We start from the raw sequence: 230,686 nt of genomic DNA, 5'->3' as shown, positions 1-230,686 counted from the left end.
GCGCCGTGCTGGAGCCGGGCGTCACCAACTCCGAGATCACCGCGGCGGCCGCGCCGTACGGCCTCTACTACGCGCCCGACCCGTCGTCGCAGCAGGTCTGCACGATCGGCGGCAACGTCGCGGAGAACTCCGGCGGCGCGCACTGCCTGAAGTACGGCTTCACCACCAACCACGTGCTGTCGATCGAGGTCGTGCTCCCGGACGGCTCGCAGGTCACCCTGGGCGGCGACTCCGCCGAGCAACAGGGCCCCGACCTGCGCGGAGTGTTCCTCGGCTCGGAGGGGACCCTCGGCATCGTCACCGCCGTGACCGTGCGGCTGCTGCGCACCCCGGAGGTCATGCGCACGCTGCTGGCCGACTTCCCGTCGGTCGCCGCGGGCGGGCAGGTGGTGTCCGACATCGTCGCCGCCGGGATCGTCCCGGCCGCGGTGGAGATGATGGACGCACTGGCGATCGAGGCCGCCGAGGGCGCCACCGGAGCCGGCTACTCGCTGGACACCCCGGCCGCGCTGGTCGTCGAGCTCGACGGCACCGTCGAGGAGTGCGAGGAGCAGTTCGCGCAGGTCAAGGAGATCTGCGACCGGCACGGCTGCACCCGGCTGCATGTCGCGGGCTCGCCCGAGGAGCGGGCGAACATCTGGCGCGGCCGCAAGGCGGCGTTCGCCGCGGTCGGCCGGATCTCGCCGGACTACATCGTGCAGGACGGCGTCGTCCCCCGGACCCGGCTCGCCGAGGTCCTGGAACGGATCGAGGAGATGGGCGTCGCCGCGGGACTGCGGGTCGCGAACGTCTTCCACGCCGGGGACGGCAACCTGCACCCGCTGGTGCTGTTCTCCGCCGCCGAGGGCCAGACCGAGCGGGCCGAGCACCTGTCCTCGCAGATCGCCGAGCTGTGCGTCGAGATGGGCGGCTCACTGTCCGGTGAGCACGGCATCGGCACCGACAAGGCCTGCTCGATGCCCGCCATGTTCGGCGAGGACGACCTGGCCGTGATGGACCGCGTCCGGGCCGGGTTCGACCCGGACCACATCTGCAATCCCGGCAAGCTGCTGCCCACCCCACGGCTCTGCGGCGAGAAGCCGGGCCGGTACCGGCCGCATCCCCTGGAGGAAGCCGGCCTGATCGAGCGTCTCTAGAAGGGCCCGAACCATGACCCGCGCTGCACCCACCACGCTGCGCCCGGCCTCGGCGAAGGAGGTCCGCGACGCCGTCCTGGACACCCCGGGCCGGCTCGCGATCTCCGGAGCGGGCACCGCCCGCCGCTGGGCCGGGCGGCCCGCCGAGCCCGACGCCACGATCGACCTGTCCGGGCTGTCCGGGGTGATCACCCACAATCCCGGCGACATGACGGTCTCGGTGCACGCCGGGACACCGGTCCGTGAGCTGCAGGAACAACTGGCCGAGCACGGCCAGCGGCTGGCCCTGGACGCCGCCCGGATCGACCGCGGCGCGACCGTCGGCGGGCTCGTCGCGACCGCCGACGCGGGACCGTCCGCGCTGGTCTACGGCGGCATGCGGGATCTCGTGATCGGCACGACGACGGTGCTCGCCGACGGCACGATGGTCCGCAGCGGCGGACACGTGATCAAGAACGTGGCCGGCTACGACATGGCCAAGCTGATGCACGGGTCGTACGGCACGTTCGGCCCGCTGGTCGAGGTGGTTCTGCGGTTGCACCCGGCGCCGAAGGCGACCGCCTGCATCGCGATCGACGGACCGGTGGACGCCGCCGCCGGGCACGTGCAGCGGCTGATGGCGAGCCCGCTGGAGCCGATCGCGGCCGAGTGGGTGTCCGGTGACCCGGGGACGCTGCTGGTCCGGCTGGAGGGCGGGGTCGACACCCTGCCGGTGCGCACCGGACGGCTGCTGGAGCTGCTCGGCGACGGCGCCCGCGAGATCGGACCGGAGGGATGGGCCCGGCACGCCGCGCTGACCGGGGGCACGCCGGGACAGCCGGACCCGGCGCAGGTCACCGTCGCCGCCGGCCCGGCCGGCACCTCGGCGACCGCCGTGGCCGGGGCGGGCATCGCCGATCCGGCCGGGAGCGGTGCCGCCGATCCGGCGGCCGGCGCCGTCGTCCGGATCGGCTGCGCGCCCGCCCGGCTCGCCCCGCTGCTCGCCGGTCTGCCCGCCACCGCCGTCACCGCGGGCCTGGCCACCGGCGTCGCCACGGTGACCGTGCCCGGCGCGGCGGTCGCCGAGGTGCACGAGGCGGTGGCCGCGGCCGGCGGCACCTCGGTGCTGCGGGACCGTCCGGACGCACTCGATGCCCCGGCCTGGGGCCCGGCACCGTCCGCACTCGCCCTGCTCAAGGCCGTCAAGACCCAGCTCGACCCCGAGGCCCGGTTCGCCGCCGGTCGCTTCGACCCCTGGATGTGAGGCACGCATGACGAGCACCCACGACCCCGCCCAGCCGTCCGCGTTCGACGGCGTGCACCCGCCGGAGCGGGAACTGCTCGACGACTGCGTGCACTGCGGGTTCTGCCTGCCGACCTGCCCGACCTACGTGCTGTGGGGCGAGGAGATGGACTCCCCGCGCGGCCGGATCCTGCTGATGGACCTGGCCGAGAAGGGGGATATCGGGCTCGACGGCCCCTTCACCCAGCACATGGACAACTGCCTGGGCTGCATGGCCTGCGTGACGGCCTGCCCGTCCGGCGTGCAGTACGACAAGCTGCTGGAGTCGGTGCGCCCGCAGATCGAGCGCAACGTCCCCCGCAACCGGGCGGACAAGCTGTTCCGGGACGCGATCTTCGCGCTGTTCCCCTACCGGCGGCGGCTGCGGGTGGCCGCGCTGCCCGGCGCGCTCTACCAGAAGCTGCGCGCCGTCCCGGCGATCCGGAAGCTGGCGGAGACGTTGCCCGGCCGGCTGCCGGCCGGAACGATGCGGCGGCTCGCCGCCATGGAGTCGCTGCTGCCGCCGGTCTCCGTCCGCGAGGCCTTCGCCACGCTGCCGGTGCACACCCCCGCCGTCGGACGCCGCCGGGCCCGGGTCGCGCTGCTCACCGGCTGCGTGCAGGACGTGTTCTTCCACCGGGTCAACGAGGCCACCCTGCGGGTGCTCGCCGCCGAGGGCTGCGACGTGCTGGTGCCGCGTGACCAGCAGTGTTGCGGTGCACTGGAGGTGCACGCCGGCCGCGAGGAGTCGGCGCTGGCCAGGGCCCGGCGCACGATCGCCCGGTTCGAGACGCTCGACGTCGACGCGGTCGTCACCAACGTCGCGGGCTGTGGCTCGTCGATGAAGGACTACGGCCACCTGCTCGCCGACGACCCGGAGTGGGCAGCCCGGGCCGCCGCGTTCTCCGCGCGCTGCCGGGACGTGCACGAGGTGCTCGCCGAGCTGTACTCGCGCCCCGAGTCCGACGACGGCGGGCCGCGTGCCCCGAGGACCCCGGTCCGCGGCCGGGTCGCCTATCACGACGCGTGCCATCTCGGGCACGCCCAGGGCGTGCGCTCCCAGCCGCGGGAGGTGCTGCGGACGGTGCCGGAGCTGGAGCTGGTCGACATCGCCGAGGCGTCGCTGTGCTGCGGCTCCGCCGGGATCTACAACATGATCATGCCGGACGCGGCCGCCGAGCTCGGTGAGCGCAAGGCCGGGAAGATCCGGGACGCGAAGCCCGACGTCGTCGTCACCGCGAACCCGGGCTGCCTGCTGCAGATCGCCAAGTACCTGCCCGGATCCTCCGAGGGCAGCGGCTCCTCCGGCAGCAGCGGTCCCTCCGGGGACACCGCGTTCGCCGACGTCCCGCTGCTGCATCCGGTGCAGCTGCTCGACGCCAGCATCCGCGGGGTGGCACTGCCCCGCCGCTGAGTCCCGGCCGGGGGTGTGAGCGATCCGGGCATCGCACCCCCGGGTTCCCGGACGCACTGACTTATCAAGCAACGTTCCATCCTGCAATTCCGCGATGCGGATGCCAGACTCCGCTCCATGACGAAATGGTCAGCGCCGCCCCTCTCGTCGGACACCCTCACGGCCCTCGCCCAGGGCCCCTACCAGCAGGATCCGGAGGCCGTCGGCGGCTCCCTGGTCACCTCGGCCATGGTGTCGATGCTCCCGCTCGCCACCGTCTTCGTGCTGCTGGGCGTGTTCCGGCTCAAGGCCCAGTGGGCGGCGCTGTCCGGCCTGGCGGTGGCGCTCGTCGTCGCCGTCGCGGGGTTCGCGATGCCGGCCGGGCAGGCACTGCTGGCCGCGTCGCACGGCGCGTTCTTCGGGCTGTTCCCGATCCTCTGGATCGTGGTGAACGCGCTCTGGGTCTACAACATGACCGTCTCCACCGGGCACTTCGACGTGCTGCGGCGCAGCTTCGGCGCGCTGTCGTCGGACACCCGCACCCAGGCGATCCTGGTGGCGTTCTGCTTCGGCGGGCTGCTGGAGGCGCTCGCCGGGTTCGGCGCCCCGGTCGCGATCACCGCGGTGATGCTGATCGCGCTCGGCTTCGACAAGCTGAAGGCCGCGGTGATCGCGCTGGTCGCGAACACCGCACCGGTCGCGTTCGGCGCGATGGGTGTCCCGGTCATCACGCTGGCCCGGGTCTCCGGGCTCCCGCTGGACCAGGTGTCGTCGGTGGTCGGACGCCAGACGCCGCTGCTGGCCCTGTTCGTGCCGCTGGTGCTGGTGTTCATCGTGGACGGCGTCCGCGGGATCCGGGAGGCCTGGCAGCCGGCCCTCGCCGGTGGCGTGGTCTTCGCGCTCGGCCAGTTCCTCACCTCGAACTTCGTGTCGGTGGAGCTGACCGACATCGTCGCCTCGCTGGCCGGTGCGCTGGCGATCGTCGGACTGGCCCGGCTGCGGCCGGGCGCGGCGTGGGCGGCCCGCCGGCCCGCCCGGGTCGGCGCCGGGACGGCCGGCCCCGACGACGGGGAGCCGGCGGACACGCCGCGCGACATCCGGCTCGCCTACCTGCCCTACGTGGTGATCGTCGCGGTGTTCGCGCTCGCCCAGATCCCCGGGCTCAAGGGTGTGTTGGACTCGCTGAAGCTGGCCTTCGACTGGCCGGGGATGGCGGTGCTCGATCCGCAGGGGGAGCCGCACAGCAGCACGGCGTACACGCTGACCTGGGTGTCCACCGCCGGAACGCTGATGGTGGTCGCCGCGGTGATCATCGCCGCGCTGCTCGGGGTGTCCGCCCGCCGGGCGCTGCGGATCTGGGGCGAGACGGTGCACGACCTGCGGTGGGCGATCGTCACCGTCACGTCGGTGCTCGCGCTGGCCTACGTGATGAACGCGTCGGCGCAGACCACCGCGATCGGGCTGCTGATCGCCGGGGCGGGCGGCGCGCTGGCGTTCCTGTCGCCGGTGCTGGGCTGGTTCGCGGTGGCCGTCACCGGTTCGGACACCTCGGCGAACGCACTGTTCGGGTCGCTGCAGGTGACGGCGGCGAACAGTGCCGGGCTCCCGCCGGACCTGCTGGCCGCGGCGAACTCGTCCGGCGGTGTGCTGGGCAAGATGCTGTCCCCGCAGAACCTGACGATCGCCTGCGTCGCGGTGAAGCTGGAGGGGCAGGAGGGCGTGCTGCTGCGCCGGGTGATCGGGTGGAGCCTCGGCATGCTGGTCGTGCTGTCCGCGATCATCGCGCTGCAGGCGACGCCGGTGCTGGGCTGGATGCTGCCGTGACCGCGCGCCGGTCAGTAGGTCTGGCGACGCGACCGGCGTGCGGTGCGGCGGTGCGACCGGCGCCAGGCCGTCGGGCCCGTGGTCGGCTGGGCCGGCGGGTCGGCACGGGTCGCGCGCCGGGGAGCAGGCGCGGCCCCGTCCCGCGGACGCGGCTGTCCCGAGCGCAGCTCGCCGCGCAGCGCACCCAGCTCGGCGCGCAGCGCGAGCAGATCCCACTTGCGTGCGGTGTCGGCCCGCTCCAGGTGCTCGATCCGCCGGTGCGTGAGGACCAGCAGCACCCCGGCGAGGACCAACCCCGCCAGTGCCGCCCAGGCCACTCCTGTCACCGGCCCCGACACCTCCGCTCCGCTGTCCGACGACCGTCCGTCGCACCGATCTCGTACGGTAGCCCGATCGGGGCCGGTGACCGGCTGTCCGGGTGAGGCACCGCACGCTTTCCGGCCGGCCGTGCGTACTACCCTGCACCGTGCAGGCATCGTCGCCCGCGCTCCCGGTGACCGCCCGCTCCGCGGGCCTCCCGCGCCCCGCCCGGACCCCCGGGTCGTGCCGGCGCCCTCCCGTCGACGGTGCGCGGGCCGGCACATCGAGGAGGCTTCGTGCGGCAGACCACCGGTAACGGAACGACCACTCAGGGCGATGGAGCGGTCGTGGAGCAGTCCGTGACCCCGTCCGCCCGTCATTTCCCGCAGACCCTCGTCGCGATGGACCCGCCGACCCTTCCGGCAGCGGGCATGACCCCACCGCCGCCGGAGTTCCGGCAGTTCCCGACGCCACAGCGCTCCGTTCCCGGGCACCCGCGGCTGCGCGGGCGGCTCCGCCGGGTCCTGCTGTTCTGGCGCCGCGGCAGCTGAACGGCGCTCCCCCCGGAGCACCCCGCACCGACACCGTCCCGGTCACGCATGCGTGACCGGGCCGACGTGCGTCCGGGTGTGGCCGGTTGTGGCCGAGGCCCGGTCGGGTCAGGTCCGGACCGGCATCGACCGGCGCAGCCCGACGACGACCGCGGCCAGTGTCATCAGCACCAGCGCCAGCAGCGCGGTACCGATGTTGAAGCCGAGCCCGTAGATCAGCACGAACGACAGTCCACCGGTGAGCAGGCAGTAGTAGATCGTCGGCAGGATCGTCATCCGGATGACGTCGCCCTCCTTGCCGAGCAGGCCGACCGTCGCCGATGCCGCGACGATGTTGTGCACGGTCACCATGTTGCCCGCCGCGCCGCCGACCGCCTGGGTGGCGACGACGGTCTCCGGCACGGCGCCGGTGTTCTCCGCGGTGGCGAACTGGAACAGCGCGAACGTCAGATTCGACACCGTGTTGCTGCCCGCGACGAACGCACCGAGCGCACCGATCCAGGGCGCCAGGATCGGCCACGACGTCCCGGCCAGGCTGGCCGCGCCCTCGGCGAGGGTCAGCGGCATACTGTCCAGCCCGGTGGTGTTGAACTCGGCGCCGGAGTTGATCAGGATCCGGACCAGCGGCACCGCGAACAGCAGGGCGACCGCCGCGCCGGCGAGCTGGCCCGCCGACACCGTCCAGGACCGGGCGATCTTCCGCCCGTTCATCCGGTGCATCACGTAGGTGATCAGGCAGACCAGCAGGAAGATCCCGCCCGGCGAGTACAGCACCTGCACGTCGGCGGCGATGCCGGTTCCGAGGATGTCGGACGGGCCGATCGCCACGGCCTGCAGCGCCTCCTTGATCGGCTCGATGGTCCGGGTGAGCACCAGGATCGCGGCGACGAGGACGTAGGGCAGCCAGGCCAGCCAGGTGCTCATCCGGGTGCCGGCGACCGAGGTGTCCGGCTCGATGTTGCCGATCCAGCGGTCCAGCCACTGCTCGCGCGGCGGGAAGTCCCAGTTCCGCTCGGGCATCAGGAATCCGCGGCTGGAGGTGAACATCACCAGTGCCAGCCCGATCAGGCCGCCGAGCAGCGACGGGAACTCCGGGCCGAGCAGCCCGGCGACGAGCACCGACGGGACGGTCATCGCGAACGCGGCGTAGAGCGCGAACGGCCAGATCGCCAGGCCCTCGGCGAAGCTGCGGTTCGCGCCGAAGAAGCGGGTCAGCAGGCAGACCAGGAACAGCGGGATCAGGGTGCCGGCGACGGCGTGCAGCGCGGCGACCTGGAACCCGATCTGCGAGAGGTAGCCGGCCTGGTCCAGCCCGAGCACGGCCATCCGGGCGTCCACCTCGGGTGATCCGGAGAGCCCTTGGCCGATACCGGTGAGCACCGGTGTGCCGGCCGCACCGAAGCTGACCGGGGTGGACTGGATGACCATGCCGACCAGCACCGCGGCCAGCGCCGGGAAGCCGAGCGCGAGCAGCAGCGGCGCGATCACCGCGGCCGGTGCGCCGAAGCCGGCGGCCCCCTCGATGAACGACCCGAACAACCAGCCGATGATGATCGCCTGGACCCGGCGGTCACCACTGATGCTGGTGAAGCCGGAACGGATGGTGGCCAGCGCCCCGCTCTGGGTGAGCGTCTGCAACAGCAGCAGGGCACCGAAGATGATGTAGAGCAGCCCGCCCGCGATCACCAGCCCCTCCAGGGAGGCGGCGGCGATCGTGGTGGTGTCCATCCCCCACACCAGTGCGCCGATCAGCGCCGCGACCACGAAGCCCAGCGGCATCGCGTACTTCGCCGGCCAGCGCAGGCCGACGAGCAGGATCGCGACGACGAGGATCGGGGTGAGCGCCAGCAGGCTGAGCACGCCCAGGTTGTCCACGGTGACATCTCCTCGTGTGGCGGATTATCCGGACAGAACGCCCGAATCAACACGAACGTCAAGGACCCTGTCACCCGAACAGGCGCACTCGCAAGCCCCCGTGGAATCAATATTTCGCGAAGTGGATCCATCCGGCGTCGCCGTCGTAGGGCCGCCCGTCCACCGTGACCTCCGGGCCGGCGGAGTCGGCCGGCTCCACCGTGCCCACCTCGGCCCAGTCCGCCGGCAGCGCCGTGTCCGGCGGGAACGTCGCGACCAGCGCGTGGTCCTCGCCCCCGGTGAGCAGCCAGCGCAGCGGGTCCAGACCGAGCGCGGAGCCGATCTCGGCCAGTCTGGCCGGGACCGTGAACGCCCGCGACCGCAACCGCACCGCCACCGCGGAGGCGCGCGCCACGTGCGCCAGATCGGCCAGCAGCCCGTCCGACACGTCGATCATCGAGGTGGCACCGGCGGCCGCCGCCGCCGGACCGGCGGCGTAGGGCGGAACGGGCACCCGGTGCGCGTTCACCAGCTCCGCCGGCGACCGGAACCCGCGGCCGAGCACCGCCAGCCCGGCCGCCGACCAGCCCAGCCGTCCGCACACCGCGACCCGGTCACCCGGCCGGGCGCCGGACCGCAGCACCGGCTCCCGGCCCTGCAACGACCCGAGCGCGGTGACCGACACCACCATCACCGGCCCCGACGTCAGGTCGCCTCCGACCAGCCCGGCACCCGCCGACGACGCCTCCGCCCACAGGCCGTCGGCCAGCTCCTCGAGCTGCTTCGCGGGCGTCTCGGACGGGCAGGCCAGCCCGACCAGCAACGAGGTGGGCACCGCGCCCATCGCGGCCACATCGGCCATGTTCGCCGCGGCCGCCTTGCGGCCCACCTGCTCGGGGGTGGACCAGTCCAGCCGGAAGTGCACGCCCTCGACGAGGACATCGGTGCAGGCCACCACCCGTCCGTCCGGGGCGGCGACGACCGCCGAGTCGTCGCCGGGCCCCAGCAGGGTGGTGTCCGGCTGGACACGGTCGGTGGTGATCCGGTCGATCACCCGGAACTCACCCACCTCCCTCAATGAGACGCTCGCCTCGGAACCGCCCTCGGGCGTGATCGCGGATGGGGACACGGGGGCTGCCTCCGGTAGGTTCGGCGTCCGACATTCCTGCCGTCAACCATCCGGCAGGGCGGCACGTACCGGAAAGGGGCACGCCGTGGTGCAGGCATACATCCTCGTCCAGACGGAGGTCGGCAAGGCCGCCTCCGTCGCCTCCGAGATCGGAGGCCTGCCGGGGGTCATCTCGGCGGAGGACGTCACCGGACCGTACGACGTGATCGTGCGCGCCGAGGCCGACGACGTCGACGAGCTCGGCCGGCTCGTCGTCGCACGGGTGCAGAACGTGAACGGGATCACCCGCACGCTCACCTGCCCCGTGGTCAAGCTCAACTGATCCGGCCCGCGACCGTGGCAGGGGCCGGGAACCGACGCGTCCCACCGTTCACCGCGGTGGCCGTCGCCCTGCCCCTGCTGCTGGCGCTCGTCGTCGCCGGGCTCGGCATCCACACCCGGCTCACCGCAGGCCCGGACACCGGGCCGATCTCGCTGCCCGCCGTCGCGGCACCGCAGGCTGCCACCCCCGCCTGCCGCGCCGTGCTCGACGCGCTCCCGGCCGAGCTCCCCGGCGATCCGCCGATGGTGGGCCGCGAGCAGGCCCCCGACACACCGGGCGCCCTGGTCTGGGCGGCCGAGCCGGAGCCGGTGGTGCTGCGCTGCGGCACCGAGCGGCCGGCGGAGCTGGGGCCGACCTCGCCGCTGATCGTCGTCAACGGGGTGAACTGGCTGCCGCTGACCGGCGCGCCGGACGCCCGTTCGGACACCTACGCCGTCGTCGACCGCGAGGTGTACCTGGAGCTCAGCGCTCCCACCGAGACCGGGCCGGGCCCGCTGCAGGCGGTCGCCGACGCGGTCGGCGCCACCCTGCCAGGGCAGCCGGTGCAGGTGCGGTAGCTACCGCAGGCCGGTCCCCCGCCGCAGCGCGGTCTCGACCAGCGTCGTCAGCAGCTCGGGGTAGTCGAGCCCGGTCACCGCCCACATCTTGGGGAACGCCGAGCTGGCGGTGAACCCGGGCATCGTGTTGACCTCGTTCACCGTGATCGCGCCCTCGTCGGTCACGAAGAAGTCGACCCGGGCCAGCCCCTGCACGTCCAGCGCCCGGAACGCGGTGATCGCCTTCCAGCGCACCGACTCGGTGATCTCGTCGTCCAGCTTCGCCGGTATGTCCAGCTCGGAGACGTCGAGGTACTTGGAGTCGAAGTCGTAGAACTCGCCGGAGTAGCGGAGCCCGGCGGGCAGGCTGGCCCGGACGCTGCCGTCCGGGAACTCCAGCACCGCGCACTCCACCTCGCGGCCCGGCACGGCGGCCTCGACCAGCACCTTCGGGTCGTGCAGGCGGGCCTGGGCGATCGCGGCGTCCAGCGCGGCCGGGTCGGTCACCCGGCTCACCCCCATCGACGATCCGGCGCGGGCCGGCTTGACGAACAGCGGCAGCCCGAGCCGGTCGCGGTCGGCGAAGCCGATGTCGGTGCCCGGCCGGAGCACGACGCCCTCGGCGACGTCCAGGCCCTCCGCGCGCAGCAGCTTCTTGGCGAACTCCTTGTCCATCCCGACCGCGGACGCGAGCACACCGGCGCCGACGTAGGGCACGCCGGCCATCTCCAGCAGCCCCTGCACGGTGCCGTCCTCACCGAACGCGCCGTGCAGGATCGGGAACACGACGTCGATGTCGGCGAGCGCCTCGCCGGCCCGCCCGGCGTCCAGCCGGACCAGGCCGCGCCCGGGCTCCCCGGGGAGGACCAGTGCGTCCGCGCCGGCGTCGACCTCGGGCAGGGTGCGTCCGGAGATCGTCAGCTGCTCCGGGTCGCCCGGCCCGACGACCCAGGCGCCGTCACGGCTGATGCCGACCGGGATCACCTCGAACCGGTCCCGGTCCAGGTGGGTCAGCACGCTGCCCGCGGAGACGCAGCTGATCGCGTGCTCGGAACTGCGGCCGCCGAAGACGACAGCCACCCTGACCCGCTCGGAACTCATGGGCTCCGAGGGTAGGCGGCCCCGCCGCACGCCCGATCAGCCGGTCAGCCGGGCCAGCGCGCGGCGCAGGTCGGCCCGGGTACCCGCGGCGTAGCCGACCACCAGCCCGGACGTCCGCGGCGGCCCGTCGTGGTACTCGGCCAGACCGCGGACCACGATCCCGCGCCCGGCGGCAGCGGCGATCAGCGCAGCCTCGGTCCCGGCGAACCCGCGCAGTACGAGATGCGCCCCGGCCGGGTCGCCGTGCGCCCGCCAGCCGGCCCCGGCCGCGGCGGCGAGCACCAGGGCCCGCCGCTCGCGCAGCTCCCGGCGCAGCCGCCGCAGGTGCCGGGACAGGTCGCCGTGCCGGGCCATCGCGATCAGCACCCGCTGCCCGGCGGGCGACGGCCTGGTCCCGGTCCGGTCGCGCAGGTCCCGCCACGCGGCGAGCACCGGCGCCGGGGCGAGCGCCCAGCCGACGCCCAGCGTCGGGCTGACGATCTTGCTGGCGGTGCCGAGGTGCACCACCCGGTCCGGGGCGAGCGCGGCCAGCAGCGGCAGCGGCGCGACGTCGTAGCGGAGCTCGCCGTCGTAGTCGTCCTCGATGATCAGGAAGCCCTCCTCCCGGGCCCGCTCGACCAGCGCGACCCGGCGCGCCGCGGGCATCCGCACCGCGGTCGGGAACTGGTGCGCCGGGGTGACGTACACGGCCGCGCAGCCGGCCGGGACGGCGTCGACGACCAGGCCGTCGTCGTCCACCGGGACGGGCACGATCCGCAGCCCGGCGGCGCGCAGTGCGGAGACCGCGCGCCGGTAGCCGGGCTCCTCGACCGCGACCCGGGCGCCGGCGGGCAGCAGCCGGGCCAGCTCGGCGACCGCGGCCGAGGTGCCCGCGGTACTGAGCACGTCGTCCGGGGCCAGCCCGCGGTGCCGCAGCAGGTGCTCGACGACGGCGGTGTGGAACCCGGACAGGCCGTCCGGCCGCGGTGCGTCGTCGGGTTCCGGATCGGCGGCGGCCCGCCACGCGCGGCGCCACATCGCCCGGTCCAGGGCCGCGACACACGGCCGGCCGGGATCGAGCGCGTCGGGCACACCGGCCCCGGCCGGGCCGGGTGCCCGCTCCGCACCGGCCGCCGCCGGCCGGTCGGCGCCACCCGGCAGGCCCACCGGCAGGGCGGTGACGTAGGTGCCGGCCCCCACGCGGCCGGCCACCCAGCCCTCCGCGAGCAGCTGGTCGAAGGCGGCGGCGGTGACCGTCCGGCTCACCCCCAGTGCGGTCGCCAGCGCCCGGGTCGATGGCAGCCGGTCACCGGGCCGCAGCATCCCGCCGACCGCCGCCCCGCGCAGACCGTCGGCGAGCTGCACCGCGAGCGGCACCGGCGAGCCGCGGTCGAGTGGGAGCGGGGGGACGTCCATCGGAATCGGCCTTTCCGATCAGCGCAGGATTGGCCGTTCCAGGATGCCACTACCTCCGGGCACGCTGGCCGCGTGACGCTCTCCCCCACCACCCGCAGCACCCTGGGCCGCAAGCCCGACCGCGCCGCCACCGATCCCGCCGAGCTGCACGCCCTGCTCGACGAGGGCCTGGTCTGCCACGTCGGGTTCGTCCGTGACGGCGCCCCGGTCGTGCTCCCCACCGCCTACGGACGCGCGGGCGACACCCTCTACCTGCACGGATCCACCGGAGCGGGCTGGCTGCGCGCCGACGAGCTGCCCTGCTCCGTCGCCGTCACCCAGCTCGACGGGATCGTGCACGCCAGGGCGGTGATGAACTTCTCGATGAACTACCGCAGCGCCGTCGTGCACGGGACCGCCCGCCGAGTCACCGACCCCGCCGAGAAGTGGGACGGGCTGCGCGCGATCGTCGAGCACCTCACCCCGGGCGCCTGGGACCACGCACGGCAGCCGGACCGGCGCGAGCTCGCCGCGACCGCGCTGTTCGCGCTCGACCTGACCGAGGCCAGCGTGAAGCGCCGCTCCGGCCCACCGTCGGACGATGCCCCGGATGTCGAGGCCGACCTCGCCTGGTGCGGGGTGGTCCCGGTGCGCACCGTGTTCGACGCGCCGCAACCGGCCCCCGACCTGCCGGAACACCACGTCCTGCCGGCGCACCTGGGTGCTGCGGACCACCGGTCCGGGTGACGTAGTCTCGGGTCACGCGATCCGCCGGGCACCCCGGTCGGTGACGTCCGGCGAGCGCCGTCCCGCGGGTCGCGCCGACGCAGCCCTCACCGCCCCCGAGGAGGACGCGTGATCAACACGGTCATCCCGCCGGTCCCCGCACCGGGTCTCACCAGCGCACTCATGCCGCAGTGCACCCAGGACCCGGGGTCCTGGTGCGCGACGCTGTACCGCTGGACCAACAACGACTTCATCGCCCAGCACGCCGATGTCATCGTCGGCCGCACGGTCTCGATCACCTCGATCATCCTGATCGCGGTCCTGGTGCGCTGGCTGGCGCACCGCGGGATCGCGCGGATGGTCAACGGCGCCACCAACGGCGCCTTCACCGCGCTCGCCGGGCGGGCCCGGCGGCTGCGCCGCGCCCCCGCCGACGGGCGCGGCAGCGGCGACGCCCCCGGTGCCCAGCGCCGGATGCAGCGCGCCCGCACCATCGGGTCGGTACTGCGCTCGATCGTCTCCGCGGTGGTGCTGCTGGTCGCGGTGATGATGGTGATGAACGAGCTCGGCTACCCGCTGGGCCCGCTGCTCGCGGGCGCCGGGGTGCTCGGCCTGGCCATCGGTTTCGGCGCGCAGAACCTGGTGCGCGACTTCCTGTCCGGCATGTTCATGCTGCTCGAGGACCAGTACGGGGTCGGCGACATCGTCGACGTCGGCGAGGCGGTCGGCACCGTCGAGGCGGTCGGCCTGCGGATCACCACGATCCGCGATCTGCAGGGCACCGTCTGGTACGTCCGCAACGGTGAGATCCTGCGCGTGGGCAACATGAGCCAGGGCTACGCCGTCGCCGTGGTGGACCTGCCGATCGCGCACAGCGCCGACGTCGAGCAGGCAACCGAGCTGGCCGGTGCCACCGCGACCGCGCGGGCAGCCCAGGACGACATCGCCGGTGACGTCCTCGAACCACCCGAGGTGCTCGGCGTCGACCGGATCAGCCCGGAGGGCATCACGCTGCGGCTCACCGTCCGGGTCAAGCCGGGCCGTCAGTGGGCGGTGCAGCGCGCACTGAACGGCGCGATCACCGACGCGTTCGACGATCACGGCATCCCGCGACCGATGCTGTTCCCCACCGCAGCCCTGGACGGGCGCGCCCAGCGGCAGGGCTGAGACCGAGCTGAGACGATGACGACGTGAGTGCACCGCAGAACTTCTACGCCGAGGTGGGCGGCGCTCCGGTCTTCCACCGGATCGTCCACCGGTTCTACGAGGAGGTCGCTCGGGACGACGTGCTGCGACCGATGTACCCGGAGGAGGACCTCGGCCCCGCCGAGGAGCGCCTGCGCACCTTCCTGGAGCAGTACTGGGGCGGTCCGCGCACCTACTCCGAGCAGCGCGGGCACCCCCGCCTGCGGATGCGGCACGCGCCGTACACGATCGGCCCGATCCAGCGGGACGCCTGGCTGCGCTGCATGCAGATCGCGGTCGACGAGGAGAACCTCTCGCCCGAGCACCGCGAGCAGCTGTGGAACTACATGCAGTACGCGGCGCTCAGCATGCAGAACTCCGAGTTCTGATCGGGCCGCCGTCGATCCGGTGTCCTGACACGTTCTGACTGCGACGAACCCCTTCGTCACCCTCCGCATCACCCTGATCGTCCGTATGGCGGCCGATCGGGTGGTGTTCGGCCGCAATCCGGGCGCGAGCCGTCGTGATCGTGACCGAATGCGTCCGATCTCGTTGGACGGAACGCCGCCCCAGGAGAGTCGGGCGGCGAGAAGGTCACCCGTCTGGGGGGTTCATCGTGACCGCACTGCCGTCGCCGTCCGGATCCACGTCCGGTCCGCAACGTCCCGACCCTGCGTACGGCGCGTCGCGGCACTCGCATCGTGCCGCCGACGCACCGACCGGAGCCGACGGCCGCGAGTCCGGCGGCACCGTGGACGGGGCCTGGTTCGCCGTCGTGCTCCGCGGCTACGACCGGGCCCAGGTCGAGACCCGTCTCGCGGACCTGGACCGGCGGATCCACGACGAGATCCGGCGCGCCGAGTCCGCCGAGCAGGCGCTGTCCGCCGCCCGCGCGCAGAGCCGCCGGTTGCAGCAGCAGGTCGAGGCCGGCGCGTCCGAGCAGGCCGGCTTCGGCCTCCGGGTCGAGCGGGTGCTGGAGGCCGCCGAGCGGGAGGCGGCCGAGCTGCGCACCCGCGCGGCCGACGAGGCGGAGGCCATCGTCGCCCGGGCCCGCGAGGAGGCCGAGGACCGGCGCACCCGCACCGAGGAGGCCCTGCTGGGCCGGGCCGCCACCCTGGACCGCGAGTTCACCGCCCGTCGGTCCGCGCTGGACGAGCAGGAGCGCGAGGCCGCCCGCCGTGAGCGCGAGCTCTCCGAGCGCGAGCAGGATGTGGCGCGGCAGCTCGACGGCGCGACCGAGGAGGCGGACCGGCTGCTGTCGGTCGCCCGCGGGGACGCCGACGAGATCCGCTCCGCCGCCCGGGACGAGGCCGCCGAGGAGCTGCGCAGGATCGACGAGCGGCGGGCCGGGGTCACCGGGGACGTCGGGCGCCTCGCCGCGCTGCGGGACGAGCTCCGCGACGAGCTGTCCCGGATGCGCGGCGCGCTCTCCGCCGAGCTGGATCGCGAACCGGTCGCCGCGGCTCTGGACGAGACCCTGTTCGGCCCGTCCGGCCCGCACGACGGCGTCGTGCACAGCACCGCCGGCAGCAGCGACACCGGCGGTGCCGGCCGGGATGCCGAGGTCACCGCGCTCACCGGGACCGGCGCCTCGTTCGTCTGGTCGTCCGGCACCGCGGCCGACGATCTGCCCCCGGCGGTCCGCACCGACCCGTCCGTCCCCGACCGGTCGTCGCACGCGTCGAGCATGTCCGGCTCGGACTCGGACTCCGGCTCAGGCCCCGACTCGGACTCGGACTCGGACTCGGGCCCCAAGTCCCGCTCGGGCTCCCGCTCCGGCTCGCGCTCGGGCTCCAGCCCCAACTCCGGCCCCCGTTCGGGCTCCCGCTCCCGCTCGGGCTCCGGCTCCGGCTCCGGCTCCGGCTCCGAGGATGAGCCGGACGCGCCGGCCGAAGAGGAGGAGACGGCCACCGGCACCCTGCTGCTCGGACCGGGGCGGCGACCCGGCACCGAGCGCGACGACGAGATCGAGGCCACCACGATCGGACGGATCCCGCCGATCTCGCTGACCTCGATCGGGGTACTCCCGTTCGGCGATCTCGGAGCGGGCCGTGACAACGCCCGTACCAGGACGGACGGCTCCACAGGGGGAGCCCGCACGCATCGGGGGCCGACCCGGGGTCAAGGCCCCGGGCGCCGCTCGCGATAATCAGATCGTTATGTGCACCCGACCGTCGCAGAACGCATGACGTCGGCGCCCGGCCAGCCGGGACGCGACGACGCCGCCGAACCGGACCCGGACGGGCTCGGCGAGGCGATCCGGACCGGCCGCGTCCCCGTGGTCCCGGGATCCCTCGTCGACCTGGTCATGCGGTCGGGTTCCGCGGGCTCCCCCGACGCCGCCACCGAACCCGGTACCGATCCCGGCGCCGACGCCACGAACGCAACGGCCCGCTCGGCCGGTCCGTCGTCGTCCCGGCCCGAGGAGTCACCGGCCGGGCGCTCCGGTGCCCCTGGCCCGGCGGCGACGTCCACCGGTTCCGGGTTCGCCGATCTCGTCCGTGAGGGCAGTGGTCACGCCGACGCCACGGACGAGGCACCCGGCTCCGTTCCGGGTGTCTCGTCCGTGGCCGGCCCGCGCCCCACACCGTCGCCGCGCCCCGGCCCGGCGCCCGGTGCCGGTGGCACCGGCGTCCCGAAGGCGTTCGCAGCCGAGGAGGCCGCCGGCGACGACCGGCCGGACGACACCTCCGGGACCGACGGCGACGGCTACTACGCCGATCTCGGTGATCTCGGCGACGACCCGCTCGGTATCGGACCGCTGCCCGACACCGCGGACGCCGAGTCGGCGGACCCGCTGCACACTCCGGCGGACCGCTTCGCGCCGCCGCCGTCGTTCGCCCCCGATGTCGACGGCTCCCCCGTCAACAGCTCCCCCGTCAACAGCTCCCCCCTCAACGGTTCGCCCGTGATCAGCTCGCCCCTCAACGGCGCTCCTGTCGACGGCTCGTCCGTCGGTGGCGCTCCTGTCGACGGTGCTCCTGCAGACGGTGCTCCTGCAGACGGTGCTGCTCCCGACGGGTCCACGCGGACTGCCGGGCCGGCGATGACCGGACCGGCGTCGACCGGACCGGCGGAACGGGCCCGGAACACCGCATCCGCCGGAAACCTCTCAGCTTCCACCGGCTCCACGGAGCGGACCGGCTCGACGGATCACGCCGGCGACATGGAGCGCACCGGCTCCGCAGGCACCACCGGCTCGGCCGACCGGACCGGCGCCGCAAGCCGAGCCGGCGCGACGGACCGCACCAGCTCCACCAGGCCCGCCGAGCCTCTGAACCCAGCCGGGTCAGCGGGTCCCACCCGCGCGGACCTCACCGGTCCCACCGACTCGGCACGCCGCACCGGCCCGGCCGACGTCCCGGACCCCACGACCACCGGTGACACCGCGGGCTCCACCGACGTCAGAGGCGCCGGGGACGCAAGAGGCTCCGGGGACTCCACGGGCTCCGCGACCAGCACGGACTCCGAAACCGTCGAGGGCTCCGCAGCCCCCACGGACTCCGCGGCCCCGGAGGACTCCGGTCACCCCGGGACTCCCGTGTTCGACGGGGAGCCCGAGACCCCCACGACCACGGACGACACCGGGGACGCCGCGCCGACCCCGGCCACCGGACGCCCCCGCATGGGCGGCGACCGGCTCGGTCCGGGTGACGTCCCGCCGACCCAGCCCGCCCCGACCGTGGTGCCTCCGATCGCGCCGTCACCCCGTCCACTGGACGAGGACACCCCGGTCGCCCGCCCCGTCCGGGCCGCACGCCCCGACGAGTCCGCCCCCCACAGCCCGATCGCCAAGCGCTGGCCGCCCCGGCCGGGAGCGGACGGTCCGGAGACCGACATCCTGCCCCCCGGGGCGCTGCTCGGGCACTACCCGGCGGCGTCCGCGAACACCGCCGCGCCGAGCCGTCCGGCTCCGGACGCGCGCCCGGCGACCCCGTCGTCCGGCATCCGGCCGACCATGCCCGGCCGCCGCCGTCCCGCCCAGGAGCGCTCCGAGCGGGAGTCCACGTCGCGTCCGGCGATGGGCGGCGCTCCGTCCGGCCCGGCGATGACGGCGCTGTCCGGCAGCGACCTGTTCGCGACCCCCAGCGGTGGCACCGGCCGCGGCTTCGGTGAGCTCCCCACCAGGACCTCCCAGGACGCCGAACCGGACGCCCGCCAGGACGCCACCCGTCCCCACGACGACTCCCCGGCCGGTGCGGGGACCCGCACCGGTGACGGCTCCGACGCACCCGCGGACCGCCCCGTCCACCAGGATCGGCCCGCGGGGCCCGCCCGCCTGCCGCAGCGGCCCGAACCACACGACGACCCGGCCCGGGGCGCACCGGCACCCGGCGCCGGCTCCACCGGCCGGACCCCGTCCGAGCAGACCCTGAGCACACCGGCCCGGCGCAACGGGAACGCCGCCGCGGCCACCACCGACGGGACCGGCGCACATCTGCCTGCGGGCGGCAACACCGGGTCGCAGCCCCACCCGCGATCCGACAACCGCTCCCCGTGGGCACAGCCGGACGGCAGGCCGCCGCGGGACCCGGCACGCCGCGCGGGCCCCCCGGCCCGGCCGGCTGCGCCCGTGGCGTCGGATGCCACCGTCACCATCCCCGCCCTCGACGACGACGGCCGCCCCCGGCACGCGATCACCCCGCCGCCCGGACGCGGACCGCGCCCGATCAGCGGCCGGACACCGCAGGAGGGCCGCCCCTCGGCGCGGCCCGGCCGGGGTACCGACGGTGCCGACGGAGCGGACGTCACCGCGCGGGTCGCACCGGTGCCCGCCGCACCGGCCCAGGACACTCCGCCCACCGACGACACACCGCACCGCGCACCCGGGCACCACGACGGCGCCCCCGGCACGGACACCGGGGCCACCGACGACACCGAGAATGCCGGGGGCACCGCAGCCGGCAACGTGGCGGCCGCCGCCTCGCTCGGTGCCGTGTCGGTGGCCGCGGCCCGCGCCGCCTCCGGCCGGGACGGGGCGGTCACCGACACCGGGCCCCGCACCGAGGTCCGGCCGGCCGGCGACGCCGCGCCGGAGAAGCCGATCACCCCGCGCCGTGAGGCGATCATGTCCGCGAAGCCGCGCAACGGCCGCCGCGGCGTGTCCCCGGCCGGGCTGGCCATCGCGCTGGCGATCGTGCTGCTCGGCACCCTCACGCTGTGGGCGATGTTCGCACCCGGATCCATCGGCGACGGCGCCGGCACGGACCGCCCGGCCACCGACGGCGCCCCGGCCGCGGGCCTCGGCCCGCAGCCGGACGCCGGCCCGGCCGCGGCGAGCCTGTCGTCCCCGACGGTCCGGGCGACCGTCCCGGTCGGCGCGGAGCCGGTCGCGGTCGCGGCCACCGCGGACGGCCGGACGGCGCTGGTCGCCGTGGCCGACGAGCCCCGGCTGGTGGTGCTCGACGGCGCCACCGACGCCGTCACCGCGGAGATCCCGCTGCCCGCGACCCCGCAGGGCGTCACCACCTCACCCGACGGCACCCGCGCATTCGTCAGCCTGGCCGGACCCGACGGTGGACAGCTCGCCGTCGTCGACGTGCCGGGGGCGGCGGTGCTCGGTGTCACGTCGACGACCGCCGATCCGGCCGGTGCGATCGTCGCCCCGGACGGGCGGTTCCTCTACGTGCCCTCGCGCGCCGAGGGCGTGGTCGACGAGCTGGACCCGTACGCCGGGACGGTCACCCGCTCGGTCCCGGTGTCCCGGGACCCGTTCGCGGCCGCCACCAACGACGCCGGCGACCGCATCTACCTCGCGACCCGCGGCGCCGACCAGCTGACCGTGCTGGATCCGAGCAGCCTCACCGTGCTCCGCAGCTATCCGGTGCGCGGCGGCGCCGAGGCCGTGGCCGTGTCCGCCGGGCCGGAGACCCAGGTCGCCGTCGGTGGCCCCGGCTCGAACACCGTGACGGTCCTCGACCCGGCCGACGGACGGGAGATCGCCGGCGCCGAGACCCGGGGCGGACCGACCGGTCTCGCGTTCGCGCCGGACGGACGGCACCTCTACGCCGTCACCGACCAGGGGCTGCAGGTGATCCGCACGTCCACCTGGCGGGAGGCCGGCAGCACCGACGTCGCCCTGAACCCGACCGCGATCGCCGTCTCCCCGGACGGCCGCACCGGCTGGGTCACCGGCGACGGCGAGGTCAGCGTCCTCGACCTAGCCTGACCCCGGGCCCGGGAGCCTGGGTCAGGCGGTGACCATCAGCGGGAGTGTCACCACCCGGCGGCGCACGACGGCCCCGTAGCGGGCGTCCAGCCGCACCCAGGATCCGGACGCCGACACCCGCACCCGCGGGCCCTCCCCGGCGTCACCGGGGCCCGAGCCCAGGAACCCCATCCCGGACATCGCGAACAGCACCCGCATCGGCACCGTCACCGGCCGTCCCGGCTCTGGGGGCGACACCGTCAGCACCGTCTGGTCCAGCAGCGACGCGGGCGGCCCCATCGGCCCGGCGTGCTCGCGGGCCAGCGCCAGCCCGCGATCGGCCAGCCCGTCCAGCTCGTCGGCGGGGACGTCGTCGACCAGCGACCAGCCGTCATCGGGGGGCAGCTCGTCGAACCAGGCGGCGACCGGCCCTGGATCGATCGCCTCCGCCCGTTCCACCGCCAGCGCGGTCAACAGCGACGACGCGTGCGCCGTCACCGGACCGGAACCGTCCAGGGTGCCGGCGACCGACCGGGTGACGAGCACGTCGAACGGCGTCCGCGCCCACGCCGTGACCCGGTCACCGGTCGCGGTCAACCGGATCGCCGCGGACTCGTCGAGCCGCGCCACCCGGGCGGTGAACGCGCCCAGATCGTCCCGCTCGGTCGTGTCGGCCAGCCGCAGGATCACGAGACCTCCCCCAGGTGTCGCTTCAGGTAGTCGCGTTCACCGTCGGTGAGACGCCGCGGGCGACCGGCGCCCAGATCGACGAGCGCCATCTTCGTCCACGCGGTGACCGCAACCGGATCATCCGGCCCCGAGCCGTCCCGCAGCAGGTAGTCCAGGGTGAACGACGCCGCGCGCAGGTCCCGCACGGTGATCTCCACCCGCAGCGGCTCGGCCCGCCACGGCAGCTGCCGCTTGTACTCCACGTTCAGTCCCGCGACCAGGAGCCCGGACGCGAACCCGGTCAGCCCCTCCTCACCGGCACCGGTGAAGGCCAGCGCGACGCGCGCCTCCTCGATCAGCGTGACGATCCGGGCGTGGTTGACGTGCCGGTAGGCGTCCTGGTCGGTCCAGCGGAGCGGGACCTGCGCGACGAAAGCGGACATGCGCCCGAGTGTCCCCGACCGCTACCGGGCCAGGCCACGCAGCTGGCGTGAGATCACGGACAGCGTCGCGAGATCCAGCGAGGCGGACACCCCGATCTCCTCCAGCGCCGTCCGCGCCCGGGTCAGCTTCGACGCGTTCGCCTGCTCCCACGCCGCGACGGCCTCGGTGACACCGGTCCCCGGCGGGGACTCCCGCAGCGCGTCCAGCGTGATCGAGCGCAGCGAGCCGTACAGGTCGTCGCGGAGCGCGAGCCGGGCCAGCGCGTGCCAGCGGTCGCCGCGATCGAGCCTGCTGACCGCGGTCAGCGCCTGGTCGACGCCGAGGTGCTCGGACAGCGCGTAGTACAGCCGGGCGACCTCGGCGGCCGGGCGGGGCTCCTTCTCCCGGTCGGACAGCTCGACGAGCTCGACGACGTCGAGCAGGCCGTAGGCGTACAGCGACAGCGCAGCCGGTTCGACGAGCGCCTCCGGCACCCCGGACTCCCGCAGCGTCGCCGCCCGCTCCCGCACCGCTTCGATCTCACGGCCCTGCAGCAAATCGGGCAGCTGCTCGCGCAGCTCCGCGATCGCCTCGGCGAACCGGCTGATCTCGGCACCGACGGCGAGCGGCTGCGGCCGGTTGGTCAGGAACCAGCGCGACACCCGGTCCAGCAGCCTGCGGAACTCCAGGACCACGGAGTCGGCCACCGACACCGGGACGTCCGCGGTCCGGACCATCTCCCACAGCTCGGGCAGCGCGAACACCCGGGTGGTGACCGCCCAGGCCCGCATCGCGTCGTCCGGCCCGGCGGCGAGCTCGTCCCCCAGCCGGAACGCGTAGCTGATCCCGGCGCTGTCGACCATCTGGTTCACCAGCCGGGTGCCGATGATCTCCCGGCGCAGCGGGTGGTTGCGGACGGCGTGGTCGAAGCGTTCCCGCAGCGGCTCCGGGAAGTAGGCGGGCAGCGTCGGTGCGAACGCAGGCCGATCCGGCAGGTCGGTCTGCAGCAGCCGGTCGGTCAGGTCCAGCTTGGTGTGCGCGAGCAGGGTCGCCAGCTCGGGGCTGGTCAGGCCCAGCCCGTCGGCGACGAGTCCGTCGAACCCGGCCCGGCTGGGCAGCACCTCCAGCTCGCGGTTCAGCCCGGTCCGCTCGACGAGATCGGCGACCATCTGGCCGTGCACCCCGACCATCGCGGCGGCGTGTGCCCGGGCGACGCCGAGTACCGAGTTCTGCGCGACGTTGTCGGCGAGCACCAGGTCAGCGACCTCGTCGGTCATCGACTCCAGAAGTGTGTTGCGCGCCGTGAGGTCCAGCGTCCCCTCCGCGACCAGCCGGTCGAGCAGGATCTTGATGTTGACCTCGTGGTCGGAGCAGTCGACGCCCGCCGAGTTGTCGATGGCGTCGGTGTTGATCCGGCCACCGGCCCTGGCGAACTCGATCCGGCCACGCTGGGTGAGGCCGAGGTTGCCGCCCTCGCCGACGACGTGCACCCGCAGGTCCCGGCCGTCGACCCGGATGGGGTCGTTGGCCTTGTCGCCGACGTCGGCATTGGACTCGTCGGACGCCTTCACATAGGTGCCGATGCCGCCGTTCCACAACAGATCGGCGGGAGCGAGCAGGATCGCGTTGATGAGGTCCGGCGGGGACAGCCGGGTGACCTCGTCGGGCAGGCCGAGGGCGGCCCGCATCTCCGGACCGACCGGGACGGACTTCGCGGTGCGCGGCCACACCCCGCCGCCGGCGCTGATCAGCGCGCGGTCGTAGTCCTCCCAGGACGACCGGGGCAGCTCGAAGAGCCTGCGCCGTTCGGCGTAGGAGGTCGCGGCGACCGGCTCGGGATCGACGAACACGTGCCGGTGGTCGAACGCGGCGACCAGCCGGATGTGCTCGGAGAGCAGCATTCCGTTGCCGAACACGTCGCCGGACATGTCCCCGACGCCGACGACGGTGAACTCCTCGGTCTGGGTGTCCAGCCCGCGCTCGGCGAAGTGGCGCTTCACCGACTCCCAGGCGCCGCGCGCGGTGATGCCCATGGCCTTGTGGTCGTAGCCGACCGAACCGCCGGAGGCGAACGCGTCGCCGAGCCAGAATCCGTACGACGCGGCGATCGAGTTGGCCAGGTCGGAGAACGTCGCGGTGCCCTTGTCGGCGGCCACGACGAGGTAGGAGTCGTCGCCGTCGTGCCGCACGACGTCCGGCGGCGGCAGCGTCTCGGTGCTCCCGTCCGGCCGGGTCGACAGGTTGTCGGTGACGTCGAGCAGACCGGAGATGAAGGTGGTGTAGCACTCGCGCACGTGCTCGGGCGACGGCGCGGGCGTCCGCACGACGAACCCGCCCTTCGCACCGACCGGCACGATCACCGCATTCTTCACGGCCTGTGCCTTCACCAGCCCGAGGATCTCGGTGCGGTAGTCCTGCTGGCGGTCGGAGAAGCGCAGCCCGCCGCGGGCGACCGGCCCGAAGCGCAGGTGCACGCCCTCCACGCCCGGCGAGTACACGAAGATCTCGTACCGCGGCCGGGGCGCCGGCATGTCCGGCACCGCGGCCGGATCGATCTTGAAGGAGAAGAACGGCCGCCCGCGGAACCAGTTGGTCCGCAGCGTCGCCTCGATCACGGCGAGCAGCCCGCGCAGGATCCGGTCCGCGTCGAGCCCACTGACCTGGTCGATCAGCGCGGTCACGTGCTCCAGTGCGCGTTCGTGCGCGGCCTCCCGCTCGACCGGGTCGGCACGGGCAGGATCGAACCGGGCCCGGAACAGGGTGATCAGGGCCTGCGCGACGTCCGGGTGGGCGACCAGGACGTTCGCCGTGTACTGCAGGGTGAAGCGGCCGCCGACCTGGCGGGTGTAGCGGCTGTAGGCGCGCAGCACAGCCGCCTCCCGCCAGTGCAGCCCGGCGCGCAGCACCAGCGCGGAGAACCGGTCGGATTCCGCGTCGCCACGCCATGCGGCCGCGAACGCCTCCTCGAACCGGGTGCCGGCGTCCTCCACCGCGACGGCCGGCGCGGCGGGCGCGCCGGAGGGTTCCGGGGCGCGGACGCCGAAGTCGTAGAGCCAGCAGCCGCGCCCCCCGGGCAGCGTGAACTCGTAGGGCCGCTCGTCGACGACGTCGATGTCGAGCTGCTGGAGCAACGGCAGCATCCGGGTCAGCGTCGCCGGGGAGTCGCGCAGGTAGAGCGCGAACCGGATGTCGCCGTCGGCACCGCGGTAGAGGCGCAGGTCGAACCCGTCCGCGTCGCCGGCACCGGTGCCGAGCGCGATGACCCGGCGCAGGTCCTCCACCGCGCGCCGCGGATCGACCCCGGCCTTGTAGGACTCGGGGACCCCCGCGAGCAACGGCCGGGCGGTCGCACCGGCATCGCCGAGGGCACCGACCAGCAGGTCGTCCCAGGTCCGGGTGGCCTCGGCGACCTCGTCCTGCAGCTGGGACAGATCCGGAACGGCCGGTTCGGCGGACGGGTCGGTGGTGACGATCAGGTGCAGCAACGCCAGCTCGGCGTCGCCGACCTGGGCGGTGTAGGTGGCGTCGGTCCCGCCGAGCCTGCTGCGCAGGATCTCGGTGATCCGCAGCCGGGTGGCGGTCGTGTAGCGGTCCCGGGGCAGGTAGACCAGGCAGGTCAGGAAGCGACGGTACGGGTCGGGATGCACGAAGAGCCGGACCGCGCGGCGGGCGCTGGCCTCCAGCACCCCGACACCGGTGTCGTGCAGCCGCTGCTCCGACGCCGCGAACAGCTCGGCGCGGGGCAGCACCGAGACCACCTCGAGCATCTGCTGCCCGGAGTAGGAGTCGGCCGGGAAACCGGCGCGGCGGATCGCGCCCCGGACCCGGCGGGCGACGACCGGGATGTCCAGGACGGACTCGTGCCGCGCGGGCACGGTGAGCATGCCCAGGAAGCGGTGCTCACCGGTGACGGTGCCGTCGGTGTCGCGGGTGCGGACGCCGACGTAGTACGGGTGCACCGCCTGCAGCACCCGGCTGCGCTCCCCGGCCCGGGTGATCAGCAGCAGCCCGGCCGGGTCAGCGGCTCCGCTCTCCTCGGGCAGGAACAGGTTGGCGCCGGCGTCGTCCGGGCGCAGCACGCCGAGGCCGGTCTCGGTGTCGGGCTCCAGCCGTCCGTCCCGACGGGCGTAGTGCCGGTAGCCGACGAACACGAAGTGGTCGTCGACCAGCCATCGGAGCAGGTCGGCGACCTCAGCCGGATGCACGTCGCCCACCGGGTCGGGGGCCGTGACGGTCCCGGCGCCGGTGAGGTCGTCGGCCAGGACCCGGGCACGCAGCGTCATCGCTGCGGTGTCGTCGACGATCTGCCGGACGTCGGACAGCGTCCGCTCCAGCTCGGCCCGCAGCGCGTCCGGATCGAGCCCGCTCTCGGAGGCGACGTCGAGGTGCATCCACGACTCGGCGAGCGCGTCACCGGGGTGGTCGGGATCGGCCTCGGTGTCGACACCGTTCAGGGTTCCCGTGGCGTCGCGGTGCACGACCAGGATCGGGTGCACCACCCGGCGCACGGTGCCGCCAGCGCGCCCGACGCCGGCGAGCACCGACTCGACGAGATAGGGCATGTCGTCGGTGACGATGTCGACCGTCGCCGCGCCACCCCCGCCGGGGACGACCCGGACGGCGGCCCGGCCCGGCTCCCGGTGCGCGGCGAGCGCGAGATGCGCATCGACGACCGGTGCCGGGCCCGGCAGCCCGGCGCCGTCGCTGCTCTCCGCTTCGGGGGTGTGCCGGGCGTAGAAGCGGACCAGGTCCGCGGAGGCGCTGCTGCCCGGCCTCGGCTCACCACCCGCCCCCGTGCCGAGGTCGGTCCTGTTCCCGGTGTCGCCCGTTGTACCGCTGCTCAAGTCCCACTCCGGCCCGCGCGTTTGTTGACGAGCGTCACCCTATCCCTCGGGGACGACATCCTCGGGTGTTCGGCGAAATCCCGAAAACAAGGCCGCGTAGGGCGAGTTCGTGCAGGCCGGATCAGATCTCGCGGTACGCGGCGAGCGCCCCGGCCAGCAGATCGGCCATGCTCATGTTCTCCGGGATCTCGGCCGGATCGCCGGACGCGGCCGTGCCGGCGTCGGGCGGTGTCACCTGGGTCGACGGTGTCCGTCTGCCGGTGGGTGCCACGGCCGCCGTGCCGCCGATGCCCGCATCCGGACGCGCCGCGGCGGGCCCGGTGTCCGGGCTGCCCGCAGCCGCGCCCCCGGCTTGCGGGACACCGGCGTCCGGGGCACCGGCTTCCGCGACACCGGCTTCCGCGACACCGGCCGAACGCGCGCGCCGACGGGCCGCCGATCGTGCCGCGGCCCCCGGACGCACACCGGGATCCGCCGCCCGGCCGTCCACAAGCGACGCCCCGGACACCGGGTCCGCCCCGGCTTCGGCCGGCGGCAGCGCTTCCGGCTCCGGCCGCACACCGGCATTCCGCGCCCGACGGCCCGCCGCCCGTGCCTCCGGACGCGCACCGGGATCCGCCGCCCGACGGTCCGCAGACCGCGCCCCGGCTCCCGGGCTCGCACCGGCGTCGGCCGCCCGGCCGTCCGCCGGCAGCGCCCCGGGCACCGGGTCCGCACCGGTCTCGGCAGCCGAAGCGTCCTGTTCGCGGGGGCCGGTGCCTGCAGCGTCCCGTCCCCCCGTGTCCGGGCCGGACGCCGGCCCGGCATAGGCACCGCCGTCGGCATCAGCACTGGCACCTGCACCAGGGTCACCGAACAGGTCGGCACCGGCAGCGGGGACGTCGCCGCCGACCAGGTCACCGAAGAGCCCGCGCTTGCCGGGCCGGTCCTCCGACCACGCCGCCCGGTAGACGTCCCGGGTGTGCGACCGCGCGGCCGCGTCGGACTCAGGCTCCGGCAGAGCCCGCTCCAGTTCCGTATCCGGTGCGGGCTCCGTCGTAGCCCCCGGCTCCGGCCCCGGCTCCGGCTCCGGCTCCGGCTCCACCGAAGCGGCACGAACCGTCCACACGTCCTCGTGGCCGGCGGTGTCACCCGGCAGCGCGAAGGGGCGTGCCGCAGCCGGTCCCCCGGCCACCGGGCTCCCCGACGACGCTGCGGCGGATCCGCCGCCGGCCCGGCGGGCGCGCCCGTTCCGCTTCGGCAGCGCACCCGGGCTGCTGCCCTCCGACACCGAGGACCAGGAGACCGGCAATCCGGCCCGATCCCCGGTGGGCTCCGGCGCTACCTCGGGTTCGCGGCCGTCGACGGTCGCCGGACCGGACAGATCGATGTGCGCGCGGACCGCGTCGGCGAGGCGCCGGTCCGGGACCGCGCCGCCGGCACCCGCAGATCCCTGTCCAGGGGTGGACCCGTTCACGCCGCCGGTGTCGTCCCGGCCGGTCGCCACAAGGCCACCGGCGACGGGCGGCATCGCATCCGCGGCGTCGTTCGTGGCGTCGTTCGCGGCGTCATCTGCGCCGTCGCCGACGGCCGACGGCCGGGACTCCGCGACGTCGTCCCGCCGTCCGGTCGCGGCGGCGGACCCGGTCCGCCGGCGCCCCCCGCTGCCCGGCCGGACGGTGATCCCGGCCGCGAGCAGCGGAGCCACATCTCCGTCCGCGGCACGACGCCGCCCGCCACGTTCCTTCTCCGGAACCGGAGCCGCCAGGTCGAGCGGCCTCGCCATCGCGGGCCCCGCCACCACCCGGACCCGCTCCGTCTCCGGCGCCGGGTCTCCAGCACGCCGGGTGCCGGGCTCGACCGCAGGGGCCTGCCGCCTGCCGGTGGTGGACGCCCCGGCCGCGGCGTCGGTCCGGACAGCGGTGTCAGTCCGAACGGCTGTGTCGGTCCGAACGGCTGTGTCGGGCCCGGTCAACCGGCGGACGACCTCGTCCCCTTCGATGCCGTTCGGCCCGAGGGCACGGAGCCGGATGGCCGCGTCCTCGGGCAGGCCCCCTTGCGGGACGCGATCGGCGAGGTGCGTGGCGAGCGACCGTGCCCACAGCAGGACCGTCACCCGGTCGGCGTCCGGGAGTGTGACCCGGACGGCCGTGCTGTCGATGTTCGCCGAGCCCGAAGGCGGCACCAGCCGACGGGACCGCACGGCGATCTCGTGCAGCGTGCCGATCGCCTGCTCGACAGGGACCGCCGTCCCGTCGGCGTCCACGATGTCGACCAGGATCGAGCGCTCCACCGCCGCCGGGGCGGAGTTCGCCTGCTCGACCACGGCGTGGCCCTCTGGTGCGATGCGGCGCGGGGCGTCCTCGGTCCGGCCGGACCCGTTGACGATGTTCGATGCCGGGACATGGGCACGGCCGTTGGCGCGCAGTTCCGCGACGAGCTCGTCGGCGAGTGGGGTGCCCCCGGAAAGATCCGCCCCCGCAGCAGCCTCCGGTCCGACAGCCTCTGATCCCGCAGCGTCCGCTCCGGCCCGGTCCGCGGCCGCACCGCCCGATCCGGCGCTGCCCGATCCCGTGCTACCCGATCCAGCGCTCCCCGGTCCCTCGTCGGTCGGCCTCGCCGTGGACCGGTCCCGTCGGGTCCTCGACGGCAGTCCCCCGTCGGGGCGACCGTCCTCGCCGAACGGATGCGCCGACGAGGACCGTCCGGAACCGTTCCGCGGCGCGCGCACCGCGTCTGCACCGTCACCGGAGTCGATCAGGCCGGACACCCCGAGCGGGTCGTCCGGGTCGATCCCCGGCCGACCGGTCCCGGACGGCCGACCAACTGCCCCGGAGCCGGCAGGCAGCTCCCGGCCGGTCTCTGCCCGGCCCACGCGCGCGGGCTCGTGGGTCTCGGCTGCGGGCTCGGCCGTGGAATTGTCCGCGGTTGCGTGTCGGTGCTCGGCGACGATCCCCGACCAGGTGAGTTCGCCGGACGCCGGGCTGCCGTGAGCCGGGTCCCCGGCCGTCGCCGGACCGGACGCGGTCCTCGGTCCCGGCGAGGGCCGACGCTTCGCGGCCGGGCTGCGGGGCGTCTCCGCCTCGGGCAGCGGCAACACAGCCGCCACCGCCTGCCGGAACCGACGCCCTCGGGCGTGGTCGAGCCGGTCGGCGTCGGTGGCCGCGCGCATCGCCTCGAGCGCCTCCCGATACCGGCCGGCACCCTCGTGCAGCTCGGACTGCGCGTTCCGGCAGGCGGCGACGAGCGCGGGAACGCCCGCGGCGGCGGCCCCCTCCGCCGCCTCGGCAAGGGCACGCGAGGCATGGTCGGCCCGGCCGGCCTCGGCCCGCGCAAGCGTCAACCGAAGCAGCACACCCTGCCGTCCGGCGTCGGTGACATCACGCTGCGCGGCGGCGGCCCGCACCGCGGCGGCCGGCACCCGGCCGGCATCCAGCAATGCCGTGATCCACTGGCTGAGCAGGGCCGCGGCGAGGTGCGCCGACAGTGGACGAGCCTCGGGGCGTGCCGGGGTCCAGCCCAGCTGCGCGAGTCCGCGCAGTGCACAGTCCACGGCGAGATCGTGCTCGCGGCAGGCCCGATAGACCGAACCGACGACGAGCTCGGCGAACGCCGACGCCTCGCCGCCGAGCTCGGTGGCGCAGGTCTCCATCGCGGCCCGGAGCCGGGCCAGGTCGGCGCCTGCCGGATCCGCGAGCGCACACCGGACCTCGACGGCGAGCCGATCGAGACGGAGCAGGCCGGGTTCCTCCCCGGGGGCATCGTCCGGCAACCCGGTGACGAGTGCCCGGGCGCTCTCCCACTCACCGTCCGCCTGGGCGACCGCGGCGAGCCCCACCCGCAGCCGGAACGCCTCGGGCCGGGACAGCAACCCGGCCCCGGGAGGCCGGGCGGGCAGGGCGGATACGGCGTCGTCGGGCTCGCCGACACCGGTCACCCCGCCGAGTACAGCGGTCGCCACGTCCCGGGCGTCGCCTCCGGCCGACAACCCGTCGACCAGCCAGCCCGCCGCCTGCGCCCAGTGCGGGTCGTCACCGTCTGCAACAGCGCGGACGCACGCATGCCCGGCGAGCTCCGCGGTCAGCAGCGGACGCTGCCATCGCAGCGCCGCTGCTGTCCGCAGCTCAGCCGTTGCCGTACTACCGACACGATTTCCCAGGTCGGACGTCACATCGCCTCCTGTGGACACCACCGGCCGGTTTGCACGTGCAGCACCGTTGCGTCCGCTCTGTACAGATCGGACCCGCTCGACGCGGCCCGGCGGAGTAGCGCTCAGTCGCGAGTGAGCTTACGGTGCGTGACCCGGTGGGGTCGCGCCGCCTCCGCGCCGAGTCGCTCCACCTTGTTCTTCTCGTAGGCCTCGAAGTTGCCCTCGAACCAGAACCAGGCCGCCGGGTTCTCGTCGGTGCCCTCCCACGCGAGGATGTGGGTGCAGGTCCGGTCGAGGAACCAGCGGTCGTGGGAGATGACCACGGCACAGCCGGGGAACTGGTCGAGCGCGTTCTCCAGCGAACCGAGGGTCTCGACGTCCAGGTCGTTGGTCGGCTCGTCGAGCAGGATCAGGTTTCCACCCTGCTTGAGCGTCAGCGCCAGGTTGAGCCGGTTCCGCTCGCCACCCGAGAGCACCCCGGCCGGCTTCTGCTGATCGGGCCCCTTGAACCCGAACGCCGCCACATACGCCCGGGAGGGCATCTCCACGTTGCCGACCTGGATGAAGTCCAGACCGTCGGAGACGACCTCGAAGACCGTCTTCTCCGGCGCGATACCGCCGCGGTTCTGGTCGACGTAGGACAGCTTGACCGTCTCGCCGATCCTCACCTCGCCCGAGTCCGCGCTCTCCAGCCCGACGATGGTCTTGAACAGTGTCGTCTTGCCGACACCGTTCGGACCGATGACGCCGACGATGCCGTTCCGCGGCAGCGTGAAGGACAGATCCTTGATCAGCTGACGACCGTCGAAGCCCTTGTCCAGGTGCGAGACCTCCACGACCTGGTTGCCCAGCCGCGGACCCGGCGGGATCTGGATCTCCTCGAAGTCCAGCTTGCGGTGCCGGTCGGCCTCGGCCGCCATCTCGTCGTAGCGGTCGAGTCGCGAACGGCTCTTGGCCTGGCGGGCCTTCGGGTTGGAGCGGACCCAGGCCAGCTCCTCCTTGAGCCGCTTCTGCAGCTTGGCGTCCTTCTTGCCCTGGACGGCGAGCCGCTCCGCCTTCTTCTCCAGGTAGGTGGAGTAGTTGCCCTCGTAGGGGAAGGTCCGGCCCCGGTCGAGCTCGAGGATCCAGCCGGCGACGTTGTCCAGGAAGTACCGGTCGTGCGTGACCGCGAGGACCGCACCCGGGTAGGTGGCCAGGAACTGCTCGAGCCACAGCACGCTCTCGGCGTCCAGGTGGTTCGTGGGCTCGTCGAGCAGGAGCAGGTCCGGGCTCGACAGCAGCAGCTTGCAGAGCGCGACACGGCGTCGCTCACCGCCGGAGAGGTGCCCCACCTCAGCGTCACCCGGGGGGCAGCGCAGGGCGTCCATCGCCTGCTCCAGCTGGGAGTCGAGCTCCCAGGCATCGGCGTGGTCGAGCTCCTCCTGGAGCTGACCCATCTCCTCCATGAGCTCGTCGGTGTAGTTGGTCGCCATCTCCTCGGCGATCGCGTTGTACCGATCGAGCTTGACCTTGATGTCGCCGAGGCCCTCCTCGACGTTGCCGAGAACCGTCTTCTCCTCGTTCAGAGGCGGCTCCTGCTGGAGGATCCCGACCGTTGCTCCCGGCTTGAGCGTCGCGTCACCGTTGTTCGCGTGCTCCAGCCCCGCCATGATCTTGAGGACGGTCGACTTCCCGGCCCCGTTCGGGCCCACCACGCCGATCTTCGCCCCCGGCAGGAAGCTGATGGACGCGTTCTCCAGGATGACCTTGTCGCCGTGCGCCTTGCGCACGTTCCGCATCGTGTAAATCAGGTCCGCCACGCCCCCGATGGTAGTTCGGTCGCAATCAGCCCTCGGAGGCCGGTGCGGTCGCCAACTGCTCCTGTCTGATGCGATCCACGATGCCCCGCTTCTCTGCGTCGTCGACATCCACGTCGAACGGCTCCTCGATCTCCCCGTTGTCGTCGGCGGACGGCTCGTCGACGACGGGCTCCCACTCGGGCAGTGGGCGTTCCGTGCGGCCGTCGGCGGCGGCCTGGCGGTCAGCGCCGGGTGCCCGCGGCGGCACCAGAGCCGCCGAGTACTTCAGATCGAGCCCCACGCTCACCGCGTCGATGCACAGCGTGCGCCGCAGTTCGCCCTCTCGCCCGATCCATTCGTCCATGTACATCCGGCCGACGACGATGACGGGATGCCCCTTACCCAGGGTGCCGGCCACGTGCTCGGCAAGATTCCGCCAGCACGTCACGCGGTAGAAGGTCTTCGAGACGTCGCGCCATTCCTTGGTGACGACATCCATCCGGCGGTAGTTCTCGGCGACGGTCATCTCCACGACCGCGACTCCGGTCGGTGTGTAGCGGAGAACGGGCTTGCGGGTCAGGTTTCCGACAACGGTGATGCGGTTGGTGGTCACGGGATCCTCCTGGGGGCTGTATCGCTGTCCCTTCGAGGATCGCGGCTCCTGGGGTGGTCGGAGGCTCCGATGTCGCGACTGTGGACAGATGACGGCCCTGTGGACAACCAGGGGTCTCGCTCGCCCCGGAGGCGATCCGCTGTCGGTGCGTTGTGCCGGCACGCGCCCGCTACCCGGGGAGTACAGCACCCCGCGCCCGGAACCCCTCTTCTTGCGCCACCACGGCACGTAGGCCTCTTCGCTCGCGGAGACACACACGAGACAGCGGAGTTATCCCGCAGCGGACCACCGAGCGCGGCTGAAGGCGGTTCTCGTCGACGACGCTGCCACCGACTACCAGCCGGGAGCCGCCGTATCCTGTGACTACGCCGACCACATCGTCGTGAACGTCAGCTCCCTCTGACACTCCAGAGCTTCGTGAGCTCCAGCAGGCGGACAAGCTCGAGCCGCTCCGACGACAGGTGGCCCGGCCCACCCCACCGAGGGCGGAGCGCCCATCACTCCTCGACAGTCACACCAGCGCTGTCCGCGGGGCGCTCCACGACTCTGTTGTGCCCCTCGGAACCCCCATCTGCGTGGGGCCGCCGCCCCTCCGCGGAGGGGCGGCACGTCGGGCGCGCACCGCCGCGCCGGGCATCACAGCCATGCTGGGCACACGACGGCAGCCCACCGGCGGATACCGGGCGTACACCCCCGCCCCGAACCGCACGCTTGCCGAAGCCACACCAGCGCTGTCCGGAGAGCGCTCCGCGACTCTGGTGCGCCCCTCGGCGCCCGCACCCTCCCGCGGGGACGGTCCTTCGCCGACGGCTGCACACCGCACGGGCGCCTGCTGACCGGGGCTGTCGTTGCCCTCACGGCTGGGCTGCGACCTGGCCGCTCTGCCGTATCGCGACGGTGTCACCGGCGTCGGCCGGGCCGGCGTCGACACGCTGCCTCGTCCCCGCGCCTCCGGCGCACCGCGCACCGCGCACCGCGCACCGGTCGACCGTCACACCAGTGCAGTCCACGGGGCGTCTCACGACCCTGGCGTAGCCCTCGGAACTCCCGGCCACGTGGGAACGCCCGTCCACTGACGGCCGCGCCCCCGGGCGCTCACCGACACACACGCACTGGGGGGGAGCGCACTGGGAGCGCACTGGCGAGCCGGCGCATCGGCGCATCCCCATACCGGGTGCGCACTCCGCGAGCATCAGGCCGACACCGTGCGGCCATCCGGGCGGGCCCTGCGCGGGCACCACGCGCGCAGCGGGCGAACACCGCATGGGCATCGGGCGCACATCCGAGCGGGCAACTACGCCCACACCCGGGCCGGTCAGCATAAAAAAGGCCTGGAAATGCGGAAATGCCCCGGACCGAAGTCCGGGGCATCCCCTACACATGTTGAATGTCGGCAGCGACCTACTCTCCCACACCCTGTCGAGTGCAGTACCATCGGCGCGGAAAGGCTTAGCTACCGGGTTCGGAATGGGACCGGGCGTTTCCCTAACGCTATAACCACCGACAACACTATCAACTTCTCTTCAACCCACCACACAACCAAAAACTGGTTGTGGGCTCAGGGTCACACAGTGGATGCGAACAAAATGTTGTGAGCAAGCCCTCGGCCTATTAGTACCGGTCAACTCCACCCCTCACAGGGCTTCCATCTCCGGCCTATCAACCCAGTCATCTCCTGGGAGCCTTACCCACTCAAGGTGGTAGGAGACCTCATCTTGAAACAGGCTTCCCGCTTAGATGCCTTCAGCGGTTATCCCTCCCGAACATAGCCAACCAGCCGTGCCCCTGGCGGGACAACTGGCACACCAGAGGTTCGTCCGTCCCGGTCCTCTCGTACTAGGGACAGCCTTCCTCAAATCTCCAACGCGCGCGGCGGATAGGGACCGAACTGTCTCACGACGTTCTAAACCCAGCTCGCGTACCGCTTTAATGGGCGAACAGCCCAACCCTTGGGACCTACTCCAGCCCCAGGATGCGACGAGCCGACATCGAGGTGCCAAACCATGCCGTCGATATGGACTCTTGGGCAAGATCAGCCTGTTATCCCCGGGGTACCTTTTATCCGTTGAGCGACACCCCTTCCACAAGGTGGTGCCGGATCACTAGTCCCGACTTTCGTCCCTGCTCGACCCGTCAGTCTCACAGTCAAGCTCCCTTGTGCACTTACACTCAACACCTGATTGCCAACCAGGCTGAGGGAACCTTTGGGCGCCTCCGTTACTCTTTGGGAGGCAACCGCCCCAGTTAAACTACCCACCAGGCACTGTCCCTGAACCAGATCATGGCCCGAGGTTGAGACACCCAATTCGACCAGAGTGGTATTTCAACAACGACTCCACACCCACTAGCGTGAACGCTTCACAGTCTCCCACCTATCCTACACAAGCCGAACCGAGCATCAATACCAAGCTATAGTAAAGGTCCCGGGGTCTTTCCGTCCTGCCGCGCGTAACGAGCATCTTTACTCGTAGTGCAATTTCGCCGAGTCTGTGGTCGAGACAGCGCCCAAGTCGTTACGCCATTCGTGCAGGTCGGAACTTACCCGACAAGGAATTTCGCTACCTTAGGATGGTTATAGTTACCACCGCCGTTTACTGGCGCTTAAATTCTCCGCTTCGCCCCGAAGGACTAACAGGTCCTCTTAACGTTCCAGCACCGGGCAGGCGTCAGTCCGTATACATCGTCTTGCGACTTCGCACGGACCTGTGTTTTTAGTAAACAGTCGCTTGGGCCTGGTCTCTGCGACCACCCACCCCTAGCCTGCAAGAGGCCTCAAGGCAGATGGCCCTCCTTCTCCCGAAGTTACGGAGGCATTTTGCCGAATTCCTTAACCACAGTTCTCTCGATCGCCTCGGTATTCTCTACCTGACCACCTGTGTCGGTTTGGGGTACGGGCCGCAACAGCACTCGCTAGAGGCTTTTCTCGACAGCATGGGATCACCCTCTTCGCCTCAATCGGCTACGCATCACCTCTCACCCTTCACGATCCCCCGGATTTACCTAGGAAATCAGGCTACAGGCTTACACCACGACAACCACCGCGTGGCGGAGCTACCCTCCTGCGTCACCCCATCACTTGCCTACTACCAGATCGGATCCCACGCTCCCCCACAAACACAACTCCCGAAGGAGCCGAGGTGGGTTCGGATGGTTAGCATCACCAGATTCAGCATGGACGCACTATCACGAGCACGGGAATATCAACCCGTTGTCCATCGACTACGCCTGACGGCCTCGCCTTAGGTCCCGGCTCACCCTGGGCGGAACAACCTGGCCCAGGAACCCTTGGTCATCCGGCGGCAGAGATTCTCACTCTGCATTCGCTACTCATGCCTGCATTCTCACTCCCACACCCTCCACCCGTCAATCACTCCCGGGCTTCACCAGATGCAGGACGCTCCCCTACCCAACAACACTCTACGTGTCATTGCCACGGCTTCGGCGGTGCGCTTGAGCCCCGCTACATTGTCGGCGCAGGACCACTTGACCAGTGAGCTATTACGCACTCTTTCAAGGGTGGCTGCTTCTAAGCCAACCTCCTGGTTGTCCGGGCGATCCCACATCCTTTCCCACTTAGCGCACGCTTAGGGGCCTTAGCCGGTGATCTGGGCTGTTTCCCTCTCGACCACGAAGCTTATCCCCCGCAGTCTCACTGCCGCGCTCTCACTCACCGGCATTCGGAGTTTGGCTGACTTCGGTAAGCTTGTCGGCCCCCTAGGCCATCCAGTGCTCTACCTCCGGTGAGAAACACACGACGCTGCACCTAAATGCATTTCGGGGAGAACCAGCTATCACGAAGTTTGATTGGCCTTTCACCCCTACCCACAGCTCATCCCCCAGGTTTTCAACCCTGGTGGGTTCGGGCCTCCACGACGTCTTACCGACGCTTCACCCTGGCCATGGGTAGATCACTCCGCTTCGGGTCTACACCCCGCGACTCCACCGCCCTATTCGGACTCGCTTTCGCTACGGCTACCCCACACAGGTTAACCTCGCCACGAAGCATAACTCGCAGGCTCATTCTTCAAAAGGCACGCCATCACCCTGCCCCACAAAGAGACTTCAGGCTCTGACGGCTTGTAAGCACACGGTTTCAGGTACTATTTCACTCCCCTCCCGGGGTACTTTTCACCTTTCCCTCACGGTACTTGTCCGCTATCGGTCATCAGGTAGTATTTAGGCTTGACGGGTGGTCCCGCCAGATTCACAGCGAATTTCACGGGCTCGCTGCTACTCGGGAACAACATTCATGACAGACACTGCATTTTCGCGTACGGGGCTCTCACCCACTCCGGCGACCCTTCCCAGAAGTCTTCCGCTAACACAGCACCACATCATCCCACCCTCGGCAGAAGGTGAACAACACGTCCCAACAACCCCGCACCCGCAACACCTGCCGGCTTGACACGGACACGGTTTAGCCTCTTCCGCTTTCGCTCGCCACTACTCACGGAATCACTATTGTTTTCTCTTCCTGTGGGTACTGAGATGTTTCACTTCCCCACGTTCCCTCCACGCACCCTATGAATTCAGGTACGGGTAACACCCCATGACGGGTGCTGGGTTTCCCCATTCGGACACCCTCGGATCACAGCTCGGTTGACAGCTCCCCGAGGCCTATCGCGGCCTCCCACGTCCTTCATCGGCTCCTGATGCCCAGGCATCCACCATGTGCTCTTAACAACTTGACCACAACAAGATGCTCGCATCCACTATGCAACACTCAACCCACAACCACACCAACCCGGACAGCAACCACCACACCCCACACAAGGAACGCGTTAGGAAACCACCAGACGGACGGCCAGAAGACAACACCCAACCGGATGTCCCCTCAGGACCCAACAGTGTGCCGAACTCAGCCTTGACGCCTCATGTTCCACCCAGACACACCCCGGAACACGAACGGCCCCGACAGGCATGATCTCGAATAAGGAACCAACACAATCCACACAAACACAACGTGCGTAAAACGTTGGCGCCCCACCACTCGGTGAGACTCCTTAGAAAGGAGGTGATCCAGCCGCACCTTCCGGTACGGCTACCTTGTTACGACTTCGTCCCAATCGCCAGTCCCACCTTCGACAGCTCCCTCCACAAGGGTTGGGCCGCCGGCTTCGGGTGTTACCAACTTTCGTGACGTGACGGGCGGTGTGTACAAGGCCCGGGAACGTATTCACCGCAGCGTTGCTGATCTGCGATTACTAGCGACTCCAACTTCACGGGGTCGAGTTGCAGACCCCGATCCGAACTGAGACTCACTTTAAGGGATTCGCTCCACCTCACGGTCTCGCAGCCCTCTGTATGAGCCATTGTAGCATGTGTGAAGCCCTGGACATAAGGGGCATGATGACTTGACGTCATCCCCACCTTCCTCCGAGTTGACCCCGGCAGTCTCCCATGAGTCCCCACCATTACGTGCTGGCAACATGGAACAAGGGTTGCGCTCGTTGCGGGACTTAACCCAACATCTCACGACACGAGCTGACGACAGCCATGCACCACCTGCACACAGGCCACAAGGGAAACGACATCTCTGCCGCGGTCCTGTGCATGTCAAACCCAGGTAAGGTTCTTCGCGTTGCATCGAATTAATCCACATGCTCCGCCGCTTGTGCGGGCCCCCGTCAATTCCTTTGAGTTTTAGCCTTGCGGCCGTACTCCCCAGGCGGGGCGCTTAATGCGTTAGCTGCGGCACAGAAACCGTGGAATGGTCCCCACACCTAGCGCCCAACGTTTACGGCGTGGACTACCAGGGTATCTAATCCTGTTCGCTCCCCACGCTTTCGCTCCTCAGCGTCAGTATCGGCCCAGAGACCCGCCTTCGCCACCGGTGTTCCTCCTGATATCTGCGCATTTCACCGCTACACCAGGAATTCCAGTCTCCCCTGCCGAACTCAAGTGATGCCCGTATCGACCGCACGCTCAGAGTTAAGCCCCAAGTTTTCACGATCGACGCGACACACCGCCTACGAGCTCTTTACGCCCAATAATTCCGGACAACGCTCGCACCCTACGTGTTACCGCGGCTGCTGGCACGTAGTTGGCCGGTGCTTCTTCTCCAGGTACCGTCAATTGCTCTTCGTCCCTGGCGAAAGAGGTTTACAACCCGAAGGCCGTCATCCCCCACGCGGCGTCGCTGCGTCAGGCTTCCGCCCATTGCGCAATATTCCCCACTGCTGCCTCCCGTAGGAGTCTGGGCCGTGTCTCAGTCCCAGTGTGGCCGGTCGCCCTCTCAGGCCGGCTACCCGTCACCGCCTTGGTAGGCCATCACCCCACCAACAAGCTGATAGGCCGCGGGCCCATCCCCCACCGAAAAAACTTTCCACACGAAGACATGCATCAACGTGTCCTATCCGGTATTAGACCCAGTTTCCCGGGCTTATCCCAGAGTGGAGGGCAGGTCACCCACGTGTTACTCACCCGTTCGCCGCTCGTGTACCCCCGAAAGGGCCTTACCGCTCGACTTGCATGTGTTAAGCACGCCGCCAGCGTTCGTCCTGAGCCAGGATCAAACTCTCCAACAAAACCCTGACAAACACCATGACCAGCCGACGGGATCGACCAGCCACAGCCAAACAAACTGGCATAAAAACGCCAAAACTATATAAATAGCTCGACACACTGTTGAGTTCTCAAAAGACACCCGCACCACACCACCGGCCTCACAACCGGATCCGAAGGCGGATCGCCTTGACCCCACCACCATAAACACCCGAGAAACTCGGACATCCACCGGGGGGACCTCTGTGGCCAGCGGGCCTGTTGACCGGGCTCTCAGGCCCGTTCTGTCCGGCTCACTCGCTGACAGGAACTAAGTTACGCCACGGTGTCCGGGCGCGTCAAACCGGGGTCCCAAACACCCACTGACCTGCGCAAATCCTCCGAAGAGGCAGTCAGGCCACCGCGTGGAACCGAGCCGGCGATGCGACGAACGGTCACCCCGTCCAGCTCTCCCTGCATCCTGATTGACCAGCACCGATCGCGCAAGAGGAAGCGCCGATCGGAGGTCGCGAAGTCCTCTGGGGACGTCGTTCGTCCTGCGGCCCATGCGCACCCTCCTCGTCGAGAAATTTTTTTCGACCGTCCGTCGCGGGCCGGACGAGCGACGAGCGGTCGGGTCCCGGCCGTCGACGACGCCCGGTGGGCCGTGCAGCGGGCACATCACGATCATCGGCGATGCACGGCCGCTCGTCGTGCGAGGAGCCGACCGGGCCCGCCCTGCGCGAGACTGCCCGCGTGCTGACCGCCGGAGACGTCCTCGATCCCGTCCTGCACCGGCTGCGCGCCGGCAACGGTCCGACGGCCGCGCAGTGGTGCCGTGCTCCGGGGGCGACCAGCCGGGTGCGCGCGACGCTGGTCCACGACGGCGTCGCGCTGGAGGTGGGCGACAGCGCGTTCGGTGTGTCCCGTGCGTCCCCGCTCGCCCTGCCGCTGCGCACCCGGTCGGTGGACCGGATCGCCGTCCCGCTCCTCCTGCCGCTGCTGCACGACATGAGCGGGCTCTTCACCGAGCTGCGCCGGGTACTCGCACCACACGGGCTGCTCTCGGTCCTGCTGCCGGCGCCCGCGTCGTTCGGCTGGCGCGGGGGCGAACTGCGCCGCGCGGTGCGGGCGTCGTGGCGGCACCGCTCGGCGGTCGAGCACCCGGAGTGGCTGGCGTCGTCGGCGGACTTCGCGGTGCTCGCCGACGACCGTCTGGACTTCACACTCGACGGTGCCGCCGGGGCCGGCGCGGCCGATGCGGACCGGCCGGCGGCCGTGGCCGACCTGTGCGGCGCGGGCGTCTACCCGCCGGAGCTGCCGGCGTCCGCCCGGGCCGGTCTGGTCGCGCACCGCACCGCGGCGCACCGGGTACGGCTGCGGCGGATCGTCGCCCGCCGGTGAGTCCCGGTGCGGTCGGTCAGTTCGAGGTACTGATCTCGGCGGCCGCGCCCGCGACCCGGAGATCCTGCGTCTGCTCCGACTCGTCCGCCAGCTCGACGACGTCGGCGACGATCGCGGTGATGTTGTCCGGCCCGCCGCCCTCGTTCGCGAGGTCGATCAGGCGCTGCACGATCGCGTCCGGAGCGGCCTCGGCGGCCAGCTCCCGCAGGAGCGCGTCGTCGTCGAGCACCGCGGTGACGCCGTCCGAGCAGAGCAGGAACCGATCACCCTCGAGGATGTCGATCCGCTCGAGATCGGGCTCCGGCGCGTGGTCGGTGCTCAACGCCCGCATCAGCACCGAACGACGCGGATGATGAGCCGCCTCCTCGGCGGTGATCTGCCCCTCGTCGACGAGCTGCTGGACCATCGTGTGGTCGTGCGTCAGCTGGGTGAGCCCACCGTCGCGGAGCCGGTAGATGCGCGAGTCGCCGATGTGCGCCATGGCCAGCTGATCGCCGGTCAGCAGCAGCGACACCACCGTCGTCCCCATCCCGCGGGTGTCCGGGTCCTCCCCCGCCCGCCGGGACAGCCGCTCGGTCGCGTCGACGAGGGCGTCCGTCATCTCGGCCGCGAGATCGAGATCGGTGAGATCCTGGGGCAATCGGCCGTCCAGCTCGGTGAACGCCGACACCGTCATCGCACTCGCGATCTCGCCGTGGGCGTGACCGCCCATCCCGTCGGCCACGATCAGAAGGCGGCCGGTCGTCGCGCCGGAGTCCTGGTTCGACGTCCGGCGGCGACCTACATCCGACCCGATCGCGGATCGCAGTCCCAGAACCATGGGGACAGTATGGACGTGACCGTCCGTCAGCGTCGCAGGCGAGGCCCTAGTTCGCGCGTGCTTCAACCGTACGGATGGTGGTGCGCCCCGCACGGGTGCCCGTACGGCCGACGTCGGATGGGTGATCGCTTGCCCGGGTCGCTACGGTGATGGCCGCGTGCCGCGCCGCTGGTGACGGTGCGCGCAGCCTCCGTAGCTCAGGTGGATAGAGCATGGCCCTTCTAATGCCGTGGTCGCAGGTTCGAGTCCTGCCGGGGGCACCCACACACGGCAGTCCCACCGGTCCCCCGCGACCCGGCTGAGATCGCCCGTTGTGCCCGGGAGCGTCCTGCTCTCTACCCTGCAACCGTGCGGATTCTGGTGGTCGAGGACGACGACCGGGTGGCGCGTGGGCTGGTGCGTGCCCTGCTCCGTGCGGGGTACCGGGTCGTACGCGCCGCCGACGTCGCCGAGGCGCTCGAGCTGATCGACGAGCAGGTGCCCGATCTCGCACTGGTCGACATGGGTCTGCCGGACGGGCACGGCAGCGCGGTGGTGCGCAAGCTGCGCGAGCAGCCCGCGACCGGGGTGCTGGTGGTGACCGCGCAGGACAGCGAGGCCGAGCGGGTCGTCGGGCTGCGCGCGGGTGCCGACGACTACGTGGTGAAGCCGTTCAGCCTCGCCGAGCTGCTCGCCCGGATCGAGGCGGTGAGCAGGCGGACCCGCGCGCTGCGACAGGCTGTGGCACCGGCCGCCGTCGTGCACTGCTGGGGCACCCTCGAGCTCGACGTGACGGCCCGCACCGTGCGGGACGGCGCCGACGGGTGGTCGGCGGCGCTCACCGCGATCGAGTCCGCGGTGCTGGCGCTGCTGTTCGAACGGGCCGGGCAACCGGTGGAGCGCGGTTTCGTGATCGACCAGGTGTGGGAGGCGCCGACCGAGTCCAGCTCGCGGACCCTGGACACGCACATGGCGACGCTGCGCGGCAAGCTCGGCGAGCGGGTCGCCATCCGGACCCTGCGCGGTGTCGGCTATCAGGTCGGCCCGTGAGGCGCCGGCTGGTGGTGGCGATCGCGCCACTGCTCGTGCTGCTGATGCTGGGCGTGCTGGTGCCGACCGCCGGGACCGTCGCCGAACGGCACACCGCCACGCTGGTCGCCGACCGGCTCAGCGACGCGAGCCGGTTCTCGGTGCTGGCGCTCACCGCGCTCACCGGCGGGACCGCGCTGCAGGCCGACCTGGTGCGGCTGCGCGCCGAGCTCGACGAGTACGCCGACCTCTACGACACCCCGATGTGGTTCCTCGACCGCGAGCAGCAGGTGCTGCACGCCACCGACGGCACCCCGCCACCGGCGGAGGCGACGGCCCGGCTCACCGGGGTGCTCGCCGGGCAGCTGCCACCGGTGGAACGCACCGTGTGGCCGTGGCGGGTCGAACCCGAGCTGGTGGTGACGCCGGTCGGCCGCGACTCCCAGGTCGTCGCTGCCCTCGTGCTCGCCGTCCCGACCGACTCGGTGCGCGCCCGGATCCTCGGCGACTGGGCGCTCCTCGGTGGCCTGTTCGCGCTGGTCGCGACGCTGGCGGTGTGGCTGGTCGGGCCGATGACCCGATGGATCCTGCGGCCGGTCGCGGACCTGGAACGCAGTGCGGCCGCCGTCCGCGCCGGTCAGCTGGACACCCGGGCCGCGCCCGACTCCGGGCCACCGGAGCTGCGCAACCTCTCCGCGGGCTTCAACGACATGGTCGACGCGGTGCGCCGCACCATCGAACGACAGCAACGTTTCGTCGCCGACGCAGCCCACCAGCTGCGCAACCCGATCGCATCGGTCCGGCTGTCGGTGGAGAACCTGGAACCGCACCTGGGGACCGACGCCGACGCGCGCGTCGCCTACTCCGACGCCGTCGACGATCTCGAGCGGATGAGCAGCGTCCTGAGCAGCATGCTGGCCGCCACCGCGGTGGCCGACCGGCCGGCCGGCGCCGGCCCGGTCGGTGCCGCCATCGGCCAGCGGGGGTCGTCCTGGCGGGCGGTCGTCGAGGACGCCGGGATGACCTTCGCCGAGGATCTGGCCGGTACCTCCACCCGGGTGCGGGAACCGACCGGCGGGCTCGCCGCCGCCGTCGACGAGCTCGTCGCGAACGCCGTCCGGCTCTCCCGCGGCAGCACCGTGACGGTGCGCGGCCGCCCGGACGGGTCCGGCTACCGGATCGAGGTCGCCGACGACGGACGCGGGCTGGACGAGAACGGCAGGCGGCGCGCGACCGAGCGTTTCTGGCGCAGCCCGCACGACCAGAACGTCCCGGGCACCGGGCTCGGGCTGGCCATCGTCGCCCAGGTGCTCGACGACGCCGGCGGCGCGCTGGAGCTGGCCGAGACGCCCGGCGGAGGATTGACCGCCGTCGTACGGGTGCCGCCGGCGACCTGAGCACCGCTCAGGGCTTGCGCTCCCGGAACCAGCGGCGGGCCCCCGGGTGCAACGTCACCGGGGTGGTCGCCGCGCCGGTGCGCGGGTTGATCTGGCTCGCCTCACCGCGCACCCGGGACAGCTCTGCGGCGTTGTCGAACAGCACCGCGGTCAGCCAGTTCGCGAGCTCCTGGTCCATCGACGGCTGCACCGCGAGCAGGGTCGGCACGGCCAGCGCCGGGGCCGACTCCATCGGCGGGTACATCGTCGCCGGGACCACGACCGGCACGTACTCCAGTGGACGGGCCCGGACCAGCGGCTCGATCTGCGCGGTCAGGTCGAGCAGCCGCACGGCGCCGTCCCGGGCCAGCTCGGTGACCGCCGGGGTGGGCATCCCGGTGAGGCTGAGCACCGCGTCCACCTCGCCGGAGCGGAATGCGCGCACCGAGTCTGCCTGCGAGTAGCTGCGCAGATCGACCTCGCTGCCGGCCTGCTCCAGCAGCCGTCGGCTCAGGTAGCGGGTGCCGGAGAGCGGCATCCCGGCGGCGAGCGTCGCGCCGTCGAGGTCACGCAGGTCGCGCGCCCGGCTGTCGGCCGGGACGAGCACGTGCATCACCGAGTCGAAGACCCGGGCGAGTGCCATCACCTGTCCGGAGTGCTCGGCGGCGACGTCGACGTTCACGAAGGCCATCTCGACCCGGCCGCCGGTCAGCATCTCCATGTTCTCCGGCGCCGCGTCGGTGTACACGAGCTCGACGACGGGCCTGCCCCACGCGCGGTCGAGCACCCCGGCCAGTGCGAGACCGATCTCCCGGTAGACCGCGCCCTCCGGCCCCGTACCCAGCCGGAACGGCTCGGGCGGCCGCGGCGGCGCCGGGGCGCAGCCGGACACCAGCCCGCCGCCCAGCGCCATCCCGGCGAGGGCGCCGGAGGTGCGCAGCAGCGCGCGGCGCGACAGCCCGGTCATCCCCGCAGGGTACGACGCATCCGATATGACCGTTACGTCAAGCCAATCCCAAGAAACCGTCCGTGGGGTGGATGCCGGAGTCTCCGCCCGGGAGCCTCCCTGCAGCATCGTGACGCGAGGGAGCGAACCATGAGCAGTCCCACGGCGGACCCGGGACCACAGAAGGTGGACAGGTCGCAGCGGAAGCGGACACCCATCTGGAAGCATCTGTACTTCTGGGTGTTGATCGGCATCAGCGCCGGAATCCTGGTCGGGCTGCTGCTGCCCGAGGTCGGCGCGCAGATGCAGTGGCTGGCCACCCTGTTCATCAACCTGGTGAAGGTGGTCATCGCCCCGGTCATCTTCGCGACGGTCGTCGTGGGGATCGCCGGACTGGGCAATCTCGCCAAGGTGGGCGGGCTGGCCCTGCGGACGGTCATCTACTTCAACGCGACCACCGTCGTCGCACTGGGCCTGGGCCTGATCACGATCAACCTGATCGCACCGGGCGCCGGACTGGGCTACGACCGGGACACCTTCGACGGCTCGGCCGCGAACGAGACCATCGAGTCCGCCGGCGGCGCCGCGGGCGGCGGCTTCACCGACTTCATCCTGAACCTGGTGCCGTCGTCGTTCGCCTCGGCCTTCGTCGACGGGCAGCTGCTGCAGGTGCTGCTGCTGGCCATCCTGGTCGGCGTCGCGATCACCATGCTCGGTGAGCGCGGCAAGAGCGTGGTGTACGCGCTGGACTCGTTCGCCAAGGTGATGTTCGGCGTCATCAAGCTGGTCATGTGGGTCGCGCCGGTCGGCGCGTTCGGTGGTATCGCGTACACCATCGGCGAGCACGGCAGCGCGATCCTGGGCAGCCTGGCGCAGTTCATGGTCACCTTCTGGCTGACCTGCCTGCTGTTCATCTTCGTCTGCCTCGGCCCGATCTGCCGGCTCGCCGGCTTCTCGATCCTGAAGTACCTCCGCTACATCAAGGACGAGCTGCTGATCGTGCTCGGCACGTCGTCGTCGGAGACGGTGCTGCCGCGGATGATGACGAAGCTGGAGGCGGCCGGAACGCCCAAGCACGTGGTCGGCCTGACCATCCCGACCGGCTACTCGTTCAACCTCGACGGCACCGCCATCTACATGACGATGGGCGCGATGTTCATCGCCCAGGCGTTCGGCGTGGACGTGCCGCTGACCACCCAGATCGGCCTGCTGCTGTTCATGCTGATCTCGTCGAACGGCGCGGCAGGCGTCTCCGGCGCCGGGCTGGTCACCCTGGCCGCCTCGATCGCCGCGTTCGACCACATCATTCCGCTGGTCGGCCTGGCGCTGATCGTCGGCATCGACCGCTTCATGTCCGAGGGCCGCGCGCTGACCAACCTGACCGGCAACGGGATCGGCACCCTGGTGATCGCCCGCTGGACCGGGGAGCTGGATCGCGACCGCCTCGAGGACGTCCTGAACGACCCCGGTCAGGTCGACGTCGACGAGCTGATGAAGGCCGAGGCCCAGGGCAACGGCCCCGGGTCGGGGACCGCCCTGGACGCTTCGACGGAGGCCTCCGAGCGCAAGGCCGCCGTCGCCACCGTCGACTCCGGTGACGGCGAGGTGCAGGCCGGCCGGGACCTGGAGTCCGGCCCGGGGCGCTGACCGTCACGATCACGGCCACGGCCCGCTCGGGAGCACTGCTCCGGGGCGGGCCGTTCGCCGTCGCGGCCCGGGCGGCGCAACCGGCCGGGGCGGCGTTCGCGGAACCATCCCGGACCTGCCACGCTCGGGACGGTCCCGCCGGGGCCGCCCGCCACCGGTGGGTCCGCCCGAAGGAGCATCGAGCCCCATGTCAGCACCGGAGACGGCGGCCGATCCCGGCGTGCTGGTCGGTGCGGCGCTGCTGGCCTCGGGAACCACCCCCGCCACGGCGCTGCTGTTGCGCGCGCTCGTCGAGACGCTGCGCTACCGCTACCTGGGCCGGGAGACGACGGTGCGCAACGGCGACGAGACGCTGCGGCTGGTCCCGACCGCCGTGTCGACATCGGGCCTGGGCCCCCGTGCGCTGGCCACCGGCCGGCTCGACGAGGTCCGGCTCACCGCCGGCGACGTCGACGCCCCCGCACTGCGGCTGCGCGAGCTGACCCTGGTCGCCCGCGAGGTCCGGATCCGGCCCGCCCTCACCCCGGAGCTGGTCGCCGGTCCGGTCGAGCTGGCGGCGGTGCTGGAACCGGACTGGATCGCCGAGAAGCTGCACGCACACGCGCCCGGTCTCGACGTGACCGTCGACGCAGACGGGGTGCCGCGGGCCCGCCGCCGGCACCGGCCGGGGCTCGGCTCGGCCGATCTCGAGCTGTCGGTGCACGGGCACACGCTGTCCTGGAAGGTCAGCGGGCTCACCGTGGCCGGGCACCGGATGGGTCCGCCGCGCTCGGCCGAGGCCCGGCGATCGGTCCGCGCCCTGGTGGACCGCAGCCCGCTGCGCGGGATCCGCTCCGGCTCCGTCCGGCTCCCCGGGCTGCCGCCGCAGCTGCGGCTGCACGACCTGCACCTCGCGCCGGACCGGATCACCGTGCACGGCACGCTCGAGGGCTGGCGGCGGGCGGTGCCCACGGCCGGGCTCGACGACGTCCTGCGCGGGGCGCGCTCGCTGCTCCTGCCCGGTCGCTGACCGGGGCGGGGCGCCGGGCTCGGACGCCGGCCTCGGACTCCGGCCTCGGACTCCGTGCGGGCCGGCCGGGTCGATGACGCGGACGTCATCTCGGCCGAGACAGCCCGCTCAGCCCCGGCCGAGCCGCTGCAGCATCGAGTGCACCGGCGACGGGCGGCTCGCCCGGTCCGGCAGCCGGCCGGCGACCGCGTCGTCCAGCAGTGCACCGACCGTCTCCGCGGCGCAGCCCCGGTTGGTGCCGATGCCGCCGGACGGGCCGCGCTTGATCCAGCCGACCACGTAGTGTCCCGGCCTGCCCTCGACCCGTCCGGAGTCGTTCGGGACGACGCCGCGGTCGTCGTCGAACGGCAATCCGGGCACCGGCCGTCCGCGGTGGCCGACCGCCCGCACGACCAGCCCGGCCGGGATCGCGGTCCCGTCGACCGTCTGCACGCCCTGCACCCGAACGGCCCCCTCGAACCGTTCCGGCGCGGAGTGGAACCGGAACACCACCCGCGGCCGCTCGGCGGGCACCGACCAGTCGATCTTCTCCCGGGCCGCACCCCGGAGCAGGCCGTGCGCGTCACCGGCGGCGGGCCCGTCCAGCGACTCGGCGATCCGCGGATCGTGCTCGTCGACCAGCACGTCCACACCGGAGCGGCCGAGCAGTTCGCGCAGCTCCGGGGCGGTCGCGGCGATCGCGTCGGGTCCACCGCGGGCCAGCAGCACGACCTCCCGGATCGCTCCCGCGCGCAGCGCGGCCAGCGCATGCGGCGCGACCGGGGTACCCGCCAGGTCGGCGGGCGGTGCGGTGAGCACCCGCGCCACGTCGATCGCGACGTTGCCGGTGCCGACCACCACGACCCGCGACACCGACGTGTCGACGGCGTCGGCGGGCACCTCGGGATGGCCGTTGTACCAGCCGACCACGGTGTCCGCGGCGATGCTGCCCGGCAGTTCGGCACCGGGCAGGTCCAGGTCCTTCGGTGCCGGCGCACCGACCGCCCACACGACCGCGTCGTGCCGCCGGGCGAGCTCGTCGGCGGTGATGTCGCGGCCGACCTCGGTGCCCAGCCGCATCCGCACCCGGGGGTGGCGGTGGAACCGGGCGAACGACTCGCCGATCCGCTTCGTCGACGGGTGGTCCGGCGCGACACCGAAGCGGACCAGCCCGCCCGGGGTGTCCAGCCGGTCCAGCAGGGTGACCCGCGACGAGGTGTGCAGCAGCAGGTCCTGCGCGGCGTACATGCCGGCGGGCCCGGTCCCGACGACGGCGACGTCCAGCGGCGCCATGTCCGCGGGAAGGGTCCGGGTGAACGCCGGCTGCTGCCAGTCGTGGAACATCGGCGACTCGCCCTCGATCGCCGCCGAGACCGGCCGGTTCGCGTAGAAGTCCGCGTTGAGCTGCGCGTACCCGGCCAGCGACGCACTCAGCCGCTCCACCGGGAACACCGCGTCGACCGGGCACGCGTCGGCGCAGGCGCCGCAGTCGATGCAGGTGCGCGGATCGACGTAGAGCATGTCGGTGGTCCCGAAGTCGGGCTCGCCGGGCGCCGGGTGGATGCAGTTGACCGGGCACACCGAGACGCAGGACGCGTCGGTGCAGCAGGTCTGGGTGATCGCGAAGGGCACGGTGGACCGCCGGCTCAGATCAGGTTCGCGCGACGGTAGAAGTACAGCGCCGGCTTCGTGAGCAGGCCGCAGGAGGAGAGGAACTCCATCAGCCCGGCGCACGAGCTGCGCAGCATCGCCTTGTGGTGCTCGTTGGCCTTCGCCTCGCGCAGTGCGCGCGCCCGGTCGAGCCCCACGTTCTCGTAGACCTGCTCGTTCCACATGCTGGAGACGATGAAGTAGGCCGCCGCGGAGACGTAGAACGCGTTGAGCTGCCTGCGCGCCCGCCCGGCCCGCTTCAGGTGCTCCCGGGTCTCCTCGCGGGCGAACTTCATGTGCCGCGACTCCTCGACCACGTGGATGTTGGAGACGGTGCGCACGAACGGGACGACGCGCTCGTCGCGCATCCAGTCCCGCTGCATCACGTCGAGGACCTCCTCGGCGACCAGGATCGACGCGTAGGCGGCCTCGCCGCTCGCGGTCGACTTGAACAGCCGCCCGAGCTCGACCGTGGACCGCTTCGGGACGTACGCCGGGGCGCCCAGCTTCGCCGAGCCGCGGGCGAACATGATCGAGTGCCGGCACTCGTCGGCGATCTCGGTCAGCGCCCACTGGAACGACGGATCGGTCGGGTCCTTGGCGTAGAAGTCCCGCAGCATCATCTGCTGCAGGATCATCTCGAACCAGATCCCGGTGGAGGCCACCGATGCGGCCTCGTGCCGGGTCAGCTCGGTGCGCTGCTCCTCGGTCAGCTCGTCCCAGTACGCGGTGCCGTAGAGGCTGCTCCACTCCGGGCTCATGCCGTGCTTGGTGCGGTCGAGCGGGGTCTCCCAGTCGACCTGGGTGGTCGGGTCGAACGACAGCTCCGCGGACGAGCGCAGCAGCCGCTCGGCGGTGTCCTTCCGCTCGGCAGGCTGGTCGGCCCGGGCCTCGGGAACGGTCGCGGTCATCTCGACTCCTCACGGACGACGTCGTCTCATGGCGCATCCGATGCGCTGTAACCGACGGTAACGTTACCACCGGTAACGCGATGATGCACGACCTCGCGGCGACACGGAACCCCCCGGATCGGCGGACGGCGGCGAGACCACCCGCCGGAGCACGAGCGGCCACCCGCCACCGCCGGCGAAGGCGATGGACGGGTGGCCGTCGGTGCGGCTCGCGGGCCCCGGCGAGCCGATCCCCCGGACGCCTGTGCCTGCGCCGGGGGACGTCGTCAGGTCAGGCCGTCGAGCACCTCGAACACCGGTGCGGTCAGGTCGACCGGGGTGAGCAGCGAGCCGGGCACCGGCAGTGCCGGGGCGCCGTCGAGCAGGAACACCGGGACGCCCGAGCCGGCCACGCCGGCCTCGGTCACCTCGGGGACCTCGGGTGCCTGCTGCTCGTCCGGGGTATCGGCGTGCGCGAGACCGCCGCCGACGGCGAGCAGCGCGCCGGCGCCCGCCACGGCGAGTGTCACCCGTCCGGCGACGGTGTGGGGATGTGCGTTCACTGGTTGAACCTTTCGTCGAGGGAGCGTCCGGCGGGCCCGCTCAGCAGAGCGAGTCCGCAGGCTTGGGGTTGGCCAGGCCGAACAGCGGCCGCAGCCGCAGCCCGACCCAGGTGCCGCCGAGCGCGACGACGGCCCAGATCCATCCGTGCAGGCTGAACGAGGCGATCCCGGAGAAGTAGGCGCCGATGTTGCAGCCGCCGGCGAGCCGCGCGCCGTAGCCCATCGCGATCCCGCCGAGCACCGCGCCCAGCGCGAGCTTCCACGGGATCCGGCGGTGCAGCACGAACGCGCCGCCGACCGCCGAGGCGATCAGTGCCCCGATCATGATCCCGACGTCCAGGTTGGACACCCGGTCGGCGAGCACCGGCCCGGCGAGCGCCTGCGCGTTCGCCGGGACCTGCCAGTACGCCCAGCTCGCGACGTCGGCACCGAACAGCTCCAGGAACTTCGAGCCCCACAGCGCGAACGCCGCGGTCACCCCCCACGGGGCGGCCGAGACGAACAGCACCGCGGCGTTCAGCACGGCCAGCACCAGCGCGCCGGCCCACATCGACCAGGAGCCGCGCAGCACCCGGGCGATCCCACGGGCCGACGGCGGCCGCTCCACCGGCGGCGGGGTACGCCGCCGGGCGATCACCCAGGTGACGACCGTGATCGTGGTGAGCGCCAGCAGCGTGACGGCGAGCGCGCCCGGGTAGCCGAGCAGCTCGGCCAGGTTCACGCTCGGCCCGCGGGGCACCGTCTCGGTCCAGAAGGTGTGCGTGAGCACCGCGAACATCGAGCCGACGATGAACCCGAACAGGGTCAGCACGATCGCGCTCTGCCCGCTGCCCACCGCGAACAGCGTCCCGGACGCGCACGAGCCACCGACCTGCATCCCGACGCCGAACAGGAAGGAGCCGACGACCAGCCCGATGCCGATCGGCGAGGTGAACCCGCGCGGTTCGCCGGCCAGCGCGAACCCGGACGACAGGATCACCGCGAACAGCACCGCTGCGGTGCCGAGCATCAGCATGTGCGCCCGGATCGCCGCACCCTGTCCGACGGCGACGAGCTGGCGCCAGCCGGAGGTGAACCCGAACCGGGAGTGGAACAGGGTGAAGCCGAGCGCCAGGCCGAGTGCGGCGGTGCCGACCATCGTGGCCGGGGCGACCGTGCTCACCCCGATCAGGAACAGCACCGCCAGCACGAGGCCGACGGCGACGACCCGCCACTGCGGCGGCGGGGCCTCCCGGTCGCGGGGCCCGAAGGCCGCGCGTTCGGTGGCCGGGATCTCGCGCAGGGCGCGCACCAGCGGGCCCGGTCTCCGGTCCTGCGTGACGGACATGGTCTCTCCTCGGGTGACGGACGGTGGATCAGGGAGTGGCGGGAGCGGTGGGCGCCGCGAGCGGTCCGATGTGCACGACCGCGCCGCCGGGGAACCAGGCCGCGGTGTTCGGCCCGCCGTGGTGCCCGGTCTCCCCCGGTGGCTCGATGCTCATCGGCACCGTGACCGGGGCGGCCCCGTACAGGCCGAACGGCTCCTCGACCCGTTGCCCTCCGGCGTCCGCCCAGGCCAGCAGCCCGGATGTGGACGGGGCCGAGCCCGGCGCGGTCGCGGCCAGAGCCCGGACGTAGCGCTGCGGCAACGGTTCCTGCGGCCCGAACGGCAACGGGACGACGGCGCTCTGCGCGGCCCCGAGCACGCCGCCGGTCAGCAGCCACGGTGCCAGGTAGGTCCCGCCGAGCGCGGTCGGGGTGTCGTGTGCGGCGAGCGCGATCTCCCGGACCGCGCGGGCGGCGTCCTGCCAGCCGGAGACGACCAGGAGTGCGCCGTCCGCCCCGCCCTGCGGCAGCAACGGCAGCCCGGCCGCGGCGGCCTCGGCGCGGACCGCCTCGGCGGCCGCCCGGGAGCGGGGCGAGGCGTCCGCGGCGAGCGCGATCCCCGGTGCGCCCCGGACCGCCAGCGACCGGACGGTGTCGCGCAGGGCCCGTTCGTCGGCCGGGCGCAGCGACTCGGCGGGGCAGGCGCCGACGGTGCCGGCCGCCGGTCCGGCGGCGACGAGGGCCCCGAGCACCGCGGACGCGCACTCGGGTCCGTCCGCGCCGGTCGCGCCGGCCGGGCTCACGCGGTCGGATCCCACGTCGACCGGCACGGTGCGGGAGATGCCACCGGCCAGGACGTCCAGCGAGCGGGTGCCGGCGGGCAGGTCGACCAGCGCCCATCCGCCGGGCGCACCCGGGCGCGCGGTCACCGGGACCTCGCGGTCGGCGACCCGCACGCCGAACCCGGTCCCGCCGGCCGGCCCGGAGCCGTGGCCGGGCATCGGCTCCGCGGCCGTCACCGGGGCCGGATCCGGCCCGGTCGTGTCCGGCACGACGAGCCCCGGACCGGTCAGTTGCACCAGGTTGGGGCCGGGCCGCATCGGCGTCACGACCAGGGTGAGCGCGCCGGAGCCGAGATCGATCCCCCGGGCCAGGAGCCGTCCGGGTTCGGCCGCGGCGGCCGGCACCGGCAGCGCGGCCGGCAGTGCCGCGGCGGCGACACCCAGAACCGCGGCGGCCGCGGCGACCGTCCGGGTCCGCTCGCGCAGCGCGGCGGCCCTGGCCCGGTCCCGGCCGGATCCGGCAGCCGATCCGGCAGGCGATCCGGCGCCGCTCCGGTGCGCGCGCCGGCCCGCGATCAGGCCGGGCAGCAGCACCCCGGTGACGACGGCCGGGGCGAGCGCTGCGACCAGCGCGGCCCGGCCGTAGCCGGTCCCCACCAGGTCGATCACGCTGAACGGGCCGGTGAGCAGGATCTGGGCGAACGCGGTCGCGACGGCGAGCAGGCCCGCGGCGACCGCGAGCCACCCGACGACGGCGCTCCGGTCCCGACCGGTATCGGACACAGCGACCCCGGGAGCCGCGGTGCCGGGTGCAGGGGTGCCGGGGACAGGGGTGCCGGTGACAGGGGTTTCGGGGGCCGCCCCGCGATGTACGAGCAGATGCAGCGTCGCACCGGCCAGGAGTGCGGCGGCGACGGCGTAACCGGCGTCCAGCGCGGTGCCGGCGATCCCGTTGCGCGCCGAGGCCAGCACCGTCGCCAGCAGCGCGACGGCCGCGGCGCCGGGGAGCGCCGCCGCGACCGGGTACCGGGTGCCGAGCAGCACCGGGACCACCACGGCGACGGCGACCAGCCCGATCCCCCAGGCGCTCACGCCGGAGCGGGCCGTCGCCGCAACCGCGGCGCAGACGACCGCCAGGGCCGCGACTGCGGCGACGACCCGCTCCGCCCGCACCGGGGGCCCGGCGATCGGGCGGACGAGCCCGGATCCGGCGACCAGCGCCAGCCCGGTGAGCAGCACCAGCCGGGCGACGGTCACCCTGGCCGGCGCACCGTCGAACGGTCCCGCCGCGAGGACGGCGGGATGAGCCGGGACCACGGCCCCCGCCACGAGGGCGGGGACCGTCCCGGCCGGGCCGGCGGGCAGCAGCCCGCCGGCCGGCACGAGCGCCGTCGTCGGCAGGAGAGCCGACGGCAGCAGGATGGCGGACATGCTCATCAGTCCTTGATGTCCGCATGCGCGGCGACGAACAGCATCGAGTGCGGCTTGGCGTTGCCGAACGCACCGTGCGGCCAGTTCTCGCGGTTGAAGTTGATGCACGTGTCGCCGGTGTCCTCGTCGGTGAAGGACTCGTCGAGACTCAGCGCACCGTCCTGGCCGATGTCCACCATGCAGACGCGGTGGTCACCGTCGAGCCCGGTCCGGGCCACGAAGTAGTTCGCCGTGGCCAGGCGGCCGGGCTGGTCGGTCTCCCGGTAGAAGCCGTCGTCACCCAGGTCGAGATTGTCCAGCGCACCCCAGTGCGGGCCGGCCCCGGTCTGGTCCGGGTTGATGCCGACGCTCGACCGGACGGTCGGGCAGTCCGGCTCGGCGCCACCGGCGGTGATCTCCTCCTCGGTGTCGATCGAGCAGGTGGTGTCCGCACCGGCACCCACCAGCTTCTCGATGTCCAGCGCGACGACGCCGCCCGCGGTGCCCTTGTCGTCCGGGCCGAGCGTGCCGGCCTTGCGGCCGATCGTGGCGTGGTAGAGCGTCCGGTCGTCCGGGCTGGTCTGCAGCCAGCCACCGTTCGCGCTCGGACCGCCGTTCTCGCCGCCGACACCGAGCTCCGGGGCGACCGTGCCGAGATCGAAGACCTCGCGCCACTCCGGGTTCTCGACGGTGATGTCGGGCGTGTAGAAGATCGCGCCACCCTGCATGGTCTGGGCGAACGCGCCCTTGTTCTCCGGCCGGTTCGTGACCGTGGTCTCCATCGCGGCGCGGTTCTCGTTGCGCAGCGGGTCCTGCCCGTTCGAGCGCGGCCCGGTGGGCAGGTAGGCCACCGACTTCACCTTGGGGTGGTTCAGGTCGGAGATGTCCCAGGTGCGCACCGTGGGTCGTCGCAGGTACGGCGACGGGTTCTTCACCGGGTCGAGGATGATCGACCGCGGCTCCGCGTAGTCACTGGTGACCATCGTGTCCAGGTCCTCGCGGACCTGGATGCCGTGCGGGTTCGCGCAGGTGGGGTTGCCCAGGGCCGGCATGTTGAGGCACTGGGTGGGGTCCTCCGGCGTCTCGGTCGCGGCCGGGGCCTCGACCAGGTTCTCGCCGTCCTCACCGAGCCGGACGACCGATCCCGGGGAACCCGCGAAACCGTTACCCGTGCGGACCTCACCGTTGGTGTAGCGGCACGGGCCCGGTGCGACCGGGCCGCCCATGTAGGTGCCGTACGCGGTGCCGTCGTTCAGCACCCAGTAGGCGTCCGGGACCGATCCGCAGAGCGTCTGGGACGGCAGCGAGATGCCGGACAGCTTCAGCTCCGGCAGCGCGGTGACGTCGAAGACGTAGGTCGCCGCCGAGTAGAGCCCGCCCGCGTAGATCTTGTCGCCCTTGCGCCACGAGTACTGCATGTGGTGCGGCTCGTTCTCCACCAGCGGCCCGACGGTCGCGGTGTTCACGACCTTGCCGTAGTCCGGGGAGCCCTTCGTGGCGTCGACGACGGCCATGAAGTCCGGGCCGGGCAGCGCGTCGCGCACCTTGTCGATCGGGTCGGCCAGCGAGCCGGGCAGGTTGCGCACGTCGGAGACGACCGTGTCGGCGACGTTCTCGTCACCGGCCCAGACGACCATGTACTCCTTGCGCGGGCCGGACTGGGAGGAGTCGCCGCCGGACTGCTGACGGGCCTGCGGCGTGAGGTTGTTCTCGACCCAGTAGGTCTTGTCGTCGGCGCCGGTGACCTCCGACCGGACCACGTCGATGCTGTTCTGGGCCTGTGCCGGGAGCACTGCGACCCCGGCGACGACGGCCGCGCCCAGCAGGGCGAACGCCGACCGCCGCCCCCACCGGGACTTCGGGATGAGACTCATTCGCCGACCGTGCCGTTCTGCAGGACGGTCGGGGTGATCTGCTTCGGCGCCTTGGAGACGACGTCCACCAGCCCGGTGACCGGCACCCCGGCCGGGGCGAAGTCACGCAGCTGCTGGAGCGGCTGGTCGGAGTCGAACGCGGTGTACGACGGCTCGACGTAGGGCGCCTCGGGGGCCGGCGTCGGCTGGTCCGGGTTCGGGGCGCTGAGCAGCGGGCCGAGGTCGGGGACGACGTCCGGGGTCGCCGCCTGGGCCGCGCCGGACAGGCCGAGCAGGGCGGTGCCGGCGAGTGCGGCGCCTCCTGCGACGAGCCTGGCCCGGGAGGGCCGGTGTGCACGGTGCTGGGGCACGGAGTGCCTCCTGTTCTTCGGTGGGGAGCGGGATCGGGGCCCGGTCACCCTCGAATCGGGTGACCACTGTGGACGTCGCGGTAGCGGCGGGGCCGGATCGGCCGCCGGTGCCGGGCACCGTCGGACGCCGGGCGCGGCAGGCCGGACGTGGGTTCCGGAGAGTGCCGGACCCCGGCCTCCCGGGCCGTCGCAGCGGCGGGGCGGGAGGGTCGCGCACGGGGCGCGAGCCGGAGGGGTGGTGCGGGCCGGCCCGTTCCGGGAGGCACGGGACCGGCGGGCACCGGAGGAGGGTGGCCGCGGCGGGCGCACCCCGGGTCCGGAGCGTCAGGCGCCGGAACAGAGTGCGCTCGCCTGGCGGCGCAGGTCGACGTGACGCCGACTCGCGAACCGGGAGACGAGGTGCATGCGGAACAGTGTGCAGACCCGTTCGGAGTAACGCCCACACCGGCCCGGTCCACATGCTGGGATCGGCCATCGGCCGGATCGTTTCGGTCCGCATCGTGTGATGTCGGCTACTCGGAACGCTCGGGACCATTCCGTCGTGCGCCTCGAAACGTTGCGGAACGAATCACCCGATCGTGTCAACGACGTGGGGAACCATGACTGCCTGACGGCGCTGAGCTGCGGTGATGTCTCGGATGTCGATCAACGTGAGAACCGGTCCGGACAATCTCGTGACCGTCGGCGGCTCGATCCGCGGTTCACCGAGGGGGCTTGACGCCGGGCGCCGGACCGTGCCGGAGCCGAGTCCGCACACCACTCCCGACGCACCGGGGGAACGCCGGCCCGCGGACGATCGCCCGGACCCGTGCGGCCAATACACGTGTATAGTTTCCTGGACCGACGTCAAGGAGACTGCCGTGGGCGACCGCACGAGCACCGCGAACACCGACCTCACAGCACGGGCCCGGATCAGGGATGCAGCCCTGGAGCACTTCGCCGCGCACGGGGTCGAACGCACCACGATCCGCGGCGTCGCGACGGCGGCCGGGGTGTCGCACGGGCTGGTCCAGCACCACTTCGGTTCGAAGGAGAACCTGCGCCGGGCGTGCGACGAGTACGCCGCCGAGACGATCCGGCGTACGAAGGACGAGGCAGGCGCCGGCGGGATGGCCGATCCCGGCTTCCTGGCCGATGCGCTGCGGACGGCGATGCCGGTCCGGCGCTACATCGCGCGGGCGCTGATCGACGGATCACCGTCGGTGGCGACGCTGTTCGACGACGAGGTCGCCCACATCGAGAGCTACCTGGCCGATCCCCGGCAGACGGTGGCCAGGCCCCGGACCAGCGACCTGCACGCCTATGCGGTCGCCATCGCCGCGATGAACTTCGGGTTCCTCGCCCTCCACGAACAACTCTCGCGGACCCTCGGGGAGGACACCCTGACACCGGAGGGCTCGCCGCGGTTCTTCCGGGCCGTTCTGGACGTGCTCGCCGAGCCCCTCTTCACGCCCGAGTTCACCGAGCAGTCCCGCGCCACCCTCGACCGGCTGGGGAACCCGTGATGGCGAGGATCGCGAAGGAACAGCTCGCGGTGGCCGCCGACGGCACCGCGATCCACGGCTACGTCGAGGGAGCCGGCCCGCCGCTGCTGGTCCTGCATCCCGGGATGGACGACGGCAGGTCCTGGGCGCGCGTGACCCACCGGCTCGCCGACCGGTTCCGTACGATCCGGCTGCACCGCAGGACCTATCGGCTCGACCAGGAGGTCGAGGCGGCCACGTCGATGGCCGTGGAGGTCCGGGACGTGCTCGCCGTCGCCGACGCGATCGACGAGCCGTGTCTGCTGATCGGACACTCCTCCGGCGGAGTCGTCGCGCTGGAGGCGCTCGCCGCAGCACCGGGCACGTTCGCGGGTGCGGTCGTCTACGAAGCGCCCGTCCCGATCGGCGGCCCCCTCGGCGGCCGGGCGTTGGAGCGGGCCCGGGCCGCCCTCGACCGGAACGCTCCCGGCGCAGCGCTCACGATCTTCATGCGGGAGATCGTCGGTTACCCGCCGTGGCTCTCCCGGGTCTACGGAATCCTGGTGGGAGCCGTCCCGGCTCTGCGGGCACGGGTACCGCGCCAGATCGTCGACACCGAGGCCATCGACGACACCGGTGTCCGGCTCGATGCCTACGGCGCGATCGACGTCCCCGTGCTGCTGCTGCTCGGCGAGCGCAGTCCGGCACATCTCGCCGATCGCACCGGCGCCCTCGCGACCGCCGTCCCGCGCACGCGCATCGCCCGCCTCGCGGGCCAGGAGCACAACGCGAACCGGCGCGCACCGGACCGGGTCGCCCGGCTGGTCGCCGAGTTCGCCCACGACGTCTTCCGCGTCGGCGGGCAGCGGTGAGCGGCTCCCGCTGTCCCGGCCGACGGGGACGAGGACCGGTCAGCGAGCCGGGGCGGCGGCGTCCAGCCCCAGCATCCGGACGGCGTTGTCCTTGAGGATCAGCGGGCGCACCTCGGGCTTGAGGTCGAGGCGCTCGAAGTCCGACAGCCAGCGGTCCGGGGTGATCACCGGGAAGTCCGAGCCGAACAACACCTTGTGCTTGATCAGCGAGTTGGCCGCCCGGACGAGCTGCGGCGGGAAGTACTTCGGCGACCAGCCGGACAGATCGATGTAGATGTTCGCCTTGTGCGTCGCCATCGAGATCGCCTCGTCCTGCCAGGGCACCGACGGGTGCGCGAGCACCACGGTCAGGTCCGGGTGGTCGGCGGCGACGTCGTCGAGCAGCATCGGGTTCGAATAGCGCAGCTTGATCCCGCGCCCGCCGGGCAGCCCGGCGCCGATCCCGGTCTGCCCGGTGTGGAACAGGGCAGGCACACCGAGCTCGGCGATCGCCTCGTACAGCGGGTAGAAGCTCCGGTCGTTCGGTTCGAACGCCTGCAGGCTCGGGTGGAACTTGAACCCGCGCACCCCGTGCTCGGTGACCAGCCGGCGGATCCGGGCGACCGATGCCTTGCCGCCGTGCGGATCCACCGAACCGAACGGGATCAGGACGTCGGTGTGCTCGGCCGCGAGATCGGCGATCTCCTCGCTGGACAGTGCGGGATGACCGGTTCCGGCCGGTGCGTCGACGGTGAACACCACCGCTGCCAACCTGCGCTCACGGTAGTACTCGGCGATCGAGGCGATCGTCGGGGTGCGGTCCTGGCCGGACTTGAAGTAGGCCGCCGAGGCGTCCATCAGCTCCTGGTCCAGCGCGAAGCAGCCGTGGCCGTCCTGCTCGACGTGCACGTGCACGTCGATGGCGTCCACAGTGGTCGGGTCGAGGGTCACAGCCTTCTCGGGTGCCATGTCGTCGTCCTCCGGTCGGGGCGGGGTCAGGGCAGGTCGGTGCGGGACTTGGCGTCCAGCAGTTCGGCCAGCACGGCGTCGCGCCGGGCGGCCAGCTCGGCCGGGTCGGTGTCACCGAGCTCGTCGTGCACCCCGTCGACCAGGGTCTGCGTGAGCTCGGGGGTGAGCGTGACCCGGCCGAGATCACGCCAGTAGCGCTCGGTGGGCGGGCCCAGGTGCTCCAGCACGTGGGCGAGGCCGCCCGGGCCGCCGGACAGGTGCTGGTTGGCGAACGGTCCGAGCACCGCCCAGCGCAGGCCGGGGCCGTGCGCGATCGCCGCGTCGACATCGGCGACGCTCGCGACGCCCCGCTCCACCAGTGAGTACGCCTCCTGCCACAGCGCCGCCTGCAGCCGGTTCGCGATGTGTCCCGGGATCTCGGCACGCAGCCGGATCGGCCGCTTGCCCAGCGCGGTGTAGAACGCGAGCGCGTCGGACACCGCGCGCTCCGAGGTCCGCTCGCCGGGCACCACCTCGACCAGCGGGATCACCTGCGGTGGATTGAACGGATGCCCGACCAGCACCCGTTCCGGATGCCGCGGGGCACCGCGGGCGAGATCGGTGGGCAGCAGCCCGGACGAGCTCGACGCGAGCACCACCTCGGGCCGGGCCGCCTCGTCGAGCTCGGCGAACAGCCGGTGCTTGACGTCCTCGCGTTCCGGGCCGTTCTCCTGCACGAAGTCGGCGTGCTCGGCGGCCGCGGCCGCGGTCGGCACGAACGACAGCCGGTCCGGCGAGGCGCCCGCTACCGCGTCCAGGCGCGGCCAGAGCGCGGCGACGCCGGCACGCAGCTGCTGCTCGGCCCCCGGCGAGGGATCGGTCGCGGTCACGTCCAGTCCGCGGGCCAGGAACAGCGCGGTCCAGCCGAGACCCACCACCCCGGTCCCGACGACGGCGACCCGCCGGACCGGGGTCATGCGCGCGTCCCGGCGAGATCGGCGAACGCGTCGAGCGCGACCGGATCGGCCAGTACGTCCCGCGAGGCCACGTCCTCGACCGCGGCCCCCAGCAGGATCCGCTTGGCCGGGACCTCCAGCTTCTTGCCGGTCCGGTTGCGCGGGACCACCGGCACCTCCTCGATCCGATCCGGCACGTGCCGGGGGGTCAGCTCGGTGCGCAACGCGCCCACGATCCGCCCGCGCAACGCGTCGTCCAGCACGGCACCGGGACGCAGCTGCACGAACAGCATCAGCTCACCGTTGCCACCCGCCCGGTCCTCCAGGTGCAGCACCAGACTGTCGTCGATCCCGGGCAACTCCTCGACGACCCGGTAGAACTCGGCGGTACCCAGCCGTACCCCGCCCCGGTTGAGGGTGGCGTCCGACCGGCCGGCGACGACCGCGCTCCCGGCCGCGGTGAACCGCACCCAGTCGCCGTGCCGCCACACCCCCGGATACCGGTCGAAATAGGTGGACCGGTAGCGGCTGCCGTCGTCGTCACCCCAGAACCCGACCGGCATCGACGGGAGCGGCCGGGTGATCACCAGCTCACCGAGATCGTCGACCACGGGTGTGCCGTGCTCGTCGAAGGCACGGGCGTCCACGCCCAGGCAGGGCCCGGAGATCTCGCCGGCCCACACCGGCTGCCACGGGCCGCCCTGCAGGATCCCCGAGCAGATGTCGGTGCCGCCGCTGCCGACGTTGAGCAGCACGCCGGCGCCGAACTGCTCGGCGACCCAGCGGTAACCCTCCGGCGGCAGCGGGCTGCCCGCGGCGCCGAGCTGCCGGATCCGGGACAGGTCGTGCTCACGGGCCGGTCGCAGATCCGCTGCGCGGCAGGCCATCAGGAAGCCGGGGCTGGCGCCGACCAGGGTCGCCCCGGTCTCGGCGGCGAGCCGCCACTGCAGGCTCAGGTCGGGGTACTGCGGGTTGCCGTCGACCAGCACGATCGACGCGCCCCGCAGCAGACCGGAGACCAGCGCGTTCCACATCATCCAGGCGGTGGTGCTGAACCACAGGATCCGGTCGCCGGGGCCGAGATCCCAGCTCAGCGCGTGGTTCTTCAGGTGTTCGAGCAGGATCCCGCCGTGCCCGTGCACGATCGCCTTCGGCTTGCCGGTGGTGCCCGAGGAGAACAGCACGCAGAGCGGATGGTCGAAGGGCACCGGATCGAACGCGAGCTCCCCCGGTTCGCCCAGCAGTTCGCCCCAGGTCACCGCGCCGGGCAGCGGATGCGGCCCGTACCCGATGTCGACGACGTGCCGCAGCCCCGGCAATCCGGCCCGGATCGCGGCCACCTGCTCGCGCCGGTCGACCTGCTTGCCCGCGTAGCCGTAGCCACCGACGGCGAGCAGTACCACCGGCTCGACCTGGCCGAACCGGTCGAGCACGCTGCTCGCGCCGAACTCGGGCGCGCAGCTGGTCCAGATCGCGCCGAGCGAGGCGGTGGCGAGGAACGCCACCACGGTCTCGGCGATGTTGGGCAGGTACCCGGCGACCCGGTCGCCGCGGCGCACACCGAGCCGGCGCAGCCCGGCCCGGGCCGCGGCGACCTGCTCGCGCAGCTCGCCCCAGGTCAGCTCGGTCCGGTCGCGGGTCTGCGAGTACCCGATGACGGCGACCTCATCGGCGTCGGCGCCGGCCGCGGAGATCCCGACGGCGTGCTCGGCGTAGTTGAGGGTCGCGCCCGGGAACCAGCGGGCGCCTGGCATCGCGGCGTCGCCGAGTACCGCCTGCGGCGGCGTGCCGAACCGGACGCCGAAGTGCTCGGCGAGTGCACCCCAGAAGCCGTCCGGATCCTGCACCGACCAGCGGTGTAGGTCGGCGTAGTCGTCGAACTCCCGGTCGTGCGCCTGTCGCAGGTGCTCGACGAATCCGCCGAGCGCGCTGTCCGCCGGCGGACGGACGGGTGCCGCCCGCAGCAGCTCCGGCTCGTCGGATCCGGTCACCGGTCCCCCTCCCGGCGGACCCGGCGACCGCGGCCGTCCAGGAACGCCCGCATCCGGGTCTGGGCATCGTCGCTGCTGGACGCGACGGCCGCGACCAGCGACTCGATCAGATAGCCCTGTGCCGGTGCGGCCTCCGCGATCCGCGGCAGCGCCTGCAGCACCGCGAAGTTCGTCATGTCCGAGTTGGTGGCGACGGCGCGGGCCAGCTCGAGCGCCTTGGGCAGGCCCTCGCCGGGCCCGACCAGGTGGTGCGACAGCCCGACCGCCAGCCCCTCCGCGGCGTCCAGCACCCGGCCGGTCAGCATCATCTCGGCCATCCGGTGCGCGCCGATCAGCCGGGGCAGCCGGACCGACCCGCCGCCGCCGACGAACAGGCCGTGCTGGCCCTCCGGCAGGGCGTAGAACGCACTCGGCTCGGCGACCCGCACATGCGTGGCCGCGGCCAGCTCCAGCCCGCCGCCGACCACGGCGCCGCGCTGCACGGACACCACCGGCACCCGTCCCTCGGCCAACCGCTCGAACGCGCGGTGCCACATCCGGGAGTGCTCCATCGCCGCGACGGTGTCCCGGTCGCCCAGCTCGGACAGGTCCAGACCGGCGCAGAAGTGGTCACCCTCGGCATCCAGCACGACGGCGCGGACACCGCGCGGCGGATCGGCGAAGAACGCCTCGATGCCGAGCACGGTGGCGTCGTTCAGCGCGTTGCGCTTGGCCGGGCGGGCGAGCCGGAGCACCAGCACGTCGTCGTGCCGCTCGGTCTCCAGCGAGGGGGGCAGCGCGGGCTGCCGCGACGAGCTTCGGGGGGAGGGCGGTGACGAGGGCCGGGGCGACGGCGGTGACGTCGGCCGGGACGGCGGCGATCCGGGGCGCTCCACCGCGGTCATCGGGCTGCCGCCCGGTCCCGCAGCTCGACCCGGCGGACCTTGCCGGTGGCGTTGCGCGGCAGATCCTCGACCAGCTCGACGTACCGGGGCACCTTGTACCGGGCCAGCCGGGCGGCCAGGTACACGCGCAGCTCGTCCGGATCGACCACGGCCCCGGGTCGGGGCTGGACGTAGGCGACGCCGACCTCCCCCCACCGTTCGTCGGCGATCCCGACGACGGCGCAGTCCGCGACCGCGTCGTGCCCGACCGCGACGGCCTCCACCTCGGCCGGATACACGTTCTCGCCTCCCGAGATGTACATGTCCTTGACCCGATCGACGGCGAACGCCCATCCGTCGGGATCGGCCCGTACGACGTCGCCGGTGCGGAACCAGCCGCCGTCGGCCCGGGACGCGGCCGTCTCCTGCGGCCGCTCCCAGTAGCCGGGCCCCACGTGCGGACCCCGGACCAGCAGCTCCCCCGGCTCGTCGCCGACCGGCTCCGGCCCGCTCTCGCGCAGGATCGCGACGTCGGTGAAGAAGTGCGGCACCCCGATCGAGGTCGGCGGATGCGCGGCCGTGCCGTCTCGGGTCGCCATGTAGACCCCCGGCGACGCCTCGGTCATGCCGTAGCCCTGCTGCAGGTGCACCCCGCGCTCCAGCCAGGCACGGGCCACCCGCTCCTGCACCGGCGACCCGCCGTAGACCACGCTGCGCAGCGACGACAGATCGGCCCCGGCCCAGCCGGGGTGCTCGCAGAGCATCTGCAGCATCGTCGGCACCGCCGCGAACCCGCTGATCCCGGCGTCGGCGATCCGGGACAGCACCAGCGCCGGATCGAACCGCTCGACGAGCTCCACGCTCGCGCCCTTGAGCAGGGCGGGCAGCGTGACCTGGCTGAGTCCGACGCAGTGGAACAGCGGCGAGATGCACAGCGTGCGGTCGGTGGAGAGCAGATCGACGTGCGCGAGCTGGTTGACCGTGTTCCAGGTCAGGTTTCCGTGGGTGAGGATCGCGGCCTTGGGACGGCCGGTGGTGCCCGAGGTGTAGAGCAGCACGGCCGGATCGTCCAGCCCGGTCTCGCCGTCGGCCGGGACCGGCGGGCCCGCCGCCAGACCGGCCTCGAACTCCACCGCTCCGGGCCCACCGGTGCGTGACGGGGCGGGACGGACCGCGACGAGATGGCGCACCGACGGCGGGAGCGGCCCGGCGGCGGTGACCAGCTCGGCGGCGTCGTCGCTGTACACGAGCACGCAGGCGCCGCAGTCCTCGAGCATGTAGCGGACCTCGTCGCCGGCCAACCGGTGGTTGAGCGGGACCGCGATCGCGCCCAGCGACCAGGCCGCGAAGCAGGTCTCCAGCACCTCGACGGCGTTCACGCCCAGATACGCGATCCGGTCGCCGCTCCGGACGCCGAGCCGGGTGAGCCCACCGGCCACCTGCGCGACGCGCTGCGCCAGCTCCGCGTAGGACAGCGACCGGTACCGGTCGAGGAGCGCGGGGGCGTCCGGACTGATGCGGGCCCGTCGGGCGGGCCAGGTGCCCAGGCCGAGGCCCGGGCCGGTGATCGGACTCATTGCTCCCTCGCACGTCAGCGATATCAGGATCCTTGATAGCAAGGATCCTGATAAAGGGTCAAGCGTCGAGACCCTCGTCCGCAGGAGGGGGGTCGATGTAGCCGTCCGGCTCGGTCAGCGACTCCAGACAGCGCTCCAGCGTGATCGCGAAGGCCGCGGCCTCGCCGTCCTCGAGGCGCGCGAGCATCCGTCGCTCCACATGACCGGCGGCCTCGTGACAGGCAGCGAGCATCCGTTCACCGTGTTCGGTCAACCAGACCCGCAGGATCCGCCGATTGGCGCTGTCCGCCCGGCGCTCGATGAGCTGGTCGCGTTCCATCCCCGCGACGAGCTGCTGCATCGCCTGCGGAGTCACGAAGTGTCTACGGGCGAGCTGCGCGGAGGACAGGCCGCCCCGGCGTTCCAGCACGCTCAACGCCGTGTACTGGCCGAGTGTCACCCCGAGCGGTCGCAGCCGTTCCTCGAGACGAGCTCGCTCCGCCATCTCCAGACGCTTCACCAGATAGGTCAGTCGCTGACCCCGCCGCCCGGTAGGCGCGGCCGGATTTGCCGGTTCAGTCACACCACACAGCGTAACGGCACTCGACTGAATGACAATCTCCTTGCTATAAAGCTACTTGTCATATCCGAGGGTTCCGTGCGGACCGGCGCCCGGGACCGACGACACTCAGGGAACTGCAATGACGCAACCCCGGTTCTCCCGCGGCCAGCGACGCCGCGCCGTGCTGTCGAGCTACCTCGGCAGCATGATCGAGTACTACGACTTCCTGCTCTACGCGACCGCGTCGGCGGTCGTGTTCAACCAGGTGTTCTTCTCCGACCTGGATCCATTGGTCGGCACCGTCGCCGCATTCGGGACCCTGGCCGCCGGTTACATCGCACGGCCGATCGGCGGCATCGTCTTCGGACACTTCGGCGACCGGGTCGGCCGCAAGAAGATGCTCGTGATCAGCATGGTCATGATGGGTGTCGCGAGCACCCTGATCGGCCTGCTGCCCACCTACGACCAGGTCGGCGCGCTCGCCCCGATCCTGCTGGTGTTCCTGCGGATCGTCCAGGGCATCGCGGTCGGTGGTGAGTGGGGCGGCGCGGTCCTGATGTCGGCCGAGCACGCGTCGTCCCGGCGCGGGCTCTGGGCGAGCTTCACCAACGCCGGGGCGCCGAGCGGCATGGTGCTGTCCACCGTGGTGCTGGCATTGTTCGCCGCGATCTCCGGGCCCGAGGGCTTCCTCGTCTGGGGGTGGCGGATCCCGTTCATCCTGAGCGTGGTGCTGCTGGCGATCGGCCTGTTCGTGCGGCTCTCGGTCACCGAGACGCCGGTGTTCGCGGCCGCCGCGGCGAACAAGCCGGCCCGGCCCCCGCTGCTGGAGGTGCTCCGCAACCACCCGCGCAATCTGGCGCTCGCGGTGGGCATCGGCTTCGGCGCGTTCATCGCACAGGGCACCCTGACCACGTTCCTGATCTCCTACGCGGTGCAGGCCGGTTTCGAGCGACAGACGGTGCTGAACGCGCTGACGCTCTCCTCGGTCGTGGCGATCGGCGGCATCATCGGGTTCTCGGCACTGTCCGACGTCGTCGGACGACGGCCGGTGGTCCTCGGCGGTGCGCTCGCCACCGGAGCCTGGTGCTTCGCGGTGTTCCCGATGGTCGACACCGGATCGGCGGTGCTGCTGACGATCGCCGTCGTCGTCGGGCAGGGGATCACGCACGCCGCCTGGTTCGGGCCGTCCGCGGCGCTGTACTCGGAGCTGTTCTCCACCGGGTCCCGCTACACCGGGGCCTCGATCGGCTATCAGCTCTCCGGGCTCGGCGCCGGGCTCGCACCCGTCACCTTCGCGTCGATCATGGCGGCGGGCGCCGGACCGGGCACCATCAGCGTCGTCATCGGTGTGTTCGCACTGGTGTCGGTCGGATCGGTGCTGGTGCTCTCGGAGACCTCGCGCGGCGGTCTCGCCGACACCCGCGACGCCGAGCCGGACGGCGACACCGAGAGCGGCCGGGCCGGCAGCGCGGGCGGGACGAGCAGGCCCTGACGACTCCGCGGGCGGGCCGGTAGCACAGCAGCGCCGGCCCGCCCGCGGCTCAGGCGGTGGTCGCCCGCTCCGGGGCCCGCCCGACGAACATCGCGAACACCAGCACGAGCAGCGACACGAACGCCGCCGTGAGGAACGCCGCCTGCACCCCGGCAGCGTCCACCCCGGCACCGGCCGAGGCCAGCGTCATCACGGTGATGAACAGCGCGGTCCCCGCGGCACCGGCCACCTGCTGCAGCGTGGTGAGGATGGCGCTGCCGTGCGAGTACAGCTCGCCGGGCAGCGCACCGAGCGCGTCGGTCATCAGCGGGGTGAACATCAGCGCCAGCGCCGCCGACAGGCCGATGTGCAGCACCACGACCAGCCAGATCGGGGAGCTCGCACCGAGCGTGGTGAACCCCCACATCACCGCACTCAGCAGCAGCGCACCCGGGATCACCAGCCGGCGCGCCCCCAGCCGGTCGTAGGCGCGGCCGACGAACGGCGCGAGCAGGCCCATCACCAGCCCGCCGGGCAGCACCACCAGGCCGGCCACGAACGCGGTGTCGCCGAGCACGTCCTGGATGTAGAGCGGCAGCAGGATGATGGCGCCGAACAGCGACATGAATCCGACGGCGACCAGCACCACCGCGACCGTGTACTGCCGGATCGCGAACGGTCGCAGGTCGAGCAGCGGCGCGGCGGTGCGCTGCAGCCGGATCTGCCGATGCACGAACACGGCCAGCGCGAGCACACCCACGACCAGCGGCACCCACGGCGGCACACCTTCGCCGTCGCCACCGGTGGCCGCCGACTCACCGATCGCGGACAGGCCGTAGACCAGCCCGGAGAACGCGACCGCGGAGATCAGCACGGACAGCACGTCCAGCGGGGCCTTCGAGGTCTCGGCGGTGACCCGCAACCAGAGCGCCCCGGCCGCCAGCGCGAGCAGTGCGATCGGCAGGACCAGCCAGAACATCCAGCGCCAGCCGAGCGCGGAGAGGATCACCCCGGACAGCGCCGGCCCGATCGCGGGCGCCACCGCGATGACGATCGAGATGGTGCCCATCGTCTGCCCGCGGCGCGAGGCCGGGACCAGCCGCAGGATCGTCGTCATCAGCAGCGGGATCATCACCGCGGTACCGGTGGCCTGCACGACCCGCCCGGCGAGCAGCACCCCGAAGGCGGGCGCGACCGCGCACAGCAGGGTGCCCGCGCTGAACAGGCTCATCGCCGCCAGGTAGACCGAGCGCGGCGGGAACCGCTGCAGCAGATACCCGGTGATCGGGATGACCACGGCCATCGTCAGCAGGAAGCCGCTGGTCAGCCACTGGGCGGTCGCGGCGGTGACACCGAGGTCGGCGATCAGCACGGGCAGTGCCACGCTCATGATCGTCTCGTTCAGGATCATCACGAACGCGGAGCCGACCAACAGCGAGATGATCAGCGGTGCGCCCGCCGGGAGCCGTTCGGCCCCGGCGGGCTCGGTGCTCGGCTCGGTCGTCACGGCGGGTGGCCTCCTGTGGTCGGGCGCCGGGTCGGAAGGTGCTCGACCGCGGCGAGGTCGGTGCGGTGGAATCGAGTCAACACGAGACGGTCCCGGGCGGCGACCGGATTCGCGCTGCGCGAAGTCGCCCACCGCTCGATGCACGACCGGAGGATGGCACGCGGGTACGACAGTCTCGTGGCCGCGGGCCGCCGCGGGTGATCCGGCACCGCCGCCGGGCCCGCACCGGGGTGGTCGGGTAGACAGGAGCACATGGAACAGGTCGTGCTGCTCGACGACGACGGCAACCCGGTCGGAGTCGCCGACAAGGCGACCGTGCACGGCGCCAGCACCCCCCGGCACCTGGCGTTCTCCTGCTACGGGGTGGACGATGCCGGCCGCCTGCTGGTCACCCGCCGGGCCCGGAACAAGGCCGCGTTCCCGCTGGTCTGGACGAACACCTGCTGCGGGCATCCCGCGCCCGGCGAGGACATGGCCGACGCGGTGCACCGCAGGCTCGACGAGGAGCTCGGGATCCGGGCCACCGAGTTGCGGCTGGTGCTGCCCGACTTCAGCTACCGGGCGTCCCAGGACGGGATCGAGGAGAACGAGCTGTGCCCGGTGTTCGTCGCCCGGATCGCCGGTGCGCCCGATCCCCGGCCGGACGAGGTCGAGGACCTGCGGTGGTGGAGCTGGGACCGGTTCCGGGCCGCCGCGGATGATCCCGGCTCGGGCCTCTCGCCATGGGCCCGGCTGCAGGTCCCGCTGCTCGACGCGCTCGACGACCCGTTGCTGGCGGCCGCGCGCGGCTGATCGCGCCGGACTGGTGTGATGGTCGGTGTGAGTCCCGCGCCCGAGGCCCCCGCCACCGATCTCGAGGCCGACCTGGCCGCGGCGCTGGACGCCGCGCTCGATCCGGTCCCGGCCGGCCGGCTGGCGCCGGTGGTGGACCGGCTGATCCGCGACTACCGCAGCGGTTCCGTGCCGACCGCCCCGATCCTGCGCACCGGTGACGACGCCGCGGCCTACGCCGCCTACCGGATGCCCGCCACGCACGCCGCCGTGCTCGACGTGTTCCGCCGGGCCGCGGGCCGGGTCCCGGACCCGGCCGGGCTGCTCGATCTCGGCGGCGGCACCGGCGCGGCCGTCTGGGCAGCGGCGCAGACCTGGCCGTCGCTGCGCCGGGCGACGGTGCTGGAGGCGGCCGCCCCGGCCCGCGCGCTCGGCGCGAAGCTCGCCGCCGGGGCCGGTGCCCCCGCCGTGCGGGACGCGCGTTGGGAGCCCGCGGTGCTGGGGACCGGCACCGAGCTCGCACCGGCGGATCTGGTCACGGCCTGTTACCTGCTCGGTGAGCTGCCGGGACCGGTCCGGGACGCGCTGGTCGACGCCGCGGCCCGGGCCGCCCCGGTGGTCGCCGTCGTCGAGCCGGGCACGCCGGCCGGGTACGCCCGGGTGCTCGCGGCGCGGGCGCGGCTGGTCGCCGCCGGGATGACGGTCGTGGCGCCCTGCCCGCACTCCGGCGGCTGCCCGGTGACCGGCGACGACTGGTGCCACTTCGCGGTCCGGGTGAGCCGCAGCTCGCGGCACCGGGCCCTCAAGGCCGGTTCATTGGGTCATGAGGACGAGAAGTTCTCCTACGTCGTCGCGACCCGCTCGGACACCGATGGAGCCGCGTCCGGACGGGTGATCCGGCATCCGCAGTCCCGGAAGGGCTTGGTGACGTTGCGTGTCTGTTCGACCGACGGATCACTGCGGGACACCCCCGTTCCGCGCAGCCGCAAGGAGCTGTTCCGGGCCGCTCGCGACACCGCGTGGGGGGACCCGTGGCCGCCCGCCTGAGCCCCGCGGACGGACGTGACGGGGCACACACCTGTGATCCACAACATTTTCGTTGTGAACCTGTAACACGCACCGGCATCGTGGGCGACTGACCGGGCGCGACGGCCATCCAGTGGGCCGCGAGCAGTGACTTCACTAGTAGATCGAGCACGACCATGGCAGACACCCCCACCGGTGCCTTCACCGATCGCCTCCCCACTCTCGTCCGCACCCGCGACGGTTACCGGGTGCACGACCCGGCGCTCGTCGCCGACACCTCGTACGTGATCGACGACGCGGGCGATCTCGTCTTCACCCGGGTGCCGGCCGGCGCGATGACCGGCGGCGCGGTCATCACCTCACTCGTCGTGGCCGTCACCACGGGTGACGACAGCTGGACCTGGTCGATGCTCACGTTCCTGATCGCGCTGCCGGTGTCGTTCGCCGCCGCGATCGCCGTGCTGTCGGTGATCCACGCGGTGACCGATCCGGTGCGGGCCTACCGGGCGCGGTTCGGGCACACCCGGTTCGCGGTCGACGTCACCGAGCGGGGCTCGGCGGAGTGGCGGCTCTGCGCCATGGCCGAACGGCTCGCCGCGAGCCGGTCCTGGCAGGCCGGGCGGATCGATCCGGACCGTGCCCTCGGCGGCCTGCTCTGGACGGCCGTCGGCGACGGGGACGGCTCCGCCGCCGGGGCCGGGCAGGCGCTGCACGCCCTCATCGAGCAGCCGACCGGACCGGATCTCACCGCCGTCTGAGCGTGCGCCGTCGCGGTCACACCGCGTAGCGGGCCACCGGGAGCAGCGCGTCGGGATCGCGGCGGTCGCCCTCGCCCGCGATGCAGGCGCGCAGCGACCGTTCCAGGGCGTCCTCGTCGAGGCCGGTCCCGATCAGAACGAGCGTGGTGCGGCGCGGCTCGCCCGCGTCCCACCGGCTGCGGTGGAACCGGACGTAGCGCCCGACGGTGTGCAGGTCCCAGCGCTCCCGGGCCGGGGCGGCCGCGAACCGCACCGAGCCCTTGATCCGGTACAGCCCGGACGGGCGGGCGTCGAGCAGGTCCTGCAGCCGGCCGGCGTCCAGCGGCTCGTCACAGAGGAACGTCACGCTCTGGTAGCCGGCGTGCAGGTGAGCGGCGTGGTCGCCGGCGGCGGGACCGTCGCGCACCTGCTCGCCGAGCATCAGCTGGCGCCCGGGAACGATCTCGATGTCGAACAGCAGCGCCGGATCGATCATGCCGTCGCGGACCGGGACGATCGGTGCCCGCGGGTTCGCCTGCCGGCAGAGCCTGCGCACCCGCCACAGCGGGCCGGGCCCGACCCGGTCGATCTTGTTGAGAACCACCAGGTCGGCCATCCCGACGTGCCGGTCCAGCTGCGGATGCTGGCGGCGGGTGCTCTCGAACTCGGCGGCGTCGACCACCTGGACGAGGCCGCCGAAGCTCAGGTGGCTGCCCAGCGCGTCGAGCACCAGCTGCACCAGCGTGCCCGGCTCGGCGATCCCGCTGGCCTCGATCACGACCACGTCGATCTCGTCCCGGCGCCGGGTGAGGTTCTCCAGCACCTCGGCGATGCCGCCCTCGCCGATCTCGCAGCACAGGCAGCCGTTGCCGAGCCCGACCACACCGCCCGCCTGGCCGGCCAGGCGCATCGCGTCGATCCCGACCGAGCCGAAGTCGTTGACGACCACGCCGATGCGCGCGTCACCGCCCGCGATGAGGAGGTGGTTCAGCAGGGTCGTCTTGCCGGCTCCGAGGAACCCGGCCAGCACCACGACCGGGATCTTCCGGGGCACCCGACATGAGTACCACGCTGTGCGATCGTGGCAGAGTTCCCCCTATGCGCGACTCAGCTGACGGAGGCCCGCCCCGCGGGACGATCGCCGTCGCCGGTGAGGCCATCGTCGACATCGTGCCGGCCGCTGCGCGGGGCTATTGGGAGTTCGCCCCCGGTGGAAGCCCGGCGAACGTGGCGGTCGGACTGGCCCGGCTCGACGTCTCGGCCCGGATGCTGGCACGGCTGGCCGACGACCTGCTCGGGCGCCGGCTGCGCGACCACCTGACGGTGAACGGCGTCGATCTCACACACGCCGTCGAGGCGGACCAGGCGTCGTCGCTGGCGATCGTCGAACTGGCCGACGACGGCCAGGCGTCCTACGACTTCCGGGTCGACGGCACCGCCGACTGGCAGTGGACCGCGGACGAGCTCTCCGGCGCGCTCGACGACGGCCCGGCCGGTCCGGTCGTGGCCGTCCACTCGGGTTCGCTCGCGCTCACCACCCCGCCCGGCGCGGAGGTGCTGCGGGAGCTGATGGCGACCGCCGTGGACACCGCGACCGTGAGCTACGACCCGAACTTCCGGCCGCTGCTGATGGACTCGCCGGCCGAGGTGCTGCCCGGGGTGCACGAGCTGCTCGGCCTCGCCGATGTGGTGAAGGTCAGCGAGGAGGACCTCGCCTGGCTGCATCCCGGCCGCGAGCCGGGCGATGTCGTCGGCGAGTGGCTGGAGCTGGGGCCGGCGGTCGTCGTCGTCACGCTGGGGGCGAACGGGGTGCTGGCCGGTACCGCGTCCGGCCTGCACAGCGTGCTGCCCGGCCGGAAGGTCGACGTGGTCGACACCGTCGGTGCCGGGGACAGCTTCTCCGCCGCGCTGCTGGCCGGGCTGCACCGGCGCGGGCTGCTCGGCGCGACCGCCCGCGAGGAGCTGTACCGGATCGACCGGGCCGCGCTGGACGGCGTGCTCGGCGAGGCCGTCACCGCGGCCGCGATCACCTGCTCGCGGCACGGTGCGGACCCGCCGACCCGGGCCGAGCTCGACGCCGAGGCCTGAGTTCGGCACGGGGCCGGGCCCGGCTCCTCGGCTCGACAGCGGAGCCTGCGCTCGGCTCCAGGGGCTGCGCTCGGCTCCAGGGACTGCGCTCGGCTCCAGGGACTGCGCTCGGCTCCAGGGACTGCGCTCGGCTCCAGGGACTGCGCTCGCCACCGGGGACCGGGCTCGACACCGGGGCCGGGCTCGACACGGGGCCGGGCTCGACACCGGGGCCGGGCCGCGCGCCCACCGCCGCTACTCGCCGGCCAGCATCGCGTCCTGGGCCTGCTGCTCGTCGGGCGTCAGCTCGCGCGGCGCCCGCTCCGGGTAGTCGCGCGGCTGACCGGTCGCGTTCGCCCCCGGCGGGAGGCTGAGCGTCGCGGGCTCGCTCTCCGGGATCGCCCACTGGCTCGCCCAGTCCATGTGCATCGCGGTCGGGCCGCCCGCCGGCGGGAAGTAGTCGAGCTGCATCGTCATGTTCATCGGGCGCGGCGGGAAGTGGTCGGTGGTGGTGTTGGTGTACCACTCCTCCCCGTCGACGTAGGCGGTCATCTTCTCGGGCGTCCACTCCAACGCGTAGGCCGACCACTGGGTGGAGTCGTGCTGCGTGGCGCCGTAGTCCTGGTCGTTGTTCGGGCCGTAGTGGAGAAAGAAACTGGTCTCCTGACGGTCGTCGGAGAGGACCTCCATCCAGTCGATCTCGCCGCCGACCGGGAAGTCCTCGGCCACCGGCCAGAGCAACAGCAGCGCGTTGAGCCCACCGCTCGCCTCGTCGGACTTGACGCACGCCTCCCAGCGGCCGTGCCGCTGCCCGGGGTGCCAGCTGACCGCGCCGGTGGTGCCCTCGGCGTCGGCGTTGATCGACATGACGCCGTCGGCGACGGTCACCGCGTCCGGGGTGCGGATGCCGTTCTTCGCGTGACCGGGCTCGGGGCCGTAGGGGTGCCAGTCCGGCGGGACCTCGTCGCTGCCCTCGAAGTCGGAGTGCCGGTCCGGCTCGCCCCAGCCGTGCTGCTCGGCGGCGGTCGCCGAGCACTTCGACGGTGACGCGGCGGGGTCCGGCTGGGCCGGGTCGGGCTGCGTCGCTCCGGGCTGGGCGGCTCCGGGCTGGGCGGTTCCGGACTGGGGCGGATCGGACTGGGGCGGATCGGACTGGGCTGGATCGGGCTGCGCCGATCCCGGCTGGGCAGATCCGGGCTGGGCTGATCCAGGCTGCGCGGCGGACGGCCGCTCGGTGTCCGGCCGGCCCGGATCCGGACCCGGGTCCTCCTGGCTCACCGCGGCCTGAGCTGCCGACGCGGCGGGGGCGCCCACCACGGTGGTCGCCGCCGACACCGCCACCGTCGCGGCCAGCACGGTCAGCGCCGCCAGGCCGGTCCTCGTCCTCGTCCGCGTCCTCGTCCGCACCGTGGTTCACTCCCGTCCCTCGCGTTACCGTCCGTCCCATCAGACGAGCGGACGGTGAACGGGGCCAGCGGAAACACCCGTCCGAGCCTCCCCCGATCAGGGCGACGTGCACCCACAGTGAGATCACCCCCCACGTAGCACACGCGGAGTAGTCCCCCGCCGCCCTCCGCAACTGTTCGCACGGGTTCGTGGCGTTCGCATGGGATCGGACCTCGTGCGAACGCAGCGATCCCGTGCGAACCCTGCAGGGCGGCTCGCAGGGCGGCGCGGCGCAGCTGCGCGCGGTGCGGACTGCGCGGTGCCGACTGCGCGCTCCCTGCGCGGTGCGGATTGCGCGCGCCCTGCGCGGTGCAGGGCCCGCGCGGTGGGAGGCTGGGCCCGTGTCGCGTCCTGATGTCGCTGTCGCGTTGGATCTCGCACCGCATCCTGAGGGCGGCTGGTACCGCCGCACCTGGGCCTCGCCGCTGACGATCGACACGCCGTACGGGCCGCGGCCCTCGGCGACCGCGATCCTGTACCTCTTCGACGCCCCGGGGCGCTGGCACCGGGTGCGCTCGACCGAGCTGTGGTGCTGGCACTCCGGCCCGGACGCCGAGCTGCTCCTCGCCGGTGACGCCGACGAGCCCGGCGCCCCGGCCGCGCTCCGGCTGGGGCCACCCAGCGTGCCGGACATCGACGGCGATCCGGCAGGTGCGCCTGTGCCGGACGTGCTGCCGCAGCGCGAGGTCCCGCCCGGGGTGTGGCAGCGGGCCGTCCCGCTGGGCGACGATCCGGTGCTGGTCAGCTGCGTGGTCTCCCCCGGCTTCGACTTCGCCGACTTCGAGATGCGCTGACCCCGGCGCGCCGGCACAGGCCGTCCCCGGCCCCGGCTCAGCTCCCCAGCAGTCCCGCCGCGTCGCGGGTGTTGCGGACCCGCTCCGGCGGCACCCCGCAGGCCACCGCCCTGGCGCAGCCGTGGTCGAGCCAGTCGAGCTGGCCGGGGGCGTGCGCGTCGGTGTCGATGGTGAAGTCACAGCCCGCCTCGACGGCGAGACGCAGCAGCCGCTTCGGCGGATCCAGCCGCTCCGGCCGCGAGTTGATCTCGACGGCCACCCCGTGCTCGGCGCAGGCGTCGAACACCCGGGGCGCGTCGAACTCGGACTCCGGGCGCTTGCGGCGGCCGGTGACCATCCGGCCGGTGCAGTGCCCGAGTACGTCGACGTGCGGGTTCGCGACCGCGGCGAGCATCCGCTCGGTCATCTCCGCGCGCGGCATCCGCAGCTTCGAGTGCACGCTGGCCACCACGACGTCCAGCCGTGCCAGCAGCTCCTCGGACTGGTCGAGTCCGCCGTCGTCGAGGATGTCGACCTCGATCCCGGTGAGCACCCGGAAGCCGGACCCGGTGGCCCCGATCCGCTCGTTCAACGCCGCGACGTCGTCGAGCTGGTGGCGCAGCCGCTCGGCGGAGAGCCCGTTCGCCACGGTGAGCCGCGGCGAGTGGTCGGTGACGACGAGGTAGTCGTGGCCGAGCCCGATCGCGGTCTCGGCCATCTCGGCGAGCGGCGAGCCGCCGTCGGAGGCGTCGGTGTGGCTGTGGCAGTCCCCGCGCAGCGACTCCCGCAGCCGCTGCGCGGCGTCGGCCAGCGGGACGCCGTCGGCGTCGGCCCTGGCCACCGCGTCCTCCAGCCGGCGCAGGTACACCGGCTCCTCACCGGACACCGACTCACCGACACAGCGCGCGGTGACCTCGCCGACGCCGCGCAACTCGGTCAGCCCGCCGGAGGCGTGCAGCCGGCGGAGCTCGTCGGGGTCCCGGCCGCGCAGCGCGGCCGCCGCCGTGCGGAACGCCCGGACCCGGTAGGTCGACTCACCGGCCCGTTCCAGCAGGAACGCGATCCGCCGCAGGTCGGCCACGGCGTCGCGGGGTTCGCTCACCCGGGTCAGGCTAGCCGCGCATCCAGCGCCGGGCCCGCGACGTCCACACCTCCTTCCAGACGCCGGGCAGCCGCCGCTCCAGCTCCAGCATCCGGGCGGTGTCCCGGCCGTGCAGCACCCCGAAGGTGAAACCGTTGCCGTTCTCCGCGCCGGCGCGGGCACCGAGGGTGCGCAGCAGGTCCCGGGAGACGACGACGTCCTGGTGGTCGCCCAGCACCCGCTGCACCCGCTTGAGCCGCTTCGCGAACCGCCGCGCGTCCGAGCCGGCGACCGGCCGGATCACCTCGGTGGCGTACCGGAGCTGCTTGCCGGTCTTGCGGGCGTCGTGCAGCGACAGCGGCGCCACCTGACCGGCCTCCAGGTCGCCCAGTGCGCGTTCCATCCGGCGGTCCAGTTTCCGGGCGGTGCGCCCGGCCATCGCGGGCATCGTCCGTCCGGCCGGGCGCTCCGCCCGCGAGGACAGCGGCGGATCGGCCAGCAGCCTGCGCAGTGCGCCCTTCAGCGCGGCGTACCGCTCGCCGTCGACGACCTCCAGCACGGCCGCACCGGTCTCGGCGCGGGTCCGGGCGAAGTGCCGGGTGACGGCGGCCTGCACCGGCCCGAGCAGCAGCTCCGGTTCCAGCTCGGCGAGCCGGGCGTCGAGGCGCTCCTGCTGCACCTCGGCGTCCCGCTCCCCGGCGAGCGCACGCCCCAGCCATTGCAGCTCGGCGATCAGGTGCGCCGCCCGGGGGCCCTCCAGCAGCCTGCGGTAGGTGCGCAGGGCGCTGCGGGCCCGCCGGGCGGTGACCCGCATCTGGTGCACCGCGTCCGGCACGTCCTCGCGCAGGTCCCGCTCCCAGGCCGTCAGCGTGTCGACCTGCTCGCCCAGGTAGCCGAGCAGCACCGCGCCGGCGCTGCCCCGCCGGCCGGTCCGCCGCGGCGGCTCCGCCGCGCCGGAGACGGCGAGCAGCTCGCCGAGCCGGCGGTGGGCGATGCCCGGTCCGCGGCTCAGTCCGGTGCTGCGCAGCGCCTCGTCGAGCTGCTGCAGCAGCGCCGTCGGCGCGGCACCGGGGCGTACGACGGTCTCGGTCCAGCTCTCCACCGCGGTGGACGCGCCGAGGGTGGCGACCCGGACCTGGTCGCGGCGCAGCAGCGCCAGCTCGCGACCGGCGGCGTCGTGCAGCTGCTCGACGGCCCGCACCACGTGCACCCGGCCGACCGGGCCCAGCACCCCGTCCCCGCGCACCCGCCGGACCAGCAGATCGATCTCGTCCGGGACGCACCCGGTGTCGGCACCCTCCACCTGCGGTTCCGGCAGGTCGATGCGCAGCTCGTCATCGGGCTCACCGTCCGGGAGCCGCAGCACCCAGGCCGCGGTGCCGGGCCGGGGGCTCGCCCGGTCCGGCACGACCCGTTCGACGACGAGTTCGATGCCGGCGGCGGACAGCCGCAGATCCGGGGTGTCGAAGCGCTCGTGCTCGCGGACCTCCGCGTCGGTCACCGTGCGGACGCCGTGCAGCCCGGCCAGACCGGTCAGCCGGGGCGCCCCGGTGTGCGCGGGCCCGCGGTACGCCAGTTCCTCGGAGGGTGCGCTGGTCGTGCGGGTGTCACTCATGCCATCGGGGTTCCCGGCGACCACCCGGAGTAGTCGCCGCCATCCGGGGGATCGCTCAGACGGCCTTGCCCGGGTTGAGGATGCCGTGCGGATCCAGCGCCGCCTTCACCGCGCGCTGCATCGCCACCACCCGCGGACCCAGCTCGCGCTCCATGCCGTCCCGCTTCAGCAGACCCACACCGTGCTCACCGGTGACCGTGCCGCCCAGCTCGACGGCCGCGGAGATGATCTCGTCGAACGCCGCGCGGGTGCGGTCCCTGGCGGCCGGATCGTCGTGCGGGGTGAGCATCAGCGGATGCAGGTTCCCGTCGCCGGCGTGCGCGACGGTGGCGATCCGGACGTCGAGCCGGCGGCCGATCTCCTCGATCCTGGCCAGCATCTGCGCCATCCGGGTCCGGGGTACGCAGACGTCCTCGGTGAGCATCCCCATCCCGAGCTGTTCCAGTGCCGGGTAGGCCATCCGGCGGGCGGCGAACAGCGCGTCGGCCTCGGTCGGGTCGGTGGAGGCCATCGCGTCGGTCGCGCCGTGCTCGGTGAAGGCGGCGAGGATCGCATCGGCCTCGGCCGCCGCGGCCGGTTCGGGCAGGTCGGTCTGCGCGAGCAGCAGCGCCGCAGCCCCCTCCGGCAATCCGGCGTTGCGCCAGCGGTTGACGGCGGCCAGGCACTCCCGGTCCACCAGTTCGAACACGGCGGGCTGCAACCCGCGTTCGGTGACGGCGGCGACCGCGGCCCCGCAGTCGGCGAGCGAGTCGAAGAACCCGACCACGGTGCGCGGCGCCGCCGGACGGGCCGGGCGCAGCTTCACCGTCACCTCGGTGATGACGCCGAGGGTGCCCTCCGAGCCGACCATCAGCCCGGCCAGGTCGTAGCCCGCAACGCCCTTCGCGGTGCGCCGCCCGACCCGCACCACCTCGCCGTCGGCGGTGACGACCTCGAGCGCCAGTACGTAGTCGCGGGTGACGCCGTACTTCACGCAGCACAGGCCGCCCGCGTTGGTGGCGACGTTGCCGCCGATCGTCGACCAGGGCGCCGACGCCGGGTCCGGTGGGTACCAGAGGCCCTGCGCGGCGCAGGCGGCGCGCAGATCGTCGTTCACCACCCCGGGTTCGACGACGGCGAGTCGCTCCCCCGCCGAGATCTCCCGGATCGCGGTCATCCGCTCCAGCGAGAGCAGCACGCATCCCTCGACCGCGTTCGCGCCGCCGGACAGGCCGGTGCCCGCACCGCGCGCGACCACCGGGACCCGGTGCCGTGCGCAGGCGGCGACCACGGCGGCCACGTCGGCGGTGCCACGGGCCCGGACCAGGCACAGCGGGGTCCCGTGCTCGGCCCACTCGGCCTCGTCGTGTACGTAGGGCCGGACGGTGTCCGGGTCGGTACGGACCTGGTCGGCGCCCAGCACCCGCGACAGCTCGGCGAGCACCGCCCGGCCCGCCGCGTCCGGGTCCGACGGGTGCAGCTCCGCCGGGCCGGTCGAACCGCCGAACGGCCTGCCCTCCGGTTCGACGACCACGGGTGGGCCATCGGGGAGGTGGTCACCGACGGGTTCGCGCTCGGACATGCCGGTGACGGTAGGTCCCGCCGCGGCACCGGGCCAGCGCTCGCCCCGCGCTCTCACCCCGCGCAGACCGGCGCACACCGTGCAGCCCGGGATCGGGATCCGGCGCGGACCGAGCCGGACCGGGCCGATGGAGCCGGACCGGAGGCGGTGGGACCGAACCCGGACCGGCGCCGGCCGCAGCAGGTCAGCCCCGGCCGGGGTGCACCCCGGCCGGGCGTGCCCGCGGGGCCGGGATCGCGGCGTCCGGCCCGGGTACCGCCGCGGGCGGTGCCGGCGCCCCGGCCCACTCCATCCGCGACCACGGCAGTGCCAGCTCGGCGGTGTCGCCGACCGGGTGCGGTGCCAGGTCCTCGACCGGTTCGGCCTCGGTGTGCCGGGCGAAGACCCCGCCGACGTAGCGGTGTCCGGTGTCGGGCGCCACGAACAGCACGGTGCGGTCCACGTCCAGGCTCCGCTCCCAGCAGGCCGCCAGGTGCGCCGCGCCCGCGGACAGCCCGGCGAACACCGCGTGCCGGCGCAGCAGCGCCACCGAACCGGACAGCGCGGCGCCGAAACCGGTCCAGTGCACGACGTCATAGGCGGCGTGCTCCACGTTGCCGAACGGGATGGAGCTGCCGATCCCGGCGATGATGATGTCCGGATCGGCGACGTGCTCGCTGCCGAAGGTGACGCTGCCGAAGGGCTGCACCCCGACCAGCCGGGTGCGCCGGCCGGGCGGGTCGGCGGCCCGCAGGTAGCGGGCCAGCGCACCGGTGGACGCCCCGGACCCGACCCCGCCGACCACCGTCAGCGGGACCGGGCCGAGCGCGTCGCGCACCGTCTCGGCGACCGGCCGGTAGCCGAGCTGGTGCACGTCGTCGTGGTACTGCCGCATCCAGTGCAGCCGGGGATCGGCGGCCAGCAGCGCGTGCACCCGGGCGACCCGCCTGCTCTGGTCGAGCTTGAGATCGTCCGACGGGGGCATCGGGTCCAGTCTCGCGCCGAGCAGCTCCAGCTGGATCCGGACCGCGTCGTCGACGGTGGTCGAGCCGACGACGTGGCAGCCCAGCCCGTAGCGGTGACAGGCCAGCGCGAGCGCGATCGCGTAGATGCCGCTGGAGGAGTCCAGCAGGGTGTCGCCCGGCGCGATCCGGCCGGTGTCGAGCAGGTGCCGGACGGCGGCGTCGGCGCTGAGCACCTTCATCGTCTCGAACCGCAGGCAGTAGAGGCCGTCGTCGAGCCGGATCAGATCCGGCCGCCCGACGGCGTCGGCGACGTGCTCCACCGCGCTCACCGGCGCAGCCCGGCCACGACCGGGGCCACCGGTACACCGGTGCCGACCGTGAACGGCCCGGTCGACGGCAGGCCCGCGGCGCGCAGCGCCCGGGTCGCCCGCTCGACCACCCGCCCCGGATCGGGGCCTGCCGGATCGACGATCAATCCGGCGACGCTGCCGCTGTGCGCGATCTGCACGCCCAGCACCCCCGGGACCTCGGCCGCCCCGAGCAGCCGGTCGAGCTGGTCGTCGGTGCGGTGCAGCCGGGCACTGCGGGTGGCGACGGCGGCCACCTCCGCGGGATCGGCCCGCAGCAGCCCCGCACGCAGCCGGTCGCGCAACTCCTCGTAGGCGTCGACGACGCCGTCCGGCGGGATCGCGGGTTCGGCCGCCGGGGTGTCGACCGGGCGTCCGCCGTCGAGCAGGCAGCCGAGCACCAGCAGCGGCGGCAGCGCCGGCCCGAGCACCTCGACCACGACGCCGTCACGCTGCGCGAACAGCCGGGTGGCCGGGTCGTCGAACATCAGCGGATCGCTGGCGCCCTCCGCCGCGACCGCGATCCGGGCCACCGTGCGCGGATCGGGCACGATCCCGCAGGCGTCCGCGACCGCGCGCACCGCGGCGACGACGTCGGCGGTGGACGAGCCCATCCCCAGCCCGGTCGGTACCGGCCCGGCCAGCCGCAGCCGGCCACCGGCGGGGCCACCGGGCGGGGCGATCGCCCGCAACGCGAGCTGCGCGGCGTGGGCCGCCTTGGTCCGGCCGCGCGGGTGCACCGTCACCCCGACCGGCTCCGGGTCCGGCCGGAACCGGGCGTGCACGCCCGCGACCGGCGACGGCAGCGTGACCAGGCCGGGCCGGGGCCGCCCGCCCGGGCCGCGGAAGAAACCCTGGAGCAGCTCCCCGTGATGGCAGCTGCCGTACCCGTGGCCGGTCCTCACCGGCCCGTCCGGTACCGGTACAGCGCCGTGGCGTCCGCGCTGAACTGGGAGAACGGGAACGGCTCCGCGGACAGTGCCGCGATCCCGTCACCGAGGAACGCCCGCGCCACCGCGGCCCCGGTCTGGGCGTAGACGGTGAGTGGAACGCCCCGCTCACCGCAGCGCGCGACGATCCGGTCGAACGTGCCGTTGGCCAGCGTCATCCCGGTCGCGACGACCGCGTCCGCGGCGTCGATCACCTCGTCCGCGGAGTCCGACACCGGGTCGTCCCACTGGGTGCGCCGCAGATCCAGGTCGCACGGCAGGCACTGCGCTCCGCGCTCCCGGATGGCCGCGACCAGCGGGTTCACCACTCCGATCAGCGCCACCCGGGCCCCGGCGGGCACGTCGAGCAGCCCGGCGACGGCCGCGTCCCTGGCGAGCGCCCGCGTCTCCGGGGTCCCGGCGGGGAGCTCCACCCGCTCGGCAGCGGGGTCGGTGGCGAACGGGCGGGCCGCGGCGAGCCGGGCGTCCAGTGCAGCGATCCGGACCGGGTACGGCTGCCCGGGCGCCATCAGCTCGGCCAGCGGGAGCCCGGAGAGGTCCTGGCAGGCGACCGGATCGAGCTCGCCGGCGCGCACCGACGCCGCCCCGAACGCCCGGCCGCACCGCACCAGCACGTAGTGGTTGCGGTAGGTGACCGGACCGCCGGCCAGCCGGGTCCCGTGGCCCAGCCAGAACACGCTGGTGGCGGTGTCGCCGTCGGGCAGCGGGTCCCCACCCCCGGTGAGCGCCTCGTCCAGCAGGTCCGCGACGGCCCGGCTCACCGCGGAGCCCCGGGCCGGGTGAAGCGGAACAGGTGGGTGAGCACGCCGTCGCCCCAGTCGTGGCGCAGCGCGAGCTCGGCGGCGAACCCGGATCGCTCCGCCGCGTCGACCAGCCCTGGCAGATCGGCGGTGTTCGAGGCGATCACGAAGACCTCCGCGCCGGGGGCGAGCACGTCGCGCCCGGCGAGCTGGGCGAAGAACCGCTGCAGCAGCGGGACACCCTGGCAGACGTTGCGCACCACGTCCGGATCGTCGGCGACCGGGACGCTGACGGCGGGCGGATTGAAGGTCACGACGTCCACACCGATACCTTCCGGCACGCCGTCCAGCAGGTCGGCGACGACCCCGGTGCAGGCCTCGCCACCGGCGAACCGCCGGTGCTGCCGCACGGCGGTCTCGACGCTCGCCGGATGGACGTCCACCGCCCAGGTGTGCGTGGCCCCGCGGAGCCCGGCCGCGACGACCTCGATGCCGAGCCCGCAGCCCATCGCCAGGTACCGGCGTCCGCGCGTCTCGATCTCCCCGGACAGCACCCGGTCCGCGATCATCGCGCTGGTCAGGCCGGGCTTGAACACCCCGGGCGGGACGTCGAGCTCCAGTCCGTTCCAGCTGTGCGAACGCGTCGTGTGCAGCGTGCCGTCCGGCCGGTTGAGCTCGGCGATCCGGGTGGCGGGCAGCGGTGGTGGGAGCTCCCGCGGCGTCACGGGAACGGATGAGGTGGTCATGTTTTAACGACTATCATTATCATTACGGTCGTGCAACGGTGACCGGCGGTACAGGCCGCCGCTCTGGCCGTTCGCTCGTCCGGCTGATAAACACTCACGATAATCATGTTCATCAAAGGTGCCCTCGGGCTCTCCGCCGCGCTGCTCGTGTCGATCGTCCTGGCGATCGGACTCGGGCCCGCACCCGTCCCCCCGGCCGACACGCTCCGCTATCTGGGCGCCGCGCTCGCCGGCGGCACGATCACCCTGGACGAGCTGCCGACCTACGAGATCATCTGGCAGCTCCGCACCCCGCGGGTGCTGCTCGCCGCTGTGGTCGGCGCCGGTCTGGCCGCGGTCGGGGTCGGGGTCCAGGCGCTGGTGCGCAACCCGCTCGCGGACCCGTTCGTACTGGGGATCTCCTCCGGTGCCTCGGTCGGTGCGGTGACCGTGATGGTGACCGGCGCGCTGGCCTTCGCCGGGATCCACGCGCTGTCGGTCGGAGCGTTCCTCGGCGCGCTCGCCGCGGCCGCGCTGGTGCACGCCGCCGCCCGCCGGCGCGGGCCCGCCGGGACCAGCCCGCTGCGCCTGGTGCTCACCGGGATCGCGCTGGCCTACGCCTTCCAGGCCGTGATGGCCCTGCTGATCTACCTGGTGCCGCAGGGTGAGGCGACCTCCACGGTGCTCTACTGGACCCTCGGCGGCTTCGGCGCCGCGACCTGGGAGTCGCTGCCGGTGGTCACCGTGGTGGTGCTGGCCGGCATGGTGTTGCTGCGGGCCGGGGCCCGCGATCTCGACGTGCTCGCGCTCGGCGACGAGACCGCCGCCAGCTCCGGTGTGGACACCCGCATCCTGCGCAGGCGGCTGTTCGTGCTCACCTCGCTGATGACCGGCTCGATGGTCGCCGTCTCCGGGGCGATCGGGTTCGTCGGGCTGATCGTGCCGCACCTCGTCCGGATGGTCACCGGGGCGGTGCACGGCCGGGTCCTGCTGCTCGCACCGCTGGTCGGTGCGGTGCTCGCGGTCTGGGTCGATCTGCTGGCACGGACCGTCGTCGCACCGCGCGAGCTACCGCTCGGCGTGGTCACCGCACTCGTCGGCGTCCCGGTGTTCCTGGTGCTGCTGCGCCGCCGCGGCTACGTGTTCGGCGGGGTGTGAACCCGATGGGTCTGGAACTGAAGGGGATCTCGGTCGTCGCCGGCGGCCGGGAGATCGTGCGCGAGTTGTCGCTCGACGTCGCGACCGGCACCGTCGTCGGGCTGGTCGGGCCGAACGGCAGCGGCAAGTCCACCGCGCTGCGCTGCATCTACCGTGCGCTGCGACCGGTCCGCGGCACCGTGCACCTCGACGGCCACGACCTCGCCGACTCCGGCCTGCGCGAGAACGCCCGCCGGATCGCCGCGATGACCCAGGACCACGGCTCCGATCTCGACTTCACCGTCACCGAGCTGGTCGCACTCGGCCGTGCCCCGCACCTGGCCGGGCACCGCTCCCCCGGCCCGGAGGACGAGCGGATCTGCGCCGAGGCGATGGCCAGGGTCGGCGTCACGCACCTCGCCGGCCGCGGGGTGCTGACGCTGTCCGGCGGCGAGCGCCAGCGGGTGCTCGCCGCCCGCGCACTGGCCCAGACACCCGAGGTGCTGGTGCTCGACGAGCCGACCAACCACCTCGACATCGCCCACCAGCTCGGCCTGCTCGCCGCGCTGCGCGACGCCGGGCTGACCGTGCTCGTCGTGCTGCACGACCTCAACCTCGCCGCCGCGGTCTGCGACCGGGTCGGGGTGCTCGACGACGGCCGGCTGGTCGCCGCGGGCAGCCCGGAGCAGGTGCTCACCCCGGACCTCGTGCAGCGGGTGTTCGGGGTGCACGCCGACGTCGTCGCACACCCGGTGACCGGCGCACCCCGGCTGCTCTACGCCCTGCCGGCCCCCCACTTCCCCTGATCACCCCCACCCTGGAGGCCCCCGTGCGGACCACCCGCGCCGTCCCGTTGCTGCTCGCCACCCTGCTCACCGCCACCGCCTGCGGCGCGCAGGTGGGCGACGCCGATGCCGCGGCCACGACGACCGTCCCCCGCTGCGCCCAGTCGGTCGAGTACCGCGAACCCCGCAGCGCCGTCGCCTACGAGGGCGGCAGCGCCGACAAGCTGTTCGCGCTCGGACTCGCCGACAAGGTCCGCGGCTACGTGATGCCACCGGCCAACCCGCCGGTCACCGAGTCGCCGTGGGCCGAGGACTACGCGAGCGTCGAGATGCTGTCCGACGACCTGCTCAATCGCGAGCTGGTCGTCGACGCGGGCGCCGATCTCGTCGTCGCCGGTTGGCGGTCCGGGTTCAGCGACGAGCGTGGCATCACCCCCGAGCTGCTCGACCGGCTCGGCATCCAGAGCTTCATGCACACCGAGACCTGCTGGAACTACCCGGGCTTCGCGCAGCGGGTCACCCCGATCGAGGGGCTCTACGAGGACATGCGCCGGCTCGGGGACATCTTCCGGGTGCCCGATCGGGCCGACGCCGTCGTCGCCGACATGCAGGCCAGGGTCGCCGCGGTCGAGGCTGCCGCGCCCCGGGTGGATCCACCGCCGTCGGTGTTCCTCTACGACTCCGGCACCGACCGGCCGAACAGCGCCGCGAACCAGGTGCCGCCGAACGACATCATCCGGCTCGCCGGTGGCCGCAACATCCTCGACGACATCGACGGCCGCTGGACCGACGTCGGCTGGGAGACCGTGGTGGAACGGCAGCCCGAGATCATCATGATCCTCGACTACGGTGACCAGTCCGCCACCGAGAAGATCGACTTCCTGAAGTCGCTCCCGACCCTCCGGAGCGTTCCGGCCGTGCAGTCCGACAACTTCTTCGTGCTCGACTACAACGAGGGCATCTCCGGCCCGCGCAACATCGACGGCCTGGAGCGCTTCGGCGGCTACCTGCGGGAGCTGCGCCGGTGACGGCGCGGTCGGTGCTCCGCGAGCCCGCCTTCCTGCGGCTGTGGACCGGGACGACGGCGTCCGGCCTGGCCACGTGGGCGTTGCCCTTCGTGCTCGGCCTGGCCGTCGTCGACGGCTCGGTCACCGCGGTCGGGCTCGGGCTGGCACTCGGGGTGCGCACCGCGGGGTTCCTCGCGGCCGTCCCCGTCAGCGGGGTGCTGGCCGACCGGTACTCCCGGCGGGCGACCGTCGGCTGGTCCGGTGCCGCAGCCGTGCTCGGCTCGGTCGCGGTCGCCGGCGGGCTCGGCGGGCCGCTCTGGCTGCTGCTCGCCGGATGTGCGCTGGCCGGTGCCGGCCAGGGTGCCTGCCGGCCGGCGTTCCAGGCGCTGGTCGTCGAGGTCGTCGACGCCGACCGGCGACAGCAGGCCAACGCGGCCATGACGTTCTCGGTGCGGGCCAGCACGCTCGTCGCCCCGGCCCTGACCGCGCTGCTGGCGACCGCCGCCGGGGTGCGGGTGATCGCACTGGTGATCGCAGCGCTCTGGGTCGTCGCCGCGGCGTTGCCGCCGCGCGGCCTGCGCCGACCGGCACCCGCCGGTGCCCGGCCGGGTTTCGTCGCGGAGTTCGCCGAGGGGATCGCCGAGGCCCGGCGGCACCCCTGGTTCCTGGCCGGGCTGGGCGCGCTGACCGCGGTGATCGCGACCGGGTACTCCGCGACCGGGGTGGCGCTGCCGCTGGTCAGCCGGGACACCTACGGCGGCGCGACGGTGCTCGCCGCCGCGCTCACCGGCTACACCGCCGGCGCGCTGCTCGGCGCCGTCCTGGTCTCCCGGTGGCGGCCGGCCGCCCGCGGCTGGACCGCGCTGGCCGGGCTCGGGGTCTACGCACTCGCCCCCCTTGCTCTGCTCACCCCGCTTCCGGTGTGGGTCGTGGTCGGGGCCTACGTGATCTGCGGGATCGGCATCGAGCTGTTCAACGTCCCGTGGTTCACCGCGGTGCAGCGCGAGGTGGATCCGGCGACCCTGGCCCGAGTCTCCTCGCTGGACTTCCTGCTCTCCTACGGCCTGGCCCCGCTCGGGCTCGCGCTGATCGCACCGGCGATCGCCACCTTCGGGGTGCAGCCGGTGCTGCTGGCCTGTGCCGCGGTGTGCGTGCTCGCCCCGGCGCTGGCCGCGCTCGCCCCGGGTGCCCGGCGGTTCTCCCGGGAGCCTGCGACGACGCCCTGAGGCCGTTCGGCCGCGCCGCCCGCCGGCCGGCGCTGCTGCCCGGCTCGGCCGGTCCGTCCAGCCGCCCGGCTCTGCTGAACGGCTCGGCCGATCCGTTCAGCCGCCCAGCCGCCCGGCCAGCTCGCGGCCGATCCGGAGCCCGGACAGCCACGCCGTCTGCACCCGGGACCGGCCCCAGCCGTCCCCGGCCAGGCCGATGCCGTCGTCGTCGAGGTGGAACGCCTGCTCCCGCTGCTCCCACGGGGCGGCGAACCGCCAGCGGTGCTGGTGCGTCCACTCCGGCTCGGCGCCGATCCCGAGCAGCCGGCGGACGGCGGCGGTCATCGTCGCGGTGGCGCCGTCGGGTACGGCGTCGTAGGCCCGGGCGAGCGCGCCGGTCGAGTGCGCGACGAGCACCGGGGCGCCGTCACCCCGCCGGTCACCGTCGTCGGCCACCGACGACAACACCGGATGGTCGTTGACGAACGCGGCCGGCAGCTCCGGCCAGTCCCGGTGAGCGAATCCGAGGGTCAGCGCCAGCACCGGGTCCCACTCCCGGTCCGCGACGGCCGCACCGGCCGCGGTGTGCGGGTCGAGCAGCCGGGCGGCCTGCGGATCCGGCATCGCGACGACGACCGCGTCGCAGGGTTCGCCGTCCACCCGGGGCCGCCCGTCCGGGCCGGGACGGACCTCCCGGACCTCCCGCCGGGTGTGCACCGTCAGGTCCCGCGCGGACTCGGTGACCAGCGAGCGCAGGCCGCCGGGCGCCGCCCAGCGCATCGGGCCGGGGCTGTCCGCGCCCCGGGTGCCCGCCACGAAGACGGCGAGGGTGTCGGTCCACTCGCGCACCAGCCCGTCCCGGCGCCAGCGGCGGACCCGCGCCTCGAACTCCTCGTCGGACACGGTGAAGTAGGCGGCCCCGATGTCGGCCGGGCGCCCGTCGTGGCGGTGCACCGCGAGCCTGCCGCCGACGTCGCCGGCCCGCTCCAGCAGCACGACGTCCACCCCACGGGCGGCGAGCTCCCCGGCACAGGTCACTCCGGAGATGCCGGCCCCGATCACGATCACACCCACGCCGACGAACTTAGGCCGCCGCTTCCCGCCCCGCCCGCCGGCGGTTAGGGTCACCTCACAACGAAGGGGGCCCGGATGGAGGACATCACCGACGAGGCGCGGCTGCGGGAGATCGTGGTCGAACCGTCGAAGGCGATCAAGGAGAAGGACCGGGACCATGTCGACGCGGTGACCGCCGAGTGGCTCGCGGCGTCGCCGTTCTTCCTGCTGGCCACCACCGGACCGGACGGCGTCGACGTGTCGCCCCGGGGTGATCCGGCCGGCTGCGTGCTGGTGCTCGACGAGGGCCGGGCGATCGCGTTCGCCGACCGGCGCGGCAACCACCGGCTCGACTCGATGCGCAACATCCTGCACGACCCGCGAGTCGGGATGATCTTCATGGTGCCCGGGTCGAACGACACCGTCCGGGTCAACGGCCGGGCCAGGATCGTGCACCGGCCGGACTTCGCCGATCGGCTGGCCGTCAAGGGCTCCACCCCGGAGCTGGCGATCGTCGTGCAGATCGACGAGCTGTACCTGCACTGCGCGAAGGCGTTCCTGCGGTCGTCGCTGTGGGATCCGGCGACGTGGCCCGGCAAGGGCGAGGTCCCGAGTGCCGGGAAGCTCGTGAAGGGGCAGTACCGGGTGCCCGGCCCGGCACGGGTGATCGACGCGGCGATGCGCCGGGAGGCCAGGGTCAACCAGTACTGACGCACTGCACACCCCTTGGCATCGGTTCACACCTGCTGCAGCGGGTGTGAACCGGGGCGAAGGGGTGTGCGACGGGGCACGGGGCGATCAGCTCAGCGCGGCGACCCGGGCGTACCGGGCCCGCCACCAGGCGTCGCGCTCCGGCGGGGCGGCGACCTGCACCCGGCGCACGGGATCCGGGGCGCGCCGCGGCACCGGGAGGGTCCCGGCATCGGGTAGCAGCCGGTCGGCGTCGGCGACGACGTCGTCGGCCAGCAGCGCCGCCGTGCCCAGCCCGCAGGCGTGGTGCAGCTCGGGCAGTGCCCCGGCGAGCGCGAGCCCGGCGGCCAGTCCGACGCTCGACTCGACCGCCGACGACACGACCACCGGCAGCCCGCACTCGGCGGCGATCCGCAGCGCGCGGCGCACCCCACCGAGCGGGGCGACCTTGAGCACCACGATGTCGGCGGCCCCGGCCCGCACCACGCGCATCGGGTCGTCGGCCCGGCGGACCGACTCGTCCGCGGCGATCGGGACGTCCACCGCGCGGCGCACGGCGGCCAGCTCCTCGACGGTCGCGCACGGTTGCTCGACGTACTCCAGTCCCCCGGCCGCCCGCTCGATCCGGCGGATCGCGGCGATCGCGTCGTCGACCGGCCAGGCCCCGTTGGCGTCCACCCGGACCAGGCCGGTGGGGCCGAGCGCGTCGCGCACCGCGGCGACCCGCTCCTCGTCGGCGCCCGCCGGTGCGCCCGGCTCGGCGACCTTCACCTTCGCGGTCGTCGCCCCGGAGGCCAGCACGATCCGCTGTGCGTGCCCGGGCTCGACCGCGGGGACGGTGCAGTTGACCGGCACCCGGTCGCGCACCGGTTCCGGCCAGCCGTCCTCGGCGGCCTCCCGGGCCGCGGCCAGCCAGGCCAGTGCCTCGCGGTCGTCGTACTCGGGGAAGGGGCAGAACTCACCCCAGCCGGCCGCGCCGTGCAGCAGCAGCCCCTCCCGGACGGTGATCCCGCGGAAGCGGGTGGTCATGCCGAGCGCGTAGACGTGCACGGCACACCACGCTAGGCGACCAGCTCGTGCGCGGCCGGATCGACCCGGCGGGTCCGGTTGCGGAAGGCGAAGGTGGAGCCGGGCCACAGCGTGCGGTTGCGGCCGTGGCGGTCGAGATACCAGGAGGCGCAGCCGCCGGATCCCCAGACCGCGGCGCCGAGCCTGCGCTGCAGCTCGGCGTTGTGCTCGTCCTGCACGTCGGCCCGGGTGTCGATCGCGACGGCCCGGTTGCGGTCGACCAGCGCCATCGCGTCGAGCACGTAGTTCAGCTGCGACTCGATCATGAGCACCATCGAGCTGTGGCCGAGACCGGTGTTCGGCCCGACGACGGTGAACAGGTTCGGGAAGCCGGCGATCGTGGTGCCGTGGAAGGCCTGCGCGCCGTCGCGCCACACCTCGGACAGCTTGACGCCGTCGCGCCCGGTGATCGCCATCCGTTCCAGCCCCTCGCCGACCCGGAAGCCGGTGCCGAAGACGATCGTGTCGACCTCGTGCAGGACTCCGTCGGTGGTGACGACGCCGTGTTCGGTGATCCGCTCGATCCCGGCGGTCTCGACGGCGACGTCGTCGCGGCGCAGTGCCGGGTAGTAGTCGTTGCTCATCAGGACGCGCTTGCAGCCCATCGTGAAGTCCGGGGTGACCGCGCGGCGCAGCTCCGGATCACCGGCGAACACCCGGCGCAGGTACAACCGGGCGACCCGCTCGGCGATCCTCATGACCCGCGGGTGCAGGAAGCCCAGCACCATCGCCTCGTGCCGCCAGTAGAGCGCCGCCCGGTAGCCGGCGCGCAGCCCCGGCACCCGGCGGAACGCCCTCCGGGTGCGGTCGCGGATCGGCTTGTCCGGCTTCGGGAGCACCCACGGCGCGGTGCGCTGGAAGAGCGTGAGGTGCTCGGCGACGGGAGCGACGGCGGGCACGAACTGGATCGCCGACGCCCCGGTCCCGATCACCGCCACCCGCTTGCCGCGCAGGTCGGCACCCCGGGGCCAGCGCGCGGAGTGGAAGGCGGTGCCGGCGAACCGGTCCAGGCCATCGATCTCGGGGACGGCGGGTTCGTGCAGGGCGCCGGTCCCGAAGATGACGTAGCGGGCGCGCAGCACCGAGCCGTCGGCCAGCCGCACGTCCCAGCACCGGCCGTCCCACTCCGCGCCGGTGACGTGCGCGCCGAACCGGATCCGGCCGCGCAGCCGGTAGTGGTCGGCGACGTCCTCCAGGTAGGAGCGGATCTCGGCCTGGCGGGCGAAGGTGCGGGTCCAGTCGTCGTTCGGGAAGAACGAGAACGAGTACAGGTGCGACTCCACGTCGCAGGCGCAGCCGGGATAGGTGTTGTCCCGCCAGGTGCCACCGAGGGTGTCGGCCTTCTCCAGCATCAACCAGTCCCGGCGGCCCGCCTCGTCCAGCCGGACGGCAGCGCCCAGCCCGGCGAACCCGCTCCCGACGATCAGTGTGTCGATCTGCTGCCCGGACATGCGCCCTCCCGACCAAGAGTGTTACCTGCGGTAACATACCACGGGTAACCTACTGCCGGTAACGTTCCCGCCATGACTCCGCGGGCCGTTCCGAACACGCGGCGCCGGGTGCCGCGGGCCGAGCGGGAACGCCAGATCGTGGACGCCGCCGTCGCCGTCTTCGGGGAGCGCGGGTACGCCGCGACCTCGATGGACACCGTCGCCGAGCGGGTCGGTGTCACCAAGCCGGTGCTCTACACGCACTTCGGCTCCAAGGAGGGGCTGCTGCTCGCCGCGATCGCGCGGGCCAGGGCAGAGCTGCTCGAGGTGGTGGCCACCGCGGCCGCCGCGACGACCGATCCGGAGTCGATGCTGCGCGACGGCACGCTGGCCTTCTTCACCTATCTGGACCGGCGGGCACCCGCCTGGCAGCTGTTCTGCTCCGAGGCCCGGGTCACCGACGCCGCACTGGAGGAGATCCGCACCCAGCAGACCGACTTCATCGCCGCGCTGCTCGCCGCGCAGGTTCCCGGCACCGCGCCGGAACGGCTGACCGGCTGGGCACAGGTGATCGTCGGGGCCTGCGAGCGGCTCGCGGTGTGGCGCGGGCAGGACGACGCCGTCACCGCCGAGCAGGCGACCGAGTACCTGATGGAGGTCGCCTGGACCGGGCTGGCCGGGCTGGGGCGGCGGGATCGGTAGCGGTTCCACCGGCCGGGCCGCGGGACGCGTCGTCGACCGCGTCCGGGAGACTGGGCCCTCATGAGCACGACCGCACCCCGCCTGCTCCAGGTCGCCCGCACCGAGCGGATCACGCCCGCGATGATCCGGGTGACCCTGACCGGCGAGGAGCTGGCCGACTTCCCCGGCCACGGCCCGGACCGCCGGATCAAGATGTTCTTCCCGGTCGAGGGCCAGGAACGGCCCGCGGTGCCGCGGGCGAGCACCGGTGGCCCGGTGTGGCCGGCCGGCGAGGCGCGGCCCGCGATCCGCACCTACACGGTCCGCCGCTTCTCCCCCGACGCCGGCGAACACGGTGAGCTGGACGTCGACTTCGTCGTGCACGCCGGTCACGGCCCGGCCGCGGCATGGGCGACGACGGCGGCGCCCGGCGCGTGGGTGGGGGTCTCCGAGCCGGGCGGTCGCTGGGAGCCCGATCCGGACGCCGAGCATCATCTCGTGATCGGCGACGAGTCCGCGCTGCCCGCCGTCGCCACCGTGCTCGAGACACTGGCCGCGGACCATCCGGCGGTCCCGGTGCGGGCCGTCATCGAGGTCGCCGACGCCGGTGAGGAGCAGCGGTTGCCGGGGGCCGCCGTCGTCGACTGGGTGCACCGGGGCGACGCCCCGGCAGGCACGCCGCTGGTCGAGGCGGTCCGCGCGGCCACCCTGCCGGACGGGCGCGGGCAGGCCTGGTTGTCCGGTGAGTCCGCGGCGGTCAAGGAGCTGCGCGGGCATCTGCTCACCGACCGGGGATTCGACCGGCGGGCGGTCTACGCGACCGGCTACTGGCGGGCCCGCTGACCACAGCGACCGGCGACCGGCGCGGCAGGGACCGCGGTCCGGGGTGGAGCTACCGGTCGGTCGATGGGCGGTCGGTCGATGGGCGGTCGGTCGGCGCGAGGTCCTCGGAGAGCTTCCGGATGAAGTCGTCCATCGCCTCCTGCATGGTCTGCCGGAACGCCCCCAGCAACGACTGGGTCGCGACCGGCTGCAGCGCCTCCACCGCGGTCCGCAGGTCGGCGACCCCGCTGCGCGGCAGACCTGCCTCCACGTGCCGGCGCCACACCTCGTCGCGGAACAGCTCGACGAACACCTCGGAGATCTCCCGGGTGCGTTCCCGCAGCTCCACCCCGACCCCGAGGACGGCGTCCGGCGACAGACCGAGCGCGACGGCGTGTGCCCCGGCCCGCATCATCGACGGATTGAGGATCCGCAGCCTGCCCGGCCGGGGTCGTTCCACCTGCCCGGACCCGGTGAGCCGGGCGACCGCCTCGGCCGGGAGCTCGGTGCCCGCCCAGCTCCCGAAGTCCGCCTCGTCGATCTCGACCGGCTCCTCGGGCTGCCAGGGCGCGAGCATCCCCCGGTAGAGGCGCAGTGCCTCCTCGGCGCTGCTCGACGGTGTCTGGTTGATCAGGACTCCGATCGCGGCGAGTGAGAACCCGCGCCGCTGCAGCCCGGAGATCAGATCGAGGCGGGCGAGGTGCTCCGGCCCGTACCAGGCGGTGCGCCCGCGCATCTCCCCCGGCGGGAGGAGGCCGCGGGACAGGTGCGCGCGCACGTTGCGCACGGTCATCCCGGCCAGCGCCGCGAGCCGGTCGATCGGGTACACGTCGCCCGAGGACGAGGATCCGGACATCGGTCCGGATCCTACCCGCGGACGCCCGCTCCGGCCTGCCGTCGCGGACCCACCGTGGCCGTCGCCGATCAACGGTGACACGACCCGGACACTGACCACGGCGACATCGTGATGCCATCGATCGACGCATGATCTCTGCAGCTCACAGGCTCCTCCGGAGGAGACGTTGACATAGCGACACCCTCAGCGAGTACTGTTCGGCGGTGTCATCGTCATACGGGTGGACGCGGCCTCGGCCGCGCCGGCGGGCAGCTCACCGGCCCTCCGTGACCCGGGTGCCGGTGACCAGCCGGACGTCGGCCGCATGCCCGCGGCCGGCGCCCACCGGGCCGGCCGACGGGCCCCCCTCCCTGCCGGCCGGTCCGGGCCCGCGGGGGTCCGGTTCAGCTCCGGCCGAGGTGCTCGCGCTGCAGGATCGCCATCCGGTGAGCGTCCCGGTAGCGGCCGTCGGCGAAGTACTCCTCGCGCAGCGTCCCCTCGACGGTGAAGCCGGTCTTCTCGTACACCCGTACCGCTCGGGGGTTCTCGACGTCGACGACCAGGTAGATCTTGTGCAGGTTCAGCACGCCGAACGCGTAGTCGAGCGCGGCGGAGGTCGCCCGCCCGGCCAGCCCGCGGCCCTGGTGCCCGGGGTGCACGATGATCTGGAACTCGGCGTTGCGGTGGATGTAGTCGATCTCCACCAGCTCGACCAGGCCGGCCCGTTCACCGGCGCAGTCGACGACGAAGCGGCGCTCCCGGTTGTCGTGCACGTGCCGGTCGTAGATCTGCTGCAGCTCGACGAGCGCCTCGTAGGGCTCCTCGAACCAGTAGGACATGATCCCGGAGTCGTTCGACAGCTCGTGCACGAACGGCAGGTCGTCGCGCTCGAGTGCGCGCAGCCGCATCTCCGGTGCGGTACCGCCCGGCATGCTCAGCGATCCGCGCGAACCCGCTGCGGAGTGCACGACGGACAGTCCCGCCAGAGCACGGTTCGCGCATCGGCCGGGCGGGCCTCGCCGCACCGGCAGACACCGGCGATCCCGCCGGAACCGGGCATGGTCCTGGCCGGGCGACCGGCCCGGGCGAGGGTCCGGCCGGAGGCGGACGTGCGGGCAGGCAGGTACAGACGCATCAGGATCCCCGACGATGTGGTGGGAGGGTGGCGACCGTTGGGTCACCCACAGGTACTTCGTCCTCACTCTACGAAACATGACGGACAGGCCCCGTGAGCTCTGACACAGATCACCGCAACGAGTCCGGCGACCACCCGGATGTCCCTGCGAGACTGCGGTTCATGGCCGCCTCCCCGTTGATCCGGAGCCTGACCGGCACCGCCCGCACCGCCTACGAACTGGGCAGCGGCACCGCACGGGCCGGCGTCGCGCTGACCCGGTCCGGGGTCGTCCGCCCGGTGGGGCCCGGCCGGCTGTTCGGCATGGGGCGCGCCCTGGTGCGCTACGGCCACAGCATCACCGCGGCCTTCGCGGTCGGCGCCGCCCGGCACCCCTACCGGCTGGCCGTGGTCGACGAGGACGGCGTCACCACCTACGCCGAGCTGGAGGAGCGCACCGACCGGCTGGCGCTGGCCCTGCTCGACTCGGGCGCGGGACCCGGCGCACCGGTCGGCGTCCTCTGCCGCAACGCCCGCGCCCCGATCGAGACGATGATCGCCGCCGGGAAGACGGGCGCCGACATCGTCCTGATCAACACCGGACTCTCGGCCGAACAGCTGCGCGGCGTGCAGGAGGAGCAGGGACTGCACACCGTCGTCGTCGACCAGGACTTCCTGGAGATCGTCCCGGCCGGGCCACGGGTGGTGCTGACGTCCGTACCGGACGGTCCGCGACCGGCCGGGGACCGGGCACTGGACGATCTCGGATCGATGGTCGCCCGGGGCGGGCCGGGTGAGCTGCCGTTCCGGCCGGAGCCCTCCAAGCAGATCGTGCTGACCTCGGGCACCACCGGCACGCCGAAGGGCGCCAAGCGGCCGCACCCGTCCACCCTCGCCCCGGCGGCGTCGATCCTCTCGGCGATCCCGCTGCGCGCGGCCGAGCCGGTGCACATCGCCGCGCCGCTGTTCCACACCTGGGGCAACGCCGGGCTGCTGCTGGCCGCGCTGCACGGCGCGACGGTGGTGCTGCGCCGCCGCTTCACCCCCGAGGGCTTCCTCGGCGCGGTCGCCGAGCGGCGCTGCACCACGGTGTTCGCGGTGCCGGTGATGCTGCAGCGGGTGCTCGAGTCGCAGGCGCAGGGCTGGGGCTCGGAGCACGCCCCGCGGATCGTCGCGGTCTCCGGTTCGGCGCTGCCCGGCGGGCAGGCGGGCGCGTTCATGGACCGGTTCGGCGACTGCCTCTACAACCTCTACGGCTCCACCGAGGTCTCCTGGGTCTCGATCGCCGGGCCGGAGGACCTGCGCGACGCTCCCGGCACCGCGGGCCGCGCCCCGGCCGGCACCACCCTGGTGATCCTCGACGAGAACGACGAGCCCGCCGGACCGGACGTCGAGGGCCGGGTGTTCGTGGGCAACGACCTGCCGTTCGACGGCTACACCGGCGGCGAGGCCGACCTGGAGGAGCGCAACGGACTGCTCGGGACCGGCGACGTCGGGCACCTCGACGCACAGGGCCGGTTGTTCCTGACCGGCCGGGCCGACGACATGATCGTCTCCGGCGGGGAGAACGTGCACCCGGGACCGGTGGAGGAGCTCGTCTCCGGCATGCCGGGCGTCCGCGAGGCGTGTGTGCTGGGCGTCGCCGACGACGAGTACGGCCAGCGATTGGCCGCCTGGGTCGTGCGCGACGCCGGGGACAGCACTGTGACCGCCGACACGATCCGCACGAAGGTCCGGTCCGACCTGGCGAAGTTCGCCGTCCCGCGGGACGTGCACTTCCTGGACGAGTTGCCGCGCAACCAGACCGGAAAGGTGCTGCGTGCGGAGCTGCCCGGGCGGGAATGACCCCCGACCGGGTGGGCCGGGCACTCCCGACTTGAACTTAGGCTCGCCTTCCCTACACTGTCACAGATGACGGTGACGGACGTGCAGCGCGGTTCCGCGTCCGCCCCTGCCCGCCCGGGCACCGGTTGCGCGGTGCTGAGCGGCGCCGCCGGTGAACCGCTGGCCGGCACCGCCCCGTCGGCGCGCCGGCTGGTCGCCGTGGAGCACGTCGGCGCCTGGCCGCGCACGGTCGCCGACCATCCCGATCCGGATGTCACCGAGCTGTTCCACCGGCTGCGGGCCGACGGCGTGGTGCTGCTGCTGATCCGGCGCACCGGCCGGGCCGGGCGGGACTGCGACGGGGAACGTACCGTCTACGTCGCCGATCTCGCCCCGGGTGCGTCCCGGGTGACCAGCCGCACCGTCTGCAGCACCGACGACCTGGCCGGGATCTCCTTCGAGCCGGACGCCGGCGAGCCGGTCACCGATCCGGCGATGCTGGTCTGTGCACACGGCAGGCGCGACGTGTGTTGTGCCGTGCAGGGGCGGGCGCTGGCCGCGGAGCTGGCCGCCGAGGGCGCCGACGTCTGGGAGTGCACGCACCTGGGCGGGCACCGGTTCGCACCGACCGCGCTGGTGCTGCCGACCGGCTACACCTATGGCCGGCTCGACACCGGTAGCGCACTCGCCGCGCTGAAGGCCGCCGGCGGCGGGAACGTCGATCCGTGGTCGTGCCGCGGGCACGCCGGGCTGGAGCCGGCCGCGCAGGTCGCCGAGCTCGCGGTCCGTGAGCACACCGGCATCGGTGACGCGGGCGCGCTGCTCGTGGAGCCGGTGAACGGCCCCGGCCCGGTCGTCGTCCGGGCCCGGGACGGCCGCCGGTGGGCCGTGGACGTGCGCGCCGACAGCGGGCTGCCGCCGCGGCCGCCGTCCTGCGGGGCGGCCCTGGAGCCGACCACACCGCTGGTCGCGGCCACCCCGGTCGCGTTGCGCGACTAGCGTCCCGGCGCCGGCAGAACCGGCGCTGGTGGGACCGGCGCTAGAAGAACCGGCGCTGGAAGATTCGGCGCAGCGCGGCGGCGAGACCGTCGTCGGTGACCGGCGCGGTGATCTCGTCGGCGTCGGCCAGAACCTCGGGCGGAGCCTGCCCCATCGCGACACCGTGCCCGGCCCAGCGCAGCATCTCGCGGTCGTTGTCCCCGTCGCCGACGGCGAGCACCTCGGACCGGTCGATACCGAGCCGCGCGGCGACCCGGGCCAGGCCGGACGCCTTGGACACCCCGGCCGGCACCAGCGTCACCCAGGGCTGTTCGTGATCGAGGGTCATCGTGGTGCCGTCGACGTCGAGCGCGGCGGCGCGCGCCGCGGTCTCGGCGGGTGTGCGCCCCGGCCAGTAGGTGATCAGCTTCGGGGTCGGTTCGGCCAGCAGGCCCGCGTGTCCGACCTCGGTGACGGTCCCGGCGAGCAGGCCGTCCGGGAACGGGCCGCTGACCCGCTGGCCGACGCCGACGTGCTCGGACGCGAACACCGCGTCCGGGAACAGCTCGCGCAGCCGGGTCAGGGCGGCGGTGACGTCGAACCGGGCCACCGAGAGCACCTCGCGGGACGCGGTGTCCATCTCGACGGCGCCGTTCGAGGTCAGCGTGACGCCGCTGGTGAGCCCGATCTGGTCGAGCGCCACGGCGGCACCGATCACCGTGCGGCCGGTGCAGAGCATCACCTCGGCGTGCTCGGCGGCCGCGGTGATCGCCGCCCGCACGGCGGGGCTCGGCGGGAGCCTGCCGTCGACGATCGTGCCGTCGATGTCCAGTGCGACGAGGCGGGGGCGGGGCACGCCCCGACCCTAGTTGCCGGGCCCCGGTGGGCCCGGCCCCACCATCGCCGACGCCATCACCGGCGCCCGGGTCATGGCAGCGCGTATCGGTGGACGCCGTCGACGGTCCCGGTGTGCTGCATGCCGAGCCGTTCCAGCACCCGCACCGAGGCGAGGTTGCCGGGTTCGACGCCGGCGACGATCCGCCGCACCCCGCCCGCCATGGCCAGCCCGACCAGCGCCCGGGCGGCCTCCCCGGCGTACCCGCGACCGCGCCGGGACGCGACGACGCCGTAGCCGACCTCCAGCCCGCCGGCGCCGTCCGGGAACAGCCCCGCCCCGCCGACGACGAGCCCGGTGGCCCGTTCCACCAGCAGCCGGTGCCCGTAGCGGCCCCAGCCGGGCCCGTCCGGCGTGCCGGCGAGGAGCCGGGCGACGACCCGGTCGCCGTCCGCGGGGAAGTCGGTGGCCCAGCCGTCACAGCGGGTGCCCGCGACGACGGCCGCCACGGCCGCCGGCGTCCACGGGCGCAGCAGCAGGCGCGCGGTCGGCAGGTCGGACCCGGTCATCGCAGACCATCCTCCTCCCTCCTCCGCCGCGGCACCGGCCCGTTCCCCGGCTGTGCTGCCGGGCGCGCCGGTTCGGCGGCTGCGGTGGTTCCGCCGACCGCCCGGGTGCTCACCCGCTCAACTTTCGGACACGGCTCCGTGACGGACGGCGCGGACGCATGCCCGGGCCGCCCGGGTTCGGCAGAGTGGGGACATGACCGCCACCGGCCCACTCACCACCGGCGACGCCGCCGACGCCGGCGCGCTCCCGCTGCCACTGCGCCCGCCCGCCAACCGGGTGAGCCCGCGCGCGATCTGGTGGTGGCGGTTGCGCGCGGTGCCGACGCCGGTCGTGCTGCTGGTCGGGCAGGGTGTCGGGTGGTCGCTGCTGCCCGCCGACCCGTGGCACGGCCTGCTGATCGCGACGATCGTCCTGACCGTGCTGTGGCTGCTCGTCGGGGCGCTCGTGGTGCCGGCGCTGCGCTACCGACTGCACCGCTGGGAGGTCACCGACGAGGCCGTCTACCACCGGTCCGGCTGGCTGGTCCGCGAGTGGCGGATCGCACCTATCCCGCGGGTGCAGACGGTCGACACCGAGCACGGCCCGCTGCAGCAGGCGCTGCGGGTGGCCACGGTGACGGTGACGACGGCGTCGGCCCGCGGTCCCGTCCGGATCGCCGGTCTCGACGCCGACGAGGCCCGTGAGCTGGCCCGGCGGCTGACCGAGACGACCGGCCGGTACCCCGGGGACGCGACATGAGCGACCGGGAACCCCGGGACCACCGCCCGGACGCCGGCGACCGGCACCCCGCGGAGCCGGCCGGGACCGGCACCCCGGCCGAACCCCGGCCGGGCACCCCCGGTGGCGCACCGGGCCAGGCCACCCCCGCACCGCCCACCACCGGCCACACACCGGGCCAGGCCACCCCCGCACCGCCCGCCACCGGCGGCACGCCGGGATGGGCGGCCCCCGGCGGTCCGGCACCGGACGCCGTCGCGTCCGGCAGGGCCGTCCCCGGGCCGACCGCACCGTGGGACACCGGGCGAGCGGCCGCACCGGACCCCGGGCCGCCCCCGCCCGCCTACCCACGCCCCGGCGCGCCCGTCGTGCACGGGCCGCCGCCCGGCCGCCCGGGTGCGGCGACCGAGCACCGGGAGACCGCGGGGATCCCGCCGCCCTGGGCGCGCTACCCGTCCCCGATCGGATCGGAGGGCGCCCCGCCTGCGCCCGGTGACGACTGGCGACGGCTGCCCGCGATGATGCTGCTGGTCGCGCCGGCGACCGCGCTGGTCAAGCTCGCACCGGCTCTGATCGCGCTGCTGATCTTCGGCGCGGGCCGCGGCAGCGCGACGCAGCTGTGGATCGCCGCCGGGATCGCCGTGCTCGCCGTCGTGGCCGGGATGATCCGCTGGCAGACCACTCGCTACCGGATCACCCCGGAACGCGTGGAGCTGCACAGCGGGCTGCTCAACCGGCAGCGCCGCTCGGTCCCGCGGGACCGGATCCGCACGGTCGATCTCACCGCGCCGCTGCTGCACCGGCTGGTCGGGCTGAGCGTGGTGAAGGTCGGCTCCGGGCAGAGCGCCGGATCGGACTCCGGACTCGATCTCGACGCCGTCACCACCGTCGAGGCCGAACGCCTGCGCCGCGAGCTGCTCGCCCGTCCCGCCGACCGGACCGGGCCGGACTCCGCACCGGACGCCGCCGATCCCGGCCCGGACACCGAGCAGGCCGAGGAGCTCGACCGCATCGACTGGTCGTCGCTGCGCTATGCCCCACTGACCGTCAGCTCGCTGGCCGCCATCGGGGCGCTGGCCGGGGCCGGCTGGAACCTGCTGCGCGAGGCCGACATCGACCCGCGGACGCTGCCCGGCGCCGATGCCGTCACCGGGGAGCTGACCACGGCTCCGATCTGGGTGTCGGCGCTGCTGGGGGTGGCGCTGCTGCTGATCGTGATGGTGGTCGGCTCGATCGTGCTGTTCGTCGAACGCTGGTGGGGTTTCCGGCTGACCCGGGAGCCGGACGGCACCCTGCGGGTCCGCCGCGGGCTGCTGACCCGGCGGTCGCTGTCGGTCTCCGAGCAACGGCTGCGCGGGGTCACCGTGACCGAGCCGCTGCTGGTCCGGGCGGTCGGGCGGGGCGCCCAGGCGGGCGCGCTCACGGTCGGGCTGGCCGGGGCGGGCGGCGAGGAGACCGGCGGCGGTGCCATCGGCCCACCGGTCCGCCGGGACCGCGCGCACGAGGTCGCGGCGACCGCGGCCCGCGCGGAGCCCGCGATCACCTCCGGGCCGCTGACCGCGCATCCCGCGGCCGCCCGCACCCGCAGGCTGGTCCGCGCGACCGTTCCGGCGCTGGTGCTGCCGGCCGCGGCGGGGGGTGTCGTGTACCTCGGCGGTCCGGTGTGGCCGGTCGTCGTCGCGGTGCTGCTGCTGCTCGCCGCGGTGCCGCTCGGGCTGGACCGCTACCGGGCGCTGGGGCACCGGCTCGACGAGCGCTATCTCGTCGCCCGGCACGGCTCACTGGTCCGGACGACGTCGGCGCTGCGCCGCGACGGCCTGATCGGCTGGCGGATCCGGCAGAGCCTGCTCCAGCGCCGGGCCGGCGTGCTCACCCTGGAGGCGACGACGGCGGCCGGTTCCGGATCGGTGCTGGTGCTCGACCTGGCCCCGGCCGACGCCGTCGCGCTGATGGCGGAGATCACCCCGGAGGCCGTCGCGGGCTTCCGCGCCGGGGCGTCCGCGGTCAGCGCCGGCGGCGGGTCCCGAACAGGCTCCGGGTGATCTCCCGGGTCACCGTGTTCGTGATCTGCCGTCCGGTCGGCGACGACAGGAACTCGCCGATCTTCGAGAACAGCCCGCCGGAGCGCTCCTGCTCCGGCGGCGGAGGCGCGTCCGCCGGGGCGGTGGGCGCCTCGACCGGCGTCGCCGCCTCGCCCGGACCGGTCGCGATCCGCTGCGTCAGCTGCTCGTAGGCGGAGTCCCGGTCCACCGGCTCCCCGTACTTGGCCTGCAGCGGCGACCCGGCCGCGGACTCGCGCACCGCGTCGTCGCCGATGGCGGCCATCAGCGACCGCGGTGCCCGCAACCGGGTCCAGGCGACCGGCGTCGGGGCGCCGCGCTCGGAGAGCACCGTGACGATCGCCTCACCGGTGCCCAGCGAGGTCAGCGCCGACTCCAGGTCGTAGACGTCCGACCTCGGGTAGGTCTTGACGGTCCGGTTGAGCGCCTTCTGGTCGTCCGGGGTGAAGGCGCGCAGTGCGTGCTGCACCCGGGCGCCCAGCTGGGAGAGCACCGCGTTCGGGATGTCGGTGGGCAGCTGTGTGCAGAAGAACACACCGACGCCCTTGGACCGGATCAGCTTCACGGTCTGCTCGATGCGCTCCAGGAACGCCTTGGACGCGTCGGCGAACAGCAGATGCGCCTCGTCGAAGAAGAAGACCAGCTTCGGCTTGTCCAGGTCGCCCGCCTCGGGCAGCTCCTCGTACAGCTCGGCGAGCAGCCACATCAGGAACGTCGAGAACAGCACCGGGTGCGCGGCGCGCTCGGCGAGCTGCAACAGGGTCACGACGCCGCGCGGACCGTCGGGCCCGTCGATCTGCCGCATCAGGTCGGCCGGATCGAACTCCGGCTCGCCGAAGAACGTGTCGCCGCCCTGGGCCTCCAGGTTCACCAGCGCGCGCAGGATCACCCCGGCCGTCGCCGAGGACACCCCGCCGATCCCCTTCAGCTCGGCCTTTCCCTCGTCCGAGGTCAGGTGTGTGATCACCGCCCGCAGGTCCTTGGTGTCCAGCAGCGGCAGCCCGCGCTGGTCGGCCCAGTGGAAGATCAGCCCCAGGGTGGACTCCTGGGTGGCGTTGAGCCCGAGCACCTTCGACAGCAGGATCGGCCCGAAGTCGGTGATCGTGGCCCGGACCGGGACCGCGATCCCGCCGTCGCCGAGCGAGAGGAACTGCACCGGGTAGGCGGTGGGAGTCCAGTCGTCACCGGTGTCGGCGGCCCGTGCGTCGATCTTCGGATCCGGCTCGCCGGGGCGGGCCATCCCGGACAGGTCGCCCTTGACGTCGGCGAGCAGCACCGGCACACCGTGATCGGACAGCTGGCCGGCGAGCGCCTGCAGCGTCTTGGTCTTGCCGGTGCCGGTCGCGCCCGCGACCAGGCCGTGCCGGTTCAGCGTCGCGAGCGGGATACGGACCCCGGCCTGGGGGTCACAGACGCCGTCGACCAGTACCGTGCCGAGTTCGAGCGCGGCGCCGTCGGTCGCGTAACCGGCGGCCACCGCCCGGGCCGGGGAGTCGGAGCCGGCTGGGGTGTCGGAGGTCGCTGGGGTGTCGGAGGTCACGGAGCCGCAGCGTAGGGCACTCACGCGGACGTGCGGCGTGAGGCGCGCGCCGGTCGAACCGAAGTCACATAGTCTGCACCGATGACGGACCGGCTGGTGTGGATCGACTGCGAGATGACCGGGCTCGACCTCGGCAAGGACGCGCTCATCGAGATCGCGGCGCTGGTCACCGACGGCGATCTGAACGTCCTGGGCGATGGTGTCGACGTCGTGATCAGCTGCGACGAGGAGAAGCTCGCCGGGATGCCGGACGTCGTGCGGGACATGCACGCCCGGTCCGGGCTGACCGAGGAGGTCCGCCGGGCGACGGTGACCCTGGAGGAGGCCGAGCAGCGGGTGCTCGACTACGTCCGGGCGCACGTCCCGGACGCCCGCAGCGCGCCGCTGGCCGGCAACTCGATCGCGACCGACCGTGGATTCCTGACCCGCGACATGCCCGAGCTCGACGGCTACCTGCACTACCGGATGATCGACGTCAGCTCGGTCAAGGAGCTCGCCCGCCGCTGGTTCCCGCGGGTGTTCTACGCGAAGCCGGAGAAGGGCCTGGCGCACCGCGCCCTCGCCGACATCCAGGAGTCGATCCGGGAACTGGCGTACTACCGCAAGGCGCTGTTCGTCGCCCCGCCCGGACCGACCACGCAGCAGGCCCAGGCGGCGGCCGCCGCCGTCGCGGACGTCGCCGCGGGAGTGGATCCGCAGGCCGGAGACGGTCCGCGGGCCTGAACGAGCCCTGCGGGAACCCCCGCGCGGCCGCCCCCGGGCGGGGGGCTATGCTGTATCAGCGCTTCCGGCCACGGCCGGAAGAAGCGCATGGTGGGTGTAGCTCAGTCGGTAGAGCACCTGGTTGTGGTCCAGGGGGCCGCGGGTTCAAGTCCCGTCACTCACCCGGTTGCCGACCTGGCGATCGACCCCGGAATGTCTGCTGATAGCTTTCCGGGGTCGCAGTCGCCTGGTCCGGCAGACACCTCAAATGAATATGCGCCGTTAGCTCAATTGGCAGAGCAGCTGGCTCTTAACCAGCGGGTTCGGGGTTCGAGTCCCTGACGGCGCACGCACGACAACTCAAGTGAACATGCGCCGTTAGCTCAATTGGCAGAGCAGCTGGCTCTTAACCAGCGGGTTCGGGGTTCGAGTCCCTGACGGCGCACCATTACAGGAGAGCGGCCCCCGGATGACCGGTGGGCCGCTCCTGTGTGTCCGGGGTCTGCGGTCCGAGTGAAACCGGTCGCCCGGGCATGACCGGCACGCCGCGACCCGCCACGATGTCCGTATGGCGCCTCCCGACCACACCGTGTTCTTCAAGCGGTCCTTCTCGAAGATGGACCAGCTGGCGACCCCGTTCCTGACCGGTCGCCGGCTCTGCAGGCAGCTCGCCCAGGTCGTCCCGCGGGGGACGAACGGCGTGGTCGTCGAGCTGGGCGCCGGCCCCGGCGTGCTGGCCGAGCCGATCCGCGCCCGGCTCGGCCCGGACGCCCGCTACCTCGCGATCGAGATCGACGAGGAGCTGGTGGCCCACCTGCGCGCGCACAAGCCGTGGCTGGAGGTCGTGCACGGTGACGTCGCCGATCTGGAACGGATCCTCGACGACGCAGGTATCGATCAGGTGGACGCCTTCGTCTCCACCCTGCCGTGGGCGGTCTTCCCGCAGGCGCTCCGGATGACCGTGATGGGCGTGATCGCGCGCCGGCTGACCCCCGAAGGGGTGCTGAGCATGATCATCACCTGGATGGCGCTGCCGAACCGGGTGCGTGACCTGCGGGCGCTGCTCGACGCGCACTTCGACGAGGTCGTCGAGACCGCCACCGAATGGCGCAACCCGCCGCCGGCCCGGACCTTCCTGTGCCGGCGACCGCTGCCCCGGTTCAACTCGCTCGACGAGCGCGACACCCGCTCGGCGAGCTGACGTCGGGAGTGAACACGCCGATCCGGACCGTCGTCGTGGGCGGCGGCCCCGGTGGGATGCTGCTGGCGTACCTGCTGGCCCGCGCCGGGCTCCCGGTCACGCTGCTGGAACGGCATCACGACTTCGACCGCGACTTCCGCGGGGACTCGCTGCACCCGTGGACGCTCGAGCTGCTCGACCGGCTCGGCCTGGCCGGGCGCCTGCTGGAGCTACCGCACGTCACGGCCCGCCAGTTCCGCTTCCGCACCCCGCGCGGGCCGGTCACCACCTCCGACTACGGCCTGCTCGACACCCCCTACGACTACGTCGCACTGATGCCGCAGGCCCGGTTCCTCGACTTCCTGGCCACCGAGGCCGCCGGCCTGGACTCGTTCGAGCTGCGCACCGGGGCAGCCGTCTCCGGCCTGCTCGGCACCGGCACCGCGGACGACCCGGTGCGCGGCGTCCGGCTGCGCGACGGCGAGGAGATCCCGGCCGGGCTCGTGATCGCCGCGGACGGCCGGTTCTCCAAGGTCCGCACGCTGGCCGGACTGACCGCACGGTCGCAAGGAGCCAGCACCGACCTGCTCTGGTTCGCCCTCCCCCGGTATCCCACCGACCCGCCGGACGCCGACGTCGATCTGTTCTTCGGCGAGCGCCACTACGTCGGGCTCCTCGGTGGCCCGGTGCCCGCGGGGGATCCGCCGGATCCGCGGGTGACCGGCCGCTGGCAGGTCGGGCTCTCGCTGCCCAAGGGTGGCTACCCGGAGATCCGCGAGCGCGGCGTGGAGTACGTCCGGCGCGAGGTCGCGACGCGGGTGCCGTGGCTGGCCGACCGGATGGATCTGCTCACCGGCCTCACCGCGACGACGCTGCTGTCGGTGGACATCTCCCGGGTACCGGTCTGGCACCGGGCCGGGCTGCTGCTGATCGGCGACGCCGCGCACGTCATCTCCCCGGTCGGCGGCAACGGGATCCTGATGGCCTGTCAGGACGCGCTCGTCGCGGCGGACCATCTCGTCCCGGCGCTGCGCGAGGGCGCCGCGGGGCCCGAGGTACTGGGCGCGATCCAGGCCGAGCGGGAGCCGGCGATCGTCACCGTGCAGGACCAGCAGGTCCGGGTCGAAAGGACGGTCGCGCGGGCCCGCGAGCGCGGCCGCCCGGTGACACCGCCGTCGTTCCTGCGCCTGCTGACCCGGATCCCGGCGATCCGGAAGCGCTCGGCCCGGCGCAACGCCTACGGCCCGGTGCCCGTCGAACCGTCCGCCGAGCTGGAACGGGCGCTGCGGCTGGGCCCACCGCCCGCCTGACGACCGGCTCCCGGACCGCCCGGGACCGGGCCACCCGGCCGCGGACGTAGCGTCGGCCCGTGACCTCCGCCGACACCGCCCGCAGTCCGATGTACGCCGGGACCCCGGTCCCACCCGTCCTCGCCGGCGCCGTACCGCTGGCCCACGTCGAGCGGGACGGCGAGGTCGAGTCGGTGCACCTGGGCGTACTCGCGAGCGTCGCGACCGGCGCGCAGCATCACGACCGTCCGCTTCCCGTGCGGGGCGATCCGGACATCCCGTTCCTCCCCCGCTCGGCGCTCAAGCCGTTGCAGGCGGTCGCGATGCTGCGCGCCGGGCTCGACCTGGACGGCGAGCTGCTCGCGCTGGCCTGCGCGTCGCACTCCGGCGAGCCGGACCACGTGACAGGCGTGCGGCGGATCCTGGACGGCGCCGGACTGACCGACGCCGATCTGGGCAACACCCCGGATCTGCCGCTGGGGATCGAGGCAGGAGCGGCCGCGCGGGCAGCGGGCGTCCCGCCGGCACCGGTACTGCAGAACTGTTCCGGCAAGCACGCCGCGATGCTCGCCACCTGCGTGGCCGCGGGCTGGCCGATCCGCGGCTACCGGGACCCGCAGCATCCGTTGCAGCAGCTGATCCGGGCGACCGTGGCCGACCTGACCGGCGTCGACCCACACGTCACGACGGTCGACGGCTGCGGTGCGCCGCTGTTCGGGTGCACCCCGGCCGGCTTGGCCCGCGGATTCGGCCGGATCGCCGTCGCCGCTCCCGGGACGCCGGAGGGCCGGATCGCCACCGCGATCCGTACGCACCCGTGGTGGGTCGGCGGGACCGACCGGCCGGTCACCCGCCTCGCACAGGCGGTCCCGGGTCTCGTCGTGAAGGACGGCGCCGAAGGCGTGCTGGCGGCCGCACTACCGGACGGCCGGGCGTTCGCGGTCACCGTCCTGGACGGCTCGGCGCGTCCGCTGCCGGTGCTCGCCGCCGCGATCCTGGCCGGCTGGGGCGTGGGCGGTCCCGCGCTGGCCGCGGCCGGACGGGTCGACGTGCTCGGGCACGGGCAGCCGGTCGGGAGGGTGCACGCCGTCCTGGCCTGATAGTGAACGTTGCGTTCCCTACAACCTGCGCGCTAGCGTGAGGGAACGCACCGTTCACTATCTGGGAGGTCGCCGTGGGCGGACCACGTACCGGCGCACCGGTCGCCGCGCTCGCGGCGGTGATGGTGCTGACGCTGCTCGGCGCCCTGGACCAGACATTGCTCACCGCCGCGCTCGCCGTCATCGCCCGCGATCTCGGGCAGCCGCACCTGGTATCGGCCGTGCTCACCGCGTTCCTGGCGGCGACGACCTCGACCATGCTGCTGTCCGGCGCGCTGGGCGACCGGCACGGACGCCGCCCGGTCCTGCTGGGGGCGATCACCGTGTTCGTCACCGGGGCCGCGGTCTGTGCGTTCGCGCCGAGCCTCCCGGTGCTGATCGGCGGCCGGTTCCTGCAGGGGCTGGGTGCCGGAGCGCTCGTCGTCGGCGCCCAGGCCGCCCTCGGTGACGTGCTCAGCCCCCGCGAACGCGGCCGCTACCTGGGTCTGCTCGGCGCGGTGTACGCGCTCGCCGCGGTCGGCGGGCCGGTGCTCGGCGGCCTGGCGGTCGACCACCTGACCTGGCGTGCGGTGTTCGCCGTCCATCTGCCGCTCGGCGTGCTCGCCGCCGTGCTCGTGGTCCGTGGCCTGCCGCGCGGGGGCACCCGCACGGACCGTCCGTTCGACGTCGCGGGCTCGGTCGCCCTCGCCGTGCTGTCGCTCTCGGTCGTGCTGGGCGGCACGGCCCTGGGGCGGCCGGGTGAGCTGCCGTCCTGGCTCGGCCCCGCGACGGCGGCCGCCGGCGCGGCCGCCGTGCTCGGGTGGTGGGTGAGCGCCCGCCGCGCACCGGCTCCGGTGCTGCCGATCCGGCTCCTCACCGGGCGCGCCACCGGCATCCCGGCGCTGGTCTCGCTGCTGACGGGCGCCGCCCTGTTCGGCACGATCGCCTTCCTCCCGGCGGCCGTGCAGATCGTGCACGGGATCTCGGCGACCAGCGCCGGATCGACCGTCACCGCGGCGATGGCCGGAATGATCATCACCAGCACGCTCTCCGGACGCCGGATCACCCGGACCGGCCGCTACCGGGCGATCCCGGTCGTCGGTGGCACGGCGTGCGCGGCCGCGCTGGGTGCCCTCGCGGTACTCGGGCCCGGTGCGCCGTTGCCGCTGCTGCTCGCCGTGTTGTTCCTGCTCGGTGCCGGAGCGGGGATGGTCGTCCAGGTGATGGTGCTCGTCGCGCAGAACGCCGCCGGGCCCGATGAGCTCGGCTCGGTGACCGGCACCGTCACCTGCCTGCGCCAGATCGGCGCGACGCTCGGCGTCGTGATCATCGGGGCGCTGCTGACCGGCCGGGGCGGGTCGCTGCTCGATCCGGCCACCGCGGGCCACGCGGTGCAGGCGGGCACCGCCGTGCTGGCCGTCGCGGCCGGGATCGCCGCGCTGTCCTGCCTGGCCGTCCCCGCCGTCCCACTCCGTACCCGGCCCGCCGGAACGGCCGCCCGGCGTGACTCCGCCGGAGCGGCACGGCACGGCCTTGCCGGAGTGACACGGCCCGGGCACGCCCCGGCACCGCCCGGCACGGCCGGGGCGACACCGCCCGGCCCCACCGGAGAAGCACACCCCGGTCACGCCGGGGCCGCACCCACCTCGCCCGACGGAAGGACCCCACGATGACGCACCCGACACCGGCCCGGCCGGACCCGGCGACCGCAGGCGGTCCGCACCACTGGGTCCTGCCCCTCGCCGAACTCGGCAGCGGCGATCTCGCCGTCGCCGGCGGCAAGGGCGCCAACCTCGGCGAACTCGTCCGGGCCGGATTCCCGGTGCCGGACGGCGTCGTGATCACCACCGCCGCCTACCGGGCCGCGGCCGAGCACGATCCGGCTGTCCGCGACGTGATCCCGGCAGGCCCCGATGCCGACGGTCCCCCCGACGGGGCCCTGCTGCGTGAGCTGTTCGCCGCGGCGACGATCCCGGAGGCGCTCGCCGCCGCGATCACCGACGCCTACCGCGGGCTCGGCACGGGCCCGGTCGCGGTGCGGTCCAGCGCGACCGCGGAGGACCTGCCCGGCGCAGCGTTCGCCGGCCAGCAGGACACCCTGCTGGGGGTCGTCGGCGAGCGGGCGCTCCTCGACGCCGTCCGGCAGTGCTGGGGTTCGCTGTGGAGCGACCGGGCGATCGCCTACCGGCAGCGGCGCGGGATCGACTCGTCCGGGGCGGCCGTGGCGGTGGTCGTGCAGCGGATGGTCCCGGCCGACTCCGCGGGCGTGCTGTTCACCGCGAACCCGGTGACCGGTGCGCGCGACGAGATCGTCGTCGACGCCGGCGCCGGGCTCGGCGAGTCGGTGGTGTCCGGGCTGGTCACGCCGGATCACGTCGTCGTCGGGCCGGACGGGGAGATCCGGTCGCGCCGGACCGGGCGGCGCGAGGTGGTGCTGCGCCAGCTCCCGGAGGGCGGGATCGAGCGGGTCACGCCGGACCCGCTCGACACCCCGGAGCCGCTGCTGCCCGATCCGCTCGCGCGCGAGCTCGCCGATCTGGGCCGGGCGGTGGCCGCACACTTCGACCGGCCGCAGGACGTCGAGTGGGCCCGCCACGACGGCCGGTTCCTGCTGCTCCAGGCCCGGCCGATGACCGCGCTCCCGCCGGCGCCGATCCGGTTGAACCGGCGGCAGCGGTTCCTCGGCCCGACGTTCGCCGAGCTGATCCCGATCCGGCCGTACCCGATGGACATGAGCGCGTGGTTGCTGCCGGGGCCGGGCCGGATGGTCCGGCGGATGCTCGCCGAGATCCCGGGCGCGCATCTCGATCTCGCGGAGGTGCTGCCCGAGGTGGACGGTGTGGTGGACCGGTTCGTGCCGCCGTCACCGCGGCCGACCAGGGCCGTGCTCGGCGCGCCGCGCCGCGTGCTGCCCCGGCTGCGCCGGTTCCGGCCGGCCGGATGGACCACCGACCGGCGGTTCACCGCGTTCGAGCAGGAGGCCGGACGGCTCGAACGGCTCGATCCGTCCGCCCTGGACTGGGCTGCGCTGCGCGGGCTCCCGCGGCGCGCCGCCGAAGCCGTGGACCTGATCACCGACCTGCGGGTGGATTACCTGCCGCGGGCCGGGCTGGACCTGCTGCGGCTGCGGCTGGCCCTCGGCGCCCTCGGCCTGGGCGCACTGTTCGGCGACCTGTCCGCCGGGCCGAGCCGCACCAGCGACGCCAACGCCGCACTCGACACGCTCGCCGCCACGGTGCGGGAGACCCCCGCCCTGCGGGTGGCGTTCTCCGGGTTCGACGCCACCACGCTCGCCGACCGGATCGCCACGGATCCGGCGCTGGCCGGCTTCCGGGACGCGCTGGACGCATTCCTCGACGAGTACGGGCACCGGGAGACCACCAGCCTGCTGCTGATGTCCGGGCCGACCTGGCGGGAGGATCCGGCGACGGTGCTGTCGACGGTGGCCGCGCTGGTCTCCGCCTCGTCGGCGCCCACCCGCCCCGGCCGGGCCGAGCGGGCACGGCGCAGGCTGCTCGCCCACCCGCTGCTCGGGCCACGCCGGATCGGCGCGCTGGACCGTCTGGTCGAAGGTGCCCGCGCGGCCGTCGCGCTGCGCGAGGACACCCACTTCCACAGCACCCGCACCCTGCCCGCGCTGCAGCGTGCGGTGCGCGAGATCGGCTCCCGGCTCGCCGCCGCGGGCGTGCTCGACGATCCGGCGGACGTCCTGCACCTGCGCCGCGACGAGATCGAGCGGTCGCCAGCGCCGGACACGCTGTCCGCGGCGCAGCGCGACCGGCTCCGCGAGCTGGTCGCGGCCCGGTCCGCGCGGCGCGACGAGCTGGCCGGGAGCCCGCTGATCGCGCCCGCCGTGCTGTTCGGGGACCGCACCCACGACGACGACGTCCTGCTGAGGGGCACCCCGGCCGGCGGCGGCCGGGTCACCGGCCCGGTCCGGATCGTGCACGCACACGCCGGGTTCGCCCGGCTGACCGCGGGCGACGTCCTGGTCTGCCCGGCCACCAACCCGTCCTGGACACCGCTGTTCAGCCGCGCCGCCGCCGTCGTGGTCGACCAGGGTGGTGCCGCGTCGCACGCCGCGATCGTCGCCCGGGAATACGGCATCGCCGCCGTGATGGGCACCGGCACCGGCACCACGGTGCTCACCGACGGGCAGCGGGTCACCGTCGACGGGGATGCCGGCACCGTCGCCGAGGCCGAGCGGGCAGGCTGAGCGGGTGAGCAGCACCGACGACAGCGCAGACCCGGGGGCCGGCGGACCGCCCGGCACCGGTCACCGCAACCGGCCCCGGCGCCGGGGTGAACGGCTCGACGCCGAGATCCTGCGGGCCACCCTGGACGAGCTGGCCGAGACCGGTTACGCGGCCCTGAGCATCGAGCGGGTCGCCGCCCGGGCCGGGGCGGGCAAGGCGTCGGTGTACCGGCGCTGGCCGGACCGGGCACATCTGGTGCTCGACGCCGCCCGTTCGGTGATGCCCGAGCCGGAGCGGCCGCCGGACACCGGCTCGCTGCGCGGCGACCTGCTGGCGATGCTGAGATCGGTCGCGGCCGCGCTGGACGGACCCGCCGGGCCGGCCCTGCGCGGGCTCCTCGGCGAGCTGCTCACCGGGCCGGAGCAGGTCGAGGCGTTGCAGACCCTGTCCCGGCGCAGCGGGCGGCGACTGGTCGCGGAGGTCGTGCGGCGGGCCCACGAGCGGGGCGAGCTCGACATGTCCGGGATCACCGACCGGATGCTCGACGTGGCGCCGACCATGCTCCGGTTCCACTTCCTGGTGCACGGTGCCCCGGTACCCGACGAGGTGGTCACCGGCATCGTCGACGAGGTCGCCCTGCCACTGCTCGCTCCCGGGCCTCGCTGACCGGCGCACCGGCCGCGCTGCAGGGTGCCGGTATCGGGCACAGGTGCCCGGCGCGGGTCCCGGATGCCGGGCGGGTGAGCCGGGTGCCAGTCGCGTGAGCCGGGTGCCGCGTGCCGGGTGCCGGGTGCCGGGTGCCGGGTGCCGGGTGCCGGGTGCCGCGTGCCGGGTGCCGGTACGGTGCCCGGTATGCCCGTTATATCCGGCCGCGCGCGCCTGACCGGCGCCGGCGTCCCGCTCGTCGCCGCGCTCGCGCTGCTCGCCGGATGCGCGGGCGGCGGCGCGGAACCGCAAGCGGGGACCGACACCCCGGACGGGCCCGAGCTGAGTTCCGCCTCCGTCGCCCCCGCGGACGGTCTGCTGCCGCAGGCCGTCGCCGGGGAGCCCGAGGTGCTCGCCACCGGGCTCGCCGCGCCGTGGGCGGTGGCGTTCCTGCCCGACGGCGACGCGCTGGTCACCGAGCGGGACACGGCCCGGATCCTGCGGCTCGCGCCCGACGGGGAGCTCACCCCGCTCGGCGTCGTCGACCAGGTGACCCCGCAGGGCGAGGGCGGCCTGCTCGGCATCGCGGTGTCCCCGGGCTTCGCGACCGACGACCGGGTACTCGTCTACTACACCGCCGCCGACGGCAACCGGATCGTCGCGCTCACCATGGCCGCCGACGGCACCATCGACGGTGCCGACCAGGAGACGGTGCTCGACGGGATCCCGAGCGGGTTCACCCACAACGGCGGTGCGATCGCCTTCGGCCCGGACGGTGACCTGTTCGTCGGCACCGGTGACGCGGGCGACCGCTCGCGCTCGCAGGACCCGGACGATCCGGCCGGCAAGATCCTCCGGCTGACCGCGGACGGCGCCCCTGCGCCCGGCAACCCGTTCGGGACCGAGGTGTACGCGCTGGGCATCCGGAACTCTCAGGGCATCGCCTTCGGCCCGGACGGCGAGGTGTTCGCGAGCGAGTTCGGCGCCCGGACCGCCGACGAGATCAACCTGATCGAGCCCGGCCGCAACTACGGCTGGCCCGAGGTCGAGGGCACCCAGGAACCGCCGGTGGACGACGCCTACACCGAGCCGCTGCTCGTCTGGCCGGTCGATCAGGCGTCGCCGAGCGGACTGACCATGGCCGGCGGCTCGCTGTGGATGGGTGCGCTGCGCGGCGAGCGGCTCTGGCGGGTCCCGATCGGGGCCGGCGACGCGACCGGGACGGTCGGCGAACCCGAGCAGCTGCTGAACGACGACTTCGGGCGGCTCCGTGGCGTCACCGCCACCCCGGACGGCTCGGCGCTCTGGGTCACCACCAGCAACCGGGACGGCCGTGGGAACCCCACCGCCGAGGACGACCGGATCATCGTCGTGCCGCTGGAGTGACCCCGGCGGCGCGGGACACCGCGGCGGCGCGGGTGAACCGGGCGGCCAGCACGTCCAGGTGCTCGACCAGCTCCGGCGGTTCCAGCACGTGGAAGTCCACCCCGAACGCGCCGAGCCACATGCCCAGCGAGTCCAGCGTCCACGCGCCGACGGCGAGCTCGCAGCGGCCGTCGCCGAGATCGGTGACGGTGCCCGACGCCGGGGTGACCCACTCCCCCACCTGTTCGGCGGGTGCCTCCAGCAGCACCCGCGCGCGGTACGGGTAGGCCCCGCTGGAGATCCCGCGCTGGGCGAACGCCGCGATCCCGCCCTCCGGCGGGTCGTGCGGGGCGAACCGCGGCCCGGCGGGCAGCTTCAGGCGCATCCGGTCCACCCGGAACGTCCGCCGGTCGTCGCGCCCGGTGTCCCAGGCGACGAGGTACCAGCGACGCCCGGTGTGCACCAGACCCTCGGGCTCGGCGACCCGGCGGGTCCCGGTGCCGTCGGCGGCGACATAGTCGAAGCGCAGCAGCTCGTGGTCCCGGCAGGCCGCGGCCAGCGCGGAGAGATCGTCTGCGTCGACCGTGGGGCCCCGCCCGGCGAGAGTCTGGGTGGCGGTGCCGAGCGCGGCGACCCGGCGGCGCAGCCGGTTCGGCAGCACCTGCTCCAGCTTGGCGAGTGCGCGCACCGAGGTCTCCTCGATGCCGGCGACGGTACCGCCCGCCGCGGTGCGCAGCCCGACCGCGACGGCGACGGCCTCGTCGTCCTCCAGCAGCAGCGGCGGCAGCGCGGCGCCCGCGCCGAGCCGGTAACCGCCCGTCGTGCCGGGCGTGGAGTGCACCGGGTAACCCAGCGTGCGGAGCTTGTCGACGTCGCGGCGGACCGTGCGCACGTCCACCTCGAGCCGCTCGGCCAGCGCCGGCCCGGTCCAGTCGCGGGGCACCTGCAGCAGGCCGAGCAGACGCAGCAGTCGTGCCGAGGTCTCCATCACCGCACCAGTGTGCCGGTCGATGCGGACAGCTCCGGTCCTGAAGGGCTCCGGGCGGGACCGGGCACCGCAACAGCGCCGAGCACCGCGGCAACACCGGGCACCGCGACGGCACCGGCCGGGCGGGACCGGGCACGGCGGCGGCACCGGCCGGGGCGGCCGGACCGCGGCGCCGGGCGCCGTCTACGGTCGCGGCCGTGGAGACGAGCGAGCGGGTCGGCCGGTACGTCCGGATGGTGGCCGTCGAGGGACAGGGACCGGAGCTGGCGGCGGCGCTGCTCCGGGTGGCCGACGGGATGGCGGCCCAGCCCGGCTGCCTGACCTACGTCGTGAACGCCGCACCCGACGAGCCGGACACCGTCTGGGTGACCGAGGTGTGGTCGGACGCCGAGGCCTCGGACGCCGCGCTCAACCGTGACATCGGCGAGGCCGGGCTCGGCGCCGTGCTGGAACTGCTCGCCGCGCCGCCCGACTACATCGAGGTCACCCCGCTCGGCGGCCCCGGCCTGCCCTGATCCGCAGCCCGCCTCGCACCGGACCGGACGGGACCGGTGCGAGGCGGACCGGGCTGTCGCTCAGTTCTGCTGGTCGGTGCGCTCCTTGCGCGCCCGCAGCGATCCCGGCTTGGCCTTCTGTGCGGGATCGTTCTTCGTCTTGATCAGGCTCGCGACGGTGACGATCGCCAGGATGCCGAGGATCACGACCAGGCTGAGCATCGTCGGGATCTCCGGGACGGCCGGTGAGATGTCCACGTGTGCCCAGTGCAGCACGAGCTTGATCCCGATGAAGCCGAGGATGATCGCCAGCCCGGTGGACAGGTAGACCAGCCGGTCGAGCAGGCCCTTCACCAGGAAGAACAGCGCCCGCAGGCCGAGCAGGGCGAACGCGTTCGCGACGAAGACGATGTAGGCCTCCTGCGTCACGCCGAACACCGCGGGGATCGAGTCGAGGGCGAACAGCAGGTCGATCCCGCCGATCGCGACCAGCACGATGAACATCGGGGTGGCGACCCGGCGGCCGTTCTCCCGGGTGAAGATCTTCCCGCCGTCGTAGTCCTCGGTGACCGGGAGCAGCTTGCGCGCCCCCCGCACGACGAGATTGTCCTCGACGTCGGGTTCCTCGTCCTTGTGCCGGTAGAGCTGTACGGCGGTCCAGAGCAGCAGCAGGCCGAACAGCAGGAACATGAACGAGAACAGGTTCAGCAGCGTCGCTCCGACCGCGATGAAGATCGCGCGCATGATCAGGGCGAGCACGATGCCGAAGGTCAGGACCTTGTGCTGGTGCTCCTCGGGCACCGCGAACGTCGTCATGATGATCACGAAGACGAACAGGTTGTCGACCGAGAGGCTCTTCTCGACGATGTAGCCGGTGAAGTACTGGGTGCCGAAGTCCCAGCCGTGCACCATCGCGAAGACGACACCGAAGGCGATCGCGATCGCGATGTAGAAGACCGACCAGCCGGTCGCCTCCGCGAACCCGACCCGATGTGGCTTCCACCAGGCGAGAAGCAGGTCGAACGCGAGCAGCGCGACGATCACGCCGATCGTGATCGCCCACTCGAGCGCGCTGATCTCCAGCACCGGATCCCCCTCCCGCGGCCACCGCGGCCGGCCCGGACGGACCAGTTGCGCCGTGCACCGTGTTGCGCAGTGCACCATAGCGGGGGATACCGACATTCCGCTTCGGAACGGGCGGCGGTTCCCGCCCGTTCCGACCGGTCAGCGCTTCGAGGACGCGGCGAACACCCCCTGCGCCGGGAACGCGCCGTTCGCGAGCGCGGTCCGCGCCAACTCGCCGCCGAGCTCACCGAGCCGCGCCGCGCGCTCGGCCCCGAGCACCGCCCACGGTGCGGCCCCGATCCGGTGGGTGTCGTTCTCCAGCTGCTTGCGCAGCGCCGCGCCGGCCTCGGTGAGGACCGGGTCCACCGCCTCGTCGGACGGCGCCGCGTGCTCCAGCAGGCCACGCTCGGCGAGCCGGGCGACGCCGTCGTTCCACTCGGTGCTCGACCAGCCGCGGCTCGCGCACGCGAAGGGCACGGTGAAACCGGTGCCGGTCGCGGTCGCGGTGATCAGCGCCTCCAGCCCGCTCAGCCCGGCGGCGGTCAGCAGCGCGATGTGCCCGTCGCCGCGGTGCTCGCGCAGGATCGACAACGCGTGCCAGAGCACCACGTGCGGCGCCGACGGCCATGCGAGATCCAGGTGCCCGGCCGCGAGCGGGCGACCCTCGGGCGTCACCGCCTCCGCCGCGGCGCGGGCGCTCCCCGCGGCCTCGGCGACCTCCGGCGAGCCGACGGCGTCGTCACCCAGCAACCTGCGCAGCGACACGTCGGCGACCTCGAACCGGGCGGCGACCAGGTCCGACGGCGACACCAGGTCCCAGGCCCGCGGGATCGACTCGGCGACCAGCCGGGGCGAGAAGTTGAAGAACGTCGCGGTCACCGTGGACGGACCGACCGCGCCCATCGGCGCGGCCCGCGGGGCGAAGTAGCTCATCCGGCCCTCGTCGAGACCGGCCCGGACGAACCGGGGCTCGGCCTCCGGCGCGAAGTAGATCTGGGCGTGCAGCGGCTCGAGCCCGCGGGCGAGACGGCCGGCAGCGACGGCGGCATCCGAGTTGCTCATGATCGTGACGGTAGCCCGGGCACCCGCCCGCCGCCCGATCGCGCACGGTGCCGATCGCGCACAGTGCCCATCGCGCACAGTGCCCATCGCAACCGTGGCCGGTCCCGCACGGTGCCGATCCCCCACTGTGCCGATCCCCCACGGTGCCGATCCCCCACGGTGCCGATCCCCCACGGTGCCGATCCCCCACGGTGCCGATCGCAACCGTGGCCGGCCTCCCCCGAACGGCCACGCTCCACGACGGCACCGTGCTACTCCACCGACATGCCACGTCATCCAGCCGCTCCGCCGGCCGAACCGTCTCCGGACGGGAACCGCTCATCTGGTGAGCGGTTCCGCCCGGTTGCCCCTACCTCGGCTCCTGCCTCACCCCCTGCCTCTGGCTGTGACTCGACGCCCCGGGAGCCCACCGGCAGCCCGGGACGCGGGGGCGACAGGGTGGGGTCCGACAACAATCGCTCACCTGGTGAGCGATTCCGCTCGACTCCCCCTGTCGGGCCGGACGACATCGACTACGGCGGCGTACCGGTCCGCGAAGACCGCTCACCAGGTGAGCGATTGTTGCCGACAGACACCCCCGACGACCCCGGCGCGCGCCGCCGCACCCTCTCCGAGGAGCTCGCCGCGACGATGCCGCGCTGGGGCCTCGTCGCGCTCTACCGGATGCGGGTCATCGCCCAGCGGCACCTGCTGTCGTTCAACGAGCTCGTCGTGCTGACCGAGCTCCTCGTCCGGCCGGACGGGCTGAGCGGATCGGAGGTCGCGGCCGTGACCGGGCTGGGCTCGAGCGGAGTCACCCAGATCCTCACCCGGCTGGAGGAGCGGGATCTGATCGTGCGCGATCCGGATCCGGACGACCGGCGGCGGCTCCACGCCCGGGTGGCCTCCGAGGCACGGGAGCGGCTGTGGTCCGAGCTCACCGACCTCGACCTCCGGTTCCTGCTCGACGGGATCCCCACGGCGCAGGTGGAGTACGTGTCGATGTTCCTCGGGCGGGCGACCGACCGTGGGTACCGCCAGGTCCAGACCCTGCGCGACCGGCTCCCGCGCGACCGCGCCGGTGGGGACTGAGCCCGGTCAGCGACGGGCCCAGCCCATGCTGCGTTCGACCGCGCGCTGCCAGTTGACGTGCTCCCGGTCCCGCAGGCCCGGGTCCATCGACGGCTCCCACGCGGCGGCGCGGTGCCAGTTGCGGCGCAGCACCTCCTGATCCGGCCAGTAGCCGACGGCGAGTCCGGCGGCGTAGGCGGCACCGAGCGACACCGCCTCCGAACCGAGCGGCCGCTCGACGGTCAGGTCCAGCACGTCGGCGACGCACTGCATGAGCAGGTGGTTCGCGGTCATCCCGCCGTCCACCTTGAGCCGGGTGACGCGCAGTCCCGAGTCGGCGTTCATCGCGTCCAGCACCTCGCGGGTCTGCCATGCGGTCGCCTCCAGCACCGCCCGAGCCAGGTGCCCGCGGTGGATGTAGGAGGTCAGCCCGACGATCACACCGCGCGCGTCCGGCGACCAGTGCGGCGCGTACAGCCCGGAGAACGCGGGGACGACGTAGCAGCCGCCGTTGTCCGGGACGCTCAGTGCGAGGGTCTCGATCCGGGCCGCGGTGGCGATCATCCCGAGCGCGTCGCGGAACCACTGCACCAGTGATCCGGTCATCGCGATCGAGCCCTCCAGGGCGTACACCGGCTCGTCACCGAACAGGTAGCCGACGGTCGGGATCAGCCCGGCGTCCGAACCGGCGATCCGGGATCCGGTGTTCTTCAACAGGAACGCGCCCGTCCCGTAGGTGCACTTCGCCTCGCCGGGCGCGAAGCAGGTCTGCCCGACCAGCGCGGCCTGCTGGTCCCCCAGCGCCCCGGCCACCGGCACCCCGGGCAGGATCCCGACGCACCTGCCGTAGACCTGCGCGTTCGGCACGATCCGCGGCAACATCGCGGGCGGCACCCGCAGCGCCGCGCACAGCCGGGGTGACCACTCGCACGTGCGCAGGTCCATCAGCATGGTGCGGCTGGCGTTGGTGACGTCGGTGACGTGCACCCCGCCGTCCGGGCCACCGGTCAGCCGCCAGATCAGCCAGCTCTCGATCGTCCCGAACAGCACGTCGCCCCGCTCGGCCCCGTCCCGTGCACCCGGCACGTGATCGAGCAGCCACTGCAGCCGCGGGCCGGCGAAGTAGGTGGCCGGGCCGAGGCCGGAGACCTGGCTGTACAGCGCGGCGTCGCGGGCCAGGCCGGCGACGATGTCGTCGGTGCGGGTGTCCTGCCAGGTGATCGCGCGGGCGAGCGGGACGCCGGTGTGCCGGTTCCAGATCACCGTCGTCTCGCGCTGGTTCGCGATGCCGAGCGCGGCGACGTTCTCCGGGCCGAGCCCGGCCTGCCGCAGCGCCGCGGGCACCACCCGGGTCACCGCACGCCAGATCTCGGCCGCGTCGTGTTCGGCACGACCGGGGCTCGGGAAGTACTGCCGGTGCTCGCGCTGGGCGACCGCGACCATCCGGCCGGAACGGGTGAAGAGCAGGCACCGGGTCGACGTCGTCCCCTGGTCGATCGCGGCGACCACCCGCTCGGACGCCGGGACGGTACTCACGACAGTCCCTCCAGACCGGCCGCGATCTCGGCGGCGGCGTTCGTCAGCTCGTCCAGCGGCTCCGTCCGGGCCCGGCCGTCGCTGCTGAACAGCTGCTCGACCGGCCCGCCGACACCGAGTGCCGCCACCGTCAGCCCGCCACCGCTGCGCACCGGTACGGAGAGCCCGCCGGCCCCCGGCTCCCAGCCACCCGGATCGCCCGCCCAGCCGCGCCGCCGGGTCGCGGTCAGCTCGCGGGACAGCACCGCCGGATCGGTGACGGTGCGCCGGGTGTAGCGGTCCAGCGGTTCGGTGATCCGCACCGACGCCGGCGCGAACGCCAGCAGGCACAGCCCCCACGCGGTGGCGTGCAGCGGCTGGACGGAGTTCGTCCGCAACGCCTGCCGGCTGCCGTCCGGCCGGAACACGTGGTGCACCACGTCCACCCCGTGCCCGTCCGCGGCGGGCACCCCCAGGTAGACGGCCCATCCGGTACCGGCGGCCAGGGCGTCCGCCCAGTTCATCGCCCTGGCCCGCAGGTCGTGCCGGTCCCACGGAGTGCCGAGCCGGCTCAGACCGTCACCGAGCAGGTAGCGGCCGGACACGCCGTCCTGCGCGACCAGGCCCTCCTCGCGCAGTGTCCGGAGGATCCCGTGCGCGGTCGGCCGGGGCAGGTCGAGTGCGGCAGCCAGCTCCGCCAGCGCGAGCGGGCGCCCCGCTCCGCCGAGCAGCCGCAGCAACGCGGCCGCCCGTTCCACCGACTGGATCTGCCGGGCCACGCCCCGATGGTAGGCCCTGGAAGCCGATCATGGACCGTTCGACCCGCAACGTTCGACATCGTCGAACGCCTCGCGTTGCCGCGCGACCCGGTCGCTCCTACCGTCCCCGAGCACGCGACGGGGCCGCCCGGCCTCGCGCTGGGGACAACACCAGGAGGGGTCTCGATGACGAGCTCCGAGAAGACCGGTGCCGGGGAGACCGCCGCCGCACCGGCGACACCGGCTCGTGGACGGCCGCCGTCCCTGCTCGCCGAGCTGAGCGCCGAGTTCGCCGGGACGATGATCCTGATCCTGTTCGGGGTCGGCGTCGTCGCGCAGGTGGTGACCACACCGGACGGCTCGGCCGGTCAGTACGACTCGATCGCGTGGACCTGGGGCATCGGCGTGATGCTCGGCGTCTACGTCGCCGGACGGATCTCCGGCGCACACCTCAATCCCGCCGTCACGATCGCGTTCGCCGCCTACGACGGGTTCCCCTGGCGCAAGGTGGGCCCGTTCATCGTGGCCCAGTTCCTCGGCGCCGCGGTCGCCGCACTGATCGTCCGGGCCACCTACGCCGACCTGATCCGCTCCGTCGACCCGACCCTGACCGAGACCCAGGGGATCTTCTCGACCTTCCCGGGGGACGCCACGACCATCCCGACCGCGTTCCTGGACCAGGTGGTCGGCACCGCGATCCTGGTCTTCATGATCTTCGCGCTGGTTCATCCCCGGAACCGGGGCCCGGCGGCCAACATGACCCCGTTCATGATCGGGATCGTGGTCGTCGGGATCGGCATGGCCTGGGGCTCGAACGCCGGCTACGCCATCAACCCGGCCCGCGACTTCGGCCCGCGACTGGTCTCCTGGATCACCGGGTACGAGAACGCCTGGGTGACCGCGGACGGCGTCCAGTACTGGTGGTTGCCGATCATCGCCCCCGTCATCGGCGGCCTGATCGGCGGCGGGCTGTTCAAGCTGCTCGTCGACCGCTACATCCCTGCTGACGACGCTCCGCAGGAGGTCGGGCGGGTCTGATCCCCGTCCGACCACGAAGCAGAACCCCGAGAGGAGAGCTCAATGGCAGAGTTCGTCGGCGCCGTCGACCAGGGCACCACCAGCAGCCGGTTCATGATCTTCGACCATTCCGGCAACGAGGTGGGCCGCCACCAGCTCGAGCACGAGCAGATCCTGCCGCAGGCCGGCTGGGTCGAGCACGACCCGATCGAGATCATCGAGCGCACCAACACCTGCCTGCAGCAGGCGCTCACCAAGACCGGCCTGTCCGCGTCCGACCTGGTCGCGCTGGGCGTCACCAACCAGCGTGAGACCACCGTCGTGTGGAACCGGCGCACCGGGCGCCCGTACTACAACGCGATCGTCTGGCAGGACACCCGGACCGACCGGATCGCCACCGCACTGGAGCGCGACGGCAAGGGCGACGTGATCCGCCGCAAGGCCGGCCTGCCGCCCGCCACGTACTTCTCGGCGGGGAAGATCCAGTGGATCCTGGAGAACGTCGACGGCGTCCGCGAGGCCGCGGAATCCGGCGACGCGGTCTTCGGCAACACCGACACCTGGGTGATCTGGAACCTCACCGGCGGCACCGACGGCGGGCTGCACGTCACCGACGTGACCAACGCCAGCCGCACCATGCTGATGGACCTCGAGACCCTCGACTGGGACGACGAGCTGCTCGGCTTCTTCGGCATCCCGCGCCGGATGCTGCCCGAGATCAAGCCGTCGTCGTCGCCGACCGCGTTCGGGAAGACCCGTGCCAACGGTCCGCTCGGTGGCGAGGTCGCGATCACCGGCGACCTGGGCGACCAGCAGGCGGCCACCGTGGGCCAGGTCTGCTTCGCCCCCGGCGAGGCCAAGAACACCTACGGCACCGGCAACTTCATGCTGCTCAACACCGGCACCGAGCTGGTCCGCTCGCAGTCCGGGCTGCTCACCACGCTCTGCTACCAGTTCGAGGGCCAGCCGGCGGTCTACGCACTGGAGGGCTCGATCGCGGTCACCGGGTCGGCCGTGCAGTGGCTGCGCGACCAGCTCGGGATCATCTCCGGCGCCTCGCAGTCGGAGTCGCTGGCCCGGCAGGTCGAGGACAACGGCGGCGTGTACTTCGTCCCGGCGTTCTCCGGCCTGTTCGCCCCGTACTGGCGTTCCGACGCCCGCGGCGCGATCGTCGGGCTGTCCCGGTTCAACACGAACGCGCACCTGGCCCGGGCCACCCTGGAGGCGATCTGCTATCAGTCCCGCGATGTCACCGAGGCGATGGCGACGGACTCCGGCGTCTCGCTCGAGGTGCTGAAGGTCGACGGCGGCGTCACGATGAACGAGCTCTGCATGCAGATCCAGGCCGACGTGCTCGGCGTCTCGGTGTCCCGCCCGGTCGTCGCCGAGACGACGGCGCTGGGTGCGGCCTACGCGGCCGGGCTGGCCGTCGGGTTCTGGAAGTCCACCGACGAGCTGCGGGAGAACTGGAACGAGGCCCGCCGGTGGGAGCCGCAGTGGAGCGCCGAGCAGCGCGACACCGGGTACGCGAAGTGGAAGAAGGCGGTCGAGCGGACGCTCGACTGGGTGGACGTGGACTGAGCCCGCCCCGTCCGGTGTCGCCCCGCTCACCCGGCGGGGCGACACCGGGCACATCCACGCTCAGACCGCTGTTGGAACGGGTAGTCCCCGTGTGAGGCAACGACTCAGAAGGGTCCGATCATGAAATCGGTGGCGCTCTCCCCGGAGGCCCGTACCGCGGCGCTCCACGCGATGGGTGACCGTGAACTCGACGTGCTCGTGGTCGGCGGTGGTGTCGTCGGCGCCGGCGCGGCTCTCGATGCCGCGACCCGCGGTCTGTCCGCCGGGCTGGTGGAGGCCAGGGACTTCGCGTCCGGTACCTCCAGCCGATCCTCCAAGCTCGTCCACGGTGGTCTGCGTTACCTGGAGATGCTGGACTTCCGGCTGGTCGCCGAGGCGCTCGCCGAGCGCGGCCTGCTCATCCAGCACCTGGCACCACACCTGGTCCGCCCGGTTCCGTTCCTCTACCCGCTGCAGCACCGCGGCTGGGAACGCCTCTACGCCGGCGCCGGGGTGGCGCTCTACGACACCCTCGGCTTCCTGTCCGGACGCTCCCGCGGGGTGCCGCACCACCGGCACCTGACCCGGCGCGGTGCGCGCAAGGTCGTGCCGTCGCTGCGCAAGGACGCACTGGTCGGCGCGCTGCAGTACTACGACGCCCAGGTCGACGACGCCCGGCACACCATGTTCATCGCGCGCACCGCGGCCGCGTACGGGGCGCACGTCGCGACCCGGGCGCGGGTGGTCGGGCTGCTGAAGGACGCCGGCCGGGTGGTCGGCGCGACCGTGCAGGATCTGGAGAGCGGGGAGCGGATCGACGTCCGCGCCCGGCAGGTCATCAACGCCACCGGGGTGTGGACCGACGAGACCCAGGCGCTCGCCGGTGAGCGTGGCCTGTTCAAGGTGCGGGCGTCCAAGGGGATCCACCTGGTCGTCCCGCGCGACCGGATCCGCGGTGACTCCGGGCTGATCCTGCGCACCGAGAAGTCGGTGCTGTTCGTCATCCCGTGGGGCAGGCACTGGATCATCGGCACCACCGACACCGACTGGGACCTGGACAAGGCCCATCCCGCGGCGTCCGCCGCCGACATCGACTACCTGCTGCGGCACGTCAACGAGGTGCTGGAGCAGCCGTTGACGCACGACGACGTCGAAGGCGTCTACGCGGGCCTGCGCCCGCTGCTGTCGGGTGAGTCGGAGTCGACGTCGAAGCTGTCGCGCGAGCACGCCGTCGCGACTCCGGTGCCCGGCTTGGTCGTGGTCGCCGGTGGCAAGTACACGACCTACCGGGTGATGGCCAAGGACGCGGTGGACGCCGCCGTGCACGGTCTGGACGCCAAGGTCCCGGCGTCGTGCACCGAGGACGTCCCGCTGCTCGGCGCCGAGGGCTTCCACGCGCTGAGCAACGCCACCGCGCGGCTGGCGGCGCAGTCCGGCCTGCATCCCGGGCGGATCGAGCACCTGCTCGGCCGTTACGGATCGCTGATCCAGGAGGTCCTGGACCTGGCGGCGCAGGACCCGACGCTCGCCGAGCCGCTGGCCGGCGCCTCGGACTACCTGCGTGCCGAGGTCGTCTACGCGGCGTCGCACGAGGGTGCCCGGCACCTGGAGGACATCCTGGCCCGCCGGACCCGGATCTCGATCGAGACGTTCGACCGGGGCGCCGGGGACGCCGAGGAGGTCGCGACGCTGGTCGCCCCGGTGCTCGGCTGGAACGACGAGCAGGTCGCCCGCGAGGTCGACCACTACGTCAAGCGGGTCGAGGCGGAGCGGGAGAGCCAGCGGATGCCCGACGACGAGACCGCCGACGCGGCCCGGCTCGGCGCGCCGGACGTGGTGCCGGTCAGCGGCTGAGGACACGCGGGTGGGCGGATCCGAACCCGAGCGGACCCCGGACGGCCGGTACGTCGTCGTCCGGGGCCGCCGGTGGCGGGCCGCCGACCCGATGCTGCCCGACGACGTGCGGGCGGAGCTGCAACAGCACCTCGGGACGGCCCGCGCCGAGGTGGGGGCCGGGAAGCGGACCGGGGACGAGGACCGCGTCGCCGCCGCCCGGGAACGGGTCGGCGCCGCCAAGCACGGCCTCGGGGAGCGCGGGACGCCGTGGTGGGAGCTGGCCGAGGCCGCCCGCCGCGCCCGCTGGGAGGACGCCCTGCGCACGCTGCGGCGGTGACCGTCGCCCCCGGAGAATCTGCGCGGTCGGTGAATCCGACGCACCCGGAGAATCTGCGGATCCCGTCTCCGATCGAGGACCGGAGTTGTCCGCATCGGTTCGTAACGTCGTTCTCGTCGGACCGGGGAGGAACCCCGCCGGCACCCGACGACCGAGAGGCGACCCCGATCATGAACGCCATTGCCGAGACCACCGCGAAGCAGGCACCGGCCGGTGAACGCGCCGAGCTGATCGCCACCCTGGAGCGGCACCGCGGGTTCCTGCTGCAGACCGCGCAGGACCTCACCGATGAGCAGGCCCGCACCGCGAGCACCGTCAGCGCGCTGACGATCGCCTCGCTGCTCAAGCACGTCGCGGACGCCGAGGAGGAGTGGTTCCGGTTCGCCGTGGAGGGCGCGCGGGCGTTCGGCTCCGAGCACGGGGTCTACGGCGACGACATCGACTGGGATGCGGTCGACGCCGAGGCCGCGACGAACGACGGCGACTGGGCCGAGACGGAGTGGACCGACACCCGGTTCGTGCTCGCCGAGCACGAGACCCTGGAGTACCTGCGGGCCCGGATCGAGCAGGTCGCCGCCCGCACCGAGGAAGTCCTGCGCACCGCCGACCTGGACTCGGCGCACCCGCTGCCGGTGGCACCGTGGTTCGAGCCGGGCGTCAGCTGGTCGGTGCGCCGGGTCGCGATCCACATGCTCGCCGAGATCAGCCAGCACGCCGGCCACGCGGACATCATCCGCGAGGCGATCGACGGCCGGAAGACGATGGGCTGAGCGATGAGCACCGCAGACTCCATGTCCGAGGTGTTCGCCGCCGTCCCCGCCGGTCTCGACGGCGAGCGCCGCACCCTGCTCGAGACCCTCGCCAAACACCGGATGCTGCTGCGGCACACGGTCGCCGAGCTGTCCGACACCGACGCCCGGCGCCGCCCGACGGCGAGCGCGCTGACCCTGGCCGGGCTCCTCAAGCACGTCGAGGGCGTCGAACGGGGCTGGGTGGACTTCATCCTGACCGGTGTCGTCGCGGGCGCCGACGAGTGGGAGCAGGCCGCCGAGTCGGGGGCCGAACGCGACGACTTCGCACTCGACGACGCCGACACCCTGGCCGCCCTGCTGGACCGCTACACCGCGACCGCGGCACGCACCGACGAGCTGGTCGGCACCGTCGACCTGGACCTCTCGCATCCGCTGCCGCCCGCGCCGTGGTTCCCGGAGGAGATGCACTGGAGCGCCCGGCAGGTGTTCGCCCACATCATCGGGGAGACCGCCCAGCACAGCGGGCACGCCGACATCATCCGGGAGACGATCGACGGCCGGCGGACGATGGGCTGAGGATCGGCGGGCTGAGGATCGGCGGGCTGAAGGCCGGTGGGCCGGGCCCGGTCACTACCGTCGCGGCCATGGCCGACCTGGTGACCCTCGACGACATCGAGACGGCGGCGGCGCGGATCGCCGGGGGCGTGGTGCGCACCCCGACCGTCCACTCCCCCGGGCTCGCGGCGCGGCTCGGCGCCCCGGTCCTGCTGAAGCTGGAGCAGTTGCAGCGCAGCGGGTCCTTCAAGCCGCGCGGGGTGCTCGCGAAGCTCGCCACGCTCTCCGACGACGAGCGGGCCGCCGGGCTGGTCGCCGTCTCCGGCGGGAACCACGGCCTCGCCGTCGCCGACGTGGCGGGTGCGGCCGGGATCGCCGCGGTCGTCGTCATGCCGGAGAACGCGCCCGCCCGCTCGGTGTCCGCGGCTCGGGCGGCCGGCGCGGACGTCCGGCTCACCCCGGACATCCCCGCCGCGTTCGCGCTGGCCGCCGAGCTGCAGGCGGCCGGGATGACGCTTGTGCACCCGTTCGACGACCCGGTGACACTCGCCGCGCAGGGCACCGTCGGGCTGGAGCTGGCCCGCGACGCGATCGCCCTCGGCGAGCCCCCCACCGACGTGCTGGTCTCGGTCGGTGGCGGGGCGCTGCTGTCCGGGGTCGCGGTGGCGGTGCGGGCGCTGCTACCCGGCACCCGGGTGTGGGGTGTGGAGACCGTCGGCGCGGAGGCGATGTCCGCGGCGCTGGCCGCCGGTGGCCCGACCCCGGTGACGATCACCTCGGCGGTCACCACGCTGTCCGCGCCCTCGGCGTCGCAGCTGACCTACGACCACGTCCGCGAGCTGGTGCACAACGTGCTGGTGGTACCGGACGCCGACGCCGCGCGGGGCTCGGTCGAGCTCGCCGAGCACGCCGGGATCTGGGCCGAGCCGGCAGCGGGATGCCTGGTCCCCGCGGCCCGGACGATCCTGGAATCGCACCCCGGCGCCCACCTCGCCCTGGTGATCTGCGGCCGCAACGCCGACGTGCCCGGCTGAGCGCCCGGCGCCACGACGGTCGCTCACCGGGATGAGTCCGGCGGGCCCCGGCGTTGCGCCGGATGTGTGGCGGGGATCGGTGGTGGTGATCGGTGCGGGGCAGGCCGGGCTGTCCGCGGCGGCCGGGCTGCGCCGGGGCGGGCTGGTGCCCGGCAGGGACATGGTGGTACTCGACGGCGAGGACGGCCCTGGTGGCGCCTGGCGGCACCGCTGGCCGACCCTGGTGATGCGCACCGTGAACGGCATCCACGACCTGGCGGGCGTCCGATCCGGGTTCGACGAGCCCGGAGCCGATCCGGACCGCCCGGCCCGCGACGCCGTGCCGGACTACTTCGCGGAGATCGAGCGGACGTTCGACCTGCAGGTGATCCGCCCCGTTCGGGTGCACGCCGTGCGGGACGCAGCGCCGGGCGGGGCACGACACGCCGGGCGGGACGCAGCATCGGGCAGGGCGCCGGACGCCGGGCGGGACGCAGCACCGGGCAGGGCGCCGGACGCCGGACGAGGCGCAGCCCCGGACACCGCGCCGGACGACGCGGCATCCGGCGACCGGACCGGTCCCCTGCTCGTCGAGACCGACCGCGGGACCTGGACCGCGGACCGGGTGGTCAACGCGACCGGCACCTGGAGCAGGCCGTTCGTGCCGGCCTACCCGGGGGCCGCGTCGTTCCGCGGGCGCAGCCTGCACGCCCGCGACTACCCGGGCCCCTCGGAGCTGGCCGGCCTGCGGGTGCTGGTCGTCGGCGGTGGCATCACCGCGGTGCAGCTGCTGCTGGAGATCGCCCCGTATGCCGCCGCGACGACCTGGGTGACCCGGCGCGAACCGGTGTGGAACGACGGCCCGTTCGACGCCGAGCGCGGCCGGGCCGCGGTGGCGCTGGTCGAGGAGCGGGTTCGGGCCGGCCTGCCGCCACGCAGCGTCGTCGGGGTGACCGGGCTCGGTCTGACCCCGCAGGTGCGCGCCGGCATCGCGAGCGGGGTGCTGCGGCGGCGGCCGATGTTCACCGCGCTCACCCCGGAGGGGGCGCGCTGGGCCGACGGGACCACCGAGCCCGCCGACGTCGTCCTGTGGGCGACCGGCTGGCGTCCGGCGCTGGGCCATCTCGCACCGTTGCAGCTGCGCGGCCCCGGCGGCGGGATCGTGATGGGCGAGCCGCTGGACACCGGCGTCGTCGCGGACCCGCGGGTGCATCTGGTCGGCTACGGGCCCTCGGCCAGCACGATCGGCGCGGACCGGGCCGGGCGCGCGGCGGCGCGGGCGGTGCTGCGCGGGCTGCCGCTCGCGGCCTGATCCGGCGCGGCCCGTCCCGCCGGCCGCTCGGGGCGCCGCTCACCGGGAGGACCTGCGCCCCGGCGTCCCGGCGCGCCGTTCACCCCGCGCGTTCCCGGCGCAACAGCCGGTACTCCCGCACCACCAGCACGATGATCGCGATGTCCAGCAGCGCGAGCACCGGCAGCAGCACCGAGCCGGTGTGCCAGGCGTGCACCAGCTCGTAGACCACGAACAGTCCCAGCACCACGACGGCCGGCGGATAGGCCGGTAGCCACCGGCGCAGCAGCGCCCACACCAGCGCCAGCTTGATCACGCCGTGCAGCGCCAGGTAGACGACGACGAACGTCCGGCCGCCGCCGGTGACGTCGTCGACGGCCCCGGTGAGGTGCCGGGCGAGCGGCGCGTCCGGCGGGCCCAGCAGGTCCCGGGCCAGCACCTGGGCGACCACCCGGTGCATCCAGTCCCCGGAGACCAGCAGCAACGCGATCGCACCGAGCAGCTCAGCCGCCCCGTCCACACCCTTGACCAGCATCGCGATCCGGAACAACCGCTCGGTCCGCCGTACCGACGGTTGCGCCATGCCACGAGACTAACCGGCGCCCCGGCCCGACGGGCACCCGCGGGACGCGCCGCGGACGGCGCGCCGGGCGGGGGCCCGTCGGACAGGGCTGTCGGGTGTCCGGGTCAGTCGGTGCGGACCTCCGCGCCGTCCTGGCTCCACCGGGTGTGGAACGCGCCGTCGCCGTCGATCCGGTGGTAGGTGTGCGCACCGAAGTAGTCGCGCAGCCCCTGGATCAGGTTGGCCGGGCCGCGCTCACGGCGGTAGCCGTCGTAGTAGCTCAGGCTCGACGAGAACGCCGGGATCGCGACGCCGTGCTCGGTCGCCGTCACCACCACCCGTCGCCACGCGTCCTGGGCGTTCCCGACGGCCTCGGTGAAGTACGGGACCATCAGCAGGTTGTCGAGATCGGGGTGCGACTCGTAGGCCTCGGTGATCCGGTTCAGGAACTGGGCACGGATGATGCAGCCGCCGCGCCAGATCCGGGCCATCGCGCCGAGATCGAGATCCCAGCCGTTGGCCTGCGAGGCGGCGCGCATCTGCGCGAACCCCTGCGCGTAGGCGACCACCTTGGACGCGTACAGCGCCTGCCGGACGTCCTCCACCAGCCGGTCGACGTCGGTGGCCGGCTTCGGCGCCGGCCCGGCCAGCGTCGTCGACGCGGCCCGGCGCTCGTCGCGCAGCGCGGACAGCGTCCGGGCGAACACGGCCTCGGTGATCCCGGTCAGCGGGACGCCGAGATCGAGCGCGTCGATGGCCGTCCAGCGCCCGGTGCCCTTCTGCTCGGCCTGGTCGGTGATCACGTCGACCAGCGGCCCGCCGGTCCGCTCGTCGGTCTTGGCCAGCACGATGCCGGTGATCTCGATCAGGAACGACTCGAGGTCGCCGGTGTTCCACTGCTCGAAGATCGTCCCGATCTCCGGGGCGGACAGTCCGCCGACGTGCGCCAGCAGGTCGTAGGCCTCCGCGATGAGCTGGATGTCGGCGTACTCGATGCCGTTGTGCACCATCTTCACGTAGTGCCCGGCGCCGCCCGGCCCGACGTGCGCGCAGCACGGGGTGCCGTCGATGTTCGCCGCGATCGCGGTCAGCACGTCGGCGATCTCGCCGTAGGCGGCCGGGTCCCCGCCGGGCATGATGCTCGGCCCGTTGAGCGCACCCTCCTCACCGCCGGACACCCCGATGCCCATGAACCGCAGACCCAGCTCCGCGCAGTGCGCGGTACGCCGGTCGGTGTCCGGGAAGTGCGAGTTCCCGGCGTCGACGATGATGTCGCCCTGGTCGAGCAGCGGCGCCAGCTCGTCGATCACGGCGTCGACCGGCTTGCCCGCCTTCACCATGACGACGATCGTGCGGGGCACCTGGAGCGCGTCGACGAAGTCCTGCAGCGACTCGGCGCCGGTGAAGGCGCCCTCGTGGCCGTAATCCTCGATGAACTGGTTGGTCTTCGCGGTGGTGCGGTTGTGCACCGCCACCGTGAAGCCACGGCGAGCCATGTTGCGGGCGAGGTTCGCCCCCATGACCGCCAGCCCGGTGACCCCGATCCGGCTCTTCTCCGCCATCCGTGCTCCTCCGTCTCGCCGTGCGCGGCCCGAAGCCGCGGCGTTCGTCCGGTCCTATCCTCTACCGTCGCGACGCATGTGGACTGTCCGATGTCCGCTCGGTCACCCGAGCGGCCCGGCTCAGCGCAGGAAGTCGAGCAAGAGCTCACTGGTCCGCTCGGGGGCCTCCGCCGGGATCCAGTGTCCCGCCCCCTCGACTCGCTCGTACCGGAAGTCCTCTGTGAACTCCGCGGAACGCCGCATCTGGCTCTCGGTCAGCGCCATGTCCCGATCGCTCCAGACCCCGAGCACCGGGACCCGGACCGGTGGCAGCCGCAACGGCTCCGTGGGCACGAACATAGCCGGGTCGATGTTGGCGCGGTACCAGTTGAGTGAAGCGGTGAGCGCGCCCGGCCGGGACAGGTCGGCGATCTGCTGCGCAGGCAACGGATGCCCGGCCGGGAACGATCCGTGCGCCCACGACCGCAGGAACGCCCAGTCGTCCGCGGGCAGGACCTCCTCGGCGACGCCGGGGAACTGGAACCAGAGCATGTACCAGGACTTGGCCTTCTGGACGAGCCCTTCGGAGGCGAACGCGGCCGGATGGCCGACCGAGAACGCGGCGTAGCGGGTGACCCGCGGCGAGCGCAGCGTGATCGCCCAGCCGAGCGAGGAGCCCCAGTCGTGCCCGGCGAGCGCGAAGTCGCCGACGCCGAGCGCGTCGGCCACCCCCAGCACGTCGGCCGCGGCGAGCCCGATGCGGTAGTTCTCGGCACCCTCCGGGCGATCGGAGTCGCCGAACCCGCGCAGGTCGGGGGCGATCACCCGGTAACCGGCAGCGGCCAGGGCCCCGATCTGGTGGGCCCACAGCGTCGCCCGGTCCGGCCAGCCGTGCAGCAGCACGACGGGTGGACCGGATCCGCCGGTGTCCAGGACGGAGAGCGTGGTCCCCGACGGCGTGGTGTCGGAGACGGTGATCCGCTGCGATTCCGGCAGGGCGGGATGGGCTGTGGCCATGACCGCAGACGCTAACCCGGATCCGGGACGTACCGGACCCGCGCAGGCGAACAGCGCAGAGAGCGGCGGTGAGCAGAAAGCAGTGGTCAATAAAAAGCAGTGGCCGGCAGAACGCGCCGGAGCGCATCGGGATGCGCTACCCTGTGGAGTGCCTTCAGAGAGCAAAGCCACAGCGGTACACCTCAATTGTAGCACGGCCGACAAGCCCGGAACCAGCCCCCGGTTCGACGAGGAACTCGCCGCCGAGACCACCCGGCTCCGGTGGCTGCACGGCCTGCTCACCGGCGAACTCGCCGCGGTCGACGGCCGCGCCGCGACGGCCCGGGCCACCCCGGCAGGCGAGGAGCTCAGCGCCCGCTGGGAGCGCGACGTCTCCGAGTTCCGCTGGTCGGAACGAGCCGGCGCGCTGCGGGCCGCGCGGGCCGGACTGTGCTTCGGCCGGCTCGATCAGCGCGAGGGCGCTCCGACCTACGTCGGGCGGATCGGGCTGACCGACCCGGCCGACGGCGAGAGCGCGCTGATCGACTGGCGGGCACCGGCCGCCCGTCCGTTCTACTGCGCCACCCCGGTCACCCCGCTCGGCGTGACCCGGCGCAGGCACTTCCGGCTGGCCGGCACCGCCCCCGACGAGCGGGTCGCGACCTTCCACGACGACGTGCTCGACGGCGAGCTCGCCGATGACACCGAGGCCGCGTCCGATCCGGCGCTGCTGGCCGCGCTGAAGGCACCGCGCGGATCGACGATGCGCGACATCGTCACCACCATCCAGGCCGAGCAGGACGACATCATCCGGCTGCCGCTGGCCGGCACCGTCGTGATCGAGGGTGGTCCGGGCACCGGTAAGACCGCGGTCGCGCTGCACCGGGTCGCCTACCTGCTCTACACCCACCGGGACCGGCTGGCCCGCAGCGGCGTGCTCGTCGTCGGTCCCAGCGCCGGGTTCATCCGCTACGTCGGCGGGGTGCTGCCCGCGCTGGGCGAGTCGGCCGTCGTGTTCACCACGCCGGGGCGATTGGCGCACGGGGTCGTCGCGACCGCGGCCGACCCGCCGGAGGTCGCCCGCCGCAAGGGCGACCTGACGATGATCGAGGCGCTCCGCCGGGCCGTCGCCGACCGGCAGGAGCTGCCCGCGGAGACGATCCGGATCGAGCTGGAGGACGTGACGCTCGAGCTCGACCGGGCGACGGCGCGGGAGGCCCGCCGGCGTGCCCGGGCGACCGGGCAGCAGCACAACGCCGCCCGGTCGACGTTCCGGGACACCCTCGGCAGGCTGCTCGTCGACCAGGGGCTGGAACGCCTGGACACCCGGCTGGAGGACCCGCCGGAGCTGGCCGAGCTGCTGGCCGGGCTGAACCTGCCCGAGATCGAGCCGGCCGGCGCCGCCGAGGTGTCCGCCGAGCTGCGTCACGAGCTGCGCGAGGAGCTGCGCGCGGCGCCGGAGTTCCACGAAGCCGTCGAGGCGCTCTGGCCGCTGCTGACCCCGCAGCGGGCGCTCGCCGACCTCTTCGGTTCACTCGACCGGCTCGCCGCCGCGAGCGGCGGGCCGGACCACGCCCCGGGCGGCAGCACCGACCCCGGCTCTGTCGACGGCTCGGTCGACGGCTCTGTCGACGGCTCGGTCGAGAGCACCGACCTGTCCGTGCTGTACCGCGCGCCGGGATCGCCCTGGACGGTCGCCGACGCCCCGCTGCTCGACGAGCTCGACGAGCTGCTCGGCCCGCTCCCCGCCGATGCCGCGGCAGCGAAGAGCAGCATCGCCGAGCCGGACGCGCGCTACGCCGAGGGGGTGCTGACCGTCCTCACCTCCGCCGACCGGGACCTGGCCGGCGAGGACGCCGACGAGCTGCGGGCCTCCGACTTCGTCACCGCCGAGCAGCTCGCCGCCCGGCACGTCCCGGGGGTCCCGCTGACGGTCGCCGAGCGGGCCGCCGGCGACCGCGACTGGCGCTACGGGCACCTGGTCGTCGACGAGGCGCAGGAGCTGTCCGCGATGGACTGGCACGTGCTGCTGCGGCGCTGCCCGTCCCGGTCGATCACCGCGGTCGGCGATCTCGCCCAGCGCAGCGCCCCGGCCGGCGCCCGGAGCTGGGCCGACGTGCTCGGCCCGCACCTCGCGCAGCGCTGGACGCACCGCTCGCTCACGGTGAACTACCGGACTCCCGCCGAGATCATGGTCCCGGCCGCCGCCGTGCTGGCGACCTACGCGCCGGAGCACCGGCCGCCGGACTCGGTGCGCGAGACCGGTGAGCAGCCGTGGGAGCGGACGGTGCCGCCGGCGGAGCTGTCCGCCGTGCTGTCCGCCGTGCTGGACGCCGAGCGCAGCCGGCTCGACGGCGGGACCCTCGCGGTGATCGTCCCGGAGGACGCCGATCCGCTGCCCGCCGCAGTCGCCGGGGTGGCGGTGCACACGCCGTCGTCGTCGAAGGGACTGGAGTTCGACTCGGTCCTGATCGTCGATCCGGGCCGGATCCGGGAACGCGAGCCTGCCGATCTCTACGTGTCGATGACCCGGGCCACCCGACGGCTCGGGCAGCTGCACCTCACGTCGTGAGCCGCCCGGGGCCGGGCCTCAGAAGGCCGGCCAGGGGATGGCGGGCCCGAACCCGTCCGGCCCCGGGAACCGCGGCTCGGCGAGCAGGTGGTCGATCCGCGAGCGCAGCGCGGCGACCTCGCGGCGGGTGACGTGCTCGCCGAGTGTGTCGGCGAAGTCCCCGGCGAGCTTGGCGCGCAGCTCCTTCAGCGCGGCGGTGTGCTCCTCGCCGAGCTCGTCGCCGATCCAGCCCCACAGCACCGTCCGCAGCTTCGGCTCGCTGTGCAGGGTGAGGCCGTGGTCGACGCCGTAGACGCCGCCGTCCCCGCCGAGGATCACGTGGCCGCCCTTGCGGTCGGCGTTGTTGACCACGACGTCGAACAGGGCCATCGCCCGCAGCTGCGGATGGTCGGCGTGTACCAGGACGATCGGGTCACCGGCGCCGTCGCGGGCCCGCAGCACCGGCAGCCAGCCGTCCCGGACGTCGTCGGGCTCGCAGAGCTCGACCAGCGACTCGGCGGCGAGCTGGATCGTCTCCTCGTCGATCTCGGCGCCGAACCCGCTGCCGGGTTCATCGGCGTCGGCGCCACCGGTGAGCGCGCTCTCGTCGCCGGAGGAGACCCAGGCCTGCACCATCCCCGGCCCGAACGGCGCCTCCTCGCGCAGCACCGTCGGCGGTACGACCCGCAGCCCGGACTCCTCCGCCACCAGGTAGGCGCCGACTTCCCGGCCGGCCAGTGTGCCGTCCGGGAAGTCCCAGAGCGGGCGCTCGCCGCGGACCGGCTTGTAGACACAGCGCAGCTCGATCCCGTCGAGGGCCGCGGTGCCGAACAGGGTGGCGTTGGAGGCGTCGACCAGCCGGCCGGTGATCTCGATACGACCGCGGGTCAGGACCTCGATGACGGCCGGGTCGCGCAGGTCGGGGGCCCGGCCGCTCACTCGGTCTCGGCCACGGGGTTGCGGTCGTGGTAGCCGTTGAGCCGGACGCAGACGTGCCCCTCGGGATCGAGCGGCTCGGCGCACAGCGGGCACGGCGCCCGGCCCGCGGACACGACCTTCTCCGCGCGGTCGGCGAACGCCTTCGCCTCGTCCGGCGAGAGGAACACCCGCAGCGCGTCCGGGCCCTCCTCGGTGTCGTCGAGCACGACCGACTCGTCGATCTCCTCCTCGGTCACCGCGAGCAGTTCGACGACGATCGAGCTGGAGTCGGCGTCCCAGCCCAGGCCCATCGTGCCGACCCGGAACTCCTCCTCCAGCGGCACGGCCAGCGGATCGGTGTCCGACCGCGGCGACGCGGCGGCGTCGGCGCTCTCCCGGAGGTTCTCCTCGCCGAACCGCTTCGCCACCTCGCCGAGCAGCGCGGTGATCCGCTCCGCCAGCACGGTGACCTGCTGTTTCTCCAGCAGCACGCTGATCGTCCGGGAGCTCTCGATCGCCTGCAGGTAGAAGGCCCGATCGCCGGGCTCGCCAACGGTCCCGGCCACGAAGCGGTCGGGGCGGCGGAAGACGTGGATGACGCGTGCCATGACCCTTGCCAGGGTAGGCGACACCGGGGCCGGGGGCATCCCCGCCACCCCGCGGAGTCGCCGCGACCTGCGCCGATCCGCCGGATGCGCGAGCTGGATCACTCCGGCCTCACGCGTTCGTGGAGCCTCCGACGACGGCGTCCGACGTGGTCTCCGAGCCCTCGCCGCCCTGGCCGTCCTGCTCCTGCGGCGGCTTCGGGACCAGGCTCGCCACGTCACCGGACTGCTCGTTCATCCGGGCCACGAACGGCCGCAGCGAGGTGTATGTGATGACGCTCACCGAGCAGGTGTCGACGACGATCCGCTGGAAGTTGTCGAGGTGGCAGGCGAGCGCGTCGGCCAGCACCGCCTTGATCACGTCGCCGTGGCTGCAGGCCAGCACGATGGAGTGCTCCCCGTGCTCGGCCCGCACCCGGGCGACCTGCCTGCGGACCGCGGCGACCGAGCGGGCCTGCATCGCGGCCAGCGACTCACCGTCCGGGAAGCGGGCCGCCGAGGGGTGCGCCTGGACGACCTTCCACAGGTCCTCGGACACCAGCTCGGAGATCGGCCGCCCGGTCCACGAGCCGTAGTCGACCTCGGCCAGGTCGTCGTCGACGACCGGCTCCAGGCCGCGGGTGGCGGCCAGCGGCGCGACGGTCTGCCGGCAGCGGGTCAGCGGTGAGGTGACGATCGAGGCGATCGGGAGGGCCGCGAGCCGGTCGACGACGGCGTCGGCCTGCTCCCGGCCGCGGTCGTCGAGCTCGACGCCGGGGGTGCGTCCGGCGAGGACTCCGGCGGTGTTCGCCGTCGAACGCCCGTGCCGGAGCAGGATCAAAGTCGTCACGCCGTCCGAGGTTACGCGGACCGGTCCGGCAGGTCGGCCTGCAGCAGCCGGTCGGTCAGGTCGCGGAGATCGCCCCGATCGACAGCGCCGCCAGCAGCGCCACGCCCAGCGCGATCCGGTACGCGACGAACACGTAGACGGTGTTGTTCTGCACGAACCGCAGCAGCCAGGCGATCACCGCGTAGCCGACGACGAACGCGATCACCACGGCGACCAGCATCTGCAGGCCGGAGGGCCCGTCCGCGGCGAACACGTCGGGCAGCGTGAACAGCCCGGCCCCGAACACCGAGGGGATCGCCAGCAGGAACGAGTACCGCACGATCGCGGGGCGGGTCAGCCCGAGCGCCAGCCCGGCCGTGATCGTGCCGCCGGACCGGGACACCCCCGGGATCAGCGCCATCGCCTGGGCGAAACCGAGCGCGATGCCGTCCTTGACCGTGATCCGTTCGATCGGCTTGCTCTGCTTACCGAACCGCTCGGCCAGCCCGAGCAGCACGCCGAACACGATCAGCATCACCGCGACCAGCCACAGGCTCCGGGCGACCGTCTCGATCTGGGTCTTGAACAGCACGCCGAGCACCGCGATCGGGATCGACCCGATGATCACCAGCCAGGCCAGCCGGTAGTCGTCGGTCTGGCGGACCTCGGCGTCACGGAAGCCACGCAGCCAGGTGGTGAACAGATGCCAGATGTCCTTGGCGAAGTAGACGATCACCGCGACCTCCGTCCCGATCTGCGAGACGGCAGTGAAGGCGGCACCCGGATCGCGCCCGAAGAACACCTCCGACGCGATCCGCATGTGCCCGGAGGACGAGACGGGGAGGAACTCGGTCAGGCCCTGCACGAGGCCGAGGACGATCACCTCGAGCCAGCTCACGGGCGACCCCCGACGGGTGTTGCTGCCGGACGCAGAACCTGATCGATCACGGGCGGTCACCGTACTCGCGGAGACGGGGGTCACAGCGCGCGCCCTCGACGGTGTCGGACGGTCTCCCGCCTAGGCTCGTGAACCGTGCAACGCAGACCCGTGGGCTCCAGCGGCCTGGAGGTGTCCCGGATCGGCCTGGGCACGATGACCTGGGGCGAGGACACCTCACCGGCCGAGGCGGGCGAGCAGCTGGCGGCGTTCGTCGATGCCGGCGGCACGTTCGTCGAGACGGCCGACGACTACGGCGGCGGCGCCGCCCAGCAGGTGCTCGGCGGGCTGCTGCGCGGCACCGTCTCCCGCGACGACCTGGTGCTCGCCGGGCGGGGCTCCGCGATCGACGCCCCGGGCCGGGGTGGCACCGCGCGTGCCTCCCGGGCGGCGCTGCTGCGCTCGCTGGACGGCACGCTGCGCCGGCTCGGCGTCGACCACCTGGACCTGTGGCAGTTCCCGGGCTGGGACCCGCGGGTGCCGGTGGACGAGATGCTGTCGGCGGTGCAGGTCGCCGTGTACTCGGGCCGGGCGCGCTACGCCGGGCTGGTCGCGCCGCAGGGCTGGCAGCTCGCGACGGTCGCCGCGGGCGCCGGTGCCGGGCCGGACCCGGCGGTGAGCAGGCCGGTGTCCACCCAGGTCGAGTACTCGCTGCTGGCCCGCGAGCCGGAGGCCGAGCTGCTCCCCGCCGCGCGGCACCACGGGCTCGGGATCCTGGCCTGGGCGCCGCTCGGGCGCGGCGTGCTGACCGGGAAGTACACCGACGGCACCCCGGCCGACTCACGCGGCGCGAGCGCGCTGCTGGCCTCCTACGTCGAGGCCCGCCGTACCGAGCACTCGGCCCGGATCGTGCAGTCGGTGCTGACCGCAGCGGACGGGCTCGGCACCTCGCCGCTGGTGGTCGCGCTGACCTGGGTGCGGGACCGGCCGGGGGTGGCGACCGCGGTCGTCGGGGCGCGGGACGCGGCGCAGCTGCGGGCGTCGCTGGCCGCCGAGGACGTCACGTTGCCCGCCGAGATCCGGACCGCACTGGACGACGTGAGCGACCCCGTCCGCTAGTACCGCGGCGGTGGAACCCGGGCGCCGCGCGAGCCTATGGTGGGAGCCGTCGTCAGCACCCGCCGTTCATCCCGCGGGCACCGGGACGGCACACGGCGAGGCAGCGGGTCCAGGAGGGCACGGATGGCGGAGAGCGGGTCGGAGGAACTCGACGGGAATCGCCGGGGCGGGGGCCGGTCCACCGGCGTCCGCGACGGCGACAGCTGGACCGACGACCGCTACGAGTACCGCCCGGTCCGGATCGACGGCGACGTCACCCGGCTGACCGCATCGGTCCGGCTCGCCATCCAGGCCGAGTTCTCCGGCTGGGAGCTGGCCCGGCTGCGGCTCTACCCGGGCGGCGTCCGGAAGGTCGTGCTCCGACGCAGGCTCACCCACCGTGACATCGGACTGGTCCCCGAGCCGACGTTCTGAGGCGTTCCGCCCGGTAACAGTCACCCATCGCGGTGATCACGCTCCGCGTTAGCACCACACAGCGTGAGGTTTCCGACCTTGTGCCACGGTGGCGCCACTCGAAAGGATGAGGTCTGCGCCACTCGCCGCTCCCCGAATCCCGGCACCGGTGCTGACCGATCCGCTTCGCCCGGTGCCCAGGCCGAGGACGTCCAGGGCCTGCTCGCGACCCACCCCCGGAGTGCGTCCTCATGTCCGTCCGCCGTTCGCGGCCCGTCGCTCCCCCGTCACAACCCGTCGCCGCCCCGGGCGACGACCGCCGCCGTACCCGCAGCCAGGACGTCGCCGCATCGCCGTCGCTGATGGCGATCGTGCTGGTGGCCGCGCTGGGGGTGCTGGCCTACACGGTGTTCCTGTTCGACTTCTCGAACCGGGGCGACTGGCCGGCGTACACCCTGGTCCTGCTCGCCGAGTCGATCATCGTCCTGCAGGCGTTGCTGTCGTTGTGGACCATTCTGTCCAGCGGTTACGACCCGCGCGACTTCACCTTCAACGAGGCGCAGCGCAGGCTCTACGGCGGTGGTGACGGTGCCGACGGCGAGTCCACCCGGGCGATCGGCATCGGCCGGCGCACCGATCCACTGCACCTGAACGGCGTACCCGTCGGCGTCGACGTCTTCGTCACCACCTACGGCGAGGCGCTCGGCGACATCCGGCGGACCGTCACGGCCGCCGTCGCGATGGACGGCGAGCACACCGTCTACGTGCTCGACGACGGCAGGTCGGTGGCCGTCCGCGAGCTGGCCGCCGAGCTGGGTGCGGAGTACGTCGCGCGGGAGGACAACGCGCACGCCAAGGCCGGCAACATCAACCACGCGCTGTCGGTCACCGACGGCGAGCTGTTCGTCATCCTCGACGCCGACTTCGTCGCCCGCCGGGACTTCCTGTTCGAGACGGTGCCGTTCTTCGCCGATCCGACGGTCGCGTTCGTCCAGACGCCGCAGACCTACGGCAACCTGGGCGGGCTGATCTCGCGCGGCGCGGGCTACATGCAGACGGTGTTCTACAAGTTCACCCAGCCCGGGAAGAACAGGTTCAACGCCGCGTTCTGCGTCGGTACGAACGTCGTGTTCCGGCGGACCGCGGTGAACGAGATCGGCGGGATCTGGCAGGAGTCGAAGTCCGAGGACGTGTGGACGTCGATGAAGCTGCACGAACGCGGCTGGCGCTCGGTCTACATCGGGCTGGAGCTGGCCGTCGGGCACACCCCGGAGACCATCGAGACCTACACCAAGCAGCAGCTGCGCTGGGCCACCGGCGGGTTCGAGATCCTGCTGCGGGCCAACCCGATGGGACGCGGCCGCAATCTCACCCTCGACCAGCGGCTGCAGTATCTCGGCACGGCGACGTTCTATCTGGTCGGCATCGCCCCCGGACTGCTGCTGCTGGTGCCGCCGATGCAGATCTACTTCGGGATCACCCCGATCTCGCCGGACGTCCCGGTGCTCACCTGGGTGCTGTACTACGCGGGCTTCTACTTCATGCAGATCGCGGTCGCGCTGTTCACGATCGGCTCGTTCCGCTGGGAGACGCTGCTGCTGGCGTCGGCGTCGTTCCCGATCTACGTCAAGGCGTTCGTGAACGCGCTGCTGCGCCGGGACCAGGCGTGGAGCGTGACCGGCCGCAAGGGTGTCCGGAACTCGCCGTTCGCCTTCATCGGCCCGCAGCTGCTGGCGTTCGTGTTCCTGGCCGCGACGTCGGTGGTCGGGCTGTGGCAGGCGCAGCAGATCCGGACGTTCGATCTGGCGCTGTTCTGGAACCTGCTCAACACCGCCGTGCTCGGGGCGTTCGTGGCGACCGCGGTCCGGGAGTCGCGGCGGATCCGGGCCGAGGCCCGGGAGCTGGACCGGCTGCGCAGGCTCGGCCGGGAGCCGGTCGGTGAGCACGACCGCAAGGTGACGACGCCGGTGCTGCCCGCCCCGCGCATCCGCTCCGCCGTGGCCGGGGCGCCGGCCGCGCCGCTCGGCTCCCCGCCCGCGCGGCGGGAGGCCGCGCGCCCGGCGGCCGGTGGCCCGGTCACCGGAGCAGGCCGCCGGCCGGTGCCCGTCGCGGCCGCGCGGAGCGGGACGCAGGATCCGCGGCGCCCGGACCGGGCCCGCGCGCCGGTCACCGGGCCGCACCGGGCCGGCGGACCGCCGCACGAGTGGATCGCCGGGCCCCCGTCCGGCCCGGTGGAGCGGGCCCGCGGCGGTGCCCGGCCGGACCCGGCCCGCCCCGCAGGAGGGTCCCGTCGCCGGTCCGGGTCCGCTCCCGCCGGCCCCCGCCCGGTCGCGCCCGACTCGATCGCGGCACCCGCCTTCACCGGCGCTCCGGAGATGCCCCGGTCCCCCAGCGCGGCCACCGGCTCCGTCGGGGCACCGCACTCCCCCGCCTCGACCGGCGCTCCGGATGTGCCTCGCTCCCCCGCCGTATCCCGCCCCACGGGTTCACCGGGCGCCCCGGTCGCCGTGCCGCGGCAGCGCGACCTCGACGCCGGACGTCGGCAGCGCCGCGGCCCCGACCCCCAGCCCCGGCAGCACGGCCTCGACCCGGAGCCCCAGCAGCGCCGCCTCGACCCCGAGCCCCAGCAGCGCCGCCTCGACGTCGAACCACGGCCGCGCGATCCCTGCGCCCGTCCTGCCCCGGGTGCGGCGCGGGTTCCACTGCCCCGGGACGCCCCGAGCGGCCCGCACCCGCTGCCCACCCACGCCCCGGCCAGGCACGCGCGGAGCACCCGGTGAGCGCCGGACGCAGGCTGCGGCTCGGGCTCGGGATCACCGCGGTACTGCTGCTCGTCGCGGTCCTCACGATGACCCTCAACGCCCGCAACGGGATCGTCCGCGGCCACTCCGCGGCGCTCGCCGCCCAGAGCTACCCGGTCGGGACCGACTACTCCGGCACCGTCACCGAGCAGCTGGTCCAGGTCGGCGACGAGGTCGGCGTCGGGCAGCCGTTGTTCGAGGTGCAGAGCGCCACCCTGTCCCGTGACCTGCAACAGGGCCTGCTCGACCCGGACAGGGTGCCCTACGGCATCAAGGACGGCAGCACCCTCGTCGTCACCGCGACCGACCCCGGCCGGGTGGAGTCCGTCGGCTACGCGATCGGTGCGTTCGTCGCCGCCAACTCGGAGCTGGCCACGGTCCAGCGGGCCGGGTCGCTCTACATCGAGGCCGAGTTCATCCTGACCGCACCGGACTACGCCCGGCTGCCGCCGAACGCGACCGTCGACGTCGTGCTGCCGAACAACGAACGGATCACCGCACAGGCCGGACGGGTGCAGGTGAGCACCGAGGACGGTGAGGCCCGGACCGTCGTCCAGGCCCACAGCCCGGAGCTCGCGGACTCGACGGCCGACGGGCTGTTCGCCGTGGGGACCCCGGTGGAGGCGACCCTGCACCTGCGCAACGACAACCTGGTCACCCGGGCCTCGGCCTGGATCACCGATCTCACCGGATTCGGCGGGTTCACCTCATGAGCCGACACTCCGCGGACCGTCCGGACGCCTGGTCGGTCGACGTCCCCGACGCCGCCCCCGACGTGCCCGGCGCGCCCGGCGGACGACGGCGGCGCAGCGCCGACACCGTCCGACCGGCGGAACCGCCGTCCCTCCCGCACCCGCGTCCGGCACCGCCCGGCCGGCCGGCCCCGCCGGGCGCACCCACCACCCGGTCCGGCACGGACTCGCCGACGACGCCGGTACGCGCCGCCGTCGCGCGGCCGTCGTCGGCGCCGCACCGCCCGGCCGTACCGCAGCCCCGTCCCCCGGCGGGGCCGTCCGGCCGGACCCCGGCGGCACCGGCCGGTCGCCGGTCGCCGCTCCCCGGCCGTCGCCGCCGGTCGCGGTGGCCGTTCGTACTGCTCGCCGTCGCGGTCGTCACGGTCATCGCCGCCGTGGCCGTCGCGCGCCTGGTGCCGTCGGGCGCCGACGGCCCGGGCGGGATCACCGCCACCGATCCGGTGATCGCCGCGTCGGTCGCCGGGCTGCCGCAGCGTTCGGTCGGCGTCCCGCCGGTGATGCGATTGGCCGACGACCAGGTCCCGCCGACCAACCGCTGGTTCGCCGGGCTGGTGTTCCCCGACGAGCCGCAGCCGGTGTTCCCGCTGCCGCTGTCCGTCGCGGTCCGCGACGACGGCCTGTCGCTCGGCCTGCCGGAGGTCCGCGCCGACGGCGCGACGATCTTCGGTTCGCACACCCCGGCGCTGGACGTCCCGCTCGGGAGCAGCGACCTGCGCGTCGTCGACTACGACGACCTGACGGTCACCGTCGCGATGCTCGACGCGGGCGGTTCCGAGACCGGACGGCTGCTGCTCACGCGGGGCTCGCCGTTCGTCCGCTACACCGCGACGACCGGGCAGGACCTGACCGTCGGTCCACAACCGCTGGACGCGGACGGGACCGTCGTGATCCGGGACGGTCGCTACGGCGTCGTCACCGACGGGGAGCTGACCGGATCCGTGCTGACCCTGCCGGCCGGCGGATCGGCGACGTTCTACGCGGTCCCGCCGGACGGCGACCCGGCGGTGTTCGCCGACGCCGCCCGGGTCGCGGTGACCGGTGGCTCGGTGACCGAGGAGATCGCGGGCGACACGGTCCGCTCCACCCTGACCTACCGCACCGAGGGCGGAGACACCATCGCGGGAGCCATGCCGGGTGCGGACGCCGGGTGCGATCCGGTCGGCCGGTTCAGCACCGTCTACGGGCCGATGCCGGTGTGCCGGTCCTCGACGCTCACGGTCGGCGAACCGGTGCTGACGCCGTCCGGGACGCTGGACCTGTCCGGCGTCGACGACGCGGGCCGGGCCGAGCTCAGCGCGCTGGTCGAGCGGGACGTCGCGGAGCTGACCCTCGACGCCGCCGACACCTACTTCGGTGGGAAGCAGCTGGTGCGGGCCGCGACGCTGATGCGGCTGGCGTCCGATCTGGGCATGGAACCGACCGCGCAGCGGGTGCGCGACCAGCTCGTCCCGCTGCTGGAACGGTGGGCCGATCCCGCCGGGTGCGCCGCTCGGAGCACGCACTGCTTCGTCTACGACCCGGTGATCCGCGGGATGGTCGGGTTGGAGGCCTCGTTCGGCTCCGAGGAGTTCAACGACCACCAGTTCCACTACGGCTACTTCCTCTACGCCGCCGCGCTGCTGGGCCGGGACGACCCGGAGCTCGTCGAGCGCATCGGCCCGGTCGTCGATCTGCTGGCCGCCGACGTCGGCAGCCCGGCGCGGACACCCCAGTTCCCCGAGTACCGGGCGTTCGACGCGTTCGCCGGGCACTCCTGGGCGTCCGGGTTCAGCCCGTTCGGCGACGGCAACAACCAGGAGTCCAGCTCGGAGTCGGTCTCGGCGTACAACGGTCTGGCACTGTGGTCGGAGCTGCGCGGGAACACCGCGCAGCGGGACCGGGCGGTGGCGATGCTGTCCCGGGAGGCCGCCGCGGCGATGCGGCACTGGGTGGAACCGGACCTCACGGCCTTCCCGGAGTTCACGCACAGCGTGATCGGGATCAACTGGGGTGGCAAGCGGGACCACGCGACGTGGTTCTCCGCCGAGCCGTCGGCGATCCTGGCGATCCAGCTGATCCCGATGTCACCGGTCGCGGAGTATCTGCGCGGCGAGCCGGAACGGATCCGGCAGAACGTCGCCGCCGCCACGCCTGCCGGGTTCGACGTGCCCTACGCCGACTCGATCCTGATGTATCTCGCGCTGGCCGATCCGGAGGCCGCAGCCACCGCGGCGCGGGCACTGCCCGACGAGCGGATCGACGACGGCAACTCCCGCTCGTACCTGACGGCCTGGATCCTGGCGCAGCGCTGATCCCGGAGGCCCTGCTCCGTCCGGGTGATCGTGGCCGGAGTTGTCCACAGCGGACGAGATCGGGGCCGAGGTTGTCGGAGACTCCCGGCATACTCGACCGCATGTTCGATGACAGCGCTCCCAGCTGCAACGATGCCGCGTCTCCGGTCGTGGTCGCCGATCCCCGGCCTCGCGGTGGGTCCCGGCGGGGCCGGCGCCGCCGCTCCGGCCGGGCCGGCGCGGCGAGCCGGGTGCCCGGCGCAGCCGGGGCCCCTCGTCCGGGCGGCACCGCAGCCACCCCCGGAGCGCGCGGGGCCCCGGCGGCACCCCCGCCAGCCACCTCACCACGGTGGTCCGAGCAGGTCCCCGACTCGGGCCTGATCGCCGTCCTGGAGCGGCCACCCGGCCGGGGCACGTCCGACCACGAGCGTCTCGAACGCATCGCCGCGTTCGAGCGCGCGATCAGCTGGCTGCAGGCCCAGCAGGAGGTCGAGATCGCCGGCTACGTCACCGCCGCCGAACGGGCCGCCGTCCCGGATCCCCGCCGGCCCGGGTCCGGCCCGCCCGGGCCGTTCGACACCCCGGCACACGCTTCCCGCTCGGCCACCGCCGAGATCCAGCTGATCCTCCACCTGACCGGGGCAGCCGTGCTCGCCCGCCTCGAGCGCGCCCGGCTCCTGCACCAGGATCCGACACTGGCGCCGACGGCGGCGCTTGCCCGCACCGGCCTGCTCACCGCCCCGAAGACCCGGAAGATCCTGGAGGGCACCGTGGGCCTCGATCCCGCACAGGCTGCCCGGCTGCAGGCCACCGTCCTGCCCAAGGCAGCCACCCAGACCACCGGACAGCTGGGCGCCGCGATCCGCCGGTTCCTGGTCTCGCTGGCCGACAGCGGGCTGCCCGTCCGGCGCCGCGAGCGCGCCACCCGTACCCGCGGTGTCACCGTGCAACCCGACGCCGACGGCATGGCCGTGCTGCGGGCGTTCCTCCCCGCCGCGGCCGCCACCGGTATCTACGCCGTCCTCGACGAGACCGCCCGGCACCGCCCGTGCGGCGACGGCGCCGACGTCCGCACCATGGACCAGCGGCGGGCCGACGCACTCACCGACCTGGTCCTGCGCCCCACCGGACACGCCAGCGAGGGCACGGCGGCGACCGCCGATGCGGCGCCCCCGGCCGACGTGCCCGGCGTCGCGCCCACCCCTTCCGGGATCCCGCAGCCGCCCCACCCCACCATCTCGGTTCGGATCAACGTGACCGTCCCGCTCGACACCCTGCTCGGCGCCGACGAGGCTCCCGCGGAGCTCGCCGGCCACGGCCCGATCCCGGCTGCCGACGCCCGGGCGCTGGCCTTCGCCCCCGGCACGGTCTGGTACCGGCTGATCACCGACCCGGTGAGCGGTCGTGTCCTGCATCGCGACACCACCCGGTACCGGCCCGACGCCGCACTGGCCGAGTTCGTCCGGGCGCAACACCCCACGTGCACCCATCCGGGCTGCCGGGTCCCCGCACACCGCTGCGATCTCGATCATGTCGTCCCGCACGATCCGGCCGGCGGCACGGGCCCGACCCGGTCCGACAACCTGCATCCGTTGTGCCGCAGTCACCATCTGCTCAAGCACAGCCCGGGCTGGCAGGTCCGGCTGCTCCCGGACGGCAGCACCCGATGGACCACGCCCTCCGGGCACGTGCACGTCGCCGAACCGACACCGGTCGGTCCGCGCGGGGCTGCCGGGGCCGGGCGCCGCGGCCCGGGGGTGCTCGCTCTGCTACGCGATCCGGGGCTGGCGGACCGGCTCGCCGCCGGTGTCGCCGACGCACCGTTCTGATGCGCACGGTTCTGACAGGCGCGCGTCTCACCGGGACTGGTTCAACCGCCGTAGGGCACGGTCAGGATCTCCATCAGGTGTCCCGACGGGTCCTCGAAGTAGACCCCTCGGCCGCGGTCGTTCGTATTGATCTCGCCCGCCCGGGTTCGACCCGGATCGGCCCAGTACTCGCCGCCCCGTTCCCGGATCCGGGCGAACGCGGCGTCGAACTCGGCATCCGAGACCAGGAACGCGTAGTGCTGCGACGCGATCTCCGTATCCGCTGCGGCGTCGAGATAGTCGAGGCTCACGCCGTTGGCGGTCTCGACGACCTGGAACGGGCCGAACGGCTGCGGCTGCGCGAGTCCGAGGATCTCGGTCAGGTAGGTGGCCCCGGCACGCTTGTCGTGGGAGAGGACGATGGTGTGGTTCAGCTCTGCCATGCGGACCACGGTGCAACCTCGACCTCGGTCGAGGTCAACCCCCTGTTCCGGATCCGCTGCCGTGCAGGCCGACCTCCGGCGGACGTCCGGCGCCCCGCGGGCTGGGCACCCCGCGGAAACCGTAGGGCGCGGGCTCCCGGCCCGGCTGGACGAACCAGCACTCTCCCGGTTCGCCGCGGTCCAGGATCTGCTCGACGGCCGCGGCGACGTCGTCGGCCGACAGCATCGGGAAGTCGCCGAACTGCTCGCGTACCTCGGCGATCAACGGGGTGTCGGCGTAACCCGGGCAGACCGCGTTCACCCGGATCCCGTCCGCCACCAGGGTCTCCGCGGCCGACCGCACGTAGCCGACGACCGCGTGCTTCGTCGCGGCGTACAGCGCGTCACCCGGCAGCGGGACGAGACCGGCCAGCGACGAGGTCGCCACGATGTTCCCGCCACCGGCGCGGCGCAGCGCCGGGACCGCGGCGGTCAGCCCGAACACGACGTGATCGAGGTTGACGCCGACGATCTGCCGGTACCCGGCCACATCCAGGTTCTCGACGCCCGTCTGGCGACCGGTGATCCCGGCGTTGAGCAGCACAACGTCGAGCCGGCCGAACCGCTCCTCCGCGGCGGCGACCGCTGCGGGCATCGCCGCGGGATCGGTCACGTCGGCCTGCAGGGCGAACCCGCCCGACCTGCCCGCCACCGCGGCGGCCCCGGCCCCGTCGAGATCCACCACGACGACCTGCGCACCCGCTGCCACCAACCGGTCCACGGCGGCCGCACCGATGCCGGATGCGCCGCCGGTGACCAGTGCGACCTTGCCCGAGAGATCCATGCCGGCCACCCTGCCCGATCCGACGGCGGGGAGACAGCCACGCGGGCCCGACGGTCCGGACGCCGCCGCCGCGTCAGGCCGTCCGCAGGAAGCGGTCCAGCACCCGGGTCCCGAAGGTCAGCGCGTCCACCGGAACCCGCTCGTCGATGCCGTGGAACAGCGACGCGAAGTCCAGCTCCGGAGGCAGCCGCAGCGGCGCGAAGCCGTAGCACTTCATCCCGAGCGCGGAGAACGCCTTCGCGTCGGTCCCGCCGGACAGCATGTACGGGACGATCTCGGCCGTCGGGTCCTCGGTCCGCAGCGCGGCCTGCATCGCGTCGGTCAGCGCGCCCTCGAACGGCGTCTCCACCGCCGGGAGGTCGGTGACCCACTCCCGCTCGACGTCCGGCCCGAGCAGCTCGTCGATCTCGGCGAGGAAGGCCTCCTCGCGCCCCGGCAACACCCGGCAGTCGACGACCGCCTCGGCCGTCGAGGGGATGACGTTCGCCTTGTACCCGGCGTTGAGCATCGTCGGGTTCGCGGTGTCCCGCACGGTGGCACCGATGATCCGGGAGATCGGGCCGAGCTTCGCCAGCGCGCCCTCGAGATCGTCCTCCGGGTACTCGACCCCGGTCAGCTCGGTCATCCGATCCAGAAACGCCCGCACCGTGGGGGTCACGACCAGCGGGAACGTGTGGTTCCCCAGCCGCGCGACGGCCTCGGCCAGGATCGTGACGGCGTTGTCGTCGTGCAGGAACGAGCCGTGGCCCGGCTTTCCCTTGGCCCGCAGCCGCATCCAGGCGATGCCTTTCTCGGCGGCCTCGATCAGGTACGCCCGCTGGTCCTCGCCGAGGGTGAGCGAGAAGCCGCCGACCTCGCCGACCGCCTCGGTGCAGCCCTCGAAGAGATCCGGCCGGTTCTCCACCAGCCACTGGGCGCCCCACTTGCCGCCGGCCTCCTCGTCGGCGACGAAGGCCCACACGATGTCGCGCGGCGGGACGACGCCCTCACGCTTGAAGCGGCGCGCGACCGCCAGCATCATCGCGTCCATGTCCTTCATGTCGACGGCGCCGCGGCCCCACACGTAGCCGTCCTGCACCGCGCCGGAGAAGGGATGCACCGACCACTCGCTCGCGTCCGCGGGGACGACGTCGAGATGGCCGTGCATCAGCAGCGCGCCTCGCGAAGGATCAGCCCCGGCCAGCCGGGCGATCACGTTCATCCGCTTCGGCATACCGGACTGGACGACCTCCACCTCGTAGCCGACCTCGGTCAGCTTGGCCGCCACGTAGTCGGCGGCCTCCGCCTCACCGGCCAGAGTCTCCGGGTCGGCGGTGTTGGTCGTGTCGATCCGGATCAGCTCGGAACAGAGCTGGACGACCTCCGCCTCGGCGCTCGCCGCCTCGTTGGTGGGTGTGTCGTTCGGGTCGACGCTCATGGGCGTCTTCCTACCACCGGCGCTCCGACCGACCCGGCCGCAACCCCGTCCGGAGGCTCGGTTATGCTTCACCAGCACGCGATCGAGAGATCGTGGCGTCCGAGTGGCGGAATGGCAGACGCGCTAGCTTGAGGTGCTAGTCCCCGTATTAGGGGGTGGGGGTTCAAGTCCCCCCTCGGACACAGACCATAACCCCACGAGTGTGCGCTGATCTCGATCGCGGCGCGCACCGTGCGGAGTTCAGGTGCGTAAGTTAATCGCAGGCCGAGCTGGCGGTAGACGGCCGCACGGTCGTCAGCAGCGGCTCGGCCGAGGACCGCACGCACATCGCCGAGCGCTTCGACCAGTTCGTGGATCTCCGTCTCGTTCATCGGCTGCTGCTGAGTTCGCGTGTGGTTACGAACTCGTGCGAGCGCGGCCGCCCGGTGCGCCTGAACCTCGGCGGTCCACGTGGCGACCAGGGCGGGATCCGTACCGGCTTCCAGTGCGGCCCGGTACCGGGCCAGCTTCGACTCGCACTCGGCGATGATCCGCTTGGCGTCGGCGGCAGCGGGGTCGGTCCTGGCGTCGGGCTGGGAGCGCACCATCGCCGCCACCGTCCGCTCGATCTGCTCCGGCTCGAAGAGCCCGGCCAGCCATCCGTCCAGCGCGGGCAGCACGTCGTCCTCCGCGACGTAGACGTTCCCCGGGTGCTCCACGGTGTTTGCCAGGGCGTACTCGCGCGGGTACCGGCAGCGGTAGTAGGGCCGGTTGTGATTCCACTGTCCCTGCATCCGCCGCTCGCAAACCCCGCAATGCACGAGACCGCGCAGGACGTAGGACCGCCGGACCCGTTCGCGCGTCCGCGACTTGGCGCGCCCGCCACCGCTGAGCATGTCCTGCGCGTTCTGGAAGTCGTCGACGCCGATCAGCGGCTCATGCACGACGTCCGTGGACCACACCCATGCGTCCTGGTCGTTCCACCGCAGCCGGGACTCGTGGCCGAGCGCGACGTCATCTACATCGATCAGGACCTCGTCCTTGCGCTGCTTGTTCCAGACCTGGCGTCCGGTGTAGCGCGCGTTGCCGAGAATGACCCGGATCGCCCCCTTCGACCAAGCGGCGCCCGAGCGGTGCCTGTTGCGTGCGGGGTCGTGCGCTGACGGACAGGCGATGCCGTCGCGGGTGAGTCCTTCGGCGATCGTGAAGATCCCGAGCCCGTCGAGGTACTCGGCGAAGATGCGTTTGACGATCGGTCCGGCCGCCGGATCCGGCTCCAGGACGCGGAGCCGCCGACCGTCGGCCGCCTTGGCCGGGTTCGGATGCGGGCCGGCATCGGCAAGCCGGTAACCGTAGGGCGGTCGTCCGCCGAGGAACCGGCCCTCGACATGCGCCTGGGCCGCCATCGCGGTCCTGACCCGGATCTTGATCCGGTTCCGCTCCCCCTTGGACATGCCACCGAACACGGACATGATCAAGTCGTGCGCCTCGGCGTCAGGATCGATCGCCCCACCCACCTCGGGTACCCACAGCCCGATTCCGTAGTGCACGAACACCGGGAAGGTGAGCCCGTACTGGTTGCCGTAGAAGGCTCGCTGCGGCTCCCCGATGACCACGGCCTCAAACCGCGCCCCCTCACGGATCACGTCCAGCAGCTGCGACGCGGCAGGGCGTCGCTTCCACGGGATCGATCGGGACTGACCGATGTCGAAGTACTCCTCGACCACAGACCCGTGCTTGTCGATGAGCGCGCGTGAGCGGGCAAGCTGCCAGTTGCGCGACGCCTGCGGATCCTGGTTGTCCTCGGTGGACACCCGTCCGTAAAAGGCAAACCTGATCGTCACCGAATCACTCCGTTCGGTCGAGTCGCTCCCTCAGACCGACGAGCAACTTGAGCAAGGCGTTCGCCGCGGCGGGCGTGAGGTGAGGCAGTTCCGGCGGGAGCACCACTCGCAGGCCGACACGAACCTCGACGACGCTACCGCGATCCGGTGTGTCGGCCGACTTTCCGCCGTCGGGCTGTGGACCGACAAGGTCGTTGCGCCTCATGAATGGCAAGGTGCGCTGCAAGCGCTGCTGAACCGTGTTCATCGGTGACGCTGGCGACGACCACCGGATGGCGATACGGCGACCTCGTCAACGGTTTCCGTTCGGTACCAGTCGACATCCGTGCTGCATGCCGCTCCTCCGGCCGTTCCAGGGACAGGCAGGCGGCGACGGTGACCTGCTCCGTTGTCGGCGTGCTACGGCGGCGTTGTTCAACTGTGGTCGGTGCCGGCCGTGTGGATCTTGTAAAAATCACGACCCGGGTGGCCACTCCGGTGCGGCCGCGCGGAGGTGCTGGCCTGTAGGCCCCCACCGGCGGACAGCCAGGTTCTGAGTCGTTCCGGCGACCGCCCCGAGGCGCAACCAGGACAGGCCGGCGAACCGTGCTGCCTGTACGGCGGCGTGAAGTCGTTCCTCGACGTCGGCAAGTTGCTTGGCGAGGTCGTAAACGGCGAGCTCGGGCAGGACGCGATCGAGGTGGCGCTCCCACTCGGCGAAGGCAGCGGTGCCGGTCTCCCAGCCGTCGACGCCGTCGGGGGCGCTGCCGGTGCGGCTGAGCCATTCGCTGCGCGGGTAGAACTGCATGCCCCGCCAGCCGCACTCGCACGCCGAGCGCCAGCCGATCACCTCGGAGGCGGTGCGGGCCGAGGAGCTCGCGGTCTCAGTGCCGTCGAGCAGAACCGACACCGGGTAGCCGGTGTGGTCGTAGGCCGGCGCGTACCCGGTGTCGTGGACCCATGCCATGCCGCTTCGCCCTTCCGCGCGCTGCGCACCTGTTTCTAGCCCTGGCGCAGGGTCCGGTGCCGGGTCGGCGGCAGCGTGGTCGATCTGTTGTCGGCCCCAACCACGGATCGACCACCGGATTGCCGCGCCCGGTTGCACCGAGAGAACCTGGGACCAGCGCAAGTGCGGGATCGAAGGCGACGCAGGATCCGGGCCGTCAGCAACCTTCCAGTAGCCGGCGCCCGAGCCCGCACTGCCCGGCGACAAACCGGACAGCAGAGGTTCTCCACCAGCTGCCAGCGCCTTTCCCCCGGCGCGGACGGGCCGGGGATAGCCACGCGGCGGATCGTCAACGGAGGCTCCTCGAACGGCGGGGTAACAACCGTGGCGCTCCCCCTTGTGGCTGGGCAGTGGTCGATACGTGGTCGCACGCGGCCGCGGCGTGACCACGCGACGACCACGCATCCGCAGCACCCCCCTCGGAGGCTCCCTCCTCGACGACGAAGGGAGGTGCTTCGATGACGGCAGCTGCAGAAGCGTCCCGGGCGTGGGCGACACGCCACGAGTCGCGGGCGACGCGGCGAACCCGGCTGGCGGTCGCGGGCGTCGCGGGCGGGGTCGGCGCGACCACCGTCGCGACGGCGATCGGTGCCGCCGATCGCGGTGTGTACGTCGGCCGCGCGGTGGACGTGCTCGTGTGTCGGGCCACCGGTGACTCCCTGATCCGCGCCGGACGCGCCGCCCAGCTCGTCGCCGCCGCGACCGGCCGCAAACCGGTACTGGCGATCACTGCTGCCGACGCGTCGGGCCCGAGCCGCCCGGTGTCCGCGCGGTTGCGACTCCTGGAGCCGCACGTAGCGGCCGTGGTCGTGCTGCCGTTCGTCCGGCGCTGGCGCGAGCTCGCCGTCCCCATCGACGAGGTCCGCGGCCTGCTCGCCGTGCCGCGCACCGAGCTGCCCCGCAGCCTGCGCCGCTACGCCGACGCCGCACACAACCTGCGCGCCGCGCTGGACACCCGCTCCCCGGCCGCGGCCCGCCCGATCCCCGGGCGGGCCGCCTCATCCTCGACCCTCGGGAGGACCCGATGAACCTGGCCAGCGTGCCCAACCCCGCACCCGTGGCGCCGCCGGGACTCGGCGAGCTCGCCGGCGAGCTGCTCGGCTGGCTCAAGTGGGGCGTGATCGTCGCCGGGGTACTCGGCATCTTCATCTGCGCACTGATGCTGATCATCGGGCGGCGCAACCGGTCCGCCACCGCCTACGAGGGCCTCGTCGGATCGGCCTGGGTGATCGGCGGTCTCGCGCTCGCATCGGTCGCCGCATTGCTGGTCGGGGCGTTCCAAATATGAGCCGCCTCCGCCCCACGCTGTGCCTGGCCGCGGTCCTCACCGCGACGCTCGGCTGCACGACCGCACCACCCGCCTCCGACGTCGCCCCGGACCCGGTGGTGCTGGTGGCCGTGCCGGGCGGGGTCGCCGCATCGTCGCAGCGGTACGGCCCGTTCCACGAGTTCGACGGCCGGGCGATCGGGTTCAGCCACGACGAGCTGGGGGCCGCCCTCGCTGCTACCCACATCGGACCGCGCGTCACCGCGGCCGCCGGTACCCCCGTCGTGGAGGCAACGCTGGAGCAGCAGTGCTGGGGCGACGTCACAGCCGCCCGGGAGCGTCTGGCAACGACGCTGCCCCGCCCGGACACAGCCGTACGCGAAGACCTCACCCCGAGCACCATGTACTTCCGTGTGATCGCCGGTGACGCCGGCGGCGACCACGTCGTGGTGTCCTTGCTGGCCGACACAGCGCAGTCCCGGGCGATGGGCGGCTACTCTCGCGTGGATGCCGCCCTGCGCTGGGTCGGCGACGACTGGCAGCTGCGTGTACCCGTCCGGCGCCCGACCCTGCATCCGGACACCACCGGCTACCGGCTGCTGGGGCCGACGCCATGACCGCGCTCGCGCAGCCCGCCCAGGAATGCGGCACGTTCGACCTGGGCTGCCAGACCGGGCAGGCCATCGGATCGGCGTTTCAGGGCATCGTGGCCGAGGTCGCCCGCGGCGCCGCGGAGCTGGTCGTGACCACCGCGACGTGGTGGGTCGAGACCGACAGCATCGATCCCCGCGACCCTGCCGTCGCCGCCGCGCAGGACGCCACCCGCGAGCTGATACTGATCATCCTCGTCGGGTCGGTGCTAGTGCAGTCGATCCGGATCATCCTCTCCCGCAAGGGCGAGCCGCTGGTCATGGTCGCGAGCGGGCTCATCCGCTTCGCGGTGGTGTCCGCGCTCGGTCTCGTCGCCCTGGAGATCGCGTTGCGCGCGGGGGACGCGTTGGCGAGCCAGCTTCTTGACGGCGCCGCGAGCAACTTCGCGCTGCTGATGGAAGACGTTCTCGTCGACGGGGACGCCACGTTCCTGGTGCTGCTGGTGTCGTTGATCGCCGCGGTGCTCTCACTCGTGCAGTGGGTGCTGATGGCAATGCGCCAGGCCGGGCTGCTGGTGCTGGCCGCGATGCTCCCGCTGGCTGCGTCCGGGTCGCTGACCCGCTCCACACGGGGCTGGCTGGACAAGATCATGGTGTGGCTGCTCGCCATGGTCGCCTACAAGCCCGCGGCCGCGTTCATCTACTACATCGGGTTCTCCTACCTGTCCTCCCCGAACGCCGCCCACGCCGGGAACGCCGGCACCATGATCACCGGGATCATGGTGCTGCTGCTCGCCGTGATCGCGATGCCGGTGCTGCTGAAGTTCTTCGCCTGGTCCGGCACCCAGATCGGCGGCGGCGGTGGCGGCGGTTCGGGGTTCCTCGGCGCCGCAGGCGCGGTCGCCATGTCGCAGGGCTACGGGCGCGGCGCAGTCGACCGGGCCGCCGCGATGGAGAACGGCGGGCCCGGCTCCTATGCCACGTTCGGGGGCTCCCCGCCCCCGGCCGGTGCCGCGCCCGCAGCGGCCACCGGAGGGTCGACAGCAGCCGGGACCGGCGCCGCTGCCGGCGCCGGTGCGGTGGGGGGTGCGGCAGCGGCCGGCGTCGTCGGGGCGGCGGCCGTGCGCGCTGCGGCCGGCGGGATGACCGGGCCACCCGAAGGCGGTGGCCCCGGATGAGCGTCGACAACCCGGCCGGCCCGGACAGCGGGCCTCGGTTGTACGGAAACTGGCGTGCCGAGCGCGGCTGGGGCATCGGATCACTGTCGACCGCGGCGACGATCGCCCTGTTCCTGGCCGTGCTGGCCCCGCTGCTCGCGGTGTCCGCGTTCCCGTCCGCGGCCCTCCCGCTGCTGGGAGCGTCGGTGACCGTCGTCGCCGGGGTGGTGGTCCGGGTGGGCGGGGTCAGCGCCACCGACGTCGTCCTGCGCCGAGCCGGATTCCACCGCGCCCAGGCGGCCGGGTGGACCGAGCTGTCCGCGGGGGTGCTCACCGAGCACCCGCGCGCGGCGGACCTGCCCGGGGTGCTGGCGCCGCTGCGCCCGCTCGACGTCGACGACGGGCGCGGCGCCCGTCATGCCCTGCTGTGGCACCGCCGGACCGGGACGCTGACGGCGGTCCTGCGCTGCTCCCCGATCGGGCTCGACCTCGCCGATCCCGACCGCGCCGACACCTGGGTCGCGGCCTGGGGTGCGCTGCTGGCCGACCTGGGCTACCTGCCGCTGACCCGCCACATCGCGGTCACCATCGACACCGCCCCGGCCGGTGGGACCACCGTGCGCGACCACATCGCCCGCGCGCTCGATCCGGCCGCGCCCGCGCTGGCCCGACGCATCCTCGACGAGCTGGCCGAGCTCACCCCGGCCAGCACCGCCGACATCGACGCCCGGGTCGCGATCTGCCTCGACCCCGCCCGCGCCACACCGCGGCCCACCGACCTGCTCGCCGCGGCGGTCGAGGTGGGCCGCCGGCTGCCCGCGATCGAGAACAACCTGGCCGCGTGCGGCGTCGCGATCCTCGGCCGGGCCAGCACCGGCTGGCTCACCGGCCGCATCCGCGCCGCGTTCGACCCGCACCTGCGCCCCGACGTCGCCCGGCTTGACGACTCCGATTCGGTGCTGGCCTGGCGCGACGCGGGCCCGGTCGCCGCCCGGGAGCGCTGGGACAGCTACCGCCACGAGGGTGGGCTGTCGGTGACCTGGGCGCTGCGCGAGGCCCCCCGCCAGGCCGTCGGCGCGGGCGTGCTCGCACCGCTGTTCGCGCCCGGCCCGTTCCCGCGGCGCACCACCTGGCTGTATCAGCCCTACCCGGCCGAGCAGGCCGCGGCGAAGGTGGAGAACGAGGTCACCTCCGGGCAGGTCCGCCGCGCCTGGGCCGAACGAACGCGGCGCGACGAGACCCAACGCGACCGCGACGACCGCGCCCGCGCGCTGCAGTCCGCCCGTGAAGAAGCCCAGGGCGCCGGCGTCGGCCGGTTCACCCTCTACGTCACCACCACAGTCCTGCACGACGACGACCTGCCCGCCGCGGTCGCCGACGTCGAGCAACGCGCCGGCCAGTCGAAGCTGCGGCTGCGCCGCCTCCGTGGCGCCCAGGCCGCCGGGTTCGCGGCCGCCCTCGGTGTCGGGATCGACCCCGCCGAGCTGCTCACCCACCGCCGCGGACGCTGATCGGAGAACCGGCATGACCAGCACAGATCCAGCTCCGCGCTCGTGGGGATGGGCCGTCCCCGGCGGCGGCCGCGCAGGGCACGTCGAGGCCGGGAACCGGTTCGCCGGCACCACCAGCCAGGTCTGCGGCCTGTTCCCCTTCGCCACCCCGTCGGGCTGCGACGTGCGCGGCGTACCGATCGGGCGTCACCTGCACACCGCCGAACCAATCGGGCTCGACCCCGCGCACTGGCTGCGCTGTGGCCTGGTCTCCAACACCGGCGTCTGGGTGCAGGGCCAACCCGGGATCGGGAAGTCCTCCATCACCAAACGCATGCTCGCCGGCCTCGTGGCGTTCGGGATGCGCGCGGTGATCCCCGGCGATGTGAAGGGCGAGTACACCCCGCTCGTCACGGCGCTCGGTGGCTCGGTGTGGCACCTCGGCCGGGGCCTGCAGGCCCTCAACCCGCTCGATGCCGGCCCGCTCCGCGCGGCGCTGCTGACAGCCCCGGCGGCGGATCGCACGCGACTGCTGGAGACCCTGCGGGCCCGGCGACTGACGCTTCTCGAAGCGTTGATCACCATCGTCCGCCACGACGAACCCGACGTCACCGAACGCCGCCTGCTCGGAGCCGCGCTCGACCTCGCCGTCGACACCTCCGCCGACCGCGAACCGCTGATTCCCGACGTCCTCGCCGTCCTGCTCTCCGCCGCCACCCCGCTGCTGACCATCGCGGCTACGCAGGACGACATCGAGTTCCGGCGCACGTCACGTTCGCTGGTCAACGCGCTCGGGCTGCTGTGCGAGGGCGCGATCCGCGGCATCTTCGACCGCCCCAGCAGCGTCCGCTTCGACCCCGACACCCCCGCCCTCTCCCTGGATATCAGCGCGCTGGACGACGATGACGACGACGTCGTCGCCGCGGCGATGCTGTGTTCGTGGGCGTGGTCCGCTGCCCTGGCCGACGCCGCCGCCTACGGCGAGCGTCGCCGCAACGTCGTGCAGGTGCAGGACGAGCTGTGGCGAGCCCTGCGCGTCGCGCCGGGCCTGGTGGAGCGCTCCGACCGGATCACCCGCCTGGGCCGGCACCGCGGGGTGGTGTCGTTCCAGGTCACCCATTCCCTCGACGACCTCGAAGCGTTGCCCACCGAGGCCGACCGGGCCAAGGCCCGCGGCATGGCGTCGCGCAACGGGGTGCTGCTGCTGGGCGGGATGGCCGAGAAGGAACTCGACGGGCTGCGCCGCATCACCTCGCTCAGCGAGGGCGAGGCCGCCCTGATCACCTCCTGGGCCGCGCCGCCGACCTGGCACGCCGGACGGGTCCATCCCGGCCGCGGCAAGTACCTGATCAAGTCCGGGCAGCGGGTCGGGTTGCCGGTCGCGCTCACCCTCACCCCGACCGAGGTCGCATTGCACGACACCGACCGCGCCTTCCGCCGGAGCACGCCGTGACCCCGGGGCTGCTGCGCGAGGCGGCCGCACCGTTGGTCCTACTCGGGGCGATCGCCGGCGCCGCCGTGCTCGTCGGCGATGTCTGGGTCGCCGCCGGTGTCGCCGCGCTGGCGGGCACCGGCAGCTGGGACGCCCCGCCGCCCGACCTCGCGCTGCTGATCGACCTTCTTCGCAGAGGACCTGCCGCCGTCCTGCCGCCCGGCGCCAGCACCCCGATCTTCCTCGCGGTCCTGTCCGTCACCGTCATCGCCGAGACGATCGGCGCGGTCGCCGTCGGGATGGTGGTCGCGGGTCGGAGCAGGCCCGACGACCCGCGGCGCTCCCTGCTGCGGGCCCGCGAGCTGGGCGACCTGACCGGACCGGCCGCGGTGAAACGAGCCAGGCAACTCCGACCGACCGCGGGCGAGCTCGACCCGTCCGGCCATGGGCTGCGGCTGCTGTCGGTCGACCGGCGCGAGGTGTGGATGTCCTGGGAGGACGTCGCCCTGGTCATCATGGGCCCACGGTCGAACAAGACCAGCGCGATCGCCGTCCCCACCGTCCTCGCCGCCCCCGGCCTCGCCGTCGCCACCTCCAACAAGGCCGACCTGTGGGCGCTCACCGCCGGGATGCGCGCTAACGCCGGCCCGGTGTGGACGTTCGACCCGCAGCGCATCGCCCACGTCGAGCAGACCTGGTGGTGGGACCCGCTGCGCAGCATCCGCGACGCCGGCCCCGCCGAACGTATCGAAGCGGCCGCCCGCCTCGCCGGGCACTTCGTCGGCACCATCGGCGGCGAACGCCGCGACCCGTTCTTCCACGCCGCCGGCGAACAGGTCCTCACCGCCACCCTGCTCGCCGCCGCGATCAGCGACGCCACCATGCGCGACGTCCTCGCCTGGCTCCAACCCGGTCAACGCGGAGCGATCGCCGCCCTCGACAACGCCGGCGCGGAGGCCGAGGCCGCCGACCTCGAAGCGACCCTGTCCGGCGCCGACGTCACCACCAAAGGCATCTTCCAGACCGCCCGCACCGCCACCAAAGCCCTCACCAGCGAGCGGCTGATGCGGTGGATCACCCCGCCCGCGACCTGGCGCGATCTGCCCGAGCAACGGCCACCCGTTGAGCTGGACCTGTGGGATCTGCTCGCCGCCGCGCGCCACGGTCGCGCCACGATCCACCTGCTGTCCAAGGAGGGCGCCGGCACCGCCGCACCGGTCGTCACCGCGCTCGTCGACAGGATCCTGGAGATCGCCGAGCTCCTCGCCCAAGCCTCCGGGGGCCGCCTCGAACCGCCCGTCGTCGCGGTCCTCGACGAGGCCGCGAACATCTGCCCCATCCGCGCCCTGCCCCAGCTCTACAGCCACTACGGCTCCCGCGGCATCCAGGTCGTCACCATGCTGCAGAGCTACCAGCAGGGCGCCGGGGTCTGGGGCGAGCAGGGTATGCAGGCCCTCTGGTCCGCCGCCACCGTCAAGCTCGTCGGCGCCGGCGTCGACGACCACGCGTTCCTGCAGAAGCTCTCCGGTCTCATCGGCGACCACTACGTCGAGCGCATCTCCACCAGCGTCGACCGCAGCCGCCACTCGCGGCAGTACTCCCAGGCACGCGAACCCGTCATGCCCCCGTCGACGCTGCGCGCGATCCCCCGCGATCAGGCTGTGCTGCTGTCCACCGGACGCCGGGTCGGGCTGGGACGGCTGCACCCCTGGTACCGCGAGCACGACCACACCGACATCGACGAGTACGCCGGCACCGCGCTGGCCGAGCTGCGCCGCGCCGCCGCCGCCGCGCTCGGCCCCGACAACCCGATCAACCGCCCGGACCCGACCGGCCCAGCGGCGCGCGGCTTCCCGATCCTTCGAACGACAGGAACCCGACCATGACCATGTCCGACGCTAGTGCCCCCGAGGAGCCCATCCAGCCGTCCGGTGAGCGATTGATCGCTGAACTGTGTGCTCGTGTCCAGGCCCTCGAAGCCTGGCGTACCCACCAGTCCGACCTCCTCGACGAGTTGCTCAACGGCGTACCCGTCACGGAGTCCCCCGACGACGGAGAGGACGAGCTCGACATCGACGCTCTGATCGTCTGGGTGCACGACACGATCGCCTCGATGATCGCCCGTCCGCTGCGCGGCGAGCTGACCTGGTGCCCGCTGTGGTGGGAACACCCCGAGGCCGTGTTCCGCCTCGAAGCGCTTCGGCGCGCCTGGGCCGAACTGGCCCCCGAACCGGGAGCCGCGATGTCGATTTGGATCCGCGACCACCTCGACCCGTGCCTGCGAGAGCTGCTCACCCCGCTGGGCACGTTCGCCGATTGCACGCACAATGAGCGCTACCGCAGCCTCAACGGGCACACCCCGATCGCGACCCTGCCGACCCGGACACCCGAGTGACGGCGTGCGCGCCTTCCTCATCACCGGCGGTGGCCTGGTCGCCACCCTGCTCATCCCGCTCCTGCTGATCGCCGCGCTGCTCGGCGGGCTCGCCACCGCCACACCGGCCAGCGCGGTGAACACCGCCGCCATCCCCGCGCTCGCCGTACAGCACCTCGACACGATCGCGACGGTCACCGCCACCGAGTGTCCGGAACTCCCGCCGCTGTGGGTGATCGCCCACGTCCAGGCCGAGTCGAGCTGGGACCCCACCGCGTTCAGCAGCGACCGCAACGGCGGCGCCGCCGGGCTCTACCAGCTCAACGAGGCCAACTGGACCGACGCCGGCGGCGCGGCCTGGGCGACGGCCCCACCGCCCGCCGACGCCGACGTCCTGCAACCCGACGAGCACCTGCGCCGCGCGATCCCATGGGTGTGCGCCAACCTGCGCGCCGCCGCCGCGCACCTGCAGGCCACCGGCAAGCCGACCGCAGCCCTGGACGGAATGCTCGTCTGTCACATCGCCGGCTGTGGCCGCCTGACCGACTCGGCCACCGGCATCCCCACCGCCGGCGAGGCCGGTTGCGACCGGACCTGTGCCGACCTCGTCACGAACTACGTCGACCGCGTCCACACCCTCGTCACGCAGTACGGCGCCGCAGCAGGGCCGGTGTCCGTGGAGGACCTGCCCGCACCGACGCCCTTCGATGGACTCAGCGCCCTGTGCACCGCCGACGACCCCACCGGCGGCCGCTGCCTCACATCCGCCACCCGCCACGCCCACGACGAGATCGTCCGCGCCTTCGGCGCACCCGGCCCCGACGCCCCGATCCGCTCCGCGGGATGCTGGGACCAACACGCCTGGAACCCCGACAGCGACCACCCCCGCGGCCAGGCCTGCGACTACTTCCCCGCCGCTGCAGGCCAGTTCCCGCAGGGCCAGGAACTCCAGAACGGATGGCGCCTGGCCACCTGGCTGCGTACGCATGCCGCCACGCTCAAGGTCAAGTATCTGATCTGGCAGGGCCGATTCTGGTCACCCGACACCCCCGACAACAACGGCTGGGGCCGCCCGTACACCGGCGGCGGCGTCTACGACCCGGCGGACGCCACCGGAGGGCACTACGACCACATCCACGTCAGCGTCCGGGAATAGTGAACATAATTCCGTGGGATGCATGATCCGTGCATCCCACGCAAAGCCTCGACCTGCCACCGGCTCACGGCTGCTTCGGCCAGCGCCTGGACGACGGAGGCAAGATCAGCTGCTGATCGGCAGACCGCCCAGCCAGCCGGTCCGCCTCCAACGCCGCGCTCAGCACGAAGCACGGCCACGACCCACTCCTTCTCCCGCAGGATGTGCAGTGCCCGTCCGCCCGCCGCTGGTGCTTGGCCCGCACCCGCTGCACCGATCCGGCATCAGCGCCGATGAGCCGGGCAGCGAGGACGAGAACGGAGTCGGCGGGGTCGGCTGGGGCTGGCACCTACCGAGCGTGCGCGTCCACATTCGCGACGAACAGGGCACGCGGCCGGGCATCGTCGGGCATTCTGTGACGCAACCGCACGGGCACGACCGACCCAGGGAGGCAGCGTGGGGGCGAACGACGCCCTGAGGGCCGCACGACTGTCCCGCCCGTCGCCAGCGCTCGACGGCGAGCCGATGAGCCGCGGCGAGCTCGCCGACGCGGCCAACGCGCACCTGTGGCAGACCACCCACACGCGCTATGCCCTCGATGCCCACACGATCGCGCGCTACGAGCGCGGTGTCGTCCGCTGGCCCAGCGCTGCATACCGGTCGGCGCTGCGCGCCGTTCTCGACGTCTCCTCCGACGCCCAACTCGGTTTCCGACCCACCCGGCGAGGCCGAGCCGGCGCGGGCCTGCCCGGACCGAACGACAACGTGCAGCCTGCGGACGTGTCGCTCGATCGCCGCGACGTCCTTCGCACCGGAATCGCCGGGCTGGCCGCCGCAGTCATCGGCGGTGGCCTCGGCCAGTCCTCGCCGGCGGACTACCGCCGCGTACTGGAACACCTCCAGCAGCTCGACCGAGCGCAGGGCTCGGACCGCGCACTCGCCGGCGTGCTCGGCGCGTTGACCTCGATCAACACTGCCCTACGTGCCAGCCAAGGTGCCGATCGAACAACACTGCTCGGGATCGCCGCCCGCTCGGCCGAGTTCGTCGGCTTCCTCTACCGCGACCTCGGCGACCGCGTCCGCTCCCTCCACTGGCACGACCGGGCGATGGAGTGGGCGCAACAGGGTGACGACGTCGCTATGCAGTCCTACGTGCTGCTGCGCAAGGCGCAGGCCGCGTACGACCAGCGCGACGCCCGACGGATGCTCGACCTGACGGTGGCCGCAGATCGGGGCAAGGCGGCGCTCGGGCGAGGGCTCCGCGCGGAGATCCATCAGCAACGGGCTCGCGGCGAGGCGATGCTCGGCGCCACGGACCGGGACGTGCGGCGCCGACTGGACGTGGCCCGCGAGGAACTGAGCGGAGCGGCGGGGCAGCAGGCTCCGGACGAGCCCGGCGCGCACTACAGCGAGAAGCTCCTCACCCTGCAGACCGCGGTGTGCCTGACCGAGGCCGGACGGCCCGCCGAGGCCGTCGTGCTCTACCAGCGCATCCTCGCGGGCGGAGTCGCCTCGGCACGAGACGACGCGTACTTCCGGATCCTGCTGTCCACCTCGCTCGCGCTGTCCGGAGAACCGGACGAGGCCGCCCGCACCGCATGCGGCGCCTTACCGGTGGCCGTCGCCACCCATTCACGGCGCAGCATCGCCGAAGCCCGGTCGCTCCTCGGCACGCTGCAACCGTGGCGACAGCGTTCCCAGGTCAGGGCACTTGAGGACGCGCTCCGCACCGCAACGCAACCCTCACCCTCGTAGCCACTCCGCGGTCTCCTCGATCACCGATGCCTGCCATCGCAGGGTCTGCGGGTGCCGGTAGCCGGGGTCGTCGTGTACCGCCAGCCCATGCTGCGCGCCGTCCAGCTCGCGCAGCCGAGCCGGACCGCCCAGGGCGGTGACGGCGGCCCGAGAGGACGCTACCGGGATGAACGTGTCGTGCGTGCCGTGCACGATCAACGTCGGCGCGGTCACGTTCGGGAGCTCGGCTCTGCTGTCCCACCAGAAGACCTCGTTGAGCAGCCCGGTACCCAACCGGAACGACGGGGAATGAGCGACGTACCGATCGGTCGCCAGCCGTTCTGCCGCCGGCTCGTCGATCCGGTCGCCGCTCCAGTACTCCTTGTCGTCGATGAACCGCTTCTTGTAGTCCAGCAGCGGGTTGAACAGCACCAGCCGGTCGATCAGCTGTGGGTGCCGGGCGGCCAGTACCGCGCACACGCCACCGGAAAAGCTCGCCCCGAGCACGCTCACCCGGTCCAGGCTGGCGGTCGACGCGAGGTGTTCGGCCACCGCGCGGACGTCATTGCCGACCCCGGCCAAGGTCAGGTCCTCCTGCCGCCCCCCGCTCTCACCGTGACCACGCAGGTCGAACCGCACCGACGCCACCCCGGCCGCAGCGAGACCGTCAGCCAGCCGGACGAAGAACCCGCCCTCGTCTCGGGTGACGCCGCCACCGTGGACCAGGACCACGCCGCGTTCCACGTTCATCGGACGCGAGATGTCAGCCGCCAACCTCGTACCGTCGAGGGACTTGAGGAACGTCGTCGTCGAAGCCATGTGCTGATCCTGCCCAGACCTGCGTCCGAGCGGCAGGCCGGGAGGTGGCCGCCCGCTCGCTGCAGGAGCTCGACAACGAACTACAACGATCCGGGATAGGGCTATCCACAGTCGCTGCATTCGCCGTTGCGCACGCCGCTGCTCTCATCGAGCGTCGGACCCATGACCTCTCTGCGGGCGGTGCTGTGCCTCGCCCTACCGATCACCGTGGCGCTGTCCTTCACAGGTTGTGCGTCCGCCTCGTCGTCTTCGGGCGACCTCGACACACGCGCCGGATGCGCCGTCGTCACCGCTTCGTCCACGATGGTCGGGTCGCAGGTCGTGATGGACGTGACGGCGACGGTTTGCCACGACCCGTACGGCCATCCGCGGTCTGTCGACGCTGCCGCTGACCGGGTCGCTGAGGTCGTGTGGCAATCGCTCCGGCTGCCCGTCGACTCGGTCCACGTCCGCGTGCTCGGGTCGGCCGGGGCACCTGACGGAGCGGCGATGATCTTTGCGAGCGAGAACCTCGAGGCTCGATTCGGTCCTGGCCCATCCGGAGTGGTGTGGCCGGTACGCCAACACGGTGTCGGAGACAGCCTCTGGTTGCTCCTCCCAGTCGCCTACGTCGTTGCCGGGCTCGGCATGGTCTGGGTCGCGCGGGCCACAACGCGCGCTGGAGTAGTCATGTTCCTGTTCCGCCGGTGATGCTGACTGCCCGGGGCCTCGGCTCCGAGTGTCCGACCGCGACGCGCGTCCAGCCCTGACACGGCACCCGCTGCACGATGACCGTGGTCGATGCGTGGTTGGCCATTGCTCCATTCGAGCGACTTGAAGTCATTCGCCCACGGCGCAAATTGCGCGGTGGTAGGCCTGTGACCGTTGTCGACCGGGCCGCGACCACGCATCGACAACGGATCGACAACGCATCGACCACGCCCGACCGCACCATCAGCAGCACCGGCAGAGGAGGGGATGAAGTGACCATCACATTGGGGCGGATCGCTCCCACGATGATGCTCGTCGCTGTCCTGCTATCGGGTTGCTCGATGGCGCCGGACAGCGCGCCGCCGACCCCCTCCAGCACGACCGCGCAGGCGCAGCAGGCGCTGTCGGCGTACGAGGAGTTCTGGACGGTGACCGACTCAGCGTTCGCCGCGCCCGCATCGCGAGATTGGACGGAACGTATCGAGGAGGTCGCGGTCGGGCAGGCCCGGGAGGCACTGCAGGTCGACGTGGCGAACTACGCGAGCGTCCCAGCGCATGCCGAGGGGGCCGTGACACGCGAGCCGACCGTGGGCGAGATGACGGCCGAGCGGATCGAGATCGTCGACTGCGTGGATCTCGGAGATTCCCGCCTCGTGGCCGACTCCACCGGGAACGTTCTGGACGATTTGGAGAACCGGGTCCCTAGATATCGGTTCCGCGCCGAGCTGGTCCTGCTCGACGGGCGCTGGATAGTTGAGCGCACAGCACCTTCCCTGGGCGAGCCGTGCTGACCGCGCCGGGCCTCGCCGCGATCCTCCCGGCCGTCGTGATGGTGCTGGCCGCGGATACCGAACCGCCCGACTGCGTCGTGATCGACAGCATCGGCCGATGCGTGGTCGCGGCGTACGACCCAGGCCGCCCGGGTGGACCCCTTGACCCGGATCGCGACGACGAGAGCTCCGCGGAGCCTCGCTCGCAACGGAGCCGGCCCAGCGGCGGCGCCGATGCCTCGACACAACCGCCCCGGCCGCGGATCGTGGCGAAGCCGTTCGGGGACGGGGGGTGGGTGCAGGGCATGCCCATCGATCCGAATGACCTGTTGAACGGCGTGCCCGTGGACAGACTGCCGGCGCCCGACCCCGTGGTGATCGGGCAGCTACTGACCCAACGTGCCGTCGAGCAGCTGACCCTGGCCCCACCAGCGGTTCACACCTCGGTCGCCGACACGGGTTTCATCGGCGTACCGATGTGGCTGTGGATCGACGACGAGGGCGCCGGCCCGGTGTCCGCGACCGCCACCGCCGGCGCGGCGCAGGTCACCGCTGTGGGCCGGTTGTCGGCGGTCGAGTGGTCGATGGGCCCTCCGGGCGCGACCGTGCGGTGCACAGGGCCGGGCACGCCGTGGACGGGCCAGGACGGCTCGTCGCCGGATTGCGGATACGTCTACGAGTTGCGGTCGCTCCCGGAACGCACCGCGGGGAGCGGACGCTGGACCGTCACGGCTACCAGCGTGTGGACGGTCACCTGGTCGGGAGTGAGTGGAGGCTTACCCGTCGACGGGCAGCAGACGGTGCGCGTATCGGCCGACACCTCGCTAGCAGTGGGCGAGGTTCAGGTACTTGTTGACGGCGGTGGTGACCGATGACCACGACCCTTCCCCGAACCGCCGAGCGCCCCGATCCGGCGCCGCGGCCGTTGCGCCGCCGACGTTCGTCGCGCTTGCTCCTGCTCGCCGTGGTGCTCGCCGTTGCCGGTGCGTTCCTCGCCGCGTACGCCTATCGCGGCGCGGTGGTCCGAGACGGAGTGGTCGCGATGGCTCGCCCCGTGCCGTTCGGCGCCGTCGTCCAGATCGCCGACCTCCGCGAGGTGCAGCTTCCTTCGGACGCTGGGCTCACCACCGTCGCTTGGCGCGACGTCGGCACGGTGGTGGGCATGCTTGCGGCTACCGACCTGCGGGCCGGGCAGACGATAACGGCCGATTCCGTGACCGGAGACCGCAGCCCGGCTCCGGGTGAGGCGGTGGTGGGGCTGTCCGTCGAGGCGGGCCGGGTCCCGTCGTCGCCGCTCGCGGCACGGGACCAAGTGCTGGTGATCACCGGTGGTGGAAGCCCGCCGAGGCGCGCCACGATCGTGCGAGCGGGCGAGGCCGATGTAACCGGTCGGCGCAGCATCGACGTCCTCGTTCCACAGGCCGATGCCGAGGAGCTGGCACTCGCTTCCGTCGAGGACCGCATCGCGGTCGTCCTCGTGGGTCGGGGGTGAGCGGCGTGCTCATCGGCCTGGCCTCGGCGAAGGGCAGCCCGGGCGTGACGACCTCGACGCTCACACTCGCCTCTGTCTGGCCGCGGACCGCGCTGGTTTTGGAAGCCGATCCGTTCGGTGGCGACATTCGCGCCGGGCTCGGCGAAGGTGAGTGGCCGTCGACTGCCGGGCTGGCAGAGGTGGTCGTCGACCTGCGCTCGACCGGTCTGAACGAGGCGTTGACCCGCCGGGTGCACAAGCCCGCGCCACACGCCCCGCCGGTACTCGCCGGGCTGGCCTGCGTCGGGCAGGCGACGAGCGTGCCCTGGTCGCGGCTGGGCTCGGCCCTGGCCCGGCTGACCGGAGCCGACGTCCTGGCCGACTGCGGCCGTTTCGCCGCAGCCGACGGCGTCGCTCCGCTGCTGCGCGAGTGCGACGCACTGGTACTGATCACCGCGTCCTCGCTGCGCGCCGTCCGCGCCACAGCACGGATCGCGCCGCTGCTCCAAGAGGAGCTGGCCGTCGGGCCGGACGACCCGCGGGTGTCGCTGTTGGTGGTCGATGCGGACGAGCCGTACCCGGCGGCCCAGATCGCCGCGGCATGCCGGCTGCCGCTGCTGGGCGAGCTCCCGGACGATCCGAGGGCGGCCGCAGTGTGGAGCGACGGCGCTCGCCCGTGGCGGGCCTTCACGCGAAGCCCACTGCAGCGCGAGGCGCGCCACATCGTCACCAGGATCATGGCAATCGGTGGGCGCGCGCGAGGTGCGGCATGACGCGACCCGTGAACGGGGTGTCACGTCGCGCACCGGTGGATCATGACCTGGCCCGAGGTGTCCATGCCGCGGTCGTGCAGCGGCTGGCCGAGACACCCAACCGGGATCGGCTCAATCCGGCCGATCAGCGCCAGCTCGTTCTGGCCTGGGTGCAGGCCGAGCTCGACGTCGAAGCGCGGCGACGGGTCGCGAAGGGCCAGACGCAGCTCACCCAGGACGGTGAACGCGCCGTCGTCCGCGCGGTGGAGAACGCGGTGTGGGGCCTCGGCCGTATCCAGGAGTTGCTCGATGTCCCCGACGTGGAGGACATCCACATCAACGGCTGCGACGTGCCGATGCTGCGGATGGCCGACGGATCGATCCGCGCCGCCGACGGCCCGATCGCCGACACCGACGCCGACCTGGTTCAGCAACTGCAGTACATCGGCGCGAACCACGGCAGCTCGGAGAAGGCGTTCTCACCGGCCCAGCCGTGTCTGAACATGCAGCTACCCGACGGGTCACGGCTGGCCGCGATGCGGGAGGTGGTGCCGCGCCCGGTCGTGACGATCCGCAAGCACCGGCTGGTCGATGTGCGGCTGCGCGACCTGGTCCGGCTCGACACGGTCTCGGGAACGCTGGCACGGTTCCTCGCCGGTCTCGTCACCGCTCGCCGGAGCATCCTCGTCACCGGGATGCCCGCCTGCGGGAAGACGACGCTGTTACGTGCTCTGGCCCGGGAGATCGACCCGTGCGAGCGTTTCGCGACCCTGGAGACCGAGTTCGAGCTGAACCTGCATCGCCTCCCGAACCGGCCTCCGCTGCTCTACGCCGCGGAGTGCCGTTCCGGCTCGACCGAGCGTGACCCGGCGACGGGGCGCCCGGCCGGGGAGATGACTTTGTCGGACCTGCTGCACCAGACGTTGCGCATGTCGGTGACCAGGGTGATCGTCGGCGAAGTCCGGGGCGCGGAGGCGTTGCCGATGCTGGAGGCGATGAACGCCGGGATGCCGGGGTCGATGTGCACGCTGCACGCCGGGTCCGCGGCGGAGGCGTTCGAGCGGCTGGTCACCGCGACGATGAAGGGGGCCGGGTCCGGGTGGTCGGACACGTTCGTGACCCGCCTGGCCGCGCAGGGCATCGACTACGTCGTCCATCTTCGGCACACCGCCGTGGTGCCCGGCGCTCGGCGGACCCGGTTCGTGTCCGAGGTCGCCGAGGTCACCTCGGTCGGGGAGAACGGCGGGGTCGCGATGAACCGGGTCTTCGCCCCTGACCCCAACGGCGATCCGCGGGCGGTGTTCCAGCTACTCCCGCAGAACCGGAGGCCCTTCGAGGAGACAGGCGTCGATCTGGGATTCCTGCGCGACGCGAGCGGGTGGTCCCGATGACGCTCGGCGCGCTCGCCGCAGCGGCGGCCGGAGCCTGCCTCGCCCTCGGGGCCATGCTGGTCGTCGCCGGAATCCGCGGACGACCCCCCGAGCCGCGCCTGCCCGCCGCGCCCGCGCCGCCGTGGCTGCAGCGACTCCGCCGCATGTGGGCCGCGATGGGCGACCCGGCCCGGTCGCGGACGGATCGCCGGCGCCGCGCTGTGGGCTGGGTGGCGGCGGGAGCCGTCGTGTGGGTCATGACCGGGTGGCCGGTCGCGGGCGTTGCGACCATCTTGGCCGGGCTGTGGCTGCCGTGGCTGCTGGGCTCGGCGCGCGTGGTGCAGGAGCGGATCGCCACGCTCGAAGCGCTGGAGAGCTGGTGTCGCCGCATGGCCGACACCCTCACCGGCGGCGGGGCGATCGGGCTCGCCCAGGCGATCACCACGACAGCTGGCCGCGTCGACGGACCGATCTCCGACGCGGTGCGCGCCCTGGCCCGCCGCCAGCAGACCGAGCAGGGCCATCCCGCCACAGCGCTGCGCGAGTTCGCCGACGCGGTCGACGACCGCACCGGCGACACCGTGGCCGCGGCTCTCCTTCTCGCCCTGCACCAGCAGAGCAGCGGCATCGCTGAGGTACTGCGGCAGCTCGCCGACGGTGTCGCCCGCGACGTCCGTGCCCGCCGCGAGATCGAGGCGGCCCGGGCGGAGTCCCGGCAGTCCATCCGCATCCTCCTGCTCATCCAGGCCGGCCTGCTCGTCCTGCTCGCGGTCGTCCCGACGTTCGCCGCGCCCTACAGCACCCCTGCTGGTCAGGTGGTCATGGCGGTGCTGCTCGCCGGCACGGGTGGGCTGCTGGTGTGGATGCGCCGCCTGTCGCTCGGTCGGACCCCACCCAGATTTCTCAGTAGGGCGGGCGCGCCATGACCGGCGGTCTGGGGCTCGTGCTGATGGCGGGCGCACTGGTCGGGGTATCGGTAGCGCTGGTCGTCGCCGCGTGCAGTCGAAGCCATCCGGTGCTCGTCGACGCCCTCGCCGCTCTTGACGAGCGCAGAGTCCGGCCCGCGCACGAGCCTGAGGGTCGACGCGAGCGGTTGCTGCTCCCGGTCCTGCGCCGGTTGCCCAGCGCCGTCCAGGACACCGATCTGGACCTCCTCGGGATCGGGCGTGACCGGTTCCTGATCGGCGCCGCGACCTCCGCCGCGACCCTCGCCGCGGCCGGTCCAGCCCTGGCCGTCGTAATGGCCCTGCTCGCCACCGGAATCCCCGTCGTCGTGCCGACCGGGTTCACTCTCGTCGGGCTGCTGATCGGCTGGACCGGTCACGCTCGCCGCACCCGTGACCGTGCGGAGGACGCCCGCGACCAGCTGCGGTCCGCGCTGGTCGCCTACCTGCAGCAGGTCAGCCTGCTCCGGCGCGGTGGCGCCGGGGTGTCGACCGCGCTGACGTTGCCGGGGCAGCTGCTCGCCGACAGCTGGACCCTGCGGCGCCTGCGCGACGAGCTAGAGCTCGCCCAGCGTGCCGGCGAGATGCCGTGGGAGGGACTGCGGCGGTTCGGCGAGCGCGTCGATATCGACGAGCTGACCGATCTCTCGGCCATCGCCGCTACTGCCGGACAGGACGGCGCGGCGGTGGTCGGCACCCTGCTCGCCCGTGCGGAGAGCCTCGGCGACGAGCTCCGGTCCGACGAACATGCCGACGCCCACCGGGCGAGCGGCCAGATGAGCACACCCGGGGCGCTGCAGGTCTTCCTCATCGCTATGTGGGTGTTGTTTCCAGCAGGAACCGCGCTGCTCGGCAGCGTCTGACACATCGGAGGTCAGCATGATCCAGCAACTCACCACGTGGTTGCACCGTTGCGCCTGGGCGATCCGCGCGCGATTGGAGCCCCTTGACGAGCGCGGCGGTGGCCGCAACACCGACGAGGGATTCCACATCTCGGCCGGTGCCGTGATCGCCGGAACGATCGCCGCAGGCGTGACTGCGTACATCGCCAACAAGCTCGGCGCGCTGAGGTAGGCGAACAAACCGTGGACGAGCGAGGTGGGGCCACCAGCGTCGAGATGGCGCTGCTGTGGGGTGTGCTGACCATGCTGATCCTCGCGGTCGTGCAGGTCACCCTGCTGTTCTACGCCGGCCAGCTCGCCCTGACCGCCGCACAGGACGGCCTGCGGTCCGGCCGCTACTACTCCACCGAGTCGGTGACCGACGCCGCCCGGCGTGACGCCGAGGACTTTCTCGCCCGCGCCGGAGGCACCACGCTGACCGACGTCTCGATCACGGCCACCGTGGACGACGGCACGGGGCTACTCCGGGTCCAGGTGACTGGCACGGCGCTGTCGCTGATCCCCGGTGTTCCGCTCGCGATCTCGAAGGAAGCCGTCGGTGGGCTCGAACGGGTCACACCATGATCGTCGACGTTCGCGGCGAGCGGGGCGGCAGCGCGTCGGTCGAGGCTGCGGTGCTGGCCGTCGTGTTCGGTCTGCTCATCGCCTTCGCCATCGCCGGCGGCCGGCTCGTCGCGGCCGAGGCGGCCACCGATCACGCCGCACGGTCCGCGGCCCGCCTGGCGTCCCTGCAGCGCGACGCCGCCACCGCGACCACCGTCGCGTACGACGCGGCCGCGCTCACCCTGGCCGAGCAGGGACTGCGATGCACATCTGTTGACGTCGCGGTCGATACGAGCGGGTTTGCCCGACCGCTCGGCACGGCCGCATCGGTCAACGCGACGGTGCGATGCACGATCAGCTGGGCCGATCTCGGACTCCCCGGAGCTCCCGGCACCCGCACCGTGGATTCGACCTCCACCAGTCCTCTGGACACATGGCGGGAACGAATCAGATGATCATCAAAGTCGATCGGGAACGGGGCGGCGGCGCGGTCAGCGCGCCGATGGCGATCGCCGCGCTCGCTCTGCTGGCCGCCATCGGGCTGGGCATCGACGGGGTGCGCGCAGCACAAGGTCTCGCCACCGCGGACGCGGTCGCCGAGGAAGCCGCCCGGGCCGCAGGGCAAGCCCTGGACGTCGACGAGCTGCGACGTGGGTCGGCGGTGGTCGACCCGGCCGGGGCAGTCGCGGCGGCTCAGGCACACCTCGCCGCCGCCGGGGTCGACGGGACGGTCACGGTCGTTGCACCGCAGCGGATCCGGGTCGAGGCCCGGATCACCCAGCCCACCGTTCTGCTGGGTCTTGTCGGTCGCACCGAGATCACCAGCAGGGGCGCCGCAGAAGCGGTGCTGGTCGCGGTGCCTCCCGACGGAGGCCCGCCGTGAGGCTCCTGTCCCGGGTCGCGTCCGCGCTCGCAGCGACCGCCGCCGTAGCCGGAATCGTGGTCGGCATCCCGACCGCATTCGTGCTGCTCATCCCGCCGCTCATCGATCGCGTCGTGCCGGAAGGGATGTCGGTCGTCGAGCTGCTCCTACGCCCGGACGACGGCACGCTGCTGATGGCGTTCCTCGCGCTCGTCGGCGTCTGCGCGTGGTTCGTGCTGGCGGTGTCGATCGTCGGCGAGCTGGTTGCTGCGCTCGCGCACCGGTCGGCGCCGCGGATCAACCTGCCCGGCTTCGGGCTGGGCCGCAGCATCGCCTCCGCGCTCGTCGCGATGATGCTCGGAGCTGGACCCGCCATGGCCGTCCCGACCGCCGCAATCACCTCGACCGGACTCATCCAGTCCGATGGCACCGCCGACCTGATCTCCGTCGCAGCAGCCAGGTCCGACCCGGAGCCGACCGGTCCGGTGCACGTCGTCATGGCGCGGGACACGCTGTGGCGGATTTCGGAGACGGCGTTGGGAGATCCGTTGCGATGGCGGGAGATCTACGACCTCAACGCCGGCCGCGAGCAGGCCGACGGCGGCCGCTTGACCGAAGCATCGGTGCTGGACGTGGGCTGGCGACTCTTCCTACCCGCCGACGCGCGGGAGGTCATTCGGGTCGAGCCCGGCGACACCCTGACCGGGCTCGCCGCCGAACACCTCGGTGATCCCGCACGCGCCGATGATCTCTTCGCGGCGAACACCGCCACCCCGCAACCCACCGGGGGCGTGCTCGCCGACCCCGATCTGATCTACCCAGGATGGGCTCTCGCGCTGCCCGCGACACCGCTGCCGCACGCCGACCCGCCGGTGCCCGCCGTCCCGATGCCGGAGGCAACACCACCCCCTGCCGAGGAGACCTCGACTCCGACGGTCGTGCCATCCGAGCCCGACAGTGATGCGGACTCGACCCTCGTCACGCCACAGCCCACGCCGCTCCCAGTCCCGGACATCGCCGCCTCGGCCGGCGCCGAAGAAGCGGGACCGGGTCTCAGCATCGCTGCGTTGGGAGTGTCCTCACTCGTCGTGGGCGGGATGCTCACCGCGCTCGCGGTGCGGCGGCGCCGGCAGCTACGTCACCGACCGAGCAGGCACCGCATCGCCGTCCCTGCCGACGAACCCGGTCGTGTCGAGTGGTCGGCCCAACACGCCGCACAGACCTCACCGACCCTCCACCTTGATCTGGCACTGCGGTCGCTCGCCCACCCCGACCGCGGGGATATCCCGGTCCCGGTCCTGCGCTCCGCCCGGCTGACATGCACCGACGCGCTGGTCACCCTGGCGGAGTCGACGTCGCTCCCGGCACCGTTCGTCGCCCTCAGCGAGCATGACCAGTGGAGACTCGACGCCGACGACCCGCTCCCCGTCCCCGCCGACGAGGCCGCCGGGTGCTGCGCTCCGTTCCCGACCCTGGTGTCGGTGGCCACCGACGACGACCGCACCCTGCTCATCGACCTGGAGCAGCGCGGCGTCCTGCGGATCGGAGGTGAGCCCGCGCGCTGCGTCGCACTGCTGCGCCACATCGCCGCGGAGCTGGCCACCAGCCACACCGCCGAGGACACCGAGGTGCTGCTCGTCGGGCTCGGCGACGAGCTGCCCGCACTCAACCCTGAGCAGCTACTCGTCGTCACCGATCTGACAACAGCTCTCACCGAGATCGAGCACCGGACCGCATCCGTGGGCGCCGAGCTGCAGCGGCTGGAGATCACCTCTGTCGTCGAGGGCAGGCTGCGCGATGTCGCTGCAGACTCCTGGCTCCCCACCGTGTTGCTGGTCGCGACCGAACCCGATCAGGACGAGCGGGTCCGACTCGACGCCCTCGCTGCGGCCGATCCAGGATCCAGCGCCGTTGCGGTCGTCGTGTTCGACCCGGCGGATGCGGAGCTGCGCATCGGGGACGACGGTCTGCTCGAACTGCCCGACATCGACGACGGCCCGTGGCAGGCCGCCCAGCTCACCGAGAACGCCGGCACCCACCTGGCTGCGATCCTCGGCTCGACGGCTGACCCGCCAGTTCCGGTCGGCCCGGCCGGCAACCCCGAACCCTGGGCATCGGGGATGCAGGACGACGGCTCGCTCAGTGCTCCGGAGGACGTCGACGGCAGCGCGGACACGGGGATCCCTGAACCCCGCCAACCCGAGCCGTCAGCCGATCCCGGCGCCGCCCGCCTACTCGCCACCGTCGATCACCAGGACCCGCACCTCGACGACGATCTCACCGCTTGGCTCGACACAGGGCAACCGTCGGTGCCGATGATCGCGATCCTCGGCGAGCCCGCCGTGCGGGCACCCGGCCCGTTCCCGACAGCCCGACCGAGCTGGTTCGCCGAGGTGCTGGTCTACCTGGCGCTGCACCCGCTGGGGGTCACTACCGCGAAGGCCGTCACCGACCTGTGGTCCGACGGGCGGCGAATCAGCCCGGGCACGATCCGGCACGCCCTCTACGGCGCCCGCCGCTGGGCCGGTCAAGGCTACGGCGGCGATCCGGAAGCGACCTTCGTCAGCGGCATGCAGAACGACAGCAGCTACCGGCTGCGCGGGCATCTGTTCGACTGGGACCTGTTCCGCCGGCTCCGCAAACGCGCCCAGGCCCGCCACGCGGCAGGCCATGCAGGCGCAGTCGACGACTACAGCGCGGCCCTCGCCCTCATCCGCGGGCCGGTGTTCAGCAGTCTGCGCCCCGGCGGGTACGCCTGGCTCAACAATCACGACCAGCGCCACGACCTGCAGATCCCTGGGTTCATCGTCGACACCGCACACGAACTCGTCGACATTGCCCTCGCCGCGCAGGACACCGCGCTGGCCCGCCGGGCCGCCGAGCACGCCCGGATGGTCGACATCGACGCCGCGTTCGACCGCCCTCTCGTCGACCTCATGCGCATCGCCCACGCCGAGGACAACCGTGCCGAACTCGAGATGTACGCGACGGTGCTGCTCGACGCGCGCGGCTTCGACGTGCCCGAGGAGCTGGCGCCAGACAGCTTCGCCGTGCTCCACGACCTGCTCCCGGCCGGGCTCCGGCGTCCGCGCTCATGACGAGCGGCGTCGTCGCCGCGACGACTGCCGCGGCCACCTTGGGCCCGCTCACGCTCGTACTGGCCCGGCGCAGGATGCACGCGGTGTGGAATCCCGGACCTGCCGAGACCGTGGCCCTCACCACTGCCGTTGGTGTCGTCGCCGCGTTCGTGGCGGACGGATCGCGGCCGGCGGCGGTGCTGCTGCCGCTGGTGCTGCTCGGTCCGGCCGCGGCCGTCGTCGACGCGTACGAGGGACGGTTGCCCGACCTGCTCACCGGGCCGCTGCTCGGCGCGACCCTGCTGACCGCAGCCGCTTCGGGTCCGGACGGTGTTCGCGGCATCGCTGCCGCAGCCGTCGTCACGGTCCTCGCCGCGCTGGCCACCGTGATGCTCACCGACGCGCTCGGGTGGGGTGATGTGAAGCTGATACCGACCCTGGCCATCGTCCTCGGCCACCATGGCGCACTGCTCGCCGGGCTTGTCGCGGTGGTGCTGCTGGTGGGTGTGACGACTGCCGTGATGAGCGTCCGGGACCGGCACGCCATCGTGCCCTATGGCCCGGCGCTGGTATTCGGCACGATCGGCGCAGCCGGTCTTTGAATCATGAACCGGCGCGGCGCCGACCGCACCACGGCCCGCCGCGCCCGGCGACCCGGCGCTGCAGTTGCCTGCGCCGTGGGGCCGGGTGGCCGCACGACAGGTGGCGCGTCGAGGTCGACGCCGTGGAACCGGCCCCGGATCGCTGCATCGGTGCGACGGTCCGTCCCGCGCAACGCCCCTGCGACAGCACGATCGATGCCCCGAGCCGGGTCGAGCTGCTCGACGAACGCGGCCAGATCGACCTGGCGGGGCAGCGTCGGAACCGGGGCCGCTGCCCCGCTCACGGCCCACGGAGCGAGTTCCGCGACCGGCCTGGTCAACAGGTGCACGCGCAGCGCGTCGGCGATGTCCCGAGCGCCGACCGCAGCGCCGACCGGACCGATGCCCGGCACGTTTCCCACCACCGCCCATCCCTGCCCGCCGCTACCGGCGAGGGAGACGACGTCGGCCGATCGCGGCCCGGAGCTGATCAGCTCCCGGGCCGCCGTGTACGAGGCCATGTCGAGCGGCCGGGGAAGCCGTCCGGTCGGGGTCGGTTCGGTGGCGCCGATCGCGGCGTCGAGTGCCGTGGCCGCTGCGGTCAGGTCCCGCACCGCCGTGGCGCGGGCCGCCCGGCCGCCGCGCCCGCGGGCAGAGGCGCGGTGCCGGGCAAGCCGATCAGCGATGAACGTGGCGATCTGCGCGAGCTGGTAGGTCTCGTAACCGCCCAACGTCGGCAGCGGATAGTCCGGAGCGGTCATCACACTGCCCTCTGTGCGGTAGACCGCGATGACCTCGCCGAGGCCCGGGCGCCAGAGGCGGCCGGTCGAGGGGACGACGACGAGCGCCGCACCAGACTGGCTGGCACGGCGAATGCTCGAGCGGCCGCGCACGCCGCCTGCTCACGCGCGCTTACCTCGCGTATGGGGAGGAACGCGGTGGCGGCGAGCTCCTCGGCCCGGTGGAAAGCCGCCTTCGTCGATTGGTACGCGCCCAGGTCGCGCACGTCGAACATCACCCGCCCGAGCGCCACCCGCAGGTAGCTGTTGCGTCCGGGCGGACGCTCCAGGCTGGCGAACACCACGGGGCCATCGGACAGCTCGACCATCACGGCCGGGTCCGCGACGCCACGAAGTGGCTCGACCCGCTTGGCGTCACCTTCCCGGGGAAGCAGCCGCACGGCGCCACGGCTCGCGTTCCAGGTCCGGGCGACCGCGGACACCGTCTCCGCGTCGTGCATGTAGACCAGCGCCCCACCGACCCGCACGCTCACCGCGGCCCCATCGGTGCCCGGCCGATGCGCAACGACCGTCGTGTCCTGCAGACCCACCAGCGCGACGAGCACGCTGACCGCTTGGCGATTACGTGGCATCCGATCCCCGCCTCCGACCACGAACCCGGGCGCGACACCCTTTCAGCCGCGCGGCTGACCGGAGCGTCGCGGGACCGGACGGTCGATGCGTGGTCGGCGTGCTGCGGATCCGTGGTCGACCAGAACACCCTCGGTCACCGGCCCCGTCGCCCGCCCGGCGGCCCACCGGCCGACCGTGTCCGCCGCCGCCCCTGCCGCGGCAGCCTGGTGCTCACGGTCGCGTTCCCGCTGCCACGCCGCGATCTCGCGGAGCAGGGCCGCCACCGCGACGGCCAAGGCCACCATCGCCGCTCCGGGTTCGTCCGGCACCCCGAGCATGCCGCGCCGCCGCACCAGCTGCCGGGCCACCCGACGCAGCCCTGCCCCCGACGGACCCGGCGCTGCCGCGACGCCCCGTGGCGGTCGAGCGGCCCGATCGAACACCTCGGCGGCCGCGCCCAGCTCGTCCGACCAGCCCCCCATCCCGATCAGAAAATCCCGGGTCGCGTGCGCGATGCCATCCGCGTCCTCGCTACCGGCGCCGCGCCGCGCCGCGCCCACCGCGGCCCGCGCACCCTCCACCCGCCGCCGCGCCGCCTCCATGGGAGCCGCCGTGTCCGAGCCCTGCGCGGCCTCATCCCAGGCCCGCAGCAACCGCGGCAACGACAGATCAGGGGCCAGCTTGCTTCCGCTGTAGAACACCGTCCCGCCGGCCGCGGTGACATCGCCGCGGCGCGCCACCTTGTAACCGAGCGGATCACCTGACGGCGCCCGCCGCAGCTCTATCAGGTATCCGGCTCCTTTCAGCGCCGCGACGAACCCGGCGAGGCCATCGGACCCTACGGCCGCGTTGCGTGCTGCCCGGGCCAGCTCGACCCGCGCCGGCTCACGGCCCTGCCGCCGCGCCTTCTCCAACTCCCCGCGCCCCGGAGCCCGCGCTGCCGTCCCATCCGCCGACGCGGTCACCGTCAGCCCCAGCCGCCGCTCGATCCGCTGTGCGGCCTCCCGCAGCCGCGGATAGTCGCGGCGGGGCCAGATTCGGCGGCAGTCGTCCTGCCGCACCAGCACCACCGCGATGTGGATGTGGTCATCGGCGTGCCGGATCGCCACCCACCGTGGCCCGCCCGCGTCATCCCGGGCCGCGACCCCGGCCCCGTCGAGCAGCTCACGAGCGATCTCAGCCCACTCGGCGTCCGACAACACCCGGTCGCCGCCCGCAACGCGGGCCGAGCAGTGCCACACGTACCCCCGCTTGCCTTCGTCGTCGTGCTCGGGCAGCCCGGCGGCCACCGCGGGTGCGCGAAGCGCCCGGATCAGCGGCCCGAGATCCCGGCCGGATTTGCCATCACCGTGTTGAGGCGGCTGCCACGCAGCGTCCCGCCCGTCCCAACTCGCCACGACCCGCGGACGCACGTGCTCCTGCGCGCGGCCCGGCCCCATCAAGTACGCGATCAACCCGCCGACCCTCCACCCGTGCACTACCTTCGTGATCATCGACGCGGCCGTTCGAGCTCTGCGATGACCGCATCGACGGCGGCGTCGAGCCGGACAAGCATCTCCATCACATCCTCGAGCCGGGCACCGCCCGCCCTCGCAGCACGCTCGACGGAAACCGCGTCCACGTGCAACCGCAGCAGATCAGGCAGCCCGACCACGGCGTCGGAGCCGCCCGTCGCGACGGCGAGCACGGTCTGGCCGACCCAGGCGCCCACCGCCAGACCAGCCAACGCCGCACGCTCCCGGACCACGACCAGCTCGGCATCGGACAAGCGCACGACGATCTGACGCTGCCGCGGACCCTCAGCCCGCACCCGACGACGCGCCAGTTCGTGACCCTGCTCGCTGCGCTCCACGGCCGCCGATGGCACCAGCCAAGCGCTGCGGCAGCGTGGTCACCGCGTCCCGCCCAGTCGCACGTGACCCGAGCCTCTGCTCAACCGGTAACTCTCGGTATGGCGACTTGTCGGCCGCGCCGACCTCGGAACGCCCCCGTTCCGCAGCGACCACGCATCGACCGCATGCGGAAGCATTGCAAGCACTGATATCTCGCTGCGTACGGTGATCTCCAGAGCCACACCACTCACGAACGAGTACGCCGATGTACGCGGTGACGGCGAGGTCGAGTCTGTCGGCATCCGGAGCGTGGCCATCGAGCGCGTCGCGCGCGGCTCACGAGACGCTGCTTCCCCCGACCTGCATTCCCGCCCCTGCTCTCCAGACCCGGCTGTTCAGCTCGGTGTGCACGGCGACAAGGAAGCGGTCATCCATCGGGTCGCTCTGCACCCGGGGCCGCGCCCAGGACCGCTCGCGGGGTGTCAGTGGTGGGGTCCACTGCCGGACGAACGGGTCGCCCGGATAGTGTCGCTGCAACTACTCGGCGTCACCGCTGACATCGGGATCATCGTTCGGCGAGAGCGGGAGCAGGGTTTGGTGGGCGACGAGCAGGAGAGCGCAGCGCGACACTTCCGCGGGCTATTCGTCGGGGTCGACCGGTACCAGTCACGCGCCGTGCGCCGCCTCGTGTCCGCCGTCCGCGACGTGACCGCGTTGCACGCTGTCTTCTCCGACAACCTCGGCGGGACCAGCACCCTGCTGACCGATGCTACCGCGACGCGACCGGCGGTCCTGGCGGCGCTCGAGGACCTCCGGCGACGCAGCACCGCCGATGACGTCGTGGTCGTGGCGTTCTCGGGACACGGCAGCGACACCCACGAGCTCGTCACCCACGACGCCGACCCGGAGAACCTGCCGACCTCGTCGATCTCCCTCGACGAGTTCACCGACCTCGTCAGTGCTATCCCAGCCCGACAACTCGTCGTCGTGCTGGACTGCTGCTTTTCGGGCGGTGCCGGGGCGAAGGTGCTCAACGCCCCGCTGATTCCCCGCGGCGCCCCCGGCGGCCTGCCCGCCTCGACCGAGGCGAGATTGGACCGGATGGCCGGAGTCGGACGGCTAATCCTGACCGCATCTACCGGCGACCAGGAGGCGTGGGAGGACCCGCGGCTCGGTCACGGTCTGCTGACCTACCACCTGATCCAGGCACTGCTCGGGGCCGCTGCGCCGGGTGCCCATCAGGTCGCCCTGTACGACCTGCTGGCGTACGTGGTGCGGGAGGTCAAGGCCAAGGCGTCCGGCACCGTAGCTGCGCGGCAGGAGCCCAGCCTGCGCGGGCATCTGGACGGAGAGCTCGTGTGGCCCGTGTTCGCGGCGACAGGACCGCTGTACTCGGAGCTGTACCCGCAAACAGCGATGACCCCCGCGACGGAAGACCTGGCCGGCCTCCGCGACCACGGAGTGCCGCAGACGGTGCTGGACGCGTGGTCCACCCGCATCCGGTGTCTGAACCCGCTGCAGATCGCGGCGATCAACGAAGGGGATCTTCTGCGGGGCGGCAACGTCCTCGCCGTCGCGCCCACCTCATCGGGCAAGACGATGCTCGGCGAGCTCGCTGCGGTGCGCGCAGCCCGGGTCGGCGGCCGTTCGGTCTTCCTTCTCCCAACCAAGGCGCTGGTCAACGAGCAGTACGACAGGTTCGCGGCCACCTACCGCCCGGTCGGGCTGCACGTGCTGCGGGCCACCGGCGAGCACAGCGACGACGTACCGGCGCTGTTGCAGGGGCAGTTCGACCTCGCTGTGCTGACCTATGAGAAGTTCGCCGGGCTAGCGCTCGGCAACCCACACCTCCTCAAGATGCTGTCCGTCGTCGTGATCGACGAGGTGCAGACCCTCGTTGACCGTGGGAGGGGCGCCTACCTGGAGTTCCTCCTGACGCTGCTCAAGGTTCGCCGCGCAGTCGGTGTCGCGCCGCAGGTCGTCGCGCTCTCGGCAGTGCTGGGCGACCTCGGTGGGCTGGACAGCTGGCTCGAGGCCACGGTGATCCGTCGGAACGAGCGGCCGGTACCCCTGCTGGAAGGGGTGCTCGGTCCCGACGGCGTGTTCCGCCACCTAGCAGAGGACGGGTCCGAGGCGACCGAGCCATTGATCGCGCCCGCGGGGTGGGTCCAGCGCAACCGCGATCTGGTCATCCCCCTGGTGGCCAAGCTGGTCGCCGATGGCCAGCAGGTCATCGTGTTCCGCAGCACCCGTGGGGCGACCCGGTTCTGCGCGCGCTACCTCGCCGACTCCCTGGGGCTGCCGGCGGCAACAACGGCCCTGGACGGACTGGCCAGTGCCGATCCCAGCGTGGTGCTGTCGGAGCTCCGCCGCTGCCTGGCAGGGGGCGCCGCCTTCCACATCTCCGACCTCGCCCGCGACGAGAAGATCGTCCTAGAAGAGCAGTTCCGCGCACCGGACAGTCGGATCCGCGTCCTGGTCTCCACCACGACCCTGGCGCAAGGAGTCAACCTGCCCGCCGAGACCGTCGTCATCGTCGAGCTGGACCACCCGGGAGCAGCAGGGACGACGACGCCCTACACCGTGGCGGAGTACAAGAACATTGCTGGACGCGCAGGCAGGCTCGGGCTCACAGCCGTCGGTCGGTCGGTCCTCGTCGTCAACGGGCCCGTCGACGCCCAGCGCCGCTGGGAGGGCTACGTCTCAGCGGATCCCGAAGACCTGCACTCCCAGCTACTGGACGTCTGCCAGGACGTCTACACCCTCGTGCTCCGCGTCGTGGCCGTCGCCGCGCGGCGTGGAGAACACCTGGCCGAAGACGATGTCCGCGATTTCCTGGCGAACAGCTTCGCGGCCCACCAGCACCGCACCACCGCCGGAGTGGACCCGTTCCCCGCCGCCACGGTGTCGTCGACGCTCGACGAGCTTGTGTCCGTGGACCTGATGACGTCGGGGCCGTCCGGTCTCGCACTGACCGAGCTCGGCACCTACGTGGCGCAGAGCGGCCTGCGGGTGTCCTCGGCCGTCCGCGTGGCGCGGGTTCTGCGGACCCTGCCCACGGCCCACCTCAACCGAGCTACGTTGATCGCCGCCGCCCAGCTCACCGACGAGCTGGACGAGGTGCGCATCAGGGTCAACAAGCGGGGCTGGCAGAGAGAGCAGCAGACCTTCTTCACCGAATTGCGCCGCCACCGGACGGCCGAGCGGATGCTTGCCGCGCTCCCGGCCGCGCACGACGCCGCGGTCGGCATCGCCCGAGCGAAGCGTGTCGTCGCCTGCCTGCTCTGGACCGGGGGCGTCGCCATCGGTCGGTTGGAGGAACTGCTTATGAAGCACCTGCCCGGCAACGACGCCGCAGGGTCGGCCCGGGCAGTCGCGGCGCGGACGCAGGACGTCATTGGTGCCGTCGTCGAGATCGCTCGGTGCTTGCACCCCGGCGCGGAGCTCGACCGGCTGGCCGGGCAGCTCCCGGTCCAGCTGGAATTCGGAATCCCCGCCGAACTCGTCCCGCTGGCCTTGCACGCGGACGGCGTACTCGGTCGGCCGGACCTGTTGCGCCTGCTCCGCCAGGGCCTCACCGACCCGGCGGCGATTCTTATGGCCGACGACGACACGCTCGCCGAATGCGTCGGCAGCGATGCCTCCCGGGTGGCACTGCTGCGGCGGGTGGCCCAGGAAGCTCAGGACGACGCCCACGACCTCGAGTTCGCCGACGTCCTGCCCGTGGCGGTCGACTGATGCCCGGACTACCCGATCCCGCCATCGCGGCCGACGACCACCCCGACCACTGGCCGGCCTTCACCCTGACCCCCGCCCAATACGAGCAGGCCGTTGCGGAGATCGCCAAGACGATGAGCCCGGACATCGCCGACTGGCAGGTCCAGCACCTCGATCCCGTCGAGGGGTACGACGGTACGTACGTCATCGACGTCACCGTGCGCTTCCGGCTGGCCGGCCTGGACTTCCTCGTCCTGTTCGAGTGCAAACGCCACTCCTCTGCGGTCAAGCGCGAGCACGTCCAGGTGCTCCTCACGAAGATGCAGTCGACCGGCGCCCAGAAGGGCGTCATAGTGGCCGCTTCCGGCTTCCAGAGCGGCGCGCTGCGGTACGCACAGGCGCACGGCATTGCATGCGTGAGACTCGTCGACGATGCCTGGACCTACCTGTCCAGGGCACCGGACAAGGGGTCGGAGCCACAGCCCACCGGCACCTACGTGAGCTACGTGGTGACTCCCGACGCGGACGACTACAACGTCGTGATGCTCTCGGAACGCTCAGCCGTCGGGCGGGACCTGCTGCTGCGGACGGCACCGACGGCGGACTGAGAAGGGTCACGAGCTCCGACGCGGACCCGCGGTTGGGCCAACGAGTTGTCGTGAAACCGGCTCGGCCTGCTGGGTGGGGTGCGGCTCGGCGCCGTCCGCCCCGGGTTCCGCAGCTGATGTCGGTGCTGGACACGGAATCTGGGGGTTGACCTGCGAGAACGCCGAAGGCCGCCCGGACGGGCGTGTGTCCAGGCGGTGAGGTTCGTGCTGGTCAGAGCGTTGTGGCGGGCCCGAGTTCGATGATCTTCTTGGGTGCGTTGATGTCGAGCTTGGCGAGGATGTCGCGCTGGGCGGTGGTCAGCTCGGTGCGTTGGCGGAACGTGCCGGCGGGGCCGGTGAAGGTGCCGACGTGCAGGTCTTGGAGGTCCTCGCGGACGCGGTTCCAGGTAGCACCGGTGGTGGTCTCGACGATGCGGACCAGGAGCAGCGCGAGCCAGCAGAGGATGACGTGGGCACGGATGCGTTCTTCGAGGCGGTGATAGACCGGGCGCAGTTCCAGGGTGGTCTTCATGTCGCGCCAGCCGCGTTCGACCTGCAACAGCTGCTTGTAGCCCAGCGCGATGTCCTCCGCGGACAGGTGCGGGTCCGAGCAGCGCAGCAGGTACTTCCCGTCCAGGTTCACCTCGCCGGCGATCTTCTTGCGGTCGACGCGGAGCAGGCCCTTCGGGGTGACGCGCAGGAACCGGTTGAGCCCGGGCATGGTCGAGATGCGCCCGCGCAGCTCGGCCCGCTTGGTCACCGTGAGCCGGTCGGTGTCGGCGATGAGCGCGGTGAGCTTGCCGACCATGACCTCGCGCAGCGCGGCGTCCCGTTCGGCCTGCTCAGGGTTGAAGCAGATCACGAACCGCTCATCAGCGGCGATCTTGACCTCTTTGACCTGCAGGTTGTCCCGGACATGGCTGTAGCGGCCCTGGCGGGACAGCGCCGCGGTGGCCTCCGCGGAACCGGAGCGGAGCTTCTCTCCGATGATGTAGTGCCCGCCGCCGCGGCGCAGCTCCCTGCGGTTCTGCGTCGAGGAGAACCCGCGGTCCGCGACCCACATCACCCTCGCCAGGGTCCAGTCCCGCATGTCCTCGCGGGCCTGGCGGATCAGCGCCGAGTCGGTGGTGTTGCCCGGCCAGCACCACACCCGCACCGGGATCCCGGCGCGGGTGACGGCCATGCCGATCACGACCTGGGGCAGGTCGTCACGGGAGTCCTTCGACTTGCCGTAAGTCCGGAACCCCACCCCGCCGCCGGTGTCCTCGCCCTCGCCGTCGCCGTCGCCGTCGCCGTCGCCGTCGCCGTCGCCGTCGCCGTCGCCGTCGCCGGGGTCCTGGTCGGGGACCGGGCGCCCGCGGACGTCACGGGCGAGCGGGTCGTCGGGCTCGTCGGTCTGGAAGTAGGTGGAGGTGGTGTCGAAGAACAGCAGGTCGACCTCGTGATCGAGCAGGGTCGCGACCTGCCAGAACACCTCCCGTTCCAGATCGGGGGCGATGTCGAGGAGCCAGTCCATCGCCCGGTAGCAGGCGTCGTCGGAGGTCTCGGCCAGGCCGTCGATGTGCGCGCGGCGGTTCACCCAGCCCGCGGCGGCCAGCTTCGAACCCGGCGCCAGCGCCCGGTTCGCCACCAGCGCGAACAGCACCCGCTCGGTGCGCGGGTCGCGCTTGCGCCCGGTGAGCAGCCGGGTCATGACGGTGTCGATCCCGAGGCGGCGCCACAACGCGTCGAGGACCAGGGTGCCGCCGACCGGGCGCGAGGAGGTGAACGCCAGCCCCGCCGCCCCGGGCGCCTGCGAGCCGGTCAGAGCGGTGGCCGGGTCGAGCAGCCTCGTCAGCGACGCGACCAGGCGCTTGATCGCGTCGCGGTCGAGTTGGTCCTCCCGGCCGAAGCTGTGCAGCACCTTGGGCCGCGAGGTCTTCGTGGTCGGGTCCCACTCGTTGTGGGTCAGCTGCAGGTACCGCACCGCGGTGCCGTCCTTGTTTCGCCGTGTCGACACTCGTACGTGCACGTGTCCAGACGTTACATGAGTTCCAGCAGCTCAACAGTTCGAACACCGATCGAACGTGTGTCCAGTATTTTCGCCGCTTCCGGACCTGCTCCCGCTCGCTGACCTGGGAGAATACCGCGGCGTGTGTCCAGATCCGCCCATCAGCTGCGGAACGCGGGTCCGCCGCGCGGTTGTAGCGCGTTGCCGACGAGGCCGCGGAGCTGCGCTAGCGACGGCGACACCGGGTGCCCGCGGGGTGTCGGCGGGCCGGGCGGGGGCGCCGCCCGGCCGGCTTCCGTCTATCGGGGGCTGGTCTCCCAGGCCAGGTGGGCGAGTTCCTGCAGGGTGTGCTGGAGCAGCGTGGCCAGCTGCTCCACCGCGCCCAGTGCCTGGGCGGGGTCGGCGGACGCCGCGGCGTCGGCGAGGTCGTCGCGGACCTCGCACACCTGAGTCTCCAGAACCTGCAGGCGGGTCGCGCGGGTGTCGGACTCGGTGACCTCGATCCGAGCGAGGTCGGTGCGGGAGTTCGGGGTGGTGCTCATCAGGGCCTCCGGTGCTCGGTGTCGCTGGAACGCGGCTTGCCTCAGCACGCCGGGGCGGGGTCCCGAAGGAACGGCGGGGGTTCTGGGCTCGTCCGACCGGGTGGGAACGCCGGAGGCGTCCGAGCGCAGCGAGGCTCGTCCCACCCGGTCGGACGGGCCCGGGTTCATCGCCGCTCGCCCCGCCCCGGTGTGCTGACCCTCGGGGCGATCCATCGGTGCCGGGCGCCGGAGGCCAGACCCCCACACCGGCCGCAACCCGACCTCGCGGCCCCGGCCACCACCCCGGCCGCGCGCTCTGGAGGACGGCGACGGGCCGCGGTCGACGACCACGGGGAAGGCTGCCACCGGCAAGGTGACCACGGCGAACGCAACCACGGCGGGACCGAGAGCGTGGTGGCCACGTGCTGCGCATCAACCGTCGCAGCGGTACGGCTGCGTAGCGCACCAGCGGGGGTGCCGGCCGGCACCCCCGCCAGCCGGTCAGCGGTGGTCGGGGTGCAGGAACACGACCAGTGCCTCGGCGACCCGTGTCGGGTCGTCGACGAAACCGTGTTCGGTCGCGACCGTCACCGCGGTCTGCGCGGCCTGCCGGTGGGCGTCACCGAGGCGGCCGTCCAGCGCGGCGGTGACGAACCAGTGCGCGGTGGCCGTCTGCTCCGCGACGACGTCCACGGCGGGGACAGCCGCCATCGAAGCGCCGAGGTCGCAGGGCCCGCCACCGCCGTTCCCCTCACCGTCCGGCCTGCCGCCGTCGGACTTGTCGCCATCACCGCCGGCAGCGTCGACGCCCGCGGACAGGCCGTCTGCAGGTCGACCGGTCGGGACCGGTGCAACGGCCGACCCGGTGGGCTCTCCGCCCTGGTGATGGTTGCCGGGCCTGCGGCGGCGGGCCGGGGAGGTGTCGGCGCGGTCGTGGTGCCGGAGCCTCTGGTGGTCGGGCTTGTAGCAGCTGGTCCAGCCGAAGTTGGCGAGGACTGCGGCCGCGGACACGACGACCAGCTGGGAGGCGACGAGCAGCGGCGCGGTGAACGTGCGGCGGCGTGGCCGGGCGTGTTGGGGAAGGGACGGGTGGTGGGTCGGCATGGCGGGCTCCCGGGTTGGCGGTGGCGTGACGGGCCCGAGGTCGGCGCGCCGGGGCGGGGTCCCGCAGGGACGACCCCGGCGGTGGGGCTCCTTCGAGCGGTGGCGACGCCGGAGGCGTCCGAGCGGAGCGAGGCCCCGCGGCACCGCCTCGGACCGGGGTCCCGCCGGTGGGTCGCCCGCCCCGCCGCGGTGTGCTGCGCTTGCGGGCACCGCGCCGCCGTGCACCGGAGAGATCGCCTGTCGTCTCGGACGGCTGGGCCGGCTACCTACGCGTGTCGGACGGGCGGGCGCCGGGCCGGTCGGGAAGGTCGTCGATGTACCGGGGGTGGGCCGCGCCGTAGGCGAGTCCGTCGGTGATATCGCGCTCGACCTGACGCGCGGTGTAGCCGTCGATGCCGACGTAGCCGCCCGCCGCCGCGGTGAGGACCGCCTGCATGTCAGCGCCGGTGAGAGCGCCGCTGCCGACCCACTGGCCGAGCCTGCGGGCGGCGCGCAGCAGGGTGGTGTGTCGCATCCCGACGGGCGCGGCAGCAACGGCCCGGGACTCGCCGTCGACGACCGCGCGCAGGTAAGCCTCGACACGAGCCGCGGAGACCACCGACGCCGTGCCGCCGGCTGCGCCGCCATCGTCGGCCGCAGGTTCCTCGCTCGGGACCTGGTCATCGGTGTGGGAGGACGGCGCTAGGGTCGTAGAGAGGGAGTCGTGCAGCCACGCGGGCAGCTCGGCGACCGGGGCATCGTGCACGATCCGGTACCGACGGGTGCCGGAGCCCCGGGACCCGGGCGCCAGGACGTAGCCGCCGTGGCCGCGGGTGTCGATCAGCGGGCCGAGCGCACCCTGGGTGTTGCGCAGTCCGGCGTCGTCGGGCTGGCGGAAGTACAGGTGTCGTCCCCCGGACGGGGTGGCGACCGTGAAGGTGTCCCACGGCGACGCGGCAGCAGCGTCGGCGGCGAGCCTGCGCAGCACGGCCGACCCGTTGACCGCCTCGGCAACGCCGACCGGGTCGGTGTCGTCCGCCACGTTGCGTCCGGTGTCGCGAAACGGACAGCCCCCGGCCGCCTCGGCAGCGGCGTGCGGGCGGGTGGCGGGCACGTCGAGGTCGATCACGAGCAAACCGGACCGTCCGGCCGCCACCCCGATGTTCCAGGCGGCACCGGCCCACCAGGCGAGGATCCGGTCGGGGTCGAGCGTGGCGGCGTCCTCCCAGCCCCGCACCGCCGGGACCTTGCCGCGCGGCCGCACGGGGAACACCGCCCATCCCGCGGCGACGGCCCGCAACGCGGCCGCCGCGAGCGGCTGCGGCCGCAGGCGATCCGGAGGCGCCTGCGGATCGGCTTGCCGGTACGTGGTCTGGTCGGTCGAGGTGTGGGTCATGGTGGTCCTCCTCGCGTCGGGGCACCGGGAGCGACCCGCCGCTCCGCAGGGCCGCGCCGCGACCGTGCCGCCCGGGCGCGGCGGGCCCGTGGCTGGCGCGTGGCCGCGAGTGGCGGGCACGGTGCGCCGACGACGCGAGGAGCGACGCGTTCGACACCACCGGCGGCCGACGCCGGACAGCGGGCAGGAGCGGGCAGAGCACGGCGATGGGCCCGGACCGGGTGGTCCGGGCCCACTGCCGGATGGCTCACTCGGAGCCGACGAGCTCCAGCGAGGGCCGGTCGCCCGCGTCGGACTCGGCCGGCTCGCCGCCGGTGTCGTCGCGGTCGGCGCGCGCCTCGTCGCCGGGCTCCGCCGCAGCGGCGTCGGAGCCGTTGCGGGGGTTCTTGTCCAGGGTGGCGCTGGCGTAGCGGAGGCTGGCGGCGACGTCGGCGGCCTCGATCTGGATCCGCCGCACGCTGGTGCCGTCTTCGCGCTTGAAGGAGTCATCGGCGAACTCGCCGGTGACCGCGACGGTGGCGCCCTTGTCCAGGCTGGCGGCGACGTTCTCGGCGAGGCCGTTGAAGCACACCACCCGGTGGAACACCGCGGGCAGATCAACCCAGCGTCCGGTGCCCCGGTTGAGCCGGCGCCGGTTGGTCGCGACGGTGAAGGTGGCGACCGGGACACCGGAGCGGGCGAACCGCAGCGTGGGCTTGTCGGTGACGTTGCCGTGGACGGTGATCTTGTTCATCTCGGGTTCCTCTCATCGGAGCGGGGTGTCGGTGGGTGACGCGGCCCTGGCCTCAGCGCGGCGCGGTGGGGTCCCGCAGGGACGGCGGGGAACCCGGGCTCGTCGGATCGGGGTGGGAACGCCGCCAGGCGTCCGAGCGCAGCGAGGCTCGTCCCACCCGATCGGACTGGGCCGGCGGGTTCATCGCCGCTCGCCCCACCGCGTTGTGCTGACCTTCGGGCGCCTCCCCCGGACACCACCTTCGGCTGGGGAGGACCGGCGATGACGAGCACCAGACCGCTCATGTCCGTCTGGAACCTCCGCAACGTCCGATCCCTGGTCGCCTCCACGCCGCTACCGCGGGTGACCGGCCCTTTCCGGAGTTGTCCGTGGCGGCGTGACCAGCCCCCGCACCGACCCCCGGAGCGTTCGACCCCGATGCGCGGGACCGTCGCCGACCCGGACAGCTCGCCACCGCTCAGCGGCACATGTTCGCCTGCTACCGCAGCACCGAGGAACGGAACCGAGCCTGCGCCGGGCGGGCGGCCGTCGACGGCACGTCGGCGTCCGGGTCGCCGAACTTGCCGGGCAGTTCGATCTCGCGGCGTGCGCGCGGATCCGCCCTGGCCGGCGACATACGACGGCTTCGATGAGATGGCTGTCGCCGACCCTTGACAAGGGCTCACTCGCGGTCAACACGGGGAACTGATCCGGCCGGCGACGCTACGCGAAGCGCCGCCGGGTGACGGTCAGCGGTCGGCGCCGGTGGCTGATGGGCGCGGAGCCAGGCAGGCGACCATGTGGCCCTGCATCGACAGGGACGGCGGCCAGACCCGATCCTGCTCGACGTGGCGTACCCCGTCGATGGTCAACGTCCAGTCCCCGGTGCGGTCGGGCGGGCGACGGCGGGCCCGGCTCACGGTGGCGACCACCAACGTCGTCCCGTCGGGACGGCGGGCGGTGACGGTGACGTCGACGAGGATGTCGCCGTCGGCGAGCTCGGTCTCGCGGTAGTCCAGCGCGACCGGGGCTGCGACGGTGTGCCGGCAGACCTCGACGAGCAGGCCGCGGGCGGCGTTGTGCGCGCCGAACATGCCGACGCTGCCGGTGAGCGGGATCGTCGCGGTGACGTCGGCGGGCAGGACGTAGCTGCGGCACCAGTCGTACCGGGTGAAGCACTGCGGGAACATCAGCGATCTCCTTCCGAGGTGTGGGGTGATCGGTCGGTGGGGCCGCCAACGCGGCGGCCCCACCGACCTGGGTTCAGCCGGTCGACCCGTCGTCGGCCGTGGACTCGCCGTAGCCGCTGCTGGGTCGGATGGCGTCGGTGCCCTGGTCGGCCGGGGCGACGCCGCCGTGCTCGCCGTCGCTGTAACGGTCACCGGTGTCCTCGTCAGCGTCCGAGCCGGTGGCGTCGGCGTCGTTCTGGTCGGCGTCGCCCGGCTGGTCGGGGTCGGGCAGGACGAGCTGCTCGACCGGGGACATCGGGTAACCCCACTCGCGCAGCGCGGTGAAGTAGGCGCGGTGGCCTGCCTCCGAGGACCGCCAGGTCTGCCGGTCGGTGGCGTCCTCGGCGGCGCCGAGCAGGACTGCCAGTGCCAGCTGGGTCGCCCGCTGCGGCGAGGCGGTCCGCGCGGCCTCGGCGATGGGGTGCGGGCGGCCGGTGTAGACGCTGCCGACCGGTTCGTGGCCGAGAACCTCACACGCGGTGGGGTGCCCGGACTCCATCGCCCGGCGCAGGTCATGTCCACCCCGCCCGAGAGTGACCGCGATGAACACCAGCGCGTCCCGCGGCGGGGTCTTGCGGGCCAGGAACGTCCGCAGCCACTGCCGGCGGACCGTGGTCGCGGAGTCCCACGCCTTGTTGTTCGCGATCACCAGGCGCCGCTGGACCTTGTCCTCATCGCTCATCCCCGCCGCGCTCGACCCGTCCGGGCTGCCGCTGCTGGCGCCACCAGCGGTGACCTGAGTCCAGCGGGCCGCGTGCTGGTGGGTGTCGGGGTCGGTGCACCAGTGCACGACCCGCAGCTGCGGCTCCCGATCCCAACCGCGGCGGACCTCCACGCTCGCCGCCCGCCCCGGGCACCTGCGGTGGGCCTCGCCGGTCAGCTCGGCACCACTGGGCGACTCGGCAGTCGGGCGCAGCCCGCTGATCTGGCGGGCGGTGCCGGCCTGTTCCGGGTCGACGATCATGATCCCCTGGTCGGCCAGTTCCCGGACGGTGTCAGCCAGCAGGGCGGCGTCGGCGCGCTCGTCGCGCAGCTTCTGCGCCACGTGCTCGAACTGCGCGGGCTCCTTGGCGGCGGTCACCGTGAGCACCTTCACCGCGTCGGTGCCGGCGTCGGTGTGGTCGTCGAACTCGGCGATCACCGCGGCCTGGTCCAGGGTCACCTCGTAGCGGTCCAGGACGGCGGCGGCGAGCTCGCTGCGCGCCACGGCCGCGGTCACCTTCACCCGCGCGGTCGGGACGTGGGTGCGGCGGGCGATCTGTCCGGCGGTGAGCCCGAGGTCGAGCAACTGCTGGTGGGCGTGCACCTCGTCGGCGTCGGTGGTGGCGGCGCGGTGCTGGTTCTCCTCGAGCTGGTCGATGATCCGCTCGACCCGCTGTGCCTTGCCGGCCCGGTCCAGCTCGCCCGGCTCGATCTCGGAATCGGGGTCGCCGGGCTCGACCAGTACCGGGACGGTGTCGCGGCCGACCTCGACCGCAGCGACGGTGCGCCGCTTGCCCTTGCGGACAACGAGCGTCCCGTCCGCGGTACGCCGGGCGATGATGGGCTCCCGGACGCCGCGATCGGCGATCGACCGCAGGAACGGCTTGCCGAGCACCAGGTCCCGGCGCACGTTCACGCCGACGACCAACGTCCGCGGGTCGGCGAGCAGCAGCTCACCCACCGTCTGCGCCGCGCTGGTCGGATCGGGCGTACCGGGGGTGACCACGGTGGGGCCGTCGTGCTCGTCGGCGCCCGCGTCCGCGGGCGTGGCCGGGGTGTTGACAGTCTCGGTCTCGGCCGGCGACTCGGTGGAGGCGGGCTGGGTGTCGGTGATGGTCATGGTGTCCTCCCTGGGCCGAGCTTCGGGCTCGGCGGTTCGGTGCTCCCGCGGCTGCGGGGCGCACTCGGCCAGGGCGGCGACCGTCGAGGCGTGGCCGGGGCCGCGGGCTGCGCCGTGCGGTGTGGACCGGCGCCAGCAACGACGTCCCCGGACGGGGAGGCCAGCTCGCGCCGGTTCACCCGGGCGGCAGCGCGCCCCGGGGCATCGACCGGCGCCCGACGGCGCTGCCAGAGTGCGCAGCCCCGCCCCCGCGACCGAAGGACCCCGAACCATCACCGGTCGAGGAGCCACAGCCGTCAACACAACGCCCGACGATCCCGGGCGCCCGATGCGCCGTTCCGGGTTGGCCTCGTCCGAGCTCCGGGAAGCGTCTGTGCGCCGACGGTGACGCGCTCAGGATCCTGTTCCTGCATGGCTTCCTGCGTGGAGCGCTCGGCGGCCTGCTGCTCGCCGTAGCCGCCTTCGCGCGCGCTGGCCAGCCGGTGGCGGCGCTTTGCGGAGCCGCGAACTCGGTTGCGACCGCGATCCTGTGGGCCGCGGTGGCGGTCAGCGTCGCGCGGCGCCGAGGAGCGACAGACAGCTTGATGCAGCGGTCTACGGCCCGGCGCCGGCCGTTGGGCCGCCGCCGCGCTGCGGACGCGTGGAGGGCGCGGCACTACGCGGCGACACTGCGGGGCCGGTGGTCTGCCGGGCGCGGGCGGGCGGGATGTTCGCCTCGCGGTCACCGGGAGCGTGTGCCGCGGGGCGGTGCGCGGTGACGCCCCGCTTGACGATCTTGTCGTTCCAGCCCGGGTCGACCACGACCGTGACGGTGGTCTTGTTGACCCGCCGCACGACCTCCCACCGACCCCGGTACTCCAGCAGGTCACCGGGGCGGACCTGGTCCCAGTCGACGGTGTCGATCCGGCCTGCCGCGCGGTGGGCTTCGTGCACGCCGCTCCAGTGCCGGATCTGGGCGTCCAGCAGCGAGGCCTGCGCCAGCAGCCGGTCGCGGTACTCCCCTGCCGGCAACGAACGCGGCTCCAGCTGCTGGCGCCCGGCGGCGCGGCGCCCGCTGGTGCTGTGACCGTCAAGGGAGCGCTGGACCTGCCGGCGTTGGGCCTGCAGCCGCTCCAGCCTTCCTGCGACGACCTGCGGGCTCTCCCGGTGCCGCATGTGGCCAGCGGCGACCTCGGCGGCCCGCGCGGCGTCCGCGGCGCGCCGGTCGTGTTCCCGCGCGGCCTGGTCATGGGTCTCGGCCCGGTCGAGGTCGCGGCGGTGCCGCCGCTCGGAGTGGTGCCCGACCAGGATCGGCTGCCCGAGCGGTATCCCGTCCAGGATTCGCGCGGCGGCGTTCTCCCGGTGCTGGGCGGACCGGCCGTGGCGCTCGGCCCGCTCGGTGAGGCGCTGCGCGCGGTCATCGAGCCGCGCGGCGCGGTCGGCCTCGGCGTCGGCCACCGACCGCGGCTGATCGTCGACCGACGTCCCCACCGCGAACCCGGCCGCCCGCAGCGCCGTCGCGCTGTGCTCGATCTCCGGGAACGGCGGCAACCGGTCCCGGGTGCCCGGCAGATACCAGGCGCCGTGCTCGCCCACCTGCCGCGACCACCGCCAGCGCCGCAGCCCGGCCGTCCGCAACACCTCGATCACGCCGTCGCCGCGACGGGTGCCCTCCAGCACCGTCCCCTGCTCGGGGGTGTGCACGATCTGCAGCCCCACCACGGACCTCCTCCCCTTGAGGCCCGGCCGGTCGCGGGGACCGGCCGGGCCATCACCGCCATTCAGTCGCGCGCGTTCCCGGGAGCGGAATGCGCCAGCCGGGCCTGGGTGAGGACGGCGGCGGCGATCTGCTGCTCGGTCACTGCGCCGAGCTCGCGCAGCAGCACGGTGCGGCTCAGGTCCAGGGTGTCCGGGCCGATACGCAGGTCCCGCAGCGACCCGGTCGCGGGCGCGTCCCAGGCGAACCGGCCCGGACCCAGCTGTACCGCCCACGGGAACGCCCACGCCGGCTGGGCTGCGGGCGCCCCGGCCAGCAGCACCGCGACCCCGCCGCCCGGGGTGTCGATGACGCACTCCACCCCGGCCGCGCGGACCAGGTCGGCGACCCGATCCAGATCGACCTCGGCGAACCCCGCCGGGCCGCTCTCACCCGGTGGCGGTGCCGCGCCGGCGGCCCGGGAAGTGGTGACGACCCGCCCGGTCAACTCGGTGACCGAACTCTCCGGGTCGATCCCGAGTTCGTCGAACCAACCGGTGAGGATCGCGACGATGTCGCCGCCGTTCCACGACCCGTCCGACTGCTCGATCTCCTTGACGCGGGCGAACAGCAAGAGGACCGCGCCGACCGCAGGCTGGGCGACGTCGAGGTAGAGCTCGCCCACGGATGCCACGGCCAGCAGGTCGGCGAGCTCGCCCGCGAGCAGCGCCCGCGGCGGCAGCGGGTCCCGGCCGCGGATCCGGTCGATCTCGTCCTCGATGCTGTCCCCCGCGGCGACGGCCACCGGTGGCAGGCCGACGCTGCGGGCGTGGATCTGGTCGATCAGCGCGAACGCCGCCCCGCGCCGGTGCGCGCGCCGCCACCGCGCGTCGGTCCACGCGGCCAGCCCGTCGTCGGGCTCGATCAGGTCCCGGCAGGCCAGCATCACCCGATCCCCCGGCCCATAGGTGGCGGGGGTGCCGTGCGGGTGGTCGCAGTCGTACAGCATCAGCTGCACCACGCCGTCGACCAGCACTGCCCGGGCGACGAGGACGTAGGCGTGTCCGCCGACGGGCGTCGGGCGGTGGATGAGGTCACCGACGCGCAGCTGCGCGGCCGGCACGGTCGCGAACGGGGCATCGGGCAGCGGCGGGGTGTGGATCCACGCCGCGAGGTGCGAGGCGGTGGTGGTCGGAATGTCGGACATGGCAAGGAGATCCTTCCGCGAAGAGGGAGGCCCGATCCCGGCCAGGCTGGACCGGGACCGGACCTGATGGGTGGTCGACCGTGGTCGGCACGTGGCGACCGGTCGGGGGGGGTCGAGATCAGGCGGCGTGCGCGGCGGCCAGCGCCATCGCCCGCAGTCCGGCCCGCTCCAGGTCGTGGGCGGCGTCGGCGTCCTCGAGGGTCTGCGCCGCGGACGTGACCGCGTGCAGCACCCCGCCGGAGGTGACGTCCCCGCCCTGGACGAAATGGGCCAGGATCGTGGCTTGCTGCTCGGCGGTGAACCGCAGCGCCTTGCCGACGTGCTCCAACGTGGCCTGCGGGTCCCGGATCGGCACCCCGGCCTGCCTGGCGATCTCGGCCAGCTTCGCCCGGACGTACTCGCGGTCCAGGAACGTGGTGACGGCGTCGCGGGCCTGCTTCACGACGAGCCCGAGCAGCGCGTCCTGCGTGTCGCTCGACCAGCGGACCACCCCGTCGGCGAGCCGGCCGCCGAGGTGGACCTCCCGCAGGGCGTCGCGGGTGATGGTCATCCCGTTGTCGCACACCTGCACCGTGAGCTGCGGGGTGAGCGCGAACGACCCGTGCCCGGTCTCGGAGTTCGACACCACGAACCCGGCGAACACCAGCGGGTTGTCCGCCCCCCGCGCCCCGGTGAACGGCGACCGGTAGTCGCCCAGCAGCTCCGGGGCGTACTCCCCGATCCCCGGCGCCCGGACCCTGACGTACATGCGCCGCTCGGTCAGGTCACACCCGGCGATGTCCACCGGCACCCCGGCGGCGCGGACGCCCTCCAGGACGGCCATCAGGACGTCGAGGTTGTCGACCATGCGGTAGGAGTCCGACAGCAGCGCCCGCGCGATTCCGGTGCCGCCGTCGGGGTTGTGCAGGCCGCGGACGAGGAAGCGGCGGTCCGGGTCGTCGGCGAGCCAGGTGTTGACGTTGGCGTCGTAGAGCCCGAGCTGCTCGGCGCGCAGGCGGCGGAGGTAGGGCAGCGGGATGCCGAGCTTCTCGGCGATCCCGGCGTCGGCGACCGCGGTCGGGCGCAGCACCGTCTCCCCGACGGTGACCCCGTCCGGGGTGAGCTGGGGCTCCCCGACGCCGATCAGGCGCAGGTGTCCGTTGTCGGCGACCAGGTGGCACGCGGGCGTGACGACGTCGAGCTTCGCGGCATGCTGGGCCTGCAGGACGGCGACGAGGTCGGCGACGGTGGCGTTGCGGGTGGTCAAGATCGTGCCGGGCATGGTCGACTCCGAAGTGGATCGAGCGACGCCCCGCTGTGGGGCGGCCCCGCCGGACGTGGTGGGGCGCGACGCGTCCGCCCGGCGAACGGGCACGGCGCGAAGGACCGCATCCGCTCGTCCGATCGATGTGGGCCGCCCGGTACCCCTTCGACGCAGTGGCGAGCCAGCGGCGGGCCACTCGTATCGGTCGGGCGGGTGCCCCTTCGCGCCGGACCTCGGCGTCGGGCAGCATCGCCGTCCCCACCACCAGGCGACGGCCCGTGCGCGGGAGTCGATCTGCTTCGCTCGGCGCAGCCAACCGGACGCTGCTCAGTGGCTCGGTCGGCGACCTCGTACCGGTGTAGGCGTGTGAAGATCTGGGCTCCGCTACGACCGCACCTCGGAATGCGCGTCTGTCAGTCGATCATCTCGATCCACGCGATCCGCAGCTCGGTGGTCTGATTCGTGCTGGTGATCTGCCGGAACTGACCGTTCAGCGCGACGACCTCCATCCGCGCCACGGTGGACCCGAACCGGTCCACGGTGTCGCGCGTCACCTTGGTCTCGGTGCCGTAGGCCAGCACGTAGGTCCTCGGGAGTGCGAAGTGCGCGGCACCTCACCGAACGGCGTTCCCGCGAGATACGTGCTCGCCGGGGAATCGAGCGCGAGCGCGCCGTCCTGCACCAGGCCGAGAACGACGGCGGCGGTGAAGGTCTTGGTGATCGACCCGACCCGGTAGGGTACCTGCCCCGACGCAACACAGCCCCGCTCGACGTCCGCCCTGCCCGCAGCTCCGAGATCGAGGACCGAGCCCGCGCGCGCCGCACCCAGCACCACCGACGGAACCCGGCTATCGCGCTGCGAGTCGGCAGCCTGCCCATCGAGCCGACCGGGGATGGTCACGTCGTCGACACCCGCAGCCACGACGCTGGACTGCGACCGTGCCCGCCGATCCGTACCGCGACGCGCTTCGTCAACAGCCGCCCCATCGCCACCCCCCTACCTCAATCGATCCGACGGCCAGCGTACGGATGACGAGCGCCCGACCCCAGAGCCCCGGGGGGTGCGCCACCGGACGCCTCGATCGTCCGCGTGTGTGGGCGATCGAGGCAGCTCACCGGCCACCGGATCTGGCCCGCGATCCCGGTCCCGCCAGCCGTCGCCGCGGTCGCCGTGCTCGCCGTGCACTACCTCGGCGACATGAAGACCGCGGCACTCACCCGAGTGCTCGTCGCGCCTACCTGCTGGCGCTGGCCGCGGTCGTCGTCGCCGGGCTCGGCGGAGGCGCCGCCGACCCGGCCCGGCTGACCGGCTGGACCTCTGCAGGGGTGTTGGGCATCGCCAGTCCGCCGCGCTGCTGCTTCTTTCGCCTTCGCCGGCTACGCCCGCCTCGCCACCATCGCGGAGGAGGTCCGCGACCCCGCATGCACCATTCCCCGCGCCGTCCCCGTCGCGCTCGGGCTCGTCCTCGGCATTACGCCATCGTCGCCGTCGTCGCGCTGCTCACTGTCGGCCCCGACGGGCTGGCCGCAGCCGCCGTGATGCAGGCCTGCTGCCCCGGGTAGCGGCGGTGTCGCGGTCCGTACCCACAGCCGCTACGCACGCCGGGTCGCCGATGCGCCGATCAGCGGCGTTGATGTGGTGATCGAGCTGGGCGTACGGCGGTTCTTCTGCGACCACCCCGACTGTCCGAAGCGGACCTTCGCCGAGCAGATCCCGGGGTTGACCTCGCGGTATGCCCGCCGCAGCCTGAGCTCGGGCGGATGCTCGCCGCGGTCGGACTGGCGTCGGCCCGGCCGGGCTGGGGCCCTGCTCGCCGCCGGGCTGGGGTTGCTGACCGGCCACAGCACGCTGCTGCGGCTGATCAGTCGGCTACCCGACCCGCAGATCGGCGTCGTGGTAGTGCTCGGTGTGGACGACTTCGCGCTACGCCGCGGCCGCGTCTACGGCACGGTGCTGATCGACATGGACACCCATCGCCCGGTGGATCGATGGGCTGCGCGTGAACTCACGGCAACTACAGTAGCCCGTCGTCGACGCCGGGTTGATGACGCCTGCCGAACTCGACCGCCTCCGCGACCTGCTGCTGGATCCCCGCTTCGTGGTCAGCTCGTACCTCACGGTGTCGTTGGTCGGTCGCCGTCCGCCGCCTGAGCGGCACCTCCGCGACGGCGTCCACGGGACGTGTGGTGTGTCGAGGGACGACCTCTGGCTTCGTCGGTGAGACCGACAGAGCCAGACCTCCCAGGGCGGCGGTTGGGGTTCGTCGGATTGGCCCAGAGCGACCCGGGCGAACCGGCACCACGAGGGCGCCGGCCCGCCCGTCGTCACGACGGCTGCGTCACGATGGCTGCGGCGCCTGCGCCCGGATGCCGGCCACGGCACTGCTCAGCTCGGCGGCGTCGAGGACGTCTGCCATCACACCGACCTGGTCCTCGTACACGTCCGCGGGGACGGCGCTGCGGATTTCGTCCTCGAGGACGTGGTACACGGCGAGGCCCAACTGGACCTCTGCCAAGGCTCCTGCACAAGCCGGATCTCCCAACACCACGGTCTCGGCGGCGATCTCGGCGCTCTCGGCATCAGGTGCGCCGATGATGACGACGAGGTTGTCGCGTCCGTGGAGTTCGGCGAGGCGAGCGATCGCCTCCTGGCTCTGCAGGTCCATGGCTCCGGATGCCGTTCAAACGAAGCATTCGGTGGCGGTGAACACCACCTCTGCCCCGGCCGCCTCGGCGCAAGCCGCTATGGCGGGCCCGGCGACGCCGTCGCGTTCACCGAGCGCGACGATTTTCTTCCCGTTGAGCATCCGTCTCACCTCCTTCTCACGCCCTGGCGAGTGACTCGTCCAGCCAGGAATCGAGCTGCTGTGCGGTCAGGTTCGGATCGGCGATGCGCGACACCTCCTCGCCGCCGGCGAAGAGCAGGAACGCGGGCAGGCCCATCAACTTGAGCTCCATGCAGAGCCGGCGCGCCTTCGGGGCCTCCAGCTTGACCACCCGCAGGTCGTCGCGCTGCGCGGCGAGCTCGTCGACGTGCGGCATGAGGGCCAGGCACCGGGCGCACCACGGTCCCCAGACGTCGACGAGCACCAGCCCGTCGGCCACCAGATCCCGGAAGTCGTCCCGAGTCGCCTCGACGACATCACCCACGACCGTCACCCACGTCCATCACCATCTCAGCCACCTCTCTCGTTGCGTTCGAGCAGGACGCTCATCCCGTCCGACAGCTGGGTGATCCGGCCGAGGAACAGGCTGCCCTTCCCCACCAGCTGCACCCGCTCGGCGTCGCCCGTGGTCAGCCGCGTCGTCGCGTGCGGCAGGTAGCACAGCGCGGACGCGAGATGCCCCTGCGTGGGGGCGAAGCCGGGCATCCCCCGGCGGGTCACGAAGTCCGCGATGTCGCCGCGCTCGATGTCGCCGCGCCGGGCGGCCAGCGCGGCCAACGTCTTGTAGTTGCGCGCGGCTACGTCACCCGAGCCCTGCGGCTCGGTGATCTCCGGGTTGTGCAGCTCGGTGGCGTAGTCGTCGACGTCGGTGGTGCGCAGCCCGAGGCGCTCCAGCGGCTCGATGGCCAGCGCCTGCATGATCTGGGGGCCCGAGCCGCCCGCGCTCACCCGGTGGCGTCCCACCGCGTCGAGCCGCAGCCGGGGCGAGCAGCCGTCGTCGCGGGTGACCAGTGCGGCCGAACCACACAGCACGTCCTCCAGGACCGGCAGGTCGTGGGCGAGGTGGCCCTCGAACTTCATGCCCAGCTTCGGCAGCGACCCGCCGGCCACCACAGCGACCCGCTCGAACACCCCCGCGGTCACCAGGCTGGCCGCGATGACCAGCGCCGGCACCGGGGCGGCACAGAAGTCCTTGATGTCGGCGCCGGACGCCTCGGTCAGCCCAGCCGCCTCGGCGACCGCCTTGGCCATGTTCCCACCGCCGCGCTGGTAGCGGTCACCGATGGCCTCCTCGCCGCACCCGAGCACGTAGTCGATCGAGGTCGGGTCGACGCCGCTGCGGTCTAGCATATGCAGCACCGCCAGGGTGGCCGTCGCCTTGCCGGCCAGATTCTCCAGCAGCACCGACGCGCACAGCGCCTCGTCCTTGTCGTGGGCACGGCGCATCACCGCCCGCGGGCCGGACGACCCGGATACGACGAGCGTGCCGGGCTCGGCGGCCGCCGCCTCGGCGTCGCCGCGGTGGGCCTCGAGGCGCTCCAGGTCCATCCACTTGGCCAGCGGGTGCCGGGCTAGCGCGGCGAGCGCCTCGTCGACGGCCGCCGGAGACAGCGTGAGCAGCCCGAAGTGCTCCACCGCCGCCATCAGGCCAACGAACTCCGCCTCGGGCATCACCTCGCCGTCCGGGCCGAAGCGGTCGGCGGCACCACCGGTGACCCCCGCCCACGGCCTGGCCGGAAGGTCGCGGGGATGCAGGGCGCCGATGTAGGCCTGGTGGGGCGAGTAGGCGATCGCGTCGGCGTGGCTGCGCAGCGCGGCGGTGAAGCGCTCGTCGACCTCGGGTCTGCCGGGCAGGCTGCGGGCCGGCTTGGAACCGAACCGGGCCAGCGAGGGCGTGTGCGCCAGCACCTGGGTGGTGGCGGTCACCACGACCGGGGCGTGCGTGGCCGTCATGTGTTCTCTCCGATGTCGACGGGGAAGACGGTGGGCCCCTCGACCGGTGTGGCGAGCGCCTCCAGGGCCCGTTCCACCAGCCGGCGCCGCCAGGCGCGTTCCTGCTCCGGTCTCAGCTCCGGATCCCCGGTCGGATACGGGATGCCCCGGGTGGGGACGATCCGGGGTGCGCCGACCCGCTGGGCGATGCCGACCAGGTTGCACAGCACCACCGTCGGGATCCCGGCCCGCTCCAGCTCTTTCGCAAGCGTTGACCCGCAACGCGTTCCGGTTCCTCAAGTGGCGGTGAGGATGGCCGCTCGGGCTTCGGTCCGGCGCAGGTCGGCGGCCCACTCGGTGCCGTAGCGACGGGCCGCGGACACCGTGGTGCCGTTGCCCACCGTCACCAGGTACTCGCCGTGCAGGCGGCCGATCGCGCCCTCCCGCTCCAGGTCGCGGGCCACGTCGAGGGGCACGATCCGGTTCGGATCCTCGTTGGCGCGGACGGTCGAGAATCCGCCGTGCACCGACTGCCAGCTGCCGGCTGACAGCGTGTCGACGCCGTCGATGCGGTAGCGCAGCCAGCGCTTGGCCCGGGCGGACTCCAGCCCGTCTGGGTTGCCGTCCGGCACGAGGGCGCCCTCGGTGACCAGCGCGATCGTCGCGGTCGTCGGATCCTTCAACGGCGGCGCCGGGGTGACGTGGTCGAAGCTAGGCAGCGGGACCTCGGTCCGGTCCCGGTCACCGCCGAGGCGGGCCAGCAACAGGTCCACGGCGCGCTCGGCGGCGCGCTTCTCGCTCGTGACGGACTCGCGGGGCAGCTTCCCTGCCCGTCCGTCCTCGCGGGTGAGCCGATCGCCCGCGGCGACCTTCCGGGTGGCCGCGGCCAGCACCGGCAGCGAATTCTTCATCTCCCGGCTGGTGGCCCCGATGCCGACCACCGGGGCGACCCCGGCGTCCTCCAGCCCGGGGTTGTCCTCGTGCATAGCGGCCAGGGCGGGCGTGCCGGCCGCGACGGCGGTCGCGGCCACCCGGGCACACGCCAGACCGTAGCGGCCGCTGCCGAAGGCCGGCCCCGCCACGATGAGGTCCGGCTCCGCCTCGGCGGCGAGGGCGAGGATCTCCGCGACGGCTCCCGGCTCCCCCGCGGCGTAGTCGTCGCCACACCAGACCGTGGCGACAATCTCGAACCCGTCGCCGAGCAGCGCCTGCAGGCGCCGCCCCGGCCCCACCGGGCCGTCCACGCGGGCGGGCGGGCTCCCGGCCGACTCCTCACCGCCCACGCCGGCGAAGAACTGGTTGAGGTAGTGCACGATCCGGGTCACGTCAGCTCCTTGAGCGTCGCCGGCAGGCTCGCTGTCTCACGCGGCCTCCCTGCAGGTCAGGTGGCCCCAGCCGAGCGGGCTGAGCGAGCAGTAGACGACCGCGGTGGGGACGTCGAGCGCTTCGGTGGCCGCAACGTCGAGCAGGGCGAAGCGGGCGCCACCGAGTGCCCTGGCCACCGCGGGCAGCCGCAGCGGCGCGTCGTAGTTGCCGGTGCTGATCATCGCGGTGGCCCGCTCAGGGGGAACCACGATCGGCGGGGCGGTGCCGTCGATCCCGGCCATCTCGCCGAACAGGCCGACCGCGGTGATCCCGACGTCCTCCAGCGCGTCCATCTTCAGGGCGACGTCGGCGTCGGCGTTGCCGCCGCCCTCCTTGGTGAGCACCGCGGCGTGCACCCCGGCCGTCACACAGAGCCGGGCGACGTGCGCCGAGATGAGTTCTTTGCCCGCCTGGTCGGTCGGTTCGGGCGCGAGCACCACCCCGGCGAGCATCAGATCGCGGCCGTGCCGGGCGCGCAGTGCCTCCACCACCGGGTTGTTCTGGTGCAGGTAGGTCGGGTTCTTCAGCCCCGGGTGGCCGAACTGGCCGCTCACCACCGCGCCGTCGTCGAGGTCCCCGGGGTCGACGAACGTCGGCAGGGAGGAACGGAAGCTGCGGCCATAGACGAAGACGTCCTTGAACGCGCCCTGGGTCTGCAGGTTGGTGACCGCCACCACCCGGGGCAAGTCGAGGCCGGCGACCGGTGCGCTGCCCGGCACGTGCTCGACAACATCGGGCTCGGTGTCGAGGGCCGCCTCGGCCAGCCGGGCCGCGAGCGCGAGCACGCCGCGCCGCAGCGCTTCCCTCTCTGCCAAGATCACCTGAGACAGGTTGAAGTCAGCGGTTCACAGTAGAGGGCGTGATCGGAGATCCTGGTGCTCGTGTCATCGGAGGAGCGTCGCGGTGCGGGGGCCGGCAGCAGCGGGTCGACGGCGTCGTCGTCGGGTCCGCGGTCGGCTGGTGGTCCGTCGCCGCGTCCGTCGCGTAGGTCGTTCAGCGCGGAATACAAGCTGGCGATCGTCGCGGAGTATGAGAACGCGCCGAACGGTGAGAAGGGCGCGGTCCTGCGCCGGGAGGGCCTGTATTCGTCGCACGTGATCGAGTGGACCCGGGCCCGGGACGTCGGCGCGCTGGAGGGCGTAGCCGATTCGAGGCGGTCGGCGAAACGTCCGAAGCGGTCGGCGGAGGCGGCCGAGTTGGAACGGCTCCGGGCCCGGAACGCGAAACTCGAATCCGACCTGACGAAGACGCGGACCGCGTTGGACATCATGGGAAAAGCGCACGCGCTCTTGGAGCAGCTGTCCGAGAGCGCGGACGACCAGGAACCACCGGCGCCGCGGAAGCGGCGTTGAACGGCGCGTTCACCGAGTTGCGCGCCGCTGAGGTGTCGATCAAGGCGGCGTGCGCGTTGACCGGTCGGTCGCGGGCCACGCACTACCGCCGCGCCGACCCGGCGGGGGTGACGCTCGGGCCGCTGCACGGCCCGCACCGTGCGCGCCGGCTCCCGCCCTCGACGATCACCGACGACGAGCGTGCCGCCGTGCTCGCGCTGCTGAACTCCGAGGACTACCGGGATCTGGCCATTCCGCAGGTGTGGGCCCGGGAGCTCGACGAGGGCCGGTGGTGGTGCTCGCAGTCGAGCATGTACCGGATCGCCCGCGCAGCGGGTCAGAACCGGGAACGGCGCGCCCAGGCCACGCATCCGCCGCGGGTGCGCCCGGAGCTGGTCGCTCATGGCCCGAGCGAGGTGTGGTCGTGGGACATCACCGCGCTGAAGGGCCCGCGGAAGGGCGAGTGGTACAAGCTGTATGTGGTGCTCGACATCTTCTCCCGCTACGTAGTCGGATGGCTCGCCGCGAACGCTGAGGATGCCGTCGTGGCGAAGGATTTCCTCGCCGACGCAGTCGCCCGCAACCACGTCATCCCGCAGACGATTCATGCCGACCGGGGCGGGTCGATGACCTCGAAACCGGTATCGGAGCTGATGGTCGATCTCGGTATCTGCCGGTCACATTCCCGGCCGCAGTGCTCGAATGACAACCCGTTCTCCGAGGCGCAGTTCAAGACGCTGAAGTACGTGCCGGACTTCCCGGACCGGTTCGGCTCGCTCGCTGATGCCCGCGCGTTCTGCGAGCGGTTCTTCGAGCACTACAACCACGAGCATCGGCACTCCGGCATCGGCATGCACACCCCGGCGTCGATCCACTTCGACACCGCGACCGAGGTCCGGGCTCAGCGTCAGACCGTCCTCGACCGCGCACACGCCCAGTATCCCGAGCGATTCAGTCGCCGGCCCAGCCCGCCGCGCCTGCCCGAGCAGGCGTGGATCAATCAACCCGTCCTACAGCCAACTCAGTAAGATCAACTGTCTCAGTTGACTTGACAGCTACCGCTTCGTCGACGTCCTCCCAGCGGGCGTCGGGGGCCGGGTCGAACTCGACCACCAGGTTGTGCGTGGCCCCGAGCGGCGACAGCGGCGCGGCCGGGCCGGACATGTCGACCAGCGACTCCTGGGCCCGGGGCAGGTACCCGGCCGCCACCACGGCCATGCCGCGCAGCACGTGCGTGCTCCCCCGGCCCTGCGACCGGGCCGGCCCGACGAAGCCGGGGAACACCCCTCCGCCACCGGCACCCTTGGCGCGCGGCTCCACCGCGTCGAGCACCTTGACCAGGCGGACGGAGTCGCCGGGGCTGGCCAGCGAGAGCCGGACCGCGGCGAGCGCCGGTTGGGCCAGCAGCCGTTCGGCGTCGTGGCGCTCGATGGTGAGGAGCCCGCCGTCGTAGCGGGTCGCCGGGCCGAACTCGAGCGCGGTCACCTGGTGCACGAGGCGGACGAGTGCAGGCGCACCGTGCACACCGTCGCAGTCAGGGATCCGCGCCATCGTCGACCTCGCCATCTCGCGGCGGTCGGGGGACGCCGCGCGTCGGACGTTATGGGATGCGGGACGGTTGAGGGTTCCCCCTCGCGGGGGACCCGGGGGGTGAGGCCGGGGCAGCAAGGCGGTCCGGGTCCGGACAAGCCTCGGACAGCGGGCTGGGGCCGTCCAGCCCGAGCGCGGCCACCGCCACGGCGACATCGGCGTGCCCGGCGTCGTCGGCGACGTACGCCGCCCAGACCCGGCCCAGCGTGGGCACCGTCGGCATCAGTGTCGCTGATCGTGCTGGCTGTCCACCGCCGACCAGTTGGCCGACCGGCGGGTTGTCCCCGCCCGCCAGGCTGCTTGAGCTCAACGCGCATTGTTCACCGCGTGGGTCGAGTCGGTCTGCCACCACCGCACCCACTTCGAGACCGGACAGAGGAATTGACCGACCATCTGATGCCGTGGAACTCACATTCAGCGCTTCGCGATCACAATGTCGCGGAGTACCCCAGTCTCGAGCTCCATCTCTCGCACCCGATGCTTGACGAGGTCACCGATGCTCACCAGCCCCACCAGTTGGCTTCCATCCATCACCGGTAGATGACGAAAGCGTCCTCGAGTCATTACCGCCATGGCGCCCGCCACAGTGTCATTGGGTCGACACGTCGTCACATTGCGGGTCATGATATCCGCGACCGTGGCGTCCGCAAGTTTGGCACCGCGAGTCCGGAAGGCGCGCACGATATCCCGCTCCGAAAGAATGCCGCGGATCTTGCCATCTTCGTCTCGCACCAGGACAGCACCAACCGCTGCCTCGCACAACACATCTACCGCCTCTGTCACGCGAGCCTCAGGAGACACAGCATGCACAGTGCGCCCCTTTTGGTCCAGAATGCCAATGATCCGCATCGCTGATTCCTTCCTGGACGAATCGGTACTACCGACCTCAATGGTGCCACGGGCAACCCTGAATGCATTTGATTGCGAGCCCAAACTCGAATCCTTGGCGAGAACACGAGACGAAGGATCCGCGCGGTGTCGATACGTGACTTGATCACCTCGTCCGCGTGGCCGCTCATCGACCGGACGCAGGAACATGCTCAAGTCGTTGTTCGCTGTGCTCTCGGGCCAAACGGGCTGTCGCTTCCGACCAGGCCAGTGCAGCACGGACGTCCTTTACCTTGTTGGCGGCGATCTGTTCGCCATTCCCGATCCGCCCACCACAATCCCCAAACTGCCAGAATCATCGACTACGGCCTGCGCTACAGCAATGCAGAACGGCGGGTAGTCGTACTCGGCGTCATACTCGCTCGGGCCGAGGTCCGAGACGTCATGTGCATCCGACGCCAACTGCCCAACGAGGCACGTCCCAAGTTCGTGGCCGGCGTGGTCAGAACCAAGGTAGAGACGCATCTCAGCTTCCTGCACGTTCAGACCTGCGGCGGTCCATCAACCGCAGAACCATAGGAGTGAAGATCAGCTGCATGGCAAGGTCCATCTTCCCGCCAGGGCACACGATCGTGTTGGCACGCGACATGAAGGAGTCGTGCAGCATTGAGACCAGGTAGGGAAAATCGATGCCGTGCGGATCTCTGAATCGGATGATGAGCATTGATTCGTCGGCCGTCGGAATCGTTCGCGCAATGAACGGGTTCGAGGTGTCGACGACCGGAACGCGCTGGAAGTTGACGTCGGTTCGCGAGAACTGCGGACACACGTAGTTGACGTAGTCGGGCATCCGTCGCAGGATGATTTCGGTGACCGCCTCGGTCGAGTACCCTCGAGCCACGTTGTCCCGATGCAACTTCTGGATCCACTCGAGGTTGATCACCGGCACGACCCCGATCTTGAGGTCCGCGTGCTGGCTGACGTCTACGCCATCGGTGACGACGGCACCATGCAGTCCTTCGTAGAACAGCAGATCGGAGTCACCAGGGAGGTCCTCCCACGATGTGAAGGTGCCGGGGCTCTGCCCGTACGGTTTGGCCTCGATCTCATCGTGAAGGTACTTGCGCACCTTGCCCGATCCGGTCTCAGCGTAGGATCGGAACAACTCCTCAAGCTGCTCGAACAAGTTGGTTTTCGGCCCGAAGTGACTGAAGGCGTGGTCGTCGCGCTCGTGCGCCTCCGCCATGGCGGCCCGCATTTCGACCCGGTCGTACCGGTGGAAGCTGTCCCCCTCTACGAAGGCCGCATTGACACCTTCCCGGCGGAAGATCTGGTCGAACGTCCGCATCACAGACGTCGTTCCAGCCCCGGATGACCCGGTGACCGAGATGATCGGATGCTTCTGTGACATGCGCGGTGACTCCTTTCAGCCGGTTGCCGTGCGAAACAGGCCACGTGTGGCGTAGAGCGGTGAGTCGTAGGGGCGGTCGTGCTGCTCGCGGTGGTACTGGTCGAGGCGCTGCACCTCGTCACGGGACCCGAAGATCAGGGGAACCCGTTCGTGCAGCTCACTCGGAGCAAGATCGAGCACGCGCCCGCGGCCGGTACTGGCCATCCCCCCGGCCTGCTCGACGATCATCGCGACGGGGTTGGCCTCGTAGAGCAGTCGGAGCTTGCCCGGCTTGGCGGCGTCCTTGGAGTCGCGCGGATAGAGGAAGACACCGCCACGCGTGAGGATCCGGTGCGTCTCGGCCACCAGTGAGGCCACCCAACGCATGTTGAAGTCCTTCTCCCTCGGCCCGGCACGCCCAGCGAGGCACTCGTCGACGTAGCGCCGCACGGCCGGCTCCCAGAAGCGATTGTTCGAGGCGTTGATGGCAAACTCCGAGGCGCTGTCGGCGATCCGGATCCCGACCCGGGTCAGGATGAACTCGCCGAGCACGGTGTCGAGGGTGAATGCGTGGGCACCGTTCCCGAGTGTCAGCACCAGGATCGTGGACGGGCCGTAGATGGCGTACCCGGCGCAGACCTGCTCGACCCCGGGCTGCAGGAAGTGCTCGGGGGCGGGGTCCCGCCCGGGGTCGGGTGCCCGCAGGACGGAGAAGATGCTGCCAACGGAAACGTTCACGTCGATGTTGGACGATCCGTCGAGCGGATCGAACACCAGCAAGTACTTCCCCCGCGGGTACTGGTCGGGAAGCTTGTACGGATCGTCCAGTTCCTCGGATGCCAGGCCGGCGACGTGACCGTTCCACTCCGTCGCCCGCAGGAAGTAGTCATTGGCGATCACGTCGAGCTTCTGCTGGACCTCGCCCTGAACGTTGGTCTGCTCTGCGCTGCCTAGGACGTTTCCCAGGGCGCCGACGGCGACCTTGTTGGAGATCGCCTTGCAGGCGAGGGCGACGTCGAGGATGAGGGCATTGAGGTCTCCGCTCGCCCCAGGGTGGCGGCGTCGCTCCTCGATGAGGAACTGAGCGAGTGTCGTGCGTTCGGCAAGCATGGCAACCCCTCGAGCGCGGTGAGCCTAGAACCGTGCGAACCGTGGGCTCGCATGGGCGTTGTGCCGAGACTGGCAACGGATGCTGTGAACGCCATCCCCCCGGCGGGTGGGAGAGCGGGTGGGCGTCAGTCGATCGCTCGCCATCCAAGTTGGCGGTCGGCCAACACATGCTCGATCAGGAGCCGAGTAGATGCAGTGATATCGGGTTGGCTGACCACATTCCACGGGCGGTCCAGGGGGGTGCCCGGCACCGGCAGTTCGACGAGCACTCCCGACTCCAGTTGGTGGCGAACCGCCTGCCGGGAGACGAGTGTGATGCCCAGCCCTGCGACCGCCGCCGCAACCACGGCTCCGTGTGAACCGAGCGTCATCAGCGGCGGCGCGATGTCCTGGCGCAGCAGCATGAGTTCGCAGGTCGCACGGATGCCTGATTCGGGCTCACGCATGAGCCAGGTGTGCTCGGCGGGGTCGAAACCGGATCGTGCGTCGCGCGGCCCCACCACGACCAGCGTGTTCGGGCTGACCGCGTGGACGCAGGTATCTCGCAACGAGTCGGGAGGACGACCGGCGACCACCAGGTCGGTCGCATGCTCGGCGAGTAGCGGCCACACGCGACCGCGGGGGGCCACCTCCAGGCGTAGGACGACCCCCGGATGCTTGGCACGGAACGAAGCCAGCATCGCGGGGATGAGGAGCTCACCAGCAGTCGTGACGGCGGCGAGGCGGACCGAGCCGTGCTCAGGGTCCGCCTCGCCGCGAGCTGCGAGCACGCCTTCGGCGTGCAGGTTGAGGATGCGACGCGCGTAGTCGACATATCGCGCACCGGCCGGGGTGAGGCGGACGCTGCGCCCGTGCCGCTCGACGAGCGGGACGCCGAGCTCGGCGCTGAGTGCGGTGACCGACGAGGAGACCGACGATTCGGTCACCACAAGCTTTCTGGCCGCAGCGCGCACCGACCCGGCCTCGGCCAGCTCGACGAGCGCGCGGAGCCTCGCGTTGGTGGTCATCGTCGACGTCCCCTCGTGTCAGATTGTCAGGCCGATCGGACCGTCTTCCCGGCGCCGGCTTCCTCGCTGAAGACCCGGCTCGACAGGATGTCGGCCGGCTCGATCGTCATCAGTGTCTTCAGATCAACCCTGGGGTCCTCCGCCTCGAGCAGCCGTTTCGCCTGGCGCAGCCGTGCCCGCTCGACGGCGTTGCGCACGCTGCGGGCGTTGGCGAACCACGGCTGCCCGACCCGTCGCTCGAGGTAGTCGTGCAAGGCCTCGCGGGCGTCCGTGGAGAATTGGTAGCCCAGATCCTCGGTCATCAGGTCGGCGATCTGCTCCAACTCGACGACCGTGTAGTCGGGGAAGGTGATGTGGTGGGCGATCCGGCTCTGCATCCCGGGGTTGGCCGCGAAGAAGGTGTCCATCTTGTCGGCGTACCCGGCCAGGATGACCACGAGGTCGTCGCGGTTGTTCTCCATGACCTGCAGCAGGATCTCGATCGACTCCGAGCCGTAGTCCCGGTCGTTCTCCACCTTGTACAGGTAGTAGGCCTCGTCGATGAACAGCACCCCGCCCATGGCGCGTTTGATCACGTCCCTGGTCTTCGGTGCGGTATGCCCTACGTACTCACCCACCAGGTCGTCGCGGGTGACGCCAACCAGGTGTCCCCGGCGCAGGTAGCCGAGCCGGTGCAGCAGGCCGGCCATTCGCAGGGCGACGGTCGTCTTGCCGGTCCCCGGGTTGCCGGTGAAGGACATGTGCAGGGTCGGCTGCTGGGCAGTGATGCCGAAGCGGGCCCGCATCCGGTCGACTAGCAGCAGCGCGGCGATCTCGGCGATGCGGGTCTTCACCGGTGCGAGGCCGACCAGTTCGGTGTCGAGCGTGGAGAGCACGTCGTCGATGCCGGCTTCCTGCCGCGCCGTGGACAGGTCGACCACGGCGTCGGCAGGAAGGTACTCGACGGTCGCCTCGTCGGACGGGTCCGGTTCGAGCTGCGGACCGGACCCCGGACGCGGCGTGAAGGCGAAGGACCGACGGTCGTGTTCGGTGTGTCCGGTCGTCATGGATCAGTCCTGGCCGTATCGGTCCCCGACGGGACGGTTGGTGGCGTAGGCCTGCGTCGTGTAGCGGACCTGGCGGTCAGCCGCCTCCTGGCGAACGAGCTGGAAGCCCGGCTCGTTCTTCGGACGCTGCACAATGAACGACAGCGCGGTGGTCTGCCGGCCGAGGCTCGCGTCGTAGGCGTTGAGGCGGACGTAGACGTTCGGGTTGGCGGTGCGGCAGGCGTTGAGCTCCAGCAGCACCCCGGCCGGGTCCTTGAGGTCGAACATCGGCAGGCCCCACATCTCCCAGTAGGTGTTGCGGGGGTGCGGGTCGTCGGTGAACTCCACCGACAGTGGCCAGCCGTTCTGCAGGCAGTACTCGACCTGCTGGGTGATCTCGGCGTCGGTGAAGTCGGGCAGGTAGGCGAACGTGCCCTGCGTGATGCGCATCGATGGTCTCCTAGACGCTCGTCGGCGTCGCGACGACGTCGGGGGTGTCGGTGGACTCGTAGTTGAAGGTGATGTCGCCCCACGTGGCGAGCGCCATGTCCAGGGGTCGGTTGCGCGAGGCGGCCTTCTTCAGGATGTCGGGCCCCTCCTTGTAGAAGTCGACGCCCTCGTTGCGAGCCTTGATCATCGCCTCGAGGGCGACCCGGTTCGCCTCAGCGCCCGCAGAGATGCCCATCGGGTGGCCGATCGTGCCGCCCCCGAACTGCAGGACGACGTCCTCGCCGAGATGGTGCAGCAGCTGGTGCATCTGCCCGGCGTGGATACCCCCGGACGCGACCGGCATCACACCGGGCATCGAGGCCCACTCCTGATCGAAGTACAGGCCCTTGACCGGGTCGGCCTTGACGCTGCCGAGCCGAAGGGTGTCGTAGAAGCCTGCGGTGGCGTTGGGGTCGCCCTCGAGCTTGCCCACCACCGTGCCGGCGTGGATGTGGTCCACACCCGCCAGCCGCATCCACTTGGCGATCACCCGGAAGCTCACGCCGTGAGACTTCTGCCGGGTGTAGGTGCCGTGACCCGCACGGTGCAGGTGCAGGATCACCCCGTTGGCCCGGGCCCAGTTCGCCATGGATTGGATGGCGGTGTACCCAACCGTGAGGTCGATCATCACGATCACCGAGCCGAGCTCCTTGGCGAAGTTCGCCCGCTCGTACATCTCCTCCATAGTTCCCGCGGTGACGTTGAGGTAGTGGCCCTTGATCTCACCGGTCGCCGCCTGCGCTCGGTTCACCGCCTCCATGCAGAACAGGAAGCGGTCGCGCCAGCGCATGAACGGCTGGGAGTTGATGTTCTCGTCGTCCTTGGTGAAGTCCAGACCGCCCCGCAAGGCCTCGTAGACCACGCGACCGTAGTTGCGCGCCGACAAGCCCAGCTTCGGCTTCGTTGTCGCCCCCAGCAGCGGGCGGCCGAACTTGTTGAGGTGCTCGCGCTCCATCACGATCCCGTTCGCGGGACCTTGGAAGGTCTTGACGTAGTGCGTCGGGATCCGCATGTCCTCCAGGCGCAGCGCCTTGAGCGGCTTGAACCCGAAGACATTGCCGATGATCGAACTCGTCAGGTTCGCGATTGACCCCTCCTCGAACAGGTCGAGGTCGTAGGCGATCCATGCGATCCACTGGCCGGGCGTGTTCGGAACCGCCTCGACCTTGTAGCACTTGGCCTGGTAGTGCTCGAAGGTGGTGAGCCGGTCGGTCCACACCACCGTCCAGGTCGCGGTGCTCGACTCGCCGGCCACCGCGGCTCCGGCCTCCTCCGGGGGCACCCCCTCCTGCGGGGTGATCCGGAAGGCACACAGCACGTCGCTGTCCTTCGGCACGTAGTCCGGCTGCCAGTAGCCCATTTCAGCGTAGGGGATGACTCCCGCGTTCCATCGATCTGCCATGCACGAAGGGTGCCCGCCGAACACCAGATACACCATCGAAACATTTGCCTCAAGACTTGAGCGATCGTTGAATCGGCGCTCCCCCGCCGAGTCCACCACCTCGGTGAGGCGACTGGTTCACGGCGCACCTACGTTGCGGTGAACCCAGGTGTGGAGGACCGAACATGAACCCGTGCAGTCAGATCGCCGAGAAGCTGGTGGCGCCCGGCAAGGGGATCCTCGCCGCGGACGAGAGCATCGGCACGATGAACTCCCGACTGGACAAGGCCGGCGTACCCGGCACTGCGGAGAACCGTCAGGTCTACCGCGAGCTGCTGGCGGCGACCCCCGGGCTGGCCGACGGCGCCTCCGGCATCATCTTCTGCGATGAGACGCTGAACCAGACCTTCGCCGACGGCACGCCGTTCGCCCGGGCCGTCCTCGCACTGGGCATCCTGCCCGGTATCAAGGTGGACACCGGGGCCAGGCCCTGTCCGGGCCTGCCCGGCGAGACGATCACCGAGGGCCTCGACGGGCTCCCCGCGCGGCTGAGCGGTTACGCCGACCTGGGAGCCGCATTCGCGAAGTGGCGGGCGGTCTACACCATCACGCCGCAGCTCCCGAGCCCGGGCGCGATCCGTGCCAACGCCCATGCGCTCGCCCGCTACGCCGCGGCCTGCCAGGAAGCCGGCATCGTGCCGATCGTCGAGCCCGAGGTGCTCATGGACGGCGACCATGGCCTCGACCGGTGTGCTGAGGTCACGACCGCGGTGCACGCCGCGGTCCGGGAGGAGCTCGCACTGCTCAACGTCGACCTGGCCGGCATCGTCCTCAAACCGAACATGGTCATCGAGGGCAGCGGCAACCCCGAGACGTCCACACCCGAGGAGGTCGCCGCTGCGACGGTCGCGGTGCTGCGCGCATGGCCCGACCAGCTGGCAGGCGTCGCCTTCCTCTCGGGGGGTCAGCCGCCGGAGCGGGCGACCGCCAATCTCGAGGCGATGCAGCATCACCGGACCTCATGGCCACTGAGCTTCTCGTTCGGCCGGGCACTGGTGGACCCGGCGCTCGCGGCCTGGCACGGCGACGCGGACCTCGTCGCCGCGGGGCAGGCGGCGCTGGCCGATCGGGTCGCAGCGAACGCGGCAGCCGTCCGGCTGCGCTCTCAGCTTCAGCCGGCCTCCTGACGGTCGTGCGGACCCGCGAGAGGTTCGCGGGTCCTCGCGCCGTCCTTCAGCACCGCTCGCGCTGGTGGCCGAGCGGTACCGTTACGGTGACGGTCGTCCCGACCCCGCGACGCGACCGGATGCGCAGCCGGCCACCGACCAGTTCGGCCCGCTCGGTCATCGACGCCAGCCCATAACCGCTGGGGGTTGCAGTAGCACCGAACTGTTGCGTCCGGGTCACGTCGAAGCCCACGCCGTCATCACTCACGTCCAGCCGAGCGACACCATGGTGCACGCGGAAGCGCAACGTGGCGAGCGCCGCTGCTGCGTGTTTGACGATGTTCTGCAGACCTTCCTGGGCGATCCGGTACAGGGCGAGTTCGACATGCTCGGGCAGTCGCTCATCGTCGACAGCGATGTCGACCGGTAGTTGAGGTGTCGAGCGGGCCAGGCTGGCGAGACCGCCGGCGAGTCCGAGGTCGTCGAGGATGGGCGGCCGCAGGCCACCGATGGCGACGCGAGCTTCGTCCAAAGCCAAGCCAAGCAGGTCACGTGCATGAGCGAGCTGTACGGCGACCTCGACCGCATCGTCGTCGACGGCATGCGTGGCGGCGTCGAGGTGGTAGGAGAGACTGATCAGGCGCTGCGAGATGCCGTCGTGGATGTCCCCCGCCATCCGCCGGCGCTCCGCCTCCTGGTTCGCGATGACCTGCTCGACGAAACGTTCGTGCGCGCGCTCCCGCATCGCGAGGCGGCGGTGCTGCCGCGCCTGGTCCAGGGCGCCCGCGACGAGGCGTCCGATGACGTGCAGCAGCTCCAGGTCGCGAGGGGAGAACTCACGCCGTTCGACCGTGTGCACGTTCAGCACGCCGACCAGCCCGCCCCGGTCGCTCTCCATCGGGATCGAAGCCATCGAGATGAACTCCGTCCCGCGCAGGGCCGGCAGTGGCAGGTACCGCGGGTCGGACTCCTTGTCCTCGGTGATCACGACCGGGGTCCGATGGCTCGCCACCCACCCGGACACCCCCATGCCCAGTGGCAGCTGCACCTGTCCGACGTGGTCGTCGAAGGGCGAGGTTGCCCCGGCCAGGATCAAGGTCCGTTCCGTGTCGTCGAGAATGTGCACGAAGCACACGTCGGTGGCGGTCGCTTCCGTGATCATGCGTGCGACTGCCGCAGCGAGCGGCTCGACCGCCGGGCCGTTGGCGGTGAGGCGAATGATCTCGAGCAGCAACGCGACCTCCCCTCCGGCGTCGACGAGCCCGCGGACGGCGCCCGGCCCTACAGAGGTCGGGCCGGCCGTTCGGTCCCCGCGGCGGGTCACAGGAAGATTCCCTCCCGCAATGCGGTCGCGACCGCGTTCGTCCGGTCCGCGACCGCGAGCTTCCGGTAGATCGATCGGAGGTGACTCTTGACCGTCTCGTCACTGATCACGAGCCGGACCGCGATCGCCCGATTGGACAGACCCCCCACCATGCACGACAGGATCTCGCTCTCCCGCTGCGTCAGCCCCTGCCGCGCACCTGGCCAGAACTCGTCGCGCTGCATGCGAGCGGCGGTGTCCGCCGCCCGCGCCGCCATCCCGGCATCGATCACCGTCTGGCCGGAGTGGGCGAGCTCGATCTGGCGAACCAGGTCCTCACTGCCGATCCGCTTGAGCAGGTAGCCCGCCGCACCGGCCCGCAAGGCCTGGAACAGGTACTGCTCGTCCTCGTAGACCGACAGCAGCACGACCTTGCGGCCGGGGTCGCGTTCCACCATCGCACGGCACAGATCCAGCCCGCTCGTGCCCTGCATCCGCACATCGCACAGCACCACGTCGGGCTGGATGCCCTCGACCACGGCCTGGGCGGCGCCGGGCCCGACCGCCTGCCCCACTACCCGCACCCGGTCGCGAAACGGCGCGAGCATCGCCTTAAGCCCGGCGATCACCATCTCATGGTCGTCCACCAGCACGACCCGAACGGGCGGGGTGCGCGGCGTGGTCATTTCTCAGATCGTAGTCGCTCGCGCCACTCGCCGGATCGCGACACCACGCCTCCCCCGGACCCACCCCCGCATCGGGGACGAGCGCCTGTGCCGGCGTCCGTAGCGTCGCAGCAACATCGGAGGAGGTTCATTTGATGGCGAGCACGACTGTTCCGACGCTGGTGGCGTCGGTCCTCCCCGCGGACTTCGCGGATCTCGGCGGTCAGGTCAAGGAGATCGAGAAGGCGGGCGTCGACCGGATCCAATGGGATGTGATGGACGGCCGATTCGTCCCGAACATCACTTTCGGCCCCGACGTCATCGCGGCATGTCGCGGACACGTCCAAATGGGATTCGAGGCGCACCTCATGGTCGACAATCCCGACCCGATGCTGCCACGGTGGGTCGAGGCTGGCTGCGGCATCGTCATTGTCCACGCCGAGTCGACCGGTCACCTGCACCGCACCCTAGGGGCGGTCAGGGAGCTCGGTGCGAGGGCCGGTGTCGCCCTCAACCCCGCCACGCCCCTGGCAGCGGTCGAGGATGTGCTGGAAATGGTTGATCTCCTGCTCATCATGACGGTGAACCCGGGCTTCGGCGGTCAGGCCTACATCGCCTCGATGGAACCGAAGATCGCGCGCGCGCGCGCCGAGATCGAGCGTCGCGGGTTGGACATCGAGCTCGAGGTGGACGGCGGCATCGGGGCGGGCACGATCGGCGGTGCCGCCACCGCGGGGGCGAACGTCTTCTGCGCCGGTTCCAGTCTCTTCACCGGCCCGGGCACGATGGCCGAGCGAACCTCGGCGCTGCGCGCCGCCGCAGCCGGGTCGGCGGTCGGCGCATGAGCTCGACCGACCGGCTCGCTCAGGCCGGACCGGCTGAGCAGGTCGAGGCGAGCCCCGCGACCGGACCGTCGGGCGACCTGGACGTGCTCGCCGTCAACGCCCTGCGGTTCCTGGCCGCCGACGCCGTCCAGGCGGCCAACAGTGGACACCCCGGCCTCCCCTTGGGCGCCGCGCCGGCGGCATGGGTCCTGTGGTCCCGCCACCTCCGGCACGATCCCGCCGCCCCCGACTGGCCAGACCGCGACCGGTTCGTCCTCTCCGCTGGCCACGGGTCGATGCTGCTCTACGCGCTGCTGCACGTATTCGGCTACGACCTGCCCGTCGGGGAACTCAAGCGATTCCGCAAGCTGGGCTCGCGCACGCCCGGTCATCCCGAGCACGGCCACACCCCCGGGGTCGAGACCACCACGGGACCGCTCGGCCAGGGCCTGGCCAACGCCGTGGGGATGGCGCTCGCCGAGCGGATGCTCGCCGCGCGCCTCAACACCGCCGAGCACGTGGTGGTCGACCACCGGACGTGGGCGCTGGTCGGCGACGGCTGCCTCATGGAAGGCATCAGCCACGAGGCGGCGTCGCTCGCGGGACGGCTCGCGCTCGGCAAGCTCACCGTCATCTTCGACGACAACGACGTCACCATCGACGGACCCGCTCACCGCAGCTGCGGAGACGACCACGCCAGCCGGTTCGCTGCCTACGGATGGCGCACGCTGTGGGTCGACGACGGCAACGACCTCAAGGCACTCGACCGCGCGTTCAGCGAGGCGCGGGCCGGCGACGACCGCCCCACGTTCATCACGGTGCGCACCACGATCGGCTTCGGCGCGCCCGGGGTCGAGGGGACCTCGAAGGCGCACGGCAGCCCGCTCGGCCACGAGACCATCGCCGCCATGCGTAGCCGATTCGGCTGGCCTTCCGCACCGTTCCACGTGCCCGGGGCCGTGCGGTTGGCCATGGTGGAGAAGCGCACCCGCTGGGCCACTTGCCGGGCCGAGTGGCTGCGGGATCACGCCGAGTGGAGCGCCGCCAATCCGCAATCCGCCGCCGACTTCCCGCTCGACCGGACCCCGGCCGCCCCGGACCTCTCCGTCCTGTCCGACCTCGCCGATGGCGCCCAGCCCGGCGCGACGGTCGCCACCCGCAAGGCCTCCGGAGCCGCCCTGCGAGCGTTGGCGGCTCGGTACCCCGCGCTCGTGGGAGGTTCGGCAGATCTCGCCTCCTCGACCAACACCGCGATCGACGGCGGTGACGTCGCACGGGGAGAGTTCACCGGACGCACGATCCATTTCGGCATCCGCGAGCACGCGATGGCCGCAGCGCTCAACGGAATCGCGCTGCACGGTGGGCTTCGCCCGTTCGGCAGTACCTTTCTCGTCTTCACCGACTATCTGCGGCCGGCCTTACGGCTGTCCGCCCTCATGCGGCTGCCCGTGGTGTACGTCTTCACCCACGACTCGGTGCACGTCGGCGAGGACGGGCCGACCCACCAGCCCGTGGAGCACATCGAGGCACTGCGCCTGATCCCCGGGCTCACGGTGCTGCGGCCCGCCGACGCCGCAGAGACTGCGCTGGCCTGGGAGCTGGCGGCGAACAACCTGGACGGACCGACTGCGCTCGTTCTCAGTCGTCAGGATCTTCCGGTCATCGGTCCGGCCGGGCTGGCGGAGGTCCGCGACCACGGATCACGGATCGTGCGCAATCCGGGAAGGGTCGACGTCGTCCTCGCCGCGAGTGGCTCTGAGGTCACGCTCGCGGTGAAGGCGGCCGAACTGCTCGCCGCCCGTGACATCGAGGCGATGGTGGTGTCGGTCATGTGGCGCGATCGTCTCGATGCGGCGCTGCGCGCCGGGCAGAACCTGCTGCCGGACGTTCCGGTCGTATGGATCGAGGCCGGAGTCGGTGTAGGTTGGCGCGCGATCGCGCGACCGGGCGACCCCGTGATCGGCATCGAACGGTTCGGAGAGAGCGGACCCGGACAGGAGGTGGCCGTACACATGGGGCTCTCGGTCGTCGCCGTCGTTCGGGCGGCATTCGTTGCCGTCGGCAGGACACCGGTGGAGGCCGAGGCGCTCGAAGGTGGCTGAGAAGGCGCTCCGCATCCAGCGGGCTCGAGACCCCAGCACTGTTCGGCCGATGATGCTGGCCATCGCCGGCGACAGTGCGGCGGGCAAGACGACGTTCGCCGCCGGGCTGGCAGAGGCGTTGGGCACGAACCGGTGCGCACTTGTGTCCACCGACGACTATCACCGTTACGATCGTGCGGAGCGGCACCAACTGTCGATCACGCCATTGCTCCCCAAGGCCAACTACATCGACATCATGGAGCAGCACCTCCAACTGCTCGCGTCCGGGCAGCCCGTCCTGAAACCGGTCTACGACCACGCCACCGGCCACCTGGTTCGTCCCGAGCTCATCGAGCCGCGCGAGTTCGTGATCGTCGACGGTCTGCTTCCACTGCATACCAAGCTCGCCCGGGCATGCTTCGACGTGACCGTCTACCTCGATCCGGAGGAGGAGGTTCGCAGGTCCTGGAAGGTGCGGCGGGACACCGCTAGCCGCGGTTACAACGCCGAGCAGGTGGTCACCGAGCTGGCCGCACGCGAGGCCGACTCCGAGAGGTACATCCGCCCGCAGCGGGCTCATGCCGACCTCGTCGTCCGGTTCGCCCACGTGGACGGACGGGCGGACCCGCCGGGCACCCCCCTGTCCGCGGAGCTACTGCTGCGATCGACCATCCCGCAGCCTGACTTGGCCGAGATCCTGGACTCCCGCACGACCGGTCTGGTGCACCTGCGGCTCGCGAGGGACACCGACGGTCGCCCGGTCGACAGCCTGCACGTCCACGGGTACGGCTCGCCGGAGGACGGTGCCGCTGCACTCGCCATGCTCTGGGCTGCGGTCGTCGACCCGAGCTCCGACGTCCCGGACGGTCTAGGGCGGGTGGGACCGAGCGCCCACAGCCTTCCGTTGGCCGTGGGTCAGGTCCTGTTGCTCCACCACCTTCTGGCCGGCGCCCGCTAGGGCACACTGATCCATTCTCCAGGGATCCGGGCAGCTGCCGCCTGCACGAGGACGCAACTCCACGCCCGGATCGTCCGGGCCGCCCGACAGGAGATTCACCCGTTGCCCGAACTCGGTGACGTGCTGGCCGCCGCGAACGCAAACCTGCTGCCTGCCCGCTTCGTCGAGGTCTACCTGTTCGGCTGGAACCGGCTGTCGCCGAGGGCGCACATGATCAGCGCCCTCCCGATGATCGTCACAGGCGCAGCCGGGGCGTTCTTCGTCATCACGGCTAACGCGTGGATGGACAACCCCACCGGGTTCCGGATCGACGCACAGGGCCTCGTGGTCGACGCCGATCCGTGGGCGGCGATGTTCGGGCCGTCGACCTGGCCGCAGTTCGTGCACATGTAGCTGGCGGCGTTCATGGTCACCGTTGCGGACAACCAGCCTGCGAAGCTCGCCGCCATGGAGGGTCAGTTCCGCACCCAGGCAGGTGCACCGCTCTCGCTGGGTGGGACCTATCGCGACGACGAGCTGCACTACGCCCCGGAGATCCCCTACGGCCTGTCCCTGCTCGTGCACCACGACCCGAACGGCGTCGTGCTCGGCCTGGAAGAGTTCCCGGAGGAGGACCGCCCGGCGGGCAACGTCGTGCACCTGTCATACAACGTCATGGTCGGCATCGGGTTCGCGTTGCTCGCACTCGCGGCGTGGCTGGGTTGGGCCTGGTGGCGGCGTCGGCGAATCCCCGACACCCGGTGGTTCCTGCGGGCAACGGGCCTGTCGGGGTGGCCACGGTGGTCGCGATGGAGGCCGGCTGGGTCACCACCGATGTCGGGCGCCAGCCGTGGATCGTATACGGCCTGCTGCGGACCGAGGATGCCGTCAGCCCGGCCGCGGGCCTGCACCTCGGTGTCTGGGCCGTCTCCGCCATCTACGTGATCCTGACGGCGCTCACGATCGTCGTGCTGCGTCGGCTCGCGGCGAGTCACCGCCTCGTCGCCCCGCGCGATCCGCCACCCGTCGACCGCGAGCAGCCGCCGACGGCTCCCGCCGACGACCGGTCCGACCGGCGATGACGCTCGCTGAGCTTCCCCCGGTTCGCCGGAGTGCGGGTTACCTGTCGGCGTCGCGCTGGGTGCGACGATAGTCGTCTTCGTACTCGTCGGGTGAGAGCCCGCCGAGGCGGGCCTGGATCCGGCGCGGGTTGTACCAGCCGTCGAGGTAGCGGATCAGGGCGTGCTCGGCGTCGCGGCGGGTTGTGAAGGTGGTGCCGGGCCAGTAGAGCAGCTCGATCTTGAGGGTGGACCACAGGTTCTCGGCGAGGGCGTTGTCGTAGCTGTCCCCTGTGGACCCGGTCGACGGGGCGACACCGGCGTCGACCAGGCGCTGGGTGAGTCGCAGCGCCGTGTACTGGGCTCCCTTGTCGCTGTGAAAGATCAACTGGCCGGGGCGCAGGTCCCGCGAGCGCAGGGCGTGGTTGAGCGCGGTGAGGACCAGCGCGGTCGTCGCACGGGGGTCGGTGGCCCAGCCGACGACCCGGTTGGAGAACGCGTCACGCACCGAGGCCAGCCACAACACGCCCTCGCCGGTGACGATCCGGGTCAGGTCGGCCACCCAGACGCGGTTCGGCGCGGTCGCGGTGAAGTCGCGTTCGAGCAGGTCCGGCGCCGGCCGGTGGGCGGGGTTCTGCCGGGTCGAGCCGCCCTTCCAGCCGCGGCGCAGGTGGGCGCCCTGTAGGCCGTGCTCGCGCATGATCCGCTCGACGCGCTTGCGGCCGACGTGCACGCCCTGGCGGCGCAGCTCGAGCCAGACCCGCGGGGAGCCGTAGGTGGTGGCGAACTCGCTGATCGAGCGGATCTTCACGATTTGCTCGAGCAGGACGGCGTCGTCGAGCTGCCGCTGCGATGGTGACGCGCGGCGGGCGCGCCAGTCGTAGTAGGTCGAGGCCGCGATGTTCAGGACCCGTAGTACGAGACCGACGGGGAAGTCATGGGCGTCGACGAAGCTCATGACCACCTCCGGGTCGGGCCGATCTCGCTGGCGAAATAGGCGCTCGCCGCGCGCAGGACCTCGTTGACCCGCCGCAGCTCGGCGTTCTCCTTCGCCAACCGCCGGTTCTCGGCGAGCATGTCGGTCGACGGCCGATCATCGCGCTCGCCCTTGTCGGCCTCCGCTTGGCGGACCCAGTTGCGCAGGGCCTCGTGATGCACCCCGAGCTGCTGCGCGAGCCCGCGGAACGTCGGGCGGGGGTCGGACTCCCGATACAGCCGGACCGCTCGTTCGCGCAGCTCATCGGGGTACTTCTTCGGTGCGGGCACCAGTGCCTTCCTTCCTGGTTCTCAAGATCGAACCAGTGTTCAGACACTCCGGCAAAGCGGGGGAACCTCACGCCGAGGTCGTGCTCGGGGTGATGCTCGTCGGGCTGGTGGCGTACGCACCATTCGGCGGGGCGGACTTCGGCGCCGGGATCTGGGACCTGCTGGCCGGTGGAACCCGGCGCGGCCGGCGTCAGCGAGAACTCATCGAGCACTCGATCGGACCGGTGTGGGAGGCCAACCACGTCTGGCTGATCTTCGTGCTGGTGATCCTGTGGACCGCGTTCTCCGGTGCCTTCGTCGCGGTCACCATGACGCTCTACCTGCCGCTGACCCTGGCCGCCTTCGGCATGATCGCTTGGGTGAGGTGATGGCCATCCTGGTCTGCGCCTACCTCGCGGCGGTGTTCCTCTGCGCCGACGCACGTCGCGAAGGTCGGGCCGACCTGGCCGACGGATTCCGCAGACGCGCACTCGCGACGGCCGCGGTGACGGGGGCAATGGGGCTCGTGGGACTACTCGTGCTGCGCGCCGACGCACCGCTGCTGTTCGCCGGTCTCGTCGGTCAGGGGCTCCCGGTCATCGCCCTGTCGGTACTCGCCGGCGTAGTGGTGGTCGCCCTGCTCCTCACCCGCCGCTACCAGGCCGCCCGGTTGGCTTCAGCGGCCGCCGTCACGACGATCCTGGTCCGCTGGGCCGTCGCCCAGTGCCCGTACGTGCTCCCGCGCACGCTGACCGTCGAGGACACCGCACGTGGCCGGGCCATGCTCGAGGCCCTTCTCGTCGCCCTCAACGTCGGAACACTCGTGCTGGTGCCGTCCCTGGTGTTCCTCTACCGGCTCTTTCAGGCGCCCGAGCACCGCACCGGGCGCCAGCCGCCGGAGGGCACCGGGACGAGCTCAGCCTCTTAAGTCGGGCATTGTGGACGGGAGACAGTCGCCCGTCCGGCCTGGGCCGTCCCGGCCCGTCCCCGGAACGGGCGAGGCATCCCCGTCACAGCGGTTCCGGCATCAACGCCGACGATCATTCGACGGTCGCTTCCAGCCCCAGCTTCGACAACACCACGGCCGCTGCCTGATCTCCGGCGTCGACGGACTGAGGGCGACCCTCGCCGCCGGAGGTCCACCATGCCGAGCAGAGCGACCGGAGCGCGTCCACCGCACACGGTGGTGGCTCGGCGGTCTCGGACCCCCGGCCGGCCGAATGGAGCACGATCACCCCGGCGGCGGAGCTTTCGACCCGCCACGCCGCACGGGGACCGACGGCCAGCCCGTCGATCGGGTGCAAGAGCCCGGTGACGTCGGCAGCAACCAGCCAGGGGCGGTGAGGGCCCACCGCGGATAGCACGTCGATCGGGCGGGTCACTCCGCTCAGGACGGCGATCGCGTCCAGCCCGGCCCGGGCGGCGCCGGCGATGTCGGTATCCAGACGGTCCCCGACCACGAGCACCGGTTCACCCTCACCGGCGCGTGCGGCATGGTGGAACAATGCGGGCTCGGGCTTGCCGGCGAACACCGGCTCCCGATCGGTGGCCGCTCGCAGCGCAGCGACCATCGATCCGTTGCCCGGGACGAGACCCCGGGGACCGGGCAACGTCACGTCACGGTTGGTCGCCACCCACCACGCGCCAGCACGGATGGCCAGGCACGCCTCGGCGAGGAGCGACCAGTCCAGCTGCGGCGAGAAGCCCTGGACGACGGCGACCGGGTCGTCGTCGGCCGTGCCGACGGCAACCAGGTCGACCGCCTCGACCTCGGCACGCAGATCGTCGGTGCCGACCACCAGGACCCGTGCACCGGTGCGGAGTCGCCGGGCCAGCAGATCGGCCGCCGCCTGGGCGCTGGTGCTGACGTCGTCGGCACTGGCCGGGAACCCGCCGGCGCTGAGCAACGCGGCGACGCTGGCGGGTCCCCGGCATGCGTTGTTGGTCAAGTACCGGATCGCCGTCCCGCGCCGACGCAGCTCGGCGACCACCTCCGGTGCGCCGGGCAGCGGTTCCCGAGCCCGGACGAGCGTCCCGTCCAGGTCGAACAGCACCGCCCGATAGCGTTCGGCGATGTCGCTGAGTCCGTCTGGCATGTCCGTACTCCCTGCTCGTCGCGGTCGTTCCACCAGGCTCGCCCCTCGCGCCTGGTCACCTCGGCGCGGCCCACCCGGAGTACGGCGGCGACGCGGCTCAGCTCGGCCGCCACATGGCGCTGCGCATCCGCGCCACGCCCGGCTTCGCCACGCCAGATGCGGGCGGCGGGTTCGAGGACGCTGCGGCCGAGGCAGAAGCCGACCGGCCACTCCGGGCGCATCCAGTGCACCGCGCCGACGTAGGCCACCATCCGCGGATCGGGCACGACCGACGTCAGCACGACTCCAGCCAGGCGCGCATCCGCCCGTCGCAGGCTGTGCATCGTCATCCGGGCGACGTGGTGCACCTCGGCATCGAGGCGCCGACGGCCCGGGGTGACCACCGTCGCTCCGATCACCGTCGCCGCGACGTCGGCACCGGCGGACCGCAGCGCCTCGACAGCGGCGCACACCACCCGCGAGTGCACGCGCTCGACCCGGTCGATCCCGTCGACATCGGCGACGCGGACGACGCAGTCGATCACCGGCGTAAGCCCACCGCGCAGGCACGCTCCGGCCCACTCGGCGGCCGCTCGGCAACGTGCGCCGAGCCCGAGGTCCCGATGGCGTTCCCAGCTCGTGATCCGCCAGCGGGCGAAGGTTGCGCCGGCCTCGGCGTGGCGTGCGACTGCCCTGGCTGGATCGGCGTGCGCTGCGCCACGCAGGCGCGGGTGCTGTCCTCCCATGCGGACTCCGATCGGGATCATCGTCGCGGCCAGCGAGACAGCGGCGCCCACCCTGTCCCTGCCGTGCAGATCGACGGTGTCAACCGTTACCCCGCCGACCAGCTCCTGCAGGTTGGGAGTGCCCAGGACGAGCCGCACAAGGTTTCGGCGAGCCGAATCGGAGGCAGGCCATCCCGCCGCTTCTGATGACACCCGACCCGTGAGCATCCACCGGTCGTCGAGATCAAGGAGCACGTCTCCTCCGCACAGCGACAGGCGGGGTGCTCCGGAGCGGTCGGGAACGACTACCACCACGACCTCCTGCCAGGTTCGGCCCGCTCGGATTCGGGCTCGTGGGACACGACCATCTCGTCGGCTGCGTACGCTTGCCAGCGTCCTACGCCCGCCGGTCGATCGAGGCTGCCCGATCGATGTCGCACCCGTACCCCCGGGACGGGGGATTCGGCCGGGCACGCTGTACCCGACGGTCGCTTCCCCCGCGAGCCCCCCGGGGCGGGGGATGGCACCGCCGGTGACACCCGCTTTCATGGGGTCGGCAAGGTGTTCCCGGATCGACGAAGGAGCTCGTGGGTCGCAGGCACCAGCGGGTGCCGTGAGGCTCGTCCGAGCGCCATGGTCCTCACATGGAGTGGGGCGCCCAGAGTCACCTCGGGTCGGATAACGCGCGCACTCGGGCGTGACCTTGTCCCACCGCACCGACGATGGAAGGGCAGCCTGTGCGCGACGACACGAGTTCGGCTGGCAAGTCCGCCCCCGACCGCAATCTCGCTCTGGAGCTGGTCCGGGTCACCGAGGCAGCTGCCATGGCCACTGGTCGGTGGGTCGGTCGCAACGACACCCACGGCGCAGTCGCGGCCGCCATCCACGCGATGCGCGTCATGCTCGGCACGGTCGAGATGGTGGGCACGATCGTGATCGGCGAAGGACCTGAGGACGATCCGGCGAGCCTGTTGCCGGGCGAGACAGTGGGTGACGGCACCGGGCTCGCATACGACGTCGCCCTCGATCCGGTCGACGGCATCAGCTTCACGGCGAAGGGGTTGTCGAACGCCATCTCCATGCTGTGCGTTGCGCCTCGCGGAGCGATGCTGAATCCCAGGGCGTACGCCCAAGTTGACCGGATCGTCGGTGGACGAGAATCTCAAGGCCTTCTGGACGTCCGCGTGCCCATCCGCGAGAACGTGATCGCGTTGGCCAAGGCCCGGTCGTGTCACGCCAGCGACATCACGGTAGGGATGCTGGCTCGACCACACCACGAGCAGCTGGCGCGCGAGGTCCGTGAGGCCGGAGCCCGAATCCGCTTTCTCACCACCGGCGACGTGACTGCCGCGTTTCTCGCGGCCAGTGCCGGCAGTGGCATCGACTTGATGGTCGGACGCAGCAGCCTGACGGACTCCGTGATCGCGGCCTGCGCGGTAAAGGCGCTCGGCGGCACGCTGCAGGCCTGCGCGGAACCCCGCGACGATCGGGAGCGCGCCCCGCTGGAAAGCAATGAAGTGGAACCGGGACAAGTGTTGACGGCGGACGACCTCGTGCGGGGTGAGGACGCCTTCTTCGTGCTCACCGGGATCACCGACGGCGAACTGGTTCGCGGGGTCCGCTACGTGCACGATGCCGCGCACACCGAGTCGATCATTACCCGAGCCCGCAGCGGCACGGTTCGGCGTATGCAAAGTGTGCACCAGCTCGACCGACTCGCCAGGTTCAGCTCGGTCGACTACCAACCTTGAGCGCGGTGCATCGAGCCTGGGGCGGCCCGCACCGCCGGCCCGGATGGCGCCAGACGCAGAGCCCGGTTGTGCTGGACAGGGTCGTTCGCATCGAGCTGATCGATCGACGAGGGGAGAGGAGCTCGTGGACTCGTACACACCGGCCGACGTGAAGGCTCCTGTCCTCCGCGCCCTGATCTTCGACGTCGACGGCACGCTGGCCGACACCGAACGGGACGGACACCGCCCCGCCTTCAACGCTGCCTTCACCGAGCACGGGTTGGACGTGAGGTGGAGCGTCGAGGAGTACGGTCGCCTCCTGAAGATCACTGGTGGGCATCGCCGGATCGCGGCCGACCTGCGCACTCGCGGCATGGGCGACGAGGCCGACGAGATCGCCCAGCGCATCCACACGACCAAGACCGCGCTGTTCCGCGAGAGCATCCTCGCCGGCACGATCGTCGCTCGCCCCGGCCTGGTCGAGCTGGTCGAGAGCCTGACCGCCGCCCGCCTTCGGGTGGCCATCGCGACGACGGGGCGACGATCGTGGGTCGAGCCGTTGGTCGCTCGCCTGCTCGGCGAGGGCATCGCCGAGGTGGTCGTCACTGGCGACGACGTGTCCCGGCTCAAGCCGGATCCCGAGGTGTACCGACTCGCGCTGGAGCAGCTGGAACTGCCCGCTTCCCAGGCCATGGCGGTCGAGGACTCCGCGGTCGGGCTGGCGGCGGCCACGGCCGCAGGGCTCGCGACCGTAGTGGTGACCAACGGGTACACCGTCGCACAGGACTTCACGGGGGCGGCAGTCGTGCTTGCGGCCTTCGCGGATCCGGAGCCGCTGACGGCCGGGCGGTGCCGGGACATCCACCGAGAATGGTGGACCGAACGCGCCGACGTCATCGACGCAACCACTCCCTGTAGTTACCCCACACGGCCCCTCGGAACGGAGCAGATGTGACCGTACGCATCGGCGTCAACGGATTCGGGCGCATCGGGCGCAACTTCTGGCGGGCGCTCGACGCACAGAAGAAGGGCGGGGGTGTCGACATGGAGATCGTCGCCGTGAACGACATAACCGACAACGCCACGCTGGCGCACTTGCTCAAGTACGACTCGATCCTCGGCCGGCTACCCTATGACGTCAGCGCGACCGACGACGAGATCGTGGTCGACGGCAAACCCTTCAAGGGACTCGCCGTGCGCGACCCCGGCGAGCTGCCCTGGAAGAACCTGGGCGTCGACGTCGTCGTCGAGTCGACCGGGATCTTCACCGATCGCGAGGGCGCGGTCAAGCATCTCGACGCCGGGGCGAAGAAGGTCGTGATCTCCGCCCCGGCCACCGGCGAGGACGTGACGGTCGTGATGGGCGTCAACGACACCGCGTACCAGCCGTCGCACACCATCGTGTCGAACGCCTCCTGCACCACGAACTGCCTCGCCCCGCTGGCCAAGGTGCTCGACGACCTGGTGGGTGTCGAGAAGGGTCTGATGACCACGATCCACGCCTACACCCAGGATCAGAACCTGCAGGACGGCCCGCATCGGGACCTGCGCCGGGCCCGCGCGGCCGCGCTGAACATCGTGCCCACCTCGACCGGCGCGGCCAAGGCGATCGGGCTGGTGCTGCCGCACCTCAAGGGTAGGCTCGACGGCTACGCACTGCGGGTGCCGATCCCCACCGGCTCGGCCACCGACCTGACCGTCGAGGTGCGCCGCACGGCGACCGTCGAGGAGATCAACGACGCGTACCGGACCGCGGCAGCCGGACCGCTGAAGGGCATCCTCTCCTACGCCACGGCCCCGATCGTGTCCTCCGACATCGTCACCGACCCGTCCTCGTGCGTCTTCGACCCCGGGCTGACCAGGGTCATCGACAACCAGGTGAAGGTCCTGGGCTGGTACGACAACGAGTGGGGATACTCGCAGCGGCTCGTCGACCTGACCGCACTGGTCGCGTCGTCCCTGTGAGCACCGGGATGCGCGCGCTCGACGACCTGCTGGCCGAGGACATCGCCGGCCGAGGGGTCCTGGTCCGCTCCGACCTCAACGTCCCGCTGGACGGGGACCTGATCACTGACGACGGCCGCATCCGCGCCTCGGTCCCGACCCTGCAGCGGCTGCGCGACCGGGGAGCCCGGGTCGTGGTCACCGCCCATCTGGGCCGACCCAAGGGCGCTCCTGACCCTCGGTACTCCCTGGCACCGGTGGCCCGACGCCTGAGCGAGCTGCTGAGCACCGACGTCGGTCTTGCCGACCGCGGCTCTTCGGCGACCGAGGAACTCGTCCCCGGCGGCGTGCTGCTGCTGGAGAACGTCCGGTTCGATCCACGCGAGACCGAGAAGGACGACGACGGGCGCGCCGAGTTCGCCGGTGAGCTGGCGGGGCTGGTGGGGCCGTCGGGTGCGTTCGTCTCTGACGGCTTCGGCGTGATGCACCGCAAGCAGGCGTCCGTCTACGACGTCGCCCGGTTGCTCCCCGCATACGCCGGATCGTTGGTGCTCACCGAGGTGCAGGTGCTGCGCCGGCTCACCGAGGCGCCCGAGCGCCCTTACGTGGTGGTGCTCGGCGGTTCGAAGGTCTCCGACAAGCTTGCGGTGATCGAGGCGCTGCTGCCCAAGGTGGACGCCCTGCTCGTCGGCGGCGGGATGTGCTTCACATTCCTCGCAGCCCTCGGCCACGGCGTCGGTTCGTCGCTGCTCGAGCCCGACCGTGTCGAGGACTGCCGTCGGCTGCTGAAGAGCGGCAAGATCGTGCTGCCGACCGACGCGGTGGTGGCCGACCGCTTCGCGGCCGATGCCCGGACGCACACCGTCGGGATCGACGCGATCGAGGACGACTGGATGGGGCTCGACATCGGGCCACGGTCGGTCGCGGCGTTCGCCGAGCCCCTGGCGGGGGCGCGCACGGTCTTCTGGAACGGTCCGATGGGTGTGTTCGAGATGGCGCCCTTCGTCCAGGGGACGCACGGTGTCGCGCAGGCAGTGATCGACGCGACCAGCAAGAACGGTGCGTTCAGCGTCGTCGGCGGCGGTGACTCGGCCGCTGCGGTGCGGGCCCTGCACCTGCCTGAGGGCGGCTTCTCGCACATCTCGACCGGAGGCG

199 protein-coding genes, 5 tRNA genes, 3 rRNA genes and 3 pseudogenes (2 of these 210 running past the window's edge) are annotated in these 230,686 nt (G+C 72.7%); 107 read left to right on the top strand and 103 right to left on the bottom strand.

Features of this window, described 5'->3' with window-relative positions; genetic code table 11:
- From Pdca_RS08995 to Pdca_RS08980, 4 genes are all read left to right on the top strand, one after another.
- Positions 1-1,136 carry the 3' portion of an FAD-binding oxidoreductase gene (locus tag Pdca_RS08995; RefSeq protein WP_085915707.1) on the top strand. 313 nt of this gene lie to the left of the window's left edge, so the window shows 1,136 of its 1,449 coding nt (coding positions 314-1,449); its start codon lies beyond the left edge, outside the window; its stop codon occupies positions 1,134-1,136.
- A gap of 13 nt (positions 1,137-1,149) precedes the next feature.
- Positions 1,150-2,379, top strand: a complete 1,230-nt coding sequence (locus tag Pdca_RS08990) for an FAD-binding oxidoreductase (RefSeq protein ID WP_085915686.1) — start codon at positions 1,150-1,152, stop codon at positions 2,377-2,379.
- A 7-nt stretch (positions 2,380-2,386) separates the two neighbouring features.
- On the top strand, positions 2,387-3,811 hold the full coding sequence (locus tag Pdca_RS08985; protein WP_085915685.1) for a (Fe-S)-binding protein: 1,425 nt from the start codon (positions 2,387-2,389) through the stop codon (positions 3,809-3,811).
- Between the two features lie 117 nt (positions 3,812-3,928).
- On the top strand, positions 3,929-5,614 hold the full coding sequence (locus tag Pdca_RS08980) for an L-lactate permease (protein WP_085915684.1): 1,686 nt from the start codon (positions 3,929-3,931) through the stop codon (positions 5,612-5,614).
- 11 nt (positions 5,615-5,625) lie between these two features.
- Here Pdca_RS08980 and Pdca_RS08975 read toward each other — a convergent pair whose 3' ends face one another.
- Positions 5,626-5,940 (bottom strand): hypothetical protein, encoded by a 315-nt coding sequence (locus tag Pdca_RS08975; protein WP_125911334.1) that lies wholly within the window; start codon positions 5,938-5,940, stop codon positions 5,626-5,628.
- 321 nt (positions 5,941-6,261) lie between these two features.
- On the opposite strand from Pdca_RS08975, the gene Pdca_RS08970 reads away from it, so the two are divergent.
- On the top strand, positions 6,262-6,465 hold the full coding sequence (locus Pdca_RS08970; protein ID WP_085915682.1) for a hypothetical protein: 204 nt from the start codon (positions 6,262-6,264) through the stop codon (positions 6,463-6,465).
- A gap of 108 nt (positions 6,466-6,573) precedes the next feature.
- Here Pdca_RS08970 and Pdca_RS08965 read toward each other — a convergent pair whose 3' ends face one another.
- The gene (locus Pdca_RS08965; protein ID WP_085915681.1) at positions 6,574-8,340 is read right to left on the bottom strand and encodes an L-lactate permease; all 1,767 of its coding nucleotides are present in this window, start codon (positions 8,338-8,340) and stop codon (positions 6,574-6,576) included.
- A gap of 106 nt (positions 8,341-8,446) precedes the next feature.
- Positions 8,447-9,433 carry a thiamine-phosphate kinase gene (locus tag Pdca_RS08960; protein WP_269462864.1) on the bottom strand — a complete coding sequence of 329 codons (987 nt, stop codon included), beginning with the start codon at positions 9,431-9,433 and terminating at the stop codon, positions 8,447-8,449.
- A gap of 100 nt (positions 9,434-9,533) precedes the next feature.
- On the opposite strand from Pdca_RS08960, the gene Pdca_RS08955 reads away from it, so the two are divergent.
- Positions 9,534-9,770 carry an Lrp/AsnC family transcriptional regulator gene (locus Pdca_RS08955; RefSeq protein WP_085915679.1) on the top strand — a complete coding sequence of 79 codons (237 nt, stop codon included), beginning with the start codon at positions 9,534-9,536 and terminating at the stop codon, positions 9,768-9,770.
- Between the two features lie 56 nt (positions 9,771-9,826).
- Entirely contained in the window at positions 9,827-10,327 is a 501-nt protein-coding gene (locus Pdca_RS08950; protein ID WP_158092298.1) for a DUF3515 domain-containing protein, read from the top strand.
- Here the strand turns inward: Pdca_RS08950 and Pdca_RS08945 are convergent, their stop codons facing one another.
- The gene (locus tag Pdca_RS08945; protein ID WP_085915677.1) at positions 10,328-11,407 is read right to left on the bottom strand and encodes a D-alanine--D-alanine ligase family protein; all 1,080 of its coding nucleotides are present in this window, start codon (positions 11,405-11,407) and stop codon (positions 10,328-10,330) included. It abuts the gene before it with no gap.
- Positions 11,408-11,443: 36 nt separating this feature from the next.
- Positions 11,444-12,802, bottom strand: coding sequence for an aminotransferase-like domain-containing protein (locus Pdca_RS08940; RefSeq protein WP_085915676.1), 1,359 nt, complete (start codon positions 12,800-12,802; stop codon positions 11,444-11,446).
- Between the two features lie 72 nt (positions 12,803-12,874).
- Between Pdca_RS08940 and Pdca_RS08935 the strand changes: the two genes are divergently transcribed.
- The 5 genes from Pdca_RS08935 (at position 12,875) to Pdca_RS08910 (ending at position 20,861) form a co-directional block, all read left to right on the top strand.
- On the top strand, positions 12,875-13,528 hold the full coding sequence (locus Pdca_RS08935; RefSeq protein WP_085915675.1) for a pyridoxamine 5'-phosphate oxidase family protein: 654 nt from the start codon (positions 12,875-12,877) through the stop codon (positions 13,526-13,528).
- A gap of 162 nt (positions 13,529-13,690) precedes the next feature.
- Complete coding sequence (locus tag Pdca_RS08930) at positions 13,691-14,674, top strand: mechanosensitive ion channel family protein (protein WP_085915706.1); 984 nt, start codon at positions 13,691-13,693, stop codon at positions 14,672-14,674.
- Positions 14,675-14,697: 23 nt separating this feature from the next.
- The gene (locus Pdca_RS08925; protein ID WP_085915674.1) at positions 14,698-15,081 is read left to right on the top strand and encodes a globin; all 384 of its coding nucleotides are present in this window, start codon (positions 14,698-14,700) and stop codon (positions 15,079-15,081) included.
- A gap of 227 nt (positions 15,082-15,308) precedes the next feature.
- On the top strand, positions 15,309-16,841 hold the full coding sequence (locus Pdca_RS08920) for a hypothetical protein (protein WP_125911333.1): 1,533 nt from the start codon (positions 15,309-15,311) through the stop codon (positions 16,839-16,841).
- A 36-nt stretch (positions 16,842-16,877) separates the two neighbouring features.
- Positions 16,878-20,861 (top strand): hypothetical protein, encoded by a 3,984-nt coding sequence (locus Pdca_RS08910; RefSeq protein WP_158092297.1) that lies wholly within the window; start codon positions 16,878-16,880, stop codon positions 20,859-20,861.
- A 21-nt stretch (positions 20,862-20,882) separates the two neighbouring features.
- Here the strand turns inward: Pdca_RS08910 and Pdca_RS08905 are convergent, their stop codons facing one another.
- The 9 genes from Pdca_RS08905 to Pdca_RS08865 all read right to left on the bottom strand — a co-directional run bounded on the left by Pdca_RS08905 (position 20,883) and on the right by Pdca_RS08865 (position 39,823).
- The gene (locus Pdca_RS08905) at positions 20,883-21,530 is read right to left on the bottom strand and encodes a DUF8185 domain-containing protein (protein WP_085915670.1); all 648 of its coding nucleotides are present in this window, start codon (positions 21,528-21,530) and stop codon (positions 20,883-20,885) included.
- Positions 21,527-21,952, bottom strand: coding sequence for an acyl-CoA thioesterase (locus tag Pdca_RS08900; protein WP_085915669.1), 426 nt, complete (start codon positions 21,950-21,952; stop codon positions 21,527-21,529). Before Pdca_RS08900 ends, Pdca_RS08905 begins: the two co-directional genes overlap by 4 nt.
- Positions 21,953-21,973: 21 nt before the next feature.
- Positions 21,974-26,776, bottom strand: a complete 4,803-nt coding sequence (locus tag Pdca_RS08895) for an NAD-glutamate dehydrogenase (RefSeq protein ID WP_085915668.1) — start codon at positions 26,774-26,776, stop codon at positions 21,974-21,976.
- A 121-nt stretch (positions 26,777-26,897) separates the two neighbouring features.
- Positions 26,898-30,926 carry a hypothetical protein gene (locus tag Pdca_RS35420; RefSeq protein ID WP_158092296.1) on the bottom strand — a complete coding sequence of 1,343 codons (4,029 nt, stop codon included), beginning with the start codon at positions 30,924-30,926 and terminating at the stop codon, positions 26,898-26,900.
- Positions 30,927-31,027: 101 nt separating this feature from the next.
- Positions 31,028-32,704, bottom strand: coding sequence for an energy-dependent translational throttle protein EttA (gene ettA / locus Pdca_RS08885; RefSeq protein ID WP_125911331.1), 1,677 nt, complete (start codon positions 32,702-32,704; stop codon positions 31,028-31,030).
- 25 nt (positions 32,705-32,729) lie between these two features.
- Positions 32,730-33,296 carry a single-stranded DNA-binding protein gene (gene ssb / locus Pdca_RS08880; protein ID WP_158092295.1) on the bottom strand — a complete coding sequence of 189 codons (567 nt, stop codon included), beginning with the start codon at positions 33,294-33,296 and terminating at the stop codon, positions 32,730-32,732.
- A 1,388-nt stretch (positions 33,297-34,684) separates the two neighbouring features.
- Positions 34,685-34,801, bottom strand: a 5S ribosomal RNA gene (rrf, locus tag Pdca_RS08875).
- Between the two features lie 86 nt (positions 34,802-34,887).
- A 23S ribosomal RNA gene (locus tag Pdca_RS08870) occupies positions 34,888-37,987 on the bottom strand.
- Positions 37,988-38,303: 316 nt separating this feature from the next.
- Positions 38,304-39,823 (bottom strand): 16S ribosomal RNA (locus Pdca_RS08865).
- The 16S, 23S and 5S rRNA genes sit together here, the layout of an rRNA operon.
- A 712-nt stretch (positions 39,824-40,535) precedes the next feature.
- Between Pdca_RS08865 and Pdca_RS08860 the strand changes: the two genes are divergently transcribed.
- Positions 40,536-41,183: a hypothetical protein gene (locus tag Pdca_RS08860; protein ID WP_125911330.1), complete on the top strand. Its 648-nt coding sequence runs from the start codon at positions 40,536-40,538 to the stop codon at positions 41,181-41,183.
- Between the two features lie 16 nt (positions 41,184-41,199).
- Here Pdca_RS08860 and Pdca_RS08855 read toward each other — a convergent pair whose 3' ends face one another.
- Positions 41,200-42,003 (bottom strand): Stp1/IreP family PP2C-type Ser/Thr phosphatase, encoded by an 804-nt coding sequence (locus Pdca_RS08855; RefSeq protein WP_085913695.1) that lies wholly within the window; start codon positions 42,001-42,003, stop codon positions 41,200-41,202.
- A 186-nt stretch (positions 42,004-42,189) separates the two neighbouring features.
- Between Pdca_RS08855 and Pdca_RS08850 the strand changes: the two genes are divergently transcribed.
- The 3 genes from Pdca_RS08850 (at position 42,190) to Pdca_RS08840 (ending at position 44,408) form a co-directional block, all read left to right on the top strand.
- Positions 42,190-42,263: transfer RNA gene (locus Pdca_RS08850), tRNA-Arg, on the top strand.
- Positions 42,264-42,351: 88 nt separating this feature from the next.
- Positions 42,352-43,032, top strand: a complete 681-nt coding sequence (locus Pdca_RS08845) for a response regulator transcription factor (protein WP_085913696.1) — start codon at positions 42,352-42,354, stop codon at positions 43,030-43,032.
- On the top strand, positions 43,029-44,408 hold the full coding sequence (locus Pdca_RS08840) for a sensor histidine kinase (protein ID WP_085913697.1): 1,380 nt from the start codon (positions 43,029-43,031) through the stop codon (positions 44,406-44,408). Before Pdca_RS08845 ends, Pdca_RS08840 begins: the two co-directional genes overlap by 4 nt.
- 7 nt (positions 44,409-44,415) lie before the next feature.
- Here Pdca_RS08840 and Pdca_RS08835 read toward each other — a convergent pair whose 3' ends face one another.
- Complete coding sequence (locus tag Pdca_RS08835; protein ID WP_085913698.1) at positions 44,416-45,354, bottom strand: TAXI family TRAP transporter solute-binding subunit; 939 nt, start codon at positions 45,352-45,354, stop codon at positions 44,416-44,418.
- 129 nt (positions 45,355-45,483) lie between these two features.
- Between Pdca_RS08835 and dctA the strand changes: the two genes are divergently transcribed.
- Together dctA and Pdca_RS08825 are read left to right on the top strand one after the other, a co-directional pair.
- On the top strand, positions 45,484-46,980 hold the full coding sequence (gene dctA, locus Pdca_RS08830) for a C4-dicarboxylate transporter DctA (RefSeq protein ID WP_085913699.1): 1,497 nt from the start codon (positions 45,484-45,486) through the stop codon (positions 46,978-46,980).
- A 187-nt stretch (positions 46,981-47,167) separates the two neighbouring features.
- Positions 47,168-47,989, top strand: a complete 822-nt coding sequence (locus Pdca_RS08825) for an LmeA family phospholipid-binding protein (RefSeq protein ID WP_085913700.1) — start codon at positions 47,168-47,170, stop codon at positions 47,987-47,989.
- 108 nt (positions 47,990-48,097) lie between these two features.
- Here Pdca_RS08825 and Pdca_RS08820 read toward each other — a convergent pair whose 3' ends face one another.
- The 7 genes from Pdca_RS08820 to Pdca_RS08790 all read right to left on the bottom strand — a co-directional run bounded on the left by Pdca_RS08820 (position 48,098) and on the right by Pdca_RS08790 (position 56,792).
- Positions 48,098-49,600: an FAD-dependent oxidoreductase gene (locus Pdca_RS08820; RefSeq protein WP_085913701.1), complete on the bottom strand. Its 1,503-nt coding sequence runs from the start codon at positions 49,598-49,600 to the stop codon at positions 48,098-48,100.
- Between the two features lie 14 nt (positions 49,601-49,614).
- A complete protein-coding gene (locus Pdca_RS08815; protein WP_085913702.1) occupies positions 49,615-50,529 on the bottom strand; it encodes an AurF N-oxygenase family protein in 915 nt (304 codons plus the stop codon).
- Between the two features lie 266 nt (positions 50,530-50,795).
- Complete coding sequence (locus tag Pdca_RS08810) at positions 50,796-51,071, bottom strand: hypothetical protein (RefSeq protein ID WP_085913703.1); 276 nt, start codon at positions 51,069-51,071, stop codon at positions 50,796-50,798.
- Between the two features lie 40 nt (positions 51,072-51,111).
- Positions 51,112-52,398, bottom strand: coding sequence for a YeeE/YedE family protein (locus Pdca_RS08805; RefSeq protein ID WP_085913704.1), 1,287 nt, complete (start codon positions 52,396-52,398; stop codon positions 51,112-51,114).
- Positions 52,399-52,426: 28 nt separating this feature from the next.
- Positions 52,427-54,595, bottom strand: coding sequence for a hypothetical protein (locus tag Pdca_RS08800; RefSeq protein ID WP_085913705.1), 2,169 nt, complete (start codon positions 54,593-54,595; stop codon positions 52,427-52,429).
- Entirely contained in the window at positions 54,595-56,442 is a 1,848-nt protein-coding gene (locus Pdca_RS08795; protein WP_085913706.1) for a hypothetical protein, read from the bottom strand. Before Pdca_RS08795 ends, Pdca_RS08800 begins: the two co-directional genes overlap by 1 nt.
- On the bottom strand, positions 56,439-56,792 hold the full coding sequence (locus tag Pdca_RS08790; protein WP_085913707.1) for a hypothetical protein: 354 nt from the start codon (positions 56,790-56,792) through the stop codon (positions 56,439-56,441). The genes Pdca_RS08795 and Pdca_RS08790 overlap by 4 nt, the downstream gene beginning before the upstream one ends.
- Positions 56,793-57,652: 860 nt before the next feature.
- On the opposite strand from Pdca_RS08790, the gene Pdca_RS08785 reads away from it, so the two are divergent.
- Positions 57,653-58,297: a TetR/AcrR family transcriptional regulator gene (locus Pdca_RS08785; protein ID WP_218031435.1), complete on the top strand. Its 645-nt coding sequence runs from the start codon at positions 57,653-57,655 to the stop codon at positions 58,295-58,297.
- Positions 58,297-59,127 carry an alpha/beta fold hydrolase gene (locus tag Pdca_RS08780; RefSeq protein WP_085913709.1) on the top strand — a complete coding sequence of 277 codons (831 nt, stop codon included), beginning with the start codon at positions 58,297-58,299 and terminating at the stop codon, positions 59,125-59,127. Before Pdca_RS08785 ends, Pdca_RS08780 begins: the two co-directional genes overlap by 1 nt.
- Before the next feature lie 39 nt (positions 59,128-59,166).
- Here the strand turns inward: Pdca_RS08780 and couO are convergent, their stop codons facing one another.
- From couO to Pdca_RS08750, 6 genes are read right to left on the bottom strand one after another with little or no spacing between them, the layout of a single operon-like run.
- Positions 59,167-60,075 (bottom strand): 4-hydroxyphenyl-beta-ketoacyl-CoA hydrolase, encoded by a 909-nt coding sequence (couO, locus tag Pdca_RS08775; RefSeq protein ID WP_085913710.1) that lies wholly within the window; start codon positions 60,073-60,075, stop codon positions 59,167-59,169.
- Positions 60,076-60,101: 26 nt separating this feature from the next.
- A complete protein-coding gene (locus tag Pdca_RS08770) occupies positions 60,102-61,031 on the bottom strand; it encodes a 3-hydroxyacyl-CoA dehydrogenase NAD-binding domain-containing protein (RefSeq protein WP_085913711.1) in 930 nt (309 codons plus the stop codon).
- Positions 61,028-63,001, bottom strand: coding sequence for an acetoacetate--CoA ligase (locus Pdca_RS08765; protein ID WP_125911329.1), 1,974 nt, complete (start codon positions 62,999-63,001; stop codon positions 61,028-61,030). The genes Pdca_RS08770 and Pdca_RS08765 overlap by 4 nt, the downstream gene beginning before the upstream one ends.
- A complete protein-coding gene (locus tag Pdca_RS08760) occupies positions 62,998-63,885 on the bottom strand; it encodes a crotonase/enoyl-CoA hydratase family protein (protein WP_085913713.1) in 888 nt (295 codons plus the stop codon). Before Pdca_RS08760 ends, Pdca_RS08765 begins: the two co-directional genes overlap by 4 nt.
- Entirely contained in the window at positions 63,882-65,441 is a 1,560-nt protein-coding gene (locus Pdca_RS08755; RefSeq protein WP_085913714.1) for an acyl-CoA synthetase, read from the bottom strand. Before Pdca_RS08755 ends, Pdca_RS08760 begins: the two co-directional genes overlap by 4 nt.
- Before the next feature lie 58 nt (positions 65,442-65,499).
- The gene (locus tag Pdca_RS08750) at positions 65,500-66,003 is read right to left on the bottom strand and encodes a MarR family winged helix-turn-helix transcriptional regulator (RefSeq protein ID WP_232021476.1); all 504 of its coding nucleotides are present in this window, start codon (positions 66,001-66,003) and stop codon (positions 65,500-65,502) included.
- A 118-nt stretch (positions 66,004-66,121) separates the two neighbouring features.
- Here Pdca_RS08750 and Pdca_RS08745 point away from each other — a divergent pair, with 118 nt between their 5' ends.
- Complete coding sequence (locus Pdca_RS08745) at positions 66,122-67,474, top strand: MFS transporter (RefSeq protein WP_232021475.1); 1,353 nt, start codon at positions 66,122-66,124, stop codon at positions 67,472-67,474.
- A gap of 49 nt (positions 67,475-67,523) precedes the next feature.
- On the opposite strand, the gene Pdca_RS08740 is transcribed toward Pdca_RS08745, so the two are convergent.
- Positions 67,524-68,960 carry an MDR family MFS transporter gene (locus tag Pdca_RS08740; protein WP_125911328.1) on the bottom strand — a complete coding sequence of 479 codons (1,437 nt, stop codon included), beginning with the start codon at positions 68,958-68,960 and terminating at the stop codon, positions 67,524-67,526.
- 252 nt (positions 68,961-69,212) lie between these two features.
- Here Pdca_RS08740 and idi point away from each other — a divergent pair, with 252 nt between their 5' ends.
- From idi to Pdca_RS08725, 3 genes are all read left to right on the top strand, one after another.
- A complete protein-coding gene (gene idi / locus Pdca_RS08735; protein ID WP_085913715.1) occupies positions 69,213-69,752 on the top strand; it encodes an isopentenyl-diphosphate Delta-isomerase in 540 nt (179 codons plus the stop codon).
- Between the two features lie 27 nt (positions 69,753-69,779).
- The gene (locus Pdca_RS08730) at positions 69,780-70,778 is read left to right on the top strand and encodes a small ribosomal subunit Rsm22 family protein (RefSeq protein ID WP_211286621.1); all 999 of its coding nucleotides are present in this window, start codon (positions 69,780-69,782) and stop codon (positions 70,776-70,778) included.
- Positions 70,779-70,933: 155 nt separating this feature from the next.
- Positions 70,934-71,515 carry a hypothetical protein gene (locus Pdca_RS08725; protein ID WP_085913717.1) on the top strand — a complete coding sequence of 194 codons (582 nt, stop codon included), beginning with the start codon at positions 70,934-70,936 and terminating at the stop codon, positions 71,513-71,515.
- Positions 71,516-71,531: 16 nt separating this feature from the next.
- Here the strand turns inward: Pdca_RS08725 and Pdca_RS08720 are convergent, their stop codons facing one another.
- Positions 71,532-72,548 (bottom strand): CobW family GTP-binding protein, encoded by a 1,017-nt coding sequence (locus tag Pdca_RS08720; RefSeq protein WP_085913718.1) that lies wholly within the window; start codon positions 72,546-72,548, stop codon positions 71,532-71,534.
- Positions 72,549-72,592: 44 nt separating this feature from the next.
- Between Pdca_RS08720 and Pdca_RS08715 the strand changes: the two genes are divergently transcribed.
- Complete coding sequence (locus tag Pdca_RS08715) at positions 72,593-73,582, top strand: carbohydrate kinase family protein (protein ID WP_085913719.1); 990 nt, start codon at positions 72,593-72,595, stop codon at positions 73,580-73,582.
- 234 nt (positions 73,583-73,816) lie between these two features.
- Here the strand turns inward: Pdca_RS08715 and Pdca_RS08710 are convergent, their stop codons facing one another.
- Positions 73,817-74,968, bottom strand: a complete 1,152-nt coding sequence (locus Pdca_RS08710) for a glycoside hydrolase family 16 protein (RefSeq protein WP_125911327.1) — start codon at positions 74,966-74,968, stop codon at positions 73,817-73,819.
- Positions 74,969-75,348: 380 nt separating this feature from the next.
- Here Pdca_RS08710 and Pdca_RS08705 point away from each other — a divergent pair, with 380 nt between their 5' ends.
- Positions 75,349-75,801, top strand: coding sequence for a cupin domain-containing protein (locus Pdca_RS08705; protein ID WP_085913721.1), 453 nt, complete (start codon positions 75,349-75,351; stop codon positions 75,799-75,801).
- Between the two features lie 37 nt (positions 75,802-75,838).
- Here the strand turns inward: Pdca_RS08705 and Pdca_RS08700 are convergent, their stop codons facing one another.
- From Pdca_RS08700 to Pdca_RS08670, 7 genes are all read right to left on the bottom strand, one after another.
- Positions 75,839-76,882, bottom strand: a complete 1,044-nt coding sequence (locus Pdca_RS08700; protein WP_085913722.1) for a PHP domain-containing protein — start codon at positions 76,880-76,882, stop codon at positions 75,839-75,841.
- 10 nt (positions 76,883-76,892) lie between these two features.
- Positions 76,893-78,476 (bottom strand): CYTH and CHAD domain-containing protein, encoded by a 1,584-nt coding sequence (locus tag Pdca_RS08695; RefSeq protein WP_125911326.1) that lies wholly within the window; start codon positions 78,474-78,476, stop codon positions 76,893-76,895.
- A gap of 55 nt (positions 78,477-78,531) precedes the next feature.
- Positions 78,532-80,037 carry an FAD-binding oxidoreductase gene (locus tag Pdca_RS08690; RefSeq protein ID WP_085913724.1) on the bottom strand — a complete coding sequence of 502 codons (1,506 nt, stop codon included), beginning with the start codon at positions 80,035-80,037 and terminating at the stop codon, positions 78,532-78,534.
- Positions 80,038-80,221: 184 nt separating this feature from the next.
- Positions 80,222-81,310 (bottom strand): pyridoxal-phosphate dependent enzyme, encoded by a 1,089-nt coding sequence (locus Pdca_RS08685; protein WP_232021474.1) that lies wholly within the window; start codon positions 81,308-81,310, stop codon positions 80,222-80,224.
- Positions 81,307-82,233, bottom strand: coding sequence for a GHMP family kinase ATP-binding protein (locus Pdca_RS08680; protein WP_085913725.1), 927 nt, complete (start codon positions 82,231-82,233; stop codon positions 81,307-81,309). The genes Pdca_RS08685 and Pdca_RS08680 overlap by 4 nt, the downstream gene beginning before the upstream one ends.
- Entirely contained in the window at positions 82,230-83,039 is an 810-nt protein-coding gene (locus Pdca_RS08675) for a Rossmann-like domain-containing protein (RefSeq protein WP_174824343.1), read from the bottom strand. Before Pdca_RS08675 ends, Pdca_RS08680 begins: the two co-directional genes overlap by 4 nt.
- On the bottom strand, positions 83,036-83,764 hold the full coding sequence (locus Pdca_RS08670) for a class I SAM-dependent methyltransferase (RefSeq protein WP_085913726.1): 729 nt from the start codon (positions 83,762-83,764) through the stop codon (positions 83,036-83,038). The genes Pdca_RS08675 and Pdca_RS08670 overlap by 4 nt, the downstream gene beginning before the upstream one ends.
- 105 nt (positions 83,765-83,869) lie before the next feature.
- Here Pdca_RS08670 and Pdca_RS08665 point away from each other — a divergent pair, with 105 nt between their 5' ends.
- From Pdca_RS08665 to Pdca_RS08650, 4 genes are read left to right on the top strand one after another with little or no spacing between them, the layout of a single operon-like run.
- Positions 83,870-84,901: a FecCD family ABC transporter permease gene (locus tag Pdca_RS08665; protein WP_085913727.1), complete on the top strand. Its 1,032-nt coding sequence runs from the start codon at positions 83,870-83,872 to the stop codon at positions 84,899-84,901.
- Between the two features lie 5 nt (positions 84,902-84,906).
- Positions 84,907-85,686 (top strand): ABC transporter ATP-binding protein, encoded by a 780-nt coding sequence (locus tag Pdca_RS08660; RefSeq protein WP_085913806.1) that lies wholly within the window; start codon positions 84,907-84,909, stop codon positions 85,684-85,686.
- Positions 85,687-85,709: 23 nt separating this feature from the next.
- A complete protein-coding gene (locus Pdca_RS08655; protein WP_174824342.1) occupies positions 85,710-86,693 on the top strand; it encodes an ABC transporter substrate-binding protein in 984 nt (327 codons plus the stop codon).
- Positions 86,690-87,898, top strand: coding sequence for an MFS transporter (locus tag Pdca_RS08650; protein WP_232021473.1), 1,209 nt, complete (start codon positions 86,690-86,692; stop codon positions 87,896-87,898). Before Pdca_RS08655 ends, Pdca_RS08650 begins: the two co-directional genes overlap by 4 nt.
- 96 nt (positions 87,899-87,994) lie before the next feature.
- Here the strand turns inward: Pdca_RS08650 and Pdca_RS08645 are convergent, their stop codons facing one another.
- On the bottom strand, positions 87,995-88,951 hold the full coding sequence (locus Pdca_RS08645) for an NAD(P)/FAD-dependent oxidoreductase (protein WP_232021472.1): 957 nt from the start codon (positions 88,949-88,951) through the stop codon (positions 87,995-87,997).
- A 75-nt stretch (positions 88,952-89,026) separates the two neighbouring features.
- Here Pdca_RS08645 and Pdca_RS08640 point away from each other — a divergent pair, with 75 nt between their 5' ends.
- A complete protein-coding gene (locus Pdca_RS08640) occupies positions 89,027-89,641 on the top strand; it encodes an MSMEG_1061 family FMN-dependent PPOX-type flavoprotein (protein WP_085913728.1) in 615 nt (204 codons plus the stop codon).
- Positions 89,642-89,728: 87 nt separating this feature from the next.
- Here Pdca_RS08640 and Pdca_RS08635 read toward each other — a convergent pair whose 3' ends face one another.
- Together Pdca_RS08635 and Pdca_RS08630 are read right to left on the bottom strand one after the other, a co-directional pair.
- A complete protein-coding gene (locus tag Pdca_RS08635) occupies positions 89,729-90,670 on the bottom strand; it encodes an o-succinylbenzoate synthase (RefSeq protein ID WP_085913729.1) in 942 nt (313 codons plus the stop codon).
- An 11-nt stretch (positions 90,671-90,681) separates the two neighbouring features.
- Positions 90,682-92,139 carry a flavin-containing monooxygenase gene (locus Pdca_RS08630; RefSeq protein WP_085913730.1) on the bottom strand — a complete coding sequence of 486 codons (1,458 nt, stop codon included), beginning with the start codon at positions 92,137-92,139 and terminating at the stop codon, positions 90,682-90,684.
- 72 nt (positions 92,140-92,211) lie between these two features.
- Between Pdca_RS08630 and Pdca_RS08625 the strand changes: the two genes are divergently transcribed.
- Together Pdca_RS08625 and Pdca_RS08620 are read left to right on the top strand one after the other, a co-directional pair.
- Positions 92,212-92,820: a TetR/AcrR family transcriptional regulator gene (locus Pdca_RS08625; protein ID WP_166665922.1), complete on the top strand. Its 609-nt coding sequence runs from the start codon at positions 92,212-92,214 to the stop codon at positions 92,818-92,820.
- Positions 92,821-92,880: 60 nt separating this feature from the next.
- Complete coding sequence (locus Pdca_RS08620; protein ID WP_085913731.1) at positions 92,881-93,642, top strand: siderophore-interacting protein; 762 nt, start codon at positions 92,881-92,883, stop codon at positions 93,640-93,642.
- Positions 93,643-93,691: 49 nt separating this feature from the next.
- Here the strand turns inward: Pdca_RS08620 and Pdca_RS08615 are convergent, their stop codons facing one another.
- Both Pdca_RS08615 and speG read right to left on the bottom strand, forming a co-directional pair.
- A complete protein-coding gene (locus Pdca_RS08615) occupies positions 93,692-94,477 on the bottom strand; it encodes a MerR family transcriptional regulator (protein WP_085913732.1) in 786 nt (261 codons plus the stop codon).
- 383 nt (positions 94,478-94,860) lie between these two features.
- Complete coding sequence (gene speG / locus Pdca_RS08610; RefSeq protein ID WP_166665921.1) at positions 94,861-95,388, bottom strand: spermidine N1-acetyltransferase; 528 nt, start codon at positions 95,386-95,388, stop codon at positions 94,861-94,863.
- A gap of 365 nt (positions 95,389-95,753) precedes the next feature.
- Here speG and Pdca_RS08605 point away from each other — a divergent pair, with 365 nt between their 5' ends.
- Both Pdca_RS08605 and Pdca_RS08600 read left to right on the top strand, forming a co-directional pair.
- Complete coding sequence (locus Pdca_RS08605) at positions 95,754-97,415, top strand: AMP-binding protein (protein WP_085913733.1); 1,662 nt, start codon at positions 95,754-95,756, stop codon at positions 97,413-97,415.
- Between the two features lie 66 nt (positions 97,416-97,481).
- Complete coding sequence (locus Pdca_RS08600) at positions 97,482-98,393, top strand: sucrase ferredoxin (protein ID WP_085913734.1); 912 nt, start codon at positions 97,482-97,484, stop codon at positions 98,391-98,393.
- A 40-nt stretch (positions 98,394-98,433) separates the two neighbouring features.
- On the opposite strand, the gene Pdca_RS08595 is transcribed toward Pdca_RS08600, so the two are convergent.
- Both Pdca_RS08595 and Pdca_RS08590 read right to left on the bottom strand, forming a co-directional pair.
- A complete protein-coding gene (locus tag Pdca_RS08595; RefSeq protein WP_085913735.1) occupies positions 98,434-99,228 on the bottom strand; it encodes an HAD family hydrolase in 795 nt (264 codons plus the stop codon).
- A gap of 71 nt (positions 99,229-99,299) precedes the next feature.
- On the bottom strand, positions 99,300-99,776 hold the full coding sequence (locus Pdca_RS08590; protein WP_085913736.1) for a GNAT family N-acetyltransferase: 477 nt from the start codon (positions 99,774-99,776) through the stop codon (positions 99,300-99,302).
- Between the two features lie 193 nt (positions 99,777-99,969).
- Between Pdca_RS08590 and Pdca_RS08585 the strand changes: the two genes are divergently transcribed.
- On the top strand, positions 99,970-100,515 hold the full coding sequence (locus Pdca_RS08585; protein WP_085913737.1) for a PH domain-containing protein: 546 nt from the start codon (positions 99,970-99,972) through the stop codon (positions 100,513-100,515).
- Entirely contained in the window at positions 100,512-102,536 is a 2,025-nt protein-coding gene (locus Pdca_RS08580; RefSeq protein WP_085913738.1) for a PH domain-containing protein, read from the top strand. Before Pdca_RS08585 ends, Pdca_RS08580 begins: the two co-directional genes overlap by 4 nt.
- On the opposite strand, the gene Pdca_RS08575 is transcribed toward Pdca_RS08580, so the two are convergent.
- On the bottom strand, positions 102,499-104,094 hold the full coding sequence (locus Pdca_RS08575) for a helicase HerA-like domain-containing protein (protein WP_085913739.1): 1,596 nt from the start codon (positions 104,092-104,094) through the stop codon (positions 102,499-102,501). The genes Pdca_RS08580 and Pdca_RS08575 overlap by 38 nt on opposite strands.
- An 81-nt stretch (positions 104,095-104,175) precedes the next feature.
- Here Pdca_RS08575 and orn point away from each other — a divergent pair, with 81 nt between their 5' ends.
- The 11 genes from orn (at position 104,176) to Pdca_RS08520 (ending at position 114,571) form a co-directional block, all read left to right on the top strand.
- The gene (gene orn / locus Pdca_RS08570) at positions 104,176-104,817 is read left to right on the top strand and encodes an oligoribonuclease (protein ID WP_085913740.1); all 642 of its coding nucleotides are present in this window, start codon (positions 104,176-104,178) and stop codon (positions 104,815-104,817) included.
- 90 nt (positions 104,818-104,907) lie between these two features.
- A tRNA-His gene (locus Pdca_RS08565) sits at positions 104,908-104,980 on the top strand.
- 92 nt (positions 104,981-105,072) lie between these two features.
- Positions 105,073-105,145, top strand: a tRNA-Lys gene (locus Pdca_RS08560).
- 23 nt (positions 105,146-105,168) lie between these two features.
- A tRNA-Lys gene (locus Pdca_RS08555) sits at positions 105,169-105,244 on the top strand.
- 120 nt (positions 105,245-105,364) lie between these two features.
- Positions 105,365-105,997 carry a class I SAM-dependent methyltransferase gene (locus tag Pdca_RS08550; RefSeq protein WP_085913741.1) on the top strand — a complete coding sequence of 211 codons (633 nt, stop codon included), beginning with the start codon at positions 105,365-105,367 and terminating at the stop codon, positions 105,995-105,997.
- Positions 105,998-106,005: 8 nt separating this feature from the next.
- Complete coding sequence (locus Pdca_RS08545) at positions 106,006-107,286, top strand: FAD-dependent oxidoreductase (protein WP_232021471.1); 1,281 nt, start codon at positions 106,006-106,008, stop codon at positions 107,284-107,286.
- Positions 107,287-107,345: 59 nt separating this feature from the next.
- A complete protein-coding gene (locus Pdca_RS08540; RefSeq protein ID WP_232021470.1) occupies positions 107,346-108,365 on the top strand; it encodes an asparaginase in 1,020 nt (339 codons plus the stop codon).
- 74 nt (positions 108,366-108,439) lie between these two features.
- On the top strand, positions 108,440-110,017 hold the full coding sequence (locus tag Pdca_RS08535) for an MFS transporter (RefSeq protein ID WP_085913743.1): 1,578 nt from the start codon (positions 108,440-108,442) through the stop codon (positions 110,015-110,017).
- The gene (locus Pdca_RS08530; RefSeq protein ID WP_085913744.1) at positions 110,014-112,560 is read left to right on the top strand and encodes a PEP/pyruvate-binding domain-containing protein; all 2,547 of its coding nucleotides are present in this window, start codon (positions 110,014-110,016) and stop codon (positions 112,558-112,560) included. The genes Pdca_RS08535 and Pdca_RS08530 overlap by 4 nt, the downstream gene beginning before the upstream one ends.
- A 4-nt stretch (positions 112,561-112,564) precedes the next feature.
- Entirely contained in the window at positions 112,565-113,206 is a 642-nt protein-coding gene (locus Pdca_RS08525; protein WP_232021469.1) for a TetR/AcrR family transcriptional regulator, read from the top strand.
- Positions 113,207-113,392: 186 nt separating this feature from the next.
- On the top strand, positions 113,393-114,571 hold the full coding sequence (locus tag Pdca_RS08520; protein ID WP_085913813.1) for a PQQ-dependent sugar dehydrogenase: 1,179 nt from the start codon (positions 113,393-113,395) through the stop codon (positions 114,569-114,571).
- On the opposite strand, the gene Pdca_RS08515 is transcribed toward Pdca_RS08520, so the two are convergent.
- Positions 114,549-115,541 carry a helix-turn-helix transcriptional regulator gene (locus tag Pdca_RS08515; RefSeq protein ID WP_166665920.1) on the bottom strand — a complete coding sequence of 331 codons (993 nt, stop codon included), beginning with the start codon at positions 115,539-115,541 and terminating at the stop codon, positions 114,549-114,551. The genes Pdca_RS08520 and Pdca_RS08515 overlap by 23 nt on opposite strands.
- A 194-nt stretch (positions 115,542-115,735) precedes the next feature.
- Between Pdca_RS08515 and Pdca_RS08510 the strand changes: the two genes are divergently transcribed.
- Positions 115,736-116,053, top strand: coding sequence for a putative quinol monooxygenase (locus tag Pdca_RS08510; RefSeq protein WP_085913746.1), 318 nt, complete (start codon positions 115,736-115,738; stop codon positions 116,051-116,053).
- 60 nt (positions 116,054-116,113) lie between these two features.
- On the opposite strand, the gene Pdca_RS08505 is transcribed toward Pdca_RS08510, so the two are convergent.
- Positions 116,114-117,118: a TerC/Alx family metal homeostasis membrane protein gene (locus Pdca_RS08505; RefSeq protein WP_085913747.1), complete on the bottom strand. Its 1,005-nt coding sequence runs from the start codon at positions 117,116-117,118 to the stop codon at positions 116,114-116,116.
- 138 nt (positions 117,119-117,256) lie between these two features.
- Complete coding sequence (locus Pdca_RS08500; protein WP_085913748.1) at positions 117,257-118,159, bottom strand: SCO6745 family protein; 903 nt, start codon at positions 118,157-118,159, stop codon at positions 117,257-117,259.
- A gap of 561 nt (positions 118,160-118,720) precedes the next feature.
- Here Pdca_RS08500 and Pdca_RS35415 point away from each other — a divergent pair.
- A complete protein-coding gene (locus Pdca_RS35415) occupies positions 118,721-119,230 on the top strand; it encodes a MarR family transcriptional regulator (protein WP_158092203.1) in 510 nt (169 codons plus the stop codon).
- Positions 119,231-119,236: 6 nt separating this feature from the next.
- Here Pdca_RS35415 and glpK (Pdca_RS08490) read toward each other — a convergent pair whose 3' ends face one another.
- Both glpK (Pdca_RS08490) and Pdca_RS08485 read right to left on the bottom strand, forming a co-directional pair.
- Complete coding sequence (gene glpK / locus Pdca_RS08490) at positions 119,237-120,745, bottom strand: glycerol kinase GlpK (protein ID WP_085913750.1); 1,509 nt, start codon at positions 120,743-120,745, stop codon at positions 119,237-119,239.
- The gene (locus Pdca_RS08485; RefSeq protein ID WP_085913751.1) at positions 120,742-121,503 is read right to left on the bottom strand and encodes an IclR family transcriptional regulator; all 762 of its coding nucleotides are present in this window, start codon (positions 121,501-121,503) and stop codon (positions 120,742-120,744) included. Before Pdca_RS08485 ends, glpK (Pdca_RS08490) begins: the two co-directional genes overlap by 4 nt.
- A gap of 165 nt (positions 121,504-121,668) precedes the next feature.
- Here Pdca_RS08485 and Pdca_RS08480 point away from each other — a divergent pair, with 165 nt between their 5' ends.
- The 8 genes from Pdca_RS08480 to Pdca_RS08445 all read left to right on the top strand — a co-directional run bounded on the left by Pdca_RS08480 (position 121,669) and on the right by Pdca_RS08445 (position 129,864).
- Complete coding sequence (locus Pdca_RS08480) at positions 121,669-122,520, top strand: MIP/aquaporin family protein (RefSeq protein WP_085913752.1); 852 nt, start codon at positions 121,669-121,671, stop codon at positions 122,518-122,520.
- Between the two features lie 42 nt (positions 122,521-122,562).
- Positions 122,563-124,080 carry a glycerol kinase GlpK gene (glpK, locus tag Pdca_RS08475; RefSeq protein WP_085913753.1) on the top strand — a complete coding sequence of 506 codons (1,518 nt, stop codon included), beginning with the start codon at positions 122,563-122,565 and terminating at the stop codon, positions 124,078-124,080.
- Positions 124,081-124,200: 120 nt separating this feature from the next.
- Positions 124,201-125,913, top strand: coding sequence for a glycerol-3-phosphate dehydrogenase/oxidase (locus Pdca_RS08470; protein ID WP_085913754.1), 1,713 nt, complete (start codon positions 124,201-124,203; stop codon positions 125,911-125,913).
- A 10-nt stretch (positions 125,914-125,923) separates the two neighbouring features.
- A complete protein-coding gene (locus Pdca_RS08465; RefSeq protein ID WP_085913755.1) occupies positions 125,924-126,232 on the top strand; it encodes a hypothetical protein in 309 nt (102 codons plus the stop codon).
- 170 nt (positions 126,233-126,402) lie between these two features.
- Positions 126,403-127,002, top strand: coding sequence for a DinB family protein (locus tag Pdca_RS08460; protein ID WP_085913756.1), 600 nt, complete (start codon positions 126,403-126,405; stop codon positions 127,000-127,002).
- Positions 127,003-127,005: 3 nt separating this feature from the next.
- A complete protein-coding gene (locus Pdca_RS08455) occupies positions 127,006-127,560 on the top strand; it encodes a DinB family protein (RefSeq protein ID WP_197719955.1) in 555 nt (184 codons plus the stop codon).
- A gap of 68 nt (positions 127,561-127,628) precedes the next feature.
- Positions 127,629-128,573 (top strand): pyridoxal-phosphate dependent enzyme, encoded by a 945-nt coding sequence (locus Pdca_RS08450; protein ID WP_232021468.1) that lies wholly within the window; start codon positions 127,629-127,631, stop codon positions 128,571-128,573.
- 82 nt (positions 128,574-128,655) lie between these two features.
- The gene (locus tag Pdca_RS08445; protein WP_307724063.1) at positions 128,656-129,864 is read left to right on the top strand and encodes a flavin-containing monooxygenase; all 1,209 of its coding nucleotides are present in this window, start codon (positions 128,656-128,658) and stop codon (positions 129,862-129,864) included.
- Positions 129,865-129,943: 79 nt separating this feature from the next.
- Here the strand turns inward: Pdca_RS08445 and Pdca_RS08440 are convergent, their stop codons facing one another.
- From Pdca_RS08440 to Pdca_RS08430, 3 genes are all read right to left on the bottom strand, one after another.
- The gene (locus Pdca_RS08440; protein ID WP_085913757.1) at positions 129,944-130,426 is read right to left on the bottom strand and encodes a DUF2127 domain-containing protein; all 483 of its coding nucleotides are present in this window, start codon (positions 130,424-130,426) and stop codon (positions 129,944-129,946) included.
- A gap of 104 nt (positions 130,427-130,530) precedes the next feature.
- The gene (gene gndA, locus Pdca_RS08435) at positions 130,531-131,967 is read right to left on the bottom strand and encodes an NADP-dependent phosphogluconate dehydrogenase (RefSeq protein WP_085913758.1); all 1,437 of its coding nucleotides are present in this window, start codon (positions 131,965-131,967) and stop codon (positions 130,531-130,533) included.
- Positions 131,968-132,087: 120 nt separating this feature from the next.
- Positions 132,088-132,963 (bottom strand): alpha/beta fold hydrolase, encoded by an 876-nt coding sequence (locus tag Pdca_RS08430; protein ID WP_085913759.1) that lies wholly within the window; start codon positions 132,961-132,963, stop codon positions 132,088-132,090.
- 148 nt (positions 132,964-133,111) lie between these two features.
- On the opposite strand from Pdca_RS08430, the gene Pdca_RS08425 reads away from it, so the two are divergent.
- On the top strand, positions 133,112-135,514 hold the full coding sequence (locus Pdca_RS08425) for a UvrD-helicase domain-containing protein (protein WP_232021467.1): 2,403 nt from the start codon (positions 133,112-133,114) through the stop codon (positions 135,512-135,514).
- A gap of 18 nt (positions 135,515-135,532) precedes the next feature.
- Here Pdca_RS08425 and Pdca_RS08420 read toward each other — a convergent pair whose 3' ends face one another.
- From Pdca_RS08420 to Pdca_RS08405, 4 genes are all read right to left on the bottom strand, one after another.
- Positions 135,533-136,432 (bottom strand): SCO1664 family protein, encoded by a 900-nt coding sequence (locus Pdca_RS08420; protein WP_232021466.1) that lies wholly within the window; start codon positions 136,430-136,432, stop codon positions 135,533-135,535.
- On the bottom strand, positions 136,429-137,019 hold the full coding sequence (locus tag Pdca_RS08415) for a DUF3090 domain-containing protein (RefSeq protein WP_085913760.1): 591 nt from the start codon (positions 137,017-137,019) through the stop codon (positions 136,429-136,431). Before Pdca_RS08415 ends, Pdca_RS08420 begins: the two co-directional genes overlap by 4 nt.
- A gap of 109 nt (positions 137,020-137,128) precedes the next feature.
- On the bottom strand, positions 137,129-137,845 hold the full coding sequence (locus tag Pdca_RS08410; protein ID WP_085913761.1) for a histidine phosphatase family protein: 717 nt from the start codon (positions 137,843-137,845) through the stop codon (positions 137,129-137,131).
- Between the two features lie 55 nt (positions 137,846-137,900).
- Positions 137,901-138,722 (bottom strand): undecaprenyl-diphosphate phosphatase, encoded by an 822-nt coding sequence (locus Pdca_RS08405; RefSeq protein ID WP_085913762.1) that lies wholly within the window; start codon positions 138,720-138,722, stop codon positions 137,901-137,903.
- Between the two features lie 135 nt (positions 138,723-138,857).
- Between Pdca_RS08405 and Pdca_RS08400 the strand changes: the two genes are divergently transcribed.
- From Pdca_RS08400 to Pdca_RS08375, 6 genes are all read left to right on the top strand, one after another.
- Positions 138,858-139,820, top strand: a complete 963-nt coding sequence (locus Pdca_RS08400) for an aldo/keto reductase (protein WP_085913763.1) — start codon at positions 138,858-138,860, stop codon at positions 139,818-139,820.
- 123 nt (positions 139,821-139,943) lie between these two features.
- Positions 139,944-140,234 carry a DUF5703 family protein gene (locus Pdca_RS37485; RefSeq protein ID WP_085913764.1) on the top strand — a complete coding sequence of 97 codons (291 nt, stop codon included), beginning with the start codon at positions 139,944-139,946 and terminating at the stop codon, positions 140,232-140,234.
- Between the two features lie 230 nt (positions 140,235-140,464).
- Positions 140,465-142,993 carry a glycosyltransferase family 2 protein gene (locus Pdca_RS36325; RefSeq protein WP_197719954.1) on the top strand — a complete coding sequence of 843 codons (2,529 nt, stop codon included), beginning with the start codon at positions 140,465-140,467 and terminating at the stop codon, positions 142,991-142,993.
- On the top strand, positions 142,990-143,727 hold the full coding sequence (locus tag Pdca_RS08385; protein ID WP_085913765.1) for a hypothetical protein: 738 nt from the start codon (positions 142,990-142,992) through the stop codon (positions 143,725-143,727). Before Pdca_RS36325 ends, Pdca_RS08385 begins: the two co-directional genes overlap by 4 nt.
- Positions 143,724-146,060: a glycosyl hydrolase gene (locus Pdca_RS08380; RefSeq protein ID WP_085913766.1), complete on the top strand. Its 2,337-nt coding sequence runs from the start codon at positions 143,724-143,726 to the stop codon at positions 146,058-146,060. The genes Pdca_RS08385 and Pdca_RS08380 overlap by 4 nt, the downstream gene beginning before the upstream one ends.
- Positions 146,061-146,161: 101 nt before the next feature.
- Complete coding sequence (locus Pdca_RS08375) at positions 146,162-147,868, top strand: HNH endonuclease signature motif containing protein (protein WP_125911324.1); 1,707 nt, start codon at positions 146,162-146,164, stop codon at positions 147,866-147,868.
- 41 nt (positions 147,869-147,909) lie between these two features.
- Here the strand turns inward: Pdca_RS08375 and Pdca_RS08370 are convergent, their stop codons facing one another.
- From Pdca_RS08370 to Pdca_RS08360, 3 genes are all read right to left on the bottom strand, one after another.
- Positions 147,910-148,290: a VOC family protein gene (locus Pdca_RS08370; protein WP_085913820.1), complete on the bottom strand. Its 381-nt coding sequence runs from the start codon at positions 148,288-148,290 to the stop codon at positions 147,910-147,912.
- A gap of 34 nt (positions 148,291-148,324) precedes the next feature.
- The gene (locus Pdca_RS08365) at positions 148,325-149,113 is read right to left on the bottom strand and encodes an SDR family oxidoreductase (protein ID WP_166665919.1); all 789 of its coding nucleotides are present in this window, start codon (positions 149,111-149,113) and stop codon (positions 148,325-148,327) included.
- Between the two features lie 73 nt (positions 149,114-149,186).
- Complete coding sequence (locus tag Pdca_RS08360; protein WP_085913769.1) at positions 149,187-150,530, bottom strand: M20/M25/M40 family metallo-hydrolase; 1,344 nt, start codon at positions 150,528-150,530, stop codon at positions 149,187-149,189.
- Positions 150,531-150,627: 97 nt separating this feature from the next.
- Between Pdca_RS08360 and Pdca_RS08355 the strand changes: the two genes are divergently transcribed.
- Positions 150,628-150,712: transfer RNA gene (locus Pdca_RS08355), tRNA-Leu, on the top strand.
- Positions 150,713-151,201: 489 nt separating this feature from the next.
- Here the strand turns inward: Pdca_RS08355 and Pdca_RS37960 are convergent.
- From Pdca_RS37960 to Pdca_RS08340, 3 genes and pseudogenes are all read right to left on the bottom strand, one after another.
- A pseudogene (locus Pdca_RS37960) lies at positions 151,202-152,323 on the bottom strand (recombinase family protein); the annotation flags it as partial.
- 34 nt (positions 152,324-152,357) lie between these two features.
- Positions 152,358-152,558 carry a hypothetical protein gene (locus Pdca_RS08345; protein WP_125911323.1) on the bottom strand — a complete coding sequence of 67 codons (201 nt, stop codon included), beginning with the start codon at positions 152,556-152,558 and terminating at the stop codon, positions 152,358-152,360.
- A gap of 249 nt (positions 152,559-152,807) precedes the next feature.
- Entirely contained in the window at positions 152,808-153,299 is a 492-nt protein-coding gene (locus Pdca_RS08340) for a hypothetical protein (protein ID WP_085913771.1), read from the bottom strand.
- Between the two features lie 497 nt (positions 153,300-153,796).
- On the opposite strand from Pdca_RS08340, the gene Pdca_RS08335 reads away from it, so the two are divergent.
- The 10 genes from Pdca_RS08335 to Pdca_RS08290 all read left to right on the top strand — a co-directional run bounded on the left by Pdca_RS08335 (position 153,797) and on the right by Pdca_RS08290 (position 164,538).
- On the top strand, positions 153,797-154,366 hold the full coding sequence (locus Pdca_RS08335; protein ID WP_085913772.1) for a hypothetical protein: 570 nt from the start codon (positions 153,797-153,799) through the stop codon (positions 154,364-154,366).
- Complete coding sequence (locus Pdca_RS08330; protein ID WP_085913773.1) at positions 154,363-154,626, top strand: hypothetical protein; 264 nt, start codon at positions 154,363-154,365, stop codon at positions 154,624-154,626. Before Pdca_RS08335 ends, Pdca_RS08330 begins: the two co-directional genes overlap by 4 nt.
- Positions 154,623-155,222 carry a DUF8175 domain-containg protein gene (locus Pdca_RS08325; RefSeq protein ID WP_085913774.1) on the top strand — a complete coding sequence of 200 codons (600 nt, stop codon included), beginning with the start codon at positions 154,623-154,625 and terminating at the stop codon, positions 155,220-155,222. Before Pdca_RS08330 ends, Pdca_RS08325 begins: the two co-directional genes overlap by 4 nt.
- Positions 155,219-156,373, top strand: coding sequence for a hypothetical protein (locus tag Pdca_RS08320; protein ID WP_085913775.1), 1,155 nt, complete (start codon positions 155,219-155,221; stop codon positions 156,371-156,373). The genes Pdca_RS08325 and Pdca_RS08320 overlap by 4 nt, the downstream gene beginning before the upstream one ends.
- Positions 156,370-157,863 carry an SCO6880 family protein gene (locus Pdca_RS08315; protein ID WP_085913776.1) on the top strand — a complete coding sequence of 498 codons (1,494 nt, stop codon included), beginning with the start codon at positions 156,370-156,372 and terminating at the stop codon, positions 157,861-157,863. Before Pdca_RS08320 ends, Pdca_RS08315 begins: the two co-directional genes overlap by 4 nt.
- 13 nt (positions 157,864-157,876) lie before the next feature.
- Entirely contained in the window at positions 157,877-159,295 is a 1,419-nt protein-coding gene (locus Pdca_RS08310) for an ATP-binding protein (protein WP_085913777.1), read from the top strand.
- Positions 159,292-161,160, top strand: coding sequence for a type IV secretory system conjugative DNA transfer family protein (locus Pdca_RS08305; protein WP_085913778.1), 1,869 nt, complete (start codon positions 159,292-159,294; stop codon positions 161,158-161,160). The genes Pdca_RS08310 and Pdca_RS08305 overlap by 4 nt, the downstream gene beginning before the upstream one ends.
- Positions 161,157-161,669, top strand: coding sequence for a DUF4913 domain-containing protein (locus Pdca_RS08300; protein ID WP_085913779.1), 513 nt, complete (start codon positions 161,157-161,159; stop codon positions 161,667-161,669). The genes Pdca_RS08305 and Pdca_RS08300 overlap by 4 nt, the downstream gene beginning before the upstream one ends.
- A 4-nt stretch (positions 161,670-161,673) precedes the next feature.
- Positions 161,674-162,804: a VldE C-terminal domain-containing protein gene (locus tag Pdca_RS08295; protein WP_085913780.1), complete on the top strand. Its 1,131-nt coding sequence runs from the start codon at positions 161,674-161,676 to the stop codon at positions 162,802-162,804.
- Between the two features lie 435 nt (positions 162,805-163,239).
- Complete coding sequence (locus tag Pdca_RS08290; protein WP_085913781.1) at positions 163,240-164,538, top strand: NsdA family TPR-like regulatory protein; 1,299 nt, start codon at positions 163,240-163,242, stop codon at positions 164,536-164,538.
- On the opposite strand, the gene Pdca_RS08285 is transcribed toward Pdca_RS08290, so the two are convergent.
- A complete protein-coding gene (locus Pdca_RS08285) occupies positions 164,527-165,336 on the bottom strand; it encodes an alpha/beta hydrolase family protein (RefSeq protein ID WP_085913782.1) in 810 nt (269 codons plus the stop codon). The two genes, Pdca_RS08290 and Pdca_RS08285, sit on opposite strands and share 12 nt — an antisense overlap.
- Positions 165,337-165,498: 162 nt before the next feature.
- On the opposite strand from Pdca_RS08285, the gene Pdca_RS08280 reads away from it, so the two are divergent.
- The 14 genes from Pdca_RS08280 to Pdca_RS08220 all read left to right on the top strand — a co-directional run bounded on the left by Pdca_RS08280 (position 165,499) and on the right by Pdca_RS08220 (position 177,319).
- A complete protein-coding gene (locus Pdca_RS08280; protein ID WP_085913783.1) occupies positions 165,499-166,026 on the top strand; it encodes a hypothetical protein in 528 nt (175 codons plus the stop codon).
- 77 nt (positions 166,027-166,103) lie between these two features.
- Positions 166,104-166,817: a hypothetical protein gene (locus tag Pdca_RS08275; protein ID WP_125911322.1), complete on the top strand. Its 714-nt coding sequence runs from the start codon at positions 166,104-166,106 to the stop codon at positions 166,815-166,817.
- Entirely contained in the window at positions 166,811-167,671 is an 861-nt protein-coding gene (locus Pdca_RS08270; protein ID WP_085913785.1) for a hypothetical protein, read from the top strand. The genes Pdca_RS08275 and Pdca_RS08270 overlap by 7 nt, the downstream gene beginning before the upstream one ends.
- A 74-nt stretch (positions 167,672-167,745) precedes the next feature.
- Positions 167,746-168,288, top strand: a complete 543-nt coding sequence (locus Pdca_RS08265; protein ID WP_166665918.1) for an SAF domain-containing protein — start codon at positions 167,746-167,748, stop codon at positions 168,286-168,288.
- Complete coding sequence (locus tag Pdca_RS35410) at positions 168,285-169,040, top strand: CpaE/TadZ family protein (RefSeq protein ID WP_158092204.1); 756 nt, start codon at positions 168,285-168,287, stop codon at positions 169,038-169,040. Before Pdca_RS08265 ends, Pdca_RS35410 begins: the two co-directional genes overlap by 4 nt.
- The gene (locus Pdca_RS08260; protein ID WP_158092205.1) at positions 169,037-170,410 is read left to right on the top strand and encodes a TadA family conjugal transfer-associated ATPase; all 1,374 of its coding nucleotides are present in this window, start codon (positions 169,037-169,039) and stop codon (positions 170,408-170,410) included. The genes Pdca_RS35410 and Pdca_RS08260 overlap by 4 nt, the downstream gene beginning before the upstream one ends.
- Positions 170,407-171,315, top strand: a complete 909-nt coding sequence (locus Pdca_RS08255; RefSeq protein WP_125911321.1) for a type II secretion system F family protein — start codon at positions 170,407-170,409, stop codon at positions 171,313-171,315. Before Pdca_RS08260 ends, Pdca_RS08255 begins: the two co-directional genes overlap by 4 nt.
- A complete protein-coding gene (locus Pdca_RS08250; RefSeq protein ID WP_125911320.1) occupies positions 171,312-172,196 on the top strand; it encodes a hypothetical protein in 885 nt (294 codons plus the stop codon). Before Pdca_RS08255 ends, Pdca_RS08250 begins: the two co-directional genes overlap by 4 nt.
- A 16-nt stretch (positions 172,197-172,212) precedes the next feature.
- Complete coding sequence (locus Pdca_RS08245; protein ID WP_085913790.1) at positions 172,213-172,407, top strand: hypothetical protein; 195 nt, start codon at positions 172,213-172,215, stop codon at positions 172,405-172,407.
- Positions 172,408-172,418: 11 nt separating this feature from the next.
- Positions 172,419-172,799, top strand: a complete 381-nt coding sequence (locus Pdca_RS08240; protein WP_125911319.1) for a TadE family protein — start codon at positions 172,419-172,421, stop codon at positions 172,797-172,799.
- Positions 172,796-173,233, top strand: a complete 438-nt coding sequence (locus tag Pdca_RS08235) for a TadE/TadG family type IV pilus assembly protein (RefSeq protein ID WP_085913792.1) — start codon at positions 172,796-172,798, stop codon at positions 173,231-173,233. The genes Pdca_RS08240 and Pdca_RS08235 overlap by 4 nt, the downstream gene beginning before the upstream one ends.
- Positions 173,212-173,661: a hypothetical protein gene (locus Pdca_RS08230; RefSeq protein ID WP_141287068.1), complete on the top strand. Its 450-nt coding sequence runs from the start codon at positions 173,212-173,214 to the stop codon at positions 173,659-173,661. The genes Pdca_RS08235 and Pdca_RS08230 overlap by 22 nt, the downstream gene beginning before the upstream one ends.
- Positions 173,658-176,738, top strand: a complete 3,081-nt coding sequence (locus tag Pdca_RS08225) for a LysM peptidoglycan-binding domain-containing protein (RefSeq protein WP_085913794.1) — start codon at positions 173,658-173,660, stop codon at positions 176,736-176,738. The genes Pdca_RS08230 and Pdca_RS08225 overlap by 4 nt, the downstream gene beginning before the upstream one ends.
- Positions 176,735-177,319 (top strand): prepilin peptidase, encoded by a 585-nt coding sequence (locus Pdca_RS08220; RefSeq protein WP_085913795.1) that lies wholly within the window; start codon positions 176,735-176,737, stop codon positions 177,317-177,319. Before Pdca_RS08225 ends, Pdca_RS08220 begins: the two co-directional genes overlap by 4 nt.
- Here Pdca_RS08220 and Pdca_RS08215 read toward each other — a convergent pair.
- The 4 genes from Pdca_RS08215 to Pdca_RS08200 form a co-directional block, all read right to left on the bottom strand.
- A complete protein-coding gene (locus Pdca_RS08215) occupies positions 177,271-178,059 on the bottom strand; it encodes a hypothetical protein (RefSeq protein WP_085913796.1) in 789 nt (262 codons plus the stop codon). The genes Pdca_RS08220 and Pdca_RS08215 overlap by 49 nt on opposite strands.
- Positions 178,059-178,643, bottom strand: a complete 585-nt coding sequence (locus Pdca_RS08210) for a hypothetical protein (RefSeq protein ID WP_085913797.1) — start codon at positions 178,641-178,643, stop codon at positions 178,059-178,061. Before Pdca_RS08210 ends, Pdca_RS08215 begins: the two co-directional genes overlap by 1 nt.
- A 69-nt stretch (positions 178,644-178,712) precedes the next feature.
- Positions 178,713-180,104, bottom strand: a complete 1,392-nt coding sequence (locus Pdca_RS08205) for a relaxase/mobilization nuclease domain-containing protein (RefSeq protein ID WP_125911318.1) — start codon at positions 180,102-180,104, stop codon at positions 178,713-178,715.
- 35 nt (positions 180,105-180,139) lie between these two features.
- Positions 180,140-180,502, bottom strand: coding sequence for a hypothetical protein (locus Pdca_RS08200; protein ID WP_125911317.1), 363 nt, complete (start codon positions 180,500-180,502; stop codon positions 180,140-180,142).
- A gap of 289 nt (positions 180,503-180,791) precedes the next feature.
- Here Pdca_RS08200 and Pdca_RS08195 point away from each other — a divergent pair, with 289 nt between their 5' ends.
- Together Pdca_RS08195 and Pdca_RS08190 are read left to right on the top strand one after the other, a co-directional pair.
- Positions 180,792-184,220: a DEAD/DEAH box helicase gene (locus tag Pdca_RS08195; protein WP_125911316.1), complete on the top strand. Its 3,429-nt coding sequence runs from the start codon at positions 180,792-180,794 to the stop codon at positions 184,218-184,220.
- Positions 184,220-184,807 (top strand): restriction endonuclease, encoded by a 588-nt coding sequence (locus tag Pdca_RS08190; RefSeq protein WP_158092206.1) that lies wholly within the window; start codon positions 184,220-184,222, stop codon positions 184,805-184,807. The genes Pdca_RS08195 and Pdca_RS08190 overlap by 1 nt, the downstream gene beginning before the upstream one ends.
- 211 nt (positions 184,808-185,018) lie before the next feature.
- Here Pdca_RS08190 and Pdca_RS08185 read toward each other — a convergent pair whose 3' ends face one another.
- From Pdca_RS08185 to Pdca_RS08140, 13 genes are all read right to left on the bottom strand, one after another.
- Positions 185,019-186,797, bottom strand: coding sequence for an IS1634 family transposase (locus tag Pdca_RS08185; RefSeq protein WP_125911307.1), 1,779 nt, complete (start codon positions 186,795-186,797; stop codon positions 185,019-185,021).
- 278 nt (positions 186,798-187,075) lie between these two features.
- A complete protein-coding gene (locus Pdca_RS08180; protein ID WP_085916673.1) occupies positions 187,076-187,318 on the bottom strand; it encodes a hypothetical protein in 243 nt (80 codons plus the stop codon).
- A 480-nt stretch (positions 187,319-187,798) separates the two neighbouring features.
- On the bottom strand, positions 187,799-188,401 hold the full coding sequence (locus tag Pdca_RS08175; RefSeq protein ID WP_085916672.1) for a hypothetical protein: 603 nt from the start codon (positions 188,399-188,401) through the stop codon (positions 187,799-187,801).
- Positions 188,402-188,663: 262 nt separating this feature from the next.
- A complete protein-coding gene (locus Pdca_RS08170; protein WP_085916671.1) occupies positions 188,664-189,776 on the bottom strand; it encodes a bifunctional DNA primase/polymerase in 1,113 nt (370 codons plus the stop codon).
- Positions 189,777-190,023: 247 nt separating this feature from the next.
- Entirely contained in the window at positions 190,024-190,509 is a 486-nt protein-coding gene (gene ssb / locus Pdca_RS08165; protein WP_085916670.1) for a single-stranded DNA-binding protein, read from the bottom strand.
- 478 nt (positions 190,510-190,987) lie between these two features.
- Positions 190,988-191,125, bottom strand: a complete 138-nt coding sequence (locus Pdca_RS35405; RefSeq protein WP_166665916.1) for a hypothetical protein — start codon at positions 191,123-191,125, stop codon at positions 190,988-190,990.
- A 112-nt stretch (positions 191,126-191,237) separates the two neighbouring features.
- The gene (locus Pdca_RS08160; protein ID WP_085916669.1) at positions 191,238-191,678 is read right to left on the bottom strand and encodes a hypothetical protein; all 441 of its coding nucleotides are present in this window, start codon (positions 191,676-191,678) and stop codon (positions 191,238-191,240) included.
- 73 nt (positions 191,679-191,751) lie between these two features.
- Entirely contained in the window at positions 191,752-193,539 is a 1,788-nt protein-coding gene (locus Pdca_RS08155; protein WP_085916668.1) for a ParB/RepB/Spo0J family partition protein, read from the bottom strand.
- A 594-nt stretch (positions 193,540-194,133) separates the two neighbouring features.
- Positions 194,134-195,237: a DUF3560 domain-containing protein gene (locus tag Pdca_RS08150; RefSeq protein ID WP_170205947.1), complete on the bottom strand. Its 1,104-nt coding sequence runs from the start codon at positions 195,235-195,237 to the stop codon at positions 194,134-194,136.
- Positions 195,238-195,299: 62 nt separating this feature from the next.
- Positions 195,300-196,421 (bottom strand): hypothetical protein, encoded by a 1,122-nt coding sequence (locus Pdca_RS35400; protein WP_158092373.1) that lies wholly within the window; start codon positions 196,419-196,421, stop codon positions 195,300-195,302.
- Positions 196,422-196,539: 118 nt separating this feature from the next.
- A complete protein-coding gene (locus tag Pdca_RS08145; RefSeq protein WP_085916667.1) occupies positions 196,540-197,682 on the bottom strand; it encodes a DUF932 domain-containing protein in 1,143 nt (380 codons plus the stop codon).
- A gap of 395 nt (positions 197,683-198,077) precedes the next feature.
- Entirely contained in the window at positions 198,078-198,245 is a 168-nt protein-coding gene (locus Pdca_RS35395) for a hypothetical protein (RefSeq protein ID WP_166665830.1), read from the bottom strand.
- Entirely contained in the window at positions 198,215-198,565 is a 351-nt protein-coding gene (locus Pdca_RS08140; RefSeq protein ID WP_158092371.1) for a serine hydrolase, read from the bottom strand. Before Pdca_RS08140 ends, Pdca_RS35395 begins: the two co-directional genes overlap by 31 nt.
- Positions 198,566-198,754: 189 nt before the next feature.
- On the opposite strand from Pdca_RS08140, the gene Pdca_RS08135 reads away from it, so the two are divergent.
- Entirely contained in the window at positions 198,755-198,970 is a 216-nt protein-coding gene (locus Pdca_RS08135) for a hypothetical protein (protein ID WP_085916665.1), read from the top strand.
- A gap of 1,033 nt (positions 198,971-200,003) precedes the next feature.
- Here the strand turns inward: Pdca_RS08135 and grdA are convergent.
- From grdA to Pdca_RS08105, 5 genes are read right to left on the bottom strand one after another with little or no spacing between them, the layout of a single operon-like run.
- Entirely contained in the window at positions 200,004-200,471 is a 468-nt protein-coding gene (gene grdA / locus Pdca_RS08125; RefSeq protein WP_085916664.1) for a glycine/sarcosine/betaine reductase complex selenoprotein A, read from the bottom strand.
- A 16-nt stretch (positions 200,472-200,487) separates the two neighbouring features.
- Entirely contained in the window at positions 200,488-200,823 is a 336-nt protein-coding gene (locus Pdca_RS08120; protein ID WP_197719951.1) for a thioredoxin family protein, read from the bottom strand.
- A gap of 17 nt (positions 200,824-200,840) precedes the next feature.
- The gene (gene grdC, locus Pdca_RS08115) at positions 200,841-202,283 is read right to left on the bottom strand and encodes a glycine/sarcosine/betaine reductase complex component C subunit beta (RefSeq protein ID WP_085916663.1); all 1,443 of its coding nucleotides are present in this window, start codon (positions 202,281-202,283) and stop codon (positions 200,841-200,843) included.
- Positions 202,280-203,575: a glycine/betaine/sarcosine/D-proline family reductase selenoprotein B gene (locus tag Pdca_RS08110; protein ID WP_269462863.1), complete on the bottom strand. Its 1,296-nt coding sequence runs from the start codon at positions 203,573-203,575 to the stop codon at positions 202,280-202,282. The genes grdC and Pdca_RS08110 overlap by 4 nt, the downstream gene beginning before the upstream one ends.
- 48 nt (positions 203,576-203,623) lie before the next feature.
- On the bottom strand, positions 203,624-204,442 hold the full coding sequence (locus Pdca_RS08105; RefSeq protein ID WP_166665914.1) for a glycine/sarcosine/betaine reductase component B subunit: 819 nt from the start codon (positions 204,440-204,442) through the stop codon (positions 203,624-203,626).
- A gap of 60 nt (positions 204,443-204,502) precedes the next feature.
- Between Pdca_RS08105 and Pdca_RS36015 the strand changes: the two genes are divergently transcribed.
- Positions 204,503-204,979, top strand: coding sequence for a transposase (locus tag Pdca_RS36015; RefSeq protein WP_179956585.1), 477 nt, complete (start codon positions 204,503-204,505; stop codon positions 204,977-204,979).
- Positions 204,976-205,986, top strand: coding sequence for an IS3 family transposase (locus tag Pdca_RS08095; RefSeq protein WP_125911267.1), 1,011 nt, complete (start codon positions 204,976-204,978; stop codon positions 205,984-205,986). Before Pdca_RS36015 ends, Pdca_RS08095 begins: the two co-directional genes overlap by 4 nt.
- Here Pdca_RS08095 and Pdca_RS08090 read toward each other — a convergent pair.
- The 9 genes and pseudogenes from Pdca_RS08090 to Pdca_RS08050 all read right to left on the bottom strand — a co-directional run bounded on the left by Pdca_RS08090 (position 205,955) and on the right by Pdca_RS08050 (position 213,799).
- Positions 205,955-206,509 (bottom strand): glycine/sarcosine/betaine reductase component B subunit, encoded by a 555-nt coding sequence (locus Pdca_RS08090; RefSeq protein WP_166665913.1) that lies wholly within the window; start codon positions 206,507-206,509, stop codon positions 205,955-205,957. The two genes, Pdca_RS08095 and Pdca_RS08090, sit on opposite strands and share 32 nt — an antisense overlap.
- A gap of 453 nt (positions 206,510-206,962) precedes the next feature.
- Positions 206,963-207,397, bottom strand: a complete 435-nt coding sequence (locus Pdca_RS08085) for a CBS domain-containing protein (RefSeq protein ID WP_085916677.1) — start codon at positions 207,395-207,397, stop codon at positions 206,963-206,965.
- A 178-nt stretch (positions 207,398-207,575) separates the two neighbouring features.
- Positions 207,576-207,901: pseudogene (locus Pdca_RS08080) on the bottom strand (RpiB/LacA/LacB family sugar-phosphate isomerase); the annotation flags it as partial.
- A 1-nt stretch (position 207,902) separates the two neighbouring features.
- Positions 207,903-208,787 carry a phosphoribulokinase gene (locus tag Pdca_RS08075; protein ID WP_085916678.1) on the bottom strand — a complete coding sequence of 295 codons (885 nt, stop codon included), beginning with the start codon at positions 208,785-208,787 and terminating at the stop codon, positions 207,903-207,905.
- Positions 208,788-208,802: 15 nt separating this feature from the next.
- The gene (locus Pdca_RS08070) at positions 208,803-209,876 is read right to left on the bottom strand and encodes a class 1 fructose-bisphosphatase (protein WP_085916679.1); all 1,074 of its coding nucleotides are present in this window, start codon (positions 209,874-209,876) and stop codon (positions 208,803-208,805) included.
- Between the two features lie 125 nt (positions 209,877-210,001).
- The gene (locus tag Pdca_RS08065; protein ID WP_085916680.1) at positions 210,002-210,883 is read right to left on the bottom strand and encodes a LysR family transcriptional regulator; all 882 of its coding nucleotides are present in this window, start codon (positions 210,881-210,883) and stop codon (positions 210,002-210,004) included.
- 26 nt (positions 210,884-210,909) lie between these two features.
- Positions 210,910-211,929: a CbbX protein gene (gene cbbX / locus Pdca_RS08060; protein ID WP_085916681.1), complete on the bottom strand. Its 1,020-nt coding sequence runs from the start codon at positions 211,927-211,929 to the stop codon at positions 210,910-210,912.
- Between the two features lie 3 nt (positions 211,930-211,932).
- Positions 211,933-212,358 (bottom strand): ribulose bisphosphate carboxylase small subunit, encoded by a 426-nt coding sequence (locus Pdca_RS08055; protein WP_085916682.1) that lies wholly within the window; start codon positions 212,356-212,358, stop codon positions 211,933-211,935.
- A 10-nt stretch (positions 212,359-212,368) separates the two neighbouring features.
- On the bottom strand, positions 212,369-213,799 hold the full coding sequence (locus Pdca_RS08050; RefSeq protein ID WP_085916691.1) for a form I ribulose bisphosphate carboxylase large subunit: 1,431 nt from the start codon (positions 213,797-213,799) through the stop codon (positions 212,369-212,371).
- A gap of 164 nt (positions 213,800-213,963) precedes the next feature.
- On the opposite strand from Pdca_RS08050, the gene Pdca_RS08045 reads away from it, so the two are divergent.
- Positions 213,964-214,965, top strand: a complete 1,002-nt coding sequence (locus Pdca_RS08045) for a class I fructose-bisphosphate aldolase (protein ID WP_085916683.1) — start codon at positions 213,964-213,966, stop codon at positions 214,963-214,965.
- A 46-nt stretch (positions 214,966-215,011) separates the two neighbouring features.
- Here the strand turns inward: Pdca_RS08045 and Pdca_RS08040 are convergent, their stop codons facing one another.
- Together Pdca_RS08040 and Pdca_RS08035 are read right to left on the bottom strand one after the other, a co-directional pair.
- Positions 215,012-216,178 (bottom strand): GAF domain-containing sensor histidine kinase, encoded by a 1,167-nt coding sequence (locus tag Pdca_RS08040; RefSeq protein ID WP_232021464.1) that lies wholly within the window; start codon positions 216,176-216,178, stop codon positions 215,012-215,014.
- A gap of 86 nt (positions 216,179-216,264) precedes the next feature.
- Entirely contained in the window at positions 216,265-216,933 is a 669-nt protein-coding gene (locus Pdca_RS08035) for a response regulator (protein WP_085916685.1), read from the bottom strand.
- A 134-nt stretch (positions 216,934-217,067) separates the two neighbouring features.
- On the opposite strand from Pdca_RS08035, the gene rpe reads away from it, so the two are divergent.
- From rpe to Pdca_RS37955, 5 genes and pseudogenes are all read left to right on the top strand, one after another.
- Positions 217,068-217,757: a ribulose-phosphate 3-epimerase gene (gene rpe / locus Pdca_RS08030; RefSeq protein ID WP_085916686.1), complete on the top strand. Its 690-nt coding sequence runs from the start codon at positions 217,068-217,070 to the stop codon at positions 217,755-217,757.
- Between the two features lie 83 nt (positions 217,758-217,840).
- Complete coding sequence (gene tkt / locus Pdca_RS08025) at positions 217,841-219,838, top strand: transketolase (RefSeq protein ID WP_232021647.1); 1,998 nt, start codon at positions 217,841-217,843, stop codon at positions 219,836-219,838.
- A gap of 49 nt (positions 219,839-219,887) precedes the next feature.
- Positions 219,888-220,775 (top strand): phosphoribulokinase, encoded by an 888-nt coding sequence (locus Pdca_RS08020; RefSeq protein WP_232021463.1) that lies wholly within the window; start codon positions 219,888-219,890, stop codon positions 220,773-220,775.
- Between the two features lie 102 nt (positions 220,776-220,877).
- Entirely contained in the window at positions 220,878-221,168 is a 291-nt protein-coding gene (locus Pdca_RS08015) for a cytochrome ubiquinol oxidase subunit I (RefSeq protein WP_158092375.1), read from the top strand.
- A 12-nt stretch (positions 221,169-221,180) separates the two neighbouring features.
- Positions 221,181-221,836, top strand: a pseudogene (locus Pdca_RS37955) (cytochrome ubiquinol oxidase subunit I).
- 37 nt (positions 221,837-221,873) lie between these two features.
- Here Pdca_RS37955 and Pdca_RS08000 read toward each other — a convergent pair.
- Together Pdca_RS08000 and Pdca_RS07995 are read right to left on the bottom strand one after the other, a co-directional pair.
- Positions 221,874-222,770 (bottom strand): IS3 family transposase, encoded by an 897-nt coding sequence (locus tag Pdca_RS08000; protein WP_125911301.1) that lies wholly within the window; start codon positions 222,768-222,770, stop codon positions 221,874-221,876.
- Positions 222,767-223,078, bottom strand: coding sequence for a transposase (locus tag Pdca_RS07995; protein WP_166665856.1), 312 nt, complete (start codon positions 223,076-223,078; stop codon positions 222,767-222,769). The genes Pdca_RS08000 and Pdca_RS07995 overlap by 4 nt, the downstream gene beginning before the upstream one ends.
- A gap of 35 nt (positions 223,079-223,113) precedes the next feature.
- Here Pdca_RS07995 and Pdca_RS36750 point away from each other — a divergent pair, with 35 nt between their 5' ends.
- Entirely contained in the window at positions 223,114-223,446 is a 333-nt protein-coding gene (locus tag Pdca_RS36750) for a cytochrome d ubiquinol oxidase subunit II (RefSeq protein ID WP_232021462.1), read from the top strand.
- Complete coding sequence (locus Pdca_RS07990) at positions 223,446-223,985, top strand: cytochrome d ubiquinol oxidase subunit II (protein WP_232021461.1); 540 nt, start codon at positions 223,446-223,448, stop codon at positions 223,983-223,985. The genes Pdca_RS36750 and Pdca_RS07990 overlap by 1 nt, the downstream gene beginning before the upstream one ends.
- A gap of 112 nt (positions 223,986-224,097) precedes the next feature.
- Here Pdca_RS07990 and Pdca_RS07985 read toward each other — a convergent pair whose 3' ends face one another.
- On the bottom strand, positions 224,098-225,111 hold the full coding sequence (locus Pdca_RS07985; RefSeq protein ID WP_373865540.1) for an HAD-IIA family hydrolase: 1,014 nt from the start codon (positions 225,109-225,111) through the stop codon (positions 224,098-224,100).
- Complete coding sequence (locus Pdca_RS37950; RefSeq protein ID WP_408635070.1) at positions 225,003-226,085, bottom strand: class I fructose-bisphosphate aldolase; 1,083 nt, start codon at positions 226,083-226,085, stop codon at positions 225,003-225,005. The genes Pdca_RS07985 and Pdca_RS37950 overlap by 109 nt, the downstream gene beginning before the upstream one ends.
- Before the next feature lie 509 nt (positions 226,086-226,594).
- Between Pdca_RS37950 and glpX the strand changes: the two genes are divergently transcribed.
- The 4 genes in view from glpX to Pdca_RS07960 are tightly spaced (at most 43 nt apart) and all read left to right on the top strand, a layout consistent with a single transcriptional unit that may run on beyond the window.
- Positions 226,595-227,608, top strand: a complete 1,014-nt coding sequence (gene glpX, locus Pdca_RS07975) for a class II fructose-bisphosphatase (RefSeq protein WP_232021460.1) — start codon at positions 226,595-226,597, stop codon at positions 227,606-227,608.
- 43 nt (positions 227,609-227,651) lie between these two features.
- Positions 227,652-228,542, top strand: a complete 891-nt coding sequence (locus Pdca_RS07970) for an HAD-IA family hydrolase (RefSeq protein WP_085916841.1) — start codon at positions 227,652-227,654, stop codon at positions 228,540-228,542.
- Entirely contained in the window at positions 228,539-229,552 is a 1,014-nt protein-coding gene (gap, locus tag Pdca_RS07965) for a type I glyceraldehyde-3-phosphate dehydrogenase (RefSeq protein ID WP_085916842.1), read from the top strand. The genes Pdca_RS07970 and gap overlap by 4 nt, the downstream gene beginning before the upstream one ends.
- A gap of 8 nt (positions 229,553-229,560) precedes the next feature.
- Positions 229,561-230,686, top strand: partial view of a phosphoglycerate kinase gene (locus Pdca_RS07960; RefSeq protein WP_085916844.1) — the 5' portion only. The gene runs 56 nt beyond the window's last position; 1,126 of the gene's 1,182 nt are visible here — the first part of the coding sequence; its start codon is at positions 229,561-229,563; its stop codon lies off the right edge, out of view.

The sequence above is a fragment of the Pseudonocardia autotrophica genome (genome assembly GCF_003945385.1).
GTDB lineage: Bacteria > Actinomycetota > Actinomycetes > Mycobacteriales > Pseudonocardiaceae > Pseudonocardia > Pseudonocardia autotrophica.
Note: the sequence above shows the minus strand (reverse complement) of the source record. Positions and strands in the feature narration are given on the sequence as shown.

Bases quoted from the DNA above. Each gene is read 5' to 3' on its own strand.
- Pdca_RS08990 (WP_085915686.1), top strand. From the start codon at position 1,150: ATGACCCGCGCTGCACCCACCACGCTGCGCCCGGCCTCGGCGAAGGAG.
- Pdca_RS08985 (WP_085915685.1), top strand. From the start codon at position 2,387: ATGACGAGCACCCACGACCCCGCCCAGCCGTCCGCGTTCGACGGCGTG.
- Pdca_RS08980 (WP_085915684.1), top strand. From the start codon at position 3,929: ATGACGAAATGGTCAGCGCCGCCCCTCTCGTCGGACACCCTCACGGCC.
- Pdca_RS08945 (WP_085915677.1), bottom strand. From the start codon at position 11,407: ATGAGTTCCGAGCGGGTCAGGGTGGCTGTCGTCTTCGGCGGCCGCAGT.
- Pdca_RS08940 (WP_085915676.1), bottom strand. From the start codon at position 12,802: ATGGACGTCCCCCCGCTCCCACTCGACCGCGGCTCGCCGGTGCCGCTC.
- Pdca_RS08930 (WP_085915706.1), top strand. From the start codon at position 13,691: ATGCCGCAGTGCACCCAGGACCCGGGGTCCTGGTGCGCGACGCTGTAC.
- Pdca_RS08910 (WP_158092297.1), top strand. From the start codon at position 16,878: ATGACGTCGGCGCCCGGCCAGCCGGGACGCGACGACGCCGCCGAACCG.
- Pdca_RS08900 (WP_085915669.1), bottom strand. From the start codon at position 21,952: ATGTCCGCTTTCGTCGCGCAGGTCCCGCTCCGCTGGACCGACCAGGAC.
- Pdca_RS08855 (WP_085913695.1), bottom strand. From the start codon at position 42,003: ATGGTTCTGGGACTGCGATCCGCGATCGGGTCGGATGTAGGTCGCCGC.
- Pdca_RS08835 (WP_085913698.1), bottom strand. From the start codon at position 45,354: ATGACCGGGCTGTCGCGCCGCGCGCTGCTGCGCACCTCCGGCGCCCTC.
- dctA (WP_085913699.1), top strand. From the start codon at position 45,484: ATGAGCAGTCCCACGGCGGACCCGGGACCACAGAAGGTGGACAGGTCG.
- Pdca_RS08825 (WP_085913700.1), top strand. From the start codon at position 47,168: ATGTCAGCACCGGAGACGGCGGCCGATCCCGGCGTGCTGGTCGGTGCG.
- Pdca_RS08815 (WP_085913702.1), bottom strand. From the start codon at position 50,529: ATGACCGCGACCGTTCCCGAGGCCCGGGCCGACCAGCCTGCCGAGCGG.
- Pdca_RS08805 (WP_085913704.1), bottom strand. From the start codon at position 52,398: ATGTCCGTCACGCAGGACCGGAGACCGGGCCCGCTGGTGCGCGCCCTG.
- Pdca_RS08800 (WP_085913705.1), bottom strand. From the start codon at position 54,595: ATGAGCATGTCCGCCATCCTGCTGCCGTCGGCTCTCCTGCCGACGACG.
- Pdca_RS08795 (WP_085913706.1), bottom strand. From the start codon at position 56,442: ATGAGTCTCATCCCGAAGTCCCGGTGGGGGCGGCGGTCGGCGTTCGCC.
- Pdca_RS08780 (WP_085913709.1), top strand. From the start codon at position 58,297: ATGGCGAGGATCGCGAAGGAACAGCTCGCGGTGGCCGCCGACGGCACC.
- couO (WP_085913710.1), bottom strand. From the start codon at position 60,075: ATGGCACCCGAGAAGGCTGTGACCCTCGACCCGACCACTGTGGACGCC.
- Pdca_RS08770 (WP_085913711.1), bottom strand. From the start codon at position 61,031: ATGACCCCGGTCCGGCGGGTCGCCGTCGTCGGGACCGGGGTGGTGGGT.
- Pdca_RS08760 (WP_085913713.1), bottom strand. From the start codon at position 63,885: ATGACCGCGGTGGAGCGCCCCGGATCGCCGCCGTCCCGGCCGACGTCA.
- Pdca_RS08755 (WP_085913714.1), bottom strand. From the start codon at position 65,441: ATGAGTCCGATCACCGGCCCGGGCCTCGGCCTGGGCACCTGGCCCGCC.
- Pdca_RS08745 (WP_232021475.1), top strand. From the start codon at position 66,122: ATGACGCAACCCCGGTTCTCCCGCGGCCAGCGACGCCGCGCCGTGCTG.
- idi (WP_085913715.1), top strand. From the start codon at position 69,213: ATGGAACAGGTCGTGCTGCTCGACGACGACGGCAACCCGGTCGGAGTC.
- Pdca_RS08725 (WP_085913717.1), top strand. From the start codon at position 70,934: ATGGCAGACACCCCCACCGGTGCCTTCACCGATCGCCTCCCCACTCTC.
- Pdca_RS08715 (WP_085913719.1), top strand. From the start codon at position 72,593: ATGCGCGACTCAGCTGACGGAGGCCCGCCCCGCGGGACGATCGCCGTC.
- Pdca_RS08695 (WP_125911326.1), bottom strand. From the start codon at position 78,476: ATGAGTGACACCCGCACGACCAGCGCACCCTCCGAGGAACTGGCGTAC.
- Pdca_RS08690 (WP_085913724.1), bottom strand. From the start codon at position 80,037: ATGTCCGAGCGCGAACCCGTCGGTGACCACCTCCCCGATGGCCCACCC.
- Pdca_RS08670 (WP_085913726.1), bottom strand. From the start codon at position 83,764: ATGACCACCTCATCCGTTCCCGTGACGCCGCGGGAGCTCCCACCACCG.
- Pdca_RS08665 (WP_085913727.1), top strand. From the start codon at position 83,870: ATGTTCATCAAAGGTGCCCTCGGGCTCTCCGCCGCGCTGCTCGTGTCG.
- Pdca_RS08660 (WP_085913806.1), top strand. From the start codon at position 84,907: ATGGGTCTGGAACTGAAGGGGATCTCGGTCGTCGCCGGCGGCCGGGAG.
- Pdca_RS08640 (WP_085913728.1), top strand. From the start codon at position 89,027: ATGGAGGACATCACCGACGAGGCGCGGCTGCGGGAGATCGTGGTCGAA.
- Pdca_RS08630 (WP_085913730.1), bottom strand. From the start codon at position 92,139: ATGTCCGGGCAGCAGATCGACACACTGATCGTCGGGAGCGGGTTCGCC.
- Pdca_RS08625 (WP_166665922.1), top strand. From the start codon at position 92,212: ATGACTCCGCGGGCCGTTCCGAACACGCGGCGCCGGGTGCCGCGGGCC.
- Pdca_RS08620 (WP_085913731.1), top strand. From the start codon at position 92,881: ATGAGCACGACCGCACCCCGCCTGCTCCAGGTCGCCCGCACCGAGCGG.
- Pdca_RS08615 (WP_085913732.1), bottom strand. From the start codon at position 94,477: ATGTCCGGATCCTCGTCCTCGGGCGACGTGTACCCGATCGACCGGCTC.
- speG (WP_166665921.1), bottom strand. From the start codon at position 95,388: ATGCCGGGCGGTACCGCACCGGAGATGCGGCTGCGCGCACTCGAGCGC.
- Pdca_RS08605 (WP_085913733.1), top strand. From the start codon at position 95,754: ATGGCCGCCTCCCCGTTGATCCGGAGCCTGACCGGCACCGCCCGCACC.
- Pdca_RS08600 (WP_085913734.1), top strand. From the start codon at position 97,482: ATGACGGTGACGGACGTGCAGCGCGGTTCCGCGTCCGCCCCTGCCCGC.
- Pdca_RS08590 (WP_085913736.1), bottom strand. From the start codon at position 99,776: ATGACCGGGTCCGACCTGCCGACCGCGCGCCTGCTGCTGCGCCCGTGG.
- Pdca_RS08585 (WP_085913737.1), top strand. From the start codon at position 99,970: ATGACCGCCACCGGCCCACTCACCACCGGCGACGCCGCCGACGCCGGC.
- Pdca_RS08580 (WP_085913738.1), top strand. From the start codon at position 100,512: ATGAGCGACCGGGAACCCCGGGACCACCGCCCGGACGCCGGCGACCGG.
- orn (WP_085913740.1), top strand. From the start codon at position 104,176: ATGACGGACCGGCTGGTGTGGATCGACTGCGAGATGACCGGGCTCGAC.
- Pdca_RS08550 (WP_085913741.1), top strand. From the start codon at position 105,365: ATGGCGCCTCCCGACCACACCGTGTTCTTCAAGCGGTCCTTCTCGAAG.
- Pdca_RS08530 (WP_085913744.1), top strand. From the start codon at position 110,014: ATGACGCACCCGACACCGGCCCGGCCGGACCCGGCGACCGCAGGCGGT.
- Pdca_RS08520 (WP_085913813.1), top strand. From the start codon at position 113,393: ATGCCCGTTATATCCGGCCGCGCGCGCCTGACCGGCGCCGGCGTCCCG.
- Pdca_RS08500 (WP_085913748.1), bottom strand. From the start codon at position 118,159: ATGAGCAACTCGGATGCCGCCGTCGCTGCCGGCCGTCTCGCCCGCGGG.
- Pdca_RS08480 (WP_085913752.1), top strand. From the start codon at position 121,669: ATGACGAGCTCCGAGAAGACCGGTGCCGGGGAGACCGCCGCCGCACCG.
- glpK (WP_085913753.1), top strand. From the start codon at position 122,563: ATGGCAGAGTTCGTCGGCGCCGTCGACCAGGGCACCACCAGCAGCCGG.
- Pdca_RS08470 (WP_085913754.1), top strand. From the start codon at position 124,201: ATGAAATCGGTGGCGCTCTCCCCGGAGGCCCGTACCGCGGCGCTCCAC.
- Pdca_RS08460 (WP_085913756.1), top strand. From the start codon at position 126,403: ATGAACGCCATTGCCGAGACCACCGCGAAGCAGGCACCGGCCGGTGAA.
- Pdca_RS08455 (WP_197719955.1), top strand. From the start codon at position 127,006: ATGAGCACCGCAGACTCCATGTCCGAGGTGTTCGCCGCCGTCCCCGCC.
- Pdca_RS08450 (WP_232021468.1), top strand. From the start codon at position 127,629: ATGGCCGACCTGGTGACCCTCGACGACATCGAGACGGCGGCGGCGCGG.
- Pdca_RS08440 (WP_085913757.1), bottom strand. From the start codon at position 130,426: ATGGCGCAACCGTCGGTACGGCGGACCGAGCGGTTGTTCCGGATCGCG.
- gndA (WP_085913758.1), bottom strand. From the start codon at position 131,967: ATGGCGGAGAAGAGCCGGATCGGGGTCACCGGGCTGGCGGTCATGGGG.
- Pdca_RS08430 (WP_085913759.1), bottom strand. From the start codon at position 132,963: ATGGCCACAGCCCATCCCGCCCTGCCGGAATCGCAGCGGATCACCGTC.
- Pdca_RS08415 (WP_085913760.1), bottom strand. From the start codon at position 137,019: ATGGCACGCGTCATCCACGTCTTCCGCCGCCCCGACCGCTTCGTGGCC.
- Pdca_RS37485 (WP_085913764.1), top strand. From the start codon at position 139,944: ATGGCGGAGAGCGGGTCGGAGGAACTCGACGGGAATCGCCGGGGCGGG.
- Pdca_RS36325 (WP_197719954.1), top strand. From the start codon at position 140,465: ATGTCCGTCCGCCGTTCGCGGCCCGTCGCTCCCCCGTCACAACCCGTC.
- Pdca_RS08380 (WP_085913766.1), top strand. From the start codon at position 143,724: ATGAGCCGACACTCCGCGGACCGTCCGGACGCCTGGTCGGTCGACGTC.
- Pdca_RS08375 (WP_125911324.1), top strand. From the start codon at position 146,162: ATGTTCGATGACAGCGCTCCCAGCTGCAACGATGCCGCGTCTCCGGTC.
- Pdca_RS08370 (WP_085913820.1), bottom strand. From the start codon at position 148,290: ATGGCAGAGCTGAACCACACCATCGTCCTCTCCCACGACAAGCGTGCC.
- Pdca_RS08365 (WP_166665919.1), bottom strand. From the start codon at position 149,113: ATGGATCTCTCGGGCAAGGTCGCACTGGTCACCGGCGGCGCATCCGGC.
- Pdca_RS08360 (WP_085913769.1), bottom strand. From the start codon at position 150,530: ATGAGCGTCGACCCGAACGACACACCCACCAACGAGGCGGCGAGCGCC.
- Pdca_RS08345 (WP_125911323.1), bottom strand. From the start codon at position 152,558: ATGAGGCGCAACGACCTTGTCGGTCCACAGCCCGACGGCGGAAAGTCG.
- Pdca_RS08340 (WP_085913771.1), bottom strand. From the start codon at position 153,299: ATGGCATGGGTCCACGACACCGGGTACGCGCCGGCCTACGACCACACC.
- Pdca_RS08335 (WP_085913772.1), top strand. From the start codon at position 153,797: ATGACGGCAGCTGCAGAAGCGTCCCGGGCGTGGGCGACACGCCACGAG.
- Pdca_RS08330 (WP_085913773.1), top strand. From the start codon at position 154,363: ATGAACCTGGCCAGCGTGCCCAACCCCGCACCCGTGGCGCCGCCGGGA.
- Pdca_RS08325 (WP_085913774.1), top strand. From the start codon at position 154,623: ATGAGCCGCCTCCGCCCCACGCTGTGCCTGGCCGCGGTCCTCACCGCG.
- Pdca_RS08320 (WP_085913775.1), top strand. From the start codon at position 155,219: ATGACCGCGCTCGCGCAGCCCGCCCAGGAATGCGGCACGTTCGACCTG.
- Pdca_RS08315 (WP_085913776.1), top strand. From the start codon at position 156,370: ATGAGCGTCGACAACCCGGCCGGCCCGGACAGCGGGCCTCGGTTGTAC.
- Pdca_RS08310 (WP_085913777.1), top strand. From the start codon at position 157,877: ATGACCAGCACAGATCCAGCTCCGCGCTCGTGGGGATGGGCCGTCCCC.
- Pdca_RS08300 (WP_085913779.1), top strand. From the start codon at position 161,157: ATGACCATGTCCGACGCTAGTGCCCCCGAGGAGCCCATCCAGCCGTCC.
- Pdca_RS08285 (WP_085913782.1), bottom strand. From the start codon at position 165,336: ATGGCTTCGACGACGACGTTCCTCAAGTCCCTCGACGGTACGAGGTTG.
- Pdca_RS08280 (WP_085913783.1), top strand. From the start codon at position 165,499: ATGACCTCTCTGCGGGCGGTGCTGTGCCTCGCCCTACCGATCACCGTG.
- Pdca_RS08275 (WP_125911322.1), top strand. From the start codon at position 166,104: ATGACCGTGGTCGATGCGTGGTTGGCCATTGCTCCATTCGAGCGACTT.
- Pdca_RS08260 (WP_158092205.1), top strand. From the start codon at position 169,037: ATGACGCGACCCGTGAACGGGGTGTCACGTCGCGCACCGGTGGATCAT.
- Pdca_RS08255 (WP_125911321.1), top strand. From the start codon at position 170,407: ATGACGCTCGGCGCGCTCGCCGCAGCGGCGGCCGGAGCCTGCCTCGCC.
- Pdca_RS08250 (WP_125911320.1), top strand. From the start codon at position 171,312: ATGACCGGCGGTCTGGGGCTCGTGCTGATGGCGGGCGCACTGGTCGGG.
- Pdca_RS08245 (WP_085913790.1), top strand. From the start codon at position 172,213: ATGATCCAGCAACTCACCACGTGGTTGCACCGTTGCGCCTGGGCGATC.
- Pdca_RS08235 (WP_085913792.1), top strand. From the start codon at position 172,796: ATGATCGTCGACGTTCGCGGCGAGCGGGGCGGCAGCGCGTCGGTCGAG.
- Pdca_RS08230 (WP_141287068.1), top strand. From the start codon at position 173,212: ATGGCGGGAACGAATCAGATGATCATCAAAGTCGATCGGGAACGGGGC.
- Pdca_RS08220 (WP_085913795.1), top strand. From the start codon at position 176,735: ATGACGAGCGGCGTCGTCGCCGCGACGACTGCCGCGGCCACCTTGGGC.
- Pdca_RS08215 (WP_085913796.1), bottom strand. From the start codon at position 178,059: ATGACCGCTCCGGACTATCCGCTGCCGACGTTGGGCGGTTACGAGACC.
- Pdca_RS08190 (WP_158092206.1), top strand. From the start codon at position 184,220: ATGCCCGGACTACCCGATCCCGCCATCGCGGCCGACGACCACCCCGAC.
- Pdca_RS08180 (WP_085916673.1), bottom strand. From the start codon at position 187,318: ATGAGCACCACCCCGAACTCCCGCACCGACCTCGCTCGGATCGAGGTC.
- Pdca_RS08175 (WP_085916672.1), bottom strand. From the start codon at position 188,401: ATGCCGACCCACCACCCGTCCCTTCCCCAACACGCCCGGCCACGCCGC.
- Pdca_RS08170 (WP_085916671.1), bottom strand. From the start codon at position 189,776: ATGACCCACACCTCGACCGACCAGACCACGTACCGGCAAGCCGATCCG.
- ssb (WP_085916670.1), bottom strand. From the start codon at position 190,509: ATGAACAAGATCACCGTCCACGGCAACGTCACCGACAAGCCCACGCTG.
- Pdca_RS35405 (WP_166665916.1), bottom strand. From the start codon at position 191,125: ATGTCGCCGGCCAGGGCGGATCCGCGCGCACGCCGCGAGATCGAACTG.
- Pdca_RS08160 (WP_085916669.1), bottom strand. From the start codon at position 191,678: ATGTTCCCGCAGTGCTTCACCCGGTACGACTGGTGCCGCAGCTACGTC.
- Pdca_RS08155 (WP_085916668.1), bottom strand. From the start codon at position 193,539: ATGACCATCACCGACACCCAGCCCGCCTCCACCGAGTCGCCGGCCGAG.
- Pdca_RS35400 (WP_158092373.1), bottom strand. From the start codon at position 196,421: ATGTCCGACATTCCGACCACCACCGCCTCGCACCTCGCGGCGTGGATC.
- Pdca_RS08145 (WP_085916667.1), bottom strand. From the start codon at position 197,682: ATGCCCGGCACGATCTTGACCACCCGCAACGCCACCGTCGCCGACCTC.
- grdC (WP_085916663.1), bottom strand. From the start codon at position 202,283: ATGACGGCCACGCACGCCCCGGTCGTGGTGACCGCCACCACCCAGGTG.
- Pdca_RS08090 (WP_166665913.1), bottom strand. From the start codon at position 206,509: ATGGCGCGGATCCCTGACTGCGACGGTGTGCACGGTGCGCCTGCACTC.
- Pdca_RS08085 (WP_085916677.1), bottom strand. From the start codon at position 207,397: ATGCGGATCATTGGCATTCTGGACCAAAAGGGGCGCACTGTGCATGCT.
- Pdca_RS08075 (WP_085916678.1), bottom strand. From the start codon at position 208,787: ATGTCACAGAAGCATCCGATCATCTCGGTCACCGGGTCATCCGGGGCT.
- Pdca_RS08070 (WP_085916679.1), bottom strand. From the start codon at position 209,876: ATGCTTGCCGAACGCACGACACTCGCTCAGTTCCTCATCGAGGAGCGA.
- Pdca_RS08065 (WP_085916680.1), bottom strand. From the start codon at position 210,883: ATGACCACCAACGCGAGGCTCCGCGCGCTCGTCGAGCTGGCCGAGGCC.
- cbbX (WP_085916681.1), bottom strand. From the start codon at position 211,929: ATGACGACCGGACACACCGAACACGACCGTCGGTCCTTCGCCTTCACG.
- Pdca_RS08055 (WP_085916682.1), bottom strand. From the start codon at position 212,358: ATGCGCATCACGCAGGGCACGTTCGCCTACCTGCCCGACTTCACCGAC.
- Pdca_RS08050 (WP_085916691.1), bottom strand. From the start codon at position 213,799: ATGGCAGATCGATGGAACGCGGGAGTCATCCCCTACGCTGAAATGGGC.
- Pdca_RS08045 (WP_085916683.1), top strand. From the start codon at position 213,964: ATGAACCCGTGCAGTCAGATCGCCGAGAAGCTGGTGGCGCCCGGCAAG.
- Pdca_RS08035 (WP_085916685.1), bottom strand. From the start codon at position 216,933: ATGACCACGCCGCGCACCCCGCCCGTTCGGGTCGTGCTGGTGGACGAC.
- rpe (WP_085916686.1), top strand. From the start codon at position 217,068: ATGGCGAGCACGACTGTTCCGACGCTGGTGGCGTCGGTCCTCCCCGCG.
- Pdca_RS08020 (WP_232021463.1), top strand. From the start codon at position 219,888: ATGATGCTGGCCATCGCCGGCGACAGTGCGGCGGGCAAGACGACGTTC.
- Pdca_RS08000 (WP_125911301.1), bottom strand. From the start codon at position 222,770: ATGAGCTTCGTCGACGCCCATGACTTCCCCGTCGGTCTCGTACTACGG.
- Pdca_RS07990 (WP_232021461.1), top strand. From the start codon at position 223,446: ATGGCCATCCTGGTCTGCGCCTACCTCGCGGCGGTGTTCCTCTGCGCC.
- Pdca_RS37950 (WP_408635070.1), bottom strand. From the start codon at position 226,085: ATGCTCACGGGTCGGGTGTCATCAGAAGCGGCGGGATGGCCTGCCTCC.
- Pdca_RS07970 (WP_085916841.1), top strand. From the start codon at position 227,652: ATGGCGCCAGACGCAGAGCCCGGTTGTGCTGGACAGGGTCGTTCGCAT.